This window comes from Burkholderia sp. BCC0398, from assembly GCF_902833245.1.
GTDB lineage: Bacteria > Pseudomonadota > Gammaproteobacteria > Burkholderiales > Burkholderiaceae > Burkholderia > Burkholderia sola.
Map to the genome: position 1 here is coordinate 57672 of NZ_CADFEM010000005.1, position 226060 is coordinate 283731.

The following is a 226060-nucleotide window of genomic DNA, read 5'->3' on the forward strand; positions in this document are numbered from 1 at the left end:
TCGTTCCCAGCGTGACCGACATCGAAGCGGCGGTTCGCGCCACGCTTGACTAGCAGCGGCGCGCCCCTCACCGAATTCTTAACATCAATCGAGCAAGGCCATGACCACACAAGTTCTGCTTCCCAAACTGGGTTTTTCGATGAACGAAGGCACGCTGGCCGAATGGTTGGCCGAAGACGGTGCTACCGTGAATGAAGGACAAGTTATCTACGCGTTGGAGAGCGACAAGTCGATTCAGGAGGTCGAGTCGCCGGCGTCGGGCACGCTGCGTATCGTCGCGCAGGTTGGCGAAGTGTATCCCGTCGGCACGCTGCTGGCGGAAATCGTCTGATTGGCTGCAAGCCGTCCAGTATCCAAAGGCTCTTTGAAGGGGCATCCGCGATGAGTATCGAATCCGCCAACCGGCCGCAGGCCAATGCGAATGCCGGGCCAGTCGAAACCGCGGCGCCCGCGTTCGGTGCGAACCTGCCGCCCTGGCCGCAGGTCGACTTCGCCGAATTCGGTGAGGTCGAGGTCAAGCCGGTTTCCCGTATCCAGAAGCTCACTGGGGCTTTCCTGTCGCGCAACTGGCTGACGATTCCGCATGTGACGCACCACGACGACGTGGATATCACGTCGGTTGAAACCTGGCGCAGCGCGCGCAACGACGCGAACCCGGCCGTGAAGCTCACACCGCTCGTCCTTCTGATCAAGGCCGTGGTTCGAGCGTTGCAGGCTTTTCCTCAATTCAATGCATCGCTCGATGGGGACGGCAAGAACATCGTTCTCAAGAAGTATTTCCACATCGGGGTCGCGGTCGATACCCGCCATGGGCTGCTCGTGCCCGTGCTGCGCGATTGCGACAAGAAAAGCGTCGAGGAACTCGCGGTCGAGCTCGCGGCGATTTCTCAAAAGGCACGCGAAAAAGGCCTTTCGATGGCCGAAATGTCAGGCGGCTGCTTTTCGATCAGCTCGCTCGGCGGCTTCGGGGGTACCGGCTTCACGCCTATCGTCAATGCGCCCGAGGTAGCGATTCTCGGCGTGACCAAAGCGCGGTTGGCGGCGGCGCCGGCAGAGGACGGCGGGATCAGCTGGCGCAAGATGCTTCCGCTCTCGCTGAGCTACGATCATCGCGTCATCAACGGAGCCGATGCGGCACGCTTCACCGCTTTCATCGGGACCGTGCTGGCCGATCCGCAGACGCTCGCAGGCTGAAGATTCGATATGACAAAACAACGGCGGGACTGAGATGAGAACCCTTGGCGAGATGATCGAGCGAAACGCTCGCTTGCATGGCGACCACACGGCGCTCGTGTACGCCGAGCGTCGCTTGACGCACGCTCAGCTGGCAGAGCGCGCGCGCCGCTTGTCAGGCGCGCTGTATGAGCGCGGCCTGCGGCGGCAGGACCGGGTCGCCATCCTCGCGATGAATTGCGCCGAGTACTATGAGACTTACCGGGCATGCGAGTGGGCAGGCTTCATTCTGGCCACCGTCAATTTCCGGCTTGCGCCCGCGGAGATTCTTTATATCCTCCAGGATGCGGCACCCAAGGCGCTCGTCTTCGAGGCGCAGTATGCCACCGTCGTGGATGGGCTGCGAGCCCAATTGCCGGGAATCGAGCAGTACATCTGCATCGGCGACACGCCGGCATGGGCCGTTTCATTCGAGGCGGTCATGGAAGCGGGTTCCGTTGAAGGGCCGCCTATTCGCTCGAATCCTGAAGACTACGCGTATCTGATGTACACGAGCGGCACCACGGGGCGCCCCAAGGGCGTTGTTCGCACGCAGCAGGCGATGTGCGTGACCGCCGAAAGCTGCGCGCTCGTCTCGGAATTTTCAGGCAACACGCGCGTGCTGCAAACCACACCTGCGTTCCATGTCGGAGGCATCGGCTTCGTCAATTCGGTGGCATGGATGGGCGGTACGACGGTCGTACATCGCGGCTTCGAGCCCAAGCAGATGCTCGAGACGATCGCGCAAGAGCGCATCACCTTCACGTTCATGGTGGCTGCCATGCTGCAGGCGGTGCTCGACGTGCCGGAACTGTCGACCTACGACGTATCGAGCATCGAGAACATCGTCACGGCGGCCGCCCCTGTGCCGCCGCCGCTGCTGGCCCGTGGCATTGATGCGTTAGGCCCGGTGTTTTCCGTCCAGTACGGAATGACCGAAAGCAACGCATGCTGGTTGCCCGCTCACGAGGTAAAGCCGCATGGTTCGCCGGAGGAGGTCCGGCGCCTCGCATCGGTCGGACGGCCATGCCCCGGTATCGATCTGCGGATCGTCGACGACCACGGCAACGACTTGCCTCAAGGCCAGACGGGCGAGGTATGGCTGCGCTCGAAAACGCAACTGAGCGGCTACTGGAACAACAGCGTCGCGACGGTGGAAGCGCTGCGCGACGGCTGGTATCGCTCCGGTGACATGGGCTACCAGGACAAGGACGGCTACATTTTCCTCGTCGATCGAAAAAAGGACATGATCATTTCGGGCGGCGAAAACATCTACAGCCGTGAAGTCGAGGATGTACTGGCGCAGCATCCGGCCGTAGTGGATGTGGCCGTGATCGGCGTTCCGCATGCGCAGTGGGGCGAATGCGTGAAGGCAATCGTCGTGCTGCGCCGGGGCGAGCAAGCAAGCGAAGCACAACTGATCGAATTTTGTCGTGCGCTGATCGCGAGCTACAAGTGCCCGAAGTCCATCGCGTTCGTCGACGAACTGCCGAGGTTGCCAACCGGAAAGATAAGCAAGGTGATGCTGCGCAAGCAGTTTGCCTGATGAACCGGGAATCGCGTCAATCACAGAGAATTCACCATGGCCAAATGGCTCAAGAGTACGGAGTGCGTTCAGTTCGACGTCGCCGAGCGCGTTGCGCGCATCACACTGAATCGCCCGGACAAGCGCAACGCCATCAACAATCCGCTTCTGCAGGAACTCAAGGCAGCGTTGCTCGAGGCTGACGACCTGAAATCGGTCAACGTAATCGTGCTTGCGGGCGCGGGCCGCGACTTCTGTGCGGGGTACGACCTCGTGACGACATATACGGACCGGGCAGCGGAAGCCGTCGATCCGGGCGAGTATCGCGGCACGACTCGCAGTTTCGACGATGATTGCTGGTCGATGGAGCGGCAGGCGGAGACGGTCAATCTGATGGCCGATATCCACAAGCCGATCATCGCGCAGGTTCACGGCAACTGCCTTGCAGGCGGAACGGATCTCGCGCTTGCGTGCGACATGGTGATCGCGGCAGACAACGCCAGAATCGGCTTTCCCGCCACGCGCGCCAACGGTTCTCCTCCCGCGCACATGTGGTTCTATCACGTCGGCCCGCAGTGGGCGAAGCGTCTGCTGCTTTCCGGCGATTCGCTCACTGGACGCGATGCGGCGAAGATCGGTCTAGTCATGGATGCGGTGCCCGCGGAGCAGCTCGAGGCGGAGGTGGGCGAACTGGCGCGCCGGCTGTCGTTTGTCGACGCCGATCTGCTTGCGGCCAACAAGCGCATCGTCAACCTGGGGCTCGAGTTGTCCGGTTCGCGCACGCTCCAGCGGCTCGCTGTCGAGAACGACTCCAGGGCCCATCAGAGCCAGGGGCCGCGCCGCGCGCAGTTCAAGGCGGATATGGAGGCCGTGGGTCTCAAGGAAGCCCTCAAGCGACGCGACGAGCCTTTCGGCGATGGAATGATCCGCCTGCACGCACGTGGCGACTGACGAACGGCACTCGAACGAAGATCGGAACATTATGGACGTTGAACTCACATTGAACGGCGCGATTGCGACGCTGAGCCTGAACCGCCCCGAGAAGCTCAATGCGCTGACACCGGAGATGCTGGAGCTGATTCTCGGCTATCTCGACCGCATCGAGCAGGACGCGGAGATTCGCGCCGTCATTTTCACGGGCGCGGGCCGCGCCTTTTGCGCGGGCGCCGACATCAAGGGCAGCGGCGCCGCGCCGCCGCGGATGAGTGTCGCGCATGCGCGTGCGTCGATGGCGGTCTATCAGAAGATCGCGCTAAGGCTGTACAACCTGAACAAGCCGATGGTCGCGGCGGTACGCGGAGTTGCAGTCGGGATCGCATGGAGCTTCGCGCTTTGTGCGGACCAGCTGATCGTCTCCGATTCGGCGCAGTTCATTCCCGCATTCCTGATGCGCGCGACGCTACCCGAGGGCGGCATGGTGCATCTGCTGGCTCGCCATTGCGGCGAATTCCGCGCCAAGGAGATCATGTACCTGAATCGCAGGCTGACTGGCAAGGAGGCGTTCGACATGGGCCTCGCCAGTCACTTCGTCGACGACGGGGATCTCGAAACGGCAGCGGTGAAGCTGGCCGGTGAACTGGCTGCCGGCCCGACCTTTTCGATCGGTCTGACGAAGCAGTTGTTCCGGTTGAATACCGGCAGCATGGAAGAGTTTCTGGCTCAGGAACTGAACGCGGTGGCACTTGCAGTGAATTCGGAAGATGCGGCGGAGGGCCGGCTGGCGGCGAAGGAGAAACGCGCGCCTGCTTTCAAGGGCCGCTAGACGGAGGCAGCGCGCCGCGAGGTGCCGGCGGGGCGGTATATGCGTTCGCAAGAGTTTCAGGAGCAAGTCATGCATTTTGATTACAGTAAGGAAGACGAAGAATTTCGTCGAGAAGTGGGGCAGTTCTTCACGGAGCACGCTCCAGCCGATATTTCACGCAGGTGGCGCGTCGGGGTGCATCCGCCCGCGCGCGACGACATTCGCCGGTGGCAGCGAATTCTGTACGAACGTGGATGGGGTGCACCGCATTGGCCGGTCGAGCATGGCGGCACCGGCTGGAGCGCGCTGCGCAAGCACATATTCATGGAAGAGCTGTACAACGCCGATGCCATGGACTACGGCTGGCAATCCACGCAGATGGTGGCGCCCGTCATCATCGCGTTTGGGTCGGACTGGCAGAGGGAACGCTTTCTCGCCCCCATTCTGCGTGGCGACGAATTCTGGTGTCAGGGCTTTTCGGAACCGAACGCTGGTTCGGACCTGGCCGGTCTCAAGACGACAGCGGTGCTCGATGGCGACGAATACGTCGTCAACGGCCAGAAGATCTGGACCAGCGACGCGACGATCGCCGATTGGGGGTTTTTCCTCGTCAAGACCGATACGACCGTCAAGCCGCAACGCGGCATCTCGTTTCTGCTCGTCAAGATGGACACGCCGGGCATCACGGTGCGGCCGATCGTCTCGATCGAGGGCGGCAAGGGGCTGAACGAGGTATTTCTGGAGAACGTGCGCGTTCCGAAGGCGCACCTCGTGGGCGAAGCCGGCATGGGGTGGACCTATGCGAAGTATCTGCTCGACAAGGAGCGCACGGCAAGCGCCTTTCTGTATTTCAACAAACGGGAGTTGCAACGCGCGAAGGACATTGCCGCGCAGGAGATGGTCGACGGCGTACGGCTGATCGATACGCCCGCGTTTGCGCGCAAGGCCGCGGATATCGAAGCGGATCTCATGGCGCTTGAGTGGTCCGTGCTGCGGATCCTCGCCGAAGAGAAGAGCGAGCGGAACCTCGATGCCGTCGTGTCGGCGCTCAAGATCAGCGGTTCGGAAATGCAGCAGCGTGTGACGCAGCTCCAGATGGATGCGCTCGGCCCCCGCGTGATGCGCTTCGACGACCACGCCGACGAGCATGGCGACCTGGCGATCGATGAAAGCTGGCCAGATTACGTGGGTGGCCGCACGTCGGGCTATCTCATCGCTCGCGCGTCCACCATTTATGGCGGCGCGCGAGAGGTGCAGAAGAACATCATTGCCAAACTGGCATTTGGACTGTAGCCATGGACTTCAACTTCTCCGAAGAACAACTGATGCTGAAGGATGGCGCGGAGCGCTATGTCCAACAGGAGTATGGATTCGAGGCGCGCGCACACATCGCGGCGCAGCAAGAGGGCTTCAGTCGCGACCATTGGCGCGCGTACGCCGAGCTGGGCTGGCTCGGACTGACCCTGCCGGAGGACGTCGGCGGCCTCGGGTGCTCGTTTGTCGAAATGGCGATCCTGATGGAGGCCCTCGGCCGCGGCATGGTGCTCGAGCCGGTCGTGCAAACGGCGCTGCTTTGCGCCACGCTCGTCGAGCGGGGCGATGCAAAGACGCCGCGCGAGACGCTGCTTCCCGCTGTCATCGAAGGCAAGCTGCTGCTTTCGCTTGCGGATAGCGAAGCGGGTAGTCGATACACAGTCGGTTGCCATGCACGAACCCATGCTCGCAAAACGGCCGCGGGTTACCTGATCAGCGGCGCGAAGACGTTGGTGATCGCCGGTGAATCCGCGGATCAACTACTCGTGACCGCACGAATGGAAGGCGCGTCGCAAGGCGCAGGCGTCTTTCTTGTCGACCGCCGCGCCGCGGGCGTCACATGCCGATCGTATCGCCTGCTCGACGGCTCGCGTGCCGCGGATATCGACCTGCACAACGTCGAGGTCGGCGCCGATGCGTTGATCGCCGGATCAGACCGCGCACTGGACGTGCTCACGCACGCAACGGATCTTGCCATTCTCGCAAGCGTGGCCGAGAGCCTCGGCATGATGGAAGCAGTGATGGCAATCACCGCGGAGTACATCAAGGAACGCTCGCAGTTCGGACAGCCCATCGGCAAGTTTCAGGCGCTGCAGCACCGCATGGCCGAGATGTTCGTCGCCACGCAGGAGGCGCGCTCGATGTTGTACTGCGGAATCGCCCATCTCGACCGGCCCGCAGCCGAACGTAGCCGCGCCATCTCGGCGGCCAAGGCGGTTGCCGCGCGCGCCAATCGCTTCGTTTGCGCGCAGGGCATCCAGTTGCACGGAGGAATGGGGCTCACCGAGGAATATCCGGTTGGCCATTACTTCCGCAAGATGACGATGATGGAGAAGATGTTCGGCGATATCGATTTTCATCTCGACCGTGTTGCGGCAAGCAACGGGAAGCCGGTAGAGGCGTGATCCGGGAGGGCAGGCCGTGCAACGCGTGAAGGGAAAGATCGCCATCGTAACGGGCGCCGCATCCGGTATCGGCGCTGCCTGCGCGGCGAGGCTCGCGCACGAAGGCGCATCGGTGGTCGTGGCGGACCTGAATCTGGAAGGCGCGCAAGAGCAGGTTCGCCATATTGCGGATTCGGGTGGCCACGCGGTGGCGGCGCGTGTCGATATCGGCGACGAATGCTCGATCGAAGCGTTGTTCGACCTCACGCTCAAGACGTGGGGCGGGCTCGATATCCTGCACAACAACGCTGCGGCCACGTCGCTGTCCAGTACGGCCGATGCGGCGATCGAGGCAATCGATGTCGCCGTCTGGGACGACACGATGCGCATCAATCTTCGCGGCACCATGCTGGCTTCACGGCGCGCGCTGCCGCTCATGCGCTCACGCGGCGGCGGCTCGATCATCAATACGTCTTCGGGCGCCGCTCAGGCGGGCGCGCTCGGGTACAGCGCGTATGGCGTCTGCAAGGCCGGGATTGAAAATCTGACGCGCTATATCGCCGCGCAGTACGGCAAGGAGGGCATACGCTGCAACGCGATCGCTCCGGGCCTGATCGTCACGCCGGTGACGCGCGCGTACTACGCCGGCGAGCTGGGCGAAATGATGTTGAGCCACCATCTCACGCCCCGCCTCGGGGTGCCCGAGGACATTGCGCATGCCGTCGTGTATCTCGCGTCGGATGAAGCGGCGTTCGTGACCGGGCAAGTGTTCAACGTCGACGGCGGACTGCTTTCACACCAGCCGTACCATGCCGACGAAATTCGCGCGCGTGCTGCCGCCGCGGCTAACGCGGCGAAGGGGATGTCATGACGACGGATTCCAGTCTTCTTGCGCGTATCGAACGTATCGAGGCCCAGCTCGCCATTCAGCAACTGCCGATTCGATACGCGCTTGCGGTTGATTCGCGTGATCTGGACAGCCTTGTGCAATTGTTCGACGAAGACGTCGATTGCGGCCGATGGGGCATGGGTCGCGCGGCGTTGAAGACGTTCTACGATTCCGAGCATATTCTGCGAAGCTTTTATCGCAGCATTCACCAGATCTGCGGCCATGCCGTCGACTTCATCGATGCGGACCACGCGGCGGGAAGCGTCTATTGCCGCGCGGAGCACGAGGACAACGGCTCATGGGTGGTGATGGCGATCTGCTATTTCGACCACTACGTGCGGCGCGACGGGCAATGGTACTTCGAGCGCCGCGAGGAACAGCACTGGTATTCGACGGACTGGCTCACACGCCCCGGCGCGCCGCGCTTCCAGAACTGGCCAGGCAAATATGAAGGCGACCGGTACCAGCCGCGCCTTCCGCAAGGCTTTCCGACGTGGGCGGAGTTCTGGGGCACGAGCGGACAGCAAACCATAGACGCGCTGACGAAGGCGCCGTAGGCGCCTTGTCCGAGCGAGCTGTGTTACAGCGCGGTTTCCCCGCGCAAGAGCACATCGGCGCCGCCGTCGACGAACGGAACCTGGCCCACCATATAGCCGTTGGCCGGGCCAGCGAGAAATGCAAGGAGCGGAACAATCTGCTCGGCGCTTGCATAGTCACGCACGGTGGTGGGGACGCCGGCGGCGAGCGCCTCGCGGCCCTCGGCGCTGGCCAGCAGCGGCGCGACCATCGGGGTCTTCACGACGCCAGGCGCGATCCCGTTCAGCAATACGCCCTGGTCCGCCCAGCCGGACAGCACTGCCGTGCGTCGAATCCATTGCGTCAGCGCGCGTTTGGACGATGCATAGCATAGCGCGCCGATTTTCGCGGCCTGTTGTCGAGCGGCCAATTCGTCGCCATCGAGGCACATCTCGACGAGGCGTGTGTCGACGGGATGGATCGACGCCAGCGAGGAGATCACCACCGCGCGCGGCTGCGTTGCTCGATGCAGGAGCGGCAACAGTCGCGGCAGCAGATCGGCGACGCCGAAATAGTTGACCGATACGAGCGTATCGCCGGCCACCGGCGGAGATACACCCGCGCATGCGACCACCGCGTCCACCGCCGGCGTGATCTGCTCCACTCGCGCGACGAGCGTTGCGCGCTGCGACGGGTCGGCCAGATCGGCGCAAATATCCGCGTTGCTCAAATCCACGCCGATCACCCGTTCGCCGAGTGCCGTCAAATGCCGTGAGAGCGCGGCGCCCATGCCGGAAGCGGCGCCGGTGATTAGGGTCGTGCGGGGTATATTCGTGCTCATGACGCTCAAGCTGTCGCGCCGGGCAGACGCAACACCAGGCCGTCCAGTTCCGGCGTCACGAAGATCTGGCACGTCAGACGACTGTTTTCACGCACGTCCATTGCGCAGGTGAGCATATCGACTTCGTAGGGCTCGGCCGGCGGCATGTGACCAGTCCAGGCTGCGTCGACGTAGGCGTGACAGGTCGCGCAACTGCAACTTCCGCCACAATCGCCAAGAATGCCTGGAATCTGGTTGTTCACGGCCGTTTGCATGACGGAGTCGCCAACGTTGGCGCTTACGCTGGCTTCGCTGCCGTCCGGCTGGATGAATCGAATGAGCGGCATGGCTTCTGGACCTCTGAAAAATTAGTTGGACTGGGGAAGCAGACTCTTCAACGGGATCGAATCGTCTGCGAGATCGGCAGCGCTGACCGGAATTTTCTCGGCAACGAATCGCTTGGCAAGCATGAATTCGGGCGCGCGGTTCACGGTATCGGCCGCCAGCATGACGCCGTCCTTAAGATAAAACGCCGAAAACGAACGCGTTTCCGGACTGCCGCGCAGTACGAACGCGTCGTAACCGTGCGACAGGCCGACCATCTTCAGTTTCAGATCGTATTGATCGGACCAGAACCATGGCACGCTGTCATAGATGCGCTCCTTGCCGCACAACGACGCTGCCGCGGTGCGGGCCTGTTCAAGCGCGTTCGGCACGGACTCGAGACGCAGGCGCCGGCCAAGTGTCGGGTTCGGGTGGTTGGTGCAGTCTCCGACCGCGAAAATATCCGGATCGGAGGTGCGAGTATGTTCGTCGACCAAGATGCCGTTATCGACCATGAGACCTGCTGCCTGCGCGAGCTCGGTGGCCGGCTCCAGCCCAACGCCGACGATGACAAGATCCGCTGCTACGCGCGTACCGTCCGCGCAGCACACGGCGGCGACGGCGTCGCCGGACGCGTCGAGTTCGAATCCGCTCACGATCGCATCCGTGCGGATGTCGACTCCCGCCTCGCGGTGCACGTTCTCGTAGAAGGTGGAAAGCTCGGGCGCGGTCACCCGTGCGAGCACCCGCGGCAGTGCCTCCAGCACGGTGACGTGCAGGCCGCGCTTCACGGCCACGGCAGCCACTTCGAGGCCGACATATCCGCCGCCAATGATCACGAGCCGCGCGCCAGCATGAAACTGGTTCCGAATGTGCACGACATGATCGAGTGTGCGAAGGTAGTGAAAGTTCGGCAACTTCTCGATGGCTTCGATGCCCGGCAACGCGAGACGCCGCGCGCGGCCACCGGTGGCCAGAACGAGTTTCGCGTAGCTGATTTCGCTGCCGTTGGAGAGGGCGACCCGTTTCGCATCACGGTCGATGCGCTCCACACGCGTATTCGGGATGAACTCGACGCGTGCCTTGTCGTAAGTCGAAAGTGGTTTCAGATAGAGCTGCTCGGCGGTCGACTCGCCCGACAGGAACGCCTTGGAGAGGGGGGGGCGCTGGTACGGCAAATGCGATTCTTCGCCCACCATCACGATGCGCCCCGTCCAGCCCTGCTCGCGGATCGCGGTCGCGCATTCTCCCGCAGCGTGACCCGCCCCGACAATCAGCGCGGTGTTTTCAGCGTCTACAGCTGTCATAAGGCGAACTCCGTCTCGCATGGCCGCATTCGCCGCGGCCTCAGTTATTGTGAATGATGTTCTAAAGTGTGAACGATGGTTGGCGCGACTGTCAATGCTCGTCAACCCCGCGCTGCCGGCCTCTGTCCAAGGCCCCGGGTTGGTCTGCCGCCGAGTTGGCCATCGCCTCGATGCCGCCAACCGCGAAGCGGATCAAGTAGGTGCGCATGCGTTCGACATGTTGTGCCGAGAGTGCGCGCGTTCCGGATCGGGCCTCCTTTGCATACAGCTCGTTGAGTACCAGGTGAAACACGGACTCGACGAAATGCTGCACGAGTTCGACGGTCTCCGGTGTGGCGCGAGGGAGCGCCTTCGCGAAGGCGCCGCGGTAACGTGCGGCCGCTGGCGCGTATTGGTCGTAGAACGGCGCCGTGAGATCCGGGCGCTCCAGCAGGCAACCGCTTTGGGTCAGCAGGCGCAGGTAATTTCGCCACCCGGGGTCGCCGCTTTTCAGATGCGCGAAGGCGGGCGCCGAAAGCGCGGTCACGATTGCTTCCACATCCGGCCGCTTGCCTTGCGTTGAAGCGAGCGCCGCCTCCAGCGATTCGATCACTTGCTGGCTGATCATGGCCGCGCGGCGGCCGATTGCCTGCTGGAACAGGGCGTCCTTGCTGCCGAAGTGGTAGCGCGCGAGGCTCAGCTCCATGCCGCAGGTCTGCATGATGTCGCGAATCGACGTACCGAAGTAACCATGCGTCGCAAACAGTCTTTCAGCCGTATCGAGAATGCGCTCGGGCGTTGTGTTGCGAGCCGAAGCGCGGGGCGCCTTGTGATCGGTCGCCGGGGCCGCGGCGGCCTGGTTATTCCTCGATGACATGGTTTCCCTTTCGTTGCGGGTGCAAGCCCGTCAGGGCCGGGGTTCCTTCCACAGAATGATAAAACGTTCTTGCACAATCGTGCAAAAGCGAACATAGTTCAACTATAGGTACTTTCGGCAATGCCGGTACCTGCAATCGAACGACTAATGGAGACAGGAACCATGGCTGGCGCGCTGCGACTCGAAGACTTCGATGATTCGACATTCAACCCCTTTTTCGAGGATTCGCTCGCTTACGGATCCGACATCAACCCGTATCCGCGCATTGCCGAGCTGCGTGAAAAAGGCACGGTCCAGGAAGGGGACTATCGCGTGTTGATGGGCGGTGCGGCGGACCTGACGATGTCCGACGTCGCGCATTACTGCGTATTCGGGTACGACGAGGTATCGCACGTGTTGGGCGATCCCGCCACGTTCTCGAACAAGTCGTACGAGCGTAATCTCGGCATCAGCTTCGGACGCAGCATCTCGACGATGGACGCGCCCGAGCACCCGCGCTACCGCCGCATTTTTCAGAAAGCGTTTCTGCCGCACACCGTGGCGGCGTGGGGCGATACGCTCGTCGCTCCCGTGGTGAGCGAACTGATGTCCAAGTTCGTGGATCGGGGGCACGCGGATCTCGTCAATGAGTTCACGCTTCACTATCCGTTCAATATCATTTACCGCCAGTTGGCCTTGCCGCCGGAAGACGTGAAGATTTTCCACAAGCTGGCGATCGCCCAGACGCTGGTGTCGATCGACGTCGCGCATGGCATGGAAGCGTCGACCAAGCTCGGCGCTTATTTCGCTCAACTGATCGATGATCGTCGGCGCACCCCCGGAGATGATCTCGTCAGCATGCTGGCGACCGCCGAAGTCGAAGGGGAGCGGCTGCCCGACGAAGTCGTGATTTCCTTCCTGCGCCAACTCGTCAATGCCGGTGGCGACACGACCTATCGCGCGACCAGCGTGCTGCTGCTCGCATTGCTGCGCAACCCCGAGCAGCTAGAAGCGGTGCGTAACGATCGCACGCTGGTCGCGCAGGCGATCGAAGAGGCGTTGCGCTGGGACGGCCCCGTGTTGATGCAGTCCCGCATGGCAACGCGCGACGTCACGCTCGGTGGCGTCGAGATTCCCGCGGGCGCATTTCTCGACGTGGTGGCAGGCAGCGCCAATCGCGATCCCAGCCGCTTCCCCGATCCGGACAAGTTCGATATCTATCGCAAACCGGCACACCGGCATTTTGCGTTCGCGTATGGACCTCACGTGTGCATTGGTCAGCACCTCGCACGCGTGGAAATGACGCGCGCGCTCAACGCGATTCTCGATCGCTTGCCCAATCTTCGCCTCGACCCGGGCGCGCCGGCTCCAGAGATCAACGGCATCATGATGCGTGTTCCGCATTCGATTCCCGTCGTCTTCGGCTAACCAGACCCAAGCCGGCCTCGAACGCAGCACACGAGGCCGACCGACAAGACAAGTGCCGCCGGGCAGCTCCCGCGTCGAGTTGCACCGCGCGCACGGACGGTGGAGAACGCATTGATGACGGAGTTCGACTTTATCGTGGTTGGCGCCGGCGCAGCAGGCTGCGTGCTCGCCAATCGTCTTTCGCAAAGCGGACGACACACGGTGCTGCTGATCGAAGCAGGGCCGGAGGACCGTAGTCCGTTGATCCGAATGCCCAAGGGATTCGGAAAGCTGCTGGGCGATCCTGCCCATGCCTGGTTCATTCCCGTTCAGCCCGACGACGGGAACGGGCACCGAAATGAAATCTGGCTCCGTGGCAAGATGCTCGGCGGCTCGAGCAGCATCAACGGCATGGTTTACATGCGCGGACATCCCGAGGACTACGACGGATGGACCAAGCTCGGCGTCGAGGGATGGGGCTGGCAGAATCTGGCGCCGTGTTTCCGGCAGCTCGAAGATCACGCGCTCGGTGCGGATGAATTGCGAGGGGCGGGCGGGCCGTTGAAAGTGTCGCCATACGCGCAGCGCAATCGTATCGGCGACGCCGTCCTTGAAGCGTGCCGGTCGCTCGGCATTCGGCGGGTAGAGGATATCAATCGTCTCGATCACGAGGGGATGGCATATCTGATCTACACGATACGCAACGGGCAGCGGCAGAGTTCGGCGGAGGCCTTTCTGAAACCGGCTCGCTCGCGCAGGAACCTCACCGTCGTTACCGCCACCCAGGCCGTACGAATCGTGTTCGACGGGTCGCGCGCGGTTGGCGTGCAGTGTGAAAGCGCGGGACAGCAGATCGTTTACCGCGCGGGTCGCGAAGTCGTCCTGTCGACGGGCGCGATCGAATCGCCGCGGCTTTTGCAGTTGTCGGGCATCGGGGATCCCGATCATCTGCGCTCGCTTGGCATTCCGGTCGTGGCCGCGAATCCGGGTGTCGGGCTCAATATGCGCGAGCACTATCTGTATATGGTGCAGGCGCGTCTGCGGCATTGGCGCGATTCGCAGAACCGGCAGTTCAGCGGCCTGCGCCTGTGGCGCAACGCGATGCAGTATTTCCTGTTCCGCAGCGGGGTGATGTCGCTCGGCTCGTACCAGGTAGGGGGCTTCGTCAAGACGGCGCCCGACGCGAAGCGCCCGGACGTGCAACTGATGATGGCGCCGTTCTCGATGGATTTCGGCGCCGCAAGCTACGCTTTCGAGACGTTCCCGGGCATGCAGCTCTTCAGCTATCCGCTGCGTCCTCGCAGCGAGGGGCACGTAAAGATTCAGTCGCCGGACCCTCGCTTGCCGCCCGAAGTCGTTGCGAACTACCTGGCCGATGCGTACGACCAGCGGATGTCCGTCAACGCATTCCGGCTCATGCGCAACGTGCTGGCCGCCGACCCGCTGGCGAGCCTGCTGGAAGGAGAGACGCGTCCCGGTCTCGCCGTTCAGACCGACGGGGAGATTATCGACCTCTTCCGGCGCGAAGGGCAGTCCGGCTACCACGCTTGCGGCACCTGCAAGATGGGCTCCGATCCGCTTGCGGTGCTTGATTCGCGGCTGCGCGTGCGGGGCGTGGAAGGCCTGCGTGTGATGGATCTCTCCGTGACGCCCACGATGATTTCCGGCAATACCAACGGCCCCATGATGGCGATGGCGTGGCGCGCCGCCGGCCTGATCCTGGAGGATGCGCGATGAGCCGCCTCGAGGACTACGGCAGGCGCTTTGCGAACATCGATTTCGAGCGACGCGATGGCGTTCTGCAAGTGCGCCTGCACACGGATGATGGCCCGCTCAAGTGGGGGGCGCTCGACGGCAGCATTCACAGTCAGCTGGGCGAAGCGTTTTATCAGATCGCACGCGACCTGGAAAATCGCGCAGTGATCCTGACGGGCACCGGCGATACATTCTGCGATTCCATGAACGCCGCCGAGCTGCCGTCGGAACCGCTTGCGAAAATCTGGTCGCGCCTGCAGCGCGAGGGACAAGACCTGCTCATGCGGTTGCTGGACGTACCGGTTCCGGTCATCGGCGCGATCAACGGCCCGGCCCTCATTCACGCCGAGCTGCTGGTGCTGTCCGACATCGTGCTTGCGTCCAGCCACGCTGAAATTTCCGATCAGGCGCACTTCGTTCACGGTGTCGCGCCGGCGGATGGCGTACAGATCGTATGGCCGATGTTGATCGGCCATAACCGCGCACGCCATTTTCTGCTCACGGGCGAACGCATGACGGCGCAACGCGCGTGGGAACTCGGCGTGGTCGGCGAAATCGTCGCGCACGAAGCGCTGCTCGATCGCGCCTGGGAAATCGCTCGCGGCCTCGCGGCCAAGCCGATCGACACCTTGCGTCATACCCGCGCGGTCTTTGTTCAGCCTTTCAAGCGTCGCATGGTCGACGAACTGGGCTATGGGCTCGCGCTCGAGGGGCTGGCCGGTATTGCCGCACAGTCCGGCAACACCTAGTTCCCCGAAGCGACACACTCATGAATGGGAGACACGACATGACCCTCGCAGTGCAAGCATTATCCGAGCGCAATACGCTTGTTCAACAAGCGCTCGACCGCGCCACGCGTGAAGGCGGCGAGATCGGCGTGCAGGTGGCGGCCTATCTGAATGGCAAGCTCGTCATCGACGCATGGAGCGGCGTGGCCGATCCGTCCACGGGACGCCTCGTTGACGGCGACACGCTCTTCAACGTCTATTCGGTGACGAAGGCCGTTGCCGCCACGGCGCTGCACATTCTAGTGGATCGCGGGCTCATCGAATACGATGCGCCGGTGACGCGCTATTGGCCCGAGTACGGCGCACACGGGAAGGACAAAACGACGGTACGTGACGTTCTGACTCACCGCGCGTGCATTCCGCAGATGCCGGAAGGCGTGACGCCGGAACTGATGTGCGACTGGCAATGGATGACGCGCGCCATCGCGAACCTGGAGCCCCTCGCCGAGCCTGGCACGAAGACGCTCTACCTGTCGATGACGTTCGGCTGGATCGTTGGCGAGCTGGTGAGTCGCGCGGATCCGGAGAAACGCTCGCTGGGCCGCTTCGTCCAGGAGGAAATCGCGAAGCCGCTCGGTATCGCTGACTTGTGGATCGGCATTCCCGATGAAGTCGAATCACGCATCGCACGACTGACCGATGCAATGGTGCCCGTACCTGCGGAATACCTGCCGCCCCTGTTCCTGCGCTCGATGCCGAAACAGGTCGCATTGACCCCGCAGGTGTTCGAGCGTCCTGACGTGCAGCGTGCGGAAGTGGCCGGCGTCGGCGGGATCTTCAATGCGCGCAGTGAAGCGCGCTTCTGGGCAATGCTTGCGTGCGGCGGCGAGCTGGACGGTGTGAGGATACTCTCCAGGGAGCTCGTGGCCACGCTCAATACGCCGCGTGCGAACAGCGACGAGCCCGACCCCGTGATGTTCGGCTTCCCGATACCGATCACGATCGGCGGCTTCTGGTTCGGCGGCAACCATCCACCGGTGACAACGGTTCGTTCGCCGCGCGCGTTGTGCCATCCAGGACAGGGAAATTCGATCGGCTGGGCAGACCCGGATACGGGGCTCGCGGTGGCGATTTGCCATAACAAGCTGTTCAACCCGACCACACCGGAAGAAGACCCGCTGCTGCCGATTGCGATTGCAATTCGCGAAGCGCTGGACCTGGAGTGAGCGCCATCATGGTCATCGATATCGCGCATTTGCAGCAATGGACCGGACGCACGGAGCAAGTGCACGACCAGGTCACCGTTGTGCCGATGAATGCGCTCGGCGCCTTGCTCGATCGCGATGACCCACCCGCTGCGCCCGGCGACGACCTGCCGCCGTTGTGGCACTGGCTTTATTTCCTGCCCGTGCCTCGTCAGTCGATGATCGGGCTGGACGGCCATCCGAAGCGTGGAGGCTTTCTCCCGCCGGTCGACTTACCCCGCCGCATGTGGGCGGGTAGCCAACTCGAGTTTCTACGGCCGCTGAAGGCAGGCAGCGCGATCACGCGGCTTTCGCGCATCGAGCGCGTCGAGCATAAGCAGGGACGCACCGGCGATCTCGTGTTCGTCAACGTCAAGCACGAGGTCAGCGATGCGGCCGGCGTCGCGGTCGTCGAACGCCAGGATATCGTGTATCGCGATCATCCCGCCTCAGGCGAAAAGCCGGCGGCGTCACAGGCAGCGCCTGCAAATGCCCAATGGGCGCGCGAGGTCATCCCTGATCCGGTGCTGCTGTTCCGATATTCCGCGCTTACTCTGAACGGTCATCGCATTCACTACGATCGGCCGTACGCGATCGGAGAAGAGGGGTATGACGGGCTCGTCGTGCACGGGCCGCTGCTCGCCACGCTCCTGATGGATTCACTGAGCGCCGAAATTCCGAGTGCACGGGTCGGATCATTCTCGTTCCGCGCGATCAAGCCCGTGCTGGACACATCACCCTTTTATGTCTGCGGGAAGCGGGACGAATCGGAGCCGGGCAAGGTGAGCCTGTGGATTGCAGGCAGCGACGGATCGTTGCGCATGCAAGCAGCGGCCATGCTCGTGTGATGGGTCGAATCCGGTCCGCCAAGGCGTCTGATCGCGGGTGGACCGGCCTTTGAACTGGAGATTTATGCGTTCGTTTCTTTTTGTGCCGGGAAACAGGCCCGAGCGATTCGCCAAGGCGGTCGCGGCGGGGGCCGATGCGGTGATCGTGGACCTCGAAGACGCCGTGGCGGACGCGGAGAAAGCAACCGCGCGCGCTCATGTCGCCGATGCGGCGCGAACGTTCCTGGCGTCACCGGTTCGTGTGCTGTTGCGCATCAATGGCGCCGGAACACCGTGGTTCGATGATGACCTCTCCCTTGCGGCGTCGGAAGGTATCGATGGCGTCGTGTTGCCCAAGGCGGAGAATACGGCTGCGTTGGCAGCCGTTGCGGCCGCGACGGCGAAACCCGCATGGCCGATCATCGAATCCGCGGCCGGCGTCTGGAACGCGCGGGAGGTGGCGCGTATGCCCGGTGTCGAGCGCCTCATTTTCGGCTCCGTGGATTTCGAGCTCGATCTGGACTGCGACGGGTCATGGGACGCGTTGCTGCACGCGCGTTCGTGCATCGTACTGGCCTCGCGCGTGGCGGGAATTCAATCCCCGGTGGATGGCGTGACGGTTGCGATCGACGACGAACAGCAGCTTGCAATGGACTCTTCGAAGGCACGGTCGCTGGGTTTTGGCGGCAAGCTGTGCATTCATCCGCGCCAGGTTGCCGCGGTCAACGCGGCATTCAGCCCGAGCGCCGATGAAGTTGCCAAGGCTCGACGCATTGTAGACGCATACGAACGTGCAGCAGGCGGGGCAGTGTCCGTGGACGGGCGGATGGTGGACTTGCCGGTCCTGCTCAAGGCAAGACGTATTGTCGGTTTGACCGAAGGCACGCACGGCTCGGCCGAGGGATAAGCGGTGCGACGAGCGGCCGCCGCACCGCCTGCGCCACCGCTGAACACGGCGACGCGGGCAGGGTCCGACTGAGCTTACACCGGGTCCCACGGGGTGAGCGCCATGGAAGGCACGTTCGGAAAGAAGCTCGATTCGAACGCCGGCATGACCTGCTCCGCGATCGCTTCGGGTGTCCAGCCGCCGTCGCGATGCAGCGAGCGGATCATGCGGATCTGGTTGAAGAAGTAGATCTCGTTGGCGCGCACGCCGAAAATCTGGCCCGACACCTTGGCGGCCTGATCGGACGCGAGATAGACCGCGAGCGGCGCAATCTTGCGCGATTCCATGCGCTTGAGGATCTCGACACGCGCTTTCTGTTCGGGCGTTTCCGACGGGATCGACGCCGTCATCGCGGTCCAGGCCCACGGCGCGATGCAGTTGGAGCGTACATTGAATTTCGCCATGTCGAGCGCGATCGACTTCGACAAGCCGACGACACCCATCTTGGCGGCCGAGTAGTTGGCCTGCCCGAGATTGCCGATCAGCCCCGACGTGGAAGTCATATGCACGAAGCTGCCGCCGCTCTGCGCCTTGAAATGCGGCGCTGCCGCACGTGCGACAAAGAACGACCCATTCAGATGGACGTCGACCACGGCCTTCCACTCGTCGAGGCTCATATTGAAGAACATGCGGTCCCGCACGATGCCGGCGTTGTTCACCACGCAGTCGATGCGGCCGAAGGTGTCCAGCGCGGCCTGGACGATCTTCTGCGCCGAATCCCACTCGGCGACGCTGTCCGTCGAGGCAACGGCTTGCCCACCGGCCTCCTTGATTTCCCCGACGACGCGCTTCGCGGCGAATTCGCCGGTTTCGGCATTGCGCCCGAGGTCGTTGACGACGACCTTGGCGCCGTTCGCCGCGAATTGCAGCGCGAAATCGCGACCGATGCCGGCACCCGCACCCGTTACCACTACCACCTTGTCCTTGACGAAATCGCTCACTTTTGTCTCCGTTCGATACAGGCGTTGATGTATGAGAAGCTCACCTCGGTATAATAGCAAAACTGAACGATGTTGCATAATATGAACGTCAGCTCGGTGACGCCGAGCGTGACGATTCATTCCCTCGAAGTCGTCGATATGGAAGGAGACACAAAGATGAATCGTGCGAAAGACTGGACCGTGCCGGACCATGTCCCGCGAGAACTCGTGGTCGATTTTGACTATATGGCCCCCCCCGGCGCACAGGACGATGTTCATCTGGCATGGAAGTCGCTGCACGCCGGGCCCGACATCGTCTGGTCGCCGTACTATGGTGGCCACTGGATCGCCACGCGCGGCGAGGACATCGAGGCGATGCAAAAGGACCATACCCGCTTCTCGCATCGCAACGTCAACATCCCTCCGAACAACGAAATGCAAATCGTGCCGCTCGAGCTCGATCCGCCCGAGCATACCGCGTACCGCAACCTGATCACCCCGGCCTTCCTGCCGCAAGCTATCGCGTCACTGGAGAATGACGTGCGTAGCCTGGCCGTCGAACTGCTCGACAAGATTGCTCCACGAGGCGAATGCGAGTTTGTCGCGGAGTTCGCGAAGATTCTTCCGATCGTTATTTTTCTGCGTCTGGCCGAACTTCCGGTGAGCGACCGCGAGCAGTTGCTGGAGTGGGCGGAATGGGCCGTGCGCGGCGATTTCGAGCGACGCAACGACTCTCAGCGCGCGCTCGTCGGCTATATCTCCACGTGGGTGGAAAAGCGAAAGGCGGATGCGGGTGGCGATCTCGTCAGTCTCATCGCCAACGCGCAGATCGAAGGCAAGCTGATCAGCCAGGAACGCATGTTCGGCATGTTCATCGTCGTGCTGTTCGGTGGACTGGATACCGTTGCTTCGATGATGGGCTTCATCGCGCGGTTCCTCGCCGAAAATCCGGCACACCGGCGGCAACTTATCGAAAATCCCGAACTGATGGTTTCGTCGGTCGACGAATTGATCCGTCGCTTTGGCGTGGCGAACACGGCGCGGCTCATCACGCAGGACATGGAATACAAGGGCATCCGGTTCAGGAAGGGCGACCAGATCCAGTTGCCGAACGCCTTGCACGGCCTCGATGACCGCAAGTTCAGCAACCCGCTTGCCGTCGATCTCACGCGCAAGCCGGTGATCCATGCGGCTTTTGGAAACGGGCCGCATCGTTGCCCGGGTTCGTTTCTCGCGCGCACGGAGATCAAGGTGTTCCTGCAGGAATGGCTCAAACGCATTCCGGATTTTCACATTCGCGAGGGCGACAAGCCACGCTGCGGCTCGGGCTCGGTCAATGGCATGCTCTATCTGCCGCTCGCCTGGGACGTCGCGCCTTGAACCAACCCCATCTCAACGATTCATGGAGCAATCATGAAAAAGTGGCAATGTATGTTTTGCGGTTTTTATTACGACGAGGCAGCGGGGCTTCCTGCGGAGGGCATTGCGCCCGGCACTCGCTGGGAAGACATACCGGATGACTGGGCGTGTCCCGAGTGCGGCGCGACGAAGGCCGACTTCGTGATGGTCGAGGTGGAGGTCTGAGGATGCCGGCACGCGCACGGCGTCATGCCGTGCGCCGCGGCACATGGAATCAGGCGCGCTCGAATACGGCGGCAATACCTTGGCCGCCGCCGATGCACATGGTCTCGAGTGCATAACGCCCCTTTCGACGCGTCAGTTCGTGCAGGAGCGTCGTCATGATGCGCACGCCCGTGGCGCCGATGGGGTGGCCGAGCGAGATGCCGGAGCCGTTCACGTTCAGCCGGTCGGTGTCGTGCCAGTTCCAGCCTTTGAGAACGGCCAGCACCTGGCATGCGAACGCTTCGTTTACTTCGACGAGATCCATCTGGTCGAGCGACAGGCCGGTGCGTGCCATGAGCTTCTGGACCGCAGGCACGGGTCCGATGCCCATGCGCGATGGCTCGCAGCCGGCGGCAGCCCAGCCGGTGAACCACGCCATGGGTTCGAGCCCTAGCGCTTCGAGGCGATCTTCCGAGACGACGAGGCACGCAGCCGCGGCGTCGTTCTGCTGGCTGGAGTTGCCCGCGGTGACGGTGCCGCCCGGCATCAACGCGCGAAGCTTGCCGAGGCTTTCCATGCTGGCGTCGGCGCGGAATCCGTCATCTCTGGAGAAGAGGAGGGGCTCGCCTTTCTTCTGCGGAACGGTGACGGACACGACCTCGTCGGCCATACGGCCCGACTCCCATGCTGCCGCCGCGCGCCGATGGCTGTGCAGTGCGAATTCGTCTGCGGCTTCGCGGCTGATGCCGTAGTCGGTGGCGAGATTTTCCGCCGTTTCGATCATGCCCGAGATGTAGCCGAAACGCGATTCGGGCTGCGAGCGCTCGCGGCCGCGTGCCAGGCGGTCGTGAAACTGCACGGAGCCCGAACGGGCACCCCAGCGCATGTCCGTACTGTAGTACTCGATATTGCTCATGCTTTCCACGCCGCCCGCCAGAACCACGTCGGCGGCGCCCGTCTGGACCATCATTGCGGCGGTGGCCAGTGCCTGCAGGCCGCCGCCACAGCGCCGGTCGAGTTGCATGCCCGGCACTTCCACGGGAAGGCCTGCCTGCAACGCGATCCAGCGGCCCACGCAGGGCGTTTCGCTGTTCGCATACGATTGTGCGAAAACGACGTCGTCGATGCGGGCGGGATCGAGTCCCGCTCGCCGGATGGTTTCGTTCGCAACGAGTGCTCCGAGTGCTTCGACGGATACGCCGCGCAGGCTTCCGCCAAAGGCGCCGACGGGCGTTCGTACAGGGGAGACAATGGCTGCGCGTTTCATGGAAATTTCCTTGCGTGGTTTCGAGGTGCTGATTCAGGTGGCGAGCATCGCAGTTCAGGCGCGACTGGATGACGGCACGCCCGCCATCTGATCGAGCGCGCCGCGATGGTCCGGATGCGCGATCGCCAGCATGCGCTCGCGCCGTTGGCGCAACGTCAGTCCGCGCAGGTCGGCTACGCCATATTCCGTCACGACGATGCCGGCGTCGCTGCGTGGTGTGCTGACCGGGCCATTCAACGACGCGACGATTCGGCTGCCGCCCTTGCCGGCTATCGAGGGCAGTGCGATGACGGGAACGCCGCCACGGGAGCGCCGCGCGCCGCGAAGGAAATCCAGTGCGCCGCCCACCGCGCCGACGTAGATGCCTCCTGCAATTTCGGCATTGATCTGACCGCTCAGATCGACTTCGACCGCCGAGTTGATGGCGACGAAGCGATCGATGCCTGCGAGTACGTCCGGGTCGTGCGTGTAGCGGGTCGAACGAAACTCGATGGCATCGTTGCGGTGCGCGAACGCGTGAATGCGACGACCGCCCATGATCACGCCCGCAACGGTCTTGCCCGTGTCGATGGTCTTGTGCGCGTTGGTGATCACGCCGCATTGCATGAGATCGGCGACTTTGTCCCCGATCGTGCCGGAATGAATGCCGAGGTTTCGACGATCGGTGAGGCGACCAAGGATGGCTTCAGGGAGCGCGCCGAGGCCGAGCTGAATCGTCGCGCCGTCTTCGATCAGCGCTGCCGTGTGCTGTGCAATGGCCAGTTCCGCCGCGCTCGCCGCGCCATGAGAGGTTTCGGGTAACGCGCGCGATGTCGGCAGGATGAAGTCGATCTCGTCGTCACGAAGGTATCGCTCGCCATATGTCCACGGCGCCTGCTCGTTCACCTCCGCCACGACGATCCGGGCGTGCTCGAGTGCCGGAATCAAATACTCGTGCGCGATGGACAGGCTGTAGCGGCCCTGTGAATCGGGCGGCGCCAATTGCAGCAACAGGACGTCGATCGGAAACCGGCCCGATTCCATCATCTGCGGAAACTGCGAGTAGTGGCACGGAAGAATATCGAGCGCGCCAGCCTTGGCCAACGCGCGGTTCGCGCCGGTGCCGCAGTACGAAACGAACTCGATGCGGTCGGCGTGCTCGGGACGGCACGTATCGAAACTGCTCGCGCCTAGAAACACTCGAAATGCACCGATGCCGTGCCGTTGCTCGAGGAGTTTTTGTGTGAGCGGAAGGGGCTCTGCGTTCGCCTGGCCCCAGGTGACGGTATCACCGGGTCGAACGATGGATGCGAAGTCGACCGAGTTCGACTCGAGCAGGACGGGCATGGTGTGGTTCGCGTCAGTGGATAGGTTGCGCAACGGCCGGGGTCGCGCCGCACGGCCCACGCACGGCACCGGACGAGACGAGTTCCGCGATCCGGTCGTCGCTGTAGCCGAGATCGCGCAGCACGCGTTCGGTGTGTTCGCCGACGTGTGGAACGGCGAGCGATGGCGAGGCAGGCTCCATGCGGAAATGAATCGGGTTCGCAAGGTGATTGCATCCCGATGGATCGCGTTGAATCATTGCGCGCTCGCGCGTATGCGGGTGGTTGATCGCTTCCGCGAGCGAGAGTACCGGTGCGACGCTGATGTTGCGTCCTTCGAACCAGTTCAGCCAGTCATCGCGCGTGCGGGTCCGGAAGGTTTGCTCGAGGAATTCCCGCACGCGCGTCTGGCCTTCACCGGCCGGGCCGATCGCATCGCTAATCAGATCCGGGCGGCCCAGTGGTGTGAGCAGGTTGGTCGCGAAGGTGTACTCCCGTCCGCCGAGGCAGAGCCACTTCGAATCGGCGGTCTCATAGGCATTGAGCAGCGCGATGCCGCTGTTGCCTTCAATTGCGTCTGCCGATCGATCGTACGGCGCGTTGAGCAGGCGTCCGCTCAGGTGTGGCTGCGCCGTCAGCGCCGCGTCGAACAGCGAGATGTCGACGTAGTCGCCGCGTCCCGTTTCTCGCGCGCGAAGGAGGGCCATCAACACAGCGGACAATGCCGTCAACGAACCGGCCAGCGCGGCGAGCGATGTGCCTGTCGTGATTGGCGCCCCACGGCTGTCGCGGGGCAGCGTTCCCGCGAACGATTGAATCACCGGATCGTGCGCGGGCAGTCGAGAGAGGGGGCCGTGCTGCCCAAATGCAGTCAGCGCGCAATAGACGAGTCGCGGGTTCGTGCGACTCACCGTTTCGTAGTCGATGCCGAGGCGCGCGGCGACGCCTGGTCGCGACGATTCGATGACCACATCTGCCTGATTCATCAGCTTGAGCGCTACGTCGCGTCCGTCCGGGTGCTTCAAGTCCACCGCGATGCTGTGTTTGCCGCGGTTTAGCGCGGCGAAGAACGCGTCGCCCGACCCCGGCACGCCGCGCGTGGGATCGCCGGTGACCGGTTCGATCTTGATCACTTGCGCGCCGTGATCCGCAAGATGGGCGGCGAGCAACGGACCCGGCATGAACTGCGACAGATCCAGCACGCGGAGGCCGGCGAGTTTCATGAGAGAGCGGCGCCGAAGCCGAGCTGGCGTTGCGAGATCGCGCTCGCTTCCTTCACGATGCGGTCGATCAATTCCGCACAGGTCGGCATGTCGTGGATGAGTCCTGTCACGATCCCGGCAGGGAACGCGCCACCCTCGACTTCTCCCGTGGCGAACGCGTCCATCCAGCGATTGGCGCCGGTCAATGCGTAAAGGTCCGAGTGCGCGACGTGCCCGCTGCGCTCCAGTTCCAGCGCGCTCAGGCTCACGCTGTTCTTGATCACGCGGCTCGAATCGCCGATCGAGCGACCGACCAGCACCGTATCGCGCTCGGTTGCGTCCAGCATACGTTGCTTGATCGCCGGGTGTACCCGGGACTCTTGCGTGAGCATGAAGCGTGTACCCATGTTGATGCCATCCGCCCCGAGCGCCAGCGCCGCCATCAAGCCGCGCCCGTCGGCAAAGCCGCCGGAGGCGAGAATCGGCACCTTGAGCTTGTCGGCCGCGGCGGGAATGAGGATCAGTCCCGGGATATCGTCTTCGCCGGGATGCCCCGCGCACTCGAAACCGTCGATACTGACGGCGTCCGCGCCGAGCGATTCGGCCTTCACGGCGTGCCGGACCGCGACGCACTTGTGAATGACCTTGATGCCGTGCGCCTTGAATTCGGCAATGTATTTCGCTGGATTGCTGCCGGCTGTTTCCACGACCTGAACACCCTGCGACACGATCGTGCGCACGTACCCGTCGTAATCGAGACCGGCGTTGGCGCCGAGAACGGTCAGGTTGACGCCGAAGGGTTTGTCCGTGAGCGAGCGCACCTTGTCGATCTCGCGCGCGAGCGCATCGGCGCTTGCATGGGTGTGCGCGGAAATGAATCCGAGTCCGCCCGCGTTGCCCACTGCCGCCGCCAGTTCGGCCCGCGCCACCCAGCGCATGCCGCCTTGAACGATGGGGTATCGAATCCCGAGCAATTCGATAATGCGATTGACGTAGGGTTTCATCGCGTGTCTGTCCTGTAGTCGGAGTAGGGAATGTGGGTACCAGGCGGTGCGCTATACGTGCGCGGTCTGGTGTGCTCGGCGCGCCATGGCGAAAGTGGCCTTTTGCCGGCGCGTCAACAATCGCGAAACTGCGGCTTGCGTTTTTCGGCGAAGGCCGCCATGCCTTCCTTGCGGTCTTCCGTGGCAAAGGTCGAATACGCCATGCGCCGCTCGAACAGGATGCCTTCGGCGAGGCTCGATTCGTATGCGCGATTGACGCATTCCTTTGCCATCGCGACGACCGGTTGCGAGTAGCGGGCGATTTCGTCGGCTGTTTTCAGCGCTTCGTCGACGAGTGTATCGACGGGAACGATGCGGCTTACGAGCCCGCATCGTTCGGCTTCGGCGGCGTCCATCTTGCGGCCGGTGAGGATCATTTCCATCGCCTTCGATTTGCCGAGCGCCCGCGTGAGGCGTTGTGTGCCGCCGGCGCCGGGAATGGTCGCGAGCGTGATCTCCGGCAGGGCGAAGCGGGCGTTGTCGGCGGCGAGGATGAAGTCGCACATCATGGCCAGTTCACAACCACCGCCGAGCGCAAGACCCGCGACAGCGGCAACGACCGGCTTGCGGCAACGCGACGTGCGCTCCCAGTTCGATGTGATGAACTGATTCTGGTAGACGTCCATGTACGTCCATTCGCTCATCATCTTGATGTCGGCCCCGGCGGCGAACGCCTTGTCGCTGCCGGTCAGCACGATCGCGCCGATGGCGGGATCGGCCTCGAAGCCGTCCAGTGCGGCCGTGAGCTCGTCCGTCAGTTGGTTGTTCAGCGCGTTATAGGCTTGCGGACGGTTCAGTTTGATCAAGCCGGTCTTGCCGTGAATTTCGACGATGATCGTCTCGTAGGCCATGGTCTTTCCTCGCAGAAATCAGGGTGAACACTTGAACCAGCATTGGGATCCGATCGCCTGACGCCGGGGCTGCGGCGCGCCGCCTTCGCGGCATGGGGTTGTGCTCCGCGTTGCCAATTTTGTGAACGACGTTTATTATTCTGAATGTGTGGCATGGCTTTGTCAATTGAGCCGATGGTCAGATCGGCTAACGGAAAACCCCGCAAGGAGATAGTGCATGACGACTCGTCACGAGGATGGACAGATTCGCGTCGAACAGCGCGGCAACCTGCTGTTGATAGGGATCGACCGGCCTGAAAAGCGCAACGGCTTCACGCCGAAGATGTTCGTGGAACTGGCCAGGGCTTACACGCGACTCGAGACGAGTAGCGATCTGTTCTGCGGGCTCGTCTACGCCGAGGGCGATCACTTTACGGCGGGGCTCGACATGCCAAAAATCGCACCGCTGCGCCGCGAGGGCAAACCCTTGCTTCCGGAGGGCGAGGTCGATCCATTCAACTTGCGCGCGCCGTTACGGACCAAACCCGTCGTCATCGCGCTCAAGGGAATCTGCTTCACGGTCGCGGTCGAACTGATGCTTGCATCGGAAGTGGCCGTGGCTGCCGATAATTGCCGTTTCTCCCAGCTTGAAGTGAAGCGGGGAATCATGGCAGGTTGTGGTGCGACATTCCGCATGGTCCAGCGTGCCGGCTGGGGCAACGCGATGAAGGTGCTGCTCACCGGCGACGAGTTCACCGCAGAGGAAGCACGGAATATGAATTTCGTGCAGGACGTTGTGCCGGCAGGCGAGGAATTCGCACGCGCGCTCGCCATCGCGGAGCGAATCGCGGCGCAGGCGCCGCTCGCCGTGCAAGCCACGATGCAGAATGCGAGAGTCTCTCTGGGGCAAGGGTGGCAGGATGCCTACGCGACGATTCAGTCGACCCAGCAATTTCTCTACAACACGGAAGACGCACGGGAAGGCGTTCAGTCCTTCATCGAAAAACGTGCGGCGAAGTTCGTCGGACGCTGATGCGGGTTTTGCGGTGCGGCCGGCAAGAATCAAGGGGACAGTCTGATATGACAAAAGGCGCGTTGGCAGGGGTTCGCGTACTCGACCTGAGCCGCATTCTCGCGGGGCCTTGGGGCGCACAGATGCTGGCTGATCTCGGTGCGGAGGTCATCAAGGTCGAGCGTCCGGGCAAGGGGGACGATTCGCGGCAGTTCGGCCCTCCGTTTCTCATGGATCGGGAGGGCAAGGTCACGCGCGAGTCGACGTTCTTCATCAGCGCCAACCGCGGCAAGAAATCGATCACGTGCGATATATCGACGCCGGACGGCCAGGCGCTGATACGCTCGCTGGTCGCGCACTGCGACGTGCTGCTCGAGAACTACAAGGTCGGCGACCTCGGGCGTTATGGGCTCGATTACGAGAGCCTCAAGCGCGTCAATCCGCGCCTGATCTATTGCTCGATAACGGGCTTCGGACAAACCGGCCCGTACAGCCCGCGCCCCGGATACGACTCGATTTTCCAGGCGATGGGCGGCCTGATGAGCGTTACCGGCAACAGCGACGACGTGCCGGGCGGCGGGCCGATGAAAACCGGCCCGAGCCTTGCCGATATCCTCTGTGGTCAATATGCGGCTTCCGCGATCATTGCGGCGCTCTACCATCGCGACGCGGCTCGAGGCGGCAGTGGCGAGGGGCAGTACATCGACCTCGCATTGCTCGACGCGATGATCGCCGCGACATCGCATTACGCGAGCCAGTACCTCGTTTCGGGCCAGATTCCGATCCGGCGCGGTACGGAGGGGAACGGCGGCATGCCGTCCCGCATGTTCCGCTGTGCCGATCGCGACATCATGATCGTCGCCGGAAACAACGAGCAATACGCGCGGATGTGCAACGTGCTCGGTCATCCCGAACTCGCCGGCGACCCGCGATTCAGCGAGATCGCGCTGCGCGTGAAGCATCGTCGTGCGCTTGGCGAGGTGTTCGAGCCGCTGATCGCCGAATGGCGGAGCGATGAACTGCTGGCGGCCCTCGATGCGGCGGGCGTGCCCGCTGGGCCGATCAACAACCTGGAGCAGGTGTTCGCCGATCCGCATGTCCAGGCGCGCGAGATGTGCGTCGAAGTCGCACATCCGCTGACCGATGAGGCGGTCCGCATGGTCGCCAATCCGGTCAAGATGTCGGGCACGCCGATCGCTGCTTACGACGCGCCGCCGATGCTCGGACAGCATACGGACGTGGTGCTTCGCGATCTGCTGGGCATGTCGCCGTCCGACATCGAGACCTTGCGCACGAAGAAAGTTCTGTAGTGGTGGCGAAGCGCAACCGTTCGGGTTGCGCTTGCACGCGGATTGGCCTGCGATCCCCGCTGGAGTTGCAAAAAAAAACCTTGGCTCGGTGTCCCGAAGCCAAGGCCACAACTCCACACGCTCTCGCGAAGTGTGCAGGAGGAGAAATACCGGATCACGCTCGTTCTTCCTGATGCGCGTGGTGCGAGCCCGCTCTCCGCGGCAGCCCAATAATGCAACCATTGGTTCAATTAAATTGTTTGTGGCTGCGCGAATGTCAACTTTCCGTTTCCGAAGTTGCACTGTGTTCAAGAACACGTACTAAAGCATTGACTGTCCGCCGTCCACACTGATAGTCTGCCCTGTGATGAAACTCGCATCGTCACTACACAGAAATGCAACTGTTCGACCAATATCGCGCTCGGGATCCCCGAAGCGGCCAAGAGCGATCTCAGAGAGATAGCGCGTGCGTTCCTGGGGATTGGCTTCGAGGTACGCTTCAGCGGCTGGCGTGAGCGCTGCCGGGCAAATGACGTTGACGGTAATGCCATATGCGCCCCATTCGCGCGCGGCAACACGTGAAAGCCCTCGAATGCCTTCCTTGGTTGCGGCGTAGGCGCCGAATCCCTTGAGCCCTTCGATGCCAGTGCGCGAGCCAAAATTGACGATGGTGCCGCGGCCCTGGGCCTTCATCCGCGGCAATACGGCCTGCATGAAATACAGCGTTCCGTACAAGCCAGACTCGAGCGTGTCGTTCCAGTCGTCGTCGTTCACCGACTCGAGCGGAACACCCGGGTTGCTGCTTTGTGCGTTGTTGACAAGCGCGTCCACGCGACCGAATCGCTCGATCGCACGTTCGACCGTGCGCGTGGCGTTGGCACGATCGCGCGTATCGCCAGGCACGACGAGCACTTTCGAACCGAGGGCACTCAATTCCTCGGCGGCCTGCGCAAGTTTGTTTTGCGTGCGGCCCGTCAACACCAGGCACGCACCCTCGGCGGCAAGCGAGCGGGCAATGCCGAGTCCGACGCCTTGCCCGCCTCCTGTCACGATGGCGACCTTGTCTGCTAGTTTTTTCGTATACATGAGGGATCCGGAAGTGGAGTCGACGCTGCTGTTCGACGCGCGTGCGTGCCGAGTGAGTGCTTGGAAACCGTCGCTCGATCTCTTCAATTTTACGAACGATGTTCAACTATATATCGTCATGAGCCAGAGGGTACCCTAGCGTATTCCCGAATTTGTGTGGCGCAAGTGCGTGCCGACTCGTGATCGTTGTAAAACTATGTGAACAATTTTCCGTATAATCCATATAGTCAATTGATGGGGAAAATCATGCTGAAAGAGACCTCGGCGCCGGCGGACCGGGATGTCAGCGGCCCGCGCTCGCTGACCCGACTCCTCGGAATGTTCGATGTACTGGCGAAGTCTCCGGACGGGATGTCGCTGGCAGAACTGAATGTCGCCCTGGAGTCACCGAAGAGCAGCCTGCTCAATCTGCTTAGACCTTTGGTCGCAGAAGGATTCTTGTTGCACGACGCGGGCCGCTATCGGCTCGGGCCGTCGATCTTCCGGTTGTCAGCGGGTGTGATGGCCGCATGGAATTTCTCGAAGATGCTGCGCCCGTTCCTGATCGATCTCTCGAAGAGCACCAATGAAACCGTGTACATCGGCGTCCTCGACGCCGAGCACAAGGAAATTACCTATGTCGACGTGATCGAGAGCGAGCAATCCGTGCGCTACTCGATGCACGTCGGCTTGCGCCGCCCGCTTTATTGCACCGCTGCCGGTCGCGTTCTCTTGGCTCACGCACCGGACGCGTTCGTTGCCGACTACATGAAGACGGTCAAATTCGAGCGTCGAACACCGCAGACGATCGTGACGAAAAAGGCGCTGCGTGACGAACTCGACCGCATTCTTGCAAGCGGTTTGTCGGTCAGCCGCGGCGAACTGCTGCCGGACTCGGCGGGTGTGTCGTCGCCGGTCTTCGGGCCGAACGGCAACGTGATCGCGGCGATGGCGATTGGCGCGCCACTCGAGCGTTTCGATCGCGAACGTCCGCACCTCGAGCAGAACATCATGAAGGTGGCGCAACGCGCGTCGGCATTGGGCCAAGCCGAAGTGGAGTGACTGGCCGGCCCGTCACATATCGAAGCATGTGCTGCAGTATGTGGCGGGTATCGCGCGGTTGAAAGGCGCGTCAATGCTGCGCCGAGTGAATCGGTTGCTACGGCGATCAAAAGGGGTGTGCTGCTTCGGCATGGAAGCGTACAGCAGCCGTGTGAGCGAACCCCAGGCGATGTAGATAGACGAATATCGAACATTCCCCTGTCGGCGGGGCACGGCGCACCGCCGTGTCCCGCGTGGAGCGAATATCGCGTGGGCGCCTACCGCGAAGAAGCATGAGAAGACGATGTAGAGCGCCCTGTTGCATTACCTGTTCTGCCGCACGTGCGCCGTTTTGACGATCTGCTTGTACGGCGGAGTGCTCGCGAAGGCGGGGCCGAATGAGCACAAGAGTGGCGTTGGCGAGGTTGCCATTGCGACAGAAGGCTCACGATCGTGAGCCCTCGGGGCGGCCGCGTTACAGCCTGCGCCCGCCCGTGCGATTGACGTATCAAGTTCATGCACGCCTTCGTGCATACTCATATGCGAACAATGTTCGTATGTATATTTTCAAAAAATATCATCCCGGCGTCGGGAGCGGCGGCAGCGACGACCGATATCAAATCGATATCGACGTTTCCCGGTTCGATATCGCAGTTTTTGGGCTGATGGGTTGAGCCGATACTTCTCTCGAGGGCGCACGTCCAGCAGCGCTCCCCACAATCAGGAGAGAGTTCATGCAAACGTATCAAGGGAAGATCTACGACGCCGACACGCACTTCTACGAAGTCGAGGATGCATACAGCCGCCACTTGCCCGAGAAGTTCAAGAAGGACTGGTCGTTCACGAGCCGTGTCACGGCGGATGGCAACCGCTGCATGTATGTCGGCGATCGCAAGGTGGAGATCAGCGAGGGCTACGTCTCGGCCGAGGGGCACGTACCGCCGCCGGGCAAGCTGCATGAATGGCTGCGCGCGATGAAGGACGGCAAGGATAACGTGGACATGCGTGTTCCGCCGACGCCGGACATGTTCAACCGCGACGCACGCGTGAAGAAGATGGACGAATTCGGCGTGGAAGCGTGCACGATGTACGTCGGCGAAATGGTCGCATGCATTTCCTACCTGAATGAGCCCGTCGCGGCCAATGCGGTGTTGCATGCGTATAACCAGTGGATGCTCGACGATTGGGGCTTCAACTACAAGGATCGAATCTACACGACGCCGGTCGTGACGCTCGACGATCTCGACGCAGCCATCGTGGAGGCCAAATGGCTGGTTGCGAACGGTGTGCGGGTGATCCTGATGCCGATGGGACCATTCAATGGCCGCTCGCCGGCGGACCCGTACTTCGACCCGTTCTGGTCGATCCTCAACGAGGCGGGCGTGCGTGTCACGTTCCACGTTTCGGAAGCGATCTACATGAAGGATCACATGGCGGTGTGGGGCGAGCCGGTGCAGCAGTCGCGCCAGCGTCAGACAGCGTTCATCTGGATGCACGGTTACAGTGAGCGACCGGTGGTCGAAACGCTGTCGTCGTTCATTTTCTACAACTTCTTCGAGCGTTTCCCGCGCGTCAAGCTGTGCAGCGCGGAAAACGGTGCCGAATGGGTGCCTTCGATGCTCGTGAAAATGGACAAGTGCCGGGGCATGGCGAAGAATGGCTATTGGCCGTGCGGTCAACTGAAGATGCGTCCGAGCCAGATCTTCAAGGAAAACGTGTTTGTGGTCGCGTATCCCGAAGACGACATTGGCAATATCATCGCCCAGACCGGCTCGTCGGATTTCCTTCTGATGGGCTCAGACTATCCGCACGCGGAAGGCGTGCCGGAGCCGAAGGATTTCGCGTCGGAAGCGTGCGCCGGGCTCAGCGAAGAAGACACGCGCAAGATCATGTACGACAACGGCCGCAAGTTCATTCCGCTGCACGTGTAATCGAAGTCGTGCGGGATGCCGGGGGGCAGATGTTGTGCCCCCGGCACTGACGCAGCGGGCAAACATTGCGGGCGGCGGAGGCGGGAGACGTATTGCCGCTCCGCTGAACCTCTCCATTGTGAACAGGGTGGTCATGAATATTTCGGACTATAAGGCGCTATTGCTCGAACGCGACGGCGGCATTCTCACCGTCACGTTCAACCGTCCCGAAACGTTGAATGCGTTTGACGAGCAGATGGACATCGAGATGTCGCGGCTCTTTCTCGATGTCGCCGAGGACGACGAGACCCGCGTCGTGGTGCTGACGGGGGCCGGGCGCGCGTTCAGCGCGGGCGGCGATATCGAGCACATGCAGCAGGTCATCGACAATCCTGCGTTGTTTCTCGAGGGCATGCAGCGCGCGAAGAAGATCGTCTTTTCGATGCTCGATTGTCCGAAGCCGGTCATCGCGAAGATCAATGGTCATGCTATTGGTCTCGGCGCGACGATCGCGTTGTTCTCGGATCTGAGCTATGCAGCTCATCACGCAAAGATCGGCGATCCGCACGTGAAAGTCGGTTTTGTGGCGGGCGATGGTGGCGCGGTGATCTGGCCGCAGCTCGTGGGCTATGCGAAGGCCAAGGAGTATCTCCTGACGGGTGACCTCCTCATCGCGGAAGAGGCGGCGCGACTCGGGCTCATCAATCATGCCGTGCCTGCCGAAGATCTCGATGCCGTTGTCGACGCCATGGCGAAGCGGCTGGCGAATGGAGCCGCGCGTGCGATTCAATGGACGAAGGCGTCGATCAACATCGGGCTCAAGCAACTCGCGCATTCCATTCTCGATGCGTCGATAGCCTACGAAGCGCTGTCGAATCTGACGGAAGACCATCAGGAAGCTGTGAATGCGTTTCGCGAGAAGCGCGAGCCGGTTTTCAAGGGTCGTTGATCTTATTGCGCCGGATACGGCGACGGAGAGAGCGAACATGCAACGAGTTGTGGTGGTAACCGGTGGCTTTGGCACATTGGGGCGGGCCGTGGGCCGAGTATTCTCTGACAACGGCTGGAAGGTGGCGCTGCTCGACAAGGTACCGGCTCCCGATGATGCAGATGCGGCGCAACTGAACGCGGCGTGGTGGCGCGGCGGCGTCGAACTGACGGACCTCGACGCGGCGCGATCGGCGATGGCGGCGGCTGTTGAGCAACTCGGCGCGCTCGATGCGATCGTCAATGTGGCCGGGGGATTTCGCTGGGAGACGCTGGCCGACGGTAGCCTCGACACGTGGGACCTGATGTACCAGATGAATGTGCGCACGGCGGCCGCGGCATCGAAAGCGGCGCTCGACTATCTTGCCGGTGGCACACGCGGCGGCCGCATCATCAATATCGGCGCCGGCTCCGCACTCAAGGCCGCCACGGGGATGGGCGCGTACACGGCATCGAAATCGGGGGTGATGCGCTTGACGGAAGCGCTAGCCGAAGAACTCAAGGATCGTTCAATTACCGTCAATGCGGTCCTGCCCGGCATTATCGATACGCCGCAGAATCGCAACGACATGCCTGGCGCGGATTTCTCGCGTTGGGTGCGGCCCGAGGAAATCGCCAGCGTTATTCTGTTCCTGGCTTCGGAGGCAGCATCGGGTGTCACCGGCACGTTGATTCCGGTCACCGGGCGGAACTAAGGAATTGCCTATCTCCAGCAGCTGATGCCTGATGCAGAGGCGTCAATTGCAAAAACGCCTTTCGTCAGGTGAGGCGTGCGAGCGAATCATTGCTGAAGCCGAGAAACGGCTCCCCCAGGCGGGCGCGGCGCGCCCAGTTCGGATCGTGCAGAAGCGATCGTCCTACGCCAACCAGATCGAATTCGTTGCGTGAGAAGCGATCCAGCAACGGTGTGAGGTCTGGCTGCGCCGATGTCTCGGCTCCAGCCATTGAATCGTAGTAACCCTTATTGATTCCGATTCCACCCACCGTCATCGAAAGCCGGCCAGTCACTTTCTTTACCCAGCCTGCGAGATTCATCTCCGAGCCCGTGAATTCCGCTCGATTGAAATAACGAGTGCTCGCCTCGAAAATGTCGACGCCGGCATCCGCGATCGGTGCGAGGATCTGTTCGAGCTCGTGCGGATCGTTGGCGAGGCGCGCGCGGAAATCCTGCTGTTTCCACTGCGAAAAGCGGAAGGTAATCGGCATCGCATCGCCGATCGCTTCGCGTATCGCACGCACGACTTCGACGGCAAAACGGCTGCGTGCCGCGAGATCCTTGCCCCAGTTGTCCGTGCGTTGATTGGTCTCGGCCCACAGGAACGCATCGATCAGATAGCCGTGACCACCGTGAATGGCAATGCCATCAAATCCTGCGGCCCGCGCAAGATGTGCGCTTCGACCGTATGCAGCGATGACGTCCGCGATCTCGGTGTCTGTCATTGGCCGCGTTGGCGCCGTGACGCGCTCGATGTAGCCCGCGTTGAGCGAGGTCGTGCACCCTGACGGCCCCCATAGGCCCGATGGGCGCAGCGGAGCGGCGGCCGGAAAGGGGCCCGTATTCGCCTCTTTCATTGGCCCCATATGCCACAGCTGCGGAAAGATGACGCCGCCACTGGCATGAACTTCGTCAGTCACGCGCCGCCACGCGGCCACCGATTCTTCTCCGGCGAGCACGGGAATTGAATCCTCGCCGAGCCCGGCTTCGCCGAGCGCTGCCGGATGATCGACACCGACACCTTCCGTGATGATGAGGCCTGTTTCGCCTTGGGCGCGCCGTTTGTAGTAGGCCGCGACGTCATTGCCGGGTAGTCCTTCGGGGGAAAAACCGCGCGTCATGGGTGACATGACGATTCGATTGGCGAGCGTGACGTCTCGAACAACGAGAGGCGTGAAGAGCGATCCAGTGTCCATGTATATTCATATATGTGACTTGTGTGCGTATAATGATACGCCATGTCTTGCTGATGAAAAAGGAAATATCGGCACCTGGCTAGTTGCGGCGCTTAAGAGGAGGATGGCATTGGAACAAGTACACGAAGTGGCGGTGGATGCGCCTGCGGAAAGCGGGGAAAAACCCATTCCGGCGGGTTTTTCATTGATGCCGGAGTTCGGCCCCTTTCATCGGATGTTCGGTCCCACGTACTTTCGCAAGAGCGAGCGCGGGCACGTCATCGGCATGTACGTGCGTGAAGCGCACAGAAACCTCGGCCAGATGATGCACGGCGGCGCCGTCTGCATGCTGGCGGATACGGCTATTACGTGGGCAAGCAAGTATTCGCGTCAACCGGCGGTGAAGGTGTTGACGACGGGCTTGACGGTCAATTTCATGGGCAACGCGGAGCCGGGTGACTGGGTGGAGGCCCATGTCGATGTTCTGCGTTCCGGGAAGCGCGTGATTTTTTCGGATTGCCGGATCTGGGCCAATGCGAGGTGCATCGCCCAGGCATCCGGGCAGTTTCAGGTGATGGGAGAAATTGCCGGCTAGTATGTCGGGAACGCACGTGGGGCGCACCGGCCGCAAACACTACGTCATTGACTTGACACGGGCTTTGTCCAGCGACGCCCGATACTTCCACGCAATCAGCAGGATCCGATGAACTCGCTCGGCCCGACGCTTGCGTTCCGAGCGCGTGGTTTGGATCGCGAGCAGCACTTCAGTTGTGCCGGCGACGAGCGTAAGGAGATCGTGCGCTGCGTTCGCGGGATCGTCGATATCGATCACGCCATTCGCGGCCGCGGTTTTGAGGGCGCTCGTGAGTGGCTCCAGCATCGTCATCACAAACTGCAGGAACTGCCTTGCGACGTCTGGAAAACGTATCGACTCGCCAATGACCATGCGTGAAGTGTGCGTGCTGTCCGGTGTTGCCATGTGTTCGACCAGTGCATCGATAAGGGATGCCAGATTGGTCGAAAAATCGCGGCCGGGTTCCAGGTGCTGGGCGATCTTGCCGCTCAAGTCGGCCATCCCGCGCCAGACGATGGCGCGAAAAAGCTCTTCCTTCGTGCCGAACTGGCGGTAAACGGTCGTTTTGCTGACGCCGGCAAGCGATGCGATTTCTTCGACCCGCGCGGCGCCGAACCCTTCTCTCATGAAGACCGATTTCGCGGCGTCGAGCAGCCGCTCACGCAACTTGAGTGCGTCTTCGTGGCTGGGCCGCCCGGCCGCTCGAGGTTTGCCCGCTGCAGCGAGCCGCGAGGCTCCGGCGGGAGCCTGAACTGCCATGGGTTTGGACATCGTTGAGCATTGGATGACGAAGTAGGCACCAGTATACTCATGCGCCCCAATGGGCGCCAATGATGCCATGCTCTGCGGCTCGGTGCCCGAGGCAGGGATCAAACGCTGATCATTCCACGGACGTACGACTCCATCGTGCCGGCGCACGAGAGTTTGTCTTCGCCTTCTTCAAGGTCGGCATAGCGGCCAACCTGTTTGATGAGCGGTCCCTGGAGGCCGTCGGTAGTGCCGGATGGCGAGAAGTCCACCGTGACTTTGTCGCCGGTGATGAAGCCGCCCCAGTATCCGTCGGCAAGCAGGTCGAAAAATGCGAAGCGGCCTTCCACAACACCGCGGCCGTCCGACGGGTTCAGTAGTTGCTCCCCCGTCTTGTCGAGCACGAATGGAACGATCCACGGGCAGATTGCGTAGCCCTGCGCCACCTCCGACCAGGGGCCGGCCCCGATCATTTCAGACATGCCGTAGCTGTTCTGAATGTTCTCCGGGCGAATGCCGTAGAAACGCATGATCTGTTCGCGATAGTCTGCGGGCGCGGACGTGCCCTTCAAACCGCCACCGGTCGTGATCACCGTGTCAGGGTGGCAGATTCCATCATCGATGCCACGTTGACGCGCGCGCTCCGCGAGTGTCCAGTGCAGTGACCAGTTGCCTTGCACGAGAACGGGGATGTCGCGCCGTGCAGCAAGCTTGTCGAGAAAGCCGTCGATCATGGCGCCGGTATGGCGCTGCCGTGCCGCTGCATGTTCCTGCAGAGCGGCAACTTCGCTGGGTTTCGCGGAACCGTCGGCGATTGCGCGGCGCATGCGGCCCATCGCGATCGTTGCGGAAGCAAGCACCGGCTCGTCGAACATCAGCGTGCTTTCGGCGCCGAGTCGCTTCGCGGCGCGAAGCACAGGTTCGATATGGCGATGCGCACCCGCAGGCGGCATCATCAGGAATACAGGGCGCTTGCCGAAATCACGGTGGAGCAGCGCGTTACCGTGAATACCGAGCTTCACACACGATTCGGTGACGCTGTCGAGATCGGTACGCGTCTGGTTGATGAAGCTGCATTTCCCTGATGTGCCGCTGGAGCTGAACACGTAGTGGCCCGCGTCGCGCAACTTCCCCATCCAGGCATCGACATCTTCCACGCCCGTCATATCGATATCGCTTACGGGGTTGCTTGAGAGGGTCTGTAGCCAGGTTGCCAGATGCTTCCAGCGGCCATTGTCGATGAATTGTTCCGGGTAACTCTTGTAGATTTGATGCGCGAACAGAAGAGGGATCATGTCCGCGTGGCGGTTGATGGTTTCAACGCCCATATCGTCCGCCCGGCGGCGCAGCAGCCTGATCTGGGTGCTGCGCTCGGCGAAGCGCTCCTTCATGGCAGCGAGTTGAAGATCGCGAAGATCCCGGGGGTGAGCGCGGAATGGATCGGCGTCACCGCGAAGCATTGCATAGAATGGGTCAAGTGCGGACATGTCGGCCCTCGGACTGGAAGTTGCGCTGTTAACGATCGAAGTCGGTGGAACTCGATACTTCGAGCCACGCTTCCAGATTGTCCTGTACGGACGCGAGTTTCTTTTGGACGGCGTCGACGGCATCCGGACCGAGCGGCAACCGCAGCGGCGGGTTTTCTGACGTCACCGCACGCACGACGGCTGCGGCTGCCTTCGCTGGATCCCCTGCCTGCGTGCCGTGGTAGCCACGCATCATCTGGCGCATCTTGCCCACGGTTTCCGCGTAGGCAGGGGATTCGATCTCGCTCCACTTCAGTGAGCCGCCCGAAAAATTCGTGCGAAAACCGCCGGGTTCGACGATGGTCACGTGAATGCCAAACGGCTTCAATTCTCGCGAGAGCGATTCGGACAGGCCTTCTATTGCATGCTTCGACGCGCAATAGAAGCTGCAACCCGTGATGCCGATTACACCGGCCAGCGACGAGAAGTTCACGATGTGCCCGCGCTTTCGCTCACGAAAATGGGGCAGAACGGCGCGGATCACATTGGCCGTGCCGAACACGTTGGTATCGAATAGCTGCCGAGCTTCGGTATCGGAGATTTCTTCGAATGCACCGAACAGTCCGTAGCCTGCATTGTTCACGAGAACGTCGATCGTGCCTGCGCGACTAATGGCCTGCTCGACGGCGCCAGGCAACGACGTGGTGTCGGTGACATCGAGCAGTACGCCATAGGCTCGCCCTGGCGCGAGATTTTCGAACGGCGTGAGCTGCGCGGTGTTGCGCACGGTGCCGACCACCTTGTCGCCGCGTGCGAGGGCCGCTTCCGCAAGGGACCGCCCAAAGCCGGACGAAACGCCCGTGATGAACCAAACGGCTGGATTTGTCATTTTCTCACTCATGAGTGGGTAGGATTACATAGGATTGTGGAGAATTATCTTATTTGGCCGTACGCGCCTCGGTCATGTCCGCCATCTCTCCGCGGACATAGGCGTCGATCGTGCCAGCGCAGGACAGCTTGTCGTCACCGTCGGCAAGGTCCTTGTAGCGCACCACGTTATGGATGATGGGCGTCTGCACCCCATCGATGCCGTGACCGAACTCCACGGTGACCTTGTCCCCGCTGATGACGCCACCCCATCGGCCGTCTGCAAGCAGGTCGATTATCGCGAGCCTGCCTTCGACGATGCCTGTTCCGTCGCGCGGATTCAGAAGCCGCTCGCCGGTCGCGTCGAGTACGAGCGGGACGAGCCACGGCGGCACCGTCCACGCCTTCGCTTCATGGAACCACGGGCAGAACCCCGATACTTCGCCCATGCCGTAGCCGTCGTTGAAATTGGTCGGGTTGAAATTGAAGAAGCGTTCACACTGCTGCTGGAAATCTTCGGGCAAATTCGCCCCCTTTTTGCCACCGCCGATGCTGATGATCGTGTCGGGATGAAAAGCGCCGTCGGGAATGCCGCGTTCGCGCGCCGTGGCAACGATCTGGTAGAGCATGCCCATCATGCCCATGATGAACATCGGTTCGCGGCGCCGCTCGAGCAATTCGTCGATGAAGCGCCGGAAGTCGGCTTGCACGCGCTCGGTGCGCTCACGATTCTCGCTCTGGAAGGCTGCGATCTCGCTGGGGAGCGCGGTGCCGTCGGCGATTGCCCGCCGCACGCGCGCCATGCGCGTGGTTTGGGCAGCGCTTTGCGGCACGTCGGACATGTAGTGAATATCGCCAGGCAGGGCAATGGACTCGGCGAACTTCGCCATGCGCTCGGTGCCGGTGTAGGAGCCGGAAGAGGGCGTCAAGAGATAAGCAGGATAGCGACGTGACCGATCACGCATGCCGCTCGCAGCCCAACGAATGCCCTGGTCGAGCAGGCGCCAACCGAGTTCACGGTCTGTTTCACTCTGGTAGATGAACGACTGCTTGCCAGAGGTGCCGCTCGAACTCATCACGTAGTGTCCGTTGCGACGCAGCTCGTTGATCCAGTCGTCGAGATTATCGACCTTGCCGTAGTCGAGCCCGTCGATCCTGTTCGTCGTAAGGGTTTGAAGCCATGCCGTGAGATGACGCCATTTGCCGCTTTCGATGAAGGAATCGGGATAGCTCTTATAAACGGCGTCGGCGAAAAGCAGCGGAACTGCATCGTCCAGCGCTCCCAGTTCGGTTACGCCGGCCTCGCGAGCTCGCTTGTCGAGAATGCGAATTTGTTGACGCCGCTGTGCGAAGCGTTCCCGGACTGCCTGCAGTTGAACGGCGTGGAGTTCATCATGAAAATTTCTGAAGGGATCCTGAATATCGATGAGTTTTACAAGGGATGAAAGAGCCTGCATTATCGTACCTCATGCTGGTTCGGACCCGATTCCTCGGAAACCCATTTCATGAATCGATGGATGGGGAACATGCCGTCATGAGGGTAGCCGCCAACGCCGTCCGAAATCGACTCGCCCAATGCGACCATGCGTTGTACGCCCGCGCATGCCAGGGCATCGCGCACCTCGATTACCCGATGCGGCGGATAAATCCCGACAGTCTGCGTTGCGACAGTCGCGTAACGTGCCCCGTCGCGCAGACTGCCCACCGGAATGACGTTGACGGTCTTGCAGATCGGATGGAAGTCGACCATTTCGTCCGAGCGAATGACGAGACCTTTACCCTCGTAGCCACCGAAAACGCGATAAATCGGCTCCATCTCGCGCAATACGTCCACTGATTCGCGAATTTCGCTCGGCACGAGCGGTCCCTGTCCGTCGCCGTATCGGTAATCCTCGCCGAGTGCGAGCGCGAGTTGCTCGCAATAGCGGTCGGCGTCGTCTTCGTCGCCTTCGATGTACTGGTAGCGGCTCGCGTTGCATGCGTCCTGGTTGAACGACAATACGTCCGCGGCGCCGGCTCGTGCGACTTCACGCAGCACCTCGTCGGAGCTGAACGCCTCGCGGCCGATCAGCGATATGGACACCTTGGGGTCGAACGAAATCAGCTCAAGCCCCGGCCCGGCGTAGCGCATGACATGACGTACCGCACTGTCACCGCCCCAGACGACGATTTTGTCGAAGTATTGCGGGCGATAAAGGATGGACTCCACGCTTTCGTCGCCCCCCCGCCAGTAGGCTGCCGAGAACGACTGCGTGACGGGATGTTGAGGGTCGATTTCGGCCATCGTCCGGAGAATCGCCGTCGCCGTAAACAGGTCGTTCGACGGCAGCTTGAGCAGGTGCACGCCCTTCGTCAGCGCCGCTCTCATGACCGTCATGGCCGCTACCATGGGCGAGTTGCCTGCCAGAATATGAACGAGTCTCGGCGGGAAAGCGCGCAGACGGCTTGGACGACCGCGCAGCGTACGTTCTACCCAGCCGTCGACGAGCCTCGCGTCGCCAAGGCTCACGCGCAACTCGTCCTCGATTACGTGGCGCAAAAACAGGTTCGGAATGTCCCGATAGCAGTTTTCAAGGATCCGGCGTCCAAGGGGACTCACCTGAATCATCGATTCAAGTGCCGCCTGCATCAGCGGATTGACGTCCAGATGCAGACGAGGGCCGAGTTCGACGAGGAAATCCACGATTTTCTCAACCGGTAAATCATACGCAGGTCCCGATGCGGCACGCGGCCAGACGAGGTCATCCAGTTCGATCGAGGGCGTGCAGAAGCCCTGCCCGAGATCTCGCGATACGTGGCGGATCGCGCTTCCTGTAACCGTGCGGCCGCGGTACACGTGAGGAACGCACAGCGGCGCGCTCTCAGGCGCCGGCGTTCCGCTTTGCGTTCCGATTGATTCGGTCTGCTCCATGAAGTGCTCCATTTTCAATTGAGGTAAGCGTTGAGCTCCGGCTGATCCGCTGCTCAAATCGGGCATGGCCGTCGCTGCTCAGCTCAGGTTGACGACCATTCGGTCGAGAAGGCGTTTGACCGTTGCGACTTCGTCCACTGAGAAGCCGAGAAGCTGCCGGTTGCTCGTTTCAACGATGTGCGGCAGTGTTTCGCGCAGCAGTTGCCGCCCACTTGCCTTCAAGACAAGTTCGATGCTGCGTCTGTCGGAAATGCTTCGGATTCGCTCGATCAATCCCCGCCGCTCGAGAGAATCCAGCTTGCGCGTCATCGCGCCGCTGTCCGCGAGAAGGATGCGGCAGAGCGCGGTCGGCGTGCGCGCGCGCTCGTCATAGAGCGCTTTCAGAATGCCCCACTGAAGAGCGGAAAGCCCGCTGGCCGAGAGCTTTCGGTCGATTTCGCTGCCGAGCAGCAGGTGAACCAGATTCATCTTGAAGGCCACGCTTTCTTCCGTTCGGTAGTCCTCCGGGGTCAGCGCTCGTGCTGGTTCGGTGCCGGCGATGCCATCAATCAGGCTGGGTGCGTCAGCGAGGTTCATCAGTTGCCTGCCAAAAAAGTATCTGAGAATGAAGGCAACTATATGCACGTCATTCAATATATGCAACGACCGATGAGGTGTGGTTTTCCCGATGTCGCGGCCGAGCGCCCCCTTGTGCGACGAATCGTACGGCCCTTCAAATCTCGATTGCGAGGGCAATCCCGTTTGCACCCGCTGTGATGAACGACATGGCGTTACCGGTGACGATCGAGGGGGGGCTGCGACCCAGGTCTACGCGGCGCGCTTCGATCCGCCGGTATCGAGTCACGGCACGGCCGGGCCGGAACAGACGCAGGCCGTTAATGCAACTACGTGTTGCATTGGTGATCCCAAGAGACTAAGCTCCATCGACACGGTCGCCTCAGTGCGCGCGAGCGCATTGCGGTGGCGAGCGACTACATCACCGACTACACATGCCTTCTCCGAAAGTTTTCTATCAGCGTTTGCGCGGCAAGATCGCGATCGTCACCGGCGCCGGTTCGCTCGGCCAGGGCTACGGCACGGGCAAAGCCATTGCGTGCCTGTTTGCGGCGGAGGGTGCTTCGGTTTGCCTCGTCGATCAGCAGCACCAAAGGGCGGTCGAAACGCTCGAATTGATCGCTGAATCCGGCGGGCAGGGTTTCGTCTGTACAGGCGACATCACGGATGTGGACGTGTGCGCGCGTATCGTCGACGAGACGGTCGACCGATATGGCGGGCTGGACATACTCGTGAACAACGTAGGAATTTCGGGCGCGCCGGGGCGGTTGCAGGATCTCGACGAGGCGTCCTGGGACCGCGTGATGGACGTGAACCTGAAGAGCGCGTTTCTGATGAGCCGGGGCGCTGTGCCGCACATCGTGGCGCGCGGTGGCGGGGCGATCGTCAATATCAGTTCGGTAGCCGGGATACGCAGTCACGGGTCAGCCGCGTACGGCTCGTCGAAGGCGGGTATGGTTGCGTTTACGCGAGAGTTGGCGGTGATGTATGGTCGCGATCGTGTGCGCGCTAACGCCATCGCGCCGGGGCATATCTTTACACCGATGGTGCACAGCATGCTCGACGAAGCGGCGCGCGAGCGCCGCCGCAAAATTGCACCGCTTCCACTGGAAGGGGATGCGTGGGATGTTGCGTCTGCCGCGCTCTTTCTCGCGAGCGATGAATCGCGGTTCATCACCGGCACATGCTTGCCGGTGGACGGTGGCGTAACGGAGGTGGCGGCCCTCGCCGCATACGACCTCGTTGGACAATAGCGTACGCCGTTCTGCTTCGTTGCTTTCGGGGCGGTTTTTCCTGGCCTCGCGGACACTTACGAGAAATCGCGAGCGGATAGCTCATCCTGATTGACTGCAGGGCCGGCAACGCGGTTGGCGTCGGCATGTTCGGGTATTGCGAAGCGCACCGTTCTGAGCCGGCGACAACCATGTGAACATACCCGACCGCGCAGTGCCGTTGTTACACCTTCGATCGTTCATATTGTTACACGACATTCATTTATGTATACTTGGCGCTGTCAAGTGCGGGAGACGCTGAACGCGATCCCGTCTTGATCGCGCCCTCGAAGGGCGAGAGTCCGACGAGCATGGCGACGTTACGGAGCCGAGGAGACATTGGGGATGGCGGAAGAGAATCACCGAGGGCATGGCCCGCGTGAATCGATGGAATACGACGTCGTGATCGTCGGCGGCGGCCCCGCCGGGCTGTCGGCGGCGATCCGGCTCAAGCAGCTGGCCGCCGAGAAAGGCACCGAGATCGGCGTGTGCGTGCTCGAGAAGGGTTCCGAGATCGGCGCGCACATCCTGTCGGGCGCGGTGATGGACCCGCGCGCGATCAACGAACTGTTCCCCGACTGGAAGGAACGCGGCGCGCCGCTCGACGTCGAGGTGACGGAAGACCGCTTCCTGTTTTTGTCCGAGAAGAGCGCGGTCACGACGCCGAACTGGGCGCTGCCCGCCAACTTCCAGAATCACGGCAACTACGTGATTTCGCTGGGCAACGTCACGCGCTGGCTTGGGGCACAGGCCGAGGCGTTGGGTGTCGAGATCTTCCCCGGCTTCCCCGCTGCCGAGATTCTCTATAACGACGACGGCTCGGTGAAGGGTGTCGCGACCGGCAACATGGGCGTGGGCAAGGACGGCGAGCCGACCGAGAACTTCCAGCTCGGCATGGAGCTGCACGCGAAGTACACGTTGTTCGCCGAAGGCTGCCGCGGCCACCTCGGCCGCCAGCTGATCTCGAAGTTCAAGCTCGACGCGAACGCCGATCCGCAGGCCTACGGGATCGGCATCAAGGAACTGTGGGAAATCGACCCGGCCAAGCACAAGCCGGGCCTCGTGATCCACACGGCCGGCTGGCCGCTGAAGTCGGATACGTACGGCGGCTCGTTCCTGTATCACATGGACAACAACCAGGTCGTGGTCGGCTTCGTGGTGGGCCTCGGCTACACGAACCCGTACCTGTCGCCGTTCGAGGAATTCCAGCGCTACAAGACGCATCCGTCGATCCGCGCGTTCCTGGAGGGCGGCAAGCGCGTGTCGTACGGCGCGCGTGCGATCACGGCCGGCGGGCTGCTGTCGCTGCCGAAGACGGTGTTCCCGGGCGGCGCGCTGATCGGCGACGACGCGGGCTTCCTGAACGCCTCGCGGATCAAGGGCAGTCATGCGGCGATCAAGACCGGCATGCTGGCCGCCGACGCCGCGTTCGACGCGGTGCAGGCCGGCCGCCAGTCGGACGAGCTGAACGCGTACCCGGATGCCTTCAAGCAGTCGTGGCTGTACACGGAGCTGTACCGCGCGCGCAACTTCAAGCAGTGGATGGCGAAGGGCCTGTACCTCGGCACGCTGATGGTCGGGCTCGAGCAGAAGGTGATGGGCGGCAACGTGCCGTGGACGCTGCACCACAAGCATGCGGATCACGAGATGCTGAAGCCGGCGTCGCAATGCGAGCCGATCGAGTATCCGAAGCCGGACGGCAAGCTGACGTTCGACCGTCTGTCGTCGGTGTTCATCTCGAACACGAACCACGAGGAGAACCAGCCGGCGCACCTGACGCTGAAGGATGCGAGCGTGCCGGTGAACGTGAACCTGCGCACCTACGCGGGGCCGGAGGGGCGCTTCTGCCCGGCGGCCGTGTACGAGTTCGTGCAGAACGACGACGGCAGCGATCGCCTGGTGATCAACGCGCAGAACTGCGTGCACTGCAAGACCTGCGACATCAAGGACCCGACGCAGAACATCGTGTGGGTCACGCCGGAAGGCGGCGGCGGGCCGAATTACCCGAACATGTGAGCGGTGCCAGATGAGTCGCGAAGGCGAGAATCAGTATGAAATTACCGCGTCATACCAGGAGCCAGATGTCCTGACGCCAGCTGAATAAAGATGTCGAGAACCTCATCGGTTTTGGATAATCACCGGTAGTCGGTCGGAAGATCGTCTTCACCGGGCGTCGTATAGAAGGAAGGCGCGTGAATCGCGAAAAGATAGCACCCGAGCTAAGGAACCTGGTGCGCTGGATGCCGCCTTTGCCGTACGGGAACGCAGGCGGAAGATGGCTCATTCGAAATCTGTCCCGGTTTGGCGGACGGACTGGATTCGAGGGAGGAACGCTCGAACTCATCCGCGTAGGCAGCTTGAATTTGCGGGTCTATCGGCCTGACCATTACGCCTGCGGCGCTGCGCTCGTCTGGATTCATGGCGGTGGCTACGTCGTGGGTGCGCCAGCTCAGGACCACGCACGTTGCACTGCGGTTTGCCGAGAGTTGGGCATCGTCGTCGTCTCCGTGGGCTACAGACTGGCTCCAGGGCATCCTTATCCAGCCGCATTGGATGATTGCATGTCCGCATGGCAGTGGCTCCTTGCCGCGGCGCAGAGGCTCGGAGTCGATCCCGCTCGAATCGCGATAGGAGGGCAAAGTGCCGGCGGCGGACTGGCCGCGGCGCTGGTACAACGGTTGTGCGATACGGCTGGGCCCGTCCCGAAGGCGCAATGGCTGTTCTGCCCCATGCTCGACGACAGAACCGCCGCGCGACGGGAACTGGACGGCATCAAGCATCCAATCTGGAACAATCGCCAGAACGCTATCGGCTGGCAGTCGGCAAACTCGGTCGGGTCAATCTATTGCTGGCATATTCGCAAACGCCGTCGATTGCTGAGGCCTTTCACGACAGTCTTAGAGGTGAATTGGAGGAGAGTGGTCACTGTCTAGCGCCGGCCGGCAGTCGATCTTGCGAGCCGGAATGGGACGCCACGAGAAGAGACAGTTGTTCTTTGCTCGTCGAGTACACGTCACGGTCTGAGTTCGATAGAGTGATCCCATTCAAAACTAAGACCTCCTGCTCCGTATCGATGTGTCGTAAGTTCAAGGTTCTTCGGGTGGTCGCATTTCGAGACACAAACATTGCAAGTTTCGGGCTCAGCGCAACAAAACCATCTTGATGGATGTCACGGGACAACTTTTGTTTGCAAACGCGAACGTGTAGTCCATGTTTTATTGCGAAAAACAACGGAAGCCGTTGATTTTACTGGAGGTCTCGAACCATCTTCTCTTGGCTGCAGGTGATCCGAGCGTCAAACATGAAGGCGAAGCACCTCGTCAGCAGGTTGAGTCAGTCAATGGGGTTGGTTTGATGTCAAAAAAACATCTAATAATTACAATGATTTAGTCGTATGAGAACAGATTTATTTCTCATTGTGGGTGTCCGCGACTAGTGCTCGGACCAATATTCATTGTCTTAAAATGCAAGCTCAGATTTATTTGCTTCAGATTAGATTTTATTTGAGATGAACCAGCAGACGTCGTGTGACGGATCGATCCTCGCCGATTGTCCACTAATTCGAGACGGCGAATCACGTATTGGCATATTGATGATTTCGGGCGTGACAGTAGACTGCACCCGTGCTTCGCCAGAACCGGTCCGGAGCGTGCCGCCGGTCGCGGCGCCACCGGACGGATTCTTCGGTGGCAGGCCAGATGGCTTGCCGTCCGATTGCGCGAAGAGCGATCCGTTGCCGCGATCGCGCGCCGATTCGGCGCGCAGCGGCACCGGACGCATCAAACCGTCAATTCAAGGGTGATTGCTATGCGTTACGTTTCGCTGGAGTCGAAGAAGGACGAGCTGCTGCTGGCCGCTCGCGTGCTGATGATGATCCTGTTCGTGCTGTTCGGCTGGCAGAAGCTGACCGGTTTCTCGGGCACGGTCGCGTACATGGCGTCGACCGGCAACCCGGCGCCCGAGCTGGCGGCCGCGATCGCGGTGGCGGTCGAGCTGGTGGGCGGCGTGCTGATCGCGATCGGCTTCTATACGCGTCCGCTTGCGCTGGCGTTCGCCGCCTATACGCTCGCGACCGCGCTGATCGGCCATCGCTACTGGGCGCTGCAGGGAATGGAGCAGTACATGGCGATGATCAACTTCTACAAGAACGTGAGCATCGTCGGCGGGCTGCTGTTGCTCGCGTTGAGCGGGCCGGGGCGGTATTCGGTCGACCGGAAGTAACGCAGGGCGACATTTCCGTTCGGTATCGGGAGCCCGGCGCGCGCGAGCGCGCCGGGTTTTGCCTTTTCGGGCGACGGAGAGATCGGTGCATATGTTCGCGACCGGATGCGAGCCAGTAGACCGAAGCGTTGCGCGGCGATCGTTCCTGCGATTCAATAGGCTCGATAATCCATTCGTTTCCCGTGATTGATCGCACCGATGCCAAACCCCTCTCCGTCGACCCTGCACAAAACCATCCTCCTCATCGGCGCCTCCGGCCTGCTCGGCCGCGCGGTTGCGGCCTCCCTGACTCGCGAATCGTCGCTGACGCTGCTGGCAACCATCCGGAACCCGCAAACCGCCGGCGCGAAACTGCTCGCGTTGCCGCCGGAAAACGTCGCCGAGCTCGACGTTCTCGATCAGCCGTCCCTAGAACGCGTTTTCGAAACTCACCGACCGGCAGCGGTGATTCTCTGCGCCGCCGAACGCCGCCCCGACGTCTGCGAACGCAACCCGGCCGCCGCCCGCGCCATCAACGTCACCGCACCGGCCCGCGTCGGCGCGCTTGCCGCGCGATACGGCGCATGGACGCTCGGCATCTCGACCGACTACGTCTTCGACGGCAAGGCAGCCCCCTACGGCGAGGACGCCGCCCCGAACCCGCTGAACATCTACGGCCGCACCAAACTGGAAGGCGAGGCCGCGCTGCTGGCCGCCTCGCCGCTGTCGTGCGTGCTGCGCCTGCCGCTGCTCTTCGGCCCGATCGCCGACTGGAGCGAATCGGCCGTCACGAGCCTCGTGCCGGCCGTCGTCGCGTCGGCGCGGCCGGGCGCCGACGCGGTCGGCATGGACGCATGGGCGATCCGTTACCCGACCTACACGCCCGACGTTGCGCAGGTCATCCGCGACCTGACGCTGCGCCATCTCGCGGGTGAATCCGTCACGGGCATTCGCCATTGGTCGAGCGAGGAGCCGATGACGAAGTACGACATCGCGCAGCGAATCGCGGCCGCGCTCGGCATCGACGCGTCGCTCGCGCCGATCGCCCAGCCGACCGACGCGACGCCGCGCCCGTACGCGCGCTCGGGATCGATTACGCGACGCCGTTCGATACTGCGTTGCGGTCCGTGCTGCGCGATGCGCCGCAGGCGCGGTAGGGTCGGCGTCCTTCACGGCTCACGATACCTCGCCGACATCCACCCGCCGATCCTCAGACGTGTTTCCCGGTCGAGCGCAGCGGCGATCGAATTCAAAATTTGTCTAGTCATCCTTGAGATTCGATCAGTCGAATTGCACCAAACATGTGCCGGATTTCCCCGCAACGATGCACGCTAGACCCTTGAAATTAGGGGATTTCCCGCGTTTCCGCGGTTTTTATTGACCACGGCTTGCTTCGCTGTTTTTCTTCTTGCATGCTTGTATAGACAAATTCCTGAGGCGGCTTGCTGCACCGAAGGGATGGCGAACCTCAACGCAAGGAGAAATCTCGTGAACGGCAAGCGCATCAAGTGGGCAATCAGGACGATCGGCGTCATCGCGGCTGCGGCGGCCACTCTGGCGGCACCGGTACAGGCCAAGGAATGGAAGACGGTGACGGTCGCGCTCGAAGGCGGCTACGCGCCGTGGAACCTCACGCTGCCGGGCGGCAAGCTCGGCGGTTTCGAACCGGAACTGCTCGCCAACGTGTGCGAGCGGATCAAGGTGCAGTGCAACATGGTCGCGCAGGACTGGGACGGGATGATCCCCGGCCTGCAGGCCGGCAAGTTCGATATCCTGATGGATGCGATTTCCATCACGCCGGAGCGCGAAAAGATCCTGCTGTTCTCGCGTCCGTATGCGGCAACGCCGGCGACGTTCGCCGTCACCGATACGAAGATCCTGCCGAAGGCCGCGCCCGGCGCGCCGATCGTCAAGCTGACGGGCGACGCCAACGCGGACAAGCCGACCGTCGACACGTTGCGCAAGCAGCTGAAGGGCAAGACGATCGGTATCCAGTCGGGCACCGTCTACACGAAATTCATCAACGACAGCTTCAAGGACATCGCGTCGATCCGCGTGTACAAGACGTCGCCCGAACGCGATCTCGATCTGGTCGCGGGGCGCATCGATGCATCGTTCGACGACGTCACGTACTACGCGGCGAACAACGCGAAGAAGGACAACGCATCGATCGTGCTCGCGGGGCCGAAGCTCGGCGGCCCGATCTGGGGGCCGGGCGAGGGGCTCGCGTTTCGCAAGCAGGATGCCGACCTGAAGACGAAGTTCGATACGGCGATCGCCGCGGCGCTCGCGGACGGCACCGTGAAGAAGCTCGCCGACAAGTGGTTCAAGACCGACGTCACGCCGTAAGCGCACGTTCGGTCGCCGCCGCGTAAGGTCGTCGAACGACGCGCGGCGGCATGCATTCAGCCGGATTCACTCAACGCATGCAGGGAGGCACGCATGGAGATTCTTGAAATGCTCGGCTTCGGTACCGAAGGCTGGGGTGGTGTGCTGCTTCTCGCCGCATTGATGACGGTCGCGCTGACGCTCGCGGCGCTCGCGGTCGGCGCGGTGATCGGCGCGGCGATCGCGGCGGCGAAGCTGTCGCGCTACCGCACCCTGCGCCTGCTCGGCGATCTGTATACGACGGTATTTCGCGGCGTGCCCGAACTGCTCGTCATCTATCTGTTCTACTTCGGCGGCTCGACGCTCGTGACGGCCGTCGGCCAGTGGTTCGGCGCGGAAGGCTTCATCGGCGTGCCGCCGTTCGTGATCGGCGCGCTCGCGGTCGGGATGATCTCTGGCGCCTATCAGGCGGAGGTCTATCGCGCGGCGGTGCTCGCGGTGTCGAAGGGCGAACTCGAAGCGGCGCGCTCGATCGGCATGCCGCGCAGCATGGTGCTGCGGCGCATCCTGGTGCCGCAGGTGCTGCGCTTCGCGCTGCCCGGCATCGGCAACGTGTGGCAACTGAGCCTGAAGGACTCCGCACTGATCTCGGTCACCGGTCTCGCCGAGCTGCTCCGCACGAGCCAGATCGCCGCCAATTCGACGCACCAGTACTTCGTGTTCTTCGTCGCGGGCGGTGCGCTCTATCTGCTGATGACGGGCTTGTCGAACCGCGTGTTCAACCGGGCGGAAGCGATCGTCGGCCGGTCGTTCCGCCGCAATTTCGCGCGCAACTGACGGAGAACGGGCATGTCCATCGATTTCGCATTTCTCGTCGATACGCTGCGTCAGCTGCTCGCGGCCGTACCGACCACGCTCGGCCTGTTCTTCGCATCGCTCGTGCTCGGCGGCCTACTGTCGCTCGTGATCGTCACGATGCGCGTGTCGCCGAGCTGGCTGCCGAACCGCTTCGCGCGCGCCTACATCCTGGTGTTTCGCGGCTCGCCGCTGCTGATCCAGATGTTCCTCGTGTATTACGGGCTCGGCCAGTTCGGCGTGATCCGCGACAGCTTCATGTGGCCGGTGCTGCGCGAGCCGTACGTCTGCGCGGTGCTGTCGCTGGCGCTGTGCACGGCCGGCTATACGGCCGAAATCCTGCGCGGCGGGTTGATGGCCGTACCGGTCGGGCAGATCGAGGCCGGCTATTCGATCGGCCTGTCGGGCTTCGCGCTGCTGCGGCGCGTGATCGGTCCGATCGCGCTGCGCCAGTGCCTGCCCGCGTACTCGACCGAGGCCGTGCTGCTCGTCAAGTCGACCGCGCTGGCGAGCCTCGTCACGGTGTGGGAAGTGACGGGCGTCGCGCAGCAGATCATTCAGCAAACCTACCGGACGACCGAGGTGTTCGTCTGCGCGGCCCTCATCTATCTGGGCCTGAACTTCATCGTCGTGCGCCTGCTCGGCGCGCTCGAATGGCGGCTCTCCGGGCACCTGCGTGCGCCGAAGCCGTCCGGTGCGTCCGCCGCGGCGGCGCGCAATCCTCAGCGCGCCGCCTCCTGAGCGCCCCGTCCTTTCAAAGAGAATCCGATGAACACCACTGCTCCCGTTGCGCTGTCGGTCAGAAACATCCACAAGTCGTTCGGCGATCATCACGTGTTGAAGGGCATTTCGCTCGACGCGCACGAGGGTGACGTCATCTCGATCCTCGGCGCGAGCGGATCGGGCAAGAGCACGTTCCTGCGCTGCCTGAACCTGCTCGAGACGCCCGACGACGGCTCCGTCGCGCTCGCGGGCGAAGAGCTGGCGATGAAGCGCGCGCGCGACGGCAAGCTGCATCCGAGCGACCGGCGCCAGGTCGACCGGATTCGCTCGCAGCTCGGGATGGTGTTTCAGAACTTCAACCTGTGGTCGCACATGACGGTGCTCGACAACCTCGTCGAGGGGCCGCTGCGCGTGCAGAAGCGCAGTCGCGCGGAAGCGGTGGAGGAGGCCGAGGCGCTGCTCGCACGCGTCGGCCTCGCGGACAAGCGCGGCTACTATCCCGCACACCTGTCGGGCGGCCAGCAGCAACGCGTCGCGATTGCCCGCGCGCTGGCGATGCATCCGAAGGTGATGCTGTTCGACGAACCGACGTCGGCGCTCGACCCGGAGCTGGTCGGCGAGGTGCTGCGCGTGATGCGCTCGCTCGCGGAAGAGGGGCGCACGATGCTGGTCGTCACGCATGAAATGGGTTTCGCGCGCCACGTGTCGAATCGCGTGATGTTCCTGCATCAGGGCGAGGTCGATACGGACGGGACGCCCAATGAAGTGTTCGGCGGGCAGACCTCCGAGCGCTTCCGGCAATTCGTGTCGAGCCACCACGACCGCACCACGAACTGAGGCTGCCATGACCGTATTCCGTGCGGCGCAGCCGCTTGACTGGCGGCAGGTGGCGGCGGTGGCGGCCGGCGAGCCGCTGGCGTTGGCCGACGATGCGCGCGCGCGGGTCGTGGCCGCTCGCGAACTCGTCGACGAGATCGTCGCGCGCGGGATTCGCGCCTATGGCGTCAATACCGGCGTCGGCGCGCTGTGCGACGTGATCGTATCGCCGGCCCAGCAGAGCACGCTGTCGCACAACATCCTGATGAGTCATGCGGTAGGCGTCGGCATGCCGCTCGGCGCGGCCGAAACGCGCGCGATCATCGCGGCCGCGATCAACAACTATGCGCACGGGCATTCGGGTGTCCGGGCCGACGTCGTCGAACAGCTCGTCGCGCTGCTGGAGCACGATTGCCTGCCCGAAGTGCCGGCGCACGGCTCGGTCGGGTACCTGACCCACATGGCGCACGTCGCGCTCGTCTGCGTCGGGCACGGCCACGCGCGCCATCGCGGCGAACGCGTGCGCGGCGACGAGGCGCTGCGGCGCATCGGCCGCGAACCGCTCGTCCTCGGTGCGAAGGAGGGGTTGAGCCTCGTCAACGGGACGCCGTGCGTCACGGGGCTGGCCGCGCTCGCGCTGGTTCGCGCCGAACGGTTGCTCGACTGGGCCGACTGGATCGCGGCGATGAGTTTCGAGAACCTCGGCGGGCAGCTCGCCGCATTCGATCCGGCTTCGCTCGCGCTGCGGATTTCGCCCGGTATCGGGCAGGTCGGCGCCCGTTTGCGTGCATTGCTGGCGGACAGCGGCATGCTCGTCGCGGCGAGCGGCCGGCATACGCAGGATCCGCTCAGCCTGCGCACGATTCCGCACGTGCACGGCGCGGCGCGCGACGTGTTCGACGTCACGGCGGAGGTCGTCGATCGCGAACTCGCGTCCGTCACCGACAATCCGATCGTCGCCGGCACGCGGGAGGCGCCGGCCGTGCATTCGCAGGCGCATGCGGTCGGCGCGGGCATCGCGCTCGCGATGGACAGCCTCGCGGCGGCGATGGCCCAGGTCGCGGCGATCGCGGAGCGGCGTCTCGACCGGCTCGTGAATCCGCTCGTCAGCGGGCTGCCGGCGTTTCTTGCCGCGCCGGGCGGCAGTTGCTCGGGGTTCATGATCGCGCAGTACACGGCGGTCGCGCTGGTCGCGCAGAATCAGCGGCTTGCCGCGCCGGCGAGCCTCGACGGCGGTATCACGTCGGGGCTGCAGGAAGATCACCTGTGTCACGCGACGCCGGCCGCGCTGAAGGCGCTCGACATCATCGAGAATACGACGCGCGTGCTCGCGATCGAGCTGCTGGCCGCCGCGCAGGCGTACGACCTGCAGCCGGCCGAAACGGCGCGGGCCGCATCGACGGACGCGCTGTGGCGGCAGGTGCGCGAACGCGTGCCGGCATATCACGACGACCGGCCGCTCGCGGACGATATCGCGATCGCGGCCGGCATCGTCGCCGGTGCGCCGCCGTCGTTGCAGTGACGACGGTCGAGGACGGGCCGATCACCCCACATTCATCCGGTCGAGGGCGCATGAGCGAAACGGAACGCAGACTTTCCGCACGGCCTGCGAAGGCGTCGGTCGACACCGTACCGGCGCGGGCGCTGCCGGCCTATCAGCAGATCAAGCGCTACGTCGTCGAGCGGATCGCGAAGGGCGACTGGAAGCCCGGCGCCGCGATCCCGACCGAGGCGGAACTGGTCAAGGAATTCGGCGTGGCCCGGATGACGGTGTCGCGCGCGCTGCGCGAACTGACGGCCGAGCGCGTGCTGACGCGCATCCAGGGCGCCGGCACGTTCGTCGAGCGCCGGCATTACGAATCGACGGTGCTGGAGATCCGCAACATCGCGGACGAGATCGCCGAGCGCGGCCATCGGCACAGTGCGCGCGTGCTGATGATCGAGCGCAGCGTCGACCCGGATGCGATCGACGCGCTCGGACTGCGCGCCGGGCCCGTGTTTCATTCGCGGATCGTGCATTACGAGGAGGACGAACCGATCCAGTTCGAGGATCGCTACGTCAATCCGGCCTTGTTTCCCGCGTATCTGGAGCAGGACTTCACGATCGAGACGCCGAACCATTACATGGTGCGACTGGCGCCGATCCAGCGTGCGGAGTTCCAGATCTACGCGGAGAAGCCCAATGCGCAGGTGCGCCGGCATCTCGTGATGGAAATCGGTGAACCGTGTCTGCTGTTGCGACGCCGGACGTGGGTCGGCGAGCAGGTCGCCACGTCGGTCAGGCTGTGGCATCCGGCGTCGCGGTTTCATCTGGCGGGCAACATGTAGGGAAGCAGGGTGGCGCTGGGCGGAGCGGGCCGTTTGCCGCTTCGGCCAGCGCGTCGGGAAATCGGGCGACCGCATCGCGATGCCGCCGCGCATCGCGCGTCGTCCGGCTCGATTTGACACCTGGCGTCGTCGCCGATTAAAGTCGCGACGCGGGGCGGCGGGTCAAGCACACGCCCGGAACAGGCAGCCGATGTTCCAGGACTACGGGGCTACCCCGTGGATCAGATCGATACGCCGATGCGTCGCAAGTGCGCATGTTGCGCGTTGCGCAACGACTGCACTCGCAGTACCAGCCACGTTGGCTCATCGTCCCGCCCCTCTTCGTCCATGCACTCATCCCTGCGCGACACCACCCGTACGATTGCCGACGCGATGCTCGCCGGTTCGCCTGAGCGCGACGGCGTCGTCGCGCGGATGGCGGCCGTGCTCGGCGACGCGCCGCCGTGGACGTACGAATGCGCGGACGTCGCGCTCGTCCGCTTCGCCGCGAACTGGGCCGATACCGACACCGACGTGCTCGCGGCGGTCCTTGCCGACGCGCCCGCGTTCGTGCGTGCATGGTATGGCGACCGTCGGCCGGCGGTGATTCGCATCGTGCGGCGCCCGCTGGTCCAGCGACCGCCGCCGGCGCCGCTCGCCGGCTGCGACGTGCCGCAATGGCCGACGCCCGGCGATCTCGCCGGCTGGCTCGGCATCAGCACGCCGGCACTCGACTGGCTGTCCGATCATTGGCGCGTCGACGCGCGCGGCAGCGCCACGCCGCTGCATCACTACACGTACGTCCCGGTCGACAAGCGCAGCGGCGGGTGCCGCCTCGTCGAAATCCCGAAAGGGCGGCTGCGCGAAGCGCAGCGCCGCATCCTGCACGAGCTGCTCGATCGCATCGCGCCGCATGGCGCGGTACACGGTTTTCGCAAGGGGCACGGGATCGTGTCGTTCGCGGCGCCGCATGCGGATCGCGACGTCGTCGTGCGCTTCGACCTCGCGGATTTCTTCGTGTCGGTGCGCGCCGCGCGCGTCCATGCGCTGTTCGCGACGCTCGGGTATCCGGCCGAAGTCGCGCGCACGCTCACCGGGCTGTGCACCAATCGCGTGCCGTCGGCACGGCTGCTCGCGCCGGACCTGCGCGACCGGTTCGACTGGATCGGCCGCCAGCGCTATCGCGAACGGCATCTGCCGCAGGGTGCGCCGACGTCGCCGGCGCTCGCGAACCTGTGCGCGTTCCGGTTCGACATGCGGCTCGCCGCGCTCGCGCGTTCGCTCGATGCGACCTACACGCGCTATGCGGACGATCTTGCGTTTTCCGGCGGCGATGTGCTGGCGCGCGACGTCGAGCGGCTGCAAATCCGGGTCGCCGCGATCGCATTCGAGGAAGGCTTCGCGCTGCAATTGCGCAAGACGCGCGTGATGCCGCGCGGCACGCGGCAGCAACTGGCCGGCGTGGTCGTCAACCGCCATCCGAACCTGGCGCGCGACGCGTTCGATCGCCTGAAGGCCATCCTGACCAACTGCATCCGGCATGGCCCGGCGTCGCAGAATCGCGACGCGCATCCGGATTTTCGCGCGCATCTGGCCGGACGCGTCGCGCATGCGACCGCGCTGAATGCGGCGCGCGGCGCGAAGCTGCGCACGCTGTTCGACCGGATCGCATGGGACGCCGGCAGCGAAAACCGCTGAACCGTCGGGCCCGAATCGACTCCGGTCAGCGACTTCTGCAACACGACGCCGCGCACTGCTATCATTCGCGCCATGCCGCGCCCGTGTCAGGGGCGGCGAATCACTTGCCGCCGCCGTTCGTCCCGTGCATGCGTACGCGGCGTGCCGCCCGTTGCCGGCCTGGTCCTGCCTGTCAGTGACGCACGACGTCGTTTGGTGCGCGTCGCGCAAATCATGCCGGCTCAGGTGGACGATTCACCGATTTGACAGCCCCTATAGGCGGAACTTCGTGGTAGGTTCGGCCATCGGAGCTTTTTGCAAAAACATGCCCAAAGAGGATGAATACATGACCCAGGCCCTGCAGGAACTCGAAGCACAACTTCGGGACCTGAACATCAAGCTGTCAGAGGCGAAGCAGAAGGAGAAGCAAGCCGCGCTCGCGGCCTTCAAGGAACAGGTCGAACTGTTGGGAATTTCGCAGCAGGAAGTGCTGAGCGCGCTCGGCTACATCGTCCAGCGCAAGCGCAAGGCGCCTGCCAAGTACTACGATCCGTCGACCGGCCGCTCATGGTCCGGGCGCGGCCCGCGGCCGAAATGGCTCGAAGGCAAGGATCTCGACACGCTCGCCGTCGACCGCGAGGCGAGGACCTGGTGGCCGGGCGACGATCAGGGCTGAAGCCCGCCGCGCCGCAAGGCCATCCGGCGCCGGCCGGTTCGCGCAGGCGGGCCGGCCGGCTGTCTTTCATTCGGTGTCCGGCCTGATCGCGACATCGCCGGCCTCGCCGCCGTACCGGATCGACGTTTTCTCCTTTCCTTTTCCGTTTCCGCGCATTGCCCGCCGTTTCGCGTCCGCCGTCCGGCCAGCTGCGATCACGTCCGCCGATCTCAACCGCCAGCCGGCCCCGGCCGGCTGAAGCGCTGCTCGACCACTTCGGTTCCCCACTGCGTGCCCGCGGATTCGCTCGTCAGCGCAAAGCCGAACGACTCGTATAGATGACGTGCGGCATCGAGCCCCTTGAAGGTCCACAGGTAGGTCTCGCGAAACCGGTGCTCGTCGACGAAACGCATCGCCAGCGTCATCAGCCGACGCCCGACGCCCGAGCCGCGCAACGCGTCGTTGACGATGAACCAGCGCAGGTGCGCGACGCCCGTCGCCGGGTCGCCGTCGATCGCGAGCGACGCGAGCGTCCGGCCGTCTTCCTCGCACAGCCAGAGCGCCTTGCCGTCGGCCGGCAGCGCGCCCGCGAAGGCGGCCAACTCGGTCGCCACCCGCTGTTCGAAGAACGCGCCGAAACCCCAGTGCTCCGCATAGAAGCGTGCATGCAGGCTCGCGATATCGCCGATGCAGCCCGGCCGATAGCCTTCGCGAATCGACGGCGCATCGGCGGGCGCGACGCTCGCCCTGGCCGCGTTGTCCTGCGCGAGCGCATCGGCATACAGCGCGAGCGAACGCAGCAGCGCCTGCTGGTCGGCCGGAATCATGCGGCGCAGCGCATTCGACACCTGATCGGTCGCGAACGTGTCGATTCTTTTTTGGAGCTTTTTGCCTTCGGCGGTCAGGTACAGCTCGATCGCACGCGCATCCTCGGTCGACACGCGCCGCTCCACGATACCGGCCGCTTCGAGCCGCGCGAGTTGCCGGCTCGTGTTCGATTTGTCGAGCCGCAGGATGGCGCCGAGATCCTTCGCGTTGATGCCGGGCGCCATCCCGATCTCGATGATCGCATGCACGGCCGACGGCGCCCAGTCGCTGTCGGCCAGCGTCGCGCGCATGAAGCCGAGCTCGCGCACCAGTTTGCGCGAAAAGTCGCGCAGCTCCAGGATGGTTGCGTCGCGCGGCTTGGCCGGTGCGTCGATGAGGTCCATGGTTTGCTCCCGAACGGTTGCGTATCGCAATCAATAATAGTTGCGGATCGCAACTTGAGCAAGGCGATTTTCACGTGGATCGGTTGTTTCGACGCGGCGAAGTGGCCGCATACTGGGCGGCGCGGGCCGACCTGCGAACAGGGGTGTCGATCGACCCACGATCGACGACCGCGGACCACGGAGATCACGTTGACGTTTTCCTCTCCCTAAAGGGAGAGGATTCCCACACCTGGCGATGCACGTCCGCATCGGAGAATGTTCAGCGCAGCGTTGATATCACGATCATGTTCGACACCACAGTCACTGCAGGTCCATTCTCTTATTCTCAGTCCCGCGATACCTTTCGGCCGCGTCGTGCTGTCTTTCGACCCGCACGCCGAACAGGACTGGGTCGAACCGCTTTCGTCCACTTCCTCGAACGTGGCTCCGTGCGCGATCGCTTTGTAGCGGAGCTTGTTCCGGAAGGACGACCAGGACGCGTCGTAGACGCTTTTTGCCATCCTGGTTCTGGCAAGTTTGACGGCCGACACGTTGCCGACCGCGATGTAATCGAACCGCCGCACCAGATCGAGCGCGAGCTTGTGTTGAAAATCGGCACGGGCATTCGCGACCTTGGCGTGCAGCTTCGCGATATGCCGCTTGTGCTTTCGCGCCCGTTGCGCTTTCGCCAGCTTTTCCGCCGCTCGTCGACCGAACTGGTCATTGGGCAGTTTCTCGCCGGTCGAAAGTGTGGCGAAGTCTTTCAGGCCGAGATCGATGCCGACGCCGGAACGGATCGGACGAGCCTGAACATCCGGCATCTCGATCACGATGTTCAAGAACCAATTGCCGCGCGCATCCTGCGCAAAGTTGGTTCCATCCTTGATCTTGCCTTCGGGAAGCGGTCGGCTGTTGAACACGCGGAAGGTGTTGCCGGCAAAGCGAAACGCGTCGCCTTCGCGCTTCAGGTCGCGGCCCTTCAGCGGCACCCAGCCCAGCGATTTCCTGCCGCGATAGCGCAGGTAGGGCCGACGGTACTGACTGCGCGACTTCGCATATTGCTCGCACGTCGCGTTGACCGTGCCGGAGTGGATGCCGAGTTCCTTGCTGCTGCCAGTCGTCAGCACGTTCAGATCGAATCCTGTCGGCCACTTCTTGCCCCACTTGAGCGCGTGCTTCTGCGTGTCATTGCAGAAGTTCCAGACGTAGTTCACCGCACGGCTCTGCTTGTTGAGCAGTCCGTTGAGCGACTTCACGCGGTAGCGGTAGACAAGGATCATGCAAGTGATCCTAACCCGTGGAAGAAGCTGCCTGTCAACTGCACTCCTTTCCTCCCCGTCCTGAAGGACGGGGTTTCTCGGAGCAACTGATGAACAAGCTGCTGCCGATGACGATCGCGTTGCTTGCCGGGAGCGGCATCGGGGCGGTGCCGCTCCACGCGGCCGGCACCATGGACGCGCTGCCATGCAGCGCCGCGCATGCGGCGGACCCGGGCGGCGGGAACGCCGCGATGCCGGACACGTCGGTCCGCAGCTTCTCGACCGCCGGCTGTTCGGGCGCGGTGTTGCAGGGAGACCGCGCCACCGCGACGGTCAACGGCGACAGGGTCGAGTTGCGCGACGGCGTCGTCTATGTGAACGGCCGGTCCTATGGCGCGGTCACGCCCGCGCAGACGGTCGAATACGAGGTCGCGCGCGACCGGCGCACGTTGAAGGTCGACGGGAAAATCCGCACGCCGCTGCGCTGATGCGTACCGATTCGGTAGGCGGCAACCGCGACGTGCGATGCGGTTGCCGGATCGCCACGCCGGCGCGCGTCCTATTCGACGAGCGTCAGCCGGCCGTCGCTGAGCCGCACTTCGCGCCCCACCCACGCCGCGTCGACGCGCGGCAGCACGGCCGACGGCTTGCGCAGTTCGCGCAGCAGCGTCGCGCCGTGCGACAGCCGGCCGCCCATGCGCGCGATCACCGCCCGGGCGGCCTGGTACCGCGCGTGCCGGCCCGGGTCGAGCGTGTCTTCGAGCAGGATGTCGCGGCCGAGCACGCCCTGCGTGTCACCCGGATAGATCATGAAGCCGGCTGCCTCGTCGGTGCCTTCGCTGCCGTCCTGCCAGAAGCTGCCGTTGCGATCGCGGCGCTCGGGGTGCGGTGCGAACCACGTGTCGCGGTCGGCGGCCGGCATCGCGTGATGCAGGCGGAAGAACACGCGCATCAGATTGTCGCGATACCACTCGCGCACCTGCAGATACCAGCCGCGCATGCCGGGCGCGCCGAGCGCGTGCAGTACGCGGACCGGCAGCGGCCAGTCGGGAAACGGCTGCAGCGGCAGGTCGGCGGCCGGTGGCCGCGCGGTGCCGGGATCGGTTTCCCATGGCAGGCGGTGCGGGCTGTCGTCGAGCTGGCCATACGCGGTCGGCGGACGCCCCCACAGGGCGCCGCCGCTGCTCGCCAGCGATGACGCGATGCACAGGTTGCCCTGCACGACGAACACGTAGAAGCGCGTGAACCAGTCGGCCAGTTGCTGGCCGTCGGCGCGCCGTTCGACGAGCGTCGCCAGTTCCCGGTCGAAGCGTTCCAGGCCGCGCGCGAGCGTCGGCAGGTGCCCGCGCGCGACGCGCAGCATCCGCCAGAACACCGGCAGCGCACGCAGCAGGCGCAGCGCTCGCCAGCGCAGCGGCGGCGTCGCACCGCCGATCTCGCCGCTGTAGTGGGCGGCCGACACGCCCCAGTCCGAGAGACGCGCGAGGAACAGGTCGTTGTTGATGTACGACGCGCCGCCGTAGAGCGCGGTGAACGGTTCGTTGTCGCGCAGCACGCGTGCGTCCCAGCGCGCCATGATCGCCGGGATGCTGCCGGCCGCCCGCCGTTGCGCATATTCGACGAGCCGGCTCGGCTGCGGCGGCAGGATCTCCGCGATGTTCGCGGCGGTCAGGTGACGATGCCAGCCGTAGGTGCTGATCGGACGGTACTGCAGCAGCCACAGCTGCGCACCGTCCCACGCCCATTCGACGTCGCCCGGCACGTAGTGGAACGCGCGCAGCACCCGTTGCAGGAACGCCCACAGCTGCTGCGCGGTCAGGCCGTGCGCGGTCGCGAACGTGCCGCGCTGCCACGGCTCGCCGAGCCGCGACAGAATCGCGCGCTGCGGGCTGGCCTGCCCGTCGGCGAGCGTTTCGAGGTGACCTTCGACCCATTCGACTTCGATCGCGAGATGGCGCACGAACGCGATGCCCGACAGCACGGGCGTGATGAAGCGCTGCACGACGGCTTCCTCGAGGCCGCCGTCGAGCAGTTCGGCCACGCGCGCGGCCGCTTGCGATGCCGGTACGCGCAGGAACGTCGTGTGCAGGCCGGCGTTCGCCGCATCGGCCTGGTCTTCGCCATGGCTCGACGACCGGATCGCCCACTCGGCGTCCGGCTGGCTCGCGAGAAAGCCGGGCAGGCGCGGATCGTCGGCAGCGGTCAGCGACAGCGCGGGCGGCACCGGCAGCCCGGCCATCGCGGCCAGCGCGAGGCGCCCGCCTTTGGTATGCGCGACGAAGCCCGTGTCGTCTCCTTCGAGCCACTGCGCGAACGCCGCCGGCGCATCGATCCACGGATAGTGTCCCCAGCCGGGCTGCAGCGTGACGGTCAGGTCGGCGCGCGCGAGGACCGCCGACCACGCGGCGGCCTGCCCGACGCCGAGCACCGCATCCTGGCCGCCCCACACGAGTTCGATGCGATCGGTGACCCACTCGAGCAGCGGCAGCGCGGTATCGGCGCGCACGAGATCCCAGTGCGGCACGAACGCGCGGCAACGGGCATAGCCGGCGCCCATGCGGCGATACTGCGCGGACGTCCAGGTCCGGTTCGAGAACTTGCGGGCGAACAGCGCCGGGTAGTGCGCGAGCAGCCAGTGGATGGTCTTGCGCAGCGGCTTCGGCGCCATCAGTTTCGGCAGGCGCCGCTCCCACAGGAACGCGCCGACCGGGGCGAGCAGCACGCTGCGGCCGAAGTGGCCGGGGCGCCGCTGCAACGCGTGCAGGACCACCAGCGCATTCACGCCGACCGCCATGATCGCGTGCCCGGGTTCGGTCGCGTCCAGCAGCGCCTGCGCATAGGCGGCGAGATCCTCGCACGGCGGCGCGGGATGATCGCCGAAGCCCGGCAGTTCGAGCGGCACGGGGCGATAGCGCCGGAAGTGGGGCAGCGCGTCGTCCCACCAGTCGGCTGCGCTGCCGTTGCCGGCGAGGAGGTACAGGATCGGTTGGCTCATGAAGGCTTCGTCGGTCGACGATCGTCGCGATTGCCGCGGTTGTCGTTGGTATTGCCCGGTGCGAGTGGAATGGAAGCGTGGCCCCGCTCGGATGGATGGTGGGGCATTCTACGCGAGTCGATTTACGTCAATTTGCCGTTTGTTTGGGTCTCGCGCGGCGTCTTGCCGGTCCAGCGCCGGTACGCATGACGGAAGCTGCGCGGCTCGCTGTCGCCGAGCCGCTCCGCGATCTCGGCGACCGTCAGCGCGTGATCGTCGAGCAACCGCACGGCGTCGTCGCGACGCATGTCGTCGAGCAGCGACTGGAACGTGATGCCGTCCTTGTCGAGCCGACGGCGCAGCGTGCGTTCGGTCGGGTGCAGCGCATCGGCGAGTGTGCCGCGGATCAGCGTTCTTCCGGATCCGTTGCGGCCGCATCGAGTGCCGCAACGGAACCGGCGGCCGCGCGCCTGCGGATCTCGGAATCGAGGATCAACCGTCCGCGCAGCTTGCCTTTCATCCGCTTCACGTGCTTGGGCGCCTCGGTCATGTGCTCGACCATCAGCGCCCGGACGCGCTCGGCATCGCGCTCGCGCGCGGCCTGCAGGATCGCCTTGTGGATCGACACGTTCGCTTCGCCGAAGCGCTTGTGCTCGACGAGCGGCGTGTCGTTCCGGAACTCGATCAACTGCCGGATCATCTCGTTGATCAGTTCGCAGCTGAAGCGCAGGAACGGATTCGGATTCGCGGCCGCGAGGATGTCGTGGAACGTCGTGTCTTCCTGCCGCTGACGCAGCATGTGGCCGCGATCGTGCACGCTCGACGCGCCGTCGCAGCACGCGATGTTCGCCTCCAGCGCCGCGAAGTCGCGCTCGCTTAGATGCGGCACGGCGCCGGCGGCCAGCTCGGGTTCGAGCAGCTTGCGCACCGTATAGATGTCGTCGATCGTCACGTCCTTGAAGAACAGATAGTTCTGCAGCAGCTGAAGCGTGCGGTCGAGCGGCACCTCGACGACCATCCCGCCGCCCGACGGCCCCGTCGTGACCTTGATGAGCCCCTGCACCTCGAGCGACTTCAGCGCCTCGCGGATCGTGCTCTTGCTCACCGCGTAGAGCTGCTGCAGCTCGGCCTCGCGCGGCAGGCGGTCACCCGGCTTCAGGTCCTTCTCGGTGATCAGCCGCTTGATCTCCTCGGCGACCAGATCGGCCCGCTTCGGCTGCTTGATTTCGACCGCGAGGCCCGCCCTGGCTCGGTCCATGACCATCTTCACGACTCCTTTGTGTGACTGCGCGCCGCGTCATCGTCGACGACCGGTGCCGGCGCGGGTACGGAATTTTGCCTGATTGACACCAATTTTGATCAACTCTAGCATCAGGTTCATTCTATTTATCATGATAAATAGGATCAACCGGCGGCGCGCATCCAGGAGTGGCGTGGGCACGGTTTGGCAGTCGGTCGTATCGCGTGTGTCCCCGTTCATGAGGAGCTCAACTTGAATCGCCGAGAACTGTTGAAACTGGCCGCGCTGTCGGCCGTGCCGGGCGCGCTCGGCAGCATGTCGTCCCGGGTCGCGTTCGCGCAGGGCTCGCCCATCCAGCTTGCCTGCCCGGTGCCGATGTCCGGCCCGTTCGCCGCCAACGGCAAGTACGCCGATCTCGGCATGCAGCTCGTCGTCAAGCAATACGGCAAGGTGCTCGGCGCGCCGCTCGCCTATACGGCGCTCGACACCGAGGGCAAGCCGGCGACCGCCGTGCGGCGCGTGCAGGAAATCGCGCAGCAGAAGGGCGTGCGCTTCTTCGCGGGCGGCATCCTGTCGTCCGAATCGCTGGCGATGGGCAAGGAAGTCCAGAAGGCGGACGGCGTGTTCATCACGACGGCCGGTGCGGACGAGATCACCGGCAAGGATTGCAACGCGGCGACGTTCCGCTGGTCGGTGCCGACGTTCGGCGCGATCGAGCAGACGGTGCGCCCGTTGATCCAGATGCTGCCGAAGGCGAAGCGCTGGTACACGATCACGCCGCAATACGTGTTCGGCGACGGCCTGCTGTCGGCCGCGAAGGCGGTCTTCAAGGAGAAGGGCATCGAGCACGTCGGCAACAGCTACCACTCGCTCGCCGAGAAGGAGTTCAGCGGCTACCTGACGAACGCGGCGGCCGCGCAGCCGGACGTGCTGCTGATCCTGAACTTCGGCTCGCAATCGTCGGACACGCTGCGCCAGGCCGTCAGCTTCGGGATGAAGCGCAACTGCACGATCCTGCTCGCATGGGCATCGGGCCTCGAGCAGTTCGAGGCGCTCGGGCCGGACATCTGCGACGGCGTGTATTTCGGCGCGCAGTACTGGCACGGCATCGATTCGCCGCTGAACCGCGATCTCGTGAAGCGCGCGAACGCCGCGTTCAAGGCGAACCCGAACTACAGCCTCGCGGGTTCGTACATCTGCTCGAAGATCCTGATCGACGCGATGGTAAAGGCCGGCAGCGCCGATCCGAAGAAGGTCGTCGCGGCGATGGAAGGGATGAAGTACGACGGCCTCACGGGCCCGGAGGAAATCCGCAAGGGCGACCACCAGGTGCTGAAGAACTACTACCTGCTGAAGGGCAAGCCGAAGGGCCGGATGAAGAATGCGGACGACTATGCCGACATCGTCAGCGCCGGCCAGTCGTTCCTGCCGCTCGACAAGACGGGCTGCAAGCTCGCGTGACGCCGTGCATGCGTTCGCGGCGCATCGCGCGCCGCGGGCGTCCGTTACCTTTCTTTCCGACACGGAAGCCATGAACGTCTATCTGCTGCAGATCGTCAACGGCATCGGCGTGGGCATGCTGTATTTCCTGCTCGCGGTCGGCCTGTCGATCGTGTTCGGCCTGCTGCGCTTCGTGAATTTCGCTCACGGCGCGTTCTACCTGCTCGGGGCGTACCTCTGCTACCAGGCGCTGCAATGGTCGGCGAATTTCTGGGTCGCGCTCGCGCTCGTGCCGCTCGTCGTCGGCGCGTTCGCGTGGATCGTCGAGAAGCTGGTGCTGCGCCACGTGTACGCGCAGCAGCATGAATTCCACATCCTCGCGACGGTCGGGCTCGCGCTCGTGCTGCAGGAGTGCGCGATCCTCGCGTGGGGGCCGCTCGGCGACAACGTGCCGCCGCCCGACGCGCTGAACGGCGTCGTGATCTGGGGCGGCTTCGTCTACCCGAAGTACCGGCTGTTCGTGATCGCGTTCACGGCCGTCCTCGCCGCGTTGCTGTGGTGGGTGCTCGAAGGCACGCGGCTCGGCAGTACGGTGCGTGCGGGCAGCGAGTCGACGGAGATGGTGTCGCTGCTCGGCATCAACGTGACCCGCGTGTTCAGCCTCGTGTTCGCGCTCGGCGCGGCGACGGCCGCGCTGGCCGGCGTACTCGCCGCCCCGATCCGCGGCGTCGATCCGTTCATGGGCATCGAGGCGCTCGGCGTCGCGTTCGTCGTGGTCGTCGTCGGCGGGATGGGGAATTTTCTCGGCGCGCTCGTCGGCGGGCTGCTGGTCGGCATCGTGCAGAGCCTGATGAGCACGCTGTGGCCGGAAGGCGCGCGGCTGATGATCTACGTCGCGATGGCGGCCGTGCTGCTGCTGCGTCCGAACGGTTTGCTGGGGAGGGCTGCATGATCGATTCGTCGAAACCGCTGCCGCCGGGCGCGGCGGCGTCGCAACGCCCGCAGCCGTGGCGCGGCGTGTTGCAGCGGCCGGAAGGCTGGCTCGCGGTGGTGGCCGCGTGCGTGTTGCCGCTTGTGCTGAGCTCGGGCTCGCTCGCGACCGAAGTGCTGGTGTTCGCGCTCGCCGCGCTCGGCTGCAACCTGCTGCTCGGCTACACGGGGCTGTTGTCGTTCGGGCAGGGCATCTTCTTCGGGCTCGGCAGCTACGCGGCGGGGCTCGTGCTGACGCGCGGCGTCGCGTCCGTGACGGCCGCGCTGGTCGCGGCCGCGGTGCTCGGTGCCGTCGCGGCCGCACTCGTCGGCTGGTTCTCGATCCGGCAGCGCGGCACGTATTTCGTGATGCTGACGCTTGCGTTCGGGCAGCTGTTCTATTTCCTCGCGTATACGACGCCGAACGTGACGGGCGGCGACAACGGGCTGCTCGACATCCCGCGCCCGGCGCTCGCCGCATTCGGGCAACCGCTCGTGTCGCTCGCTTCGCCGTGGCGCTACTACGGCTTCGTCGCGGTGCTGTTCGTCGCGGTGTTCTGGCTGCTGCTGCGCGTATCGCGCTCGGTGTTCGGCCGCACGCTGCTCGCGATTCGCGACAACGAAGCGCGCGCGGCGGCGGCCGGCTACGACGTGAAGCGCTTCAAGCTCGCGGCGTTCGTGATCTCGGGCGCGGTCACGGGCCTGGCCGGGGCGCTGCACGCGCTGATGACGGGCATCGCGCCGCTGTCGAACATCGACTACCACACGAGCGAGATGATCCTCGTGATGACGGTGATCGGCGGCACGGGCAACCTGTTCGCGTCGGTGCTCGGCGCGGCGTTCTACGTGCTGTTCGCGGACTGGCTGTCGACGCTGTGGCCGCGCTGGTTGCTGCTGCTCGGCCTCGTCTTGATCGCGGTCAGCCTGTTCATGCAGCGTGGGTTGTGGGGGCTGGGCGAACGCATCGTGGCGTCGCTGCGGCGTAGCGATCGCGCGGCGGCCACGGTCAAGGAGCGGCAATGAGCGAAGCGATTCTCGAAGCGCGCGGCATCGTCAAGCGCTACGGCAAGTTCACCGCGCTGGGCGGCGTCGATCTGCGCATCATGCCGCGCACCGTGCATTCGGTGATCGGCCCGAACGGCGCGGGCAAGACGACGCTGTTCCATACGCTGACCGGCACGCTGCCGATCACGTCGGGCTCGATCCTGTTCGACGGTCACGACGTGTCGCACGAACCCGATCACAAGCGCGTGCGGCGCGGCATCGCACGCTCGTTCCAGGTCACGAGCCTGTTTCCGAACCTGAGCGTGCGCGAGAATCTGCGCGTCGCCGCGCAGGGCGTCGAATCGCGGCGGGCGTTGAATCCGTGGACGCCGCCGCGCGGTGCGCTCGCGCATGACGGCATCGTCGACGACGTCCTCGAGCGGCTCGGCCTGCAGCGCTTCGCCGATACCGCGGCCGGCGTGCTGTCGCACGGCCAGCAGCGCCGGCTCGAGGTCGGCATGGCGCTGGCGGCGCGGCCGCGCGCGATCTTTCTCGACGAGCCGACGTCGGGCATGGGCATCGACGATCTCGACGACATGAAGACGCTGATCCGCGGCCTGCGCGACGACTACACGGTCGTGCTGATCGAACACAACATGGGCATCGTGATGGACATCTCGGACACGATCACGGTGATGCAGCAGGGGCGCGTGCTGGTCGAAGGCAAACCCGAAGCGATCCGCGGCGACGAGCGCGTGCGCAGCGCGTATCTCGGCAACATGATCACCGGAGGCCGCGCATGATGCTCGACGTGAAAGAGGTTCATGCCTGCTACGGCAAGAGCCACGTGCTGCAGGGCATTTCGCTGAACGTGAACGAAGGCGAGACAGTGACGCTGCTCGGCCGCAACGGCGCGGGCAAGTCGACGACGCTCAAGACGATCGCGGGCGTCGTCGCGCCGACCGGCGGCACGGTGACGTTCGCGGGCCGACCGGTGTCCGGGCAGCCCGCGCACCGGATCGCCGCGCGCGGCCTGTGCTTCGTGCCCGAGCATCGCGGGATCTTCCGGCTGCTGTCGGTCGAGGAAAACCTGCGGCTCGGCGCGCGTCGCGATTCGCCGTGGCAGCTCGACGATATCTACCGGATCTTTCCGCGCCTGAAGGAGCGCCGTCGCAACGGCGGCGCGCAGTTGTCGGGCGGCGAGCAGCAGATGCTCGCGATCGGTCGCGCGCTGATGAATCATCCGCGGCTGCTGATGCTCGACGAGCCGGTCGAGGGGCTTGCGCCGGTGATCGTCGAGGAAATCGTCGAGCAACTGAAGCGGATCAAGGCGGCCGGCGTCGCGATCCTGCTCGTCGAACAGAACCTCGAAGTGTGCACGCAGCTCGCCGATCGCCACTTCGTGATCGAGCAGGGCGTGATCGTCTACGAAGGCAGCAACGCGGCGTTCGCGGCCGATCACGACGTGAAGGACCGCTACCTGGGCGTCGGCGTCGCATGAGCCGTGCCCTTTCAATGCGAGGAATGGCAACGATGCAAGTACAGGATTCGACTCCGGGCGTCGCGGCGTCCGGCTTGCGCGTCGACGGCGCGCGGCTGTGGGACAGCCTGATGCGGCTCGCGCGGATCGGCGCGACCGACAAGGGCGGCGTGTGCCGTCTCGCGCTCACCGAACTCGATCGCGACGCGCGCGACCTGTTCGTCGCGTGGGCGCAGGACATCGGTTGCACGGTGCGCGTCGATGCGATCGGCAATATCTTTGCGCGGCGCGCCGGCGAACGGGACGACCTGCCGCCCGTGGCGACGGGCAGCCATATCGACACGCAACCGACGGGCGGCAAGTTCGACGGCAACTACGGCGTGCTGGCCGGCCTCGAGGTGCTGCGCACGCTCGACGACGCCGGGGTGCGCACGCGCGCGCCGCTCGAGGTGGCGGTCTGGACCAACGAGGAAGGGTCGCGCTTCGTCCCGGTGATGATGGGTTCCGGCGTGTTCGCGGGCGCGTTCACGCTCGACCATGCGCTCGCGCAATGCGATCGCGACGGCGTGTCGGTGCGCGACGCGCTGGCCGCGATCGGCTACGCGGGCAGTGCGGACGACGGGCACGGCGCGCATCCGGTCGGCGCGTATTTCGAAGCGCATATCGAGCAGGGGCCGGTGCTGGAAGCGCACGACACGACGATCGGCGTGGTCGAGGGCGCGCTCGGACAGCGCTGGTACGACGTGACCGTCCACGGGATGGAGGCACATGCGGGCCCGACGCCGATGGAACTGCGGCGCGACGCGCTGCTGGTCGCGGCCGATCTCGTGCGCAAGGTGAACGAGATCGCGCGTGCGCATCCGCCGCATGGACGCGGCACGGTGGGCTGGGTCGACGTGCACCCGAATTCGCGCAACGTGATTCCCGGCCGCGTGACGCTGACCGTCGACCTGCGCGCGGCCGACGACGCGATGCTGGCGGCGATGGATGCGGAGCTGCGTGCGGCATGCGCGGACCTGGGCGCGGCGGCCGGGATGCGGATCGACATCGAGCCGGTCGTGTACTTTCCGCCGCAGCCGTTCGATCCGGCGCTGGTCGAGCAGGTCCGTGCCGGCGCGCGTGCACTTGGGCTGTCGTCGATGAACGTGATCAGCGGTGCGGGCCACGACGCGGTGTATCTCGCGCGCGTCGCGCCGACCGCGATGATCTTCGTGCCGTGCAAGGACGGCATCAGCCACAACGAGATCGAGGACGCCGATCCGGTGCATCTGGAAGCCGGCTGCAACGTGCTGCTGCACGCGATGCTGGGCGCGGCCGGGATCGCGGAGGGCGCCGCGCAATGAAGATCCTGATTGCCCGGATGAACCACGAGACCAACACGTTCTCGCCGGTGCCGACGCCGCTCGCCGCGTTCGGCCGCCACGGCCCCGACTGGGGCGACGACGCGTATCGCGCGAATCACGGAATGCGTACCGCGATGGCCGCGTTCATCGATGCGGCCGAGCGCGAAGGCGCGGACATCGTGACGCCCGTGTCGGCGGCCGCGAACCCGAGCGGGCCCGTCGCGGCCGACGCGTATGCGGCGATCTGCGACGCGATCGTTGCCGCCGCGCCCGGCTGCGATGCGGTGATGCTCGACCTGCACGGCGCGATGGTCGCCGAGCAGAGCGCGGACGGCGAGGGCGACCTGCTCGCGCGCGTGCGCGCGGCGCTGCCCGATGCGCCGATCGCGGTCGCGCTCGACCTGCACGCGAACGTCACGCAGAAGCTGATCGACAACGCAGACGTGATCGTCAGTTTCAAGACCTATCCGCACGTCGACATGGTCGAGACCGGCGAGCATGCGGCGCGCGTGTTGCTCGACCGGATTCACGGCCGCGCGCGGCCCGTGCTCGCATGGCGGCAGCCGCCGCTGATGACGTCGACGCTGCGCAGCGCGAGCGCCGAAGGCGCGATGCGGCGCGCGGTGGAGGCCGCGCGCGCGGCCGAGGCGGACGGCATGCTCGCGGTGTCGATCCTGCCCGGCTTCTCGCTCGCGGATATCCCCGCGCCGTGCATCAGCGTGGTCGTGGTGGCCGACGGCGACCGCGCCGCGGCTGACGCAGTGGCCGAGCGCATCGCACGGCAGATCTGGGACGCGCGCGACGCGTTCGTCTATCGCAGCGCGCCGCTCGCCGAATCGGTCGCGCGGGCCGCGGCGCTCGCCGACGGCGCGGACCGCCCGGTGCTGATGCTCGATCACGGCGACAACTGCATGTCGGGCGGCCCGTGCGACACGATGGATCTGCTCGAAGCCGCGCTCGCGCACGGGCTCGACGGAATCGTCAGCGGGCCGTTGTGCGACCCGGAAGCGGTCGCGGCGCTGATCGACGCGGGCGTCGGCGCGACCGTCACGGTGCCGGTCGGCAACCGGTTGCCGTCGCACGGCGGCGTGCGGCGCGAACCGTTTCGCGCGACGGGCATCGTGCGCGCGATCACCGACGGCGAATACGTGATTACCGGGCCGACGTATACCGGGCAGCGTGCGTACATGGGACGCGCGGCCGTGCTCGATATCGGCACGGCCACGCTCGTCGTCACCGAGCGCACGCAGGAGCCGTGGGATCTCGGCGTGTTCGAGAGCGTCGGCGTCGATCCGCGCCGCGCGCGCTTCCTGCTGCTGAAGTCGCGGATGTATTGCCGGCCGGTGTTCGTGCCGATTTCGTCCGCGCTGGTCGAATGCGACAGCCGCGGCGTGACGAGCTCGGACTACGGGTTGTTTCGCTACGAGCAGCTCGCGCGGCCGGTGTATCCGCTCGACGACATCGTCGAGTGGTCGGCGGGCACGCGACGCACGGATTGACGGAACCGAACCGGGTGCGAGACGCCGGGCGCGCGCGCTTTCGGGCATCATGCGATGGCGCCGGCCCGTCGGGCAGCAGGGCCGGGCAATCCATTGCGTCCGCAACCGATCCGGAGAACCGACCGCCATGCATTCGAATTCCTTCCGCCTGCGCAGCGCGCGCCTGCTCGCCGCGCTGACCCTCGCCACGACGGCCGTTGCCGTGCACGCCGCCGACTGGATCGTGTCCGGCAACGACGGCAAGTATCAACGCGTCGAGGGTCGCGACACCTATCTGCCTGCCCCGCCCGCCGACACGCTGACGCTGCTCGACGCCAGCACGTTCCCGCCGAAGGTTGCTTTGCAGGTCGACGTCGAGAACGGCATCCAGGGGCCGCCGCAGGCCGTCGCGATCACGCCCGACGCGAAGCTCGCGCTGGTCGGCGCGCCGACGCGCTACGACACGGCCGCGAAGCAGCTCGTGTTCGACACGTTCCTGCAGGTCGTGAATCTCGACAGCGCGCCGCCCGCGATCACGCGCGTCGAGCTCGGCACGCATCCGCAAGGGATCGCGATCGACCGCGCGGGCCGGCTCGCGATCGTCGCCAACGTCGACGGCAGCGTATCGATCCTGCGCATCGACGGCACGCAGGTGACGCTCGACGGCAACCTGAAAATCGGCAAGAAGCGGCTGGCCGGGATCAGCTTCACGCACGACGGCAAGCACGCGCTCGTGTCGCTGCGCGACGAGCAGGGCATCGCGGTGCTGAACGTCGACGACGGCAAGGTGACCGACAGCGGCACGCGGCTGAGTACAGGCGTCGCGCCTTACACGATCGACGTGTCGAGCGACAACCGCTGGGCCGTCGTCAGCAACGTCGGGCTCGCCGGGCTGCCGGGCTATACCGGCACGCTCGCGGGCGACGCCGATTCGGTCGCGCTGATCGACGTGTCGCGCGTGCCGTTCCGCACGGTTCAGTATTTGACGGTGCCGTCGCTGCCGGAAGGCGTCGCGATTTCGCCGAACGGGAAGTGGATCGCCGTGCAGGCAATGGACGGCTCGAACCTGACGGCCGACAACCCGGGCCGCCACAAGATCGGCAAGGTGCTGCTGTTCGAGATCCGCGACGGGCAGGCCGTGAAGGTGAGCGAGGTGCCGGGAGGCGAAGCCGCGCAGGGCATCGCGTTTACCGCCGACAGCCGGCACGTGATCGTGCAGTTCAACGTCGAACGGCAGCTTGCGCTGTATGCGGTCGATGGCGGCAAGCTGCGCGATACGGGCAAGCGGATCGCGCTGACGGGCGGGCCGTCTTCGTTGAGGACGTTGCCGCGCTGACGGGCTTGGCGGGACTGGTCGGCGGCTTGCGGATCAGCTGCGAGATGGCGGAAAACATCATCGCGCGGCTCGACGAAGCGTTGTCAGCCGCGCACGCCGGCGGCGCGGATCACGCGGAACGATGCGGGCCGTTCGGTCGTGAGCGGCATGCGCCCCTTCAAGGGTTGAAGGGGCACGCGAGCCGGCGACGCGCACGCGGGGATGCGCGCGGTACGGCCGCACGGGGTCGCACGACCGCGGTTACGGACGCAGCAGATCGAACCCGCCGAATACCACGACACCGCTGAGCGCGATCATTGCGACGGAGTGCTGGCCGAAGTAAAGAATCGCGGCGGCGAGCCACGTCGTGATGCAGAAGGCGCCGATGCGGGCCATCGTGTGTTCCTCGAATGCGTAATGAAGTGAATGCGTGCCGCACGGCGTTCGCCGCTCGGCGGTGAGCGCCGTGCGGTACGCGTGCAAGCAGACGGAAAAGGCGACTCGGGGAAGCTGCGAGGGCGTCGTCGGCATACGTTGTATGCCGTGCCTCGAAAGTCCGGGAGTCGGAGCCGGCGGCATCGCGCGGTCGGGCCTGAACGAGGCGTCCGACGTGCGCATCCGGCCGGCGAAGCGGCGATTTTACCAGTGCCGTCATGCTGCCAATCTGGCCCTTTCGCGATCAATTGCGATCATCAACGGACAATCCACCCGACCCCGATATTCAAGTTTCGTGTGATGAATGCCGTAAACGGACTGGAAGGCGATTTCCGCCCCTGTGACTTCGTTTACCGACACACGGACCGACACGATGCAGATCGATTTCTCCACGACCACGCGATCGCCGCTCGTTGACAGCGGCGTGGCCGCGAACCCGCCGGCCGCGACGTCGTCCACCGGCGGCGCGACGGATGCCGCGAGCACGACGGGCACAACTGGCCCAACGGGCGCCACCGCCGTGACTGGCACGTCGAGCACTCCCGGCACGAAGGATTCGACCGGCGCCGCCGGCGCAACGCCCGGCGCCGCCGGCGCATCGTCGGAGGACCCGGCGGTCGCCCAGCTGAAGGCGCTGATCGAGCGGCTGCAGAAGCAGCTCGCGACCTTGGAGCGGCAGATGGCCGCCGCGGCCCAGCGCGCCAAGGACGACCCGGCCGCGGCCGTCGAGCAGCAGTCGCTGAACGCGGAAGCCAGCGCGATTTCGGCCGCGCTCGCGACGGCGATCTCGCAACTCGCCGCGGCGCTGGAAAAATCCGGCGGGTCGCAGTCGGGCGGGCTGGTGTCGACGCAGGCCTGAGCGGCCGCGGCGGCGTCGGCCGCACGCATTACAATCGTCAGTTCGTCTCCCTCTCAAGGACGGCTGAACGATGAACGCGGAACTCGACGACGACGAACTCGTTCGTTTCGACGCGCACGGCGGCACGCCGCTGCCGGCAGCCGATGCCGAAGGATGGCTCGACCACGACGGCGCGCGCATCTGGCACGCGTCGTTCGGCCAGGGGCCGGCGGTCGTGCTGCTGCACGGCGGCCTCGGTCATGGCGGCAACTGGGGCAACCAGGTGCCGGCGCTGCTCGCGGCCGGCTACCGCGCGATCGTGATCGACAGCCGCGGTCACGGCCGCAGCACGCGCGACGACCGCCCCTATTCGTACGAACGCATGGCATCGGACGTGCTTGCCGTCCTCGATGCGCTGCACGTCGACCGTGCACGCTTCGTCGGCTGGAGCGACGGCGCATGCATCGCGCTCGTGCTGGCTGCCCGCGCACCGGAACGCGCGGCCGGCGTGTTGTTCTTCGCGTGCAACATGGATCCGGGCGGCACGAAGGAGATGGCGCCGAGTCCGCTGATCGACCGCTGTTTCGCGCGGCATCGGAAGGACTATGCGCGACTGTCCGCGACACCGGACCAGTTCGACGCGTTCGTCGCGGCCGTCAGCGAAATGATGCGCACGCAACCGAATTACACCGCGCAGGATCTCGCGGCGATCGCCGTGCCGGTTGCGATCGTGCAGGGCGAGCACGACGAATTCATCCGGCCCGAGCATGCGGCGTACCTCGCGCGGACGATCCCGGGCGCGACGCTGACGATCCTGCCCGACGTGAGCCATTTCGCGCCGCTGCAGCGGCCCGCGCGGTTCAACGCGGCGATGCTGGCGTTTCTCGACCGGCTGCCACGGTGATACGCGGGCAGGACGCACGGCCCGCGGACGAGCGGCGGCGTGCGTCGGCCCGCGTTCAGACCATCGCGTTGTCGGCGCCGGGAATCTCGTGCGCCTTGATCTGCTTGCGCTGCAGCTTGTAGCGCAGCTTCCCGAGCATGCCGTCCTCGTGGCTGACACGCGTGATGGTGCGCACGTACTCGTCGTCCGGCGCGATGGCCTGCGCCCCCATGATCCAGCGCACGCTCTCGCGATAGTCGTACAGCGACTTGTCGTTGACGTCGGCAAGGAAGAACGACAGTGCGGCCATTGCGGCCGGGTGGCCGCCTTCGGCATGCCGGCGCAGTTCGTCGACGTAGCGATGGCGCGACGGATAGTCGTCGATGTCGCCGATGAACATCAGCATGCACTCGAGGCCGTCGGTATGCCCCATCTCGTGCGCCTTGCGCGCGGCCTCGACGGCCTCGACCTGCATGCGCGCGCGTTCGGCCCGGTCCGTGCTGGTCTGCCCGATGTGGTAGTACGTGTAGCCGAGCCGATACGCGGCCATGTTGCCGCCGGCTTCCATCGACTCGCGGAAGTAGTGGGCGGCGCGGTACGGGTCGGCCTCGACATGCGTGCCGTCCTTGTAGAAGCAACCGAGCAGGTAATCGCACGAATCGCCGCCTGCCTCGTAGCCAAGCTTGCAGACGGCGACGGCATCGGCAGGGCGCCGGTTTTCGTACTCCAGCGCGGTGGCGACCTGGTTCCATGCGAGCGAGCCGGGCTCGTTCACGCGTGCCGCTTCGAGCCATGCATCGCCGCGCGCGTCGTCCTGGGCGAAACCGAACGTGCCGGTACGATGTCCGTAGCCGCGCAGGATCATTGCCGCCGTGCACGCGCGAGCGTCCGATGCACGTTCGATCGCGCGGGTCAGCCAGTCGCCATGCGGATCGAGACTGAGCGCCAGTCGCACGCCGATCGCCATCTTCTGGTCGTTGTCGATCGGCTGGTCGCGTTCCGCTTCCTGCAGGCGGGCGTACGCTTTTTCGTAGTCCTCGCGCATGTAATGGCTGTGCGCGAGCCAGCTCAGCGTTTCCCAACGGTGATACGGATGCAGCGCCGCCTGCGCACGCGCGAGCGTCGCGGTGATCGCGTGGCGCGCATCGTCGTCGTCGTCATTCGCGTCCAGCGTATTGCCGGCGTAGTCGTCGCGCCAGATTTCGTGCAGCAGCCGGTCCTTCTCGACCGCATCGAGGTGCGCGCACGCGTCGGACGCGACGAACGCGCGGATGTGATCGTGCGAGCCGCCCCAGCGCGGCTGCATGTACCAGATGAACGTGCGCATCGGGAAGAACAGCTTCGGGTGGATGTGCAGCGTCGCTTCCATCCAGTACCACTTCTCCTTGCGCAGCTTCTTGCCCTGGACCGGGCCGGGCAGCGCGTCCGGAAATTCCGGCGGGCAGGCGACCGGCACGTCGGGGTTCAGTCCCGAACGCGCGAACATGCGTTGCAGTTCGGTGCGCGTGGCTGCGTCGTCGGCGCCGGCGTTCAACTGCAGTTCGGTGACGGGCCAGCGGCGCTCGCGCACGAGCTGCGCGAGCCACTCGGGTTCGCCGAACGACGACACGCTCGTGAAGATCACCATCGGCGCGCTCCACAACGTCGGCGCGAGCACCAGCGCGCGCAGCGCGGCGACGAGCGTCAGCGTCGCGCACGCATGCGCGCCGATCCAGCCGGCTTCGGTCACCGTTTCGGCCCAGCCGCTGCCGCGGTATTCGTAGGCCCAGTGGTGCCAGTAATGCGCTTCGCACAGCCACGCGTGCGCGGAGCGCGGGTTCGCGGCCTGCCATGCGCGCAGGCGCGCGAGGCCGTCGGCGCCGGCGTCGATACACGGCTGCACGTCGGCCGGCAGCGCGTCGACGTACCGCGCCTCGGCGGTGCGATCGGCGAAGCTGGCGGCGAGTGCGGCATCGAGTTGCGCGTCGAGCGCGGCATAGTCGCCGGCGCGCAGCAGCGCGTCGACGTCGCAAATGGACCAGCGGGACGTCGCGGGCGGAATCAGGTCGGCGCAAGCGGAGGACATGTCGGTATCGGCGGTCATGACGAAACGGGTTGGGGGTCGAAGATGCGGTAGCGCTTCCACGGCAGCGAAAGCCAGTTTCCGGACGGATTGCGCAGGTATTCGCGCACTTCCTGCGTGGCGCGCGACGACGCGGGGCCGTCCTGGCTGCTGCCGCGCAGCCACTGCTGGCGTGCCCGCGCATACGCGAGCCCGAAGTCTTCCCAGCTGTCGAAGCTGTCCTGCGCGCGCTGCGCATTGAGCAGCAGCACGATCCACGCGTGCTGTTCGGACGCCCAGCCGAGCAGCGCGATGCAGCGCACGAGAAACGCGGTGCGCGCGCAATCGAACGCGAGTGCGTCGCGCACGCGCCCGACGGCGGCGAGCTGTTCGTAGAAGCCGTCGTGCGAGCGGCCGACGCCGCGAATCCAGCCCGCGAGGATCGACGGCACGCGCTGCACGATCTGCCACTCGGGCAGGTCGGCCGGCAGGTCGAGTTCGCGCCGTACCTGGCGCGCGAGCTGTTCGCGCTGCGCGTCGGGCAGCGCATGGACGAGGTCGTCGCAATCGCAGCGCAGCCCGTTGCGGATCAGCAGGATGTCGGCGAGCGCGAGCGCCCAGCGGCGGCGGTTCGGCGGCGCCTGCTCGGCCTGCGCCTGCGCGAGCCTGACGGCCGCGGTTTGGCGCACCGGCACCGTGCTGTCGGCGCCCGCGGCCTGGTCGGCGTCGACTTCGTGCACCATCCGTGCGGCGACCCGGAACGCGCGCCACACGTACCACGCGAGCCCCAGCACGGCCGCGCCAAGCAGTAGTTTCAGCATGACGCGCTCCCGTCCGTCGGCGCAGGCAACGCGAACGCCGCGCACAGCGCGGGATCGATCGCGATGCCTTCGATCTCGAATGCGGTCGCGGCCGGCGGCGCGTCGGGTGCGCGCGCGGCCGGCAGTGCATCGGCCGGCAACGCATGGCGCGCGGCCGCCGCGACGGCCGGATCGATCTGCCGCAACTGGCCGAGCGCATACGGTGCATTGCGCAGCAGCAGCCATTGCAGCACGGCCGGCGGTTGCTCGAAATGCTCGATCAGGTGGAAGTTCTCGCTCATCACGCTCAGCAGATGGTCGGACGAGCGCACGTCGGTGACGAAGGTCCACGCGCCGGTGGCCGCACCCGGCGCATCCGGTTCGAACACGAGGCCCATGCCCTCGCAATCGGGATGACGCTCGCCGCGCGGCGCGAGCGCGCGCAGGAACTGGCGGACGTCGTCCGCATAGCGGCGCACCGGATGGCGGTTCTGCTTGCCCTTGATCTGGTCGATGCGCAGGCCGTCGCCGCTCGCCTGCAGGCTGATCGTCACGTGCGGCTGGTTGCCCGCGCCGCGCAGTGTGAAGAGGCGCAGCCGGCCGTCCCGTGCGGCTTGCGCGTACTGCTCGCCGTAGCCGCCGCGCAGCCGGCGGCGATCCGCGAACTGGCCGAGACAGTGCTGCATGTAGTACGACTCGTACGCGAGTTCCTCGCGCAGCGCCGGATGATCGCCGACGAATTCGAACACGATCCCGTTCGGCGTGCGCAACACCTCGCGCAGCGCGAGGCCGCTGCTCGGCACCCAGCCCTTGTCGCGGCGCGCCTGCATCCGCTGGTGCTCGCGCTCCCACATGTCGAGCGCCATCGCGCAGGTGATGCGTTGCAGTTTCTGCGCGAGCCGCGTGCCGGCACGCGAGCGCAGGAATTCGACCAGCACGCGTTCGCGGTCGATCAGCAGCATGTGCTCGGGATCGATGAAGTAGAGCGGCGGCGGTTCAGCGGCGGGCGGCAGCGCCGCATCGGGCGTCGGGCCGGATGCCGGAGATGCCGATTGCGCGCGGAACCGGCGCACGAGCCACTCGGGCGCCGGCCGGTCGGCGCCGGCAAGCGCGCGGTAATCGGCCAGCGAAGCGAGCGGCTGCGCCTGCTCGAACGCCCCGACGACCCAGCGGAAGAAATGGTTGCCGAGCCACGCGAGGATCTCGGCCGGATCGCCGCGCTCGGCGCTGCGGCGCGCGATGGCCGCCTTGATGTCGGGCGCATTGACGACATCGCGCGGCCGATAGGCCGACGCGGCCACGGTTGCGGTCACGGGCTCACTCTCCGGTCGGGCAGGGCGTGCGCAGGCGGTGTGCGCGGGACCCTGGCGGTTCTTCTGGCTCAACGACGAAACGGCGAACGTGCGCGCGCAGCAACGCGGCGGCGTCGCGTATTTCGGTTCAGGTCGGTCGGTGCGTGAAAATCACGCGACCACACGGGAGCCGACGACGCGGGAGCGGGCGATCGGGAAAGGGCGATTCATTGTTTCTCTCAGGATGGGTTTTATTTTTTGCTTCCGCGAGTCTACTTCGATCCATGCGGATGAATCAATCGCGCCGCTGGCCGGCGCCCGCGGATCTGACAAGACTTATCTCTTTTTCGTCGATTTTCGATACGGCGCCAATCGGTGGCCGGATTCGATGCTGTTGAAACCGACAGGTTTTCCTGAAAAACGGGCATGCGGCTCCGAGCGGGGCGCGGCCCCATCCTGCTTGCCGCGTATCTCATAAGTTTTTCTTTCGGCTCGCGCAACATATCGTCGATTGTTGGCGGCCGGGCGGTAGCGGATAGTCCTGCTTCGACAGGCCGGCCGACGCGCGCTGCGCGCGGCGCGGCCGCATCCGTTGTCCATGCAACCATTAGAAAAGGAAAGGAACCGCACCCATGCGATTCAACGCGACACGCTTCGCCGCGACCCTGTTCGTCGCCGCATGCGCGACCGCCACGGCCGGTCGCGCGGCCGCCGTCACGCAGGACGCGCTCCACGACACCGTCACGCGCCAGGTCGCGCCGCTGATGAAGCAGTACGCGATCCCTGGCATGGCGATCGGCATCGTCGCCGACGGCAAGCCGTACGTGTTCGACTACGGCGTGATGTCGAGGCAAACCGGCAAGCCGGTGACCGGCGACACGCTGTTCGAGATCGGCTCGGTCAGCAAGACGCTGACCGCGACGCTCGCCGCGGACGCGCAGGAGGGCGGCGAACTGTCGCTCGCGGACCCGGTGGCCAAATATCTGCCCGAGCTGCAGGGCAGGCCGTTCGGCGTCGTGACGCTGCTCCAGCTCGGCACGCACACGCCGGGCGGGACGCCGCTGCAGGTGCCGGACAGCATCCGCGACGACGCGGGCCTGATCCGCTATCTCGACGCGTGGCGGCCCGAGTATGCGCCGGGCACGCACCGCACGTATTCGAACGTCGCGATCGGCATGCTCGGCTGGCTCACCGCGAAGGCGACGCACCAGGATTTCGCGACGCTGATGGCGCAGCGGCTCTTTGCCGCGCTCGGGATGACGCACACGACCATCGACGTGCCCGCCGCGCGCATGGCCGACTATGCGCAGGGCTACACGAAGGACGGCAAGCCGGTGCGGATGACGGAAGGCATGCTGTGGCAGCCCGCGTACGGCGTGCGGACCACGGCGGCCGACCTGCTGCGCTTCGTGCAGGCGAACATGGAGATGATCCCGACGGCGCCGCGCCTGCGGCGCGCGATCGAACGCACGCACACCGGCTATTTCCGCGCGGGGCCGCTCACGCAGGATCTGATCTGGGAACAGTATCCATACCCGGTCGCACTGCCGACGCTGCTCGCGGGCAACGCGCCGAAGATGCTGTTCGATGCGGTGCCGGCGAGCGCGATCCAGCCGCCGCTCGCGCCGAACCCCGCGACCTGGATCAACAAGACGGGGTCGACCGGCGGCTTCAGCACGTACGTCGCGTTCATTCCCGCGAAGCGGATCGGAATCGTGATGCTCGCGAACGGCAATGTGCCGATCGAGGATCGCGTGAAGGTCGCGTACCGGATTCTCGGGTCGCTCGGCGACGCCGACGCGCGGTAACGTTGGCACGCGCGTGTCCGGGCACCGGAGCGCTGGAGCCGCGTGGCCAGCGGCACGCGATCACGGCCGACGGCTGCACGCTGGTCGAAGAAGGATTCGTCTGACACGGCCGATCATCCCGCCGCGCGCAAAACTGTTTGAGTGATTCACGCCTTCCGCCGCCGGCGCCGGCCATCGATACTGCGACGCAAGACATCTCGCGGGACGTGCGCCGCATGGCCCGTCTCGCTCCCGGAGCAACGAATGAAAGGCATCGGGATCTTCGTGAGGCGCATGGCGCCGGACGGTCCGAAGTATCGTGTGCGGCGCGCGGCGGATAAACCGATGAAGCGGCATAAGAACTTGTACTGCGCAGTCACGAATCGCAGCCCGCAACGGCGACGCGCGAGCGGTTTCGCGGAGCAGGGCAAGGGGGCGGAAGTGCAGCGACGGCGCGCGGCCCGAATGCCTGTTCAGGCGATTCGGGCCGGCCATGCGGAGGGGACGGACGAGCGGGTGCGCGTATCGAAAGGCGTGCTCTCGTGCGCGCCGACGTGACTCAATGACCGCGATAGATCGAGTCGCGGCCGTTGATCATCATCGCGCGGCCGGATTCGCTGGTGGTGCGGGGTTCGCTGCCGTAACCGGTTTCATCGGTGAGCGGGGCGGCGTGCGGCGCTGCCTGCGCGACGGCGTTTTCGCGCACGCGCTTTTCGGCGGCAACGATCGCGGCCGGATACTGGTTGTGATCCAGCGCCGGCGTGTAGCCGACGGCCGCGAGGCGGGCCATCTCGGCCTTCACTTCGGCACGGGTCGGTTGATGGTCGGCCGGTTGCGCGAACGACAGCGCCGGTGCGGAAAGGATCAGGGCGGCGAGGGTGGAAGAAACGAGCGTTTTCATCATGGGTACCTGTGTGGTTGAGTGAGCCGCAACCAACGCCGACCGCGTCGATGTCGTTGCGAGTGCACCCAATATAGGTATCGCGGCAGCCGGGAAAAATGGCCGCCCGGCCAAATCATTTTTGATCCTGAGTCATGAATCGAACGTGAATTCGGTCGGCAGCCTTGCCGGTCGGGCCGTTCGCCCGAACAGCGCGCCGCAGCCGCGGATCGAAACAGGCCGCTGATCGCCCAATCAGACCTCGCGGGACTCAACTGTGTCGAATTCCGTCTTGGACAGACTTAACCCGCGTGCCTAGACTGAACTCGCTTTCCATCTTTCCCTGGAGAAAATCGTGAGTCTCAAAGACAAGCTGCCCGGCAACAAGATCCTCGGTTTCGGTACCGCCCCGCTCGGCAACATGTTCCGCAACATCCCGGACGCGGAAGCCGCGGCTACCGTCGAAGCCGCGTGGCAACACGGCATCCGTTATTTCGATTCGGCCCCGTTCTACGGCGCCGGCCTCGCGGAAATCCGCCTCGGCGACGCGCTGGCGAACCATCCGCGTGACGAATACGTGCTGAGCACGAAGGTCGGCCGCCTGATCCTCGACGAAATCGAAGACGTGTCGGCGCGCGATCTCGGCGAAAAGGGCGGCCTGTTCGAACACGGCCGGCCGAACCGCATCGTCAACGACTACTCGGCCGACGCGACGCTGCGCTCGATCGAGGACAGCCTGAAGCGCCTGCGCACCGACCGCCTCGACATCGTGTGGGTGCACGACATCGCGCAGGACTTCTACGGCGACGAATGGCTCGCGCAATTCGAAGTGGCGCGCAAGGGCGCGTTCCGCGTGCTGGGCAAGCTGCGCGAGGAAGGCGTGATCAACGCATGGGGTCTCGGCGTGAACCGCGTCGAACCGATCGAGCTGGTGCTCGACCTTGCCGAACCGCAACCGGACGGCATGCTGCTGGCCGGCCGCTACACGCTGCTCGATCACGAGCGCGCGCTGCAACGCGTGATGCCGGCGGCGGCCGCGCGGAACGTCGGGATCGTCGTCGGCGGCCCGTACAGCTCGGGCGTGCTCGCGGGCGGCACGCATTTCGAATACCAGAAGGCGTCGCCGGACATCCTCGCGAAGGTCGACCGGATCAAGGCGATCGCCGCGCGTTACGACGTGCCGGTCAAGGCTGCCGCGCTACAGTTCTCGATGTCGCATCCGGCCACCGTCGCGGTGATTCCGGGCGCGAGCCGTCCGGAGCGAATCGCTGAAGACCAGGCGGCGCTGAACGTGGCGATTCCGGCGGACTTCTGGCGCGAGATGCGCGAACAAGGTCTGATCGCGGCCAATGCGCCGCTGCCGACCGAGCGTTGATCGTGAAGGGTGACGACATGGCGCAGGCCCATGCAGGTATCGAGATCGCGGCGTCGGCCGACACGGTCTGGCAACTGATCGGCGGCTTCGGGTCGCTGCCCGGCTGGCTGCCGTACATTCCGGCCAGCGCGCTGAGCGAAGGCGTCGCATCTGTGGCACGCGTCGATCACGGGTCGCGCACCGCGCATCAAAGATCAGGGTAGCGAAGCAATCGGCACCGTCTTCACTGGCGCGCAAGGCGTCGCGCTGCAACAACGCCCCGCGCTTTCATGGATTCAATTTCAGACTGCCGCGACGACCTCCTCGCCGGTCAGGATCTCGCGAAAGATGCCGACCAGCGGCCGCAGGTTGACCTTGTGCCACGCGGCCCACAGCGGCGTGCGATAGCTGAACCACGGGAGCTCGCGCAGCACGACGCCTTCCGGCACCTGGTGACGCAGGCTCTGCTGGATCATCGTCACGCCGAGCCCCGCGGCCACGAGGCCGAGCGCCGCGAGCGGCTCGGTCGCTTCCACCGAAATGTCCGGCGAGAAGCCGGCCTTCGCGCAGGCCGCGACGAATGCGCCGTGACGCGGCGCACTGTCCTGCTGCGTGACGCCGATCCATGCCTGCGCGGCGAGATCGTCGGCGACGAGCGTCTTTTTCTTCGCGAGCGGATGCCCGTCGGGCATCGCGAGCAGCATCGGATCATCCAGCACCTTCGTCGATTCGAGTTCGGGATCGTCCGACGCGGGCGGCTCGGTGACGAGCGCGATGTCGAGGCTGCGCTCGCGCAAGCCTTCGAGCTGCGCGGCCGATTGATAGTTGTACAAAGCGATGTGAACGGACGGGCGCCCGGCGCGCAGCGTTTTCAGCGCGCGCGGCAGCACGCCCGAGTGCGTGGCCGTTTCGAGGTAGCCGATGCACAGGCCGCCTTCGTCGCCGCGACCGAGCCGGCGCGCGAGCGATTCGAGCCGGTTCGCGTGGCGCAGGAACGCGTGCGCTTCGCTGAGGAACGTGCGCCCGTCGCGCGTCAGGCGAATGCGCTGCTGGCTGCGTTCGAACAGCGTGAGGCCGAGCTTTTCCTCGAGCTGCGCGATCTGGCGGCTGAGCGGCGATTGCGAAATATGCAGGCGTTCGGCGGCGCGGCCGACGTGTTCCTCTTCCGCGACCGCGATGAAGTACTGAAGCTGGCGGATGTCGAGCATGTCAGACCTTATCGGACTCAAGATTGACAGATTATGTCCTGAAAGGACTTATCCGCTCAACCTGGAGACGGTTCGACGCTAACCGAACCGAGCCCGTATTCGCCGTCAGTTCCCGTACATGTCGAAGTCGAAGTATTTCGACTGGATCTGGTTGTACGTGCCGTCGCTGCGAATCTGCGCGATGGCGCGATTGAGTGCGTCGCGCAGGTCGGTGTCGGCCTTGCGCACGCCGGCCGCGTCGCCGTTGCCCATGATCTTCGCGTCGTACACCACGCCGCCCGCGAACGAGAAGCCCTTGCCGCGCGGTGTCGCGAGGAACCCGAGCTGGCCTTGCACGGCATCCATCAGCACGCCGTCGACGCGCCCGGTGACGAGATCCGCATACGCCTGGTCGTAGCTCGGGTACGGCACGACCTCGACCTTCGCGGCCGCCCACTTCTCGCGCGCGTAGGTTTCCTGGATCGTGCCCTGTTCGACCGCGACGCGCTTGCCGGCGAGCTTCGCCGCGTCCGGCAGCAGCCCCGACCCGGTGCGCGCGATCAATCGCGTCTGGTTGCGGTACAGGCGATCGGTGAAGTCGATCTGCTGGCGCCGCTGCTCGGTCGCGGCCATCGACGACAGGATCACGTCGAACTTGCGCGCCTGCAGCCCCGGAATCAGCCCGTCGAAACTGCTCGACACCCACACGCATTTCGCCTTCAGCTTCGCGCACAGCGCGTTGCCGAGATCGATGTCGAAACCCTTCACGCTGCCGTCGGTCGCGGTCGACTCGAACGGCGGGTAGGTCGGATCGACGCCGATGCGGATGGTCGTCCATTCCTTCGCCGACGCCAGCGACGCGAAGGCCATCGCGGCGGCGGAAAGGAGAATCGTGAGGCGCGTCTTCATGGTCAGGCTCCGTTCGTGTGGGGAAGAGTGGGCGGGCGCGTCAGCTCGGAAATTCGCCGCGCTGAAAATCGTTCGACAGGTCGAGCGCGTCGGCCATCTCGCCGACGGTGACCGGCTTGATCGGCGCGCGAATCCGGTAGTGACCGACGTCGCCGACGCTGCGCTGCTGCACGTCGGCGATCAGTTCGCCGACCGTCGTGCCGCACCAGCGTCCCTGGCACGGGCCCATCCCGCAGCGCGTCAACGCCTTCATCTGGTTCGGCCCCTGGCAGCCGCGCGCCGCGAGCTGGCGGATTTCGCCGGCCGTGACTTCCTCGCAGCGGCACACGATCGTGTCGTCGTCGGGGCGGCGCAGCGCGGCGGGCGGCGTGTACAGCGCGTCGAGCAGCGGGCGCACCGCGAGATGGCGGCGCAACGCGTGCAGCACCGGGCGTTCGCGTGCGGCCTGGCGTTGCGCGTCGAGTGCACCGAGTCGCGCGGCGATGTCGAGCGCGGACACTTCGCCGGCGAGCGCCGCCGCCCGCGCGCCGCCGATGCCCGCGCCGTCGCCCGCGATCCACACGTGCGGCACGCTGCTGCGGCCGCGCGCGTCGCACTGTGGCCGCCAGCACGCCGACGATTCGTCCCATGCGTGCGCACAGCCGAGCGAACGCGCGAGCTGCGTCGACGGAATGACGCCCTGATGCAGCAGCACGAGCGACGTGTCGAGCGTTTGCACGACGCCCTGCGCGTCGCGAAAGCGGATGCGTTCGGCGCGGTCGTCGCCGTCGATGCGAATATCGGTCGCGCGGCGATACACGGGAATCCCGGCATCGCGCACCGCGCGCAGCATGCGCCAGCCCTTGAGCAGATAGTCGGCGCCGCGCAGCGCCGGCAGCGCATGCGGGAGCGCGCGGCGCCACGCGTCGCGCGGCGTCGTGTCGATCAGCGCGCGCACGCGCCGGTCGGCATTCAGCAATTGCGCGGCGAACAACCACAGCAGCGGGCCGCTCCCCGCGAGCACGGCGTCGGCCGATGGTGCGAGGCCCGACGCTTTCAGCAGCGTCTGCGCGGCGCCGACGCCCATCACGCCGGGCAACGTCCAGCCCGGCACCGGCCACGGCCGCTCCTGCGCGCCGGTCGCGATCAACACCGCACGTGCGCCGATTTCGAGCGTGCCGCGCGACGGGCTGCTTTGCGTGAGCATCGCGACGGGTTCCGGCTCGAACGCGATTTGCCACACGACGCTGCGCGGCAGGTAATGCGCGCCGCTCGCGAGCAGGCCGTCGACGAGCGGGCGGCCCGCCGTGTAGTCGGCGCCGAGCCATTGCGCGAGCGGCGCCGGCGCGTCGGCCACGTTGCGGTAGATCTGGCCGCCGGGCGCGCGCCCTTCGTCCGCGACGACCACCGACAAGCCGGTCGCACGCGCGGCAGTCGCCGCCGCCATCCCGGCCGGCCCGGCGCCGACGATCAGCAGGTCGCACTGGCGGCGCGTCATGCGAGCCTCGCCTTGCCGTGCATCGTGCGCACCTGCATGCCGTCGGCGACGGGCGTCATGCAGCCTTGCACGTTCGGCACGCCGTCGACGTCGACGAGGCAGTCGAAGCACACGCCCATCATGCAGAACGGGCCGCGCGGCGCGCCGCTCACCGCGCTCGTGCGGCACGCGGCCGAACCGGCGGCGAGCATCGCGGCCGCGACGCTGTCGTGCGCGGGCACGTCGTGCTGCGTGCCGTCGATATGGATGCGCACGCGTTCGAGCGTCGCGGCGGCGGGAACGAGGGATTCAAACATGCCGGGCCTCCGTGGGCGCGGCGAAGCGCGCGGTGGTAAAGGCGGACAGGTCGGCCGGCGCGGCGCCGCCGGCGATCCACGGCGCGACGAGATCGGCGTGGGTCGCCGCGAGCGTCACGCCGCTGTGGCAGATCGCGATGAACGCGCCGGGATACGTGGCCGACGCCTCGTAGACGGGCAGGCCGTCGGGCGTCATGATGCGCAGCGCGCCCCATGCGCGCACGATGCGTGCATGGGCCAGCGCCGGGAATGAAGTGCGCGCGCGGCGCGCGATGTCGACCATTGCGGGCCGCGTCTGCCCGTCGTCGAAGCCGACGTCTTCGGCCGAGTCGCCGAGCATCACCGACCCTTCCGATGTCTGGCGGACGACGAGCGTCGGATAGTCGAGAAACGGCGCGAGGCGCTCGGTGACCATGATCTGGCCGCGCAACGGCGAGATCGGTGCGCGCAGGTCGACCATCGGCGCGAGCCGCGCGTTGTCGAGGCCGGCCGCGAGCACCACGCGCCCGGCTTCGAGTTGCGCGTCGCGCGTGTCGATCTCGAAGCGCCCGGCGCGCGGGCGGATCTCGGCGACTTCGCTGCGCGGCAGATAGACGCCGCCGCACTGCTGGAACGCGTGCAGCATCGCGCGCAATGTGTAGAGCGGATTCGCGTGACCGTCGTTCGGCGACCACAGCGCGCCGGCCAGCGATGGCGACGCCGCGGGAATGCGCCGCCGCAGCGCCGCGGGATCGAGCACCTCGTACGACAGCGCGGCGTCCTGCCGGCGCAGCGATTCGAGCAGCTCGGTCGCGCCGTCGAGCTCCGCGCGATGCTCGAACAGCTCGACGCCGCCCGGGCGTTCGAACGCGCAGTCCACGCCCGTTTCGCGCTGCAACTGCGCGGCGAATGCGCGCCAGCGCGCCGACGATTCGCACGACCAGCGCGCGTACGGCAGGCAGCGGCCGCCTTTGCCCTGCACCCACACGAGCCCGAAATTGCCGCGCGCCGCGCGAAACGCGATGTCGTCGCCGTCGCACACCGCGACGCGCTGGCCGAGACGCGCGATGCCCCACGCGATGGCCATGCCGACGAGACCGCCGCCGGCCACGACGACGTCGAAACGGCGCACGGTCATGCGCGACTCCGGTGTCGCGGGCGAGGCGGTTGCGTGTTATATCCCATGGCGGCGCGGCTCCTTGCTTTCAGTACGTTGCGGAACCAATGTTCGGACAGGCAAAATGGGCTGTCCAATACAGCTTGATCAACGACCCATAATCCAGTGTTATGACCACGCCTTCGCTCAGGATTCGCCAGATCGAAGCGTTTCGCGCGGTGATGCAGCGCCATACCGTCACGCGCGCGGCACGCGATCTCCATATCTCGCAGCCGGCCGTGAGCCGGCTGATCGCCGATCTCGAGGCGCGGATCGGCTTCGTGCTGTTCGAGCGGCAGCAGGGGCGCTTCACGCCGACCGCGCAGGCGCGCGTGCTGTACGAGGAGGTCGAACGCGCGTTCGTCGGCCTCGACCGCGTCGCGCAGGCCGCCGAGCAGATCCGCGCGATGCGGCGCGGCACGCTGCGCGTGGCCGGTTCGCCCGCCGTCGCGCTCGACCTGCTGCCGGAACTCGTCACGCGCTTCTCGCACGCGCATCCGGGTGTCGACATCACGCTGCTCGCGCACAGTGCGTCCACCGTCGTCGACAAGGTCGCGTCGGGGCAATGCGACGTCGGGCTGATCGCCGAACCCGTCCCGCATCCGGCCGTGCGCGGCGAGCGGCTCGCGGAAAGCGCGATGTGCTGCGTCGTGCCGCGCGGGCATCGGCTCGCGCGCAAGCGCGTCGTGCAGCCGGCCGACCTGCGCGACGAATCGTTCATCTCGTTTCCGCCGAGTTTCGAGGCGCGCAGCGCGATCGACCGCGTGTTCGTCGAAGCCGGCGTGTCGCGCGTGCTGTCGATCGAGGCGCAGCTGTCGCGGACGATCGTCGCGTTCGTCGCGAACGGCGCCGGCGTCGCGCTGATCGATCCGGTGACCGCCGCATACGCGGGCCCGCGCGTGGTCGTCAAGCCGTTCGAGCCGGCCGTGCCCGATCACTTCTACCTGGTGACGTCCGCGTCGCAGCCGCTGTCGATGATCGGCGACGCGTTTTGCGCGGATTTGCGCGATGCGTTCGCGAGGATGCGGGCGCCGCGCGACGCGTAGGCAGGAAGGGGACGGGAGTCGTTTTGAGCGCGCCGGACGCCGTCACGCGTGCCGGCGCTCCGGCTCAGGCGAGCGCGCTGTCCGTTGCGCGTGCGGCGGGTGCGCCGGACGCGGACGACGTGGTTGCGCCCGCATCCTTCGCGCCCGCCAGCCGCCGATAACGCGCGAGCGCCCACAGCGGGAAGTACGCGGTATAGCCGTGATACTTCAGGTAGAAGATGCGCGGAAAACCCGGCGCATTGTGCGAGCGGTGCCACCAGAAGCCGTCTTCCCGCTGCACCGACTGCAGGTACGCGATGCCGCGCTTCACCGAATCGGATTCGCAGTCGCCGAACGCCATCTGCGCGAGCAGTGCCCACGCGGTGCAGTTCGACGTGCTCTCGCCGCCGTTCGTGCCGGCCAGCGTCGGATCGAGGTAGCTGTCGTTCGTTTCGCCCCAGCCGCCGTCCGCATGCTGCCGCGTACGCAGCCAGTCGAGCGCGCGGGCGATATACGGCTGCGACTTGTCCTCGCCGGCGAGCGCGAGGCCGGCCAGCACGCTCCACGTGCCGTAGAGGTAGTTTGTGCCCCAGCGGCCCCACCAGCTGCCGTCGGGCTGCTGCGTGCGCTTCACGTAGTCGATCGCGCGCGCGAGCGACGCGCGGTCGTCCGCGCGCTTCGTCACGCCGAAGCACAGCAGCACGCGGCCCGATACGTCCTCGGTCGGCGGATCGAGCAGTGCGCCGTGATCGGCGAACGGAATCGCGTTCAGGTACATCCGGTCGCAGTCCGCATCGAACGCCGCGAAGCCGCCGTTGCGCGATTGCAGCCCGCGCATCCAGTCGAGTGCACGGGCGACGCGCGCCGCATACGGGTTCGTGCCGTCCGCATCGCGATGCGTGCGGCCGCGGCGATCGAGCATCGCGGTGACGAGCGCCGTGTCGTCGATGTCGGGGTAGTACGGGTTCGCATACTGGAACGCCCATCCGCCCGGTTCGACGTCGGCCGGGACGTTCTCGATCCAGTCGCCGCGCAGGTCGTTCACCTGCCGCTCGGCGAGCCAGTCATACGCGCGTGCGATGCGTGCATCGAGCTCGCGCAGCGCGCCGGGCGCTTCGCCGGCTTCCGGCGCCGCGACACCGCGCGCCTGTTCGAGCGCCATCGTGCTCCACGCGGTGTCCCACACCGGCGACAGGCACGGCTGGCAATACATGCTGCCGTCCGGCCGCGTGACCAGCAGCTTCTCCAGCGCGTTTTCGCAATCGCGCCGCAGCGGATGGTCGTCCGGGTAGCCGAGCACCTGCATCATCTGGTAGCTGTACACGATAGGCGGGAAGATGCCGCCGAGGCCGTCCTCGCCGTTCATCCGTTCCGCGCACCACGTCTCCGCATACCGGATCGCGCGCTGCCGCAAGCGCTTCGGCAGCAGCGGCTCGACTGGGCGGACCATGCGGTCGAGCGCGAGGAACAGCCGGCGCATGCCGCGAGCGGGCGGGAAGTACTCGCGCTCCTGTTCCGGCGGCGTGACGAACAGCTCGCGGATCGACACGTTGCGCGGATTGCGCGCACGCGCCTTCAGCGAGCACAGCACCAGCAGCGGCACCATCGTCGTGCGCGCCCAGTACGCGACCTTGTACATCGAGATCGGCACCCACTTCGGGAACAGCACGAATTCGATCGGCATGAACGGTGCCGCGCGCCACGGCACCTGGCCGAACGTCGCGAGCAGGATGCGCGTGAACACGTTCGAGCGTGCCGCGCCGCCGAGCTTCAGGATTGCGTCGCGCGCGCGGGTCATGTGAGGCGCCTGTTCGCTGTCGCCGGCCGCCTTCAGCGCGAAGTACGCCTTCACGCTGCACGACACGTCCGGCGCGCCATCGACGTACAGATCCCATGCGCCGTGCGTGTCGAGCCGCTGGTTCGCGCGCAGGTAGCGCGCCATCTTCTCCTGGCGCACGTCGTCGATCTTGTCCATGAAATGCATCATCAGGATGTATTCCGCGGTGATCGTCGCGTCGGATTCGAGTTCGAAACACCAGCTGCCGTCGGGCTGCTGAAGGCGTACGAGTGCGTCGCGTCCACGGGCGATTGCAGTGTCGAGCGCGGACCAGGGAGAGGGGGCCATTTTGTTCATGCGGCGGATCATACCATCCAGCCGGAATGTTTATATCGACACGCCTGGATGCTACCATCCGCACCATGAAAAAACGCCTCGAACCCGCGCCGCGCGACGTGTCCGCGCCCGTCGAACCGGCTGGAACACCCGACGCACGGGTGCCTGAAGGATCATCGGCGCCGGCCGTACTTGTGGCCGGCGTGCGGCGAAAAAAAGCGCCGGACCAAGTGCGCGCGCAATTGCTGGCGGCCGCGTCGGAGATCGCGACGCATCACGGCGTGGCCGCGTTGACGCTCGACGCGGTGGCCGAGCGTGCCGGCGTGACGAAGGGCGCGCTGCAATATCACTTCGCGAACAAGCAAGGGCTGCTGGATGCGCTGTTCGGGCAGGCGACCGAGCGGTTCGGCGCGCAACTGGCCGCGCGGTTGGCGGCCGATTTCCGCGGCGACGGCGCGGCGGCGCGCGCATATCTGCATGCGGTGCTCGATGCGGCCAATCCCGCCGCGAGTATCGAGGTGCTGCGCGTGCTGGTCGCGTCGATGATCACCGAGCAGGACACGCGCGCGCGCTGGTCGGTGCCGATGCGCGAATGGACGCGGCCCGACCCGGTGCCGCTCGAGCGCGCCGCGACGCTGATGATCTGCCGGCTCGCGGCCGACGGGTTGTGGATTTCGGAGTTGCTCGACAGCGTCGACGTATCGGCCGAATTGCGCGCGGAGATCGTTCGGCAGCTCGATGCGATGAGCAAGGGCGTGTTTCCGAAGTGATGCGCCGCCGATCCTGTTGCGCCGCGCCGCGCGTGAACGGCGCGGGAACCCTGCCGGCTTCCTGACGCGCGATCATCCAGCCGGGATAGCAGGGCGGCAACGCGCTCACGGCATCGAGACGCGCCCGTTCATCGTCGGTCAGGACGACATCGACCGCGCCGAGACTGTCGTCGAGCTGGTCGATCCGCTTCGCGCCGATGATGACGCTCGTGACCGCCGGCTTGACGAGCAACCACGCGAGCGCGATCCGCGCGACCGACACACCGCCCACGTGCCGGCATCCGCGTTGCCGCCCATCGTCATCGTGCCGAGGCACAGCTCGGACACATGCAGGCCGGTGCGGCCCAATTGCTTGTATTTCATTGCAGCGCCCTTCAGAATCGGCCGCACACGATGCGGGGCGTCGGCCGGTGGCGCCCCGCATGAACGTCGGAATGTTAGTTGGCGCGTGATTGGCCGGCCCGCACCTGCCCGGCAATCCCCGCGACGCGCGCGCCATAGCGTCGGGCCGTTTCGAGATCGCCCGGCGACATCTCTTCCGGCGACGCATCGGCCGGCGTCTGCGCCATCGGCGCGATGTAGGCGCCCATGCGGTTCAGGTCGTCGCGCGTCGACGCTTTCAGATTCGCCGGCTTGATGTCCATGCTGACCCAGATGCCGCCGTGCTGTCCGGCGAGCAAAAAGAAGTATTCGAGCGTATTGAGCTTGTCGCCGTTGACGCTTGCGCTGTTGGTGAAGCCGCCGAAGATCTTGTTCCGCCATCCGCTTTCGAACCAGACCTTCGACGATGCATCCGCGAACTTCTTGAACTGCCAGCTCGGGCCGCCCATGTAGGTCGGCGAGCCGAACAGGATTGCGTCGGCGGCGGCCAATGTGTGCCACGCGTCGTCGGCGAGGTTGCCGTCGGCATCGATCGCGACGAGTGCGGCGCCGGCGCCGTCCGCGACAGCGGCGGCCATGCGTTGCGTATGGCCGTAGCCGGAGTGATAGACGACGACCGTTTTGGCCGGCGGGTCGAGTTGTTGATCCATGAGGGTTTCCTTTCGTTCGGGTTGTCGTTCAGACGACGTGGGAAGTCACTCTACCGAGCCGCAATCCGGTGATAAACGACGACAGATTGAACGTTCTGTTACTTTCCGGATGAACAATGCAGAACCTTGACGCGCTTTTGATTTTTGCCCGTGTCGCCGAAATGGCGAGCTTCACGCGTGCCGCCGAAAGCCTCGGCATTCAGAAAGGACGGGTATCCACGGTTATCCGTGCGCTCGAACGGGACATGGGTGTCGCACTGCTGCATCGGACCACGAGACGCGTGCAGCTCACCGAAGACGGACGCGCGTTCTATGCGCGCGCAACCGATCTGCTCGCCGAAGTGCAGGAATTGCAGTCGATGTTCTCGGGGCGCGGTACCTCGCTGCGCGGCAGGTTGCGCGTGGACATGCCCACGGAACTCGCGCGCAGCGTCGTGGTGCCGGCGCTGCCGCAACTGATGGCCGCGCATCCGGATCTGGAGCTGGAGCTTTCGAGCACCGACCGGCGTGTCGATCTCGTTCGGGAAGGGTTCGATTGCGTGATCCGGCTCGGCCCGATCGCCGACGAGACGCTGATTGCGCGGCCGCTTGGCAGGCTGCGCATGACGAATGCGGCGAGCCCCGACTATCTCGCGCGGCACGGCGTGCCGCATACGCTCGCCGATCTGCGCAGCCAGGGGCACAAGATGATTCACTACACGCTGACGCTCGGCGCGCGGCATCCCGGATGGGAATACCCGGACGGCGACGGCTATGCGTGGCTGCCGTTGCCCAGCGCGATGCAGGTCAACAGCGTGCAGACCTATCACGCGGCGGGGCTGGCGGGCATCGGGCTGATCCAGGCCGGCTATTCGGCGCTCGCGCATCACATCGAAAGCGGCGCGCTCGTGGAGGTGCTGCCCGACTTGCGGCCCGAGCCGCTTGCCGCGTCGCTCGTCGTCGCGCATCGGCGCAATCTTTCGCCGCGCGTGCGGGCTTTCATGGACTGGATCGGGGGCGTGTTGGAGCCGTACCTCGATTAGCGGAGGAGGGCAGGATTTTCCGAATCCGTGTGGCGATGAACGTCGGGCACTGCATCAACACGCCGAATCCCGCGCCTCGTCAAGCACCCACTCCGCAAACGCCCGCACCGGCGCCGCGCTCAATTCGATCGGCTCCGGCAGCACGAGGCAGAAGTTTTTCGTCACCGCCTTGCCGTCCGGCCAGGGCGCGACCAGACGCTCCTGCTCGAGCTCGGCCCCGATGTAAAGGCGCGGCACCAGCGCGACGCCGAGGCCGGCCAGCGCGGCCTCGATCAGCATCGAATGCAGATCGTATCGCGGGCCGACCGCCGAATTGGTCAGCACGATGCCGGTCTCCTGCGCATAGCGCTGCCACGCATCCGGATTCTGCCGCCGGTGAAGGCGCGGCAGCGCATCCAGCGACGGATTGGCGCCGGCGCGTTCGAGCAGCGCCGGACTGCAGACGGGCACCAGCACCTCTTCCAGCAGCGGATGCAGATGCATGCCGGCCCAGGCCGGATGCGCAAAGTGAATGGCCGCGTCGAATCCGCTGCCGGCCAGCAGGAACGGCTCCATCCGTTCGGCGATATGCACGGTGACGTTCGGATGGCGCGCCTGAAAGCGCTTCAGCCGCGGGATCAGCCAGCGGGTCGCGAAGGTTGGAATCGCGGCGATATCGATGCTCGCGCCTTCGACGGGCTGCCCCATCAGATACAGGCTGTCCCGTTCGAGCCGATCCAGAATCTCGCGCACCTGTACCGCGTATCGCGTGCCGTTGGGCGCCAGCCGCACGCGGTTGCCGACGCGCTCGAACAGCGTCACGCCGAGGAACGCCTCGAGCCGGCCGATCTGGCGACTGACCGCGCCCTCGGTGCGCGCCAACTCGTCGGCGGCGCGGGCGAAGCTGCCGTGTCGGGCCGCGGCCTCGAAGGCCAGGAGCGCGGAATTGCTCGGGATCTTGCGTCGCATCGGGTTCTCGCCGGTCGGAGCGCGTTCGACCGTCAGCTTGATCAAATATCACTGAAGGCTGACTTTAAGTCGATATCTACGCGGGAAACCGCAGATTAGCATTACGTCACTGCACTGAATATCCCGCATTCGAAGCGAAGGACAAGCCGATGATCTACACCGTGGAATGCAGCTTCGCCGACCCTGCCAGCGAAGCCGAATGGAACGACTTCTACAACCTCGACAAGCTGCCGGCGCTCATCTCGGTGGCCGGTTTTCACACGTCGCAGCGTTTCAGCGCGATCAGCGACGGTTGCCCCGTCTATCTGGCCGTTCACACGATCGACGGCCTCGACGTACTGACCGGCGATGAATATCGGCAGAAGGGCGGCGGCCATTTCGCGCGGTGGCAGCAGCACATCACCGACTGGCACCGCAACCTCTATAGCGATATCGGTCGTGCGCCGGCGGTCAATGCCGACGAACTGCTCGTGCTGAGCGCCAGCGGGCCCGACTCGCTGATCCAACTGGGCCTGAAGCCGCTGGCCATGCAGGCCGTCGCGCTGGAGCAGTGTCCGGCGCGCCGCTGGCTCGCGGTCCTGCCGCGCAGCGATGCGCCGCTTGCCGGGAACGTGCCGGCCGACCTTGATCTGTACGCACCGATGACCGAGCAACTGACGAAGGCCGCCCGCGATGCCTAACGTGACTTTCCATATCGATGCGGAACGCATGCCGCCTGACGCAAGCCTCGCCGAACTGTCCGGCGACTGCATCGAACTTTGTACGGATGTCCTTCAGGCGGAACAGCGGAATGTCCACATCATTTACGTGGCGGTCCGGCACGGCTGCGGGCATCCCGTTTTCGCGGAAATCCGGTATCGCGTGGCGTCGTCTCGTCCGCCCGCGGTCATGAACGCGTTCATGGAGGCACTGGATCGCGCGATCGTTCGCCGCACGGGGCTGACGGCGCGCATCCGTTGCTTCGGTCATGCCGCGCCGGACCTGCACGCCCGAAACTAGCCGCTGCGGAGAAGCATGATGTCCAACGTTACGTTTCCCGGCCGGCGTGTCGGGGATTTCACGATCACCGCGATCAGCGACGGCTACCTCACGGCCAGCCTCGATTTCCTGTCGAATATCGACGCGACCGACGCTGCCGGGATGCAGCGCGCGGCCGGGCAGCAGCAGCCGTCCGCCGTGCATATCAACTGCTACGTGGTGCGCGGCGCGGGCCGCACGATTCTCATCGATGCCGGAGCGGGCGGCATCAAGGAATGGGGTGGCCGCCTGCACGGCAATTTGCGGCTCGCCGGTATCGATTCTGCCGCGATCGACACCGTCCTGCTCACCCACGCCCATCCCGACCACGTCGGCGGGCTGGTGAATGCGGCCGGACACGCGGCGTTTCCGAATGCGGAACTGGTCGCGCATCGACGCGAGGTCGAATTCTGGCGCGACGACGGCAACCTGAGCCGCGCCAGCGAGCGCGCGCGCGGCAATTTCCGGATCGCGCGTCACGCATTCGACGCTTACGGCGATGCGCTGCGGACGTTCGATGAAGGCGAGGTGCTGCCCGGAATCACAGCCATACCGCTACCTGGGCATACCGACGGGCATACCGGCTATGTGCTCGAATCCGGCGATCAGGGCCTGCTCGTGTGGGGCGATATCGTGCATTTTCCGCATATCCAGATCAAGCGGCCGGATGTGTCGATTGCGTTCGACCAGGACGCGTCGCAGGCGGCGACCACGCGTTCGCGGCTGCTGGATCGGGTCAGCGCGGAAGGGCTGCTGATCGCCGGCATGCATCTGGGCGAGCCCGGGTTCGCGCGAATCAGGCGAACGAACGGCGAATACGGGCTGTTTTACGAGACCGACGCGTGACGCGATGCCGGTGATCCCGCTGGAGCCGCCTGCCGACATGCCCTACGGCGACAGGCGGGCAATGGTGTAGTACGCGTGCGGAAACGTTTGGCAGATCGCCACGCACCAGCGCGACCTGTCGGCAGATTCGCTCCAGGCTCGGCGGCGGCCGGTAGCCGCGCTGCTTCCCCCTTCCCCTGTCGCAATCGTCAAGATTCGCGTCGCTTGCGGATAAAAGCCGCCCGTTCCCTGCGCCGTTAACCCGTTCGCAGCCCCCGCGCCGCGTACTGCGTGATGGCGCGCGTCGTTCGTGTTCCGGAATTCACATCCGCCGCTGGCCGTGCCCGGCCGGCTCAAGGGAACGTCATGCGAAAACAACTCACTATCCGTGGTGGCCTCGTCGCGACCATCGCCGGCTATACCGTGCTGCTCGTGCTGGTGGTCGGCGCCTGCATCGCGGCGCTCTACGTCGGCAACGGCTCGCTCGAGGCGATGTACCGCGACGACACCGCGTCGCTGCTGCACCTGAAGACCAGCTCCGAGCGAATGCTGGTGCTGCGCGAACGCATGAGCGACGTCGCGCAGATCATCAGTGCCGGCCAGCCCGCGAAGGACGAAGTCGCGCAACTTCACGCACTGCTCAAGCAGAGCAACGACGAACTGGACGCGTACACGCGTCTGCACGCGCGCGACGCCAGCGAGCAGGCGCTGTTCGACACGCTGCAGAACCACCGTCGCGCGCTGCTCGACCGCGTGTTCCTGAAGGCGCTGTCGCAGCTCGACGGCGACGACGCGTTCAACTTCCTCGACACGCAGCGCACGGCGCCGCCTGCGTTGTTCGCCGCGTACCAGGCGGCGATCGATGCGCTCGAATCGTTCCAGGTCACGCGCCAGAAGGCGCGCTACGAGGCGGCCGGCGTCAATTTCCACCGGATCGTGTGGGGGATGGGCGCGGTCGCGGCGCTGGCGCTCGTCGTCGGGTTCGTGGCGCAACGCGTACTCGCGAAGGCGATCATCGAGCCGATCAACCTCGCGGTCGACCAGTTCGAGAAAATCTCGAAGGGCGACCTGACCGGCGCGGTCGTCGTCCCGGGCGACAATGAAATGGCGTATCTGCTGAATGCGCTGAAGCGGATGCAGGACGGCCTCGTCGATACCGTGAGCCAGGTGCGCGCGAGCACCGAGACGATCGTCGGCGACGTGCGCACGATCGCGAGCGGCAACGTCGATTTGTCCGCGCGTACCGAGCAGCAGGCCGTGTCGCTGCAGCAGGCGGCCGCGAGCGTCGAGCAACTGACGGCGGCCGTGCGCCAGAACGCGGACAACGCGCGCGATGCGCGCACGTACGTCGAGGGCGCGGCCGGCATCGCGTCGCGCGGCGGCGAAGCGATGCAGCGCGTCGTCGAGACGATGTCGGAAATTTCGACCAGCTCCACGCGCATCTCCGGCATCGTCGGCGTGATCGAGAGCATCGCGTTCCAGACGAACATCCTCGCGTTGAACGCCGCCGTCGAAGCCGCGCGCGCGGGCGAGCAGGGGCGCGGGTTCGCGGTCGTCGCGACCGAGGTGCGCGGGCTGGCCCAGCGCTGTGCGGCGGCGGCGAAGGAAATTCGCGAGCTGATCGGTCATTCCGCGCGACGCGTCGAAGACGGCAGCGGCCTCGTCGCACGGGCCGGCTCGGCGATGGCCGAGCTCGTCGCGGCGGTCGAGCGCGTCAATGCGATCATGGGCGAAACCAGCCAGGCATTCGACGAGCAGTCGTCGGGCATCGAGCAGGTGAACGCCGCGGTGATCCAGATGGAGCAGACGATGCAACGCAATGCCGCGCTGGTCGAGGAGGCGGCGGCCGCGGCACTGTCGCTCGACGAACAGGGCGCGCGGCTGAGCGCGGCGGTCGCGCAGTTCCGGCTGCGCGAAGCGGCGTTCGCGTGACGGGTGCGCTTATTGCGGTGCGTCCGGCAACGTGTAGTCGAAGCGATACGCGTGCTGGCCGTTATCGATATCGATGAGCATCGTGCCGGACAGCCCGAGCAATGCGTCCGTGCCGGAATCGGGCACGACCGTGATCGACTGCGTCGGCTGCCCGCGCGTCATGGTGGCGCTGTGCTGCAGGACGAAGCTGCCCTTGCGTCCGCCGAGCACGCCTTTGACGGTTTCCATCGCCACGTAGCCGGCCGAACCCTGAACGCTGCTGCGAAACGCGAGCATTTCGCCCTGGCTGACGGCTTCCAGATCGCCGTGAAAATGCTTGTCCAGCGACATGCGGCCGAGCCCGCTGCTTTCCGCGACGTGACTCAGGGGTTCCGGATTCAGCTTCACCTCGAACGGACCGCTGGCCTGCAGTTTCATGACTGTTCTCCTCGTTGAATGGGCAAGCGGCACTATAAGCCAACGCTGCCGACGGCGGCTGATCGTCCCTATGCGCGATGATCGTCCTGTTTGATTCCCGCAAGGACCGACTTGAAAGGTGCGCCGCCGTAGTCCGACAGGTTCCTCTACTCGTCGCCTTGACCTTGAAGTCGACTTGAAGCTTAGAGTGCTTGCCGACGACAGTGAATCGGCAGGCTTCGGATCTCGCCTGTCACTGGTCGACCATCGACGGGAGACAACGAACATGGACAGGCGTTTTACACAGGTCGAATTCGGGCCGCACACGGTCGACGTGCCCGAGGGCGGGTACTACGACCGATTTGCGGATACCGACGTGAGCATCGGCGCCACGGCGCGCGCGCGTGTCGCGAGGCCGGGCGGCCGACCGATCTGAGCCTGAGCGTGCCGCTGCCGGTGCTGACCAGCGTGCCGTCGCAATCGCACATGGGCACGACGACGATGGTCAACCGCATCGACGGCGCATGGCATCAGGCGTCGGTGCAGACCAACATGCTGTCGTTCGCGCAGCGCCTGTTGCCGCGCAACGTCGAACTCGTGCGGCACGGTGGGCCGCTCAGCCAGTTGCTCGACGGGCTCGGCGCATCCACAATCATGCGTCTCGACGTGGTCAAGGATGCGCAACTGGTGCTCAATCTGCCGACGTCGTTGACGGCCTTCGATGAACCCGGAAAGCCACGCTAACGATACGGATGCGTGCGACGTGCGCGCACCGAAGGAGTCGTCCATGCCGCAACCGACCTACGATCTCGTCGTATTCGGCGCCACCAGTTTCGTCGGGCAGATCCTGGCCCGCTATCTGTCCGACTATCTGCCGTACGCCGGTGCCGGCGAAACGCTGCGGTGGGCGATCGCGGGACGATCCGACGCGAAGCTCAGGCAGGTCAGGGATACGCTCGGCGGGGCCGCGCAGTCGGTGCCGATCATCGTCGCCGACGCGGCCGACGAGACGCAACTCCGGGCGCTGTGCGCGCAAACGCGGGTGGTGGTGTCCACGGTCGGCCCCTACGCGCTGTACGGCGAGCCGCTGGTCCGGGTCTGCGCGCAGACCGGCACCGACTATTGCGATCTCACCGGCGAAACGCAGTGGATCAAGCGGATGATCGACAAGTACGAGCCCGCGGCTCGCCAATCGGGCGCGCGCATCGTGCATTGCTGCGGCTTCGACTCGGTGCCGTCCGACATGGGCGTGTTTTTCCTGCAGCAACAGGCTCGGCAGCAGTGGGGCGTGCCGGCCGCTCACGTGAAGATGCGCGTGAAAACGCTGAAGGGTGGTGCATCGGGCGGCACCGTGGCCAGCGTGATCAACGTGGTGCGAGAAGCGGCGGCCGATCCGGCATTGCGCCGCGAACTGCTCGATCCTTATTCGTTGTGCCCGCAACGGCATGGTTTCACCGTGCGGCAGCATGCGGTTCGATCCGCCGAATTCGATCGCGACTGCGATGCGTGGATCGCGCCGTTCGTGATGGCGGCGATCAACGAGCGTGTCGTGCATCGCTCCAATGCGCTGGCCGGCCATGCGTACGGCAGCCGCTTTACCTATGACGAAGCCGTGATGACGGGCACGGGTCTGAAGGGGCGCATGACCGCGCTGACGATGGTGGCGGGCCTCGGTGCATTCATGGTCGGCGTCCTCATCGGGCCGGTGCGCGGCCTGATGGAGCGCTTCCTGCTGCCGAAGCCCGGCGAAGGGCCGAGCGTGGACGCCCAACAGGCCGGCCGCTACGATTTGCGCTTCTTCGGCCGCGCCGACGACGGCCGAAGCTTGCGTGTGAAAGTCACCGGCGATCGCGATCCGGGCTATGGCTCCACCGGCAAGATGCTCGGTCAGGCCGCGATCAGTCTCGCACTCGATTGCAGCCGTGACGGCGTGAAGACCGGACGCGGTGGCGGGTTCTGGACACCTGCGACGATGTTCGACGAACGCTATATCGAGCGTCTGGTGCGCCATGCCGGGTTGCGCTTCGAGGTGATTTGAACGGAGCACGTCAGCAACCATTCGAGCCCGGCGGGGCGCGGTACCCGTCCCGGTAATACGCTCGCGGGCGCTACCGCTACACCCGGTTGCGCTTGCCCGCGCCCGTGCGGGCAGCGGTTTCGTCCAGAATCGTCGCCGCGAATTCGACGGCCGCCGGCATCCGCGCGTCGTGCATCATCACGAATTCCATCTCCGGCAGTTCCGGCAAGCCTTCGGGCAACCCCAGTTCGCGAAGCGTGTCGTCGATCGCGCTGCGCGGCACCGGCGCGATCGCGATGCCGGCGCGTGCGAAGGTGCGGATGCCGGTCACGCTGGGGCTTTCGCACGCGATCCGGTAGCGCATGCCGGCCAGCGCGAGCGCCGTGATGGCGGCGCCGCGGTACGGGCACGGATCGGGGAAACACGCGAGCGGCACGTCGCCTTCCGGAAGCGGCTCGTGGCGCGCGAACGCCCAGACGAGCGGCTCGTGCCACAACGTCGCGCCGTGGCCCGCGTGCGCGCACCGGCTGCCGATCACGAGATCGAATTCGCCGTTGGCGTGCCGCCGGAACAGGCTGTCGCCGATGTCGACGACCAGATCCAGCCGCAGGCCACGCCGCGCGGCGCCATGGCGGCGCATCAGGTCCGGCAGCCAGCCGCCTGCAAAGTCCTCCGACACGCCGATCCGCAGCTTGACGTCGGTGGCGTCACCCGTTCCCAGCCTGGCCCGCGCTTCCTCGCTCAGATTGAGCATCGCGCGCGCGTAGCCGAGCAGCGTCTCGCCATGCCCGGTGAGCGTGACGCTGCGCGTGTTGCGCACGAGCAGCGCCTGGCCGACCTGTTCCTCGAGACGAAGGATTTGCGCGCTGACCGCGGACTGGCTGAGGTTCAGCCGACGCCCGGCGCCGGTGAAGCTGCGCACGTCGGCAACCGCAACGAATGTATGAAGCAGCGCCGTGTCGAGGGGAGCATTCATTTATCACCAATCCGGGTTAATCTGATCAATTAATATCGTTTCCGGATTATAGGACGACCCGATAGGCTGCGAAGCGAAGTGGGCGAGCGCGCATCCGGCGCGCCGTCGTCACTCTTGGCAAGGACCGACGCCATGACACGCGTGCTCTATATCGAAGGCTCACCCAACAAGGCCTATTCGGCGTCCATCGAGGTGTGCAATGCATTTCTCGACGCGTACCGGCAGGCCCATCCCGATCACGAGATCCGGACGCTCGATATCTGGGATCTGCCGATACCCGAATTCGACGGCGCCGCGCTGGCCGCGAAATATGCCGGACTGAGCGGCACGGCGTTGACGTCGGAGCAGGCGGCGGCGTGGCAGCAGATCGAGCGGCTCGCGGCGCCGTTCCACGAAGCGGACAAGTTCCTGTTCGGCGTGCCGCTGTGGAATTTCAGCATTCCGTACAAGCTCAAGCACCTGATCGACGTGATCTCGCAGAAGGATGTGTTGTTCACGTTCGACGGAACGGGTTTCACCGGCAAGCTGGTCGGGAAAAAGGCGGCGGTGGTCTACGCGCGCGGGCTTGCCTATCAGTCGCCGGGTTCGTTTACGCCGGCCGCCGAATTCGATCTGCAGCGCCCTTACATGGAAACGTGGCTCAAGTTCGTGGGCGTGACGGACATCACGGGGATCGTCGTCGAGCGCACGTTGTTCGGTCCGGACGGGCGGGTCGACCGGAGCCGGGCGATCGACGAAGCACGAGCGATCGCACCGACGTTCTGACGTTGCTGGCGTGGGGCACCCGGCGCGGTGCACCCGGCGCGGTGCACCCGGCGCGGGTCGAGCGTCAGCGCCCGCCGCGTGCGACGGCGAGCGCGACGCCGAAGCCCACCAGCAGGCATCCGAACGTGCGATCGATCCAGTGCCGCAGCGACAGCAGGCGATCGCGGACAGCCGTGGCCGAGAAACAGATCGCCACGAGGCTGAACCAGCCGGCATGGGCGGCCGCGATGAACGCGCCGTAGCCGATCTGCACGATCAACGGCGTGTCGGGCCGGACTGCCTGCATGAACAGGCTGACGATGAACACCGTGGTTTTGGGGTTCAGCGCATTGGTCAGGAAGCCCGTGCGCAGCGCGGCGAGATCGGACAGCGGCGCGACGCTCGTGTCGGCTTGCACGCTGCCGGCTTTCGTCATGAGCATCTTTGCACCGAGGTAGACCAGGTAGATCGCACCGATCAGCTTGACGGCATCGAAGAGCCACAGCGACTGACGGATCAGGAGCCCGACGCCCAGCAGCGTGTAGCTCACGTGGACCGTCACGCCGAGCCCGATCCCGCATGCGGTGAGCACGCCGGAACGACGCGACAGCATCAGGCTGTTGCGCGTGACCATCGCGAAGTCCGGCCCCGGGCTGACGACGGCGAGCAGCGTAATGGTGACTACGACTATCAATTCGGTCATGGCGTTGTTCCTGCGAAGGATAGGTTGATGGCACAATCGTATCGATCGTGCTTCATCAGGAAAAACGATGATTTCTGACCAGAATGGTGAGTCTGAATCACTATCGATTCGGACGAACCTGCCGTCGCTGATGGCGCTGCGCTGTTTCGAGGCCGCGGCGCGTCACGAGCATTTCAGTCGCGCGGCCGACGAGCTGTGCGTGACCCATGGCGCGGTCAGCCGCGCGGTGCGCTTGCTCGAGGACGATCTGGGCGTGGCGCTGTTCGAGCGGCGCAGCCGTCGCGTGTTCCTGACCGAAGCGGGCCGCACACTCGCGCAGGCCGTCCATGACGGCCTGGGCCTGATGCGTCACGCCGCCCACGCGTTGCGCGCCGAGGCCGCCCGTGCGCGGCGTTCGGTGCTGTCGTGCGAGCCGACGCTCCTGATGCGCTGGCTGATCCCGCGCTGGCCGGATTTCCAGGCGCGGCACGCGGGCGTCGATATCCATCTGGCCGCCGCGGGCGGGCCGTTCTCGTTCGACAGCGGTGTCGACATGGCGATTCGTCGCAACGATTTCGCGTGGCCGGCGGGATATCACGCCGAGCATCTGTTCGCCGAGCGGGTGGCGCCGGTTTGCCGGCCGGACAAGGTCGGTGCGTGGTTTGCGTCGCGGCGCGGCGGCCGCACGTTGAAGCCCGACGCTGCGCTGCTGCATACGCGGACCCGGCCGGACGCATGGAACGCGTGGGCGGGGGCGGCGAATCAGCCGGCCGTGAACGGGCACGGGCAGAAGTTCGATCATTTCTATTTCAGTCTGCAAGCGGCCGTCGCGGGGCTGGGGGTAGCGATCGGGCCGTGGCACCTGGTGCGCGACGACATCGAAAGCGGTGTGCTGGTTGCGCCAATGGGGTTCGTCGAGGATGGATCGGATTACTACCTGTTGACGCCGGCGCCGGTGGCGGACGGGAGTGCGCAGGCGGCGTTGTTGGGGTGGTTGAGGGGGCGGGTTTGACGGGGGCCGGTACTTCGTCGACGCTCGCTATCGATATCGACGCCCAAGACGATATTGTCGCTTATGGGGCAGACGCCATCTCGAATCGACATAGAGAATGCATGGTCTTGCCGATGCTTGCTCATGCCAGCCAGCGAACGGAAAATGCGTTGGCGGAGACGCGTTCGCAAGCCCGCCATTAGCGTGAACAGGCCCTGGCCCGACGCTGCATAGGGCGGCAGGATGTCGACCGGCTTTTATCGAAATGACGTGTCCCGGCGCGCGCACGTCGCTAAAAGAATCCCGATGCGTGCTTTACCGCCGCAACGAATCTGCGCCGATGAAGTCGCCGTCATTCTTCATCTTTTTGATACGGTTTTTAACGATGCACGCGCAAACCTGGGCGACGTCAGGCTGCAGCGACTATTTCCCCGTCGCGTTTAAATCTGCATCCTTTACCCGAAGATCAACGACGAGGCGAAGCCATGCAACTTCAAACCGGTAATTTATTCAGCGTCGAAGGGCGGCGCGGCGGCGACGAGCGAATCGACATGCTCGTCGAGAACTCGCGCGTGAATGTCGAGCGAATCGTGTCGATGGGGCATGCGAGCCCGGCCGGGTTCTGGTATGACGACCCGCGGGCCGAATGGGTCGTGCTGCTATCCGGCGCGGCCGTGCTCGAATTCGAAGAGAATGCGACGCGGCTCGATATGCGCGCCGGAGATTACGTACTGATCGAGCCGCATTGCCGTCATCGTGTCGCATGGACGCATGACGAATTGCAAACCGTCTGGCTTGCGATCTATTACGAACGCTGAAGAAAGGATGGGCGTGCGGCACGGTCGGTGGATCAATCCGTGCACGACACGCCGATCGGGCAAAACCTCGTCAACCGGAGCGGCCATGGAATACCGCCGGTATCGATGCCCCCAATCAATGCCCAACTTGCCGGGCAGCGTGTTGAATCACGCGCCGGCCCATGCGGGGAATCTTATTCCTGGATCAGGAATCGATTGCGATTCTTCGCATCCTTGATCCATGCGGGCGCGCGACCGCGGCCCGACCAGGTGGCCCCGGTCTTCGGATCGCGATACTTGGCCTGCACGGGGGCGCCCGCCTGTTTGGCCGGCCGACCGCGGCGCGTACCGAAAATGTCTTTTTCGGTAATGCCGTATTCCGCGACTTTGGTGCGGATGTCGTCGACGATCGCCTGGAATTCAGCGGCGCGCGCTGCTTCGGCTTTCTCGGCCAAAGCATCCATTTGGGCTTTCAGTTCCTTGTAAGTTGCCATATATCACTCTTCAGGTTGTGTCCATACATGATAGCGGTTTCAGCTGAAATAATGAAGAAAATTGCTCCGACTACGAATTCCATTGTCGATATCGCAATGGATGACTGCTTCGAACACCTGAGAAGTGGCTCGGCGGGATCGTTTGCGTCCGATCTTCTCGTGCGGGACAAGCTTCGGAGACTCAATTATTCTTTATCTTTTTTCAGAGGGATTGGGGAATTCACTGATGAACAGGGATGAAAAGCTGAAACAGGTCGCAGCCGAATTCGGATTCGATCCGGACGAAACGATCAGGATCGGCGGAAAGTACACGCCGGTCGTGATCGACGGAAGCACCGCCTACATTGCCGGCCAGGTGCCGCGAATCGGGGAAGTCGTGCATTTCGTCGGTATCGTCGGCGAATCCGTTTCACTCGAAGACGGCCGCCGCGCGGCCGGCATTTCCGCGCTGCGCGCGCTGGCGCTGATCCGTAAGCAGTGCGGCACGCTCGATGCGATCGCAACGGTGCCGCGCATGACCGTGTACGTGCGAAGCGCGCCCGGCTTCACGATGCAAAGCGAAGTGGCCGACGGCGCATCGGACGTGTTGGTCGCGGTGCTCGGCGACGCCGGCGTCCATACGCGTTCGTCGGTCGGCGTGCTGCAATTGCCGAAGGGCGCGTCGGTCGAAGCCGATTTCATTTTCGGGCTGACTCGCGGCGGCGTCGCCGGTTGATTCGGGATCACCGCGGCGACGGGACAGCGGCCCGCGTTGTATCGATCAGTGCGCCTGCGCGAGCGGGCGGCGTCGGGCGTCATCCCGGTCCATTCGTTGAATGCGCGGAAGAACGAATTCGGATCCTGGTAACCGAGCAGGAACGCGATCTGACTGTAGGGCAGGTCCGAGCGATCGAGGTAATGCCACGCGAGCTTCTCGCGGACTTCCGCCAGCAGGGTTTTGACGTTCGCGCCTTCGTCGCCGAGCCGCCGCTGCAGCGTCCGCTTGCTGATCGCAAGCGTTTGTGCGACGCCGTCCGCGGTGGCTGGGGGCTGACGTCGCGCGGCAGCGTGACGGCGCGCGCCGACAGCTCGGTGCAGGTCGCCAGCCGCGCGAGTTTCACGAAGAAGCCGAGTTCGGCCGCGACCAGCGTGCCGGGCGGCGGGATGTCGCGCTCGAGGAAATCGACGGCGAGAGTCAGCGCGTCGGCCTCGTGCGACACGCGCAACCGGACCGGGCCGATCAGCGGCTTGAACTGGCCGATGCGCCGGAGCGCGATCTCCAGGTTCGGGCTGCACAACGCGGCGAACAGCGGCGGATCGTGCCGTTGCCCATTTGCCGCACGATCTCGAAGCTCTCCGACGTCGCGTACGGATTGATGCCCGGCCCGATCACGAGCGACGGATTGATGGTCACGAGATCCCGGCGTTGCTGCGGGCGGGCAATCTTCCACGCTTCGCGCTCGGCAACGGTCTTCGAATACGAATAGGGCTGATGGGTCGGCGACGAGCTGGTGTTCCAGACCGCTTCGGTGAACACACCATCGGGCGTCGCGGCGAGATCGGCATTGTCGCCGTAGATCGCCGCGCAACTGCGGGTCAGCACGACGCGCCGCACCGACGGCGTGCGGTTTGCCGTCTCGAGCACGTTGCACGTGCCGAGCAGCGCCGGATCGACCAGCGCCTTCTGCGGATCGCGAACGGTGACGGTGAACGGCGACGCGGTGTGGAACACGGTCCCGCAACCCGCCATCGCGTCCGCGTACGACCCGGGTTCGAGCAGGTCCGCGCGGAAACAGCGGATCGTGCCGGGCTTGCCGGCCGCGATGCGCTGGAGGTGCGCGAGCTTGTCCGGGCTGTCGGGGTCGCGGACGGCCGCGTGGACCGTCAGGCCGGCTTCGAGCAGCCGCTGCACGAGCCAGCCCGCGACGTACCCGGTCGCGCCGGTGACCATGACGGGGAGGTCGGTATCGATGTTCATGAAGGGATTCCGTTGCAGAGGGGATGCGCCATTTGCGCGCCGCTTCACTCGCAAAGCGCGCCAATCGACATGCAGGGGGCGACAGGCGGCGCGAGACTGGCACACCATGCCCGGCTTCCAGTCGAAGGGGCGACGACTGGAACGACGATGCCGTGCGTTGGAACATCGCAAGGCGTGGGACGAAGCCGCACGTCGCTGCCTGCGGCCGATTCGTCAGACGTGAAAGCGCACGCTTCGCCGGCATGCTCGCCGTCGTGCTGCTGCGCAACGAGCCGCCGCGCCAGCCGGCCGTTTTTACCCCCGTCCTTTCCGGAAGTCATCGCCTGACCCATATCAACCGGCATCCCCAGTTTTGGGGATGCCGGCGCCGAACGGTGCGCCTACGATGGTCAACGGGGCATCGCGACCGGATGTCGCCAGGACAATCGGACAGGCCTGTCGTTCCTTTGTCGATCGCTGTGTGCGTCCGCACAATCGATTGACATGATCGGCGCGTACGCTGATGCGCAACGTATGCGGCGCGTCGTCGGCGCCGCGGACGATCGCGGGTGGGTGACGGAAGGCCTGATGTCGTATTTCGGGGAATTTCAATCGATATGCTCGCACGAGACTATGTGGAACGTGAGCTCTCTCACATCCAGAGAATGGTGGCGCTGCTGGACAGCGAGACGGCCGTCGTCGATGTGTCGATGTCGGGCGCGGGGCGCGTCCGGCATCCGAGATACTGGCGCGGGCGTATCGAGGAACTGCTGTCGACGCCCGACGTGCCGCGTCACGTCAGAAAGCTGAGCGAAGCGGTGCTCGCGAAGATCGACGAGATGGAAGCGCGGTTCACCGCGATGAAGTAAGTGCCTCGTCGGACCGGGCGGCCAAACGCGTTCCCGTCGCGTCGCCCGGTCGAAAACGAGCGTTACGTCTGACGAGAACCGGTAATAAGCGTGGTATTTCGATCAAACCTGCATCGGCAATTTGAACAATGAGGCCGATTGAGTAAGATGCCCGAACGGCGTTCGATAAAAACGCACGGCACGGGGTGGCCAGATGCAGATGAACGGGGTGGTTCCATCGACATGGATCGATGACGTCTACGCTGCGGCGCTGGGCGACCAGCGATGGGAAGCGGTGCTGGACGGGCTGCGTTTGTCCGTCGGCGTCCGCATGGCGACGCTGCTGTCGTTCGACGACGCGGCGCGGCTGCCGGCGATCGAGCGGGCGGCCGGCGACGATCCGTCATGGGTCGCCGCGTGCCACCGCCGCTACAACACCGAGTTCTACCTGTACGACCCGGTCGTGCCGGTTGCCGCCGACTGGCAGGCAGGGCGCTGGTTCGAGGACGTCAGGCACTTGTCGGTGCGGCAGCGCACACATGGCGTGTTCTATCGGGAATTCCTGCAGCCGTTCGGGCTTGGCAGCATCTCGGGCCTGTACATCCATCGCGGCGCGGGCGCCAGCGCTTTCCTCAGCGTACAGAGCGGCCTCGAATCGCAAGGGCTGTCCGACGAGCAGCGCCGCACCATCGAAATCATGGGCGCCCACATCAGCCGCGCTCTGCGCATCCACGCACGCATCGGCGAGCTCGAAGCGCGCGTGGCCGCCGCGGAATCGGCGCTCGACGCGGTGCCCGTGCCGGTATTCCTGCTCGGCGCGCAGCGCGAGCTGCGCTATACGAACCGCGCGGCCGAGCAGCTGATCGCCGCCGAACCCGCGCTGCGGATCCTGAACGGCCGTTTCGCGCCGGAAGGCTGCGTCGACGATGCGCAATGGCGGCATGCATTCGCACGCGGCGGGCTGTTGCTGCGTCGTGCGACCGGCGAGCCGCTGCCGCTTGCGTTGATCCCCGTTCCCGAACAGTCGCGCCTCGCGCGCGAACGGCCCGGCGTCGCGGCGCTGATGACGGCCGCCGACCTGCGTTCGCCATCGGCGCGCGCGCAGCGCTTGCGGGTGTTCTACGGGCTGTCGTCGGCGGAAGCCGATCTCGCCGTGCTGCTGTGCTGCGACGGGCGCTCGCCGCAGGAATGCGCGGCGCTGCGCGGCGTGTCGATCGGCACGGTCCGCGCGCAGATCAAGTCGATCTACACGAAGACCGACGTGGCGCGCGCCGCGCAGCTGACGTCGCTGGTCATGCAGACCTGAGCGATCGATGCGCGCGGGCGCGCCTGCGTTTTTACCTATCCGCCGCCGATTCCCTGCAGGATCTTGCCGGTCCCGCCGCAGACGGTGCACGCCTGTCCCTCCACCATGCCGGTGCCGCGGCAGACGCGGCACGTGTCCTCGCCGATGCCCGGCGCGTCGGCAGGGCCTTCGTCGCCGGCGTTCGGCGGGGAAGCCGGGTCGGGCGGCGCTGATCGCTTCGTGATCGACATGACTGGCTCCTTTCGCGTTTCACGCGGTGGCGGCGCGCATCGCGCGTGCCTGTCAGGCGGCGCGCCCGTCGACCACGGATCGATCGCGCGGGTTATCGCGGCGGCGCGGCAATATAGTTGTCAGTCATCACATGACAACAATGAATGAAGCGAAAGAAGGCCGTCAGGCGGGTGGAACCTCCGACGTCGACGGCCAATCCGCTCGCCGAGCGTTTCCGGAAAACGTTTCGCAAAAAAGTACGAAAACGGAGCATCCAGCTTTCGGATTGCCCCGTAAGCGCTTGATGAAAGCCGTTATAGGGGTATGCACCAAGTGAGTTAAACGATTAACCGACGTACATTCGCTCCACACGTCATACGACGTATGACTCTGCGGTTCGGGGAAGCGCGTCGGGGAAGTCCGCGCGGGCCGCCGGATCGCCGCACAACAACGATCGACCATCCAGGAGACTCACCATGAAGCACCGATTCACCGGCTCCCGTACCGCCCTGGCCGTTGCCTTGATGGCCGGCTTCGCGCTGTCCGCGCAGGCGCGTGTGTTCCGCTCGGCGGACGTGCACGGCGACAATTTTCCGACCAACATGGCCGTGAAGTTCATGGGCGACGCGCTGTCGAAGCAGACGGGCGGCAAGGACTCGATCAAGGTGTTCGGCAACAGCGCGCTCGGCTCCGAGAAGGACACGGTCGACCAGGTGCGGATCGGCGCGATCGACATGGCGCGCGTGAACGGCGCGTCGTTCAACGAGATCGTGCCGGAATCGCTGATCCCGTCGTTCCCGTTCCTGTTCCGCGACGTCGACCATTTCCGCAAGGCGATGTACGGCCCGGCCGGCCAGAAGATCCTCGATGCGTTTACCGCGAAGGGGATGATCGCGCTGACGTTCTACGAGAGCGGCGCGCGCTCGATCTATGCGAAGCGCCCGGTGCGCTCGCCGGCCGACATGAAGGGGCTGAAGGTGCGCGTGCAACCGTCGGACCTGATGGTCGACGAGATCCGCGCGATGGGCGGCACGCCGACGCCGATGCCGTTCGCCGAGGTATACACGGGCCTGAAGACGGGCCTCGTCGATGCGGCGGAAAACAACCTGCCGTCGTACGAGGAAACCAAGCACTACGAAGTGGCGCCCGATTACTCGGAAACGCAGCACGCGATGACGCCGGAAGTGCTGGTGTTCTCGAAGAAGATCTGGGACACGCTGTCGCCGCAGGAGCAGGCGGCGATCCGGAAGGCGGCGGCCGATTCGGTGCCGTACTACCAGAAGCTGTGGACCGCGCGCGAGGCGTCCGCGCAGCAGCTGGTGACGAAGGGCGGCGCGAAGATCCTGCCGGCCGCGCAGATCGACCGCGCGGCGTTCGTGAAGGCGATGCAGCCGCTGTGGACCAAGTATGAAAAGACGCCGCAGATGAAGCAGATCGTCGACGAGATCGAGGCCACCAAGTGACGCGTCGCACTTCGCTGAATGGCGCCGCGACCGTGGGCTCGCCGGACGCGGCGGCCGCCGACGGCGCGACGCCGTGCCGGCCGCACGCGGCCGCGCCGCTGCTGCGCTGCGTGAACGACGTGCTGTTCCGCGTGCTGGCCGTGATCGCGTCCGCGTGCCTCGCGGTGCTCACGGTGCTGGTGTTCTACGCGGTCGTGATGCGCTACGTGTTCGAGAACGCGCCGGATTTCGTCGAGCCGATCGCGCTGCTGCTCGTGATCGTGATCGCGATGTTCGGCGCCGCGATGAAGGTGCGCGACGGCGGCCACATCGGCCTCGATTCGCTGGTGCGCCGGCTGTCGCCGAAGGCGCGCACGGTCGTCATCGCGATCCAGCACCTGAGCCTGATCGCGTTCGCGATCATGATCATGATCGGCTGCGGCAGCATGGCCGCCGAGACGATGGGCGACCGCATCCCGATCATCGGGCTGCCCGAAGGCGTGCGCTACCTGATCACGATGCCCGCGGCGGTTGCGATCATCTTCTTCTCGCTCGAGCACCTGCTCGCGCTTCGTCGTTCTTCGTCGGGACAATAACGCCATGGAACTCGCGATCCTGTCCGTCAGTTTTCTGATATTCCTCGTGCTCGGCGTGCCCGTGTCGTTCGCGCTCGGCATTGCGTGCGTGCTGACCTACATGGTCGAGGGCCTGCCGATCGCGACCGCGATGCAGGCGATGATCTCTGGGATGAACGCGTTCTCGTTCCTCGCGGTGCCGTTCTTCATCTTCTCCGGCGAGCTGATGCTGCATGGCGGCATCGCGGACCGGATCCTGCGCTTCGCGCAGGCGACCGTCGGCCACTTCCGCGGCGGCCTCGGGATGGCGAACGTCGTCGCGTGCACGCTGTTCGGCGGCGTGTCGGGCTCGCCGACCGCCGATACGTCGGCGATGGGCGGCGTGGTGATTCCGCTGATGAAGCGCGAAGGCTACAGCGCCGCGTATGCCGTGAATGTGACCACGCACGCATCGCTCGCCGGCGCGCTGATGCCGACGTCGACCAACATGATCATCTACGCGTTCGCCGCGCAGGGCATCACCGGGATGCTGCACGGCCAGCCGGTGAGCGGCGTGTCGATCGGCGACCTGCTGTTCTCGGGGCTCCTGCCGGTGTTGTGGGTGATGGGCTTCGTGCTCGCCGCCGCGTACTGGCAGGCCGTGCGTCACGGCTATCCGCGCCGCGAGGACGGCTCGTCCGCGCTGCCGCGGTTTCCCGGCTGGTATGCGGTGCTGCGCAGCTTCGTCGGCGCGGTGCCCGGGCTGATGGTGATCGCGATCATCCTCGTGTGCGTCGCGAAGGGCATCGCCACCGCGACCGAAGCGGCCGCGATCGCCGTCGTGTACTCGCTCGTACTGACCGCGGTGGTCTACCGCACGCTGACGGCCGAGAAGCTGCGCCGCGCGCTGTCGCATGCGGCGCGCACGACGGGTGTCGTGCTGCTGCTGATCGCGGTGTCCAACATGCTGCGCTTCCAGATGTCGTACCTGGAGATTCCCGATGCGATCGAAGGGCTGCTGAAGCAGTCGACCGCGGCGCCGTGGCTGATGCTGCTGTACATCAACATCATCCAGGTGTTCCTCGGCACGTTCGTCGACATGGCCGCGCACATCCTGATCACGACGCCGCTGTTCCTGCCGATCGCGATGGCGTGCGGCGTCGGGCCGGTGCAGTTCGGGATCATGCTGCTGCTGAACTGCTCGCTCGGCCTCGTGCATCCGCCGATCGGGTCGGTGCAGTTCGTCGGCTGCGCGATCGGCAACGTGTCGATCGGCGAGACGACGAAGATGGCGTGGCCGTACTACCTCGCGATCTTCAGTGCGATCAACATCGTCACGTACATGCCGTTCTTCTCGACGTGGCTGCCGAGCCTGATCAGCGGGCACGCGGTGTTCTGACCGGATGTTTCGCCGTTCGCGGCGCCGGACGACCGAGGTGGTCCGGCGCCGCGTTCGCATCCGCGGTTTTATTTCTTCACTTCACGCCCCTCCCATGAAAACGACTTTCCTGCGGCGCGCCGTTGCGGCGGCTGCGTTGACGATGGCCGCGTCGCTCGCGCACGCGGCGACGTATGCGTACGTGTCGAACAGCGACAGCCGCGACATCTCGGTGTTCGGCGTCGATACGTCGAACGGTGCGCTGACCGCGATCGAGACGGTGCCGGTCGGCGGCACCGTGATGCCGATGGCGCTGTCGCCCGATCATCGGCGCCTGTACGCGGCATTGCGCTCGACGCCGTATCGCGTCGTCAGCTTCGCGATCAATCCGCTCGACGGGCGGCTGATCGAGCTGGGCCGCGCGCCGCTCGCGGAGAGCATGGCGTACGTGTCGACCGATGCGTCGGGCCGCTACCTGTTCTCGGCGTCGTACGGCGGCAACCTGCTCGCGGTGAACCGGATCGGCGCGGACGGCGTCGCGGGCGACGTGCAGCAGACGGTGAAGACCGGCCCGATGGCGCACGCGATCCGCCAGTCGCCGGACGGCCGCTATGCGTTCGCGTCGGTGCTCGGCGCCGATGCGTGGCTGCGTTTGCCGTTCGATGCGTCGACGGGAACGCTGACCGACGATACGACGCCCGCGTACCGGCTGCCCGACAAATCGGGCCCGCGCCATTTCGTGTTCTCGTCGAATGGGCGCTTCGCTTACCTGATCGACGAACTCGACGGCAAGCTGCACGTGCTCGCGCTGTCGCGCGGCGGCGCCGACGCGCGGCCGATCCAGACCGTGTCGATCCTGCCGCCGGATTTCCATGGCGACAAGCCGTGGGGCGCTGACTTGCATCTCACGCCCGACGGCAAATTCCTGTATGCATCGGAGCGCACGTCGAGCACGCTCGCCGCGTATCGCGTCGACGCGAAGTCGGGCAGGCTCGCGCGGATCGGCACGTTCGCGACCGAGCGGCAGCCGCGCGGCTTCGCGATCGATCCGTCGGGCAAGTATCTGCTCGCCGCGGGGCAACTGTCGCCGACGCTGGCCGTGTACCGGATCGATCGCGATACCGGGCATCTCGACGCGATCGGCAAGTATCCGGTCGGCAAGGGCGCAAACTGGATCGAGATCGTCACGTACGACGGGACGAACTGATTCGGCGGGCGGCGCAACGGGCGGCGTCGATCGCGTGCCGCTCGTTGCGCGAACCGGATGCACACGCACGCGCGCGCTTGCGCGCGCCGCACGATCGCGCGGCGAAATTCCGGTCAATCGGCTCAAGTTGGCGTAATTGCCGTCGTTAACCGACAAGGGATAACTTCGGGAGTCGATTCGCCATGCGTGATCTGAAAGTGAAAAGCAGTTTGCTCGCCGTACTCGCTGCATTTGCCGCGATGATCGTCGTCGGCGGCATCGTCGGGATCGTCGCGCTCGGCGGCGCGAACACGAACGCGAAGCGCCTGCACGAAATCGCGGCGCAGACGTCGCTCGTCAACGACGCCTACAAGGACAGCACGCGTACGCGCTCGGCGCTCGTCCGCGCGTATTCGGCGCTGAAGGAGCACGACGATCCGGCCCAGCGCGACTCGGCGCTGCAAAGCGCGCAACGCACGTTCGACCTGTCCGCGAAGGAAACGCAGGCGTTCAAGGATGCCGCGCCGGTCGGCAGCCTCGGCGCGGACCTGAAGCAGGCGCTCGTCGAGTCGTCGACGCATCTCGCGAGCGTGCTCGCGCGGGCGGCCGATGCGCTGCGCAACGGCGACACCGCCGCGTATGCGGCGATCAACGACAAGGAAATCACGCTCGCCGGCCAGGTGTATTCGGCGAACGTCGAGAAATTCCAGCGCACCGCCAACCAACTGGCGGAAGACACGATCGACGCCGACAACGCCGCCTATACGCGCATCATCGCGATGGTCGGGATCGGCGTCGCGCTGGCGCTCGCGCTGATCGTCGCGACGCACTTCGCGCTGCGCGCGATCGTGTCGCGGCCGCTCGCGAACGCGGCCGCGCTGCTCGACCGCATCGCGTCGAACGACCTGACCGTGACGGTGCCCGATGCCGGCGGCAACGAAATCGGCCAGTTGTTCGCGGCGATGAAGCGGATGCAGGCGGGGCTCGCGGCGACCGTCACCGGCATGCGCGACAGCAGCGATGCGATTCATACGGCCGCACGCGAGATCGCGGCCGGCAACCTCGACCTGTCGAGCCGTACCGAGCAGCAGTCGGCGTCGCTCGAGGAAACGGCCGCGAGCATGGAGCAACTGACGTCGACGGTGCGCCAGAACGCGGACAATGCGCAGCAGGCGAGCACGCTCGCGGCCAGCGCGGCGGACCTCGCGCAGCACGGCGGCGAACTGGTCGGCCGCGCGGTCGACATGATGGGCGTGATCAACACGAGCTCGCAGAAGATCGCGGAAATCACCGGAATGATCGACGGGATCGCCTTCCAGACCAATATCCTCGCGCTCAACGCGGCGGTCGAATCGGCACGGGCGGGCGAACACGGGCGCGGCTTCGCGGTCGTCGCCGGCGAGGTGCGCACGCTCGCGCAACGCAGCGCGGGCGCCGCGCGCGAGATCCGGCAGCTGATCGGCGCGTCGATCGACGACGTGCGCGACGGCAATGCGCTCGTGACGCAGGCAGGGCACGCGATGGAAGAGATCGTGTCGTCGGTGCGGCGCGTGGCGACGATCATGACCGAGATCACGACGGCCACCGTCGAGCAGAGCGCGGGCATCGACCAGGTCGGGCAGGCCGTTACGCAGATGGACCAGATGACGCAGCAGAACGCCGCGCTGGTCGAACAGGCCAGTGCGGCCGCGACGGCGCTCGAGCAGCAGGCCGGTTCGATGCAGGTCGCGATGTCGGTCTTCCGGGTCGCGCGGGCGGGGTGAGCCGTCGGCCGAAGCTGCCGTGTTCGGCATGCCGCGCGAAGCGTTGCGGTCACCGGAGTCGGCACCGGTAGCCGCCGTCCCACTTGTATCGACATCGACATCGACATCGACTACGACGACCGCGCGCGGCCGTTCGTCACGGCCGCACGGAGCGACGCGAACGCTCACCTAACCCTGCGGTGCATCCCGCTCGGCGTCGCCATCCGATGCGTGATCGCCCGACCGATCGTTGCGCCAGTGCGCAAGCTCGCGCCACAGCGCCGGCCGCGCATGGTCGCGCGGCGGCAATTCAATGACATACGCGACGCCGCGCACGTTGACCATCGCACCGGAGTCGGGCAGCGTGGAAATGCCCGCGGACGACGGATCGTCGTCCGGCTCGACGGCGACGGCGGGGCTGGGCGGGCGGGGCGACATCATACGAATTCTCCGTGGGGTGTCGAAGCGGTGCATCAGTAACGGACCCGCCCGACCAGGCCGAGCGGATCGATCGCGTGCTGGACGGCGCCGGCGAGTTGCCGTTGCGCGGCCGGCACGTGCTTGCGGTAGTACGCGATATTGACCGGCCCGACGCCATGCTCCGCGCTGAAGCAGCCGCCTGCCTGCACGACGCGGTCGTACAGCGCGCCGCGCAGCGCCACTTGCTGCAGCGGCCCGTAGCGTTGCGCCGCGGTAGGCGGAATCGACACGACGAGATGGCAGCCGCCGTCGCCGAAATGGCCGAACGCATGACAGCGCAGCGCCGGATGCGCGGCGGCGAGCCACTGCTCGGCATCGGCGACGAATCCGGCCAGCGCGCCGCGCGGAAACGACACGTCGAACGACAGCGGCAGGCCGTCCAGCGCGACCGCGGCCGGCAGCGCGTCGCGAATCCGCCAGAACCGTTCGGCCGGCGCGCACGCCGCGTCGAGTACGACGCGTTCGTTCGCGAGCGCATCGAGCGTCGCGACCGTGCGTTCCTCGAGCAGCGCATCGAGCCCCGGCATGCCGGTCGCGATTTCGACGAGCGCGTAGCATCCGGCTTCACCGGGCTCGAACGGCACGCGCAATGCCGGAAACGCCGCGGCGACGCAGCCGACCGTCGCCGCCGACATGAACTCGAACGCGGACACCATCTCGCCGAATGCGCGTTCGAACGCGAGCAGGCCGGCGAGCGCCGCATCGTACGACGCGAACGCGACGAACGCCGCGCACGACGACCGTTCGAGCGGCGCGAGCGCGAACGACACGGCCGTCACGAGCCCGTTCGCACCGTTCGCGCCGATGAAGCATTGCGCGACGTCGAAGCCCGCGTTGCGCTTGCGCAGCGGCGCGAGCGCGTCGATCACGGTGCCGGCTTCGTCCGCCAGCACGACTTCGACGCCGAGCACGTGACGGCGCACATCGCCGTACTTGACCAGGCGGCTGCCGCCCGCGTTCGCGCCGACGAGGCCGCCGGCCGCCGGATCGCTGCCGAGATCGATCGGCACGCAGAGGCCGGCTTCGCCCGCCACGCGATTGAGGTCGGACAGCCGCACGCCGGCGTCGACCGTGATGCTGCGATTGGCCGGATCGAACGCGCGAACGGCGCGCATCCGCTCGAACGACACCACGCATTGCGTGCCGCTGCGATCGGGCACGGCGGCGCCGACGAGCCCGCTGCGTGCGCCCTGGGCGACGAGCGCGATCCGGTGCGCGACGGCGACGCGGGCGAGCGCGCGCACGTCGGCGGTCGATGCCGGCCGCGCGACGCCGAGCGGCACGCCGCCGTGCTGCATGACGTCGGCCGCATACGGCTCGCAGGCCGTGCCTTCGAGCCAGCCGTCGCCGAGCGCCGCGGCGAGCGCGTGCCGTTGCGCGGCGTGTGCCGCGTGTGCGGGCAACGCGTTCATCGTCAGCGTGCTCGCGCGAGCTGCTTGCGCAGCCGGCCGCGCACGACGACGAGCGCGATCAGCGGCACGACGCCGCCCCACAGCGGGCTGTGGCGCATCGCAATCGACACCGCGAGCGCGACGACGGTAACCGCAAGCAGCACGAGCGACAGCGAACGCGTGCGCGCATGGTCGACGAACGTGCCGTCGACGAAGCCGCCGTCCGACCAAGCGGTATGCACGATGCCGACCACCAGCACGCAGACGAGCATCGCGGCCGGCCCGAGTTCCTCGCCCCACAGACGGCTACCTGTCGGCGACACGAGCGCGAGCACCGCGCCGATCACGAGGAACAGGTCGACGCCGATCGCGATGCTGTTGCGCTCCGCGCGGCGCATCAGCCACGCGCCGTGCACGAGCGCGAGCACGCCGCCGATCAGGAACGCGTGGGTCCAGCGCAGGTCCGTCTGTTCGGGGCCGAGCCGGCCGTAGAACAGGAACACGATCGCCGGCAGGAAGTTGCTCGCGTGCAGCAGGTAGTCGGTTATGGGATGGTTCGATTTCATCGGTGTCTCTCCTTCGTCGAAACAGCGTGGCGACGCGTCACGCGTCGTGCCAGCGGAACAGCCGCGCGGCGGCGAACAGGAACAGCGCGGTGCACGCGGCCATGCCGAGCAGTTGCGGCGCGAGCTGCGCGTACGGCGCGCCGTCGACCAGCGCGCCGCGCAGCGCGACCGCGAACTGGTTGGTCGGCAGGAACGCGAGCCCGGCCTTCAGCCACGCGGGTGCGTCGTGCATCGGGATCGTCAGGTCGCTGAAGAACAGCAGCGGGTAATACGTGACGTTGCACGCGAGTTCGGCCGCCGCGAGCGAGCGGGTGCGGCTCGCCAGCAGCACGCCGATGCTCAGCACCATCGCCGCGCCGAGCAGCACGATCGGCAACGCGCGCAGCCCGTCCGGCGTCGCGATCGGCAGCGCGATGCCGAACGCGACGCGCGCGACCGTCAGCAGCACGAGCGCCGACAGCGCCATCATCGCCATCCGCGCGACGATCAGCGCGGCGAGGAACACGCCGCGCGACACCGGGAAGCACACGTAGAGCTTGAACGTATTGCGCTCGCGCAGCGCGGCGATCGCGGTGGTCGTCGAATTGAGGCCGATCGCCATGAACGCCATCACCAGGATGCCGGTCGCGAAGAATGCGCCATAGTCGAACGGGCGGCGCGTGGGGGCGGCGTTCTCGAAGCGCGCCTGCGCGGCCGGCAGCCCGAGCTGCTGCGCGGCGCAGCGCGCGAGCGCGATCTCGACGACGCGCGACGCGGCCTTTACCGCGAGCGAGCCGTTGAAGTCGTAGCGGATCGTCGCCGGCGTGCGTTCGTCCGCGCCGAGCACGACGGTCACGCGATCGGCCGGCGCGCCGCGCCCACCGAAGGTCGCCTTCACCGTGTCGCTGTGCGACAGGCTGGCGACGATCTGCGCCTGGCACGCCTGGTTGTACGGCGTCGCGCCGCCGGGCAGGTCGAACGCGAGGTCGGCCGTGCCGAGCGAGCCCGAGCCGCCGAACGCGAACAGCATCACGCTCAGCAGGAACACCGGGAACACGAGCGTCCAGAACAGCGACGAGCGACTGCGCAGATAGCCGAGCAGCTCGTTGCGCACGAGGATCAGGAACACCTTAGTCATGGGTCGGGCCCTCGGTGCACAGGCGCAGCAGGTCGCCAGGCGTGCTCGGCGCGAGCGCGAGATGCTGGATGCCCTGTTCGCCGACGATCCGGTGCACGTTCGGATGCAGCGTCGCATCGCCGAACGCCTCGACCACATGCGCGGCCGATACGCGCACGCCGGTCACGCCGGGCAGCGCCGCGAGCCGCTTGCGCAGCGCGCGCGCGTCGGCTTCGTCGCGGCAATGCAGGACCGCGCGCGCATCGCCGACGAGCCTGGCGCGCAGCGTGTCCTGGTCGCCCTGGTAGCGCACGCCGCCGTCGCGCACCCACACGAGATCGTCGACCACGCTCAGCTCTTCGTCGGAATGGCAGATCATCGCGACGCTCGTGCCGCTCGCGCGATGGCGCAGGAGGTCGATCACGACGCCCGCATAGCGGCGGTCGAGCCCCGTGAACGGCTCGTCGAGCACGGCCAGCTCCGGCCGGTGCGCGAGCGCGACGTACAGGTCCACGCGCTGGCGCTGCCCCTTCGACAGCGCGCGGCACGGCTTGTCGAGCAGTTCGGCGATGCCGAGCGCGTCGGTGATCGCCGCATCGGTGTGCGCGTACATCGCGCGGTGCAGCGCGACGATCTCCGACACACGCAGATGGTCCGGATACTCGACCTTCTGCAATTGCGCGCCGAGCCGCCGCAGCGACCGCGAATCGCGCATGAAGCGTTCGGCCGGCACGTCGAGCACGCGCACGTCGCTGCCGCCGCGCCGGAAGCCGAGCAGCGTCTCGAGCAGCGTGGTCTTGCCCGAGCCGTTCGGCCCCACGATCGCGGTGATCGCGCCGAGCCGGAACCGCACGTGGCGCGCGGACAAGCGAAAGTCGCCGGCCGCGACGTCGATCGCGCGTGCGCCGAGCGCCGCGCCCGGCGCATGCGCGTCGGGCAGCGGCGGCGTGCCCGCGCGCTGCGGCCGGTCGAACGCGGCCGGCGGGCCGAACATCGCGCGCACGGACGCAAGAAACGAAACGCTCATCGTCGGCATCCTCAGTCGAACAGCATGACCTGCGTGTCGCGCGCGCCCCGGTACGGGTTGCGGCCGTGCGCGACCAGCATGTTGTCGACGACGAGCACGTCGCCGGCCTGCCACGGGAACGCGCATTCCTCGTCGTCGAGCGCGTCGTAGATCGCCACCAGATCGTCGAACGGCATCGGCGCGCCGTCGCCGTAGCGGATCTCGTACGGGAACGCAGCGCGCGCGCCGTAGATGCGCTGCAGGTAGCGATAGCTGAGCTCGCCCATCGAACGCGGGTTCGGGTGCTGCGCGCTCGCCTGGTTGAACCACACCGTCTCGCCGGTGCGCGGATGCGTGCGCAGCGCGCTGCCGACGTGCGACACGGTCACGCTGCCGTCGTCGAGCCAGCGGCAGCCGACGCCGCGTTCCGCACACAGCCGTTCGACCTCGTCGCGCGCCGTCGTGCCGAACGCGTCGTCCCACGGCCGGTGGTACGCGGCGAACGGCAGGTTCGGGTTCGCGGCGAGGCCGTCCGCGCGGTCGCCCGGCGCCGCGAAATTGCGCAGGTACATCACGCCGCGCTCGGCGAACCGCGCGCGCAGCGCGGCCGGCACGCGCGCGGTCACGCGCCGCATGTCGCAGATCGGCGTTTCGCCGCCCGCGTCGGCCGGTTGCCGGCAGTAGAACGCGACGAGGCGCGGGAACGCGGGCATGTAGGCCATCTCCTGATGCAGCCCGATCCTGAACGGCGGCGGCATGCGGGTCGATTCATAGACCTGGCCGTCGATCTGCCGGCGCGGGGCGGCGCCGGCCGTATAGCCGTTCGCGTGCGCCGGATACAGCGCGCCGAGGCGGCCGAACGCGGCGGTGTCGGGCACCGCGAAGCCGCGCCACAGCAGCGCGCCGCATGCATCGAGCAGCGTGTCGATCGTGTCGAGCCGCGAGCGGTACCACGCGACGAACATCTCCGGCGACGTCGCGAGTTCGGCGCTGCGCGGCGTCACGCACAGCGGCAGCGTCGCGCCGGGCGCGACCGGCGCGCACTGCACGTCGTCGGCGCCGAGCCGCACGGCCGCATGCGCGGCGAGGAAGGCGAGATCGGTCATCGCTCAGGCCAGCGCCGGTTTCTTCAGCAGGATTTCGAAGCCCAGCGCGCCGAGCCCCATGCTCGGGCTGTAGATCGACGCAACGGCAGTCAGGCCGGCTTCGGCCACCAGCGCATGCGCTTCGTCGAGCGTGATCTTTTCCTCGACGTGGGTCGGCGGATAGTCGGCGGCCGCGCGCATCTCGGTGAAGCGGTCGAGCAGGTGCTGCGGCGCGTCGCGGCGCATGTCGTGCACGAGCGCGATGCCGCCCGGCTCCAGCACGCGATACATCTCGGTCAGGCTGAGCGCCTTGTCGGGCAGGTGGTGCAGCGTTGCGCGGCCGACCGCCATCGTCAGCGTGCCGTCGTCGAACGGCAGCGCGAGCGCGTCGCCGACGCGCATCTCGATCGTGTCGTCGAGCCCCAGTTCGCGGATGCGCGGGCGGCCTTCGTCGAGCATCGCCGGATCGAGGTCGATGCCGACGTAGCGCCAGCCGCGCATCGCCGGATCGGTCGCGAGCCGCACCGGCACGACGCCGGTGGCCGTGCCGATATCGGCGATCGTGCCGGCCGTCATCCCGCGCGCGAGCTGGCGGATGCGACTGATGAACAGCAGGTCCCACGGTTCGAGCGTTTCGGTGGCGAAGCGATCGTAGTCGTTCGCCGGGCGCAGGTTCTTGAGCAGCATGACGTTCCTTGTGCGAAAGGGTGAGGGTTCACAGCCAGCCGACCGGCACGGCGGCCAGCAGCCGTCGCGCGGTCGCGCTGTTGACGCCGAACGCCGGGCGGCGGCGCCGTTCCACGGCATGCGCGGCCATCGCCGCGATGCGTGCGCCGAGCCCGACGCCGACGCCCCATGACGGCGCGGCGACGCCGAGTTCGAGCAGCGTCGCGGCGGTCAGGAAATCGATGTTCGGCCGCAGCGCGCGGCGCGCGTCGGCCTGCGCGCAGCACGCGTCGAACAGCGTCATGTATCGGCCGTCGAAGCGTGCTTCCGTCAACCGGCCACGTATGTGCGGCGGACGCGGATCGGCGACGAACAGCGGATGGCCGAAGCCGTATAGCGTACGTTTCGCGTCGACCGCCGCGTCGATCGCCGCGCGCCCGGCCGTATCGAGCGTCGCGGCCCGCGCACCGGCGCCGCCCGGCACCGACTGCGCGAGCGCGGCGAGCCACTGCATCGCTTCGAGCGCCGCGCCGACGTGCGACGGCCCGCTCGCGAGAAAGCCGGATGCGACGGCCTGGGTCAGCGTGACGCCGGTGCCGATCGCGACGCGCGGCGCGAGCACGGTCGGCGTGATGTAGCCGAAGCCCGCGTGCCACGCGACGAGCAGCATGTCCATCGCCGCTTGCGCCGGTGCGTCGCGGCGCGTCGCGCCGGTCAGCACGAGCATGCGTTGCGCTTGTGTCTGCGCTGCGTCGAGCGCCGTGCTGCCAGCGCCCGCGCCTGCCGCGAACGGCCGGCCCTCGATCGCCGCATGCAGTAGAAACGGTGCGGCGGCCGCGCATCGCAGCATCGTGTCGAGATCGGCATCGTCCGGCGCCGCGCCATGTACGCGTGCGGTCACGTCGTCGAGGCCGCGCAGCAGGCCGGACGCGGCCGCGAATACCGGCGCAACGCCGGCCGCGCCGAGCTCGGCCGCGACCGACTGCGCGACCGAGCCGGGCGCCAGTGCGTCGGCGAACGCGGCGAGCCGCGCGCCGATCGTCGCCTCGTGCGCGCGATGGTCGGTGCTGCCGGGCGCGACGTCGAACCACAGATGCGCGAGCGCGCCTTCGAACGTCGTCGCGCCGATCAGCGCGTTCAGGTCGAGATCGCGCACGCGCAGCGCTTCGGGGTCGAGCGTCGCGCCGTCGATGTCGGTGCCGCGATGGCGCGTCGCCGGGCGGCCGAGCAGGTTGCGCGGCGCATCGTCGATCGCGGCGATGGTGGCGGAGGTGCCGGAATCGAGCGTCGTGTCCATGTCATTCCACCGCGGCGAGTTCGTCGCTGCTGACGCTGATCGCCGCGTGCGCCATCGCGGCGATCACGGCCGCGTGCTGGTCGACGACGGGCAGCACGTTCGCGAAGTAGTAGCGCGCGCTTTTCAGCTTGCCGCGATAGAACGCGAGTTCGGCCGGCGCGTCGGCCGTTTCCGGCGCATCGAGCCGGCGCGCGGCGATCGTCGCCGATTCGAGCAGCACCCATGCCGACGTGACCACGCCGAACATCTCCAGAAAGCGCGTGTAGAACTGGCTGCTGCGATGCGTATGGCCGTCCTGCACGTCGCGCGCGATGTCGTCGAGCGCGGCGGCGATGCGGTCGGCGCCCGCGCGCAGCGCATCGAACAGCGGCCGCAATTCCACATGCGTGCCGGGTTGATGCTGCTGCGCGAGGAACGCGTCGAGTTCGTCGCGGTAGTACTGGATCAGCCGCGAATGGCGACCGAAGCCGAGCTTGTCGCGCACGAGATCCTGCGCCTGGATGTAGTTCGTGCCTTCCCAGATCGACAGGATCTTCACGTCGCGCGCGTTCTGCTCGACCGGGCTCGCATCGGTATAGCCGAGCCCGCCGTGCACCTGGATCGCCGTTTCGCAGATCCGCCACGCCTGATCGGAGATGAACGCCTTGCAGATCGGCGTCAGCAGCAGTTGCAGCTTGCGATGACGCTCGATCTCGGCCGGGTCGGCGTCCGGCGTCGCCTCGAGCATCGCCGCGCGCGTCGCGGTCGCCGCGAGCTTGCCGAGCAGGCCGCGGCAGCCGTCGACGCGGCTTTTCATGTCGACCAGCATGCGCTGCACGTCCGCGTGCTCGACGATCGCGACGCGTGCCGCGTTCGTGTTCGACGCGCGCTCGATCGGCCGGCCCTGCAGCCGGCGGCCCGCATACTCGACCGCGTGCAGGTACGCGCTCGACGCGACGCCGACGCCGAACATCCCGGTGCTCATCCGCGCCTGGTTCATCAGCGGCATCAGCTGCAGCAGGCCGACGTTGCGGCGGCCGCCGAGCAGCCAGCCTTTCGTCGTGCCGTTCGAGCCGAACACGAGATGGGTGTTCGCGCAGCCCTTCAGCCCCATCTTGCGCGGCAGGCCGATGCAGTCGACGTGGTTCGGCTGCAGCTCGCCGGTCGTTTCGTCGGGCCAGAAGCGCGGCACGACGAGGCACGACAGCGAGAACGAATCCGGCGATGCGGTGTCGACGCGCCCGAGCACGAAGTACAGCGTGTTTTCCGTCAGCTCGTGCATGCCGGCCGAGATATAGACCTTCTCGCCGTCGATCGCGTAGATGTCGCGTTCGAGCGGCGTCGCGCGCAGCGCGACCGCGGTCAGGTCGGTGCCGGCCTGCGGTTCGGTCGCGCAGAAGCACGCATCCCAGCGGTATGCTTCGAGCGGCGCGATCAGCGCCTTCTGGTGCGGCGTGCCGTGCATCTGCAGCAGCTTGACCGCGGGGCGCGTGAAGCCGCCGTACGTCATGAACGACGGATTCGCGCCCATGAACATCTCGTAGATCATCTGCGTGACGATCGGCGGCAGCCCGTGCGCGGTGCCGAACAGCGTGTTCGACCACTCGTCGCGAAAGCGCGCCCACAACGCGTGGAAATGCGAAGGAATCCGTACCTGGCCGTCGTCGAGCAGCGTGCAGCCCTCGACGTCCGCCTGCTGGTAGCTGCGGCCGAGGTCGAGCGCGAAATCGCGTGCGCGTTCGAGGAGCGCATCGATCGACGCGCGATCGTGCGTGCCGTACAGGCCGTGTTCCGACAGGAACCGCTTGTCGGCCTCGAACAGTTCCCACAGAAAGAAGCGCAGCTCGCGCAGGCTGACCTTGTAGGCGCTCATCATGCGTCTCCTTCGATATCGAGTGCGGCGTCGAGCCCGCCGGCCAGGTCGACGACGGCTGCTGCCGCCGCGCCATGCAGCGCTGCATCCCATACGAGCACCGTGCGGCGTTCGCCTTCGTCGAGCGCGCCCGCGAGCCGGATCAGCGCGGCGGCCGATTCGGCCGACGACAGATGGCCCGACCCGTCGTGCTGGATGCGCGCGGGGACCGGAATCGACGCGGCGTCGGCCACGCGCGCCGCGAAGCCGGGATCGAAGCCGGGCGGCACGCACCAGTCGATCTGGTTCGCACGCAGGTTGGCCTGGTCGAGCGCGCGGCGGATCGCGCGCGCGGCGACCGGCGCGAGCGTGTCGCGCAGCGTGGCCGGCGCATCGGCCCACGGATCGGCGATCGACGGCCCGAATTCGAGCGCGACGGACCGCACGCCGCCCCACGCGGCCGGCTCGGGCGACGGGCCTGCGCGCGACACGAGCAGCGCGGCGGCCGCGTCGCCGTAGCCGACCAGGTCGCCGAACTGGCGGAAGAACGGGTAGAGCCACTTGTCGCTGAGGATCACGAGCGCCTGGTCGCCTTCGTCGCGCAGCAGCCCGTCGAGCAGCATCAGCGCCGAATACCAGCCGAGCGTGCCGTTCTGGCCGAGCGCGAACGGCGTCACGCGCTGCAGCCCGAGTTCGTACTGCATGCGGCCGACGACCGAGTCGCCGATGCCTTCGTTGAGCGCGCAACTGGCGACGATCACATGCGTCGTGCGGGCCAGCGCGCCGGAGCCGAGCTGGTCGCGCAGGTCGAGCGCGGCATCGGCGGCGAGATCGGCGAGGCTGCGCCCGGGCGGCGCGACGCGCAGCGCGGGCCGGCCGCCCGGCGCGAGACGCGTGCCTTCGTCGGGCGTCAGCGCGCCCAGGCCGCGCGGCCGCGCAAAGCGCGCCTGCGGCAGCAGCAGGTGCCGGTAGCCGGGATGGCGCTCCTGCGCCTGGATCGCACTGAACACGACGGCGGGCGGCAGCACCACGACGCCGCCGGACAGCGCGAGCATGCCGGGCGCGGCGACGCGCGGCGCGCCGACACAGGTTTCATCGAGCGTCGACAGGGTCATGCGGCGGTCTCCTCGAGGTTCGGGCGCGCGAACGCGTCGCGATACTGCGCTTTCAGCGCCGGTCGGTCGATCTTGCCGTTCGGGTTGCGCGGCAACGCGGGCAGCGGCTCGACGACGAGCGGGTTCATGTAGGTGGGCAACGCGTCGCGGCATGCGCGGGCGATGTCGGCGCGGCACGCGTCGGCGTCGAGCGTCGACACGACGCACGCGGCGATCGCCTCGCCGAGCGCCGGGTGCGGGACGCCGAATACGGCAGCCTCGCGGATGTGCGGCAGCGCGAACAGCACGTCCTCGACCTCGGTCGGGCTCACGCGATAGCCGGACGTCTTGATCATGTCGTCGCCGCGCGCGACGAAGTACAGGTAGCCGTCCGCGTCGCGCCGCACGATGTCGCCGGACCACACGGCGACGTCCGGGCGCGGGATTTCGCCGTGGCGGCGCGGCAGCGGCCGAAAGCGCTGCGCGGTCAGCTCCGGCCGGTTCCAGTAGCCGAGCGTGACGAACGCGCCGCGATGCACGAGTTCGCCGGGCTCGTCGGCCGCGCATTCGCTGCCGTCCGCGCGCAGCACGAGGATCTCCGCGTTCGGCACGGCCTTGCCGATCGACGTCGGGCGCAGCGCCGCGTCCGCGGGCGGCAGGTAGGTCGAGCGGAACGCTTCGGTCAGCCCGTACATCAGGTACGGCGACGCCTGCGTGAACAGCGCTTGCAGGCGATGCAGCAGCGGCGTCGCGAGATGGCCGCCGGTGTTCGCGAAGCGGCGGACCCGCGTGCGTGTGCTGTCGCTCCAGCCGGCCGACGTCAGCTGCATCCACAGCGGCGGCACGCCGGTGATCGACGTGACGCCGAACGCTTCGCAATGGCGCGGCACTTCGGCCGGCTGCAGGAAGTCGAGCGGCGTGTAGCACGCGCCGGACGCGAGCGCGGTCGTCAGCTGGCTCAGGCCCGCGTCGAAGCTGAGCGGCAGCACGCCGAGCACGACGTCGTCTTCGGCGAGCTGCTGGTACGCGGCGACGCTGAACGCGCCCGATACCAGGTTGCGATGCGACACGACGACGCCTTTTGGCTTGCCGGTCGAGCCCGACGTGTAGAGCAGCGCGGCCGGATCGTCGTCGACCGGGCGGCCGAAGGGGGGCGCTGCCGATGCCGACGCCGGCGCGTCGGTGTCGGCCGCTTCGATCGCATCGGCCAATTCCTCGATCAGCAGCGTGCGTTCGCCGACGAGCGCGGCGAGTGTTGGCAGGCGCTTGAGCCGCTGCGCGCCGGTCACGAACAGCGCGGCGCCGCTGTCGGCGACGATGTGTTCGATCTGCGCTTCCTTCAACTGCGGATTGACCGGCACGAAGATCGCGCCGAGTGCGTTGGCCGCGAGCATCGCGACCACGGTTTCGATGCGCTTCGGCGCGTAGATCGCGACGCGTTCGCCGGGTCGCACGCCGCGCGAGGCGAGCGCGGCGGCGGCGCGCCGGACCGCGCGCGCGAGCTGGTCGTAAGTCAGGGTGCCGCCGCCGTCGGCATACGCCGGACGATGCGGCCAGCGCTCGGCGCCGTGTTCGAGCAGGTCGGCGATGCTGATCAATGCGTTCATGATCGGCTCCTCGGGTTCAGGCCGGCCGCACGTACACGTGCGCGGCTTCGTGGGACAGGAAATGCGCCATCGAGTACGTGCGGTGATACGCGCCGCAGCGTTCGAACACCGCGATGTCGCCGACCTGGGGCGGCGCGCCCGTGTCGTCGCGGCCGATCAAGTCCGCGCGGCTGCAGGTGCTGCCGACGTAGAGCGTCGGCACGCCACGGGGCGGCGGCGCGGGCGTGCGGCGCACGAGCGACGGCGCGGCCAGGCGGCGCATCATCGTTTCGGTCTGCGCGAGCAGGAACGCATGCGACAGCCCGCCGTCGCAGACCGCGATCGTGCGGTCCTGCCACGTCTTGACCGCGACGACGCGCGTCGCGAACACGCCCGCATCCGCGAAGATCGCGCGACCCGATTCGTGGGCGAGCGAATACTGGCCGGCGAGCGGCGCGAGCGCGGCGGCATAGCGTTCGAACGCGGCATCGCCCGGATGATCGTCGGCGAAACCGCCGCCGAGGCTCAGCGACGCGAGCGGCGCACCGTTGGCCGGTGCGAGATCGCGCGCCAGCGCCGCGAGCCGTTCGGGCAACACGAGCGTGTCCGGCTGCGTCGGGTCCTGGCGGATGAACGAATGCGGGCCGGAGAACACATGCAGCCCGGCGACGGGCAGGCCGGCGGCCGCGAGCGTGCGCACCGCGTCGTGCGCCTCGTTCGGCGTCATCCCGAAGTGGTCGTGCCATAGCGCCCGCGCGTGTTCACCTGCCAGCGCGCCGGCGTTCACGCGCAGCAGCACGGCGCCCGGCGTGCTGCCGCCGGCCGCCGCTTCGCGGGCGAGCGGCACGAAGCGCGCGACCGCGTCCGGGTTGTCGAGCACGAAATGGCAGCGCGACGCGAGCCCCGCGCGCATGAACATCTCGTCCATCGACGGATTGTTCAGGTAGCGCGGCGTCTTGATCCGGCCGATCACCGCGTCGAGTTCGCCGCGGCTCGCGAGTTCGACGCCGTCCTCGTACGCATGCGCGCAGCGCGCGAGCATGTCCTGGTTCGGATTCGCCTTCAGCGACACGATCAGCCGCGTGCCGAGCCGCGCCTTCAGCGACCGATAGCGGGCGATCGCGATCTCGGGCTCGTACACGTAGCACGGCGTGCGCAGATCGGCGATCCACGCCGGATCGGCGGCGGCGGGAAGCGGGCGCTCAGGCGTCATGGCGGCTCACCGGATGGAGCGTGGCGGCCGCATACGCACCGCAGTTCGACTGCATCACGCCGAGCACGCGCCGGCCGTGCGCGACCGCATCGAGCCCGACGTCGGCCAGGTTGATCGGGAAATCCGAACAGCACGCGTGGCCGCGCGCATGGATGTTGTCCGCATAGAGCCGCTCGGCCGGCACGCGCATCGCGCGGCACAGCGCGCTCCAGCCGGGCAGGTCGGCGTTGTGCGGCAGCACGAGGTCGTATGCGTCGAGCGCATGCGGCTCGAGCGCGACGGCCGCGTCGATCGCACGGCGCGTGTACGGCCACTCCATCATGATCAGGTCGGCCTCGTTCGCGGCGACCGTGTCAGACCCGCGATGCCATTTCGCATGCGTTTCGATCGCAATGCCGCCGAGCCGGTTCTTCGTGCTGTTGCGCGCGATCAGCATCGCGGCCGCGCCGTCGCACTGCACGCCCGTCATCTGCCGCATCCGGTAATCCTCGCCGTACACGCGGTCGGACGACACGACGAGCGCCGCGTCGATCTGCGGATGGCGGCGCATCAGCGCGCGCACGGTTTCGATGCCGGCCGCGACCGATACGCAATTCAGTTGCGCGACGGAGCCGAGCCACAGCGGCTCGATGCCGAAGCGCGCGGCCACTTCGTGCGGCAGGCTGCGCGGCGCGGGCGGCACGCTGAACTGCTGCGTGTGCACATGCACGATCGCGCCGACGTCGGACGGAGGCACGCGCGCGGTATCGAGCAGCCGGCCGACCGCCGCGATCGCGAGATCGGTCTCGCTCGTGTCGAGCGCCATGTGGAAATAGCGGCTGCCCGACTGCGCGATCGCGGCCGCCCGCTGGGCCGGATAGTCGCGTTCGGCGGCCCAGGCTTCGATATCGACGGGCGGGCCCGGCAGCTCGTAGGCCACCGCGTCGATGCCGATCCAGAAGCCGGCGTCGCGGGATGCGTGGGGGGAGGGCATCGTCATGTCAGTTGAGCGGCATCGCCGCGTAGTCGAGGACGTCGAGCTTTTCGAAGGTCGCCTGCACGGTCGGCGTGAGCAGGCCCATCTCGCGGATCGTCGGCACCAGGCGCCGGAAGATCGAGCGGCGGATCGAGCTCGATACCGGCGACTCGCGCACCATCGCGCTGCATTCGCGCTTGGACAGTCCCATCGGCTCCCAGATGTCGTCCGCGCATAGATGCTCGTACAGCACGGCCGCGCCTTCGCAGATGAATTCCTCGCGCTCGCGCAGCTCGTGCGAACTCATCTCCGCGTACACGCGGCACAGCGTGATCCGGCCGACCGCGAAGTGACGCGCTTCGTCGCGCTGGATCCGCAGGAACAGGTCCTTGATGAACGGGTCGGTGCTGTACGCGACGACGCTCTGGAAGATCGACAGCGCGATGCCCTCGACCAGCACCTGCATCCCGAGGTTCGTCATGTCGAGCGCGCTGCTCGTGATCGTGTCGTGCAGCAGCCCCTTCAGCGAGCGGCTCATCGGGTAGCTGACGTCGAGCTTCTCGTTGACGAGCTTCGCGTACGCCTCGACGTGGCGCGCTTCGTCCATCATCTGCGCGGCCGCGCACAGCCGCGCGCTCAGGCCGTTCTCGGCCGACGCGAGCTTCGACGCGCAGATCAGCGCAGCCTGCTCGCCGTGCAGGATCTGCGACAGCAGCCAGCCCTGCGCGTGGTGGCGTACCTCGCGCTTGTCGGCGTCGGCCAGCTTGCCCCACAGTTCGGTGCCATAGATCAGCAGCGTCGGGTCGGGCATGCCGAGCGGGTTCGCCGGGTCGAGGTCGTGGCGCCAGTCGACGTCGGTCGCGACGTCCCACTGCGCGGCCTTAGCCTTCTCGTACAGCCGGTTCAGCGCCTCTTCGCGCAGCGCGTAGTCGTTCGACATCAGCGCATCGACGGGCATCGACCAGCGGATATCGGCCGTGTCCTGCATCACGGTAAGCGTGTCGTTCATCAGGGTCTCCCCGGCCGCGCGGCGGCGCCGGAATGATGGGCGGAATCGGTGAATGGGGCGGCGCGCGACGCGCCGGGGTGCGGTTCGAGCCGGATCGCGAACGCCGGCCACGCGCCGCGCAGTTGCGCGTCGAACGCATCGGCGAGCCGCGCGGGCCAGATCGCGCAGCACACGCGGTTGTCGCCGGCGAATTCCGCATCGCGCAGGATGCGGTCGCCGATCCAGACGACCGGCGCGCCGCGCGCGGCATCGCGCAAGGCTTCGTCGTACAGGTGCACGCCGAGCAGCACGTGCGGCGCGAGCAGTTCGGCCGGCAGCGCGCCGAAATACGGCGCGCACACTTCGATGAACAGGCGCGCGTCCGGGTGCACCGCGTCGCGAATCCGCGCGGTGATTTCCGCGAGGAATGCGAAATACTGCACGTGGTCGAGCAGCACGCGGCGTTCGCCGTCGGCCGCGTCCGACGTATTGCCAGCGTCGTACGCATCGCCGGCCGCTTCCGCGAGCGCGGCGCGTGCGTAATCGGCCGGCGTGTCGAGCGGCATCCGGTATGCGCTGGCCGCGACCGCGACCGGCTGGCGCGCATCGCGCTCGATCCGGTAGGTGAAGTGAACGGGTCGCACCATCTCACGCCTCGCCGTCGAGAGAGAACGTCGCGTCCGGCGCGAACGCGACGTCCGCGATCGCGTAATAGCCGTTCAGCGCGAGGGAGCAGACGGCCGCGCGGCGCGGCGTGTCGCCGTCGCGCCGCGCGAGCAGCACCGACAGCCACGGGTCGCTGCCGAACGCATGGCCGAACACGCCGTGGCCGTCCGGCAGCAGCGGCGTCTTGCCGACCGACGCGAGCAGCGCGCGCCGCGACGTCGCCGGAAAGAACGGCAACGCCGCGTGCAGGCCCGGGCGCGCCGCGCAGAACGTGCGGATGTCGCGGCCGAGCCGCACGACCGCGCTGGACGGCGGCGCGGCGTCGGCGATCACCGACTGCGCCGGTTCGCGGCCGACGTCGACGAGCAGCGTGCAGACGCCGAAGCCCGAGCGCCCCCATGCGGGATTGCCGTGCCAGTACGTATAGCCGTGCACGTCGATGTCGACGATCTGCAGCAGCAGCGTGCGCGGCCCGGTCTCGGCCGCGGTCGCGAGCGTGCGGCGCAGCACGTAGCCCCAGCCCGCGCATTCGTACGAGCAGGTCATCCAGTCGGGCGTGTAGTCGTTCGCGCCGGCCAGCGCCTGCGCGAACACGCGATGCTGCGGCGAATCGTTCATCAGCAGCATCGACAGGATCGTCGAGCTGACCACGTAGTCGTCCGCGCCGACCGCGCCGCACAGCCGCTCGCGCTCGGCGCACGCGAGCGTGCCGATCGCGTGCGCCGTGTCGTCGAGCGGCACCGCCGCGCCGTCGCGCGACGGCGCGACGCGCCGGTACGCGAGCGCCTGCACGGTCAGCGCGGTCGCCGGGGCCGGCTCGATGGCGGCGGTCGCCACGGGGGCAAGGGGCGCGAGCATCGCCGTATCAGGCCGCGTGCTGCTGGCTGCGCAGTTGCGCGTCGAGCTGCTGCAGCGTCGTGTACTGCGTGATGTTCAGCGCTTCCGGATCGATCGAACCGTAAAGCTGTTCGCAGAACACGATCAGCTCGACGATGTTCAGCGAATCGATGCCGAGTTCGCCGATGCCGGCGTCCGTGTCGACGGTTTCGACGTTGAGGATCTTCGCGACTTCGCGGGACAGGATGTCGAGCGCGTCGGCCGGAACGTTCTGGGTCGTCATGAGGGGAGCTCCTGGAGTTGAGTTGAATGGATCGGGATCGATCGGCCTGTCGCGTGGATCAACTGCCGGCTTCGCAGCGCAGGCTCTTGCGAAGCTCGTGATAACAACGGTACGAACTGCCTTCCATCTTCGAAAACGCCAGCAGGTCGCGCTGGTCGTCGAACAGTGGCACCTTGCCGTCGCGCACGAGCGCGCTCAGGAACTCGTTCGACAGCAGCTTGATCGCGAGCACGCGCTGCACCTTGCCGAAGCTGTAGTGCGCGTCGTCGGTCTGGGTGCGCGCAGCGTCCGCGATGAAGCGGTGCACGGCGCGCGCGTCGGCATCGAGTTCGACGCGGCCGGTCCGTTCGAGCCAGCCGACGTGCGCCATCAGCGCGCGGACGAAGTACGGTCGCACCACGGTCAGGTATTTGTTGAAGACGGTCGGCCCGCCGATCCGCAGCCGATCCTCGGCGGCGACGCGAACCTGGCCGCCGACGTTTGCGAGCTGCAGGTTGCCCGCGAGGAACGGCGCGCCGCAGGTCGTGCGTTTCAGTTTTCGATACTCTTCGGGCCACACGAGATAGGCGGCCGGGAACATCACGCCCGGCAGGCGCGCGGCGACGACGGCCATGCAGTCGCGATGCGCCTCGATGCCCCATACCTTGTCAACGGTCAGCGCGAGCCCGTTGTCGTCGGTACGTACGACGGTGCGCCAGGCGGCCAGCGTCGGGCCGCCACCGTCGCTCATCAGGAACGCGAAGTTGTGGCCGGCGTCGATGCACGCGCATGCACGGCGGTTCTGGTCGTCGGAGAAGAACAGCCCGAACATGATGCGGATGAATGCGCGCATGAACGGCTTGAACAGGTGATGAAACCCTTCGCGGTCGATCTGCTCGAGCAGCGCTTCGGTGAGCGGCGCCTCGTCGTGCCGCAGCGGTGTCGACGCGGACGCGTCGGGCAGCACGTCCGGCGTGGCGGCGCGCAGCGCGATCACCATCTCGCTGTCGAGCAGCCGCACGGCGGCGGCTTCGACGAGCCGGGCCGCCGCGCGCGGCGGCGTGCCGATCGCGTCGAGGTGGCGCAGCACCGGATACGCAGCCTGGTCGGCCACGCGCAGCAGCAGCGGCGGTGCGATCGGGGCGGGGGCGGAAAGCGTGGACATGGCAGGGTTCCTGTCAGAAACGCACGCGCACGGCGGCGTCGATGCGGGTGCCGAGGCCGACCATCCGGTACTCGGACTGGCTGTCGGAGAAGGCGTGGGTGAGCGCGACATCGACGCTCACGCGTGTGTTCACGTCGGCGACGACCTGCGCGATCGCGAGCAGGCCCTTGTCCTGCGGCGAATAGACGCCGCGCAGCGAATACTCGACGCGGCCGACCTTCTTGCCGAGCCGCGCGAACAGGTAGTCGCGCAGGCTGCCGTCGACGCTCACGAAGTTGGCCGTGCCGCCGAGGCCGGCCAGCGCGGCGCCGGGCGCGACGGGCAGCAGCGCGTTGTTCGCCTGCACCGCGCCGACCATTCGGCGCCACTGGCTCGCGTCGTAACGCGCTTCGTCGTGCGACCACTCGACGATCAGCGACAGATTGCCGGGCAGCGCGCTCTGCATGCCGACCGCGCTGCGCCACATGTACTGGCGATCGTTGCGGCGATCGACGGCGTCGTACGCGGCGGCCGAATCGAGCGGCGTGCCGTTCGCGATGAACGCGGGCAGCGGCCGCGTCGTGCCGCGCTCGAGCCACGCGCTCGCATAGACGGTGTTCGAGCGCGCGACGTCGAACGACAGCGTCGCGCCCGCGCCGCCGCGGCCCGCGTGACGGCCCGCGAGCAGCGCGGCCGAGCCGCCCGACCCGTTGTACGCGCCGCGCACGAGTTGCGTCGCGCCCTGCACGTCGCGGTTGTCGACGTCGTTGCGCAACGTGCGGTTCTCGCCGGCGATGAACTGCAGCGTGGTCTGTTCGCCGGCCCATTTCGCTTCGACGAGCGGCGTGCCTTCGACGTCGCCGTAGCGATCGTAGATGTCGGCCGTCGCGGCCCGCTTCTGGAAGAAGCCGAGCGGGAAGAACGCCTGCGACGTGTCGAGCGTATCGATCCGCTTGCCGGCCGTCAGCGTGATGCCGTTGTCGAACGCGTAGCGCACGCCCGCTTCGTTGAAGCGGCTCGCCTGCGCGCCGAGCGAATGGTTGCTGGCGACGACGCGCGCGTTCACGAACAGGTTCTCGCCGTCGATGCGTGCGAGCAGGCCGGCTTCCTGCTGGTTGCGCGGCGAGTCGCCGATCAGGCGGCCGAGCAGCGCGCGGCCGTCCATGCTGTCGACGGAGCGCGCGTAGCCGATACCGTTGAGCGTGCCGAGCTGATCCATCAGCGATGCTCCGTGCGCGAGCGTGCAACCGAGCGCGAGCGGGATCGCGAGCGCGACGCCGGGCCAGCCGCAGGACGTGCGGCTTGCGCGGTCGGGCGACGAACGGAGGCGGTCACGATGAGCGTCGGCATCGGCGTCGTACTCACTGGCCATCGGCGAGCGTGTCGGGATTGAACCAGCCCGACGGAATCTTGCGCGGTTGGCCGTCGAGGATGTCGACGACGCTCGCGCGCTGCTTCTCGACCTCGTTGCGATACGTGATCTTGCGGATCACCTTGCGGCCGTTCGCGTCGACCGGAGCCGAAAAGTCGGCGCTGCGAAACAGCAGGCCGCTCGCCAGGAAGAACTGCGCGCGCACCGGCACGTCGGTGTCGGGCGTCACCCAGAGCTTGATCGTCGGGTACACGTTGTCGGGATCGGTCGCGCTCAGGTCGAGTTCGGTGGCCGGCTTGCCGGCGATCGGCGTCGTGCCCGGCACGGCCGTCGCGCGATAGCTGTCCGCCCAGTGCGTGCGCGTGATATCGCTGATCACGACTTCCCCTTGCAGCCGCTGCATCCCGTTGATGCGCACCGCGCTGCGCGTGTTCGGCACGTAGAACCAGTGCCCGCGCGTCGTCGCGAGGTATTTCTGGCCGTCGTTCTCGCCGCTGCGCGTCAGCGCGAGCGTGTCGCCGTTGCCGCGCGTGTAGACGAGATAGCGCGTCGCGTCGCCGGCTTGTCCGCCGACCTCGTTGGTGATCCGGATGTTCGTCTGCGTATCGGCGGCCGTGCTGCGGTATGCGTCGGCACGGGCGAGCATGGTCTGGGCCGTCGGCGTGTCGGCCGCGTGCGCGGCGAGCGGCACGCACGCGACGAGCGCGGCGAACGTAAGGCGAATGCGGTTCATGGGGCGAGTCCTTCGAGGATGTTGCGTTTCGCGAGCCCGATCGTCGCGAGCAGCGCCGCGGCCACGCCGAGCACGACGAACGCGGCTTCGACGGCGGCCACGGCGACGGGCGATACGGTGAATTCGAGCAGGATCGGTTTCACGCGGCCGGGCGGCGCGGGCAGGTGGATCTGCGCGTGATTGAGCGCGACCATCGTCAACAGCGCGAGCGCGATGCCGGCGGCCGCGCCGAGCAGGCCGAGCAGCGCGGTTTCCTGGATCAGCACGCCGCGCACCGTCGCGGCCGGCACGCCGAGCGCGCGCAGCGTCGAGATCTCGCGGCGCCGCTCGACGATGCTCATCAAAATCCAGTTGCTCATCGACAGCAGGATCGTCGCGCACAGAATCGCGCCGAACACCGAGAACTGGTTCTTGTACAGCGCGACGACCTGGTGATAGAGCGACACGAGCTGGTCCCAGGTCCGCACGTCGAGCGTCGGCAGCGCGGTGCGCAGCGTCGCAGCGACGGCCGTCGTGCCGGCGGTGTCCTCGAGGAACACCGCGATGCGCGACGCGCGGTCGGTGCGCAGCAGCGCCTGCGCGGCCGTAAACGTCACGTTGACGATCCGTTCGTCGACGTCCTTGTTGCCGGTGCTCATCACGCCGACGATCTGCGCGTCGGTCGCGTTGATGCCGCCGTGCGCGGTCGACGCCATCAGCTGCACGACCGAGCCGACGTGCACGCCGAGCTTGCGTGCGAGTTCGGCGCCGACGACGACTTCGGTCCCCGCGTTCGTCGGCGACAGATAGCGGCCCGACAGTACCGTGTGATAGTCGAAGAAGCCGGGCGGCTCGCGGTTCGGTTCGATTCCTTCGCCGACGAAGCCGTAGCTGAGATCGCCGTTCGATACGAGCCCGTCGAAGTCGATGCCGCGCGCGGTCGTCGCGACGCCGGGCACCTTTGCAATCGCCTGCGTGGCGGCGGCCTGTTCGTCGGCGGTCAGCCCGTATTGCAGCGGCCGTTCGCCGATCAGGTCGAGGTAGCCGTGATGCAGCACCTGCACGTGGCCGACGCCGCTGTCGATCGACCCTTCGCGCACGGCATCGAACGTCGCGATCACGTAGCCGAGCGCGAGGCTCGACGCGAACGCGGCGACGCCGATCATCGCCATCGTCAGCACGGTGCGGCGCCGGTTGCGCCAGAGGTTACGCCACGCAAACGTCGACCAGTTCACGATTCACTCCCGGTACGCCGTCGCGCATCTCGATGCGGCGCGGCAGGTGCGCGCACAGACGATCGTCGTGCGACGCAATCAGAAAAGCGGTGCCCAGCGTGCGATTGGTGTCGAGGATCAGCTCGGCGACCGCCCGCGCATTCGTGCTGTCGAGGCTCGCGGTCGGCTCGTCCGCGATCACGATCGCCGGCTCCTTGGCGAGTGCGCGGGCCAGGGCGACGCGCTGCTGTTCGCCGCCGGACAGCTCACCGGGGCGATGTCGTTCGCGCGCGGCGAGCCCCACCGCGTCGAGCATCGCGCGCGCGCGTTCGCGCCGCGTGCGCGGCGTGCCCCACGCGAAGCAGCCGAGTTCGACGTTCTCGAGCGCCGACATCACCGGTATCAGGTTGAACTGCTGGAATACGAAGCCGATGCGTTCGCGGCGAATCCGTTCGAGCGTGTCCGGCGCATCGTCGATGCGGCGGCCTTCGAGCCAGCGTTCGCCGCTCGTCGGCACGTCGAGAAAGCCGGCGAGGTTGAGCAGCGTGCTTTTGCCGCTGCCCGACGGACCGACGAGCGCGACGACGTCGCGCCGGGCGATCGAGATCGTCGCGTCGCGCACCGCGACGACGCGGCCCGCGCCTTCGTACGTGCGTGTGACGTCGCGCAGCTCGAGCACCGGGGCCAGGGGCGCGGCCGTCATGCGAATGCTCCCTGGCCCGCTTCGACGGCAACCGGTGCTGCGATGACGGGCAGCGCGCCGTTCGCATAGAGATCGCGACACTTCACGCGCTGCAGCTTGCCGCTCGTCGTGCGCGGCAGCGAGCCGGGCTCGACGAAACACAGATCCTGCGCGGCGAAGCCGATGCGCGACGCGAGCAGTTGCTGGCACTCGGTGCGCGTTTGCGGCGTCGCGTCGACGGGGCGCGCCTCGATCGCGACGACCAGCCGCTCGGTGCCGGTTTCGGGATCGGGCAGCCCGAACGCGATGCACGTGCTCTTGCGCAGCGCGCTGTGCGACGCCAGCGCTTCCTCGATCTCGTGCGGGAAATAGTTGCTGCCGCGAATGATGATGACTTCCTTCTTGCGGCCGAGGATATGCAGCTGGCCGTCCGCGACGTAGCCGATGTCGCCCGTGCGGAACCAGCCGTCGGCCGTCAGCGGCGCGGCGATCGTGCCGTCGTCGGGGTTCAGGTAGCCGAGCATCACCGACGTGCCGCGGATCGCGACTTCGCCGACCGCGCGGTTCGCCAGCGCGTGGTCGCCGTCGTCGAGGATGCGGAACGCCATCCCGTCGATCGGCGTGCCCATCGCGAGCACCGTTTCGGTGTCCGTCTCGCGACCGTCGTTCGCGGCGGCCGGCTGCGCGTCGCGGCGCTCGATCAGCGCGCGCCGGTCGAGCGTGTCGGCGATCACGTACGGCGCGCCGTCGACCGCGCCTTCGTGCCACGCGCGATGCATCGATACCGCGAGCGTCGATTCGGCCATCCCGTAGCACGGTTGCAGAGCCGATGCCGCCAGGCCGTACGGCGCGAACGTCGCGGCGAAATCGCGCAGCGTCGCGTCGTCGACGCGTTCGCCGCCGATGAAGATGTTGCGGCACGCGGACAGATCGACGCCGATCATCGCGGCCGCATTGAAGCGGCGCACGCAGTAGCGCAGCGCGAAGGTCGGCACCGACGTCGTCGTCGCGCGCGCCGACGCGATGCGCTTCAACCAGCCGAGCGGATTCCGGATGAAGCTGTTCGGCTGCATCATCAGCAGCGGCGCGCGGTAATGCAGGTTCGACAGCAGCGTGAGCAGCCCCATGTCGTGATAGAGCGGCAGCCACGACGCGGTGCCGTCGCCGGCCGCGATATCGAAGCGCACCGAGCCGCCGATGCCGAGCACGTTCGCGATCACGTTCTCGTGGCTGAGCACCGCGGCCTTCGGATGCGACGTCGAACCGGACGTGAGCTGCACATGATGCGGATCGCTGCCGCTCTTCGCGCTGATCAGTGCGCGCGCGCCGGCGTCGGCGGCATTCGACAGCGTCGCGAGATCGACCACGCGCGTTGAGGCCGCGGGAAACGCGTCGTCGCGCCACGCCGCGGCCTGCGCATCCGCGGCGACGACGATGCGCGGCCGGTACAGCTCGCACGCGACGTCGATCACCTGCCGTCCGGCCGCCGCGCGCCGTGCGGGAACGGGCACGGTGCAGGGCAGCGCACCCGTCATCACGCAGGCCATCATCGCGACCGCATGCTCGACCGACGCGGGCAGCGCCAGCATCACCAGATCGTTCTCGCGCACACCGAGCTCGCGCAGCGCGCCGGCCTGATGAAACACCGCTTCCGCGAAGCGCCGGTACGTGACGCCGGCTTCGTTGCCCGCATCGTCGACGAACGTCATGCGATGCATGGCGCCCGCGACGTCCTCGAGCGATTCGATCAGGCGATGAATGGTCGATGCGTACTTCGTCACGAGGATTCTCCCGTTGCGGAACACGGCCGCTCGCGCCACGGTGCCGGCGGCGCCGTTCGTCGAGTGAGGTGGATTCTTGCCGGATCGATCGGCCGCGACAAACGGAATCTATGCAGGCTATGCATGAGCGGAGCGCATCCACTCGGGGCAGCGCACATTCGTTATCAGCGTGAACGATGAATACGCGCTAGGTGACTGGTCTGTCTCATTCGACCGGTCGTCTAGTTCACGATGTGGTGCGCTCATGCGCAGGCGTCATGCAATGCGTTCGGAAAATTCGCTTGTCCGAAACATCGACTCACAGAAGAATTGCATCCCGGCAGCGCGCCAGCGCCGCCGCGTCATCGTGCCGGGCGGGGCCCGGCTCAAGGAGAGCGTCTTGTCCGTCACCTCATCGCTGGTCGCCCGCACGAAATCGGTTGCAGACATGAAGAGCCGCCCGAGCGGCGTGGTCTTCTCGCTGAAGCTGGCGGTGTACGTCGCGCTCATCGCGCACGGGATGATGTTCGCGCTGTCGGCGCTCGTGATCCTGAAGATCTTCGGCATCCTGCTGATCGGTGCGATGTATGCGCACGGCGTCGAACTGCAGCACCAGGCGCTGCATTACCAGGGGTTCCGCAGCAAGCGCCTGAACATGGTGTTCGGCGTGCTGCTCGGCATGCCGATGCTCGTGTCGTTCCACGCGTACCAGGACAGCCACCTTCGCCATCACCGGCTGCTCGGCACGCCGGAGAACAAGGAGTTCTTCGACTACGGCGACCAGTACGGCGCGCGCCCCGTCGTCAATGTCGGGCTGTGGGCGTGGCGGCTGTCGATGGCCGCGCACTATATCCAGTTCGCGAAGAGCGTTGCGAAGCTCGTCGTGCCGGGCGCGCGCTTCGGCGACAACGCGCTCGTGTCGCGTGCGATCCGCCGCGACTACCTGCTGATGGCGGCGGCGATCGCGCTGCTGGCCGCGCTGTCGTTCGCGCTGCACTCGTGGTGCGTCGTCTGGGTGTGGGTCGTGCCGCTCGTGTGCGTCGCGGCGCCCGTGCATGCGCTGGTCGAGATGCCCGAGCACTACCGCTGCGACCTGACGAGCACCGACCCGTTCCGCAACACGAGGACGATCGAGAGCAATGCGTTCATGACATGGTTCACGAACGGCAACAACTATCACGTCGAGCATCACATGATGCCGAACCTGCCGATCGAGCGCCTGCACGATCTGCATGGCGCGATCGCGCCGCGCATCCGCTATTACCACCGCACGTACCGGCAGTTCTACTACGCATTGCTGCGCGGCCGGCTGACGCCTCGCTCGGTGGACGACGATCGGGACGATCGCGAGCCCGATGCCGAAGCGGTTGCGCCGGCGTCCACGCAATCGGCATGACTACCGCTGCCGACTATCTTGGGACGACGATGCTCTATCCGGAACTGTTCAGATCGCTCGAAGCGGTTCGCTGGGACATGGAGAAGGACATTCCGTGGAACCGGTTCGACGCTTCGCTGCTCACCGACGAGCAGGCGAAGACGATCAAGATGAACGCGATCACCGAATGGTCGGCGCTGCCCGCGACGGAGATGTTCCTGCGCGACAACCAGCACGACAGCGATTTTTCCGCGTTCATGAGCGTGTGGTTCTTCGAGGAGCAGAAGCATTCGCTCGTGCTGATGGAATACCTGCGCCGCTTCAAGCCGGAGATGGTGCCGACCGAAGCGGAACTGCACGCGGTGCGCTTCCAGTTCGATCCGGCGCCGCCGCTCGAGACGCTGATGCTGCACTTCTGCGGCGAAATCCGCCTGAACCACTGGTACCGCTGCGCGGCCGACTGGCACACCGAGCCCGTCATCAAGCAGATTTACGAAACGATTTCGCGCGACGAAGCGCGTCACGGCGGCGCGTACCTGCGCTATATGAAGAAAGCGCTGAACAACTGCGGCGACGTCGCCCGCGCCGCATTCGCGAAGATCGGCGTGCTGATGGCGTCGGCGCGCCGCACCGAGAAGCCGCTGCACCCGACCAACCTGCACGTGAACCAGGCGCTGTTCCCGCGCGACACCGTGCAGTCGCGCCTGCCCGATCCGGAATGGCTCGAGCGCTGGCTCGACGAGCAGATCCGTTTCGACGGCGAGTGGGAGAAGAAGGTCGTCGAGCGGATCCTGCACAACCTGTCGATCCTGTTCGAGCGCACGTTCGCGAGCGCGCAGGAACTGAACCGCTATCGCCGCGAAGTGACCGCGCGGACGAATGGCGCGTTGGGCCGCCCGTAGCGGATCGATACAGGCAGCCCGTCGCGCGGTGCGGGCCGAAATCCGGCCGACATCCGAACGCCATGCGGCCGAACGGCGCTACCGGCAGGCGAATTAATCATTCCAGACATAATCGGCGCATCAGTTGCTTGAAATTGCATGGCAGCTTTGAAATTCATTCGTTTAGCATATTTATGTAAACACGGAATTCCGGATTTAGATGGCATTTTCGTGTATGTTACCGACCGGTTGTCTTTCGCAGTCCGGGAAAATAAATTTAAAAGTTGGCTGATTGAAATTGAATTGTAGGAATCGGATGATGCATCTGATTGTGCGACGAGATCGACGTGATAGCGTCGAATTCTGGCGGTAATCCTCTGTTTTTGAAGGAGTTTGTCGGCTATTTGAAGTGCTGGATTCGTTCTCATATTAATTTACAAAATCACTACCTGGATAATGTTCATGTAAGGATATCATTGCGATCAAAATCGATAGATAAATACAAGTGTCACGATTGAAAATAAGAATGATGTGCATCCATGCTTCAATATAAAATCGTTTCCGAATCCAAATGGGAGAGACGATTCAGGGAGACGAACGGCGACTTATCGGTCGATGGGTGCAACTTTGAGGCGGCGGTATGGCTAATGTGAGATTGGCAAAGCGATTGAGAAGTCTGCCTTCGCTGGATTTCCTGAGAGGCTTCGAATGCGCGGCGCGCCATTTGAGCTTCACGCGGGCGGGGCAGGAACTGAACGTCACGCAATCGGCCGTGAGTCGGCAGGTCAAGGCGCTCGAAGAGCAGCTCCGGATCGAGCTGTTCCATCGGCACATTCGTTCGTTGACGCTGACCGACAAGGGGCGCGAGCTGTACGACGCGATCTCGTTCGCGTTGTCCGACCTGGAATCGGTGGTCGGTAAGCTGTCGTCGAGTGTCGGCCAGCGCGCCATCTCGTTGTCGACCACCGTCTCGTTCGCCGCGCTGTGGCTGATTCCACGCCTCGGTTCGTTTCGCGCCAGCTATCCGGACATCGACGTGCGCGTGTCGGCCACGAGCGAAATCGAAGATCTCAAACGCAAACGTTTGCACCTGGCCGTGCGCTATGCAGGCCCGTATACGTCGACCGACGATACGGACGTGCTGTTTCGCGAGCGTGTCGTCGCGGTGTGCAGCCCGAGCCTGGTGGCGGCGGGCGACGCCGCATCGATGAAGCCGGCCGACCTCGACAAGCACGTGCTGCTGCATCTCGACGACCCGCGCGGCGAATGGCCGTGGCACGGCTGGAGCCATTTGCTGAAGGCGCTCGGCGTGCCGCGGCTGCGGCCGGTCGGCGCGCTGCACTTCAGCCAGTACGATCAACTGGTCCAGGCCGCGGTCGACGGCCACGGTATCGCGATCGGCAGGCGGCCCCTCGTCGACGGGCTGTTGAAGCAGGGGCGGCTCGTCGAGCTGTTCCCGCACTGCACCGTTGCATCGGGCAGCTACGTGCTCGTGCAGAACCCCGATGCGTGCAACGAATTCGATATCGCGGTGCTGACCAACTGGTTGCTCGAACAAGCGTGTCATTCGCTCGAGGAGGAGCCGGGCATCGCCGGCAGCAACGTGCTGCCGATGTACCGCGTCGGATAGCGCGGCGAATACGTCGTGCGCGGCGTCATGCACGACGCCTGCAACCTGTGCGATGATGCGCCGCTTCGCGTTCGTCGCAGAACGCCGCCGACTGCGGCACCCGTTTCCGGGCCATCGCCGCGTCCTCACATCCGGAGACAGCATGCCCGCACACACTATTCATGGCAGTACCCTGCACTACCTCGATCACGGCGCCGGTTTTCCGGTGCTGCTCGGGCACAGCTATCTGTGGGACGCGACGATGTGGGCGCCGCAAATCGACGCACTGTCGCGCCGGTATCGCGTGATCGTGCCGGATCTGTGGGGGCATGGCGAATCGGGCGCGCTGCCGGACGGCACGTACACGCTCGACGATCTCGCCGCGCACGCCAGCGCGCTGCTCGACGCGCTGGAGATCGAACAGTGCGCGATCGTCGGGCTCAGCGTCGGCGGCATGTGGGGCGCGCGGCTCGCGTTGCGCGAGCCGCAGCGCGTGCGCTCGCTCGTGATCATGGATGCGTCGCTCGAGGCCGAACCCGATGCGACGCGCGCCCGCTACTTCGGGATGCTCGACGCGATCGAGACAGCGGGCCGCATCGCGCCGCCGCTGCTCGACGCGATCGTGCCGCTGTTCTTCCGGCCGGACGTCAATCTCGACGACCCGGTGCCGACGGCGTTTCGCGATGCGCTCGCGAACCTGCCGGCCGACCGGCTGCGGCAATCGATCGCGCCGCTCGGCCGGCTGATTTTCGGCCGGCCCGACACACTCGCGACACTCGCCGACCTCGATGCCGCACGCACGCTGCTGATGTGCGGCGCGGGCGACATGGCGCGCCCGCCGTCGGAAACCGTGAAGATGGCGAGCGTGATCGGTTGCGCGCATGCGCTGGTGCCCGACGCCGGCCATATCTCGAACCTGGAAAATCCGGCGTTCGTCACGCGCACGCTGCTCGACTGGTTCGACGCGCAGTCACTGCCGTCGAACTGACGATCGCGCGAACGGCGACGCCCGCGTGCCCGGCGCCGCGCAGATCGGTTTTTCCGGTGGCGAGCCGCCGCAGCGCAGCGGTCGGACGGGCATGGGCGGCTGCCGGGTTTCTAGCGATCCTGATTGCGTGGGCGTGAGCGCCGCCCTCGGGTCGCGCGGCCGAATGGTTGCGATCGACCACCGATCTTCCGGAATACTACCGATTCGGTTGGACATTGAGGTTGCCTGTCGACACACGAAAATCTGCAGTACGAACGAAAGTTTAAAACGCATCGGGCGGGGTCGCCCGCAACCGTTTCCTCCTTTCCTGACCCGGGCCGGCGGTGCGGGCAGGGCAACGCGCATATCGCACGCGCCGCATTCGACCGACGCGAACGCCCATCAAAACGAGTCGATCCGAATTCGATGAGCGCGCGCCGGACGAACTGCCCTATGACGGATCGATACCGACAAGTCCGACAAACGGCATAGGATCCGGCACGCGAACGAATCGTCCCGTGTAATTGATCGTAATCGCATGTAATCCTTGGTCATACCGTGTGATCCCGTGTATCGCCCATAGGTTTCGGTCTCTTCAACGACAAACGTTTGCGTGCCGCTATACCGAAAGATTCGACGATGGAGCCGGTATTTCATTACCGATCCGAGGTCACGCACGATCTGAATTTTCCTTAAATGCCTGGCCAAAATCCCGGGATGACGTTTGCGCGAAATCGCCGGTTCACCCGCCCTGAGCGACATTCGACCATGCTGCCTGAACGGCTCTCACCAGCGCCCACGCGGGGTCGCCGCGATGCGGCCCGTTCGCCCATTGCGGCGGCGGCACTCGAAAAAGACGGCTCATTCGATCGATTTCGGTTTCTCTTCATTACCGGTGATTTCCCCCGCCTGCGTTATCGCGATTTATATTTCCTGGCATTGATGCACGTCAATTTTCAATGAAATGGCGTGATCGTATTTCCACCGAAATTGATGAATTTCAATAAATAGGTCCATATCATTGGCTTGATTGAATCCGACAACAACACGGCGAAAACAGACATTGACAAATCGGCGGGCGAGGAGCGCCCCTTATGATGCGGCGCAGAAAACAACAAATGTAAGAAATTGTTAAAGGGCCGCAGGATGCAAACAGTGCCGAATCATTCATCGACGGGGTCAAGCGTGAATCGGGGAAGAGGCGCCGGCAACGAACATCAACGGGCAAGCGTAATCGTCCTGTTGCTCGAGGGTTTTTCCATTATGCAGATGGGCAAGCTGGCCGCCGTTTTCGAACTGGCGAATCAGCTCGGACGGGTCGATGGCGCATTCGTCGACCGTTACGAATTGCGCCTGTATTCCGTGCATGGCGGCCCGGTTCGTTCGTCGTCGGGCGTCGGCATCTGGACGGAAGCGGCGCGCACACTCGAAGCCAGCAGGGTGCACGCGATGTTCGTGTTGAGCGGTCAAGGCGGGACCGACGAGCTCGACGAACAGTTTATTGCGTGGGTCCGGCATGTCCATCAGCGGGCGCGGGTCGTGCGCGGCAGCCATGGCGGCCGGAGATTGCTGACGCAGATTCGCCTGGGGCAGAAGGAGATAGAGAAGGCAGCGTCGGGAACGGACGGCGGCGCGTCGGACGATGAAGCCGCCGGCGACGAAGACGACGGGCCTTTCTCCGATGCGTTGTCGATCGTCCGGGTGGACATGGGTTACGAAATCGCGCAGGAAATCGTGATGTGCATGGTGTCCGGCGCGAACCGCAAACTGACCGACGTGTTGTTCGGCGCACGCGTCGCCCGTGCGAGCACGCTGATCCGGATGGCTGCGCATCATCTGCGGGTCAATAGCGAGAACCGCATTTCGATCGCCGATGCCGCGCAGGCCGCCGCGATGAGCGAGCGCAATTTCTTGCGGCGCTTCAAGAACGAAATCGGTGTCACGCCTACCGAGTTCGTGCTGAGGATACGCCTCGAAAAGGCATGCCGCATGCTGATCGAGACGGATCTTCCGGCGGACAAGGTCGCGCGGCGCACCGGCCTCGGCAGCGGCGACCGGATGGCAAAACTGTTTCGCCAGCACTTGCAGACATCGCCGACCGAATTTCGGGCGGCTGCACGAAAAGACAGTGACGCGTCGACGGACACGCTGTACGCGTCGGATTTGGGCGACTGGATGAGCGGCGCATCGTCCTAGAGCGGGCGATCGCAATTCGCCATCGGACGCCCATCGGCGAAGTCGCTTTACCCGAATTCAAATCCATGCCTGGATATCGATGTTCATTCAGCATGACGGTTTTATGATTTGGAATGCAAATCAGTGGTATCGGTAATTCTGATTTGACGAAGGCGGATTCGGCCACAATCGTGGCGCGGTCGGACATCGATCAACCCGCGCGTATTTCCACTGATTAGGTTATCGACTGGCCTTTCGAGGAGTCGGCACCCCGGTACTCCTCGGAATTTTGCCTGCCGTGTCGTCGTGAGCGCACCGTGCAGGCCTTTTTATTCGTTAGGCGAGCATCGAGCGCCGTCGTTCGGCCGATGCTCGCTCGTAGGCCAGGACGCACCAGGCGATGCATGCGCATGCCCCGTGCGCGCGCATGGCGGCCGCGGCGAATTGCAAATCGACATGAAATTCATGTCGTACATCCGATCCGAATCCGGGCATGAATGGGTGCGAACGCACGTTATTCGTGCATCGCTCGATTCGAGAAATGGATCGAATAATTCGCTCGGGAAATCGGCCTTGATTTGTTCCGCCATCAACAAGGCGGATTCGGACGCAATCGATAAAGGCGCAAGTCGAGGCGAATATGATGCACTGCGGAAACGTTGAAGCAGAGGCGCCGCAACCAGCGTTCCGCGTGATGTGATGCCGCGCTGCGTCGTGAATGGATATTGGGTGATGACTTAGGAGTTCATATCAATGAATTCGTTGATCAATCGAGCGACCGATATCGGAATGATCGTGCTGGGCGCGTTCATCCCCGCGTTGATCGGTGCGACCGGCGGTGCGCGCGGCACCCTGTTCGACGGTGCCCTCGTCGCGTTTGCCGCCGCGCTGGCGTTGTCGGTATTTCCCGCATGCGGCATCTACGAGAAGGTGCGGACGCAATCGGCGCTGCACCTGCTCGGGCGCACGGTGCTGGCATGGATCGTCGTGCAGGGCATGAGCACCGCGCTGCTTTACGTGCTGCATCGTGCGCATGTGCTGTCGAGCGAGTGGTTCGTGTGCTGGACGCTCGCCAGCGGGATCGGCCTGATCGCATTCCGCGCGCTGACGCTCGCGATCTTTGGTGTGATCGAGCGTGCGGGCGGTCAGGTGCGCGCGGCGGCGATCGCGCACGCGGACCGGCGCGGCCAGTTCGAGATCGGCCACCGGACGGTCGGACGCGTCAAACGGACGGTCAAGCGGAGCTTCGACCTGGTGGGCGCGTCGGTGCTGCTCGTCGTACTCGCGCCGGCATTGCTGGGCATCGCATGGGCCGTGAGGCGCGACGGCGGTCCGGCGATCTTCGGGCATGAGCGTGTCGGCCGAAACGGCCGGCGCTTCAAGTGCCTGAAATTTCGCTCGATGGTGACGAACGCCGATGTGGTGCTCAAGGCGCTGCTGGAGCGCGACGCCGACGCCCGGGCGGAATGGGCGCGCGAATTCAAGCTGAAGAACGATGTCCGCATCACGCCGATCGGCCGCCTGCTCCGCAAGACGAGCCTCGACGAACTGCCGCAGTTGCTGAACGTGCTGAAGGGCGACATGAGCCTGGTCGGGCCGCGCCCGATCGTCGAGGCCGAGCTCGAACGCTACGGCGCCGACGTGCGCTACTACCTGATGGCCAAGCCCGGCATGACCGGCCTTTGGCAGGTCAGCGGCCGCAACGACACCGACTATTCGACGCGCGTGTCGCTCGACGTGTCCTACGTGCGCGACTGGTCGCTGCGCCGCGACATCGGCATTCTGTTCAGGACGATCACCGTGGTGGTGCGCGGCTCGGGCGCGTACTAGCCGCTTCCTCCCGCGTGTGAAGGCGGTGCGATCGCGCGTGGCGGAAGGCGGCGCAACGGTACGGTGTGGCAGCAGGCATGTCCGGTCTCGACAGGGGTGCTGTACTCGCGGTCGACACGACGCGAGGCGACCGAAGCAATTTCAGACTAAAAAAGAGCGAGGTTGTAATGCAGAGGTTGCGTCAAATGGAGCCGGCGCGCGCGCCGCGCCGACGATCGCGTGTCGGTCGACTCGTGATGATCCTGCCGCTGTGTGCGTTGCTGGGCGCGTGCGGTATCGCGCCGGGCATGCGCATGCAGCAGCCGGCGTCGATTCCGCTGCAAAGCGGCACGACGCCCGGTGACAACGCCACGCTGCCGGTTCCGGTGACGAATATCGACCTGTCGCTGATCCGGCGCATGCGCGATACGGAACGCAGTGTGCCCGGCGAGCTCCGCGATATCGCCTCGTCGCCGGACGCATACACCATCGGCCGCGGCGACGTGTTGCAGATCACCGTGTGGGATCACCCCGAACTGGCGGCGGCGCTCGGCGCGCCGGCACAGTCCGCGCCGCGTGCCGCGGATGCGCCGCCGGGTTTCGTCGTCGATCAGGACGGTACGCTGCAGTTTCCTTACGCGGGCCGGTTGCCGGTCGCCGGGCTGACGGCCGAGCAGGTACAAACGCAGCTTGCGCGGCGTCTTGACAAGACGTTCAGGAATCCGCAGGTCACGGTGCGGATCGCATCGTTCCGTGCGAAGCAGGTGTATATCGAGGGCGAGGTGCATACGCCGGGCTCGCAGCCGGTGAACGACATCCCGATGACGCTGTATGACGCGATAGGGCGGGCAGGGGGATTCTCGGCGGCGGCCGACCAGAGTCGCATCGTGCTGGTGCGCGACGGCGTCGAGCGCAGGATCGATCTGACCGGGATGGCCGAACAAGGACGCAATCCGTCGAAGATCGTGCTGCGCAACGGCGACCTCGTGCGCGTGCTGGCACGCGACGAGAGCGGCGTATTCGTGATGGGCGAGGTCAACAAGCCCGTCACGGCGTTGCCGATGCGCAATGGCCGGCTGACGTTGAGCGAGGCGATCGCGCAGGCAGGCAGCCTGAACGCGAACACGGCCGACGCCGCGCAGCTCTACGTGGTGCGCGGGATGCAGGACGCGCAACCGCAGGTCTATCACCTCGATGCCCGCTCGCCGGTCGCGATGGTGCTCGCCAACCAATTCCAGTTGAAGCCGAAGGACGTCGTCTACGTCGACGGCAACGGGCTCGTCCGCTTCAGCCGCGTGCTCAGCCTGTTGCTGCCGGCCATCAATGCCGGCCTGACCGCGGCGATCGCGACCAAATGATGGAGTCCATCCTGATCGTCTGCGAAGGCAACATTTGCCGCAGCCCGATGGCCGAAGCGATGCTGCGTCAGTCGATGCCGGGGCGCCGCGTCACGTCCGCCGGCCTGAACGCACTGGTCGGCATGCCGGCCGCGCCGTATGCGCTGGACGTCATGCGCCTGCGCGGGTTCGACGTGTCGCCGCATCGCGCCCGGCAGGTCGACCGCGCGCTGTGTACCGACGCCGACCTGATCCTCGTGATGGACCGTCGACAGCGCACGTCGCTCGAGAACCGGTTTCCGTTCGTGCGGGGACGCGTGTTCCGTCTCGGCGAATACACGGACTTCGACGTGCACGACCCTTACCGGCAGCCCAGGTTCGTATTCGAACGCTGCGCGCGACTGATCGAACTCGGCGTGTCCGAGTGGTCGAAGCGCCTTCGTATCGTCTGAAGCCGCCGTCGGCCGACGCTCCACTGGAACCCCTACGCCTCATATCGTTGCCATGACCCAACCCTCCGCCCCGCCGCAGCAAGCCGCCGAAGACGGCAGCGAGACCGATTTCGTCGCGGTGCTCGACATTCTGCTGGAAAGCCGCTGGCTGATCGCGTCCATCACGTGCGTGCTGCTGGCGGCCGGCCTCGCGTACGCGATGCTCGGCAAGCCCGTGTTCGAAGCCAACATCATGGTCCAGGTCGAGGACAGCCCCGACACGTCGGCCGCCAAGTCGTTGCTCGGCGACGTATCGGCGCTGTTCGACGTCAAGTCGTCGGCCGCCGCCGAACAGCAGATCCTCGCGTCGCGCCTCGTCGTCGAACGTGCGGTCGACAAGCTCAACCTGTTCATCGACGCGGAGCCGAAGCGATTTCCGCTGATTGGCGACTGGATCGCGCGCCATCGCGATGGCTTGTCCGAACCCGGCCTCGCCGGCCTGGGCGGCTACGCGTGGGGCCGCGAACGCATCGACGTGCGGCGTTTCGACGTGCCGCGCAAGAACGAAGGCGACGCGTTCACGCTGACGAGCCTCGGGGGCAAGCGCTATCGGCTCGACGGCGGCGATCTCGATGCGCCGGTCGAGGGCACCGTCGGCGCGCTCGAGCGCTTCGACTCGCCGCGCGGCCCGATCGTGCTGCAGGTCGCGTCGATCGCCGCGAAGCCCGGCGCCGCATTCGTGCTGGCTCGCCACTCGCGGCTGAAGACGATCGAGGATATCCGCGACCGCCTCAACGTGCAGGAGCGCGTGAAGCAATCGGACGTCGTCGTCGCCAGTCTTCAGGATACCGATCCGAAATGGGTCAGCGACACGATGAACGAAATCGGCCGTCAGTACGTGCGGCAGAACATCGAGCGGAAATCGGCGGAGGCCGCGCAGTCGCTTGAATTCCTGACCGCGCAATTGCCGCAGCTCAAGCAGCAACTGGCCGATTCCGAAGCACGTCTGACCAAACTGCGAGACGAGCATGGCACGGTCGACCTCACCGAGGAGGCGAAGCTCGCGCTGGCCCAGACCGCGGACGCGAAGACGCGCCTGCTCGAGTTGCAGCAGAAGCGGCAGGAGTTGATGTCCCGTTTCACCGAACGGCACCCGAGCGTGGCCGTGATCGACGAGCAGATCGCCGCGCTGAACGGCTATCGGAACGCCGCCGAGCTGCAGATCAGGCGCCTGCCGGACCTGCAGCAGGAAGCCGTGCGGCTGATGCTCGACGTGAAGGTCAACACCGACCTCTACACGGCATTGCTGAACAACATGCAGCAACTGCAACTCGTGCAGGCCGGCAAGGTCGGCAACGTGCGTCTCGTCGACACGGCCGCGGTGCCGGAAGTGGCGGTGCGGCCGAAGAAGGTGCTCGTCGCGCTGGCGTCGCTGCTGCTCGGGCTGCTCGCCGGCTGCGGCACCGCGATCGTCCGCTCGATGCTGTTCCACGGCATCTCGGATCACAACGAGATCGAGCGCCGCCTCGGCCTCGCGGTGTACGCGACGGTCCCGATCAGCGACCATCAGCGCGACCTGGCCGAAGAAGCCGCGCGCAAGAGCGGCCACAAGTCGATCCTGTCGATCGATTTCCCGAACGAGCCGGCCGTCGAGTGCCTGCGGAGCCTGCGCACCGCCCTGCAGTTCGCGATGCTCGAGGCGAAGAACAACATCGTGCTGATCGCCGGTCCCGCGCCGGGCGTCGGCAAGACCTTCATCTCGTCGAACCTCGCGGTCGTGATGGCCAGCGCCGGGAAGCGTGTGCTGCTGATCGACGGCGACATTCGCAAGGGGCGGATGCATGACTATCTCGGCTTTCCGCGCGGCCGTGGCTTCACGGAGCTGATCGCCGGCAGCGCACGCGTGGAGGACGTGATTCACCGAGAGGTGGTCGAGGGTCTCGACTTCATCTCGACCGGCACGATGCCGAAAAATCCCGCGGAACTGCTGTTGAACCGCAATCTCGCGGCGCTGGTCGACGGCCTGTCGTCGGGGTACGACATCGTCGTGATCGACTCGGCGCCGGTGCTCGCCGTGCCCGATACCGGTATTCTCGGTGCATTCGCCGGTACCGCGCTGCTCGTCACGATGGCGGGCAAGACAAAGCTCGGCGAGATCGACGAATCAGCGAAGCGCTTCGCGCAAAACGGCGTTCGCCTGAACGGCGTCATCTTCAACGGCGTCAACCCGCGGCTCGGACAGTACGGCTACGGTTCGAAGTACGGCGGTTATCGCTATGTCGCCTACGAGTACGGAGCGCAGGATGCGTGATATGTCCAGCGCAGCCGGCGTCCCGGCATGCGAATCCGGTCGCGCGCGGCGCACGGAGGCGCGATGATCAATCCGCGGGATTCGATCGTTTCGCTGGCCGGCGTCGTGATGGGGCAGATCGCGCTGTTCGTCTGCATCTTCGTTATCGGACGTCGGTTCGGGCCTGAGTCGCTCGGCCACTTCAACTATCTGCTCGCGCTGGCGTCTTTCGTCGGCACGCTGCTCGCATTGCGCTACGAGCTCGCGTGCGTCGACGATTCGCCGCGCGAATCGTTCAATGCGCTGGTCAACGTGACGGCGTTGGGCCTGATGGTCGCCGCCGCGGGCGGGATGCTGATCGCGATCGCCGGCCGGGCGGATCTCTATCCTGTCGCCGTCTATGCGCTGGCATCGTTCATCCAGCTGGCTGCCGGGGCCTACCTGAACAGCCTCAGGCGCTACGGATGGATCGCGCTGTCGCGCATGGTCGTCAACGGTGCGTTCCTGATCGGTCTCGTGCTGTCGCTCGCCTGCTCCGCATGCGGCAAGGTCGACGTATTCGCGTTGTACGCGTGGGTGACCGCCGCAGTGTCGGTCGTGATGGCCGGTGCGATCGTGCTGAGCGGCTATCGCGCAGGGTATGCGTTCAGGTTGTCGCCGGGTTTCTTCGTCAGGAATCGCCGGTTCGCGCTGTACATCCTGCCGTCGACGCTGTGCGCGTCGGTGCTGACCTACGCGCTGGCGATCGCCATTCCGCACTGGTTCGATGCGCAGAGTGCCGGCTACTTCGCCGCGGCTTACCGGCTCGGTTTCTTTCCGGTTTCGCTGATCGCGCAGAGCGTGGGCGGCGTGTTTCGGCGCGACGCAATCGGCGCGATGGCACGACCGGATGGCGGCTCGGCGGTGCATCGGGTGTACCGCACCTACGCGCGTGCACTCGCGGGCCTCGCCGTCGCGTACATGGCCGGCGGGCTGCTGCTGTTCGCGCCGCTCGTCGATCTGTTCTTCGGCGCAAGCTGGCGCGGCTCGGTCGGCTTCTATTACAGCCTGATGCCGTTGTTCGCGCTGCAGCTGATCTACGTGCCGCTGTCGCAGATCTTCCTGGCCACGCGCGCACAGCGCACCGATTTCCTGTTTCAGCTGACCTGCGGATTGGGCCTCGTCGGCGCGCTGGGCGTCGCGCGGCTGACGAACCTGTCGGCCCCGACGAGCGTCCTGATTTTTTCATTGACCGGCGCGGCGCTGATGGCGGCGGGCATCGCGCTGACGTACCGGGTCCTCGACGCGAACCTGTCCCGGTCGGGGGCGCTGGCGTGAGAACGCCGATACGACGAACGAGTACACCATGATCCTGATAGTCATCGACTCCCTCGAGCGCTACTACTTCGCCACCCGTCTGGTGAGCGGGGTCCGGCACGAATACGAGTTCGCATTCCTGACGAGTGAACCGGTCGCGCATCTCGGCCTGCTGCTGGGCGGCTTCCGGTCGGTGTACCTGAACCGGCTGATGCCGATCGACGTGTCCGACGGCGGCGCGGCCGACCGCACGCCGTACCAACTGTCGATCGAAGTGATGAACGGGCAGATGACCGAGGCGCGCGCGAAGCGCGAGTCGGCGGCGATCTTCCATATTGCGTTGGAAGTCCTTCGTGGGCTGCGGATCGAGCAGTGCGTGATGTGGAACGGGCAGCAGCTCGTGTGCCGTGCGGTGCGGCAGGCGTGCACGGTGCAGGGCGTGGCGACCCGCTTCATCGAGATCTCGAATCTGCCGGGCAAGCTGTTCGTCGATTCGCTGGGCGTCAATGCATTGTCGACGATCAGCCGCTACCCCGAGGTCATCGATCGCCTGCCGCTACCCGACGAGGACACGCATGCGCGCTGGCTGTCGACCTATGAACGCGACAAGCGCAAGCCGCTGCCGCAGGCGCGGACGTCGTTCGGACGCAAGGCGACGTCCGCGACGAATTATGTGCTGAAGCTGGTCAGCCGCGGTGTCGGCCGGCGGCGTCTGGCAAGCGTGCGCGCGCGCAACGGCATGCCGGCGCCGCGCCAGGCCACCTATATGTTGCCCGACACGCTGTCGACCTGCCGCTATGTATTCCTGCCGCTTCAGGTGGCCGGCGATACGCAGATCAAGCTGCACTCTGACGTCGGCAATCTCGACGCGATTCGCCATGCGTTCGAGTTCGCGGCGAACGAGAGCGCCGACCTGTTCGTGAAACTCCATCCGGCGGAAACCGATGCGGCCGAGATCGACGCGATCGTGCGCCTGCAGCAGACGTATCACTTCGAGATCGTCACGACGCCGACCACGGAGCTGCTGCGGCATGCGCATGCGGTCGTCACGATCAATTCGACGGTCGGGCTGGAGGCGATGCTGTACGGCAAGCGCGTGGTGTCGCTCGGCCGGTGTTTCTACAAGGAGTTCGACCGCGAGCGCCTGCTGAAGTACATCCATTCGTTTCTGGTCGACGGCATCGACTACTTCGGCACCGCGCGTATCCCGGCCGATGCGGCGCGGCGCGTTTTCGCGGGGCAGCGTTGACATGACCGTCACGTTGAGACAGACCGCCGACGCGATCGCCGAAGATTGCCGCCGCAATGCGTTCGTGAAGACGCGCAGCGTGGTGATCTTCTACCGCATCGTGCACTACCTCGCGTGCCGGAACCGGTTCACGCTGCTGGCCGGCGCGCCGCTGATCCTGCTGTACATCGTGTTGTGCGACTGGCTGATGGGCATCGAGATTCCGGCGAAGACGAAGATCGGCAGGGGGCTCGCGATCTATCACGGCACCGGCCTCGTGATCAACGGATACGCGACGATCGGCGCGTACTGCACGCTGCGGCACGGCGTGACCGTCGGCAACACGATCCGGAAGGACGGCACGCTCGGCGGCGTGCCGACGATCGGCGATCACGTCGAGTTCGGCGCGCACAGCGTCGTGCTCGGCGAGGTTCGCATCGGCGACCGCGCGCGGATTGGCGCCGGGGCGGTCGTGCTGACCGACGTGCCCGACGGCGGCGTCGCGGTCGGTGTGCCGGCGCGCGTTGTCGACAACGGACAGGAATCGAAATGAAAGTGTTCATTCTGCATCCCGGCAAGGCGAACTATCCCGAGATCGCCGCCTACGGCCGTCGGCTGAGAGCGCACGGGTTCGAGGTGTTCGACGGCGATCTCGATGCGTATGTGCGCTTTCCGGACCGGGACGTCTGCATCCTGTGGTGCATCATGGGTTTCTATCGGGCATTGCCGCCCGCGCGGTTCGTGATTCACGACTATCGGTCGCTATCGGTGGGCCGGCTCGCGGCCGTCAAGGACCGCGTGAAGCGCGTGCTGAACGTACGGCCCGATTTGCGCATCTTCCAGAACGCGCGGATGCGGGACGCGATGGCGTTTGGCGACGGCGTACGCGCGTTGCTGTTGCCGATGGGCGTGCCGGACTGGATCTTCGATCCGGTGGATGCCGGTGCCGGTGCCGGTGCCGGTGCCGGAGCCGGTGCCGACGTCGCGGCCGCGGGTGACACCGATACCGTGCAAACGCCGTCCGGAAGGTTCTGCTATATCGGCGAGATGAGCCGAGAACGCGGCTTTCACAAGGTGCTCGCCGCCTACCGCGACGCGCGGCGCGACGCAGCGGACACGCTCGTGCTGGTCGGCCATCCGGAGCCCGAAATCCGCGCGGCTTTCGCCGACACGCCGGGCATCCGCTTCGTCGGCCGCGTACCGCAACGCGACGCACTGCGGATCGTGCGCGACAGCGAATACGCGGTGTGCTTCTTTCCGTATCACCGGCCGCATTGCTTCCAGACGCCGACGAAGCTGCTCGAATACGCGTCGCTCGGAAAAAAGATCGTCTGCAACGACGCGCCGTCGAACGTACGCACCGCGAAAGAACTCGGTATCCCGTGTCACGTCACCGGCGCGGCGATCTTCGACGAAGTGTTTCCGCTGTCGCGGATCCGTGCGCGTCGTCCCGATCCGGCTGCGATGAAGTCGCTCGAATGGGGGCGTGTAATCGAAGGGTCCGGCGTGCTCGCGTATATCGATGCGGTCGCGGGGCGCGGCCCGCGTGTTTGACGGTCGTTCGGCGTCGGTGCGCGACGGCTCATTTTTCATGGAACGGACCCGATGAAAATCGTCCACATAGTCGAATCCAGCGCGACGGGCACGTTGTCGATGGTGTGCCTGATTGCCAATCGCTTCGCTCGCGAAGGGCACGACGTGCACGTCGTCTATTCGGTGCGGCCCGATACGCCGCCGGGTCTGGCCGCGATGTTCGACGCGAGGGTGTCGTTGCGCCACCTCCAGATGAAAGGCGCGGGCCTGTTGCAGACCGTGATGCGCCTGCGCGCGACACTCAACGGGATCGGCCCGGACGTCGTGCACATGCATTCGTCGTTTGCCGGTTTTTTAGGGCGGCTGTCGACGCTGTTTGCGTTGCCGAAGGCGGCGTTCTTCTACAGTCCGCACTGCATTTCTTTCATGCGTCGCGACATCTCGCGCGTGAAGCGCCTGGCGTTCGTCGGCCTGGAGAGAATCGCGTGCGTGCGGAAGTGCCTTTACGTCGCGTGCTCGGAGAGTGAAGGTCGGGCGATTCGCACCTGGCTTCGTCAGCCGGTGGTGGTGGTCGAGAATGCGGTGGTCGAGGCTGCGTCGACCGCGCATTCGGGCGACGCCGCGCGGCCCGCGGACGGTCCCGCCTATGTGGTGACGGTCGGCGGCATCCGCGCGCAAAAGAATCCGGGCCTGTTCGCGCAGATCGCGTACGGCATGCGCGCGCGCGGTACGCGTTTCGTCTGGATCGGCGACGGCGACGATGGTGCGAAGGCGGAACTGGCGAAGGCCGGCGTCGAAGTGACCGGATGGCTGTCGCGCGACGAGGTCGAGCGTCGGCTCGGATGCGCGGACGTGTACCTGTCGACCTCGTCGTGGGAAGGGATGCCGGTGTCGGTGATCGAGGCGATGCTGGCCGGCCGACCCGTCGTCGTGTCCGACTGTGCGGGCAACGTCGATGTCGTCCGTCATTTGCAGACCGGCGTGATCTATGCGACGGCAGCCGACGCGGCCGCGTGGCTGCAGCGCCTCGCTGGCGACGTTGCATTGCGGTCAGAACTGGGCCGGCGGGCGAACCGCGAGGCGCGGCAGCGTTTCGGCGAGGAACGCCTGTTCGGCGAGCTTGCGCCGCTCTATGCGACGAGCGGGGAGCGCTGACGTCGGCAAGCAGCGGCGGTCGACCTCCGCGTTTCGCGCGGCGGCGGTCGCGGCCGCAGCACGACGCGAACACCATCGTCCTCATTTCGTGGAGATCCATATGAATGTAACCATCACGCCGGACGTCACGGTCGGCAACGACCTGCCGTTCGTCCTCTTCGGCGGCCTCAACGTGCTCGAAAGCCTCGGGCTCACGCTCGACGTCTGCGGCACGTTCGTCGAGGTCACGCGCCGCCTCGGCATTCCGCTGGTGTTCAAGGCGTCCTTCGACAAGGCCAACCGTTCGTCGATCCACTCGTATCGCGGCGTGGGGTTCGACGTGGGGCTGCGGATCCTGGACGAAGTCAGGCACCGGTTCGGCGTGCCCGTGATCACGGACGTGCATGAGGTGTGGCAGGTCGGGCCGGTCTCGCAGGTCGTCGACGTCCTGCAGATACCGGCATTCCTCGCGCGCCAGACCGATCTCGTGGTCGCGATCGCGCAGACCGGCAACGTGGTCAATATCAAGAAGCCGCAGTTCATGAGCCCGACGCAGATCGAGCACGTCGTATCGAAATGCCGCGAGGCCGGCAACGATCGCGTGATCCTGTGCGAGCGCGGTTCCTCGTTCGGCTACGACAATCTCGTCGTCGACATGCTCGGTTTTCGCCAGATGCGCGATGCGACGGGCGACTGCCCGGCGATCTTCGACGTCACGCACAGCCTGCAGATGCGCGATCCGCACGGCGCCGCGTCGGGCGGCCGGCGGCGCCAGGTACTCGATCTCGCGCGCGCCGGGATGGCGGTCGGGCTGGCCGGGCTGTTCCTCGAAGCGCATCCGGATCCCGACCACGCGCGTTGCGACGGCCCGAGTGCGCTGCCGCTCGCGTTGCTCGACGCGTTCCTGCAGCAGACGAAGGCGGTGGACGATCTGGTCAAGCGGCTCGCGCCGCTCGATATCCGGTGAGCGGCGCGATGTATCGCGGGCCCGTGCGCCTGGCGCTGTTCGACGTCGACGGCGTGTTGACGGACGGCCTGCTCCACGTGACGGCCGACGGCGAGTTCATGAAGAGCTTTCATGCGCACGATGGCGTCGCGGTCGCACTGCTGCGCGCGCACGGGATTCGCGTCGGCATCCTGTCGGGCAAGCATAGCGGCGCGCTGGCGTGGCGGGCGGCCCAGCTCGGCGTCGACGTGCTGGTGACCGGCTGCGACGACAAGGCCGCCGGTTATGCGGACATCAAGGCGCGGCAACGGATGGGCGACCCCGAAATCGCGTACGTCGGCGACGACGTGAACGATCTCGCGGTCATCGAACGCGTCGGCGTGTCGTATGCGCCGGCCGACGCGCATCCGCTCGTCCGCGCACGCGTCGATCATGTCGTACGCACGGTCGGAGGCCGCGGCGTGGCGCGCGAGGTGGCCGAGCATCTGCTGACCGGCGCCGGGCTGTCGCTCGACGACGCGTACCGGCCGTTGTTCGACGCATGGAGCAGCCATGACGTCATTCAATAACGGGCGGCCGGTGCACGTCGTGATTCCGGCACGATACGGCTCGACGCGACTGCCGGGAAAGCCGCTCGTCGATCTGGACGGCGAACCGATGATCGTCCGCGTGCACGCGCGCGTGAGCCGTGCGCTGCCCGATACCGACATCGTCGTCGCGATCGACGATCCGCGTATCGCCGACGTGCTCGCCGCGCGCGGCATCCGTTTCGCGATGACCGATGCCGGGCATGAGTCCGGCACCGATCGCGCGGCGGAAGTCGCGCGTGCGTTCGGCTGGCGCGACACCGATGCCGTGCTCAACGTACAGGGCGACGAACCGCTCGTGCCCACGGCGCTGCTGCGGGCATTCGCCGGCTTCTGCAGCGCGGCGCCGGACTTCGGTGTCGCGACGGTGGCCTGCCCGGTCGGCGACACCGCGTTGCTCGACGAGCCGGGCATCGTCAAGCTCGTCGTCGACGGCCGCGGCCGTGCGCTGTATTTCTCGCGCGCGGCGATTCCATTCTGCCGCGACGGCCGGCCCGCGCAAACGAGCGGTCCGAACGGCGGCGGCTTTCTGCGGCACATCGGCCTCTACGGCTACGCGAATACGGCGTTGCAGTCGTTGGCGGCCGCGGCGCCGTGCGAGCTCGAACGATTGGAGCGGCTCGAGCAGTTGCGGGTGCTCTGGCTCGGCATGCCGATCGACGTGATGCAATGGCCCGATGCGCCGCCGGCCGGCATCGATACGCCCGACGACGTCGCGCGCGTCGTCTCCCTTCTCAAACGGCAAACTGATGATGCGACAGAACCATATTGAATCCGCCCGGCAGGTCTTCGAGATCGAATCGCGGGCGTTGGCCAGCGTGGCCGCGCGGCTCGACGCGAACTTCGACGGTGCGATCGAGATCATGCTCGGCTCGCGCGGGCGGGTCGTCGTGTGCGGGATGGGCAAGTCCGGGATCGTCGGCAGGAAGATCGCCGCGACGCTGTCGAGCACCGGCACGCCCGGCTTCTTCATGCATCCGGGCGAGGCTTATCACGGCGATCTGGGGATGGTGACGCCGGACGACACGTTTCTCGCGATTTCGAATTCCGGGGAAACGGACGAGGTGATCAAGCTGATCCCGTTCTTGCGCAGCAACGGCAACGACCTGATCGCGCTGACCGGCGATCCTGCGTCGACCCTCGCACGCGCCGCGCGGGTCCATCTCGACGTCGGCGTCGAACGCGAGGCGTGCCCGCTGCAACTCGCGCCGACCGCGTCGACGACGGCCACGCTCGCGATGGGCGATGCGCTGGCGGTCACGCTGATGCGGGCGCGCGGCTTCCAGCCGGAGCACTTCGCACGCTTCCACCCGGGCGGCTCGCTCGGCCGCCGGCTGCTGTCCACGGTCGACGACGAAATGGCGCGCCGGGACCTGCCGATCGTGACGGAAGACATGTCGACGCTCGACGTGCTGGACGCGATGACGCGCGGGCGTCTCGGGCTCGCGATCGTGAAGCGCGACACGGGTTGGGGCATCGTGACCGACGGCGACATCCGCCGCGCGATCGAGCGGTATGGCGACGGCGTATTGCGGCGCACGGCAGCCGACATGATGTCGATCGAGCCCTGTACGGTACGGCCGGGTACGCGGGTCGAGGATGCGCTGCTGCTGATGCAGACGCAGCGCATCGGCGCGTTGCTGGTGGTCGACGGCAGCGACGTCGTCGGCGTGTTCAAGAAATAGACGGGCGGCGGCCTCGGCCGGGGCTACTGCAACTCTTGTGTCAGCGCAGTGGATGCGGCGTTGTCGCGGAACCGCCGTACGCGCAGGAACGTGATGAAATTCGAGTCGTGCTGGCTGGCCGCGCCGCCTTCCGGGTCGTCGAACGCGACGCGGAGCACGGCAACGAGATCGCTGCCGTCGAATTGCCAGTCGACGTACTGGAAGCCGTGCCGCTTCTTGTCCGCGTGTTGCAGCAGGATGCGCCGCGCGGTCCACCGCCGCAGATCGGGGGACGACAGCAGCACCAGCGTGTTGCGCACGCGCTCGAGGTTCATCGGCCCGACGCTCTTCGGCACTGCATTCGTGATCGTCCAGTATTGCTTCGACTGGGGATCGAAGCGGATCGTGAACTTCTTGCCCGCGCCGGGCAGGTCGACGAAATCGCGCGTCGGGTCGAACGACAGCGTTCGGCCGTCGTCGCTCGTCGTCACCAATGCGGCTTTCTCCGGGCCGTTCTCCGTATTCACGCGCAGCATGACGACGGGCGCGGCGCCTTGCCTGCCGACGACATTGCCTTCTTCCCACGACTGGAATGTGCCGTCGAGCCAGCGTTTGTCCGACGGCAGATGCGCGGACATGCGCCAGTTGCGCGCGTCGAGCAGATCGCGGTCGACGGGGGCGGACAGCACCGTCGCGCGCAGGTCGCCGCCGTCGACGCTTTCATACGCGCGCCAGACGCGCCCGCGATCGACGAGCACCGGAACCGGCCCGGTGATGAACCGCCCGGAATACGGCAGCAGACCGGTGGACGCATCGACCGGCGTGGTCCACGACGCACCGCCGTCGTCGGAGCGGCGAATCGACGGTGTGCCCATCGAGCGGTTGGTGCCCATCAGATACAGCGCGCCGTTCAGCACGAACAGCGACGACCAGTACTGGTCCGGCACGTCCGCGAGCCGCGACCAGGTCGCGCCCTTGTCGTGCGACGCGAACACGGACACGCGGTTCTGTGCCGCTGCGGCGCCGAACGTGTCGAAGCTCGCGACATAGTCGCCGTTCGGCAGCAGGGCGAGCGACGGGGAGCCGAGATACACGCGCGTGGCGGCCGGACTGTGCGCGATGACTTCGCCGGGCGGCGCGGGTACGGAGTCGGCGTTCGCTGCCGTCATCGCGCAGGTCATGCACAGCGCCGCGATAAGCAATCGTTTCAACGTGCGAAACGTCGACGCATGTCGGAGTGATGTCATGTCGGATGCGCGACGGGCTCGTCGCCGGACAGATTGGGAAGCGGGCGGACGACCGCGCGCCGCCGCGGCGCATCCTGGTCGGCCAGCACGACGAACAGCAGAATGGTGAGCCAGAGCATGCCATACAGCACGTGATATTTGAACAGCAGGATCGGCAGCAGATAGAGCAGATACTTGCGTCGACCCTTGCGGCGAAACAGCATGACCAGCGTACCGAAGAACACGATGAAACCGGCGACGCCCGCGGCGAATACGAGGTAGATGTAGAACGAGCTGTCGCGCACCTGATAGCCGCGCAGGTGCGTCTTGCCGACGTTGTTGCGCTCGTCCCAGAAGAGGCCGCCGCCGAACACGCCCGCGACGACGTCGCGCTCGGTCAGCTCGGTCAGCACGAGCGTACGGCTGCCGACCGCATCGTAGTCGACGGACTGGTTCACCCGCTGGTCGTACACGCTGTAAAGCCAGGGCACGCAGGCGAGCGCGACGACGACGACGGCGATCCGGGTCCGCAGCCGACCGCGCCCGATGAGTACGTGCAGCCCGCACAACGCGGCGCACACGGCCATCGACGCGACCGAGAAGCTGAGCAGCGCCGTCGCGAACCCGACCGCGGGCGCGAGCGTCATGCGCCGCTGCGACAGCAGCAGGACCACCGCGCTCGGCACGACCGTCATCGCGTAAAACGACGGCTCGGAATACAGGCCGAGCGCACGAATCGAAATCAGGCTGTCGGTCAGCGCCTTGGTGGCGTAGAGCGCTTCGGAGTCGGCTTCGCGCACGTAGCTGTCGAAATCGATGAAGGTACCGGTGCCGAGGTAATAGACGAGCTGAAACGTGAAGAACGCGGCGTGGACGTAGATGAGCATCCGGCATGCGGTGTCGAGCGTATTCCGCGTGAGCACGCCGCCGGCAAACATCCAGTAGCACAGCGCGATATACGTCTGGATCAGCATGAACTTGACGTAGAAGTTCACGTAGAAGTCGCCAAACGCGGACAGAACGAACGCGATGCTGATGCTGATCAGCCAGTATGCGCAGACCGGAAACAGGTGACGCTGCCGGTTCATCAGCGTCGGCGCGCGAAGAAAGGCGAGCGCGCAGAGCAGGAAATAGGCGGCGAAGGTTGCCCGTACGCTGAATGCGTTGAGGGAGAAGAACAGTACGCTGGCTGAAAAGAGCAAGGTCGACATGCGTGCGCCCGATCGGAGACTCCGGATTCGCCACGCGCCGGCCGTTCCGGCGCCGTACGGCGAGGTGCGTCGCGACGCGGGCAAGGTGCCTGTCGGGCAGGGCTCGCTTGCTCGCCGGTTCGCACGAGGAATACGGGGTCGTCGTTCGGGACGACTCGATTCCGGCGATCAAGCATAGGCGGTCGGACGAGCGGGCGAGCGGCGTTGTCCGATCCGGGCGGCATTCCGTCTTTTTCCGGCGGGGTCGACGAAGCGGTCTGCGCGCGCCGGCGCCGGCGAGGGGCAGCGCCGGCCGTCGCACGCCGCGCCGTCCGACCCGCGCCCGTCAGGGCCGCAGCGCGAACCGCCCGCACAAAAACGGCGAATAGTTGTCGATCGCCGCTTGAATCGGCGCGTGTCGACCATAGGCGACGGCCGACACGGCCAATAGCGACCCGGCGACGAGCGCGCGATACCGCGCATCGACACGCGGTGCGCCATGCCGCCGCACGAACGCCAGCGCGACGGCCGAGCCGACGAGCCAGCCGGCGACGACTTCCGCCGGCGTGTGCGCGTCGTCGAACACGCGCGCCACGCCGATCAGCGCGCCGAGCGCGAGCCCGAGCGACAGCGACGTGTTCGCCCGCCATGACGTTCCGCTGCTCAGTGCCAGCACGCATGTCATCGGCCAGACCGCCGATGCGAGCATCGTATGTCCGCTGATCACGCGGAAATCGATCGCGCGGATCTGGACCCCGCAGCCGGCGTACAGCATCTTCGTGGCGCCGACCAGCGCCATGCCGGCCGCGAGCATTAGCGCCCACGACGCCGCGTAACGTCGCCCGGTCGCCGAGCACGTCAACCAGCCGATGCACACGAGCGCAAGCGGCAACGTCATCGCCGCGTCGCCGAGATCGCTGATGGCCGTCCACATGACCGGGTGCGTCGTGTGGCCGGTCAGGCGGCCAGCAGCGTCGACATGCGCGCGGCCAGATAGCTTTCGAAGTCCGCGGCCACCTCCGGGTGCCGCAGCGCGAACTCGACCGTCGCCTTCAGATACCCGAGCTTGCTGCCGCAATCGAAACGCGTGCCGTCGTAGCGATGGGCGAGCACCTGTTCGTCCGTCAGCAGCGACTGGATCGCGTCCGTCAGTTGCAGTTCGCCGCCGGCCCCCGGCCGCAGCGCGCGCAGATGCTCGAACACCTTCGGCTTCAACACGTAACGCCCCACCACGCCGAAATTCGACGGCGCGTTCGCCGGCGCCGGCTTCTCGACGATGCCGGACACCTTGAACAGGTTGTCCTCCCAGCGCTTGCCGTCGATCACGCCGTACGACGTCGATGCCTCGGGCGCGATTTCCTCCACGCCGATCACCGACGCGTGATAGTGATCGAACACGTCGATCATCTGGCGCAACACGGGCGTCGGACCGTCGAGCAGGTCGTCCGCGAGGATCACGGCGAACGGCTGGTCGCCGACCAGCTTCTCCGCGCACAGCACGGCATGGCCGAGCCCCAGTGCTTCGGCCTGGCGAACGTAGAAGCAGTCCACGTGGTTCGGCTTGATGCTGCGAACCAGCGACAGCAGCTTTTCCTTGCCGCGCGCCTCGAGCTCGGCTTCGATCTCGTAGGATTTGTCGAAGTGGTCTTCGATCGCGCGCTTGCTGCGGCCGGTCACGAAAATCATTTCGGTGATGCCGGCGTCGATCGCTTCCTCGACCGCATATTGAATCAGCGGCTTGTCCACGACCGGCAGCATTTCCTTCGGGCTGGCCTTGGTCGCCGGTAGAAATCGCGTGCCGAGACCGGCGACCGGAAAGACGGCTTTCGTCACTTTCAACATGGTTTTCGGATTCCACTCGTTCGGGTTCAGGCATCGACGATGCCGACAGAGGGCGACGATGCGCGAATGCCATCGTCGTTGGCACGGTACCGTGCGCGCTCGCGCAACCGGCCCCGCGCGCCGTCCGAAAATCGTAGGGGTGTTCCGCTTTCCGGGGGTGACCGAATCTAGGCTGAATCCGACAGCGACGCATGGCGAATCGCGAATCATCGCTTTGCAAGCGGCGATTTCGCGTATGTCGGATCAGACCTGGGAATTGTCCGCATGATGCGCGTCGCCTGACATAGATTCAGGGATTCATTACTGCACGGCCGGTCGCGGCGCCGCGCGCGGCCCCGCAAGACCCGCCGTCGGCTCAGGAGCGGTCATGACCGAACAGGGCGATATCTTCGATGCAATCGCGGAATTCAATCGCGCGTATCTCGTGCTGGCCCAACGCATACTGCGTGTCCACTACGAGCAGGGCAAGCGGCAATTGGGCATCTCGGATGAAAGTGCCGCAACGATCGTCGCGCTGACGGCCGATCAGATCGACGAACTCGCGGTCGGCGGCGAACTTGTCTGCGAATTTCGCGCCGAAAACGCGCCGGGGCGCGCATGATCCATCGTCCGGTTTTCGCGCATGGGCGTCCGACCCACGTCCGCGAAGCGGAGGCGTCGTGGCAAGCCCGTTGCCCATTCGAACGATCGCGCGAACGGCGACGCCCGCGCAAGCCGCGCGGCGTCGCATCGGCCCGCAGAGGCCCGCGTTACGCGCGCTCGCCGACCGCCGTGAACTTGCGGTCGCGCACCCGCGCTTCGTCGGCGCCGCCGCGCACGAGGCTCAACGCTTCCGCGCGGCTCGCGACGCACGGCCCGGAGCCCGGCAGCGGCTGGCGCGCGGTCTCGCGCAGCGCGAGCACCGACACGATGCCGATGAACGACGCGCCCATCAGGTAGTACGCGGGCATCATCAGGTCGCCGGTGCGATCGACCAGCCACGCGGTGACGAGCGGCGTCGTGCCGCCGAACAGCGACACCGACACGTTGAAACCGATCGCGAGCGCGCCGTAGCGGATCCGCGTCGGGAAGAGGGCAGGCAGCGCCGACGGCATCACGCCCGTGAACGTCGACAGCAGGATCCCGTAGATCAGCATCCCGCCGAAGATCGGCAGCATGCCGCCGGTGCGGATCAGCATCAGCGCCGGCACCGACAGCGCGAGCAGGCCCACGCAGCCGGCCATCATCACCGGCTTGCGGCCGATCTTGTCGGACAGGTGCCCGGCGTACAGCGTCATCGGCATCATCAGCACCATCACGAGCAGCACCATGAAGAGGCCGTGCGATTCGCGCACGTGCAGCGTCGCCGACAGGTAGCTCGGCAGGTACGACAGCGCCATGTAGTCGGTCACGTTGAAGATCAGCACGAGGCCGACGCATTGCAGCAGCGGCTTCCACTGTTCGACGAGCAGCGTCGCGAAGCGCTGCTTCGGCCGCGCGCGCTCGTCCGCTTCGCGTGCTTCGGCCTCCTTCTGGAAGGCCGGCGTTTCCTCGAGCTTGAGCCGCACGTAGAGGCCCACGAGGCCGAGCGGGCCGGCGATGAAGAACGGCACGCGCCAGCCCCATGACAGCAGCGCTTCCTGCGACAGCGTGGCCGTCAGCAGCGCGACCGTGGCCGCGCCGAGCGTATAGCCGATCAGCGTGCCGAACTCGAGGAAGCTGCCCATGAAGCCGCGACGCTTGTCGGTCGAGAACTCGGCGATGAAGGTCGCCGCGCCGCCGTATTCGCCGCCGGTCGAGAAGCCCTGCACGAGGCGGGCGACGAGCAGCAGGATCGGCGCCAGGATGCCGATCGACGCATAACTCGGGATCAGGCCGATCGCGAAGGTGCCGACGGCCATCATGATCATCGTCGCGGCGAGCACGCGCTGGCGGCCGATGCGGTCGCCGAGCGGCCCGAACACCATGCCGCCGAGCGGACGCACGAGGAACGCGGCCGCGAACGTGCCGAAGGTCGCGAGCAACTGCGCGGACGGGCTGCTCGACGGGAAGAACACCTTGCCGAGCGTGACGGCGATATAGCTGTAGACGCCGAAGTCGAACCATTCCATCGCATTGCCGAACGCCATCGCGCCGACCGCGCGCTTGAGGACGGCCGGGTCGACGATCGTGATGTCATCCAGCTTGATGGACTGGCGCGAAGACCGGGTTTTCGCGGGGCGCGCTTGCGATGAACTCAATGATCTCTCCTGGAATGGCCTTGGCGGCGCGGCCGGCGGGAATGCAGCGGGGGCGTGCGGGCCGACGGACAGCGAAGGCGGATGTCTCGGGGATGCCTCGATGCCGGTGGCGTGACGCGCGCGGCGGACGACACCGGGCAGGTGTGTTGTGCGAACCAGTTTAGAGAAACGGGCGCGAGCGGCTATCGGTCATGCGCCCGGAACCCGGTGGTAAACGACACGCGGGGAAGCAGCGATGCCGATCGCGCCCCGGTGGGCGCAGGCGCGGCGTGGACGGTCATCTCGCCGGGCGCCGGCTCGCGGAGACCAGCAACGCGACGAACGCCGCTTCGTCCGCGCGCAGGCCGCGCGGCGTACGCCGGACCGCGAGCGCGGCGAGCGTGCCCGCCTCGAACGCGTCGAGTACAGCCGGATGGATGTAGCAGCGCCGGCACACGGCCGGCGTGTTGCGCAGCAGGTCGGCCACCGCGCGCACGGTCTCGACGATCTGCTTGCGCGCATGCGTGACGCCGCGATGCTCGATGCGCCGCAGCAATCCGAGCGCGTGCACGCTGCCGGCCCAGGTCCGGTAATCCTTCGCGGTGAAATCGGCGCCGCCGGCCTCGCGCAGGTAGTCGTTCACGTCGGACGACCCGACCGGATGGCGTACGCCGTCGTCGTCCACATACTGGAACAGCTCGTGCCCGGGCAACTCCGCGCAGCGCCGGACGATCCGCGCGACCCGCGCGTCGTCGACCGTCACGTCGTGCTCGATCCCGCTCTTGCCGGCAAAGCGCAGCCGCACCTGGCCGGGCTGGATCTTCAAATGGCGCTTGCGCAGCGTCGTCAGCCCGTACGAGCCGTTTTCGCGCGCATATTCCGCGTTGCCGATCCGCGCGAGCGTCGTATCGAGCAAGCGGACGATCGTCGCGACGACCTTGTCGCGCGGCATGCCCGGCAGCGCCAGATCGCGCGCGACGCGGGCGCGGATACGCGGCAGCGCCCGCGCGAACGCGGCCATCCGCGCGTACTTGTTCGCATCGCGGGTTTCCCGCCATTGCGGGTGATAGCGGTACTGCTTGCGGCCGCGCGCGTCGCGGCCCGTCGCCTGCAAGTGGCCGAGCGGGTCGGCGCAGATCCACACGTCGGTGTACGCGGGCGGGATCGCGAGCGCGTCGATGCGGGCGATTTCCGCGGCATCGCGAATCCGCATGCCGTCCGGCCCGTAGTACGCGAAGCCGTTGCGCAGCCGGCGGCGCGTGTAGCCGGGCTGGCGGTCGTCGACATGGCGCAGCGCCGCGACGGCGCTCGAAGCGGGCCGCTTCATGTCGCGACGCGCCGGCCGGCGGCGGCGGTGCGCGGCGACCCGCGCTCACGGGCAGCGATCATGCTTGTCTCCTTGGGTTCGCGTGAAGGGCGCTCGCCTGGCATGGGGTGCGAACAGCCATTGCGACGGAGCAAGAACCGTGCGCCGCCGCGCCCGGCCTCGCTCGCGTGGTTAGGTGTTTATACGCATGCCGATTCCGACATCGCCCCAATCCAATATTTCATTGGAAGGTTATCGGACTTGTTCCTAAACTGATGCGGGGTCTGTATACCGCGCCGGCACGACACGCCGGCCGGGGCAGCCCGATCCGCGCCAGCGCCACGCAGAAACACAACAGCGCCGCGGCACACAACGACATCATCGGAGACGGACCATGACATTCATCAGGAAGCTCGCGGCCGGCGCGATCGTCGCCGCGGCGACGGTGCTGGCAGGCGGCGCGCACGCGCAGCAAAAGCCGATCACGCTCGGGTTCTCGCAGGTCGGCGCGGAAAGCGCGTGGCGCACCGCGAACACCGTATCGGTGAAGGGCGCGGCGAAGGACGCCGGCATCAACCTGAAGTTTTCCGACGCACAGCAGAAACAGGAGAACCAGATTCGCGCGATCCGCTCGTTCATCGCGCAGAAGGTCGACGTGATCGCGTTCTCGCCGGTCGTCGAATCGGGCTGGGAGCCGGTGCTGACCGAAGCGAAGGCCGCGCATATCCCGGTGATCCTGACCGACCGCGGCGTCGACGTGAAGGACCCGTCGCTGTACGTGACGATGATCGGCTCCGACTTCCTCGAGGAAGGGCGGCGCGCCGGCCACTGGCTCGAAGAGCGCTACAAGAACGATGCGGGCCCGATCAATATCGTCGAGCTGCAGGGCACGGTCGGCTCCGCGCCGGCCAACGACCGCCGCGCGGGCCTGCTCGAAGTGATCAAGAACAATCCGAAATTCAAGGTCATCGCATCGCAGAGCGGCGACTTCACGCTCGCCGGCGGCAAGCAGGTGATGGAAGCGTTCGCGAAGACCTACGGCAAGCAGATCAACGTCGTCTACGCGCACAACGACGACATGGCGCTCGGCGCGATCCAGGCGATGGAAGAGGCCGGCATCAAGCCCGGCAAGGACGTCAGCGTCGTGTCGTTCGACGCGACCAAGGGCGGCTTTCAGGCGATGGTCGCGGGCAAGATCAACGTCGACGTCGAATGCAGCCCGCTGCTCGGCCCGCAACTGATGACCGCGGTGAAGGACGTGGTCGCCGGCAAGCAGTTGCCCAAGCGCATCGTGACCAACGAGACGGTGTTCCCGATGAACGTCGCGGCGCAGGTGCTGCCGACCCGCAAGTACTGACCTGTCCGCCCGGGCGGCGGCCTCGCGGCCGCCGTCCGGCGACGCTTCGAGGGAGGATGCATGCAGAGTCCGCCGGTGGTCGAGATGATCGGCATCGACAAGTCGTTTCCGGGCGTCAGCGCGCTGCAGCGCGTGGACTTCCGGCTGTTTCCGGGCGAGATCCACGCGCTGATGGGCCAGAACGGCGCGGGCAAGTCGACGCTGATCAACGTGCTCACCGGCGTGCATGCGCACGATGCGGGCGAGATTCGCGTCGGCGGCGCGCCGGTGAATTTCACCGCGCCGCGCGAGGCGGAGGCGGCCGGGATCCAGACGCTGTATCAGGAAGTGAACCTCTGCGCGAACCTGTCGGTCGCGGAGAACATCTTCGCGGGCCGGCAGCCGATGCGGCGCGGTGCGATCGACTGGAAGACGATCCACGCACGGGCGCGCGACGCGCTCGCCGAACTCGATCTCGCGCTCGACGTCACGCGTTCGCTCGATTCGTATCCGATCGCGGTGCAGCAGATGGTCGCGATCGCGCGGGCGGTGTCGGTCGACGCGCGCGTGCTGATTCTCGACGAACCGACGTCGAGCCTCGACGACGGCGAGGTCGCGCGGCTGTTCGACGTGCTGCGCCGGCTGAAGGCGTCGGGTATCGCGATCCTGTTCGTCACGCATTTTCTCGAGCAGACCTATGCGGTGTCCGACCGGATCACCGTAATGCGCAACGGCGAGCGCGAAGGCGAGTACCTCGCGCGCGACCTGCCGGTCGACGTGCTGGTCGCGAAGATGACCGGCCGCGAGCGCATGTCCGACACGTTGCAGGCCGGCGCCGCCGCGGTCGAGCGTACCGCCGCGGCCGATGCGCCGTTCCTGTCGATGCAGCAGGTCGGCCGTCGCGGGATGATGAGCGCGCTCGATCTCGACGTGCGCCCCGGCGAGATCGTCGGGCTGGCCGGACTGCTCGGCTCGGGCCGCACCGAGACCGCGCAACTGGCGTTCGCCGCCGCGCGCCCCGATACCGGCGCGATCGAGATCGACGGCGCGCGCAAGCGGCTCGCGTCGCCGCACGACGCGGTGCGCAACGGGATCGCGTACTGCCCGGAGGATCGCAAGAAGGAGGGTATCGTCGCCGCACTGTCGATCCGCGAGAACATCGTGCTCGCGCTGCAGGCGCGGCGCGGCTGGTGGCGGCTGATCGGTCGGGCGCGCCAGCGCGAGATCGCGGACACGTATATCGCGCGGCTCGGCATCAAGGCGCGCGACGCGGAACAGCCGATCGGACTGCTGTCGGGCGGCAACCAGCAGAAGGTGCTGCTCGCGCGCTGGCTCGCGACGGACCCGAAGCTGCTGATTCTCGACGAGCCGACGCGCGGCATCGACGTCGCCGCGAAGTTCGACATCATGGAGCGCGTGCTCGCGCTGTGCGCGCAGGGGCTTGCGATCCTGTTCATCTCGTCGGAGATCGGCGAGGTCGTGCGCGTGAGCCACCGGATCGCGGTGCTGCGCGACCGGCGCAAGGTCGCGGAGCTGAGCGGCGCCGATGCGTCCGAGGAACAGGTTTACCGGTTGATCGCAGGAGGCCAGTCATGACGTGGCTACGCACGCTGTTTCGTCATTCGCTCGCGTGGCCGGTGCTGACGCTCGTGCTGCTGTTCGCGCTGGACGTCGCGCATCGTCCCGGTTTCCTGTCGATCGCGCTGCTCGACGGCCATCTGTTCGGCGCGCCGATCGACATCCTGAATCGCGCGGCGCCGCTCGTGATCGTGTCGCTCGGCATGACGCTCGTGATCGCGACGCGCGGGATCGACATCTCGGTCGGCGCGATCGTCGCGATCGCCGGCGCGGCGGCCGCGACCGTGCTGGAGGCGGACCCGTCGCAAGTCGGCACGGCGCTGGTCGCCGCGCTCGGCGTCGGGCTGCTGGCCGGCGCGTGGAACGGGCTGCTCGTCGCCTTCGTCGGGATGCAGCCGATCATCGCGACGCTGATCCTGATGGTGGCCGGGCGCGGCATCGCGCAACTGCTGACGGGCGGCCAGATCATCCCGATCGGCGCGCCCGGCTACCTCGCGCTGGGCGGCGGCTATCTCGCGACCGTGCCGTGCGCGGTGTGGATCGCGCTGGCGACGATCGGCGCGATCGCGCTGCTGGTGAACCGCACGGCGCTCGGGCTGTTCATTCGCGCGATCGGCGTGAATCCGGTCGCGACGCGGCTCGTCGGGCTGCGCTCGGGTGCGATCGTGTTCGGCGTGTATCTGTGCTCGGGCGTGATGTCCGCGCTCGCGGGCATCCTCGCGAGCTCGAACGTGCGCAGCGCCGACGGCAACAACGCGGGGCTGCTGCTCGAACTCGACGCGATCCTCGCGGTCACGCTCGGTGGCACGTCGCTGCTCGGCGGCCGCTTCAGCCTCGCGGGCTCGGTGCTCGGCGCGCTGATCATCCAGACGCTCACCTACACGACCTATTCGATCGGCGTGCCGCCGGAGGCGACGCTCGTCGTCAAGGCGGTCGTCGTGATCGTCGTGACGCTGATCCAGTCGGACGCGGCGCGCGCGCTGCTCGTGCGGCATGCGTCGCGGCTGCTGCCTTCCGCGCGATCGCGCGCCACCACCACCGGAGCGACGCCGCGATGACCCGTTTCCTTGGCCGCCTCGCCGATCCGCGCACGCTGCCGATCGTCGTGACGATCGTGCTGTTCGCCGCGCTGTTCGGCTTCGGGTCCGTGATGTACACGGGCTTTTTCTCGATGCAGGTGCTGACCGGGCTGCTCGTCGACAACGCGTTCCTGCTGATCGTCGCGATCGGGATGACGTTCGTGATCGTGTCGGGCGGCATCGACCTGTCGGTCGGCTCGGTCGTTGCGCTGACAACGATCTTCTGCGCGGTCGGCGCCGAACGGCTGCACTGGCCCGTGTGGGTGATCGTGCCGCTGGTGCTCGCGTTCGGCGCGCTGTACGGCGCGGCGATGGGCGCGCTGATCCACTACTTCAAGCTGCAGCCGTTCATCGTCACGCTCGCCGGGATGTTTCTCGCGCGCGGCGCGTGCTTCCTGATCACGACGCAGTCGATCACGATCAATGCGCCGGCGTTCCATGCGATCGCGGGCATCAGCGTGCCGCTCGGCAGCGGCATGCTGAGCGCCGGTGCGCTGATCGCGCTCGCGACGCTCGCCGTCGCGATCTACGTCGCGCATTTCACGCGCTTCGGCCGCAACGTGTATGCGGTCGGCGGCAACGAACGCTCGGCGCTGCTGATGGGCTTGCCGGTCGCGCGCACGAAGGTCGGCGTCTATGCGCTGAGCGGCTTCTGTTCGGCGCTCGGCGGCGTGGTGTTCACGCTCTACGTGCTGTCGGGCTACGGGCTGCAGGCGCAGGGGATGGAGCTTGACGCGATCGCCGCGACCGTGATCGGCGGCACGCTGCTGACGGGCGGCGTGGGCTACGTGATCGGCTCGGTGTTCGGCGTCGGCATCCTCGGCACGATCCAGGTGCTGATCACGTTCGACGGCACGCTGAGTTCGTGGTGGACGCGGATCGTGATCGGCGCGCTGCTGTGCGTGTTCTGCGTGCTGCAGCGGGTCATCGAGCGGCACGCGACGCGGCGCCGCACCGGCGGCACGGGGCTCGGCGCGCGGCGGCCGACGCAGGCTGCCGCGCCCGCGCGGCCGGCGCCGCCCAAGGAGGACATCGGGCTGGTATCGACGATGCGGCGATCGTAGTGCGACCGACTACCCTTGCGCGAGGAGAACACGATGAAGCGCGATGATCTGACGACGGGCATGGCCGATGCGCTGGCCGTCGAGCATGGCCGTCGGCCGCTGCTCGACCTGGGCGACGCGCGCGACTGCCGGATCGTGGCCGACGCGCTGCGGGTGCTGCTGCGCGAGCGCTCGGAAGCGCTGGCGTTCGCGATGCGCGTGGCCGACGAGCATGGCCGGCCGCGCCCGGATGCCGGCGAATTCGGCTTGACCGACATCATTCGGCTGGCCCGCGTGGTCGAGCGGGCCGATCGGCGGCGCGCGGGAATCGCGGTGGAGTGACGCGCGCGGCCGCATGCCGCCTGCGTCCGCGCCGTCACGCCGGCCCGGTCGTGTCCGCCTCGGTGTCGAACGACGTATCCGCGACGCGCGTGCGTTTCAGCGAGCCGGCCAGTCTTTCGATCGCCGGCAAGTCCAGCGCATCGAGGTGCGCGCGCACTTCCTGCGCGAACGGCGCATGGTCCGGCTCGTCCGCATACTGGCCGAGCCATTCCTCGATATCGGTCAGCCGGCCCTCGCCGGCGAGCGCGATCAGCTCGGCGAGCGCGTCGGCGGGCGGGCAGTGCATCGCGGGCGCGGCGCTGGCCAGTTCCGCTTCGACGGCGGGATCGAACCGCCTGACGAGCCCCGACGCCGGCGCGAGCGCATGGCCGAGGGCCGGCGCGACGACCGCGAACGAGAACGTCGTGCCGACGCCCGGCTGGCTCGCGACGGCCAGCTCGCCGCCCATCGCGGCGACGATGCGCTGCGCGATGAACAGGCCGAGCCCGGTGCCGCCGTTCACCGCCTGCACCTGCTGGTACGCGCGGAAGATGTCATCGGTCGCGCCGATGTCGATGCCGATGCCCGTATCGGCGACCTCGAACAGCAGGCGCCATGCATCGCCTTCGCGCGACGCGTGAACCGACAGCGCGACCGTGCCGTCGCGCGTGAATTTCGATGCGTTCGACAGCAGGTTCAGCAATACCTGTTGCAGGCGAATGCCGTCGATCCGCACCGTGCGCGGCAGCGCCGTGACCGGCCGATAGTCGAACCGGTTGTGCTGCTGCTCGCACAGCGCGGCCGCGTAGTGGCCGATGTCGTCCAGCAGCCCGGGCAGGTCGGTGCGATCGGGCGCGACGCCGAGCGGCTGGAGTTCGGCCTTCGTGAACGCGAGCAATTCGTCGATCAACGCGAGCTGATAGCGGATGCTGCGGTCGATCGACCGGATCAGCCGCGCCTGCCCGCGCGTCGCGCCTTGCAGCAGCAGCTTCGCGTAACCGTTGATCGTCGACAGCGGCGCGCGCAGGTCGTGGCTGACATAGCCGAGCGTCTCGATCTTCTGCTGCATGTGCGTCTTCGACTGCTGCAACGCTTCGTTGAGCGCCACCGTGCGCCGCGCGACCTCGTCGCGCAGCCGGTCCTGCTCGGTGAGCTGCCAGTGTTCGAGCCGCTTGCGTGCCTCGGTGCGCTGCCGGCCCACGTGATGGATCCACGCGGCCAGCACCAGCAGGTGCGTCGCGAGCCCGATGATCGCGATGACGGGGTTCGGAAAGACGTCGGAGTGGATCCATGACAGCACGGACGGCAACGCATCGCGGCCGTCGAGTATGCGGATCAGCATGTTGAAGGTCGCGATCGCGATCGCGATCAGCATCACGCGGCCCGTCGGGGTGCGGCGGATCGCGAGCGTCAGCGCGACGCCGATGTCGAGCACCGACATCGCGGCGTTCAGCCACAGGCAGAACCGGGTGAAGGTCAGCAGATCGCCGACGGCGACGCCGGCCATGCCGATGCATTCGAGGACGAGGCACGTGACGAACAAGCCGCGCACCGGCAGCCGGGCCTTCTCGTCGTGCGCGACCTTCAGGATGAAGACGATGAACAGCGCGACCGCCAGGTACGCGAAGATTACCTCGCCGCGCGCGGACCATTCGTGCACGCCCGGCCACGGAATCAGTGCCGTATAGCCGCGGTACGTCGCCTCGAACAGCGTCGTGCACAGGCCGATCCCCGCCAGCACGTAAAACACGGCGTTGCGCGAGAAGAACCCGATCAACAGCGCGCACCAGACGAGCGCCAGCAGTCCGCCGAGGAAGCCGAAGTTCCACATGGCCGCGCGGACTTCCTGCGCATCCCATGCCAAGCGGGTGAACGCGAACGGCGCGAGCCGCATTTCCTTGCGTGACGTGACGCGGATCAGCACCGGCACGCTTTCGCCCGCCTGCAGCGTGACGTCCAGGGCCGGATAGCGGGACAGCAGCCGGCTCGCGTCGGTGTCGCCGTTGCGGGCGGTGGCAGGGAAGCGGCTGGCGGCGATCCACTGGCCGTTGCGGCCGACAAAGAAGTCGGCGCGGTCGACGCGTGCGTCGCGAATCGCGAGCACCAGCGGGTGCGCCGTGGTGTCGCGATTGACGAGCGTCGCGCCGACCCACCATGCCGATCGGGAGAACGTGACGTTGAACGACGGCCGGAGCGCGGCGGACGTGCCGCGTGCGGAATCGGCGAGCCGTGCAGCCACCACGTCGGCGGACAGCGTCGCGCCGGTGTCTTCGAATACCGACACGGCTTCGAGTTGAGCGGGATTCGGCGCCATCGCGGCACGGGCCGTCGCGCACGTGACGGCCAGCGCCGCCAGAAGCAGGAGCAACGCGCGACATCCGGCCGTCCATGCCGCGGGGTGCCTACGCATCGCCGTGGCGCCCCCCCGGTGCGGCCGGGGTGTCGACCGCATGGCGCTGGCGCCGCCAGTCGGACGGCGTGATGCCGAAGCGTTCGCGGAACGCCGTCGCGAAATTGCCGGGCGTGGAGAAGCCGATTTCCTCGGCGATGTCGCCGATTCCCATCGACGTTTCCGACAGGAAGTGCATCGCGGCGCGTAGCCGCGTGTCGCGCAGGTACTCGAATACGGTCTGGCCGAGATGGTCGCGGAACACGCGCGACAGCCGCTTTTCGTGCGTGCCGACCTGCTTCGCGAGATCCTCGAGGGCCGGCGGATGGCGCAGGTCGCGCAGCAGCACGTCGCTCGCCGCGCGCACGAGCGTCGCGTCGGGGTTGTCAGGTAATTCGGGCAGGTGCGCGAACGGCTGGCTGCGCCGCACGCGCTTCAGGTGATTGCGGATGCGCGCGATGACTTCCGCCGGTTCAAAGGGCTTGACGATGTAGTCGATCGCGCCCGTTTCGAGCCCCGCGATCCGATCCTCGAGATCGCCCGCGGCCGTCAGGATGATCACCGGAATGGACTGCGTCGACGGCGTCGACGCCAGCAGCCGGCTCGCGGCGAAACCGTCCATGCGCGGCATGCGCACGTCCATCAGGATCAGGTCGGGCGCGATGGCCTGCGCACGGTGATAGGCCTGCAGCCCGTCGAATGCGACGCTGATCCGGCACTGCGCGGTGCGCAGGATTTCGGTCAGGAGCCGCAGGTCGTTCGGGCGGTCGTCGACGATCAGGATATGGGCGCCAGCGAGATCCGGCGTGGTGCGTGGCGACGCCGAACTGGACAAGCGGGATGACATGGTTGCGAACGCGTTGGAAGGGAGTGGCCTGTCAAATCGGGGCATCGCAATCTGGACGATTGTTGCGAAAAATTATATGTCGACAGCAGCGTCGATTGTGAGGATTCCGTGCGGCGCGTGGGGGCTTGTCGCGTGGGCGTCGCGGCTGCGCGGCGGTGTCGTCCCGCTCGTCGGGAAAATGAGTCGGAAAAATGTGCCGAATCGATTTATAAAATCCCGGTCTTTATTTCCGGTTAAATGACGGTTTGAATGGAATTGGCCCGAATGATGAATTAATGCAAGTAGTGTCGAATTCGATGATGACGGCGTAAATCGAAACCATCGATTCCTTGTCGTCGAATGAGCTTTGGTCGAATACAGGACGGCATTCGCCTTTCTGAAAAATCGGGTTTCCGTCTGATGTGTATGAATGTAAATGTCGTCCGCTCCGGAAAAGTATTTTTCCGCTGCAGAAAAGGTTTGTTTGGACGAATATCGGCACACTAGCCCCAACGTGGCTGGAATCGGTTTTTTGGACGCGTCCGGCCGCCATAAAAATTGCGGTCGCCGTCGCTTCGTGTGTGTCCCGTATTCAATTTCGTATCGATTGATGGCATTCCAATGGGGCGTTCGGACGATTACAAGAAGATAACGAGCACGAGGGTAATGAAAACGTCATCATTCGCGAAATTCACAGATAAACAAGATGAGTCGCGAAATGGCGGGGTGGGTCTGGGTGTGAGGCATCGGGCGAGAATAAATCGTCACGAAAATTCGATCGATTAATTCGATGCCGGGGTCGTTCGGTGAGTGGCCGGTTTTTCCGGGAACCCGGAAAGCCGGACGCCAGCCGGACGGAAAGGGGTGAGTGGCTTCGCGTGGGCCGCCGGGCGGATTGATCGATCCGACGGGCCGCGCGTGGCGCTCTATCGAATCAGGCGGATACGAAAAATATGAATACGACAAGCATGGCAGGTCAGGGTGTCGGGTCGATCGATCCGGTGCCGGCCGTCAGCGTCAGCGATCCGGCGGCGAATGCTTCAGATGCGGGGACAGCATGGCGCCTTTCGCCGCCTGAATGAAAGATGACGGGCCGCCCGCGATGCGGGCCGGCGTCCGTTCGTCCTGCGTCCGAGCGACGCTTTTCCAATGAGACTCGAAGTCGCCCCTCGGCGGGTGCGACGGTGTGCGCGCGTGCGGATTCGCGACGCGTCGTGCGCCGTGTCGCCGCCGGGCAGGCGATGTCGACTTCCGTGAATCGATAACCGGCTTTTCGCCGTCGCGCATCGTGCCGAACGGGCATGCGCGGCGATCTGTCGTGCACTCGCGATGTAGGGCGAGCGTGTCGGGCAACGTTGTTCGTGGTTTTGATTAGTTATGCGAAGTGAGAGGCGAGACGTCGCGAGACAGGCAAAAGCGCAGAGGGTCCGCGCTGCGCCTGACGCCGCGTTCGCTGTTGCGTCATCCAGCACATGAGAACCGAGGGAATACAAGATGAACAAGTCGTTCAAGTCGATCTGGAACGAAGCATTGGGGGCCTGGGTTGCGGCTTCGGAGCTTGACCGGGCACGCGGCAAGCGTGTCGCATCGTCGCTCGACGCGTCGGCGCATGCCGCGAGCGCGGGCGGTTCGACGCATGCGAGTATGCCTACGCCGCGACGGCTCGCCGTGCTGATGGCGTCCGCGTATCTCGCGTTGTTCCATGTGGGCGCCCATGCGCAGTACGCACCGGATGGCGGTACCGCGAACGGCGGCGTGACATCGATCTCGATCGGCGTCGGTTCGACTGCCGCGCAGCAGAATTCCACCGCCCTGGGCAACCTGTCGACGGCGCAAGGCGTGTCGGCCACGGCGCTGGGCCCGGGCGCGCATGCGATGGCGGATGCTTCGACGGCCGTCGGCATCAACGCGCAGGCGACCGGCGTCAACAGTTCGGCGCTCGGCGTGCAGGCGATCGGTTCCGGTGACTACTCGGTCGCCATCGGCAACCTGTCGAGCGCGACTCAAAGCGGCACGGTCGCGATGGGCAGCGGCGCGGCGGCGACCGGTGTGTCCGCCATCGGGTTGGGCAACAACGCGCTGGCGTCCGGTCAGTACGCGGCGGCGGTGGGGCTCGGTGCCAGTGCGGCGGGTGCGCAGAGCGTCTCGCTCGGCTATGCGTCGCATGCCACGAACACGGGCTCCGTCGCGCTCGGCAACCAGTCGACCAGTACGGGCGCGGCAGGCGTGGCCGTTGGCAGCGGGGCGCTGACGACCGGTAATTCCGGCGTCGCGATGGGCGTCAACAGCGGCGCGAAGGGCACCTCGTCGATCGCGATCGGCTGGGGCGGCACCGCCGGTGTGCCCGGCTCGGGCACGCAGTCGCTCGGCACGAGTTCGATCGCAATGGGCTCGAACACGTCGGCCGGCGCGGACAATGCGCTGGCATTCGGCCTGAACGCGAATGCGTCGGGCCTCAGCTCGATCGCGATGGGTGTGCAGGCGACTGCAACGCAACAGTTCGCGACGGCGCTCGGCAATCTGTCGCTGGCGACCGGCGTTTCGTCCAGCGCGCTGGGCCCCGGCGCGACGGCGTCGGCCACGAATGCGACGGCGGTCGGCATCAACAGCGTCGCGGCGGCCGGGTCGACCGTCGCGATCGGCGATTCGAACTCGGTCGCCGCCACCGCGGGGGCGGGCTCGATCGCTGGCGGCAACAACTCGAAGGTGCTGGGCGGCATCGGTGCCGTCGCGCTCGGCCTGGGCCAGACGGTGAGCGGCAACGGCGCGGTCGCGATCGGCGATCCGAGCAGCGCGATCGGCACCGGCGCGGTCACGATGGGCTCGAACAACACCGCGAACGGTGACGGCGCGGTGGCGATCGGCAATACGAACAACGCGCAGGGCACGGGTTCGCTCGCACTCGGCAATACGTCGACGGCAGCGGCGGCGGGGGCGGTCGCGTTCGGCGCGTCGGCCGTGGCCAACAACGCAAACGATGTCGCGCTCGGCTCGGGATCGACGACGGCCGCGCCGAACCCGACGGCCAGCGCGGTCATCGGTGGCGTCACGTACAACTTCAACGGCGTCAACCCGACCAGCGTCGTCAGCGTCGGTAAAGCGGGCAGCGAGCGCCAGATCACCAACGTCGCGGCCGGGCGGATCAGTTCGGCGAGCACGGACGCGATCAACGGCTCGCAGCTTGCCGCGACGAACACGGCGCTCGATTCGCTGTCGACGTCGACGGCGTCGAGCATCACGTCGTTGTCCACGTCCACGTCGACCGGCATTAGTTCGTTGTCCACCGGTTTGAGTTCGACCAACAGCACGATCACGTCGTTGTCCACGTCGACGTCGACGGCCGTCGATTCGTTGTCCACCGGCCTGAGCTCGACCAACAGCAACCTGACGTCGTTGTCCACGTCGACGTCGACCGTCGTCGGCTCGCTGTCGACCGGCCTGAGTTCGACCAATAGCACGATCACGTCGCTGTCGACGTCGACGTCGACCGTCGTCGGCTCGCTGTCCACCGGCTTGAGCTCGACCAACAGCACGATCACGTCGCTGTCCACGTCGACCTCGACCGTCGTCGGCTCGCTGTCCACCGGCTTGAGTTCGACCAACAGCAACCTGACTTCGCTGTCCACCGCCACGTCGACCGGCATCGGTTCGCTGTCGACCAGCCTGAGCTCGATCACGAACAACAACACGAACCTCGGCAACAGCACGGCCGGCGCGATCGGCGGCGGCGCCACCTACGATCCGACCACCGGCACGATCTCGTCACCGTCGTACGTGACGTACAACAGCGACGGCTCCACCACGATCAACAACAACGTCGGCTCGGCGATCGACAACATCAACGCGAACGGCATCAAGTACTTCCACGCGAACTCCACCGCGCCGGACAGCCAGGCGCTCGGCCTGGACAGCGTCGCGATCGGCCCGAACGCGATTTCTCGCGTGGACGGCAGCATCGCGCTCGGCTCCGGTTCGGTGGCCGACCGCGCGACGGCGCCCGCCTCCGGCATCATCCGCAACGGCAGTGCGTCGATCCCGTTCGACACGACCGACCAGACGCTGCTCGGCGCGGTATCGGTCGGCGATGCGACGAACCGGACGTACCGCCAGATCACCAACGTCGCCGACGGCACCGGCCAGCAGGATGCGGTGACGGTGCGCCAGCTGACCGGCGCGCTGCAGTCGTTCGCGGTCACGGGCCAGAAATATTTCCACGCGAACTCGACGGCCGGCGATTCGCTCGCGGTCGGCGCGGAATCGATCGCGGTCGGGCCGACGACGGTCGTCAACGGCGACAACGGCGTGGGCATCGGCAACGGCGCGATCGTCGACCAGACCGCGCCGGGCGGCATCGCGATCGGGCAGGCGGCGAGTGCCGCGCAGGCCGATGCGATCGCGCTGGGCAGCGGCGCGACGGCGACCGGCGCGCAGTCGGTCGCACAAGGCGCCAACGCGGTGGCGGTCAGCGTGGGCAGCGTCGCGCTCGGCTCGGGGGCGCGCGGCAGCGCGACCGATGCGCTTGCGCTCGGCGCAGGGGCCTCGGCGACATTCGCGAACAGCGTCGCGCTCGGCGCCGGTTCGCTGACCACCGTCGGCGCGCTGACGAACTACGTCGCGTACGGGCTGAGCAGCCCGCAGTCGTCGGCCGGCGAAGTGAACGTCGGCAACCGGCAGATCACCGGGCTGGCCGCCGGCAAGAACGGCACGGACGCGGTGAACGTGTCGCAGCTCGATTCGGTCGCGAACCAGCTGACGACGTTGATCGACCAGCGCACGACCAACCTCGGCGGGCAGTACACGACGAACCCGCCCGGCGGCAACGTGCCGCCGGGGGCGAGCGGTTCGAATTCGTCGGCGGGCGGATCGGGGGCGGTCGCGTCGGGCTCGAACAGCACGGCGGTCGGCAACAGCTCGACGGCGTCCGGCAACGGCTCGACCGCGATCGGCGTGGGGTCGACCGCATCGGGCAACAACTCGACGGCGCTCGGCGCTGGCAGCAACGACGGCGGGCGCTCGAACGTGGTCGCGGTCGGCTCGGCGGATTCGGCGCGCCAGGTCGTGAACGTCGCGGCCGGTACGCAGGGCACCGACGCGGTGAACGTGAACCAGCTGAATGCGGTATCGAACCAGTTCACGCAATCGCTGAACACGGTGAACAACCAGCTCACGCAGATGCAGCAGCAGATCCAGCAGACCGATTCGATGGCCCGCGAGGGGATCGCCGCGACCGCCGCGATGGCGTCGATCCCGCACATGGACCGCGATTCGAACTTCGCGATGGGGGTCGGCACGGCGACGTTCCAGGGGCAGAAGGCGATGGCGGTCGGCGTGCAGGCGCGCGTCACGGAGAACCTGAAGGCGACGCTGAACGGCGGTTTCGCCGGCAGCCAGCGCGTGGTCGGCGCGGGCGTGCTGTATCAGTGGAAGTGATCGCACGCAGCGGTTCGTTCCGGCACGCGTTGCCGGAGCGGGCCGCGCCGAACGCAAACGCAAATGCATGCGCGTGCGGCCGCGTCATCGCGCCGCGCACGCTGCGCCCATCGCATTCTCGGAGTAATCAAGTGAAAAACATCCATCTTGCCCTGCTGACGTCCGTCGTTGCCCTCGCGGGTTGTTCGAGTGCGTCGGGGCCGACGTACAACGCGTACGAACTGCAGTCGCGAAACGGCATCCGGACGTTCCAGGTCGACTGTCACGGCATCCTGTCGACCGCGAAGACCTGCATGAAGGTCGCGACGCGCATGTGCGGCAACGAGCCCGTGCGTCTGGTCGACACCACCACGCCGTACCGCGACGGCGCCGATCCGCATTCGATCGTGTTCCAGTGCGGTGCGGCGCTCGCGCCGGCCGCCGCGGTCGTTGCGCCGGCGCCCGTGTCGGCCGAGAAGGTGAGCCTGACCGGCGATGCGTATTTCGCGACCGACTCGGCCGTGCTGACGCCCGCGGCCACCGCCGCGCTCGACACGCTGCTGAACCGGCAGGGCGACCGGCATTTCTCGCGCGTGGAAGTGGACGGCTATACCGACGCGACCGGTTCGGATGCGCACAACCAGGCGCTGTCGAAGCGCCGGGCGGATGCGGTCGCGGGGTATCTGCGCGAGCACGGGCTGAAAGCGGATGCGTTCGCCGCAACCGGTCACGGCGAAGCCAATCCGGCGGCGTCGAACGATACCGCGGAGGGGCGCGCGCGTAATCGTCGCGTGGAAATTTCGCTGCGGAAGTGAGAGGTTGTCAGCGAATGGCTGCGGGCGTGGCCGTCGAAACCGGACGGCTCGCTTGCGGCAGGCGCCGTCCGGAGACGCAGGCGGGTGAGTCCCGACGCTCTCCAGTTCAGCGACACGTGTTTTCCCCAAGGGAAATGAGTGGTATGAACAGCTCGCGGCTCCCCGACAAACTGGCCGAGCCGCTGAATGACCGGCCCAGGCTGCTGTTCGCCTGTCGAGCCCATACGTTTGATCCGCCGCAAGCGCGCACCCATCGCGGCTCGCATGTTCGCAATGGACGAGTACACTGAGGATGCCGTAGAAACAGGAGAATGCGATGATCGACGCTGGCCCCCAAAGCACCTTCCGAGGGCTGCCGCTGACCGTGGAGCAAGACGCGGAAGTGAGGCACTACATCAAGGATCGGACCCGGCGTGGGCTGCCATGGGACACGTCGGAGTTGAGCGCGATGCTCGAGGACATGCTGCATCCCCCAGGCGACGGCGACAGCGATGTCGCCTCCGACGCAGACGAAACCATCGCGGCGGCCGAGCGCGCAACGGCGTCGGTTGACGAAGCGATGGACCCGATCGAGGCGAATGAGGAGTGGAATGCGGCCATGGAGTCGGAGGGCATGAAAGGCCCCAGACGATAGATAAATCGGAGCAACGACGCTCCGGTTCCCGGCAGCGCCGCATACGAGGCGTGCGCGCCGGATGCCGGGCGTTTCAGGAAAGGCGCGTGCGCCGTACACGGTGGGACTGTTGATGCGCAGGGCGACCCCATCGCGAGAATCACGACACGCAATTCGTCCGTTCGCAGGGAATTTCGTACGCAGCCGATCGCGCCACCGATGTCACATGGCGCCAGCGGAGCCGCCAGCCGCATCACGTCGCCGAGCGCCCGGGAGCGGGCGCCATGTCAGTGCCTGAGCACGCAGACGGCGACGATTTCGTATCCGGGATCGGCATGCGCGTGCGCTGCCTTTTCCGCTTCTTCGTACGAAAGAAACGACGTGGCATCTTCAACCGCCGGTGCCATGCCGATATCGCCATCCTCGGCGGTACACAGGAATTGCTCGCCAGTCTTCACGACGTAGACGGACAACATGATTCCCTCCATCGTTTGCAGGGGGAAGTTCCAGTCTAGCAGGCCGGAAACGGGGCGCGGGCGGTTTGGAGCGGCCTTTCCGTGAGGTCGTTGCCGAAAGGGCGGCCGCGTCGAATGTCCGTGCGTCAATCCGGCCGGCGCATCCGGATTCACCGAGGCTTGATCCGACGGGCACCGGCGCCGCCGGCCGGAGGTGATCGATGGCCGTCACGCTGGAACTGCGTCACGATTCGGCCTCCCGTGAAGGGTCGAATCCGGCCTTCGATCGCTCGGCCCCCGACGCGAGCGGAAAGCCGTGCACAATACCCGCATGCAAACCCCAGACCTTGAACAACTCGTCACCGTCACCATGCCCTTTGGAAAATACAAGGGACGGCCGATTGCCGACCTGCCCGGGCCTTACCTGAATTGGCTGGCCCGCGAAGGGTTCCCGCACGGCGAAATCGGCCGGCAGCTTGCGTTGATGCACGAAATCGATCACAACGGCCTGCGGCACCTGTTGGAGCCGTTGCGCAAACGCGGATAGCCCCCCTCTCAATCAGCGGCGCATGCCCTGGCATGTCACGCGGGCGCATCGCGCATGCATCGCCGCCGTATGGCCCGCGCGCACCTGGCGCGCCGCCGATGCTGACATAGAATGGAAAGTGCGATTGATTGCAAAAAGGGGTGTCAACATGAGACGCCTTTATTTCCTCGTACCCGATACGCTGACGGCGAAGGCGATCGTCGATGACTTGCTGCGCGCGCGCATCATCTGGCGCCACATCCACGTCCTCGCGAATCACAGCGTCACACTCGATCAGTTGCCCGAAGCATCGTTGCTGCAAAGCAGCGATGTCGTGCATGCGCTCGAGCGCGGCGTCGCGCTCGGCGGTGCGGCCGGTGCGCTGATCGGCCTCGTCGCGCTGGTATTTCCCCCGGCGGAGCTCGTGATCGCGGGCGGCGCCGTCGTCGGGTTGACGTTGGCAGGAGCGGGTTTCGGGGCGTGGACCGCCGCGATGATCGGCATCTCCGAGCCGAATGCGCGACTCCAGCGATTTCGCGACGCCATTCAGGAAGGCCAGATCCTGATCATGGCCGACGTGCCGGCATCGCGAGAGCAGGAAATCGAAGAGATGGTCGCGCGGCATTTTCCGAACGCGGACCTGGAAGGCGCCGAGCCGACGACACCGATCTTTCCCTGACGCGCGACAGCAAGCCGGCCTGCCCGATACGCGCGTTCAGCGACGCGTGTCGTCGAGCGCACGGCCGCCACCGCGGGCCGCGCGCGGAGCGGGCCGTTCGCACGTTGCGCCGGCAACGCTGCCCGCCATGCCGAATCGCGCAAGGGACGCCGGCCCGATGCGCGTGACGCCGTCGGAACCGAAGCGTCGACGTCGAATCGTCGACAAGGAGGTCGTATGGAACTGCACATTCGATCGCACCATTGGGCGCGTCGTACGCCCGACTGGGTCGCCGCTGCCGTGGCGGGTCTCGCGGGCGGTGCGCTGGTGATCGCGCTGGAATTCGTCTGGTCGACGCTCGTGCTCGGCGCAAGCCCCTGGCAACCGACACACAAGATCGCGGCGATGGTGATGGGCCGCAGCGCGCTCAGCCAGATGACGCAATTCAACCTTGAAATCGTGGCGATGGCGCTGCTGCTGCACTACGTGCTCGGCGCGATCATGGGGATGATGCTCGCCGCGGTCATGGCGCCGTTCCGCCTCGATTCGAGCGTGGGCATGGAAGCCGCCATCGGGCTGGCGTTCGGGATCGTCGCGTATGGGTGGAACTTCTACGTCATGACGGCCGTGTTCCCGTGGTTCGTCTCCGAGCGGGGGGCCGGGCCGTTGCTGGCCAACCTGTTGTTCGGCGTGGTTGCGGCCATCACCTACGGCAGGCTGGAACGCTTGCGCAAGCGGAACGTGGACGACTGACGCATCGCGTTTCCCGCCGCGCCGACCTTGAACACGCGGCGCCCGCGGGAGACGCGGAACCCGGTGTCGGCGGCTCCGGAGAGCGACACGCAGCGAGGTGGCCCATGACCCTTGCGATTGCCCTGGTCCTGATCGTCATCCTGGCGGTGGGGTTTCACTTTGCCAGTCCGTGGTGGATCACGCCCATCGCGTCGAACTGGGTGCGCATGGACGACATGCTGACGATCACGCTCGTCATCACCGGCGCATTCTTCGTCGCAATCAACCTGTTCATCGTGGTCGCGCTCGTGCGCTATCGCCACCGCAGCGGGCATCGCGCGGCCTACGAGCCGCACAACCGGCCACTGGAATGGTGGCTGATCGGCCTGACCGCCGTCGGCGTGGCGGCGTTGCTGGCGCCGGGCCTGTTCGTCTACGCCGACTACATCCGGCCGCCGCGCAACGTGCTGCAGATGGAAGTGCTCGGCCAGCAATGGCAATGGCGCTTCCGCTTCGCCGGCCCCGGCGGGAAGCTGGGCACGACCGACGTGCGCTACATGAGCAACGACAACCCGTTCGGCATGAACCCCGCCGACCCCAACGGCCGCGACAACTACCTGATCGAGACACCCGAGGTGCACCTGCCGCTCAACCGGCCGGTGCAGGTCCTGACACGGTCGCGCGACGTGCTGCACGACTTCTACGTCCCGCCGTTCCGGGCGCGCATGAACATGGTGCCGGGCATGGTGACGACCTTCTGGTTCACGCCGACCAAGGCTGGGCGTTACGACATCCTGTGCGCGCAGCTCTGCGGGATCGGGCATTCGACCATGCGCGGCGTGGTGGTGGTGGAAGACGAAGCCGCGTTCTCGCGCTGGCTGGCGCAGCAGACCACGTTCGCGCAACAGCAGCAGGCCCGCGTGCAGGCCGCCCCCGCCGCGGCCGGCGGCAGCGCGCAGGCGCTTGCCGACCTGGGCAAGACGCTCGCGGCCGCCAAGGGCTGCGTCGCCTGTCACACCGTGGACGGCACGCCGCGCGTCGGCCCGACGTGGAAGGGCCTGTACGGCAAGACCGAAACGATGGCCGACGGCAGCACCGCGCAGGTGGACGAAGCCTACCTGCGCGCGTTTATCCGCGATCCGACGGCCCGGGTCGTGAAGGGCTTCTCGCCGATCATGCCGCGCTTCGACCTGAGCGAGCAGGAACTGACCGCGCTGGTGGCCTATATCAAGGCGCAAGGCGGGCCGGCCCCCGCAAGCAGCGCAGCCCAACCCTGACGGAGCGGATGCCATGCCCCACGCGCACCTCGACCATGTCCCGCACAGCTTCTGGACCCGCTATGTGTGGAGCCAGGACCACAAGGTCATCGCCGTGCAGTACGCGCTGACGGCCATCGCCATCGGCCTGGTGGGCCTCGTGCTGTCGGACCTGATGCGGCTGCAGCTCGGCTTTCCGGGCAAGTTCGCTTTCATCGACGCGAACCACTACTACCAGTTCGTCACCATGCACGGGATGATCATGGTGATCTACCTGCTGACGGCATTGTTTCTCGGCGGCTTCGGCAACTATCTGATCCCGCTGATGCTGGGCGCGCGCGACATGGTGTTCCCGTTTCTCAACATGCTGAGCTACTGGGTTTACCTGCTGGCCGTGCTGGTGCTGGCGGCGAGCTTCTTCGTGCCGGGCGGGCCGACCGGCGCGGGCTGGACGCTGTATCCGCCGCAGGCCATCCTGCCGGGCACGCCGGGCGTCGAATGGGGCATCGTGCTGATGCTCGTGTCGCTGGCGATCTTCATCGTCGCGGCCACGATGGGCGGCCTGAACTACGTGACCACCACGCTGCAGGCGCGCACGCGCGGCATGACGCTGATGCGCATGCCGCTCACGGTGTGGGGCATCTTCATCGCGACCATCATGGCGCTGCTGGCGTTTCCGGCGCTGTTCGTGTCGGCGGTCATGATGCTGCTCGACAGGACGCTCGGCACCAGTTTCTTCATCCCGGCCGTGGTGTCGATGGGGCAGACGCTCAAGCATGCCGGCGGCAGCCCGCTGCTGTTCCAGCACCTGTTCTGGTTCTTCGGGCATCCGGAGGTCTACATCGTCGCGCTGCCGGCCTTCGGCATCGCGTCGGACCTGATCAGCACGCACGCGCGCAAGAGCATCTTCGGCTACCGGATGATGGTGTGGGCGATCGTCGTCATCGGCGCGCTGAGCTTCGTGGTCTGGGCGCACCACATGTTCGTCGCCGGCATGAATCCGTACTTCGGCTTCTTTTTCGCGACGACCACGCTCGTCATCGCCGTCCCCACCGCCCTCAAGGTCTACAACTGGGTGCTGACGCTGTGGCGCGGCGATATCCACCTGACCGTGCCGATGCTGTTCGCCATCGGCTTCGTCAGCACCTTCGTGCTGGGCGGGCTGACCGGGCTCTACCTCGGCAACGTGAGCGTCGATATTCCGCTGTCGAACACGTACTTCGTGGTCGCGCACTTCCACATGGTGATGGCCGTGTCGCCGATCCTGGTGGTGTTCGGCGGCATCTATCACTGGTACCCGAAGGTGACGGGCCGCATGCTCGACGACAGGCTCGGGCGCGCGCACTTCTGGATCACCTTCGTCGGCACCTATGCGATCTACTTCCCGATGCACTATCTCGGCATCCTTGGCATGCCGCGGCGGTATTACGCGTATCAGGGCTACAGCTTCATTCCGCATTCGGCACAGACGCTCAACACGTTCATCACCGTCGTCGCGCTGATCGTCGCGGCGGCGCAGTTGCTGTTCCTGTTCAATCTCGCGTGGAGCCTCGCGCACGGCAGGCGTGCCGACGGCAATCCGTGGCGCGCCACCACGCTGGAGTGGCAGACGCCGCAGACGCCGCCCGTGCACGGCAACTGGGGCGCGGCGCTGCCTGTCGTCTATCGCTGGGCATACGAATACAGTCCGCCGGGGCAAGGGGCAGACTTCGTGCCGCAAAACCAGCCGCCCGCGACGGCGCCTGAACCGGTCCATCCGACGCTTCACCCCGGCGAGGCACGCGAATGACCACGCTGCCGCGCCCCTTCGTTCCCGACGCGCCGCCCGGCTTGCCGAATGCGGGCCGCACCGGCCTGATCGTCTTCATGGCGGTCGCCACGACGTTGTTTTCGCTGCTGCTGCTCGCCTATGCGATGCGCATGCGCGAACCCGACTGGCAGCCGATCCCGCATCCGGCGCTGCTGTGGTGGAACACCGGTGCGTTGGTGCTCGCAAGCGTCGCGATGCAGCGTGCCCGGCAACCGGCCGTGCACCGCATGGCGTGGCTGGTGGGCGGCGGCGTGCTGGCGGCCGTGTTCGTGATCGGGCAACTGACCGCCTGGCACATGCTGGCGGCGGCCGGGCAGACCGTCACCGTCAATCCGTCCAACAGCTTCCTTTACCTGCTCACGGGCCTGCACGGGTTGCATGTGCTGGGCGGGCTCGTGGCGTGGGCCGTGACGATCGTGCAACTCCGGCGCGCGGACCCGTTCCGGGCCCGGCGCGCCATCGCGCTGTGCGCGCTTTACTGGCATTTCCTGCTTGCGGTCTGGCTCGTGCTGCTGGCCGCGATGTGGTGGCTTACCCCAGGGATCGTCGCCGCGATCTGCGGGCCGCTGTATGGAGCCGCGCCATGACTTCGCCCACGGTGCACACCGAATCCGCTGCCGAATCGCCGGCGGCCCCGCCCGCCGACGCCCGGCCCGACGGCTGGCGCGGCATCGTCACCGACTGGTCGGCCGACCGCGAAGCCTTCAAGGTGCCGTGGGGCAAGGCGATGATGTGGATCTTCCTGCTGTCGGACACGTTCGTCTTCAGCAGCTTCCTGATCGGCTACATGTCGGTGCGCATGTCGACCACGGCGCCGTGGCCCGACACGTCCAAGGTGTTCGGGCTTACGGTGGGCGGCCTGGATGTGCCGTTGCTGCTGATTGCCATCATGACGTTCATCCTGATCACCAGCAGCGGCACCATGGCGATGGCGGTCAACTTCGGCTACCGGCGCAACGCCAGGCGCGCCGGCGCGTTGCTGCTCGCGACCGCGCTGCTGGGCGCGAGCTTCGTGTCGATGCAGGCCCTCGAATGGACCAAGCTGATCGTCCACGAAGGTATCCGGCCCTGGGGCAACCCGCTGGGCGCGGCGCAGTTTGGCGCGTGCTTCTTCACGATCACCGGCTTCCACGGCTTTCACGTGACCTGCGGCGTGATCTACCTGCTGCTGATCGCACGCAAGATCCGGCAGCCGGGTTTCGCCGAACACGGCAACTTCCAGATCGTCGAAATCGCCGGCCTGTACTGGCACTTCGTCGACCTGGTGTGGGTGTTCATCTTCGCGCTGTTCTATTTGTGGTGAGGCAGGCCATGGAGCACACCGATCCCGCCGATCGACCCGACGCCGCACACGGCCAGCAGCATCCGATCGGCCTCTACCTGAAGATCTGGGGCCTGCTGTTCGTGCTGAGCACGTTGTCGTACCTGGTCGACTACTTCAACGTGCAGGGCCTGCCGCGCTGGGTGCTGATCGTCGTGCTGATGATCGCGAAGGCCGGGCTGATCGTGTCGATCTTCATGCACATGATGTGGGAGCGGCTGGCGCTCGTGTACGCGATCCTGATCCCGCCGTTGTGCCTGCTGGTGCTCATGGTGCTGATGGCGGCGGAAGCGCATCACACGTTCGGGATGCGGGCGCTGTTCTTCCACTGATTCATTCGACGGCCGATTCGCGGACATCCGTTCACGCAAACATGGAGGAGGACGCCATGAAGTTTTCACGCCGACGTTTTATCGCAACCACCACCGTTCTGGCATCCGCACTGGCCTTGGGACGCCGCGCGGCGGCGGCGGATGCCGGTGCCGTGAAGGAGTCCGATGCAAATGCCCAGACGCTCGGCTACAAGACGGATGCCAGCCGGGTCGATCATGCGAAGTTCCCGAAACTCCAGGCGGGCGAGACTTGCTCGAACTGCCAGTTCTTCCAGGGCAAGGCCGGCGCCGGGATGGGGCCGTGCGCCATTTTCGGCGGCAAGCAGGTCAATGCTAAAGGCTGGTGCAGCGCCTATTCGAAAAAGGCGTAGCGCGGCAGGGACGGCGTGGCGGCCGTGCGGCTAAATCGTCGTGGTCGACGGGGGCGCCGGCGAACATCGTCCCGTCGACGACGATGCCGAGCGACGTGCTGGCCCGCCGGTGCGTCGCCCATGCGATCGCTGCGGCCTGCCGAGCGCGTACCCATGTCGCACGTCAGGCGTCGATCATCGGCGACGAAGCGGGCTCGCGTGATCGCGGGTCGCGCGCGCGACGACGCCGGCAGTCCCGCTTCGATCGCCCGTCAAACCGCCTGATCCTGCACGCTCGCCGCGTCCTTCCTGCGCGCCGCCGCATTCGTGGGCATCACCACCGCCGTGCCTTCCACGACGACGAGGCCGTCGACTTCGCAACGGGTTTCCAGCACGACCCGACGCCGGCTCGCGAGAATCTCCTTGACCGTCACCGTCGCGAGAACCGTTTCGCCCAGCTTGACCGGGCGGCGGAATCGCAGATCCTGCGACAGGTAGATCGAGCCGGGCCCCGGCAGATGCGTCGCGATCGCCGCCGATATCACGGAGGCGGACAACATGCCGTGCGCGATGCGGCCGCCGAAAAACGTTCGCTGCGCATAGGCCTCGTCGAGATGCACGGGGTTCCGGTCGCCAGTCGCGTTCGCGAACAGCTGCACGTCGTGCTCGGAAAGGGTCTTCGAAAAGCACGCGTTCATGCCGGGCATGAGATCCTCGAGATCGTATCCGCCTTCATCGTTCATCGTCGTTTCCTGTGTCGTTCGTGCCGAATGGTATGGGGGAGGCGGAGCGCCTTCGTCTTCAGGCCAGCACGTTGCCGTGCTCGCGCGCCGCGTGCCGATCCGCCGAGGCGAACGACTGGTGCGCCACGGCGAGCGCCCATTGCACGGCCAGCACGCCGGCATGCGGCAGTGCGCCGACGATGGTCTCGACGATCTCGTGCCGCGATGCGCCCGACCGGCGTGCGTCGCCGATGTGCGTGGTAAGCGAGTGGGCATCGGCATTGCGCGCGAGGCAGGTCAGGCACGCGATTGACGTGAGGTGGCGCGCTTTCGCATGCTCGACCGGCTCGTCGCCCGATGCCGCACTGGCCAGCCGGTCGACGCCACGCGCGATGGCAGACGACATGTCCGCGAAGCCGCCTACCGCTGGCGGCGGACACAGGTCGCGTTGCAGCGCATGCTGCTCGGCCGGCGCGTTCGCCTGGATCTCCGCCGAGCCGTCCTGCGCGCCGTTGAGCGCACCGAACGCATCGAACACGTCGAGCACGATGCGGGACACGGGCAGGATGAGCGGCCAGCCGATATAGCCGGTCAGTTGAATCAATACCTCCGTCAGCTCGCTGCGCGTCCAGCAAGCGTGCAAACAGGCGTTCACATGGACGCGAACCGCGTCGTGCCGGTTTTCGCACGCGATGACGATCGCGAGCGCGGTGAGGCGGCGCTCCTTCGGCGTCAGCGCATTGAATGGCCGTGGCCGGCGTTGCAACAGCGTGGCGATCGCCGCTTCGGAATCCTTGAAAAGATCGACGTCGAGGCCGATATCGATGTCACGCTCGCGCAACAACGCTACGATGTGGCGCATCGCGGCCATGGCCACCGGCACGCCTGCGTAATGGAGCGTCTCGAACGCCGCGTCGAGCACCGCATGCGGCGCCCAGCCGGTATTCAGCATGCCGCCCGCGTGGTATTTCAGGGCACCGTCCGTATTGCCGATCGTCGCGAGCACCGCGACCGTGACGAGTTCCCGGTGCTTCAGCGAGAGGTTGGGGCGCGCGATGATGTCGGCATAAGCGCCCTCGATGAGCAATCGCTTGAAATCGGGGTCGAGACGCTCGAGCGCCGCGCTCAGGTCGACGAAGCCTTCGTCGCCGATCGCGTGAATGACGGACATGCCGAGTTCATGCCGGGTGATCGTATTCGCGCGCATAGGAGGCCGATGAATTGAAGGTGAAGTGTCGTGACGTCAGCGATGATATTCGTCCGTCCGACAATCAAATTTGAACTTTTTTCACTTTTCATCGGCGCAGGGTTTTCGCCGTCTAGAATCCATCCCGTCAAGAACCGACGATTCATTTGCGATTCGATCTGAAAAAGATTGGTGTGGTGATGACGGGGCCTGCATATCAACGCGACTGGAGAATACGATGCTGAAGCTTCATCAAAAGGTTGCCCTCGTGACCGGGGGAAGTTCGGGTATCGGCCGGACCACGGCATTGCTGTTCGCCGGCGAAGGCGCGCGGGTCGCGATCGCGTCGCGCCGCATCGACGAAGGTCTGGCCGTTGTCGAAGAGATCCGCCGCGCGGGCGGCGAGGCGCTGTTCGTGAAGACCGACGTGTCCAGCGCGGAGGATTGCGCGCACATGGTCGCGCAGACCGTACGTGAATTCGGCCGGCTCGATATCGCGTTCAATAGCGCTGGCGTGGAGGCATTCGGCAAAGCCGTGGCCGATACCGACGAGGCGAGCTGGGATTACGTGATGGATATCAATCTGAAAGGGATGTTCCTTTCGATGAAATACGAAATTCCGGAAATGCTGAAAGCGGGCGGCGGCGCGATCGTCAATATGTCGTCCACGTATGGCCTCGTGGCATCGGCATTCGGTGGTTGCAGTTATCACGCGTCGAAGGCCGGCATCCTCGGGCTGACGAAAGCGGCCGCGCTCGAATATGCGAAGCAGAATATCCGTGTCAACGCGATCTGCCCGGCGTTCGTGGCGACGGCGATGGTGGAGAAGTTTCTCGATGAAACCGGCATGACCGACCAGATCAAGGCGTTTCATCCGGTCGGCCGGCTGGGGACCGAGCAGGAAATCGCGGAGGCGGTCGCGTTCCTCGCGAGCGACGCGTCCTCGTTCATGACCGGCACCGCGCTGTCGGTGGACGGCGGGATGGCCGCGACGTGATGCGCACGACCGCGTCACGGGCGGCCTAGCGCGAGTACAACGCTTATCGGATCAACTCTTTCATGAATATTGTTATGGATACCAAAACGATAGATCTGGTTGTCGAAACGAGAAGGAACCCGCCCGAACTGTTCGACATCGGCAGCGCGATTCCGCTGGGCGTCGTGCCGAAGAAAATGCACGCGTGGACGATTCGTCGCGAGAACCACGGGGAGCCGCAGCACGCATTCACGAACGAAATCGTCGACGTGCCGTCGCTCACAACATGTCGGGGCCACACGGCCGTCGTGCCGATGGCAGCAGCCGTCAATGGAAAGCTGTATGAATGTACAGTATAGTATCCGTCGAACTCCATCGGCGCGGGCGTCACCTGTGCGGCATCCGCCGCAGCGTGCCGGCACCGTGAATTCCGGCTAACTCATCCAGACGGGCAGGCAAATTGTCATCCAGCACTCTGATCCGCATTCGCGGAGCACGTCAGCACAACCTCAAGAATCTCGATCTCGACCTGCGCACCGGCGAAATGACGGTCGTCACCGGCCCGTCGGGCTCCGGCAAGTCGAGTCTCGTGTTCGACACGCTGTACGCGGAAGGCCAGCGGCGCTACGTCGAAACCTTCAGCGCGTATGCGCGGCAGTTCCTCGACCGGATGGATCGCCCGCAGGTCGAGCGCGTCGACGGCGTGCCGCCCGCGATCGCGATCGACCAGACCAACCCGGTTCGCAGTTCGCGCTCGACCGTCGGCACGATGACCGAGCTGAACGATCACCTGAAGCTGCTGTACGCGCGCGCGGCCGAGCTGTTCGACCGCAAGACCGCGCGGCAGGTGCGGCACGACACGCCTGAAACGATCTACGCGGAACTCGTCGCGCGTACGCAGGCGGACGATCCGCGCGTCGTCGTCACGTTCCCGGTCGAATTGCCGGAAGCGGTGTCCGACGAGGAAATCGCGCAGTGGCTGTCGGCGAGCGGCTACACGCGCGTGCAGGCGCAGCGCGAAGTCGCGTCGCCCACCGGGCCGCGCAAGCTGCTCGACGTGGTGGCCGACCGCTTCCGCGTGCAGCAGGCCGACAAGGTGCGCGTGGTCGAGGCGATCGAGGCGTCGCTGAAGCGCGGCGGTGGCCGCGTGAACGTGTATGTGCTCGCGCCCGAAGCGGAAAACGCAGTGGCGGAGCCGGTGATCTGGCGTTTCTCCACCGGGCTGCACGATCCCGACAGCGACTTGCGCTACGCGGAGCCGCAAGCCGCGCTGTTCTCGTTCAACTCCGCATACGGCGCGTGCGAAACGTGCCGCGGCTTCGGCCGCGTGATCGGCGTCGATCTCGGCCTCGTGATTCCCGACGCGCGCAAGACGCTGCGCGGCGGCGCAGTCAAGCCGATGCAGACGCCTGCGTGGAAAGAGTGCCAGGACGACCTGATGCGCTACGCGGCGAAGGCCGGCATCCGGCGCGACGTCGCGTGGTCCGAGCTGACGGACGCCGAGCGCGACTGGGTCGTCAACGGTTCGCCGGACTGGAACGGCAAGTGGCAGAGCCAGTGGTACGGCGTGAAGCGCTTCTTCGGCTACCTCGAATCGAAGGCGTACAAGATGCACATCCGCGTGCTGCTGTCGAAATACCGCAGCTACACGCCGTGCGACGTGTGCGGCGGCGCGCGCCTGAAGACGGAATCGCTGCAATGGCGGCTCGGCTCGAAAGAGAATGCCGACGGCGTGCTCGCGCCGGCCGATCGCTTCATGCCGCGCGGCGTCGATTGGAGCCGCGCGCAGCTCGAAGCGCTGCCGGGCCTGACCGTGCACGACCTGATGCTGCTGCCGATCGAGCGCATCCGCCGCTTCTTCGACGATATCGTTCTGCCGAGCGCGCTGCTCGACGATGCGCTGAAGCTGCTGCTCGCCGAAGTGCGCACGCGCCTGAAATACCTGTGCGACGTCGGGCTCGGCTACCTGACGCTCGATCGCCAGAGCCGCACGCTGTCGGGCGGCGAGGTGCAGCGGATCAACCTGACGACCGCGCTCGGCACGTCGCTCACGAAAACCCTGTTCGTGCTCGACGAGCCGAGCATCGGGCTGCATCCGCGCGATCTCACGCGGATCGTCGAGGCGATGCAGCGGCTGCGCGACGCGGGCAATACGTTGGTCGTGGTCGAGCACGATCCGTCGGTGATGCTCGCGGCCGATCGATTGATCGACATGGGGCCCGGCCCGGGCGAGCGCGGTGGCACGATCGTGTACGACGGCACGCCGGGCGACATTCGTTCCGCGCACACGCTGACGGGCGAGTATCTCGGCGGCCGCAAGCAGGTCGCGCATGCGTCGAACTGGGCGCGTCGCCCGGTCGACGCGAACACGCCGCGCATCGTGCTCGAAGGCGCGACCGAGCACAACCTGCGCGACGTGACGGTCGAGATTCCGCTGCAGCGGCTCGTCTGCGTGACGGGCGTGTCCGGCTCCGGCAAATCCACGCTGCTGCAGGACGTGCTGTATCCGGCGATGGCGCGGCACCACGGCAAGGCGACCGAATCGCCGGGCGCGTTCCGCAGCCTCACGGGCGCCGACCAGGTCGGCGACGTCGTGTTCGTCGACCAGTCGCCGATCGGCAAGACCACGCGCTCGAACCCGGCGAGCTACGTCGGCGCGTTCGACGAAATCCGCAAGCTGTTCGCGAAGGCGCCGCTCGCGCTGCAGCGCGGCTACGGCGCGGGCACGTTCAGCTTCAACTCGGGCGACGGCCGTTGCCCGACCTGCGGCGGCTCGGGCTTCGAACATATCGAAATGCAGTTCCTGAGCGACGTCTACCTGCGCTGCCCGGATTGCGACGGCAGCCGCTATCGTGCCGAAATCCTCGAAGTGCGCATCGAGCGCGACAGCCGTGCGCTGAACATCGCCGACGTGCTCGATCTCACCGTCAGCGAAGCGGCCGCGTTCTTCGCGACCGATGCCGAGGTGCTGCGCGTGTTGCAGCCGATCGTCGACGTCGGCCTCGAATACGTGAAGCTCGGCCAGCCGGTGCCGACGCTGTCGGGCGGCGAAGCGCAGCGCCTGAAGCTCGCCGGCTTCCTCGCCGAATCGGCGGCGGCGGCCAACGGGCGCCGGGTCGCGACGGAAGAGGCGCGCATCGCACGCGCGAAGCTGTTCATGTTCGACGAGCCGACCACCGGCCTGCACTTCGACGACATCGCGAAGCTGATGCAGGCGTTCGGCAAGCTGCTCGCGGCCGGCCATTCGCTGATCGTGATCGAGCACAACCTCGACGTGATCCGCGCGGCCGACTGGCTGATCGATCTCGGCCCGGAAGGCGGCGACGGCGGCGGCCTCGTGCTGTGCGCGGGCACGCCCGACGACGTGAAGGCGTGCGCCGAATCGCATACCGGCGTGGCGCTGCTGCAGTACGACCGCGAGATGGATGGCGACGCAGTGCGCGCCGACGAAGGTGTACCGCTGCAGGCCGTGCTGAACGCGGCGCGCGCGCGCCGGGCGATCGAAGGCGAGGACGTCGTGCGCATCGTCAACGCGCGCGAGCACAATCTGAAGGCGCTCGACGTCGACATCCCGCACGGCAAGTTCAACGTGATCACCGGCGTGTCGGGGTCCGGCAAGTCGACGCTCGCGTTCGACATCCTGTTCCACGAAGGCCAGCGCCGCTATCTCGAATCGCTGAACGCGTATGCGCGCTCGATCGTGCAGCCGGCCGGCCGCCCCGAGGTCGACGCGGTGTACGGCATTCCGCCGACCGTCGCGATCGAGCAGCGGCTGTCGCGCGGCGGCCGCAAGAGCACGGTCGCGACCACGTCCGAGGTATGGCACTTCCTGCGGCTGCTGTATGTGAAGCTCGGCCTGCAGCACTGCATCCACGACGGCACGCCGGTCACGTCGCAGTCCGTCGAATCGATCGCCGCGCAACTGCTGCGCGATCATCGCGGCGAACACGTGGGGCTGCTCGCGCCGCTCGTCGTCAACCGCAAGGGCGTATATACGGATCTCGCGAAGTGGGCGAAGGCGCGCGGCAGCACGCATCTGCGCGTCGACGGCGAATTCGTCACGGTCGACCCGTGGCCGAAGCTCGACCGCTTCCGCGAGCACACGATCGAATTGCCGGTGGCCGATCTCGTCGTGTCGCCGGACAACGAGGCCGAGTTGCGGCGCAGGCTCGACGAGACGCTCGAGCTCGGCAAGGGCGTGATGCACCTGCTCGCGCCGCTCGACGGGTTGCACCACGCGATGCAGAACGATCATTCGACCGCGCAGGTCGGCGCGGTCAAGGTGCTGTCGGTCAAGCGCGCGTGCCCGGTGTGCGGCACGAGCTATCCGGAGCTCGACCCGCGGATGTTCTCGTACAACAGCAAGCACGGCTGGTGCACGATCTGCGTCGGCACCGGCGTCACGCTCACGCGCGAACAGCGCGCCGCATACGACGACACGGTGCTCGCCGGCGACGATCGCGGCCGCGAGCAAACCTTGCCGTCGGACGAGCAGGAGCCGGAAGGCGTCGGCAACGAGCCGTGTCCCGATTGCCAGGGCACGCGGCTGAACCCGTCCGCGCGCGCGGTCACGTTCGACGCGCATCCGATCGTCGAGGTCGCGCAGTGGACGGTGTCGGACACGCGCCGCTGGATCGACGCGCTCGAACTCACCGGGCGCGACGCGCAGATCGCGCGCGACATCGTCAGCGAGATCGGCAGCCGCCTCGCGTTTCTCGAGGAAGTCGGGCTCGGCTACCTGAGCCTCGACCGCGCGGCGCCGAGCCTGTCGGGCGGCGAAGCGCAGCGGATCCGGCTGGCCGCGCAGCTCGGCAGCAACCTGCAGGGCGTGTGCTACGTGCTCGACGAGCCGACGATCGGCCTGCATCCGCGCGACAACCAGATCCTGCTCGACGCATTGCGCAAGCTCGGCGACAAGGGCAATACGCTGGTCGTCGTCGAGCATGACGAGGACACGATCCGTCGTGCCGATCACATCATCGACATCGGCCCGGGCGCAGGCAAGCGCGGCGGCAAGCTGGTCGCCGAAGGCGCGGTGGGCGATCTGGCCGCGCAGCCGGATTCGGTCACGGGGCGCCTGCTCGCGCAGCCGATGCTGCACCCGCTGCAGCCACGCCGCAGCGTGAGCCTGCCGGGCAAGAAGGGCGGTGAAGCCGTGCCGGAAGCGTGGCTGACCGTGCATGGCGCGAGACTGCACAACCTGCGCGACGTCACGGTCGGCATTCCGCTCGCGCGGCTCGTCGCGGTGACGGGCGTCAGCGGCTCGGGCAAGTCGACGCTCGCGCGCGACGTGCTGATGACGAACCTGCTCGACGCGGTCGGCCGGTCGGTACTGTCGTCGCCGGCCACGCGGCGTGCGCGCAAGGCCGCGCAGCAGGACGCGCCGGCCACCAACCGCCGTTCGAGCGTGCTCGCGCGCAGCGCACCGCGGCCGTCGCTGAACGTCACGCATGCGTGGCAGGGCTGCGAGTCGCTGAGCGGCTGGGAGCAGATCGATCGCGTGCTCGAAGTCGACCAGACGCCGATCGGCAAGACGCCGCGTTCGTGCCCGGCCACCTACATCGGCGTGTGGGACACGATCCGCAAGCTGTTCGCGGATACGCTCGAAGCGCGCGCCCGCGGCTATACGGCGTCGCGTTTCTCTTTCAATACCGGCGACGGGCGTTGCCCCGCGTGCGAAGGGCAAGGCGTGCGCACGATCGGCATGAGCTTCCTGCCCGACGTGAAGGTGCCGTGCGACGTGTGCCACGGGCAGCGTTTCAATCCGGAAACGCTCGCCGTCACGTGGCGCGGCCGGAACATCGGCGACGTGCTGACGATGGAGATCGACGAGGCGGTGGAATTTTTCGCGCCGATCTCGAACATCGCGCATCCGCTGCAACTGATGAAGGATGTCGGGCTCGGCTACCTGACGCTCGGCCAGCCGTCGCCGACGCTGTCCGGCGGCGAGGCGCAGCGCATCAAGCTCGTCACCGAACTGACGAAGGTGCGCGACGACATCACGCGCCGCGGCCAGAAGGCGCCGCACACGCTGTACGTGCTCGACGAGCCGACGGTCGGCCTGCACATGGCCGACGTCGCGAAGCTGATTCGCGTGCTGCACCGGCTGGTCGATGCGGGGCATAGCGTCGTCGTGATCGAGCACGACCTCGACGTGATCGCGGAAGCCGACTGGATCATCGATCTCGGCCCGGAGGGCGGCGTGGGCGGCGGCACGATCGTCGCGGCGGCGCCGCCGGAAGCGCTCGCGAAGGTGAGCGCGAGCCATACCGGGCAGGCGCTGAAGCCGGTGCTGGCGCGAACGGCCAGCGAAGGTGCGGAAGCGGCGCAGCAGGGCGCGGCGCGGGTCGGCTGAACACGCTGCACCCGGCAAGCGGCCCCGGTGCCGGGTGAGGCATCCGGGCCGCTCTCGTTTCGTCATTCATGTCGACGATGGCGCGGCGCTCAATTCCCGTTGACGCCGATCGCCTCGATGATCGTCTCCAGTTGCGGGCTCATCGGCAGGTTGAGACTCAAGCCCGACGGAAGCGGACGCAGGAACCAGCGCTTGTACTGCCGCGCGATCTCGCCGTCGGCGGCCAGTTCCTGGAACGTGGTTTTCACGACCTGCGCGAGCTGCGGATCGTCCTTGCGGAACATGATGCCGTACGGGTCGTAGGACAGAAAATCGCCCACCACGTCGTACTGGCCGCCCTTGCTCGCGTTCTCGGCGATCAGGCCGTACAGCAGCACGTCGTCCGTCGCGAACGCGTCGGCGCCGCCGTTCGCGACGAGCGCGAAGCCCTGCGCATGATCGGGCACCACCTGGAGCTGGATCCCGAGCCTGAACCGCTCGTTCAGGTCGCGCAGCGCCTTCTCGTTGGTCGTACCGGCCGTCACCGCGACCTTCTTGCCTGCGAGATCGCGGAACGAGCGGATCGGCGCGCCGCGTTTCACCATCACCTTCGTGCCGGCCACGAAGAAGATCGGCGAGAACGCCACGCGCTTCTGGCGCTCGAGGTTGCTGGTCGTGGAGCCGCATTCCAGATCGACCTTGCCGCTGACCACCGCGTCGATGCGGTTGTCGGACGTGACCGGCACCCAGCGGATCGTCAGGCTCTTGTTGATCGCATCCTCGATCGACGACACGAGCGCCTTGCACAGCTCGATCGAATAGCCGATCGGCTGGTTGCGCGCGTTCAGGTACGAGAACGGGATCGACGCGTCGCGATAGCCGAGCGCGATCGTGCCGCTGCCGCGCACCTTCGCGAGCGTGCCGGTCAGTTGGGCCGGCGCGAACGGTTCGACGCGCGGCAGCGTCGACGGTGCATCTTCCGCGTGCGTGGTCACGCCCGCGGCAAGCAGGCCCGCGAGCGCGAGCGCACGCCAGAATCGCTGCATCTTCATCGCCGGGCCTCCGTCAGACTTCGGTCGGATGTGCGATCGTCGCTTCCTGTTCCGCTTCGATGCGCGCCGCGTTGGCTTCGGCTTCCGCTTCCGACAGCAGCTGGCCTTCCCATTTCGCGACCACCGCGCTCGCGATCGAGTTGCCGACCGCGTTCGTGGCCGAGCGGCCCATGTCGAGGAACGTGTCGACGCCGAGAATCAGCAGCAGGCCGGCCTCCGGCAGCCCGAACTGGTGCAGCGTGGCCGCGATCACGACGAGCGACGCGCGCGGCACGCCGGCCATCCCCTTCGACGTGAGCATCAGCACCAGCAGCATCGTGATCTGCGTGCCGAGCGACAGGTGGATGTTGTACGCCTGTGCGATGAACAGCGACGCGAACGTGCAGTACATCATCGAGCCGTCGAGATTGAACGAGTACCCCATCGGCATCACGAAGCTCGAAATCTTGCGCTTCACGCCGAAGCGGTCGAGCGCGTCGAGGATCTTCGGATACGCGGCTTCGGAGCTGGCCGTCGCGAACGACAGCATGAATGCTTCCTTGATCAGCAGCAGCAGCTTGAACACGCGACGGCCGAGGAACAACAGCCCGGCACACACGAGCAATGCCCAGAGCAGGAACAGGCTGACGTAGAAGTCGCCCATGAACACCGCGAACTTCAGCAGCACCGACAGCCCGTTGACCGCGACGGTCGCGGCCATCGCGGCCATCACCGCGAGCGGCGCGAGCTTCATCACGTAGCCGGTGATCTTGAGCATCACGTGCGACAACTGGTCGATCGCGGCGATGAGGATCTTCCCGCGCTCGCCGAGCGCGGCGAGCGCGACGCCGAAGAACATCGAGAACACGACGATCTGCAGGATTTCGTTGTTCGCCATCGCCTCGGCGAACGACTTCGGCACCATGTGGCCGACGAAATCCTTCAACGTGAACTTGGACGTCGCGAGGTTCGCCGATGCGCCGATGTCCGGCAGCGGCAAGCCGAGATTGTCGCCGGGCCGCAGCAGGTTCGCCATCAGCAGCCCGAGCAGCAGCGAGACCAGCGACGCGGTGACGAACCAGCCGAACGCTTTCGCGAACACGCGTCCGACCGAGGCCGCGTCGCCCATGTGCGCGATGCCGACCACCAGCGTGGAGAAGACGAGCGGGCCGATCACCATCTTGATCAGCCGCAGGAACACGTCGGAGACGAGCGAGATGTACCCGGCGATTTCAGCGGCGGCCTTCTTGTCCGGAAAGCTCGTGAAGACCATGTAGCCGATCGCGATGCCTGCCACCATCGCGATCAGGATCCAGACGGCTGCAGCATTCTTTTTTCGCATCGTAAGCCTCCCATGCAGCGGTTTCGCAATCGGGGATGGGAGGACGATACAGGACCAGAATGGCGATGAACAGTGCAACCGGGTTCGGGTTTGCGCTAGCGCCAGGTCGCGGGCCGGGCGCGCCGGCGACTGCGCCGGTGGCGCTTCGTGCCCGAAGCCGGCGCAACCCGCTGCCGGTTTGTGCGGAGCAGCACGTCGCCTGTTCGGCGGTCGCCGGATCGGGATGGCCGGCGCCGCTGCGCCATTTGCGCCTGTCCTGTGCCTATAGGCGGGCGATGCTGCGTTGCCGCGACGTTGCACTCGTCATGCGCGCGAGGATCGGGCAGGCGCGTGCTGAAATCGCACGCCTGGGCCGCGAGCCGGACGATCCCGGCGGCCAGCGCGACGGCACGCGGTTTTCGATCAGGCCGCCGGCGCGACCGATGCGCCCGTGATGCGGTGCCGGCGCAGCGAATCGGCGACGAAGCCCGACGCCTTCATTTCCTCGACGAAGGCGCTCAGTGCCGCGGCGGCGGCGTCGCCACGGCTCTTCGGCACGCCCATCGCCTGCCGGATCACCATGAAGCGTTCGTCGAGCAGGCGCAGGCCGGGCGTTTTCGCGGCGTCGGTTTCGAGCTGCTGCTTCACGCCGGCCGCCACTTCCAGTTGCTGCTCGACGAACGTCGCCACGACGGCCTGCGACGTCGGTGCGCGCACGATCGTCGCGGCCTTCAGTTCGCGGGTGAGGAACAGGTCGTACGCGCTGCCCTTGCCGACGGCCACGCGGTTGTGCGGCTGGTCGACGTCCGCGTTGGTGCGGATCGGCGATGCGTCCGGCACGAGATAGAAGCCTTCGATCAGCACGTACGGCGCGGTGAACGCGATCGTTTCGCCGCGCAACGGATCGACCGCGAAGAAGCCGAAATCGGCGCGCTCGTCAGTCAGCGCCTGCACCGATTTGCCGGCGGCGTCGAACACCACGAGTTCGAGGTCGACCGACAGGCGCTCGGCGAATGCACGGGCGAGGTCGATCGATACGCCGAACGGTTCGCCCGTTGCCGGGTCGCGGTTCGCGAGGATCGGGTTGCCGAGGTTGATCGAGGCGCGGAGCTTGCCGGTGGGGGTGAAGGCAGAGACGACAGCTGGAGCGATGGGCATGGGCGGACTCGCGGGAGGCGTAGGGTCGGTCGGGTGGCGGGATGCGCGACGGCGCGTCGACGTCGAGCTTATCACCGGACGTCGCGCATCGTGTGTCGCGGGCGTGCCTGCGTGGAGACGATGAGGTCGAGTCGGGCCGCGGCCTTCATGGTCGGTCGCTGCATCCTGTCACGGGGCTGCACACGTCTGCGCAGTCGCAGCTAGACGCCGGACGACGAGCAACACGCGATCAACCCGCGCCGCAGCATGATCGGCAACGACGACGAGGCACTTTTCAACAGCGTGCTAGTACATTTTTCGGGGCGGCAACAGGCGCTTGGCTTGCAAGCGCTGTCGGGCAACGGCGCTGGCTTTTTTCCGCTTGCGCTCCGTCGTCGGCTTCTCGTAGCTCGTGCGACTGCGCAGCTCGCGAATCAGTCCGGTTTTCTCGATGTCGCGCCGGAATCGCCGCAGCGTGACATCGATCGGTTCGTTCAGCTTCGGCGTGATTGTCGTCATGTAGATTCTGTCTGGAAAGAGGTGGGAACGGAAAGCTAGCCGAGCCGCGTCATGACGGCGCTGGCTATCTCGTCGGATTCGAATTCCGAATAGCCTGCGCCGATCGATAGCGCACGTACCGCCATGAACATGTGCAGCTCGGGTTGATGGCACATCGCCGAATCGGCGAGGCCGGCAGGCACGGCGGTGTCGATCCGGGTGACTTCACGCCGGCTGATCAAGCCGAGCAGTTCGTCGATGATCATTTCGACCTCCAAAATACCAACACACTATGTGGCGTTGACGAGCCGCGTCAGCACGCGCTGGCGAAGAATCCCTGTTTGCCACGATTGTCGTCGATGATGTTCTCGGCATAGCGCACCGACGCTCGACGTGCGTCACCGGCGTTATCGAACGGGGACGTGTCGCGCAATCTGAAGGTCTGGCTCTGCGTCAGCGTATCGGTGGTGCCGCGCAGGCAAATCTTGACGGCCGCGTCGAACCCGGCATCGTAGTTATGCGGGCTGCCGTTCAGCGCGGCAACGTGAGGATAAATGAGTGGATAAATCTCGAATCCACGATAGACGTGCATGCTCATGACGAACTCCTGGCGTTCGGCCACGACGAGTCGCATGGGCGAACACATCCGGCCGGTATTCCCGTCATGGGGCGGGCCGATGGGTGAAGGGGACAACGTTGCAGCGCGAAGGAGGGGCGATGCAGCAAGCGGGCGGGTGGAGGGGCGAACGGTCAAAGGACGGCTGATCGCGCGGATGAACTCATCATACGCGCATCGTTTGCCGAGCGGTCGATTTATTCCGGGGTTGGCGCACGCACGGGCACGCCCGGCGGCGACGTCAGAGCGTCGTCAGCAACTGCAACTGACGTTCGGTCTCGTTTCCCGCGACCAGCGAAAAGAACCCGGTCTCGCGACGTTCGACGACCGTGAGCCCCTCGCTGTCGGAGAAGACGTTCCACGCGCTGTCGTCGACATGGGCGATCGCGCCGCGCGTGCGCGCGAATGCCAGCAATAGCGGACTCGCCTGGCGGCGCAGCACTTGACGATCCGCATTCAACACATAGGGTGGCCAGCCGGCCCGAAGGACGAGATAGTAAGGAATGGAGCCGGGATCGATTGTCATTGGGGCCGTTTCATGTGTGGGCCTGCGTTTGCCGTCCGGCTGCATTCGGAGCGGTGTCGGCGAAAGCGTGCGATGGAGCGAGGGGCGTTCGCCGTGGCGTGCTTTCAGTTTATGCGTTGAACCGCTCGATTCGCAGGATATCGTCACGATTTCCCGCGGCGTCGGTCCGGCGACGACGCGATCCGGCCGTCAGGCCGAGCGCTCGCTCCGCGCGTCGAGCGGAACTGCCTGCCACCGAAGCGTTGTAGCGATATCTACTGAATTGCAGTGCTCGTGACGGCCCATTATGCTGCCGTCATGAATCCTGCCCCGACGTCGTGGCTCCTGCTGATCGTCAGTCTGCCGACTTCCGGCGCGACTGCGCGCATGCGCATCTGGCGTACCGTCAAGGCGCTCGGCTGCGGCGCGTTGCGCGACGGTGCCTACCTGTTGCCCGCGCATGCCGAGCAGGCGGCGCAGTTGCGCGAGCTGGCCGACGACGCGCGTAACGGCGACGGCCACGCGTGGCTGCTGGACGTCCATGCGGACGATCCCGCGGACGAACAAGCATACAAGTCGCTGTTCGATCGCGCGGGCGATTACGCAGACTGGCTTGCCGAGCTTTCGGAGGCGCGCAAGGCGCTGTCCGATCTGGCGGCAGCCGATCTCAATCGCCTGCAACGCCGCCACGCGCGCACGTACGACGCCATTCGAAGCATCGATTTCTTTCCCGGCGAAACGTCGCTGCGCGCGCAGGCGCAATGGCGGGATTTCACCGCCGCGATCGAAGCGCGGCGCTCGCCCGGCGAGCCGCATGCCGCTCAACGCGGCATTCCCCGTCGCGACCCCGCGCAGTATCAGGGCAGGGTGTGGGCGACGCGCCGTCACCTGTGGGTCGATCGCGTCGCCAGCGCGTGGCTGATTCGGCGTTTCATCGATCCGCATGCGCGCTTCGTGTGGCTGGACAACCTCGCCGATTGTCCGGCTGACGCGCTCGGCTTCGATTTCGACGGCGCGCCGTTCACGCATGTGGGCGATCGCGTGTCGTTCGAGGTCCTGGTCGCGAGCTTCGGGCTTGGCGACAACTACGGACTCGTCCGGCTGGGGGCCATGGTGCATGCGCTGGACGTGGGCGGCGCCACCGTGCCGGAAGCCGCCGGATTCGAGGCCATTCTCGCGGGCGCCCGCAAGCGTCTGGCCGACGACGATGCGTTGCTGATGGAGATCGGCGCGGTACTCGATTCGTTGTACGTGCATTTCCGCGGCAACCGCAAACCCTGACCTTTTCGCCCGCCTCGACATGAATACACATCGCGACCGCCCGGCCTATACGCTGGGACAACTGATCCTGTACTTCGCGTGGCTCGGCGCGACGGGTTTCGGCGGGCCGGTCGCGCTGGCCGGCTACATGCATCGGGACCTCGTGGACACGCGCCGCTGGATCGCGGACGCGGACTACAAGGAAGGCCTGGCGCTCGCGCAGTTGGCTCCCGGCCCGCTTGCCGCGCAACTGGCGATCTATCTCGGCTACGTGCACTACCGGATCGTCGGTGCCACGATGGTCGGGATCGCGTTCGTGCTGCCGTCGTTTTTGATGGTGGTGCTGCTCGGCTACGCGTACACGCGCTTCGGCGGCCTCACGTGGATGCAGTCGGTGTTCTACGGCGTCGGCGCGGCGGTGATCGGCATCATCGCGATCAGCGCACGCAAGCTGACCGCGAAAAGCGTCGGTCGCGACAAGCTCCTTTGGGCGATCTATCTCGCGCTGGTCGCCGTGACGGTAATCACGGAATCCGAAGTGGCGTGGCTGTTTCTCGCGGCCGGCGTGCTCGTCTGGTTCACGCGCGCGCCGCCGAGGTGGTTGCGCCAGCGGCGCGTCAATGCGGCCGTGGCGTTGCCCGTGTCCGCCACCGGCGCATGGCTCGGTATCGTCGACTGGCCGCAGCTCGCGCAACTCGCCGTCTTCTTCGCGAAGGCGGGCGCGTTCGTGTTCGGCTCGGGGCTCGCGATCGTGCCGTTCCTCTATGGCGGCGTGGTCACCGAGCACCATTGGCTCAACGAGAAGCAGTTCGTCGACGCCGTGGCGGTCGCGATGATCACGCCGGGCCCGGTCGTCATCACGGTCGGCTTCATCGGCTATCTGGTGGCGGGGCTGCCGGGCGCGTGCGTGGCGGCGGCCGGCACGTTTCTGCCGTGCTATCTGTTCACGGTGTTGCCGGCGCCGTACTTCAAGAAGTACGGCAGGCTGCCGGCGATCCTGGCATTCGTCGACGGCGTGACGGCCGCGGCCGTCGGCGCGATCACGGGATCGGTGATCGTGCTGGCCCGGCGTTCGATCGTCGACGTGCCCACCGCGTTGATGGCGCTCGCGACGATCGTGCTGCTGGTCAGGTTCAGGAAGCTGTCGGAGCCCATGGTCGTAGGCGGGGCTGCCGTGATCGGCCTGATCGTGTACCCGCTGTTGCATCACTGATCGTGGAGGCCGCCATGCAATGGATTACGCGACAACGTCCGAAAATCGACCGGGTGGCGTGCCCCTGGCTCATTGCCCGTTTTATCGACGAGACGCCCGAATTTCTGTACGTCCCGCCGGGCGACGTGCTGCGGATCGCCGACGAGACCGGGGCGATTCCGTACGACATTCCGGGCGTGGAGTTGACGCACGTCGGCGAGCAATGCAGCTTCGACGCGTTTCTCGACAAGTATGGTCTGGCTGACGATCGGGCATTGCAGCACATGGCCCGCATCATTCGCGGCGCGGATACGTCGCGGCTCGACCTGACGCCGCAGTCGAGCGGCCTTTATGCGATTTCGCTCGGACTGTCGGACATGTTTGCCGACGATCACGACATGCTCGAGCATGGTCTGGTCATGTACGACGCGCTTTACGCGTGGTGTAGGCATTGTCAGGCCGAAGGCCATGCATGGCCGCCGAAGATGGCGGAGTGACGACGCGGGGAATGGCGGATTCGTCGAACCGTCCGGCTCGCGCGACAGATGAAAAAATGCCCGCGATGCGCGGGCATTTCGTCAACAGTTGCCTTTCTTGGCCTGTCCCGGCGGACAGAATCCATTCCCTGGCCCGCCTTGCGGCGCGACCACGACCGGTGGGCCCGGAACATAGGCGACGCACCCGCTGAGCGCGCCCACCATGCTCGCCGCTGCGAGCACTGCGATCATCCCTTTTTTCACTTCGTTCTCCCGTTGGTAGGAAAGGGCCGTTCGGCCCTTTCGATGATGCGGTCAGCGCGTCAGAAACTGAAGTTGACGTTGGACTGACTGGTCGTTGCGTTCACGTTGGCCGACTGGGCCGCGCCCGATGCCGCGTCGGCCTCGATCGTATATTGGCCTGCGGCGGCCGGCGCCGCGGTCAACGCGACCGGCAGCGAGCCCGAGTAGGTGCCGACGATCGGTGCAGCCACAGGCACGGACAGCGCATAGGCGCCGGTGTCCATGTTCGCGTTGATCGACGTGATCTCGTACGCGTTCGCGTCGATCGTCTGCAGCGCGCGCACGAAGGCGTTCGCGCTAGCCGTGACCGTACCGCTGACGGTGCTCATCGTCGAGGCCGGCAGCGTGATCGGTGCGCTCGACGCCGACACCGCCGTGGTCGCGTTCACGACCACCGGAACCGAGCGAACGATGCCCGACGCGAAGTTGTTCTGCACGATCACGACGTCGTAGTTGCCCTGCGTCGAGCTCTGGATCAGCGGCGACAGCACGAACTTCCCGGAGCTGTCGGCCACCGTGCCGCGGACGACCTTGCCGCCTTGTTCGGCATAGACGGTCGCGCCGGCTTCGGCGGAGGCGACGTAACCGGAGATCGCGCCGCTCACGACGGTCGGGATCGCGGTGACGACGGGTTTCAGCGCGTACGAGCCGTTGCCGCGCTGGACGATCGACTTGCATGCGTTGAAGTCGAGCACGAGATCGACGAGGGTGTTGGGCTGGACCGTGAACGGCCGGATGATCTTGTAACCGCTTTGCGTCGCGCTCGGCGTGGCGAGCGCCTGTTCCGCGCCGCCGGTCGGGACGACCGAGTTGGCGAGGGTGTTGCCTTGGTTCTGCGCGAGCACGAGCCGGACTTGCTGATACTGGCCGGCCGGCAGCGCGGTCTGGCCGAGATCGGCGAGCACGCCGTTGGTCAGCGACAGCAGGTCGATCTTCTGCGGCGTCGCGAGGGACACGGTCGACCAGCCGGCGTCGTTGTCATTGGCGTTCGCGTTGGCGTTGACGCGGACTTGCGAGACGGTGACGTACACGTGGTCGAAGCCGCACGATGGCGCATCCGTCATCGCGACGTGCAGCGTACCGGTTTGCGCACCGCCACCGTCGTCGCCGCCGCCGCAACCGGCGAGAACGAATGGTACGAACGCGGCGCACAGGGCGCTCTTGATCATGTTGTTCATATGTCACCCCCAGTGGGATCGTTATTGTGGGTGACGGAAGAATAGCCGGGCCGCAGCTCACTATCTGGGTAACTTTGAAACGAACGGTAAGTATTTGTTAGGTCGGTCAGTTTTTTCCGGGATTGATGTCGCAGCGGCGCGCGCCGGGGGTGGCGAGGGGCGATTGCTTCCTGCGGAGGCGGGAGTCGGCTCTTTTGTCAGACGTTAGCAGCGCCGAGTTGGGCGCGGGATTCCATGAAGCTGACCATGACGGCAGCCGCAGTGGCATGTGCCATCGACGTCGCGTCCAGCGCGGAGTCGGGCGGCTCGGCTGGATCGCCCGTTCCCCGCTATGGGCGAGGCATTAACCCGGACCATCGCTCGCGGCCGCGAGCAGCGGCACGACCAGATCGCTGATCGGCGTCGGAATGCCGTGCGTGCGTCCGTATCGCTGCACGACGCCATTCCGGCAGTCCCATTCGAGCGGACGGTTGCCTTGCCGGTCGGCAAGAATCGACGTTCCCAAATCGGGCGGAAAGCCATGGAATCCATCGACGATCTCCTGCGGCACTTCATCGCCGAGCTTCGCCCCCTCCGCACGCGCGACCTCGAGACATTCCCGCAAGTACGCGAGCGACAGGTCGGTGATGTCGCTTCGCGCGAACATGCCGGCGCGGCGACCGGTCAGTACCATCAGCCCCGCCACCGCGTTCTGCAACAGCTTGCGCCACGCGAGCGAGATGAAATCGTCCGCCACCTCGGGCGAGCATCGCGTGCCGCGCAAAGCCGAAACCACCACGTCGCTCGCGGGCGTATCGGGCAGTGTGAGCCGAGGCTTGCCGCGCAGCCACACCGACGTGCCCGATTCGCGTTGCGCGGGAAACCAGACGATCGACGGCACGATCGTGGCGCCGGCCGCATACGGCGCGAAGGCGGCTTTCTGCTCGACGCCGTTTTGCAGCACGCAGACGACGGTATTCGTATCGCATAGCGCGGAGACCCACGGTGCCGCACTCGGTATCTGCGTCGACTTGACCGCGACGAACACGAGATCGAACCGTTGGTCGACCGCTTGCGGATCGGTCAGCACGGGCCCGGGCACGACGATCTCCCCGCCGTCGAAGCGCAACGTCAACTGCTCGTGCGCCGAGCGGCCGCAGATCACCGGCGTGCGGCCGGCTTCATGAAGGGCCGCGGCGACGGTCGTTCCGATTGCACCGGGACCGACGAGAGCGACGCTCGGATAGTCAGGCTTCGTCATGGCGTTCATCCTGTGAGTGGTCTGTCAGATGCGGGCGCAGTGCGAGAGCGAGCGGAAAAATCGCCAGCGCGGTCAACGCGGTCGCATACGTGGCGCCGTGCACACCGATCCGGTCGCCGAGGAAACCGTAGAGGACGGGCGATAACGCGCCCGATGCGATCGTCCCGGTATAGAAAATCGCGAATGCGCGCTCGGTGCGCTCGGGCGCGGACATCTCCGGGACGGTTCCGTACAGCACCGACGACGTGCCGTTGAGCATCATGCCCAGGATCGGCAGCAGCACCATGGTAAGCGTCAACGGAAGATAGATCACCGCGACGATGCACGCGGCCGTACCGCCCTCGGTGAGCAGCACCGTCCTCACCGTCCCCATCCGCGCGCCGAGCCAGCCGCACATGAATTTGCCGGCCGCACCGCCAATGAAAACGAGTGCAAGCGCCGTTCCCAGCAGTTGCGGAGAAACGCCCTTTGCCTTCAGCAGGAAAGGCAGGAAGGTAAGCAGTCCCATGCGTACGGCCGTATCGAGCACGCCGATGGAAAACAGCGCGGAGAATCCGCCTCTCCCTGTGCCACTGCGTCGAGCGGGCGCTTGCTCTTTTGCCGTCGTCTGCGCGGCGGCGCGCGGCACGGCGGGAAACCACAGCGCGATGCCGGCGGCCACGACGCAGCCCAGCCCGGCGACGATCCATAGCGCATGACGCCACGGCATCATGGTCACGAGCAGCGAAATGGCGGCCGGCAGCGCGGATTTCCCCAGATCGCCGGAAAAGTTGTAGATGCTCAGCGGACCTCTCGCGTCGCGCCCATAGACGCGGGAGACGGCGCCCGACGCGATCGGATGCTGCGTGCTGGAGCCGACGCCCGAGATCGCGAGCGCGACGCCCAGCCCGAGCAGGCCGCCGGACATGCCCGCGATCGCATAGCCGAGCGCGGCGAGCAGCGTACCGATTGCGAGCGTCGCGCCGCTGCCCAGACGTTGCGCGACACGCCCCGCGGACAACTGCAGCGTTGCCATCGTGCCCGCATAGACGCCGCGCAGGATAGCCAGGGCCGCGAAGTCGAGCCCGAATTCCGACTGCCACACGGGTAGCAGCGCGTAGATCATGTCCGTATAGCCGTCGTGTATGGCGTGCGCAACGCAGGAGAGCCACAGCACGCGCGGCCTCGACGGTGCAGTCTCTCGCGCGACGGGCGGGGAAAAAACGGGCAAGCGCATTGTCATTCTCTCCGTACGAGCGATGCATGGAAGGCGCTCGCGGTGTGGTTTTCAGGCTCGACGTGGCAATTTTATGACCGGGATGTCAGGCATTTCAATTGAGCTAAAATCCCGTCAACAGAGAGAAAAAGTCACGTCATGGACGAAAGCCGAGGTGCTTCGACGCACCGGGACGAACTCCCCCCGCTCAATGCGCTGCGCGCTTTCGATGCGGTTGCGCGGCACGGCAGCTTCGCCGGCGCCGCGGCGGAACTGCACGTCACCCATTGGGCTGTCGGAAAACAGATCCGGTTGCTGGAGGACTGGTTCGGCCTGCCGTTGTTCGATCGTCGTCCGCGTGGCGTCGTGCTCACCGACGAAGGGGCCGCGTTGCTGAGCGACGTCAGCCACGCGTTCGAGCGCCTCGGCACCGCGGTGGTGCGGCTGCGCCACAATCCGTTCGCGCACCGGATATCAGGCGTCGTGCGGGTGAACGTGCCGATGAGCTTTGCGCTGTGCTGGCTGCTGCCGCGGCTCGCCGATTTCCATGCGCGGTACCCCGACATCGACGTCAGGGTGTCGACGACGTCGCGCAAGCTGCGCTATGTCGCCGATGCGTTCGATATCGGCGTTCGCTCCGGTCCCGAGCAAGGCGCGGGCGTCGTCTCGCGTTCGTTGATGCCCGACCCGCGTGTGCCGGCTTGCAATCCCGCCTTGCTGCGCCAGCATCCGATACAGAGCGTGACCGACCTGCGTCATCACACGCTGCTGCATTCGGCCACGACGCGTTCCGCGTGGTCGCACTGGTTGAAGGAAGCGGGTGCGCCCGATCTGCGCGCCGCGCGCCACGTCGAATTCGATCACGTGAATCTTCAGCTGGGCGCGGCGATCGAGGGACTCGGCGTGGCGTTGGCATCGCTGCCGCTGATCGGGCGCGATCTTGCCGAAGGGCGCCTCGTGTGTCCCATCGCATCGCCCGTCTGGCGTGCCGACGACTACATGCTGGTGACGAACGCCGATCGCGCCGACGATGCGGCCGTGTCCGCGTTCGAGGCGTGGATGGAAGGCATGGCGAGTCAGGAGGGCGGCTAGGTTCGCCGATCAGGCCGGGCGAGGTACGACACCGGAGCCATGCCGCCACTGCTCCGGTGTCGCGAGTCGGCGATCAGAAGCCGTGGAACATGCCGATGTTGACCTGAACCTGGTTGCCGCCCGACGACGTGTTGCCGAAGTCGGCAGCGGAAGCCTGCGCACCCTTCGCATGCACGTAGGCGCCCATCGCATACAGCGCGGTACTCTTCGACAGCGAGTACGTCGCACCCAGCGACACCTGGTTGATCGAGGCCATCGTGCGACCCTCGGCCGCTTGCGTGGGCGTGGCTGCGGAACCGTAGACATACGTGTAGCCGGTCGCCAGCGACAGCGCCGGCGTGACGCGGTACTGCAGCAGCGCACCGAGCACGTTGAAGTGGATTGACGGCTGGCCATCGTTGCCCTTGTACTGGGCGTTCGAGTAGCGCAGCCCGGCCGTGTACGGACCGACCTCGTATTGCGCGGCGACTTGCGCGATGCCCGCGCTCTTGAACGCATTGCCGCCGTTGTAGCCCGAACTCGGATAGCCGAGCGCGCCGCCGAAACTCGGTTGGGCGGTTGCGTTCACCCATCCGTTCTCGCCCTGGTTGGCCGCACGGAAGTAGCCGCCGGCGACCGTCAGGCCACCTTGAGCGTAGGTCGCGGCCGCCGACCACGATTGCCCCGAACCCGTTGCACCGGCCACGCCGCCGAACGAGTACGCGGCTTCGGCCTGGAAGCCGTGGATGATCGGCGAAATGTACTTCACCGCGTTGTTCTGGTTCGTCGTGTTGTCGTTGTTGTCGACGTCGCCCGGCGTCGAGAAGGTCGACGCCGAAATGGCGTCGCCCGTCAGGACCTGAACCATTTCCGTCACGGCGTCGAGCTGGCGCCCCATGCGCAACGCGCCGTACTGATTGGACGCGAGGCCCACGTACGCCTGGCGGTTGAACAGCGAACGCGTGTTACCGATCGGCCCCTGGCCGCCGATGCCGCCCGTCCCGATGTTGAAACCATTCTCGATCTTGAATACCGCCTGCAGGCCGCCGCCGAGATCCTCCTGGCCCCTGAGGCCCCACTTGTTCGAACCCGAGGCGCCGCCATCGAGGCCGTACCGACTGTGGCCATTGATGTTCGACGTGTAACCGATACCTGCATCGAGCATGCCGTACAGGGTGATCGACGACTGTGCCATTGCTGCCGACGATGCTGCGAAGGCGGCAACAGCGATAACGCTGATGTTGATTTTTTTGTTTTTCATCTGCATTTCACTGTCAGGAGTAGTTTCGGGATGGGGTGAAACGACTTTCGTCGTATCCGGATGCAGCGGGCGGCGCATGGCCTGCGCGTCGTTTCGGTCGCGACGGCCTGCGTCATGTTCGCCGCATCGGCATGCCGGATCGGCTCACTTCGTGATCCTTACAATTTCCCTTGCTCGGTTGTCGCATCGGTCGTCCTTGCGGACTGGCCAGGCGTCCGGTTCAGCCGCCGGCGACGGGCGCCGATACGGCCTGGCCGCACTTTGCAAGTGGAAGGACCATATCAGGAACATAAATGCCGGTCAAAATTTGTTTGATATAAGTTAATCTCGTCTGATCGGCGGGCGCCTTACGGGATTTCCCTTATAAGAATCGGCGCGAAGGCGACGGGTTATCGCGATCCGCGCCATCACGCTGACGATCTCGACCACGGCAAGCGAATTCAGGTGGGGGGAGGGAATAATCGGCTTGAAGGGCTGGCACGACGGGCAACGCTCATGCAGTCCCGGTTGTAATCGTTCTATTTATTCCCGGGTTGCAATAATCGAAACAGAGGAGGCGATTGTTGAATGTCGGTGCGATTGGCCGCAAGCGGGTTTTCCGCGTGTCGCTGAGCGGCGGATAGTTTTACGCGGGCGAACCGGCTCATGCGGACGCCGGACGAACCGGTTTTCCGGGTCGGCAGCCAGCGCCTGACCTTGGCGTCCGATTCCAATCGAACGTCAATCGCGGACGAAACTCAGCATTCGATCCGGCGTTGCATTAAATAGAATTTCATGTCGTCGCGGCCATGCATTGAAATCGGTATCGGGTCCCGCTCAAAGCCGAGCATTTCGTAGAACGGGTATGCCGATTCGCGCGCCGTGCACCAGAGCAGCACGCCACGCTGTTCGCGCACATGGCGAATGGACAGATTGACCAGCAGGCGTCCGAATCCCAGGCCGCGTACCGACGGATCGACGGCCATGCCGCGAAGGCGCCACATTTCAGTGTTCAAAGCGCCGGATTGTGCTTCTTTACACACCGATGCCACCGCAACGATCCTGTCGTTGTCACGAACGGCAAAGTGCATCGTCGTTGGGGCGTGATCTCCGTGTAGCGCGCTTCCCTCTTCATCTCCCGCCATCAGGATGGCGGCCCTGAGGGGATAGGTTTCTTCCGCACGGACGGCACAGATGGTAAAGCGCACATCTTGTGAAATCATATAATTATCGGCTCTCTTCGTAACGCGGATTTTCTTCCAATTCTCTTTCGACATACCCACTCGCAAAATTAGCAGTTGCCGGGCATGGCGAGTAAGGGTAATTTCCTACCTGTTTTGTTTTTTGAATCATACGCTAACTGCGATCACAGATGACGTTGAAAGTATCGACAGATGCAGAACTGGCCTACGACGAGATCCGATCGCGGATCTTTGACGGCCGTCTTGCGCCTGGGCAGAAAGTATCTCACCGAGGCCTGTCGGACGAACTGGGTTTCGGCCAGATGCCGGTGCGCAGCGCATTGCATTTGCTCGAATCCGAAGGGCTGGTCGTCGTGATCGAAAAGAGCGGCACCTATGTCGCGTCGCCGACGACCAGCGATCTTCGCGAAATTTTTGAAATGCGGCTGGCCCTCGAGAGTACCGCAGCGTTTCTCGCAGCGAAGTCCGGCGTAACGGCAGGCCTTCGCGAGGCCGCGGCAAAAATGCGGGAACTGATCGACCGGGACGTCGCGGACATCATGCTCGAGCAACGTATCGGTTGGGTGTTTCATCAAGAGTTGTTTGCTGCCGCACGGAACGTCCGGATTTCGTCGGCGTATGGTTTATTGCGGGCCCAGACCCTGGCCCTGAACGAACTTCCGCGTGGCGACGCGGAAACCGTTCGGCGCGGCACGATCGAGCACCTGCACATCTTTCACGCAATCGAAGCGAACGACGGCGAGCTCGCGCGTCAGCATATGTGGAATCACATCGTTGACGGCACACCGGCACGGATAAAACTGCTAAAGGCACGGCATGAACACGAAAAATAAAGGGCTTTCCCTCCCGATGCAAATGTTTGGCGGACTTGTGCTGGGCGTCGCTTGCGGCGTGTTTGCGCCGGGCTTCGCCGCGAAGCTGGGCTTTCTCAGCACGATGTTCGGCCACGCGATCAAGATGGTCGTCATGCCGTTGATCTTCCTGTCGGTCACGGTCGGGGTCTTCCGTGCGGGCCGGCTTCGCGAGCGGCTTGGCAAGGTCGCCCTGTCCAGTATCGCCTTCTTCATTTTGATGACGGGGCTGGCTGCATCGTGCGGCCTGCTGCTCAACTTTGCATTTCGACCGGGTCTCGGCGCGAGCCTGACTCACTCTGGATCGATGCCCGCCGCGCTTGCTTCCAGCATCGACTGGACGAAATTCCTCGTCGATTTGATCCCCGCGAACATCGTCGCTGCGCTTGCTGCGGGGAATTCGCTCCCGGTGCTCGTTTTCGGCGTCATTTTCGGCGCCGCATTGTCGGCCGCCCCGGAGCGGGCCGAGCCTGCGATTGCCGTTTTCGAGGCGCTGCTGTCGGGGCTGTTCAAGATGATCCAGTGGGTGATCGCATGGTCGCCGCTCGCGATCTTCGCCGCGATCGCGCAGTTGTTGGCAGCCAAGGGCTTTACGGGCGCGCACTCGCTCATCGAGCTGCTGGGCGTGGCCTATCTCGGCATGGCGATTCTGGCGGTCGTGCTGACCATCGTCATTCGCGTCGCCGGTCAGTCGCCGCTCGCCGTGCTCAGGAAGGTGAAGGAGCCGCTGATCCTGGGGTTCACGACGCGTTCGTCCGAAATTACCTATCCGTTGCACCTGAAGAAGCTGGTTGAACTGGGCGTGCCCTATGGCGTGGCGTCCACGATCTTGCCGCTCGCCTATATTTTCAATCGCGACGGCGCGGTGCTCTACACGGCCCTCGCGGTCGGGTATCTGGCCGACGCCTATCACCTCGTCTGGTCCTGGCCGCTGGTGATCACGATTTTGATCTTGACGATCGTCACCATCGACGGAGCAGCCAACGTGCCGTCCGGCGCGATCGTCGCGATCACCATCGTTCTCACGTCGATCGGATTGCCGGCCGATGCGGTGCTGCTGCTGTTGGGCGTCGACGCGTTTTTCGACATGGGAAGAACCGCGCTCAACGTCTACGGGAGCACGGCGGCCGCGGCCGTGGCGGTGAAGCTTTCCGGTTCGGAGAGTACGGCCGCGGAAACCGTGCCGGGCCGGGCAAGCGTGTAGGGGCTCCGGAAGCGACGGGCGGTGCGCGTTTCCATGTTGCGCCCGCCTGTTGCAACGCGCTGGCGTACCGCCATTCGCGCATCCAGGCACGACGAGGAGAGGGCATTGGATGAGCGCGTGTCTTTATCAAGTTACAGTTAGTAGAGCGGCGTATCGTTGCAGGAGAAACATGATGATTGGTTCAGAATCCGCAGATTTTTTCATGCTGCGTTTGGGCACGCCGCATCCGTCGTGGACATTCACCGATGACAGCAACATGATCGGCATTGTCGATTGCGACGGGGTGGTGAGCGCCATGTTCGAGCTGGATCGCAACCAGGTCGCACAGATCAGAGGGCTGGGCCAATCGGTGGAGAGAATCCGGTGTACTTGCGAGCGCGCTGGCCGGGAGCTGCACTTTTATCTCCATGGGAGACAGGTGTCTCAAGGACTGTGGGCCGGCGTCGCGTCGGCCGATCCCGACTATCTGCCGACCGATGCGATGATCGCGACATGGGAAGGGCCGAATTCCGACGATGCGTTGGAGCTTGCGGGCGTGAACGCTCGCGTGGCAGCATCCGTGAGCTTGGCCTAAACTGCGATCACAGATTGTTGCGCGGGGTCGAGCCGGGCGTCCCGATCTTTGGGGCAGGTCGTTTGCCGTCTCCGTCCGTTTGTACACGTACGCCGGTCAATGTATGCGGTTCTGGCACACTCAACCTCGGATCGCCAGAACCTTTTGCTGGCCAGCTTACTGGCCAGCGTTTTTTATTCCTTGAGCCGATCGCATCGGCTCGCTCGCTTGCTTCGCGCTCGCCGATCGACGAGAGGTGTGCCGCCGAAGTCCGTGTTGAGCGAAGATGTCCGGAGTCAGTTCATGCAAGCGCAAGGCATCGAGGCGCGCTGAAGCGATCACGCGTCCTCGATGCCCGGTGGCCCGTGCCCGCGCATCAGCGCAAAGGCATCGGCGCCGCCGTGCTGCGCGCGATCCTGGCCGACGCCGACGAACAGCGAATGCCCGTTCGCGTCGGCGCTTTGCGCGGCAGCGATTCGAACCGCTTCTACGAACGGCACGGCTTCGTGCGAACCGACGAAGCGGAATGGGACATCACCTACCGCCGCGAACCGGGCGCGGCAACGACGTAGCACTCGCGTGATGCATTCCGGTTGAAATCGACACGCACGCATTAGCGTTTTCACCAATGTGGAAAACGCGGCACCGGCCGATGTTGCAGAGAGGGCGTAAATAATGGAGCCGAGGCCGATTATGACGACATCTGCAACAAACGGCGTGAATGCCGTGCCGCCCGAAACGTCCGACACCGCCGCGGCATCCGGCGACGCGGCGCGCGTACCGTCGATCCTGCTGGTCGACGACGAACCGAACGTGCTGTCCGCGCTCAGGCGCGTGTTCCGGCCCACCGGCTACGACATCGTGACCGCCGACAGCGGCGAGGCCGCGCTCGAGATCTTGGCGTCGACGGAAATCGATCTGATCGTGTCCGACATGCGGATGCCGCACATGAGCGGCGCGGAATTCCTGGCGCGCGCGCGGGGGCTGTACCCGGACACGATGCGCATTCTGCTCACCGGCTATGCGGAGATCGCGTCGGTCATGCAGGCCGTCAACGAAGGCGGCGTGTATCGCTACCTGAACAAGCCGTGGGACGATCACGACCTGCTGCTGACGATCGAGCACGCGCTGGAGCAGCGCCGTCTGCGCGGCGAAGCGGCCCGGCTGGCGGCGCTGACGGAAGCGCAGAACGAAGCGCTGCGCCGTTTCAACACGGATCTCGAAACGCAGGTTCGCGCGCGCACCGAGGAGCTCGGCCAGACGGTGATGTTCCTCGAAGCGGCGCAGCGCGACCTGAAAAGCAGCTTCACGGCGATGGTTCAGGTGTGCGCAAGCATGATCGAGCTGCGCTGCGGGGCCGCGAGCGGGCATGCGATGCGCGTCGGCGAGATCGCGCGCCGGCTCGCGATCGCCGACGGGATGAGCGAACTGCATGCGCAGGACGTCTATTTCGCGGGGCTGTTGCACGGCATCGGCAAGCTGTCGCTGCCGGACGAATTGCTGCACAAGCCGCTCACGCGGATGACGACGGACGAGCACCGGGTGTTCCAGGAGCATCCGCTGCGCGCGCAGATGGTGCTGACGCCGGTCGCCCAGTTGCACAAGGTCGCGTCGATCGTGCTGCACCAGTACGAGCGCTTCAACGGCCGCGGCACGCCGGATGGGCTGGTCGGCGACGCGATCCCGGTCGGGTCGCGGATCGTCGCGATCGCGCGCGATTTCGAAGGGCTGCGCCACGGCGAAATCGGGGCGCCGCATTCGATCGAGCAGGCGATCGACGTGTTGCACTCGCAAGCAGGCGTGCGTTACGACCCGCAACTGGTCGCACGCTTCGTCGAGTTGATGCGGGATCCGGCGAGCCTCGGCATCGCGGCGTCCGTCGCGGAAATCCGGTCGGCTCAACTGCGCGAAGGAATGGAACTCGCCGACGATCTGCGCACGCATCGCGGCGTGTTGTTGATGACGAAGGGCAGCGTGATGTCCGCGCACCAGATCGAACTCGTGCGCCGCTTCGAAACGCGGGAGGGCACGCCGTTCGACATTCTCGTGCTGGCCCGTCCGGCGGGGCACGCGCACGCCCCCCACCCAGGCGCGCCGCCGGCCTGACGTCGAACGGCGGCCTGATGGCCGCGGTGCGCGCGAGCGCCCGCACCGCGGCGATGCAATCAACCCGTTCCGGGCGTCCGATCATGCATGGCATCTACAACGTTCCGCTCGTCCTGCTGTCGCTCGCGATCGCGACGCTGGCCTCCTATACGACGCTCGACCTCGCCGCGTTCATTTCGCTGCTCGACAATCCGAAGCTCAAGCGCGCGTGGCTGGGCGGTGGCGCGGCGGCGATGGGCACCGGCATCTGGTCGATGCATTTCGTCGGCATGCTCGCGTTTTCGTTGCCGGTGCCGCTCGGCTATGCATGGCAGGAAACCGGCGCCTCGCTGGCGATCGCGGTGCTCGTGTCGTATTTCGCGCTGAACGTCGTCACGCGCGCACGGCTGGGCTGGCGGCGGATGTGCGCGGGCGGCGTGCTGATGGGCGGCGGGATCGCCGGCATGCACTACACCGGGATGGCCGCGATGCACATGCAGCCCGGCATTCGCTACGATGCGTTGCTGTTCGCCGCGTCGATCGGCATCGCGGTGATCGCGTCGACGGCCGCGCTGTGGATCGCGCAGGCGTTGCGCATGCAGCAGGCACGCTACGCGACCGCGCAGCGCATCGGCGCGGCCGTCATCATGGGCATCGCGATTACCGGCATGCACTACACGGCGATGGCGGCCGCGCATTTCGCGCCGGATGCGCGGTGCGGCGCCGCGAACGACGTCGACGCACCGTGGCTCGCGACGACGGTCGCGTTGTTCACGATGGCGACGCTGGTCGTCACGCTGCTGGTGTGCCGTTTCGATGCGCGCACAACGTTCCTGCGCGGGATGACCGACACGCTGGAGCGACTCGTGCGGTTGCGAACCGGCGAACTTGAACGCGCACTGCATCGCTACGAGCAGACGACGCAGATGCTGCAACGTACGCGCGAGAACATGGCGACCGAGATCGACGAACGCAAGGCCGCGCACGCGCTGCTCGAACAGGAGAAGGACGAACAGCGGCGCCTGCTGCATGCGCTCGAGGAAACGCACGAGCAATTGCTGCAGTCGGAAAAGCTCGCGTCGATCGGGCAGCTCGCGGCCGGTGTCGCGCACGAGATCAACAATCCGATCGGCTTCGTCAGCGCGAACCTCAATACGCTGAAGACGTGGGTGCGCAGCCTGCTCGACGTGGTCGCGGCGCATGAGGCCACGCTGCCGCAGCTCGATCCGGCCACCCGTGACGCGCTGACGGCCGTGCACCGTGTCGCGGATCTCGACTACGTCCGCGACGAGATCGCGATGCTGATCGACGAATCGATCGACGGCGCGCTGCGCGTGCGGCGCATCGTGCAGGATTTGCGCGATTTCTCGCGCCCGGCCAGCGACGAATGGAGCGTGGTCGATCTGCATGCGGGCCTCGAGAGCACGCTCAACGTCGTCCACAACGAGCTCAAGTACAAGGCCGACATCGTGCGCGATTACGGCGACGTCCCGCACGTCGAATGCTTGCCGTCGCAGTTGAACCAGGTGTTCATGAACCTGCTGGTCAACGCGGCGCAGGCGATTCCGGAGCGCGGCGTGATCACGATCCGCACGTCGAGCGACGGCGACCAGGTATCGATCGCGATCAGCGACACCGGCGCCGGCATGACGCCCGACGTCGTCCGGCGGATCTTCGATCCGTTCTTCACCACGAAACCGGTCGGGCAGGGCACGGGGCTCGGGCTGTCGGTATCGCATGGCATCGTCGAGCGTCATCGCGGCACCATCGACGTGACCAGCGAGCCGGGACGCGGCACGACCTTCCGGATACGGTTGCCGGTTCGGCGTGCCGGCGATCGTGCGAACGCGGCGGCGTTGGAGCAACGGGCATGACGACGCGATGGCGACGGGCGCGAGCGCCGCGCGTCACGCCAATCGCTTGCGGCGCTGACGACGAAAGAAATGCCAGAACATCGCGGTCGCGTCCGGGCCGGTGGCGGAATGGAACGGCTCGCCCGGATCGCCGCCGCTCCATGCATGCGGCAGCCCGCGGACGATGCACACTCTGACGACCAGCCGTCCACCCTTCAGATAGTCGACGTAGTCCGCATCGTCGTGCGCGTAGCTGCGTTGTTCGCCGACGCGGATCGCACCGTGTTCGTCGACGAGCCGGTTGAGCCGCGCGAACGCGATGCCGAGCTGCGTCGCGTTCCGGTCGGTCACGACCGTATCGAGCCGGCCATGGATCACGAAGGCCGGCATGCCGGGATAGGCCGCGACGTCGGCGCACGCGTCGAGCGCGTGGATCGGATCGTCGCGGAGGCCGCGACGCATCAGGCTCATCGCAGCCATCGTCGACGACGGCGGCGCGATGGCCGGCCCGGAGTGCAGGCCGATGGCCGCGAAGCGGTCGGGATACCGGAGCGCCAGCGCCGCGGCGAGCCCCGCGCCGGCGGATAGGCCGGCCACGTAGATCCGGTCGCGATCGAAGCCGTGGCGCTGAACGATGGCGTCGACCAGCGACGCGACGGACGCGGCTTCCGACTGGGTCGCGTCGCCATGCCAGTGCCAGCAACGGTGCGCATGGGCCGTCTTGGCCTGCTCGGGGAACAGCACGGCGAACCCCGAGCGCTCCGCGAGACGGCAGATGCGCGTGCCCGCGGCGAACGATTCGGCGGTTTGCTTGCAGCCGTGCAGCATGACGACGACGGGCATGCCCGCTGTCTGGGCAGGTGTAGCGGGAAGATACAGCGCGTACGCGAGATGGTTCACGAGCCGGCCGGCGCTCGGGCCGGCCGAATGAAACGACCGGAGCCAGGTGCCGGGCGGCCGGGCCGACGGCGCGCGTGCGGTACCCGTCCGTTTGGCGGCGCGGGCGGGGGCGGCCGGCTTGGCGGGCCGTTGAGCGAGCCTGGTGGCGGTTTTTTGGGCGGCCGGCCGCGCCTTGCCGGCGCGCTTCTTCGGACGTGCACCGGCCGCCGCGGAAAACAGTTCAAGATGTCGCAACCAGAGGCTGGATTTTTTCCTGGGCATGTGCAATCTCGTGCCGGCGGCCGGCCGTGACAGGAAGCGGCGGCCGATCCCACCGTCGGATGGAGGTCGAACGGGCGCGAAGCAAGGTTCGTGCTGCCGGTGTCGCGGCAATTGAAAGGTGGCGCCCTGCGGAACCGGAATGACGCGGATCGATTATCGACGATAGTGGCCGCCCGACGTGACGGGCGTGCGAATCGAAGCCCGCTGCGGGCCTCGCCGTCATTCACGTGATATCTTGCGGTTCGACAGAAGCGTCCACCGTTCATTCCGTTGTGAGGGGCGACATGCGTCTTTCCGATTTCATCGTACGGAACATGGAACCGATCCTGGTGCAGTGGGAAGCGTTTGCTGCCACGCTGTTACCGGCCGCGAGGCACATGACCTCGCACGGACTACGCGACCACGCGCGCGAGATCCTGATCGCCGTCGCCAAGGACATCGCGACCCCGCAGACGAGGGAAGCGCAACACGAAAAATCGCTGGGGCGCGCACCCGAGCCGGCGAACGCCAGCGAGACGGCCGCGCAGACGCATGCCGTTTTGCGCGCCCAGCGGGGTTTCAACATCAACCAGTTGGCGGCCGAGTATCGGGCGCTGCGTGCCAGCGTGCTGCGCCTGTGGATCGACGCGTGTCGGCCGGGCCCGGTCGACATGGACGACATGATTCGCTTCAACGAAGCGATCGATCAGGCGCTCGCGGAATCCGTCTCGTTTTTTACCGAACAGGTCGAACAGGCTCGTAACTTGTTTCTCGGCATG

At 66.1% G+C, this 226060-nt stretch carries 212 protein-coding genes and 6 pseudogenes (2 of these 218 only partly in view); 125 read left to right on the forward strand and 93 right to left on the reverse strand.

Translation table 11 applies throughout. The features are described from left to right. From HWX76_RS12085 to HWX76_RS12130, 10 genes are all read left to right on the forward strand, one after another. On the forward strand, positions 1-53 hold the final stretch of the coding sequence (locus HWX76_RS12085; RefSeq protein WP_012337340.1) for an alpha-ketoacid dehydrogenase subunit beta. Its footprint begins 940 nt before the window's first position; 53 of the gene's 993 nt are visible here — the last part of the coding sequence; the start codon falls outside the window, past its left edge; its stop codon occupies positions 51-53. Positions 54-100: 47 nt separating this feature from the next. Further along, positions 101-331 (forward strand): lipoyl domain-containing protein, encoded by a 231-nt coding sequence (locus tag HWX76_RS12090; protein ID WP_012337341.1) that lies wholly within the window; start codon positions 101-103, stop codon positions 329-331. A 50-nt stretch (positions 332-381) separates the two neighbouring features. Continuing rightward, positions 382-1194, forward strand: coding sequence for a 2-oxo acid dehydrogenase subunit E2 (locus HWX76_RS12095; protein ID WP_012337342.1), 813 nt, complete (start codon positions 382-384; stop codon positions 1192-1194). A gap of 34 nt (positions 1195-1228) precedes the next feature. Then, on the forward strand, positions 1229-2758 hold the full coding sequence (locus HWX76_RS12100) for a long-chain fatty acid--CoA ligase (protein ID WP_176015856.1): 1530 nt from the start codon (positions 1229-1231) through the stop codon (positions 2756-2758). 36 nt (positions 2759-2794) lie between these two features. Continuing rightward, positions 2795-3688: a crotonase/enoyl-CoA hydratase family protein gene (locus HWX76_RS12105; protein WP_050016545.1), complete on the forward strand. Its 894-nt coding sequence runs from the start codon at positions 2795-2797 to the stop codon at positions 3686-3688. Then, a complete protein-coding gene (locus HWX76_RS12110; RefSeq protein WP_226248659.1) occupies positions 3678-4499 on the forward strand; it encodes an enoyl-CoA hydratase-related protein in 822 nt (273 codons plus the stop codon). The genes HWX76_RS12105 and HWX76_RS12110 overlap by 11 nt, the downstream gene beginning before the upstream one ends. Before the next feature lie 69 nt (positions 4500-4568). Next, positions 4569-5771, forward strand: a complete 1203-nt coding sequence (locus HWX76_RS12115; RefSeq protein WP_012337346.1) for an acyl-CoA dehydrogenase family protein — start codon at positions 4569-4571, stop codon at positions 5769-5771. A 2-nt stretch (positions 5772-5773) separates the two neighbouring features. Next, positions 5774-6916 carry an acyl-CoA dehydrogenase family protein gene (locus tag HWX76_RS12120; RefSeq protein ID WP_124631832.1) on the forward strand — a complete coding sequence of 381 codons (1143 nt, stop codon included), beginning with the start codon at positions 5774-5776 and terminating at the stop codon, positions 6914-6916. 16 nt (positions 6917-6932) lie between these two features. After that, a complete protein-coding gene (locus HWX76_RS12125) occupies positions 6933-7766 on the forward strand; it encodes an SDR family oxidoreductase (RefSeq protein ID WP_012337348.1) in 834 nt (277 codons plus the stop codon). Next, complete coding sequence (locus tag HWX76_RS12130; protein ID WP_012337349.1) at positions 7763-8341, forward strand: nuclear transport factor 2 family protein; 579 nt, start codon at positions 7763-7765, stop codon at positions 8339-8341. The genes HWX76_RS12125 and HWX76_RS12130 overlap by 4 nt, the downstream gene beginning before the upstream one ends. A 23-nt stretch (positions 8342-8364) precedes the next feature. On the opposite strand, the gene HWX76_RS12135 is transcribed toward HWX76_RS12130, so the two are convergent. The 4 genes from HWX76_RS12135 to HWX76_RS12150 form a co-directional block, all read right to left on the reverse strand. Then, complete coding sequence (locus HWX76_RS12135) at positions 8365-9141, reverse strand: SDR family NAD(P)-dependent oxidoreductase (RefSeq protein ID WP_124631831.1); 777 nt, start codon at positions 9139-9141, stop codon at positions 8365-8367. A 5-nt stretch (positions 9142-9146) separates the two neighbouring features. Then, complete coding sequence (locus HWX76_RS12140) at positions 9147-9467, reverse strand: 2Fe-2S iron-sulfur cluster-binding protein (RefSeq protein ID WP_012337351.1); 321 nt, start codon at positions 9465-9467, stop codon at positions 9147-9149. A gap of 21 nt (positions 9468-9488) precedes the next feature. Further along, on the reverse strand, positions 9489-10751 hold the full coding sequence (locus HWX76_RS12145; protein WP_012337352.1) for an FAD-dependent oxidoreductase: 1263 nt from the start codon (positions 10749-10751) through the stop codon (positions 9489-9491). A 91-nt stretch (positions 10752-10842) separates the two neighbouring features. Continuing rightward, positions 10843-11607 carry a TetR/AcrR family transcriptional regulator gene (locus tag HWX76_RS12150; RefSeq protein WP_012337353.1) on the reverse strand — a complete coding sequence of 255 codons (765 nt, stop codon included), beginning with the start codon at positions 11605-11607 and terminating at the stop codon, positions 10843-10845. 162 nt (positions 11608-11769) lie between these two features. Between HWX76_RS12150 and HWX76_RS12155 the strand changes: the two genes are divergently transcribed. The 6 genes from HWX76_RS12155 (at position 11770) to HWX76_RS12180 (ending at position 18454) form a co-directional block, all read left to right on the forward strand. Next, the gene (locus HWX76_RS12155; RefSeq protein ID WP_176015857.1) at positions 11770-13014 is read left to right on the forward strand and encodes a cytochrome P450; all 1245 of its coding nucleotides are present in this window, start codon (positions 11770-11772) and stop codon (positions 13012-13014) included. A gap of 114 nt (positions 13015-13128) precedes the next feature. Then, entirely contained in the window at positions 13129-14730 is a 1602-nt protein-coding gene (locus tag HWX76_RS12160; protein ID WP_050016550.1) for a GMC family oxidoreductase N-terminal domain-containing protein, read from the forward strand. Continuing rightward, positions 14727-15497 carry an enoyl-CoA hydratase/isomerase family protein gene (locus HWX76_RS12165; protein ID WP_012337356.1) on the forward strand — a complete coding sequence of 257 codons (771 nt, stop codon included), beginning with the start codon at positions 14727-14729 and terminating at the stop codon, positions 15495-15497. The genes HWX76_RS12160 and HWX76_RS12165 overlap by 4 nt, the downstream gene beginning before the upstream one ends. 38 nt (positions 15498-15535) lie before the next feature. Next, the gene (locus HWX76_RS12170; RefSeq protein ID WP_012337357.1) at positions 15536-16702 is read left to right on the forward strand and encodes an EstA family serine hydrolase; all 1167 of its coding nucleotides are present in this window, start codon (positions 15536-15538) and stop codon (positions 16700-16702) included. A gap of 8 nt (positions 16703-16710) precedes the next feature. Continuing rightward, positions 16711-17568, forward strand: a complete 858-nt coding sequence (locus tag HWX76_RS12175; protein WP_012337358.1) for a MaoC family dehydratase N-terminal domain-containing protein — start codon at positions 16711-16713, stop codon at positions 17566-17568. Between the two features lie 64 nt (positions 17569-17632). Then, positions 17633-18454 (forward strand): CoA ester lyase, encoded by an 822-nt coding sequence (locus HWX76_RS12180; RefSeq protein WP_012337359.1) that lies wholly within the window; start codon positions 17633-17635, stop codon positions 18452-18454. 74 nt (positions 18455-18528) lie between these two features. Here the strand turns inward: HWX76_RS12180 and HWX76_RS12185 are convergent, their stop codons facing one another. Next, positions 18529-19434: an SDR family NAD(P)-dependent oxidoreductase gene (locus HWX76_RS12185; RefSeq protein ID WP_012337360.1), complete on the reverse strand. Its 906-nt coding sequence runs from the start codon at positions 19432-19434 to the stop codon at positions 18529-18531. Between the two features lie 156 nt (positions 19435-19590). Between HWX76_RS12185 and HWX76_RS12190 the strand changes: the two genes are divergently transcribed. Next, on the forward strand, positions 19591-20793 hold the full coding sequence (locus HWX76_RS12190) for a cytochrome P450 (protein WP_041492367.1): 1203 nt from the start codon (positions 19591-19593) through the stop codon (positions 20791-20793). 33 nt (positions 20794-20826) lie between these two features. After that, positions 20827-20997, forward strand: coding sequence for a rubredoxin (locus tag HWX76_RS12195; RefSeq protein WP_012337362.1), 171 nt, complete (start codon positions 20827-20829; stop codon positions 20995-20997). Between the two features lie 49 nt (positions 20998-21046). Here the strand turns inward: HWX76_RS12195 and HWX76_RS12200 are convergent, their stop codons facing one another. From HWX76_RS12200 to HWX76_RS12220, 5 genes are all read right to left on the reverse strand, one after another. Continuing rightward, positions 21047-22243, reverse strand: a complete 1197-nt coding sequence (locus HWX76_RS12200) for an acetyl-CoA C-acetyltransferase (RefSeq protein WP_124631829.1) — start codon at positions 22241-22243, stop codon at positions 21047-21049. Between the two features lie 54 nt (positions 22244-22297). Continuing rightward, positions 22298-23569: an acetyl-CoA hydrolase/transferase C-terminal domain-containing protein gene (locus HWX76_RS12205; RefSeq protein WP_012337364.1), complete on the reverse strand. Its 1272-nt coding sequence runs from the start codon at positions 23567-23569 to the stop codon at positions 22298-22300. A 13-nt stretch (positions 23570-23582) separates the two neighbouring features. Next, the gene (locus HWX76_RS12210; protein ID WP_124631828.1) at positions 23583-24770 is read right to left on the reverse strand and encodes a CaiB/BaiF CoA-transferase family protein; all 1188 of its coding nucleotides are present in this window, start codon (positions 24768-24770) and stop codon (positions 23583-23585) included. Beyond that, on the reverse strand, positions 24767-25753 hold the full coding sequence (locus HWX76_RS12215; RefSeq protein ID WP_012337366.1) for a nitronate monooxygenase: 987 nt from the start codon (positions 25751-25753) through the stop codon (positions 24767-24769). Before HWX76_RS12215 ends, HWX76_RS12210 begins: the two co-directional genes overlap by 4 nt. A gap of 113 nt (positions 25754-25866) precedes the next feature. After that, positions 25867-26643, reverse strand: a complete 777-nt coding sequence (locus HWX76_RS12220; RefSeq protein WP_012337367.1) for an enoyl-CoA hydratase — start codon at positions 26641-26643, stop codon at positions 25867-25869. A gap of 217 nt (positions 26644-26860) precedes the next feature. On the opposite strand from HWX76_RS12220, the gene HWX76_RS12225 reads away from it, so the two are divergent. After that, entirely contained in the window at positions 26861-27655 is a 795-nt protein-coding gene (locus tag HWX76_RS12225; RefSeq protein ID WP_012337368.1) for a crotonase/enoyl-CoA hydratase family protein, read from the forward strand. 47 nt (positions 27656-27702) lie between these two features. Further along, positions 27703-28944 (forward strand): CaiB/BaiF CoA-transferase family protein, encoded by a 1242-nt coding sequence (locus tag HWX76_RS12230; protein WP_124631827.1) that lies wholly within the window; start codon positions 27703-27705, stop codon positions 28942-28944. A 300-nt stretch (positions 28945-29244) separates the two neighbouring features. Here HWX76_RS12230 and HWX76_RS12235 read toward each other — a convergent pair whose 3' ends face one another. Further along, complete coding sequence (locus tag HWX76_RS12235) at positions 29245-30009, reverse strand: SDR family NAD(P)-dependent oxidoreductase (RefSeq protein WP_124631826.1); 765 nt, start codon at positions 30007-30009, stop codon at positions 29245-29247. Positions 30010-30255: 246 nt separating this feature from the next. Here HWX76_RS12235 and HWX76_RS12240 point away from each other — a divergent pair, with 246 nt between their 5' ends. The 4 genes from HWX76_RS12240 to HWX76_RS12255 all read left to right on the forward strand — a co-directional run bounded on the left by HWX76_RS12240 (position 30256) and on the right by HWX76_RS12255 (position 34621). Then, positions 30256-31050: an IclR family transcriptional regulator gene (locus tag HWX76_RS12240; RefSeq protein ID WP_012337371.1), complete on the forward strand. Its 795-nt coding sequence runs from the start codon at positions 30256-30258 to the stop codon at positions 31048-31050. 713 nt (positions 31051-31763) lie between these two features. Beyond that, positions 31764-32960, forward strand: coding sequence for an amidohydrolase family protein (locus tag HWX76_RS12245; protein WP_012337372.1), 1197 nt, complete (start codon positions 31764-31766; stop codon positions 32958-32960). Between the two features lie 133 nt (positions 32961-33093). Beyond that, positions 33094-33888: an enoyl-CoA hydratase-related protein gene (locus HWX76_RS12250; RefSeq protein WP_012337373.1), complete on the forward strand. Its 795-nt coding sequence runs from the start codon at positions 33094-33096 to the stop codon at positions 33886-33888. A 37-nt stretch (positions 33889-33925) separates the two neighbouring features. Then, positions 33926-34621, forward strand: coding sequence for an SDR family NAD(P)-dependent oxidoreductase (locus tag HWX76_RS12255; protein WP_012337374.1), 696 nt, complete (start codon positions 33926-33928; stop codon positions 34619-34621). Between the two features lie 64 nt (positions 34622-34685). Here the strand turns inward: HWX76_RS12255 and HWX76_RS12260 are convergent, their stop codons facing one another. Next, entirely contained in the window at positions 34686-35837 is a 1152-nt protein-coding gene (locus HWX76_RS12260; protein WP_124631825.1) for an NADH:flavin oxidoreductase, read from the reverse strand. A gap of 103 nt (positions 35838-35940) precedes the next feature. Here HWX76_RS12260 and HWX76_RS12265 point away from each other — a divergent pair, with 103 nt between their 5' ends. Then, positions 35941-36411, forward strand: a complete 471-nt coding sequence (locus HWX76_RS12265; RefSeq protein WP_085966532.1) for a PaaI family thioesterase — start codon at positions 35941-35943, stop codon at positions 36409-36411. Between the two features lie 39 nt (positions 36412-36450). On the opposite strand, the gene HWX76_RS12270 is transcribed toward HWX76_RS12265, so the two are convergent. The 6 genes from HWX76_RS12270 to HWX76_RS12295 form a co-directional block, all read right to left on the reverse strand. After that, entirely contained in the window at positions 36451-37149 is a 699-nt protein-coding gene (locus HWX76_RS12270) for a TetR/AcrR family transcriptional regulator (protein ID WP_226248660.1), read from the reverse strand. A gap of 110 nt (positions 37150-37259) precedes the next feature. Continuing rightward, positions 37260-38624: a hypothetical protein gene (locus HWX76_RS12275; protein WP_012337378.1), complete on the reverse strand. Its 1365-nt coding sequence runs from the start codon at positions 38622-38624 to the stop codon at positions 37260-37262. 28 nt (positions 38625-38652) lie between these two features. Further along, positions 38653-39492 (reverse strand): oxidoreductase, encoded by an 840-nt coding sequence (locus tag HWX76_RS12280; protein ID WP_050016564.1) that lies wholly within the window; start codon positions 39490-39492, stop codon positions 38653-38655. A 49-nt stretch (positions 39493-39541) separates the two neighbouring features. Continuing rightward, positions 39542-40927 (reverse strand): hypothetical protein, encoded by a 1386-nt coding sequence (locus tag HWX76_RS12285; protein ID WP_050016571.1) that lies wholly within the window; start codon positions 40925-40927, stop codon positions 39542-39544. Then, entirely contained in the window at positions 40927-42381 is a 1455-nt protein-coding gene (locus tag HWX76_RS12290) for an acyl-CoA reductase (RefSeq protein WP_012337381.1), read from the reverse strand. The genes HWX76_RS12285 and HWX76_RS12290 overlap by 1 nt, the downstream gene beginning before the upstream one ends. Positions 42382-42459: 78 nt before the next feature. Continuing rightward, positions 42460-42957, reverse strand: a complete 498-nt coding sequence (locus HWX76_RS12295; RefSeq protein WP_012337382.1) for a MarR family transcriptional regulator — start codon at positions 42955-42957, stop codon at positions 42460-42462. Positions 42958-43370: 413 nt separating this feature from the next. On the opposite strand from HWX76_RS12295, the gene HWX76_RS12300 reads away from it, so the two are divergent. The 3 genes from HWX76_RS12300 (at position 43371) to HWX76_RS12310 (ending at position 47140) form a co-directional block, all read left to right on the forward strand. After that, on the forward strand, positions 43371-44189 hold the full coding sequence (locus HWX76_RS12300; RefSeq protein WP_012337383.1) for an SDR family oxidoreductase: 819 nt from the start codon (positions 43371-43373) through the stop codon (positions 44187-44189). 363 nt (positions 44190-44552) lie between these two features. After that, complete coding sequence (locus tag HWX76_RS12305; protein WP_176015858.1) at positions 44553-46223, forward strand: electron transfer flavoprotein-ubiquinone oxidoreductase; 1671 nt, start codon at positions 44553-44555, stop codon at positions 46221-46223. 224 nt (positions 46224-46447) lie between these two features. Continuing rightward, positions 46448-47140: an alpha/beta hydrolase gene (locus HWX76_RS12310; RefSeq protein WP_085966541.1), complete on the forward strand. Its 693-nt coding sequence runs from the start codon at positions 46448-46450 to the stop codon at positions 47138-47140. A gap of 559 nt (positions 47141-47699) precedes the next feature. Here HWX76_RS12310 and HWX76_RS12315 read toward each other — a convergent pair. After that, entirely contained in the window at positions 47700-47990 is a 291-nt protein-coding gene (locus tag HWX76_RS12315) for a hypothetical protein (protein WP_124630039.1), read from the reverse strand. A 24-nt stretch (positions 47991-48014) separates the two neighbouring features. On the opposite strand from HWX76_RS12315, the gene HWX76_RS12320 reads away from it, so the two are divergent. The 10 genes and pseudogenes from HWX76_RS12320 (at position 48015) to HWX76_RS12365 (ending at position 57789) form a co-directional block, all read left to right on the forward strand. Next, positions 48015-48428 carry a DoxX family protein gene (locus HWX76_RS12320; RefSeq protein WP_050016574.1) on the forward strand — a complete coding sequence of 138 codons (414 nt, stop codon included), beginning with the start codon at positions 48015-48017 and terminating at the stop codon, positions 48426-48428. A 198-nt stretch (positions 48429-48626) separates the two neighbouring features. After that, positions 48627-49564: pseudogene (locus HWX76_RS12325) on the forward strand (SDR family oxidoreductase). A 331-nt stretch (positions 49565-49895) separates the two neighbouring features. Beyond that, positions 49896-50756, forward strand: a complete 861-nt coding sequence (locus HWX76_RS12330; protein ID WP_050016577.1) for a transporter substrate-binding domain-containing protein — start codon at positions 49896-49898, stop codon at positions 50754-50756. Positions 50757-50849: 93 nt separating this feature from the next. Then, positions 50850-51572 (forward strand): ABC transporter permease subunit, encoded by a 723-nt coding sequence (locus HWX76_RS12335; protein WP_050016578.1) that lies wholly within the window; start codon positions 50850-50852, stop codon positions 51570-51572. 12 nt (positions 51573-51584) lie between these two features. Further along, positions 51585-52331 (forward strand): ABC transporter permease subunit, encoded by a 747-nt coding sequence (locus tag HWX76_RS12340; RefSeq protein WP_050016580.1) that lies wholly within the window; start codon positions 51585-51587, stop codon positions 52329-52331. A 27-nt stretch (positions 52332-52358) separates the two neighbouring features. Next, a complete protein-coding gene (locus tag HWX76_RS12345) occupies positions 52359-53150 on the forward strand; it encodes an ATP-binding cassette domain-containing protein (protein WP_050016582.1) in 792 nt (263 codons plus the stop codon). Between the two features lie 7 nt (positions 53151-53157). After that, the gene (gene hutH, locus HWX76_RS12350; protein ID WP_050016584.1) at positions 53158-54651 is read left to right on the forward strand and encodes a histidine ammonia-lyase; all 1494 of its coding nucleotides are present in this window, start codon (positions 53158-53160) and stop codon (positions 54649-54651) included. A gap of 50 nt (positions 54652-54701) precedes the next feature. Continuing rightward, positions 54702-55457 carry a histidine utilization repressor gene (gene hutC, locus HWX76_RS12355; RefSeq protein WP_124555139.1) on the forward strand — a complete coding sequence of 252 codons (756 nt, stop codon included), beginning with the start codon at positions 54702-54704 and terminating at the stop codon, positions 55455-55457. A gap of 327 nt (positions 55458-55784) precedes the next feature. Further along, positions 55785-57134, forward strand: a complete 1350-nt coding sequence (locus tag HWX76_RS12360) for a reverse transcriptase family protein (RefSeq protein ID WP_176015859.1) — start codon at positions 55785-55787, stop codon at positions 57132-57134. Positions 57135-57459: 325 nt separating this feature from the next. Further along, the gene (locus HWX76_RS12365; protein ID WP_050016590.1) at positions 57460-57789 is read left to right on the forward strand and encodes an H-NS histone family protein; all 330 of its coding nucleotides are present in this window, start codon (positions 57460-57462) and stop codon (positions 57787-57789) included. A 209-nt stretch (positions 57790-57998) separates the two neighbouring features. Here HWX76_RS12365 and HWX76_RS12370 read toward each other — a convergent pair whose 3' ends face one another. Both HWX76_RS12370 and HWX76_RS12375 read right to left on the reverse strand, forming a co-directional pair. Next, positions 57999-58979, reverse strand: coding sequence for a helix-turn-helix domain-containing GNAT family N-acetyltransferase (locus tag HWX76_RS12370; protein WP_176015860.1), 981 nt, complete (start codon positions 58977-58979; stop codon positions 57999-58001). Positions 58980-59185: 206 nt separating this feature from the next. Then, positions 59186-60238 carry an RNA-guided endonuclease TnpB family protein gene (locus tag HWX76_RS12375; protein ID WP_060733338.1) on the reverse strand — a complete coding sequence of 351 codons (1053 nt, stop codon included), beginning with the start codon at positions 60236-60238 and terminating at the stop codon, positions 59186-59188. A gap of 89 nt (positions 60239-60327) precedes the next feature. Between HWX76_RS12375 and HWX76_RS12380 the strand changes: the two genes are divergently transcribed. After that, positions 60328-60705, forward strand: a complete 378-nt coding sequence (locus HWX76_RS12380) for a sugar ABC transporter ATPase (RefSeq protein WP_124630194.1) — start codon at positions 60328-60330, stop codon at positions 60703-60705. A gap of 71 nt (positions 60706-60776) precedes the next feature. On the opposite strand, the gene HWX76_RS12385 is transcribed toward HWX76_RS12380, so the two are convergent. From HWX76_RS12385 to HWX76_RS12395, 3 genes and pseudogenes are all read right to left on the reverse strand, one after another. Then, positions 60777-63212, reverse strand: coding sequence for a PEP-utilizing enzyme (locus HWX76_RS12385; RefSeq protein ID WP_176015861.1), 2436 nt, complete (start codon positions 63210-63212; stop codon positions 60777-60779). Positions 63213-63334: 122 nt separating this feature from the next. Continuing rightward, positions 63335-63586 (reverse strand): annotated as a pseudogene (locus HWX76_RS12390) (helix-turn-helix transcriptional regulator); the annotation flags it as partial. Between the two features lie 11 nt (positions 63587-63597). Further along, positions 63598-64455 carry an FCD domain-containing protein gene (locus tag HWX76_RS12395; protein WP_089490193.1) on the reverse strand — a complete coding sequence of 286 codons (858 nt, stop codon included), beginning with the start codon at positions 64453-64455 and terminating at the stop codon, positions 63598-63600. Between the two features lie 228 nt (positions 64456-64683). Here HWX76_RS12395 and HWX76_RS12400 point away from each other — a divergent pair, with 228 nt between their 5' ends. The 8 genes from HWX76_RS12400 (at position 64684) to HWX76_RS12435 (ending at position 73461) form a co-directional block, all read left to right on the forward strand. Beyond that, positions 64684-65892, forward strand: coding sequence for an ABC transporter substrate-binding protein (locus tag HWX76_RS12400; RefSeq protein ID WP_050013637.1), 1209 nt, complete (start codon positions 64684-64686; stop codon positions 65890-65892). 70 nt (positions 65893-65962) lie between these two features. Next, entirely contained in the window at positions 65963-66823 is an 861-nt protein-coding gene (locus HWX76_RS12405) for a branched-chain amino acid ABC transporter permease (RefSeq protein WP_050013636.1), read from the forward strand. Continuing rightward, on the forward strand, positions 66820-67863 hold the full coding sequence (locus HWX76_RS12410; protein WP_050013635.1) for a branched-chain amino acid ABC transporter permease: 1044 nt from the start codon (positions 66820-66822) through the stop codon (positions 67861-67863). The genes HWX76_RS12405 and HWX76_RS12410 overlap by 4 nt, the downstream gene beginning before the upstream one ends. Beyond that, positions 67860-68627, forward strand: coding sequence for an ABC transporter ATP-binding protein (locus tag HWX76_RS12415; protein ID WP_050013634.1), 768 nt, complete (start codon positions 67860-67862; stop codon positions 68625-68627). The genes HWX76_RS12410 and HWX76_RS12415 overlap by 4 nt, the downstream gene beginning before the upstream one ends. Beyond that, positions 68624-69325: an ABC transporter ATP-binding protein gene (locus tag HWX76_RS12420; protein WP_050013633.1), complete on the forward strand. Its 702-nt coding sequence runs from the start codon at positions 68624-68626 to the stop codon at positions 69323-69325. The genes HWX76_RS12415 and HWX76_RS12420 overlap by 4 nt, the downstream gene beginning before the upstream one ends. A 32-nt stretch (positions 69326-69357) precedes the next feature. Then, on the forward strand, positions 69358-70647 hold the full coding sequence (locus HWX76_RS12425; RefSeq protein ID WP_050013657.1) for a Zn-dependent hydrolase: 1290 nt from the start codon (positions 69358-69360) through the stop codon (positions 70645-70647). Beyond that, positions 70644-72146 (forward strand): M81 family metallopeptidase, encoded by a 1503-nt coding sequence (locus HWX76_RS12430; protein ID WP_124630043.1) that lies wholly within the window; start codon positions 70644-70646, stop codon positions 72144-72146. Before HWX76_RS12425 ends, HWX76_RS12430 begins: the two co-directional genes overlap by 4 nt. A gap of 127 nt (positions 72147-72273) precedes the next feature. Continuing rightward, positions 72274-73461 carry a beta-propeller fold lactonase family protein gene (locus HWX76_RS12435; protein ID WP_050013631.1) on the forward strand — a complete coding sequence of 396 codons (1188 nt, stop codon included), beginning with the start codon at positions 72274-72276 and terminating at the stop codon, positions 73459-73461. A 240-nt stretch (positions 73462-73701) separates the two neighbouring features. On the opposite strand, the gene HWX76_RS12440 is transcribed toward HWX76_RS12435, so the two are convergent. Together HWX76_RS12440 and HWX76_RS36670 are read right to left on the reverse strand one after the other, a co-directional pair. Further along, positions 73702-73971: a hypothetical protein gene (locus tag HWX76_RS12440; RefSeq protein WP_176015849.1), complete on the reverse strand. Its 270-nt coding sequence runs from the start codon at positions 73969-73971 to the stop codon at positions 73702-73704. A gap of 120 nt (positions 73972-74091) precedes the next feature. Further along, positions 74092-74406, reverse strand: a complete 315-nt coding sequence (locus HWX76_RS36670; protein ID WP_235356207.1) for a hypothetical protein — start codon at positions 74404-74406, stop codon at positions 74092-74094. Between HWX76_RS36670 and HWX76_RS12445 the strand changes: the two genes are divergently transcribed. Together HWX76_RS12445 and HWX76_RS12450 are read left to right on the forward strand one after the other, a co-directional pair. Continuing rightward, on the forward strand, positions 74300-74734 hold the full coding sequence (locus tag HWX76_RS12445; RefSeq protein ID WP_235356206.1) for a hypothetical protein: 435 nt from the start codon (positions 74300-74302) through the stop codon (positions 74732-74734). The genes HWX76_RS36670 and HWX76_RS12445 overlap by 107 nt on opposite strands. Before the next feature lie 70 nt (positions 74735-74804). After that, positions 74805-75617, forward strand: a complete 813-nt coding sequence (locus HWX76_RS12450; protein WP_089490129.1) for an alpha/beta hydrolase — start codon at positions 74805-74807, stop codon at positions 75615-75617. Between the two features lie 55 nt (positions 75618-75672). On the opposite strand, the gene HWX76_RS12455 is transcribed toward HWX76_RS12450, so the two are convergent. From HWX76_RS12455 to HWX76_RS12465, 3 genes are read right to left on the reverse strand one after another with little or no spacing between them, the layout of a single operon-like run. Continuing rightward, positions 75673-77661, reverse strand: a complete 1989-nt coding sequence (locus HWX76_RS12455) for a DUF4034 domain-containing protein (RefSeq protein ID WP_244137967.1) — start codon at positions 77659-77661, stop codon at positions 75673-75675. Positions 77662-77675: 14 nt separating this feature from the next. After that, positions 77676-78458: a DUF1266 domain-containing protein gene (locus tag HWX76_RS12460; RefSeq protein ID WP_050013626.1), complete on the reverse strand. Its 783-nt coding sequence runs from the start codon at positions 78456-78458 to the stop codon at positions 77676-77678. Then, entirely contained in the window at positions 78452-79750 is a 1299-nt protein-coding gene (locus HWX76_RS12465) for a hypothetical protein (RefSeq protein ID WP_050013625.1), read from the reverse strand. Before HWX76_RS12465 ends, HWX76_RS12460 begins: the two co-directional genes overlap by 7 nt. A gap of 88 nt (positions 79751-79838) precedes the next feature. Here HWX76_RS12465 and HWX76_RS12470 point away from each other — a divergent pair, with 88 nt between their 5' ends. The 3 genes from HWX76_RS12470 (at position 79839) to HWX76_RS12480 (ending at position 82074) form a co-directional block, all read left to right on the forward strand. Next, positions 79839-80207: a hypothetical protein gene (locus HWX76_RS12470; RefSeq protein WP_124630045.1), complete on the forward strand. Its 369-nt coding sequence runs from the start codon at positions 79839-79841 to the stop codon at positions 80205-80207. A gap of 154 nt (positions 80208-80361) precedes the next feature. Continuing rightward, entirely contained in the window at positions 80362-81537 is a 1176-nt protein-coding gene (gene ampC, locus HWX76_RS12475; protein ID WP_050013624.1) for a class C beta-lactamase, read from the forward strand. A 243-nt stretch (positions 81538-81780) separates the two neighbouring features. Further along, positions 81781-82074 (forward strand): hypothetical protein, encoded by a 294-nt coding sequence (locus HWX76_RS12480; RefSeq protein ID WP_050013623.1) that lies wholly within the window; start codon positions 81781-81783, stop codon positions 82072-82074. A 1-nt stretch (position 82075) separates the two neighbouring features. Here HWX76_RS12480 and HWX76_RS12485 read toward each other — a convergent pair whose 3' ends face one another. Continuing rightward, positions 82076-82420, reverse strand: coding sequence for a DUF4148 domain-containing protein (locus HWX76_RS12485; protein WP_176015977.1), 345 nt, complete (start codon positions 82418-82420; stop codon positions 82076-82078). Positions 82421-82751: 331 nt separating this feature from the next. On the opposite strand from HWX76_RS12485, the gene HWX76_RS12490 reads away from it, so the two are divergent. Together HWX76_RS12490 and HWX76_RS12495 are read left to right on the forward strand one after the other, a co-directional pair. Then, positions 82752-83771, forward strand: a complete 1020-nt coding sequence (locus HWX76_RS12490; RefSeq protein WP_050013622.1) for an aldo/keto reductase — start codon at positions 82752-82754, stop codon at positions 83769-83771. Between the two features lie 17 nt (positions 83772-83788). Continuing rightward, positions 83789-83974, forward strand: a complete 186-nt coding sequence (locus HWX76_RS12495) for an SRPBCC family protein (protein WP_256975844.1) — start codon at positions 83789-83791, stop codon at positions 83972-83974. A gap of 78 nt (positions 83975-84052) precedes the next feature. On the opposite strand, the gene HWX76_RS12500 is transcribed toward HWX76_RS12495, so the two are convergent. The 5 genes from HWX76_RS12500 to HWX76_RS12520 all read right to left on the reverse strand — a co-directional run bounded on the left by HWX76_RS12500 (position 84053) and on the right by HWX76_RS12520 (position 88736). Continuing rightward, positions 84053-84958, reverse strand: coding sequence for a LysR substrate-binding domain-containing protein (locus tag HWX76_RS12500; protein ID WP_050013619.1), 906 nt, complete (start codon positions 84956-84958; stop codon positions 84053-84055). 105 nt (positions 84959-85063) lie between these two features. Beyond that, positions 85064-85846: an ABC transporter substrate-binding protein gene (locus HWX76_RS12505; protein WP_050013617.1), complete on the reverse strand. Its 783-nt coding sequence runs from the start codon at positions 85844-85846 to the stop codon at positions 85064-85066. Positions 85847-85886: 40 nt separating this feature from the next. Further along, positions 85887-87323 carry a (2Fe-2S)-binding protein gene (locus HWX76_RS12510; RefSeq protein WP_176015862.1) on the reverse strand — a complete coding sequence of 479 codons (1437 nt, stop codon included), beginning with the start codon at positions 87321-87323 and terminating at the stop codon, positions 85887-85889. Further along, a complete protein-coding gene (locus HWX76_RS12515) occupies positions 87320-87619 on the reverse strand; it encodes a (2Fe-2S)-binding protein (RefSeq protein WP_176015863.1) in 300 nt (99 codons plus the stop codon). Before HWX76_RS12515 ends, HWX76_RS12510 begins: the two co-directional genes overlap by 4 nt. Further along, positions 87612-88736, reverse strand: a complete 1125-nt coding sequence (locus HWX76_RS12520) for an FAD-dependent oxidoreductase (protein WP_176015864.1) — start codon at positions 88734-88736, stop codon at positions 87612-87614. Before HWX76_RS12520 ends, HWX76_RS12515 begins: the two co-directional genes overlap by 8 nt. 149 nt (positions 88737-88885) lie before the next feature. Between HWX76_RS12520 and HWX76_RS12525 the strand changes: the two genes are divergently transcribed. Next, complete coding sequence (locus HWX76_RS12525) at positions 88886-89800, forward strand: LysR substrate-binding domain-containing protein (protein ID WP_089490124.1); 915 nt, start codon at positions 88886-88888, stop codon at positions 89798-89800. Positions 89801-89864: 64 nt separating this feature from the next. On the opposite strand, the gene shc is transcribed toward HWX76_RS12525, so the two are convergent. After that, entirely contained in the window at positions 89865-91925 is a 2061-nt protein-coding gene (gene shc, locus HWX76_RS12530) for a squalene--hopene cyclase (protein WP_124630047.1), read from the reverse strand. A 53-nt stretch (positions 91926-91978) separates the two neighbouring features. Between shc and HWX76_RS12535 the strand changes: the two genes are divergently transcribed. Beyond that, positions 91979-92662, forward strand: coding sequence for a TetR/AcrR family transcriptional regulator (locus HWX76_RS12535; RefSeq protein WP_176015865.1), 684 nt, complete (start codon positions 91979-91981; stop codon positions 92660-92662). Positions 92663-92684: 22 nt separating this feature from the next. Here HWX76_RS12535 and HWX76_RS12540 read toward each other — a convergent pair. Together HWX76_RS12540 and HWX76_RS12545 are read right to left on the reverse strand one after the other, a co-directional pair. Next, a pseudogene (locus HWX76_RS12540) lies at positions 92685-92927 on the reverse strand (aldo/keto reductase); the annotation flags it as partial. 172 nt (positions 92928-93099) lie between these two features. Next, on the reverse strand, positions 93100-93693 hold the full coding sequence (locus tag HWX76_RS12545; protein ID WP_176015866.1) for a flavodoxin family protein: 594 nt from the start codon (positions 93691-93693) through the stop codon (positions 93100-93102). Between the two features lie 116 nt (positions 93694-93809). On the opposite strand from HWX76_RS12545, the gene HWX76_RS12550 reads away from it, so the two are divergent. Continuing rightward, positions 93810-94715, forward strand: coding sequence for a LysR family transcriptional regulator (locus HWX76_RS12550; RefSeq protein ID WP_050013609.1), 906 nt, complete (start codon positions 93810-93812; stop codon positions 94713-94715). Between the two features lie 54 nt (positions 94716-94769). Here the strand turns inward: HWX76_RS12550 and HWX76_RS12555 are convergent, their stop codons facing one another. Beyond that, the gene (locus tag HWX76_RS12555; protein ID WP_176015867.1) at positions 94770-95663 is read right to left on the reverse strand and encodes a LysR substrate-binding domain-containing protein; all 894 of its coding nucleotides are present in this window, start codon (positions 95661-95663) and stop codon (positions 94770-94772) included. 149 nt (positions 95664-95812) lie between these two features. Between HWX76_RS12555 and HWX76_RS12560 the strand changes: the two genes are divergently transcribed. The 4 genes from HWX76_RS12560 (at position 95813) to HWX76_RS12575 (ending at position 99437) form a co-directional block, all read left to right on the forward strand. Further along, positions 95813-96343 carry a sugar ABC transporter gene (locus tag HWX76_RS12560; protein ID WP_176015868.1) on the forward strand — a complete coding sequence of 177 codons (531 nt, stop codon included), beginning with the start codon at positions 95813-95815 and terminating at the stop codon, positions 96341-96343. Then, positions 96336-96662: a hypothetical protein gene (locus HWX76_RS12565; protein WP_176015869.1), complete on the forward strand. Its 327-nt coding sequence runs from the start codon at positions 96336-96338 to the stop codon at positions 96660-96662. The genes HWX76_RS12560 and HWX76_RS12565 overlap by 8 nt, the downstream gene beginning before the upstream one ends. 18 nt (positions 96663-96680) lie before the next feature. Then, positions 96681-97526, forward strand: a complete 846-nt coding sequence (locus tag HWX76_RS12570) for an MBL fold metallo-hydrolase (protein ID WP_176015870.1) — start codon at positions 96681-96683, stop codon at positions 97524-97526. Positions 97527-97871: 345 nt separating this feature from the next. Further along, on the forward strand, positions 97872-99437 hold the full coding sequence (locus HWX76_RS12575; protein WP_124555112.1) for a methyl-accepting chemotaxis protein: 1566 nt from the start codon (positions 97872-97874) through the stop codon (positions 99435-99437). A 9-nt stretch (positions 99438-99446) separates the two neighbouring features. Here the strand turns inward: HWX76_RS12575 and HWX76_RS12580 are convergent, their stop codons facing one another. Next, complete coding sequence (locus HWX76_RS12580) at positions 99447-99854, reverse strand: DUF3224 domain-containing protein (RefSeq protein ID WP_089490120.1); 408 nt, start codon at positions 99852-99854, stop codon at positions 99447-99449. 343 nt (positions 99855-100197) lie between these two features. Between HWX76_RS12580 and HWX76_RS12585 the strand changes: the two are divergent. Continuing rightward, positions 100198-100577: pseudogene (locus tag HWX76_RS12585) on the forward strand (acetoacetate decarboxylase); the annotation flags it as partial. A gap of 43 nt (positions 100578-100620) precedes the next feature. Continuing rightward, complete coding sequence (locus tag HWX76_RS12590) at positions 100621-101871, forward strand: saccharopine dehydrogenase NADP-binding domain-containing protein (RefSeq protein WP_176015871.1); 1251 nt, start codon at positions 100621-100623, stop codon at positions 101869-101871. 76 nt (positions 101872-101947) lie between these two features. Here HWX76_RS12590 and HWX76_RS12595 read toward each other — a convergent pair whose 3' ends face one another. After that, a complete protein-coding gene (locus HWX76_RS12595) occupies positions 101948-102826 on the reverse strand; it encodes a LysR substrate-binding domain-containing protein (RefSeq protein WP_175975996.1) in 879 nt (292 codons plus the stop codon). A 132-nt stretch (positions 102827-102958) separates the two neighbouring features. On the opposite strand from HWX76_RS12595, the gene HWX76_RS12600 reads away from it, so the two are divergent. Beyond that, positions 102959-103591 (forward strand): NAD(P)H-dependent oxidoreductase, encoded by a 633-nt coding sequence (locus HWX76_RS12600; protein ID WP_124630048.1) that lies wholly within the window; start codon positions 102959-102961, stop codon positions 103589-103591. A 64-nt stretch (positions 103592-103655) separates the two neighbouring features. Here HWX76_RS12600 and HWX76_RS12605 read toward each other — a convergent pair whose 3' ends face one another. After that, on the reverse strand, positions 103656-104273 hold the full coding sequence (locus HWX76_RS12605) for a LysE family transporter (protein WP_089490116.1): 618 nt from the start codon (positions 104271-104273) through the stop codon (positions 103656-103658). 67 nt (positions 104274-104340) lie between these two features. Between HWX76_RS12605 and HWX76_RS12610 the strand changes: the two genes are divergently transcribed. Then, positions 104341-105264 (forward strand): LysR family transcriptional regulator, encoded by a 924-nt coding sequence (locus HWX76_RS12610; RefSeq protein WP_089490115.1) that lies wholly within the window; start codon positions 104341-104343, stop codon positions 105262-105264. 464 nt (positions 105265-105728) lie between these two features. Continuing rightward, a complete protein-coding gene (locus HWX76_RS12615) occupies positions 105729-106061 on the forward strand; it encodes a cupin domain-containing protein (RefSeq protein WP_050013599.1) in 333 nt (110 codons plus the stop codon). Positions 106062-106234: 173 nt separating this feature from the next. On the opposite strand, the gene HWX76_RS12620 is transcribed toward HWX76_RS12615, so the two are convergent. Then, the gene (locus HWX76_RS12620; RefSeq protein WP_050013598.1) at positions 106235-106534 is read right to left on the reverse strand and encodes an H-NS histone family protein; all 300 of its coding nucleotides are present in this window, start codon (positions 106532-106534) and stop codon (positions 106235-106237) included. A gap of 226 nt (positions 106535-106760) precedes the next feature. On the opposite strand from HWX76_RS12620, the gene HWX76_RS12625 reads away from it, so the two are divergent. Next, positions 106761-107249: a RidA family protein gene (locus HWX76_RS12625; protein WP_089490114.1), complete on the forward strand. Its 489-nt coding sequence runs from the start codon at positions 106761-106763 to the stop codon at positions 107247-107249. 119 nt (positions 107250-107368) lie between these two features. Here HWX76_RS12625 and HWX76_RS12630 read toward each other — a convergent pair. Together HWX76_RS12630 and HWX76_RS12635 are read right to left on the reverse strand one after the other, a co-directional pair. Next, positions 107369-107809, reverse strand: a pseudogene (locus HWX76_RS12630) (helix-turn-helix domain-containing protein); the annotation flags it as partial. After that, positions 107754-108491 (reverse strand): NAD-dependent epimerase/dehydratase family protein, encoded by a 738-nt coding sequence (locus HWX76_RS12635; protein ID WP_244137968.1) that lies wholly within the window; start codon positions 108489-108491, stop codon positions 107754-107756. The pseudogene HWX76_RS12630 and the gene HWX76_RS12635, both read right to left, overlap by 56 nt. Positions 108492-109087: 596 nt before the next feature. Between HWX76_RS12635 and HWX76_RS12640 the strand changes: the two genes are divergently transcribed. Beyond that, positions 109088-109339, forward strand: coding sequence for a hypothetical protein (locus HWX76_RS12640; protein ID WP_089490112.1), 252 nt, complete (start codon positions 109088-109090; stop codon positions 109337-109339). Positions 109340-109532: 193 nt separating this feature from the next. Continuing rightward, on the forward strand, positions 109533-110624 hold the full coding sequence (locus HWX76_RS12645; protein ID WP_176015872.1) for a helix-turn-helix transcriptional regulator: 1092 nt from the start codon (positions 109533-109535) through the stop codon (positions 110622-110624). A 35-nt stretch (positions 110625-110659) separates the two neighbouring features. Here the strand turns inward: HWX76_RS12645 and HWX76_RS12650 are convergent, their stop codons facing one another. After that, positions 110660-110854 (reverse strand): hypothetical protein, encoded by a 195-nt coding sequence (locus HWX76_RS12650; RefSeq protein ID WP_176015873.1) that lies wholly within the window; start codon positions 110852-110854, stop codon positions 110660-110662. Between the two features lie 456 nt (positions 110855-111310). Here HWX76_RS12650 and HWX76_RS12655 point away from each other — a divergent pair, with 456 nt between their 5' ends. The 5 genes from HWX76_RS12655 to HWX76_RS12675 all read left to right on the forward strand — a co-directional run bounded on the left by HWX76_RS12655 (position 111311) and on the right by HWX76_RS12675 (position 117157). Next, entirely contained in the window at positions 111311-112297 is a 987-nt protein-coding gene (locus HWX76_RS12655; protein ID WP_050013592.1) for a TRAP transporter substrate-binding protein, read from the forward strand. Continuing rightward, the gene (locus HWX76_RS12660; RefSeq protein WP_050013591.1) at positions 112294-112872 is read left to right on the forward strand and encodes a TRAP transporter small permease; all 579 of its coding nucleotides are present in this window, start codon (positions 112294-112296) and stop codon (positions 112870-112872) included. The genes HWX76_RS12655 and HWX76_RS12660 overlap by 4 nt, the downstream gene beginning before the upstream one ends. A 4-nt stretch (positions 112873-112876) precedes the next feature. Continuing rightward, a complete protein-coding gene (locus HWX76_RS12665) occupies positions 112877-114229 on the forward strand; it encodes a TRAP transporter large permease (RefSeq protein WP_006481162.1) in 1353 nt (450 codons plus the stop codon). A 94-nt stretch (positions 114230-114323) separates the two neighbouring features. Beyond that, complete coding sequence (locus HWX76_RS12670) at positions 114324-115415, forward strand: lactonase family protein (protein WP_050013590.1); 1092 nt, start codon at positions 114324-114326, stop codon at positions 115413-115415. A 182-nt stretch (positions 115416-115597) separates the two neighbouring features. Further along, positions 115598-117157 carry a methyl-accepting chemotaxis protein gene (locus HWX76_RS12675; RefSeq protein ID WP_050013589.1) on the forward strand — a complete coding sequence of 520 codons (1560 nt, stop codon included), beginning with the start codon at positions 115598-115600 and terminating at the stop codon, positions 117155-117157. A 168-nt stretch (positions 117158-117325) separates the two neighbouring features. Here HWX76_RS12675 and HWX76_RS12680 read toward each other — a convergent pair whose 3' ends face one another. Genes HWX76_RS12680 through HWX76_RS12790 form a run of 23 tightly spaced genes read right to left on the reverse strand, consistent with a single transcriptional unit; the run spans position 117326 to position 141060 of the window. Beyond that, entirely contained in the window at positions 117326-117577 is a 252-nt protein-coding gene (locus HWX76_RS12680; RefSeq protein WP_176015874.1) for a hypothetical protein, read from the reverse strand. 32 nt (positions 117578-117609) lie between these two features. Next, positions 117610-119028, reverse strand: coding sequence for an FAD-binding oxidoreductase (locus HWX76_RS12685; RefSeq protein ID WP_089490108.1), 1419 nt, complete (start codon positions 119026-119028; stop codon positions 117610-117612). A gap of 2 nt (positions 119029-119030) precedes the next feature. After that, entirely contained in the window at positions 119031-119573 is a 543-nt protein-coding gene (locus tag HWX76_RS12690; RefSeq protein ID WP_124637455.1) for a permease, read from the reverse strand. A gap of 37 nt (positions 119574-119610) precedes the next feature. Next, positions 119611-120690, reverse strand: a complete 1080-nt coding sequence (locus HWX76_RS12695; RefSeq protein WP_124555099.1) for an ABC transporter permease — start codon at positions 120688-120690, stop codon at positions 119611-119613. Next, positions 120683-121696 (reverse strand): ABC transporter ATP-binding protein, encoded by a 1014-nt coding sequence (locus HWX76_RS12700; protein ID WP_050013653.1) that lies wholly within the window; start codon positions 121694-121696, stop codon positions 120683-120685. The genes HWX76_RS12695 and HWX76_RS12700 overlap by 8 nt, the downstream gene beginning before the upstream one ends. A gap of 11 nt (positions 121697-121707) precedes the next feature. Further along, entirely contained in the window at positions 121708-122781 is a 1074-nt protein-coding gene (locus tag HWX76_RS12705) for a TauD/TfdA family dioxygenase (RefSeq protein ID WP_124592602.1), read from the reverse strand. Positions 122782-122784: 3 nt separating this feature from the next. Continuing rightward, a complete protein-coding gene (locus tag HWX76_RS12710) occupies positions 122785-123447 on the reverse strand; it encodes a class I SAM-dependent methyltransferase (protein ID WP_069619832.1) in 663 nt (220 codons plus the stop codon). Positions 123448-123475: 28 nt separating this feature from the next. Continuing rightward, entirely contained in the window at positions 123476-124723 is a 1248-nt protein-coding gene (locus HWX76_RS12715) for a citrate/2-methylcitrate synthase (RefSeq protein WP_176015875.1), read from the reverse strand. 1 nt (position 124724) lies between these two features. Then, on the reverse strand, positions 124725-126575 hold the full coding sequence (locus HWX76_RS12720; protein ID WP_176015876.1) for an acyl-CoA dehydrogenase: 1851 nt from the start codon (positions 126573-126575) through the stop codon (positions 124725-124727). Further along, the gene (locus tag HWX76_RS12725; protein ID WP_050013580.1) at positions 126575-127669 is read right to left on the reverse strand and encodes a hypothetical protein; all 1095 of its coding nucleotides are present in this window, start codon (positions 127667-127669) and stop codon (positions 126575-126577) included. Before HWX76_RS12725 ends, HWX76_RS12720 begins: the two co-directional genes overlap by 1 nt. Continuing rightward, a complete protein-coding gene (locus HWX76_RS12730; protein WP_050013579.1) occupies positions 127666-129255 on the reverse strand; it encodes an acyl-CoA ligase (AMP-forming), exosortase A system-associated in 1590 nt (529 codons plus the stop codon). Before HWX76_RS12730 ends, HWX76_RS12725 begins: the two co-directional genes overlap by 4 nt. Positions 129256-129271: 16 nt before the next feature. Further along, on the reverse strand, positions 129272-130447 hold the full coding sequence (locus tag HWX76_RS12735; RefSeq protein ID WP_176015877.1) for a PLP-dependent decarboxylase: 1176 nt from the start codon (positions 130445-130447) through the stop codon (positions 129272-129274). Beyond that, on the reverse strand, positions 130437-131426 hold the full coding sequence (locus tag HWX76_RS12740; RefSeq protein WP_124592607.1) for a 3-oxoacyl-ACP synthase: 990 nt from the start codon (positions 131424-131426) through the stop codon (positions 130437-130439). The genes HWX76_RS12735 and HWX76_RS12740 overlap by 11 nt, the downstream gene beginning before the upstream one ends. Before the next feature lies 1 nt (position 131427). Further along, complete coding sequence (locus HWX76_RS12745) at positions 131428-132411, reverse strand: ferritin-like domain-containing protein (RefSeq protein ID WP_050013576.1); 984 nt, start codon at positions 132409-132411, stop codon at positions 131428-131430. Continuing rightward, a complete protein-coding gene (locus HWX76_RS12750) occupies positions 132411-133037 on the reverse strand; it encodes a hypothetical protein (RefSeq protein ID WP_124630056.1) in 627 nt (208 codons plus the stop codon). The genes HWX76_RS12745 and HWX76_RS12750 overlap by 1 nt, the downstream gene beginning before the upstream one ends. A gap of 1 nt (position 133038) precedes the next feature. Further along, positions 133039-133914, reverse strand: coding sequence for a hypothetical protein (locus HWX76_RS12755; RefSeq protein WP_124637461.1), 876 nt, complete (start codon positions 133912-133914; stop codon positions 133039-133041). Positions 133915-133921: 7 nt separating this feature from the next. Beyond that, entirely contained in the window at positions 133922-134176 is a 255-nt protein-coding gene (locus HWX76_RS12760; RefSeq protein ID WP_006481176.1) for an acyl carrier protein, read from the reverse strand. Between the two features lie 58 nt (positions 134177-134234). Next, a complete protein-coding gene (locus HWX76_RS12765) occupies positions 134235-135320 on the reverse strand; it encodes a hypothetical protein (RefSeq protein WP_176015878.1) in 1086 nt (361 codons plus the stop codon). A gap of 13 nt (positions 135321-135333) precedes the next feature. Continuing rightward, entirely contained in the window at positions 135334-136671 is a 1338-nt protein-coding gene (locus HWX76_RS12770) for a hypothetical protein (RefSeq protein WP_089490101.1), read from the reverse strand. Beyond that, entirely contained in the window at positions 136661-137404 is a 744-nt protein-coding gene (locus HWX76_RS12775) for an outer membrane lipoprotein-sorting protein (RefSeq protein ID WP_089490100.1), read from the reverse strand. The genes HWX76_RS12770 and HWX76_RS12775 overlap by 11 nt, the downstream gene beginning before the upstream one ends. Then, complete coding sequence (locus tag HWX76_RS12780) at positions 137401-138618, reverse strand: ABC transporter permease (RefSeq protein WP_176015879.1); 1218 nt, start codon at positions 138616-138618, stop codon at positions 137401-137403. Before HWX76_RS12780 ends, HWX76_RS12775 begins: the two co-directional genes overlap by 4 nt. Then, on the reverse strand, positions 138590-139300 hold the full coding sequence (locus HWX76_RS12785; protein ID WP_050013569.1) for an ABC transporter ATP-binding protein: 711 nt from the start codon (positions 139298-139300) through the stop codon (positions 138590-138592). The genes HWX76_RS12780 and HWX76_RS12785 overlap by 29 nt, the downstream gene beginning before the upstream one ends. Next, positions 139297-141060, reverse strand: coding sequence for a fatty acyl-AMP ligase (locus tag HWX76_RS12790; RefSeq protein WP_244137969.1), 1764 nt, complete (start codon positions 141058-141060; stop codon positions 139297-139299). The genes HWX76_RS12785 and HWX76_RS12790 overlap by 4 nt, the downstream gene beginning before the upstream one ends. Positions 141061-141487: 427 nt before the next feature. Here HWX76_RS12790 and HWX76_RS12795 point away from each other — a divergent pair, with 427 nt between their 5' ends. From HWX76_RS12795 to HWX76_RS12885, 19 genes are all read left to right on the forward strand, one after another. Further along, positions 141488-142435: a fatty acid desaturase gene (locus tag HWX76_RS12795; protein ID WP_050013567.1), complete on the forward strand. Its 948-nt coding sequence runs from the start codon at positions 141488-141490 to the stop codon at positions 142433-142435. A gap of 29 nt (positions 142436-142464) precedes the next feature. Next, positions 142465-143316 (forward strand): ferritin-like domain-containing protein, encoded by an 852-nt coding sequence (locus tag HWX76_RS12800; RefSeq protein WP_176015978.1) that lies wholly within the window; start codon positions 142465-142467, stop codon positions 143314-143316. A 619-nt stretch (positions 143317-143935) separates the two neighbouring features. After that, positions 143936-144925 (forward strand): LysR substrate-binding domain-containing protein, encoded by a 990-nt coding sequence (locus HWX76_RS12805; RefSeq protein ID WP_050013566.1) that lies wholly within the window; start codon positions 143936-143938, stop codon positions 144923-144925. Between the two features lie 142 nt (positions 144926-145067). Further along, on the forward strand, positions 145068-145892 hold the full coding sequence (locus HWX76_RS12810; protein ID WP_050013651.1) for an alpha/beta fold hydrolase: 825 nt from the start codon (positions 145068-145070) through the stop codon (positions 145890-145892). A 747-nt stretch (positions 145893-146639) separates the two neighbouring features. Further along, entirely contained in the window at positions 146640-146834 is a 195-nt protein-coding gene (locus HWX76_RS12815) for a hypothetical protein (RefSeq protein ID WP_176015881.1), read from the forward strand. Between the two features lie 279 nt (positions 146835-147113). Continuing rightward, positions 147114-148067: a helix-turn-helix domain-containing protein gene (locus HWX76_RS12820; protein ID WP_050013565.1), complete on the forward strand. Its 954-nt coding sequence runs from the start codon at positions 147114-147116 to the stop codon at positions 148065-148067. A gap of 732 nt (positions 148068-148799) precedes the next feature. Next, on the forward strand, positions 148800-149876 hold the full coding sequence (locus HWX76_RS12825) for a sugar transferase (RefSeq protein ID WP_089490097.1): 1077 nt from the start codon (positions 148800-148802) through the stop codon (positions 149874-149876). Between the two features lie 167 nt (positions 149877-150043). Continuing rightward, a complete protein-coding gene (locus HWX76_RS12830) occupies positions 150044-151213 on the forward strand; it encodes a polysaccharide biosynthesis/export family protein (RefSeq protein WP_239469032.1) in 1170 nt (389 codons plus the stop codon). Next, entirely contained in the window at positions 151210-151644 is a 435-nt protein-coding gene (locus HWX76_RS12835) for a low molecular weight protein-tyrosine-phosphatase (protein WP_050013562.1), read from the forward strand. The genes HWX76_RS12830 and HWX76_RS12835 overlap by 4 nt, the downstream gene beginning before the upstream one ends. A 52-nt stretch (positions 151645-151696) precedes the next feature. Then, positions 151697-153934 (forward strand): polysaccharide biosynthesis tyrosine autokinase, encoded by a 2238-nt coding sequence (locus HWX76_RS12840; RefSeq protein ID WP_176015882.1) that lies wholly within the window; start codon positions 151697-151699, stop codon positions 153932-153934. Positions 153935-153997: 63 nt separating this feature from the next. Continuing rightward, positions 153998-155230: an oligosaccharide flippase family protein gene (locus tag HWX76_RS12845; protein ID WP_176015883.1), complete on the forward strand. Its 1233-nt coding sequence runs from the start codon at positions 153998-154000 to the stop codon at positions 155228-155230. Positions 155231-155258: 28 nt separating this feature from the next. Next, complete coding sequence (locus HWX76_RS12850) at positions 155259-156458, forward strand: capsular biosynthesis protein (protein WP_176015884.1); 1200 nt, start codon at positions 155259-155261, stop codon at positions 156456-156458. A 1-nt stretch (position 156459) separates the two neighbouring features. Beyond that, entirely contained in the window at positions 156460-156990 is a 531-nt protein-coding gene (locus HWX76_RS12855; RefSeq protein WP_050013649.1) for a DapH/DapD/GlmU-related protein, read from the forward strand. Next, on the forward strand, positions 156987-157991 hold the full coding sequence (locus HWX76_RS12860; protein WP_176015885.1) for a glycosyltransferase: 1005 nt from the start codon (positions 156987-156989) through the stop codon (positions 157989-157991). Before HWX76_RS12855 ends, HWX76_RS12860 begins: the two co-directional genes overlap by 4 nt. A 51-nt stretch (positions 157992-158042) precedes the next feature. Further along, positions 158043-159125 (forward strand): glycosyltransferase, encoded by a 1083-nt coding sequence (locus tag HWX76_RS12865; RefSeq protein ID WP_050013558.1) that lies wholly within the window; start codon positions 158043-158045, stop codon positions 159123-159125. Positions 159126-159225: 100 nt separating this feature from the next. Beyond that, on the forward strand, positions 159226-160071 hold the full coding sequence (kdsA, locus tag HWX76_RS12870; protein ID WP_124630065.1) for a 3-deoxy-8-phosphooctulonate synthase: 846 nt from the start codon (positions 159226-159228) through the stop codon (positions 160069-160071). Beyond that, on the forward strand, positions 160068-160619 hold the full coding sequence (locus HWX76_RS12875) for an HAD-IIIA family hydrolase (protein WP_050013556.1): 552 nt from the start codon (positions 160068-160070) through the stop codon (positions 160617-160619). Before kdsA ends, HWX76_RS12875 begins: the two co-directional genes overlap by 4 nt. After that, the gene (gene kdsB / locus HWX76_RS12880) at positions 160603-161409 is read left to right on the forward strand and encodes a 3-deoxy-manno-octulosonate cytidylyltransferase (protein WP_050013555.1); all 807 of its coding nucleotides are present in this window, start codon (positions 160603-160605) and stop codon (positions 161407-161409) included. The genes HWX76_RS12875 and kdsB overlap by 17 nt, the downstream gene beginning before the upstream one ends. After that, positions 161387-162322 (forward strand): KpsF/GutQ family sugar-phosphate isomerase, encoded by a 936-nt coding sequence (locus tag HWX76_RS12885; protein WP_124630067.1) that lies wholly within the window; start codon positions 161387-161389, stop codon positions 162320-162322. The genes kdsB and HWX76_RS12885 overlap by 23 nt, the downstream gene beginning before the upstream one ends. 23 nt (positions 162323-162345) lie before the next feature. Here HWX76_RS12885 and HWX76_RS12890 read toward each other — a convergent pair whose 3' ends face one another. The 4 genes from HWX76_RS12890 to galU all read right to left on the reverse strand — a co-directional run bounded on the left by HWX76_RS12890 (position 162346) and on the right by galU (position 166559). Continuing rightward, the gene (locus HWX76_RS12890; RefSeq protein ID WP_235356205.1) at positions 162346-163482 is read right to left on the reverse strand and encodes a sialidase family protein; all 1137 of its coding nucleotides are present in this window, start codon (positions 163480-163482) and stop codon (positions 162346-162348) included. 62 nt (positions 163483-163544) lie between these two features. Beyond that, positions 163545-164738: a hypothetical protein gene (locus HWX76_RS12895; protein ID WP_176015886.1), complete on the reverse strand. Its 1194-nt coding sequence runs from the start codon at positions 164736-164738 to the stop codon at positions 163545-163547. Positions 164739-165063: 325 nt separating this feature from the next. Then, complete coding sequence (locus HWX76_RS12900) at positions 165064-165651, reverse strand: phosphatase PAP2 family protein (RefSeq protein WP_050013551.1); 588 nt, start codon at positions 165649-165651, stop codon at positions 165064-165066. Between the two features lie 23 nt (positions 165652-165674). After that, positions 165675-166559, reverse strand: a complete 885-nt coding sequence (galU, locus tag HWX76_RS12905; RefSeq protein ID WP_050013550.1) for a UTP--glucose-1-phosphate uridylyltransferase GalU — start codon at positions 166557-166559, stop codon at positions 165675-165677. Between the two features lie 367 nt (positions 166560-166926). Between galU and HWX76_RS12910 the strand changes: the two genes are divergently transcribed. Continuing rightward, positions 166927-167160, forward strand: a complete 234-nt coding sequence (locus HWX76_RS12910) for a flagellar transcriptional regulator FlhD (protein ID WP_050013549.1) — start codon at positions 166927-166929, stop codon at positions 167158-167160. Between the two features lie 148 nt (positions 167161-167308). Here the strand turns inward: HWX76_RS12910 and proP are convergent, their stop codons facing one another. Then, positions 167309-168778 (reverse strand): glycine betaine/L-proline transporter ProP, encoded by a 1470-nt coding sequence (gene proP, locus HWX76_RS12915; RefSeq protein WP_176015887.1) that lies wholly within the window; start codon positions 168776-168778, stop codon positions 167309-167311. 277 nt (positions 168779-169055) lie between these two features. Further along, positions 169056-170084 (reverse strand): DNA topoisomerase IB, encoded by a 1029-nt coding sequence (locus HWX76_RS12920; RefSeq protein ID WP_089490088.1) that lies wholly within the window; start codon positions 170082-170084, stop codon positions 169056-169058. 373 nt (positions 170085-170457) lie between these two features. On the opposite strand from HWX76_RS12920, the gene HWX76_RS12925 reads away from it, so the two are divergent. From HWX76_RS12925 to HWX76_RS12945, 5 genes are read left to right on the forward strand one after another with little or no spacing between them, the layout of a single operon-like run. Beyond that, positions 170458-171420, forward strand: a complete 963-nt coding sequence (locus HWX76_RS12925; RefSeq protein ID WP_006481192.1) for an ABC transporter substrate-binding protein — start codon at positions 170458-170460, stop codon at positions 171418-171420. Positions 171421-171480: 60 nt separating this feature from the next. Continuing rightward, complete coding sequence (locus HWX76_RS12930) at positions 171481-172995, forward strand: sugar ABC transporter ATP-binding protein (protein WP_089490087.1); 1515 nt, start codon at positions 171481-171483, stop codon at positions 172993-172995. Continuing rightward, positions 172992-174035: an ABC transporter permease gene (locus HWX76_RS12935; RefSeq protein ID WP_050013545.1), complete on the forward strand. Its 1044-nt coding sequence runs from the start codon at positions 172992-172994 to the stop codon at positions 174033-174035. Before HWX76_RS12930 ends, HWX76_RS12935 begins: the two co-directional genes overlap by 4 nt. Then, positions 174032-175120, forward strand: coding sequence for a galactofuranose ABC transporter, permease protein YjfF (gene yjfF / locus HWX76_RS12940; RefSeq protein WP_050013544.1), 1089 nt, complete (start codon positions 174032-174034; stop codon positions 175118-175120). The genes HWX76_RS12935 and yjfF overlap by 4 nt, the downstream gene beginning before the upstream one ends. A 15-nt stretch (positions 175121-175135) precedes the next feature. Beyond that, complete coding sequence (locus HWX76_RS12945) at positions 175136-175441, forward strand: hypothetical protein (protein ID WP_235356196.1); 306 nt, start codon at positions 175136-175138, stop codon at positions 175439-175441. A gap of 34 nt (positions 175442-175475) precedes the next feature. On the opposite strand, the gene HWX76_RS12950 is transcribed toward HWX76_RS12945, so the two are convergent. Together HWX76_RS12950 and HWX76_RS12955 are read right to left on the reverse strand one after the other, a co-directional pair. Beyond that, positions 175476-177830 (reverse strand): sensor histidine kinase, encoded by a 2355-nt coding sequence (locus HWX76_RS12950; protein WP_176015888.1) that lies wholly within the window; start codon positions 177828-177830, stop codon positions 175476-175478. Then, positions 177823-178656, reverse strand: coding sequence for a response regulator (locus HWX76_RS12955; protein WP_124592616.1), 834 nt, complete (start codon positions 178654-178656; stop codon positions 177823-177825). The genes HWX76_RS12950 and HWX76_RS12955 overlap by 8 nt, the downstream gene beginning before the upstream one ends. Before the next feature lie 1473 nt (positions 178657-180129). Between HWX76_RS12955 and HWX76_RS12960 the strand changes: the two genes are divergently transcribed. From HWX76_RS12960 to HWX76_RS12970, 3 genes are all read left to right on the forward strand, one after another. Continuing rightward, a complete protein-coding gene (locus tag HWX76_RS12960) occupies positions 180130-184065 on the forward strand; it encodes a YadA-like family protein (protein ID WP_176015889.1) in 3936 nt (1311 codons plus the stop codon). A gap of 131 nt (positions 184066-184196) precedes the next feature. Further along, positions 184197-184859 (forward strand): OmpA family protein, encoded by a 663-nt coding sequence (locus HWX76_RS12965; protein ID WP_050013647.1) that lies wholly within the window; start codon positions 184197-184199, stop codon positions 184857-184859. Positions 184860-185175: 316 nt separating this feature from the next. Beyond that, the gene (locus HWX76_RS12970; RefSeq protein ID WP_050013540.1) at positions 185176-185493 is read left to right on the forward strand and encodes a hypothetical protein; all 318 of its coding nucleotides are present in this window, start codon (positions 185176-185178) and stop codon (positions 185491-185493) included. A 266-nt stretch (positions 185494-185759) separates the two neighbouring features. On the opposite strand, the gene HWX76_RS12975 is transcribed toward HWX76_RS12970, so the two are convergent. Then, positions 185760-185948, reverse strand: a complete 189-nt coding sequence (locus tag HWX76_RS12975; protein ID WP_050013539.1) for a hypothetical protein — start codon at positions 185946-185948, stop codon at positions 185760-185762. Positions 185949-186258: 310 nt separating this feature from the next. Here HWX76_RS12975 and HWX76_RS12980 point away from each other — a divergent pair, with 310 nt between their 5' ends. From HWX76_RS12980 to HWX76_RS13020, 9 genes are all read left to right on the forward strand, one after another. Then, positions 186259-186474: a DUF3820 family protein gene (locus HWX76_RS12980; protein WP_050013538.1), complete on the forward strand. Its 216-nt coding sequence runs from the start codon at positions 186259-186261 to the stop codon at positions 186472-186474. A gap of 148 nt (positions 186475-186622) precedes the next feature. Then, a complete protein-coding gene (locus HWX76_RS12985; protein ID WP_050013537.1) occupies positions 186623-187132 on the forward strand; it encodes a hypothetical protein in 510 nt (169 codons plus the stop codon). Between the two features lie 216 nt (positions 187133-187348). Further along, positions 187349-187864 (forward strand): hypothetical protein, encoded by a 516-nt coding sequence (locus HWX76_RS12990; protein ID WP_089490082.1) that lies wholly within the window; start codon positions 187349-187351, stop codon positions 187862-187864. A 104-nt stretch (positions 187865-187968) separates the two neighbouring features. Further along, complete coding sequence (locus HWX76_RS12995) at positions 187969-189120, forward strand: c-type cytochrome (RefSeq protein ID WP_176015890.1); 1152 nt, start codon at positions 187969-187971, stop codon at positions 189118-189120. A gap of 13 nt (positions 189121-189133) precedes the next feature. Then, entirely contained in the window at positions 189134-190888 is a 1755-nt protein-coding gene (gene ctaD, locus HWX76_RS13000) for a cytochrome c oxidase subunit I (RefSeq protein WP_176015891.1), read from the forward strand. After that, positions 190885-191496: a cytochrome c oxidase subunit 3 gene (locus HWX76_RS13005; RefSeq protein ID WP_124651671.1), complete on the forward strand. Its 612-nt coding sequence runs from the start codon at positions 190885-190887 to the stop codon at positions 191494-191496. Before ctaD ends, HWX76_RS13005 begins: the two co-directional genes overlap by 4 nt. Further along, positions 191493-192212 carry a heme-copper oxidase subunit III family protein gene (locus HWX76_RS13010; RefSeq protein WP_124592623.1) on the forward strand — a complete coding sequence of 240 codons (720 nt, stop codon included), beginning with the start codon at positions 191493-191495 and terminating at the stop codon, positions 192210-192212. The genes HWX76_RS13005 and HWX76_RS13010 overlap by 4 nt, the downstream gene beginning before the upstream one ends. An 8-nt stretch (positions 192213-192220) precedes the next feature. Further along, positions 192221-192562 carry a cytochrome C oxidase subunit IV family protein gene (locus tag HWX76_RS13015; protein WP_050013531.1) on the forward strand — a complete coding sequence of 114 codons (342 nt, stop codon included), beginning with the start codon at positions 192221-192223 and terminating at the stop codon, positions 192560-192562. A 56-nt stretch (positions 192563-192618) separates the two neighbouring features. After that, complete coding sequence (locus tag HWX76_RS13020; protein WP_124630074.1) at positions 192619-192933, forward strand: high-potential iron-sulfur protein; 315 nt, start codon at positions 192619-192621, stop codon at positions 192931-192933. 251 nt (positions 192934-193184) lie between these two features. On the opposite strand, the gene HWX76_RS13025 is transcribed toward HWX76_RS13020, so the two are convergent. Continuing rightward, a complete protein-coding gene (locus tag HWX76_RS13025) occupies positions 193185-193655 on the reverse strand; it encodes a MaoC family dehydratase (RefSeq protein WP_050013530.1) in 471 nt (156 codons plus the stop codon). Positions 193656-193713: 58 nt separating this feature from the next. Then, positions 193714-194805, reverse strand: a complete 1092-nt coding sequence (locus tag HWX76_RS13030; RefSeq protein ID WP_176015892.1) for a carboxymuconolactone decarboxylase family protein — start codon at positions 194803-194805, stop codon at positions 193714-193716. Positions 194806-195058: 253 nt separating this feature from the next. On the opposite strand from HWX76_RS13030, the gene HWX76_RS13035 reads away from it, so the two are divergent. The 3 genes from HWX76_RS13035 (at position 195059) to uvrA (ending at position 202151) form a co-directional block, all read left to right on the forward strand. Next, on the forward strand, positions 195059-195817 hold the full coding sequence (locus HWX76_RS13035) for a glucose 1-dehydrogenase (protein ID WP_176015979.1): 759 nt from the start codon (positions 195059-195061) through the stop codon (positions 195815-195817). Between the two features lie 62 nt (positions 195818-195879). Further along, complete coding sequence (locus HWX76_RS13040) at positions 195880-196155, forward strand: hypothetical protein (protein ID WP_176015893.1); 276 nt, start codon at positions 195880-195882, stop codon at positions 196153-196155. A gap of 101 nt (positions 196156-196256) precedes the next feature. Then, a complete protein-coding gene (gene uvrA, locus HWX76_RS13045; protein WP_176015894.1) occupies positions 196257-202151 on the forward strand; it encodes an excinuclease ABC subunit UvrA in 5895 nt (1964 codons plus the stop codon). An 89-nt stretch (positions 202152-202240) separates the two neighbouring features. Here uvrA and HWX76_RS13050 read toward each other — a convergent pair whose 3' ends face one another. From HWX76_RS13050 to HWX76_RS13080, 7 genes are all read right to left on the reverse strand, one after another. Then, entirely contained in the window at positions 202241-203182 is a 942-nt protein-coding gene (locus HWX76_RS13050; RefSeq protein WP_050013517.1) for an amino acid ABC transporter substrate-binding protein, read from the reverse strand. A gap of 13 nt (positions 203183-203195) precedes the next feature. Continuing rightward, a complete protein-coding gene (locus HWX76_RS13055) occupies positions 203196-204503 on the reverse strand; it encodes a dicarboxylate/amino acid:cation symporter (RefSeq protein ID WP_050013516.1) in 1308 nt (435 codons plus the stop codon). Positions 204504-204905: 402 nt separating this feature from the next. Next, positions 204906-205640, reverse strand: a complete 735-nt coding sequence (locus tag HWX76_RS13060; RefSeq protein ID WP_089490071.1) for an ABC transporter substrate-binding protein — start codon at positions 205638-205640, stop codon at positions 204906-204908. 285 nt (positions 205641-205925) lie between these two features. Continuing rightward, positions 205926-206138 (reverse strand): 30S ribosomal protein S21, encoded by a 213-nt coding sequence (gene rpsU, locus HWX76_RS13065; protein ID WP_050013514.1) that lies wholly within the window; start codon positions 206136-206138, stop codon positions 205926-205928. A 35-nt stretch (positions 206139-206173) separates the two neighbouring features. Beyond that, a complete protein-coding gene (locus HWX76_RS13070) occupies positions 206174-206383 on the reverse strand; it encodes a hypothetical protein (RefSeq protein ID WP_050013513.1) in 210 nt (69 codons plus the stop codon). 47 nt (positions 206384-206430) lie between these two features. After that, positions 206431-206715, reverse strand: coding sequence for a hypothetical protein (locus HWX76_RS13075; protein WP_050013644.1), 285 nt, complete (start codon positions 206713-206715; stop codon positions 206431-206433). Positions 206716-206974: 259 nt separating this feature from the next. Continuing rightward, entirely contained in the window at positions 206975-207259 is a 285-nt protein-coding gene (locus HWX76_RS13080) for a hypothetical protein (protein ID WP_050013512.1), read from the reverse strand. A 297-nt stretch (positions 207260-207556) separates the two neighbouring features. On the opposite strand from HWX76_RS13080, the gene HWX76_RS13085 reads away from it, so the two are divergent. From HWX76_RS13085 to HWX76_RS13095, 3 genes are read left to right on the forward strand one after another with little or no spacing between them, the layout of a single operon-like run. Beyond that, positions 207557-208519, forward strand: a complete 963-nt coding sequence (locus HWX76_RS13085; protein ID WP_176015895.1) for a chromate resistance protein ChrB domain-containing protein — start codon at positions 207557-207559, stop codon at positions 208517-208519. 19 nt (positions 208520-208538) lie between these two features. After that, positions 208539-209711, forward strand: coding sequence for a chromate transporter (locus HWX76_RS13090; RefSeq protein ID WP_176015896.1), 1173 nt, complete (start codon positions 208539-208541; stop codon positions 209709-209711). Positions 209712-209725: 14 nt separating this feature from the next. After that, entirely contained in the window at positions 209726-210187 is a 462-nt protein-coding gene (locus HWX76_RS13095; RefSeq protein WP_124630201.1) for a chromate resistance protein ChrB domain-containing protein, read from the forward strand. 302 nt (positions 210188-210489) lie between these two features. On the opposite strand, the gene HWX76_RS13100 is transcribed toward HWX76_RS13095, so the two are convergent. From HWX76_RS13100 to HWX76_RS13110, 3 genes are all read right to left on the reverse strand, one after another. Continuing rightward, positions 210490-211647: a DUF4382 domain-containing protein gene (locus HWX76_RS13100; protein ID WP_176015897.1), complete on the reverse strand. Its 1158-nt coding sequence runs from the start codon at positions 211645-211647 to the stop codon at positions 210490-210492. A gap of 343 nt (positions 211648-211990) precedes the next feature. Then, positions 211991-212887, reverse strand: a complete 897-nt coding sequence (locus tag HWX76_RS13105) for an oxidoreductase (RefSeq protein ID WP_050013508.1) — start codon at positions 212885-212887, stop codon at positions 211991-211993. After that, positions 212874-214103 carry an MFS transporter gene (locus HWX76_RS13110; protein WP_124630092.1) on the reverse strand — a complete coding sequence of 410 codons (1230 nt, stop codon included), beginning with the start codon at positions 214101-214103 and terminating at the stop codon, positions 212874-212876. Before HWX76_RS13110 ends, HWX76_RS13105 begins: the two co-directional genes overlap by 14 nt. Positions 214104-214241: 138 nt before the next feature. Here HWX76_RS13110 and gcvA point away from each other — a divergent pair, with 138 nt between their 5' ends. After that, entirely contained in the window at positions 214242-215174 is a 933-nt protein-coding gene (gene gcvA, locus HWX76_RS13115; protein ID WP_050013506.1) for a transcriptional regulator GcvA, read from the forward strand. 73 nt (positions 215175-215247) lie between these two features. Here gcvA and HWX76_RS13120 read toward each other — a convergent pair whose 3' ends face one another. After that, positions 215248-216414, reverse strand: a complete 1167-nt coding sequence (locus HWX76_RS13120) for a porin (protein WP_050013642.1) — start codon at positions 216412-216414, stop codon at positions 215248-215250. A gap of 737 nt (positions 216415-217151) precedes the next feature. After that, complete coding sequence (locus HWX76_RS13125; RefSeq protein WP_050013505.1) at positions 217152-217616, reverse strand: GNAT family N-acetyltransferase; 465 nt, start codon at positions 217614-217616, stop codon at positions 217152-217154. A gap of 149 nt (positions 217617-217765) precedes the next feature. Here HWX76_RS13125 and HWX76_RS13130 point away from each other — a divergent pair, with 149 nt between their 5' ends. The 6 genes and pseudogenes from HWX76_RS13130 to HWX76_RS13155 all read left to right on the forward strand — a co-directional run bounded on the left by HWX76_RS13130 (position 217766) and on the right by HWX76_RS13155 (position 224162). Next, positions 217766-218428 carry a GntR family transcriptional regulator gene (locus HWX76_RS13130; RefSeq protein ID WP_050013504.1) on the forward strand — a complete coding sequence of 221 codons (663 nt, stop codon included), beginning with the start codon at positions 217766-217768 and terminating at the stop codon, positions 218426-218428. Next, positions 218412-219650 carry a dicarboxylate/amino acid:cation symporter gene (locus HWX76_RS13135; RefSeq protein WP_050013503.1) on the forward strand — a complete coding sequence of 413 codons (1239 nt, stop codon included), beginning with the start codon at positions 218412-218414 and terminating at the stop codon, positions 219648-219650. Before HWX76_RS13130 ends, HWX76_RS13135 begins: the two co-directional genes overlap by 17 nt. Before the next feature lie 169 nt (positions 219651-219819). After that, entirely contained in the window at positions 219820-220224 is a 405-nt protein-coding gene (locus tag HWX76_RS13140) for a hypothetical protein (RefSeq protein WP_050013502.1), read from the forward strand. Between the two features lie 323 nt (positions 220225-220547). Continuing rightward, a pseudogene (locus HWX76_RS36675) lies at positions 220548-220775 on the forward strand (GNAT family N-acetyltransferase); the annotation flags it as partial. A gap of 121 nt (positions 220776-220896) precedes the next feature. Continuing rightward, positions 220897-222309, forward strand: a complete 1413-nt coding sequence (locus HWX76_RS13150; protein ID WP_050013501.1) for an HD domain-containing phosphohydrolase — start codon at positions 220897-220899, stop codon at positions 222307-222309. An 83-nt stretch (positions 222310-222392) separates the two neighbouring features. Beyond that, on the forward strand, positions 222393-224162 hold the full coding sequence (locus HWX76_RS13155) for a histidine kinase (RefSeq protein ID WP_050013641.1): 1770 nt from the start codon (positions 222393-222395) through the stop codon (positions 224160-224162). 33 nt (positions 224163-224195) lie between these two features. On the opposite strand, the gene HWX76_RS13160 is transcribed toward HWX76_RS13155, so the two are convergent. After that, positions 224196-225302, reverse strand: coding sequence for a PHB depolymerase family esterase (locus tag HWX76_RS13160; protein WP_050013500.1), 1107 nt, complete (start codon positions 225300-225302; stop codon positions 224196-224198). Between the two features lie 284 nt (positions 225303-225586). On the opposite strand from HWX76_RS13160, the gene HWX76_RS13165 reads away from it, so the two are divergent. Beyond that, on the forward strand, positions 225587-226060 hold the start of the coding sequence (locus tag HWX76_RS13165) for a sensor histidine kinase (RefSeq protein WP_176015898.1). 651 nt of this gene lie beyond the right edge of the window; only the first 474 of its 1125 coding nucleotides appear in the window; the start codon lies at positions 225587-225589; the stop codon falls past the right edge of the window.

Coding starts and splice junctions, on each gene's coding strand:
- HWX76_RS12090 (WP_012337341.1), top strand. CDS start 101: ATGACCACACAAGTTCTGCTTCCCAAACTGGGTTTTTCGATGAACGAA.
- HWX76_RS12095 (WP_012337342.1), top strand. CDS start 382: ATGAGTATCGAATCCGCCAACCGGCCGCAGGCCAATGCGAATGCCGGG.
- HWX76_RS12100 (WP_176015856.1), top strand. CDS start 1,229: ATGAGAACCCTTGGCGAGATGATCGAGCGAAACGCTCGCTTGCATGGC.
- HWX76_RS12105 (WP_050016545.1), top strand. CDS start 2,795: ATGGCCAAATGGCTCAAGAGTACGGAGTGCGTTCAGTTCGACGTCGCC.
- HWX76_RS12115 (WP_012337346.1), top strand. CDS start 4,569: ATGCATTTTGATTACAGTAAGGAAGACGAAGAATTTCGTCGAGAAGTG.
- HWX76_RS12120 (WP_124631832.1), top strand. CDS start 5,774: ATGGACTTCAACTTCTCCGAAGAACAACTGATGCTGAAGGATGGCGCG.
- HWX76_RS12130 (WP_012337349.1), top strand. CDS start 7,763: ATGACGACGGATTCCAGTCTTCTTGCGCGTATCGAACGTATCGAGGCC.
- HWX76_RS12135 (WP_124631831.1), bottom strand. CDS start 9,141: ATGAGCACGAATATACCCCGCACGACCCTAATCACCGGCGCCGCTTCC.
- HWX76_RS12140 (WP_012337351.1), bottom strand. CDS start 9,467: ATGCCGCTCATTCGATTCATCCAGCCGGACGGCAGCGAAGCCAGCGTA.
- HWX76_RS12145 (WP_012337352.1), bottom strand. CDS start 10,751: ATGACAGCTGTAGACGCTGAAAACACCGCGCTGATTGTCGGGGCGGGT.
- HWX76_RS12150 (WP_012337353.1), bottom strand. CDS start 11,607: ATGTCATCGAGGAATAACCAGGCCGCCGCGGCCCCGGCGACCGATCAC.
- HWX76_RS12155 (WP_176015857.1), top strand. CDS start 11,770: ATGGCTGGCGCGCTGCGACTCGAAGACTTCGATGATTCGACATTCAAC.
- HWX76_RS12160 (WP_050016550.1), top strand. CDS start 13,129: ATGACGGAGTTCGACTTTATCGTGGTTGGCGCCGGCGCAGCAGGCTGC.
- HWX76_RS12165 (WP_012337356.1), top strand. CDS start 14,727: ATGAGCCGCCTCGAGGACTACGGCAGGCGCTTTGCGAACATCGATTTC.
- HWX76_RS12170 (WP_012337357.1), top strand. CDS start 15,536: ATGACCCTCGCAGTGCAAGCATTATCCGAGCGCAATACGCTTGTTCAA.
- HWX76_RS12175 (WP_012337358.1), top strand. CDS start 16,711: ATGGTCATCGATATCGCGCATTTGCAGCAATGGACCGGACGCACGGAG.
- HWX76_RS12180 (WP_012337359.1), top strand. CDS start 17,633: ATGCGTTCGTTTCTTTTTGTGCCGGGAAACAGGCCCGAGCGATTCGCC.
- HWX76_RS12190 (WP_041492367.1), top strand. CDS start 19,591: ATGAATCGTGCGAAAGACTGGACCGTGCCGGACCATGTCCCGCGAGAA.
- HWX76_RS12195 (WP_012337362.1), top strand. CDS start 20,827: ATGAAAAAGTGGCAATGTATGTTTTGCGGTTTTTATTACGACGAGGCA.
- HWX76_RS12200 (WP_124631829.1), bottom strand. CDS start 22,243: ATGAAACGCGCAGCCATTGTCTCCCCTGTACGAACGCCCGTCGGCGCC.
- HWX76_RS12205 (WP_012337364.1), bottom strand. CDS start 23,569: ATGCCCGTCCTGCTCGAGTCGAACTCGGTCGACTTCGCATCCATCGTT.
- HWX76_RS12210 (WP_124631828.1), bottom strand. CDS start 24,770: ATGAAACTCGCCGGCCTCCGCGTGCTGGATCTGTCGCAGTTCATGCCG.
- HWX76_RS12215 (WP_012337366.1), bottom strand. CDS start 25,753: ATGAAACCCTACGTCAATCGCATTATCGAATTGCTCGGGATTCGATAC.
- HWX76_RS12220 (WP_012337367.1), bottom strand. CDS start 26,643: ATGGCCTACGAGACGATCATCGTCGAAATTCACGGCAAGACCGGCTTG.
- HWX76_RS12225 (WP_012337368.1), top strand. CDS start 26,861: ATGACGACTCGTCACGAGGATGGACAGATTCGCGTCGAACAGCGCGGC.
- HWX76_RS12230 (WP_124631827.1), top strand. CDS start 27,703: ATGACAAAAGGCGCGTTGGCAGGGGTTCGCGTACTCGACCTGAGCCGC.
- HWX76_RS12235 (WP_124631826.1), bottom strand. CDS start 30,009: ATGTATACGAAAAAACTAGCAGACAAGGTCGCCATCGTGACAGGAGGC.
- HWX76_RS12240 (WP_012337371.1), top strand. CDS start 30,256: ATGCTGAAAGAGACCTCGGCGCCGGCGGACCGGGATGTCAGCGGCCCG.
- HWX76_RS12245 (WP_012337372.1), top strand. CDS start 31,764: ATGCAAACGTATCAAGGGAAGATCTACGACGCCGACACGCACTTCTAC.
- HWX76_RS12250 (WP_012337373.1), top strand. CDS start 33,094: ATGAATATTTCGGACTATAAGGCGCTATTGCTCGAACGCGACGGCGGC.
- HWX76_RS12255 (WP_012337374.1), top strand. CDS start 33,926: ATGCAACGAGTTGTGGTGGTAACCGGTGGCTTTGGCACATTGGGGCGG.
- HWX76_RS12260 (WP_124631825.1), bottom strand. CDS start 35,837: ATGGACACTGGATCGCTCTTCACGCCTCTCGTTGTTCGAGACGTCACG.
- HWX76_RS12265 (WP_085966532.1), top strand. CDS start 35,941: ATGGCATTGGAACAAGTACACGAAGTGGCGGTGGATGCGCCTGCGGAA.
- HWX76_RS12270 (WP_226248660.1), bottom strand. CDS start 37,149: ATGGCAGTTCAGGCTCCCGCCGGAGCCTCGCGGCTCGCTGCAGCGGGC.
- HWX76_RS12275 (WP_012337378.1), bottom strand. CDS start 38,624: ATGTCCGCACTTGACCCATTCTATGCAATGCTTCGCGGTGACGCCGAT.
- HWX76_RS12280 (WP_050016564.1), bottom strand. CDS start 39,492: ATGACAAATCCAGCCGTTTGGTTCATCACGGGCGTTTCGTCCGGCTTT.
- HWX76_RS12285 (WP_050016571.1), bottom strand. CDS start 40,927: ATGCAGGCTCTTTCATCCCTTGTAAAACTCATCGATATTCAGGATCCC.
- HWX76_RS12290 (WP_012337381.1), bottom strand. CDS start 42,381: ATGGAGCAGACCGAATCAATCGGAACGCAAAGCGGAACGCCGGCGCCT.
- HWX76_RS12295 (WP_012337382.1), bottom strand. CDS start 42,957: ATGAACCTCGCTGACGCACCCAGCCTGATTGATGGCATCGCCGGCACC.
- HWX76_RS12300 (WP_012337383.1), top strand. CDS start 43,371: ATGCCTTCTCCGAAAGTTTTCTATCAGCGTTTGCGCGGCAAGATCGCG.
- HWX76_RS12305 (WP_176015858.1), top strand. CDS start 44,553: ATGGCGGAAGAGAATCACCGAGGGCATGGCCCGCGTGAATCGATGGAA.
- HWX76_RS12310 (WP_085966541.1), top strand. CDS start 46,448: ATGCCGCCTTTGCCGTACGGGAACGCAGGCGGAAGATGGCTCATTCGA.
- HWX76_RS12320 (WP_050016574.1), top strand. CDS start 48,015: ATGCGTTACGTTTCGCTGGAGTCGAAGAAGGACGAGCTGCTGCTGGCC.
- HWX76_RS12335 (WP_050016578.1), top strand. CDS start 50,850: ATGGAGATTCTTGAAATGCTCGGCTTCGGTACCGAAGGCTGGGGTGGT.
- HWX76_RS12340 (WP_050016580.1), top strand. CDS start 51,585: ATGTCCATCGATTTCGCATTTCTCGTCGATACGCTGCGTCAGCTGCTC.
- HWX76_RS12345 (WP_050016582.1), top strand. CDS start 52,359: ATGAACACCACTGCTCCCGTTGCGCTGTCGGTCAGAAACATCCACAAG.
- hutH (WP_050016584.1), top strand. CDS start 53,158: ATGACCGTATTCCGTGCGGCGCAGCCGCTTGACTGGCGGCAGGTGGCG.
- hutC (WP_124555139.1), top strand. CDS start 54,702: ATGAGCGAAACGGAACGCAGACTTTCCGCACGGCCTGCGAAGGCGTCG.
- HWX76_RS12360 (WP_176015859.1), top strand. CDS start 55,785: ATGCACTCATCCCTGCGCGACACCACCCGTACGATTGCCGACGCGATG.
- HWX76_RS12365 (WP_050016590.1), top strand. CDS start 57,460: ATGACCCAGGCCCTGCAGGAACTCGAAGCACAACTTCGGGACCTGAAC.
- HWX76_RS12370 (WP_176015860.1), bottom strand. CDS start 58,979: ATGGACCTCATCGACGCACCGGCCAAGCCGCGCGACGCAACCATCCTG.
- HWX76_RS12375 (WP_060733338.1), bottom strand. CDS start 60,238: ATGATCCTTGTCTACCGCTACCGCGTGAAGTCGCTCAACGGACTGCTC.
- HWX76_RS12380 (WP_124630194.1), top strand. CDS start 60,328: ATGAACAAGCTGCTGCCGATGACGATCGCGTTGCTTGCCGGGAGCGGC.
- HWX76_RS12385 (WP_176015861.1), bottom strand. CDS start 63,212: ATGAGCCAACCGATCCTGTACCTCCTCGCCGGCAACGGCAGCGCAGCC.
- HWX76_RS12395 (WP_089490193.1), bottom strand. CDS start 64,455: ATGGTCATGGACCGAGCCAGGGCGGGCCTCGCGGTCGAAATCAAGCAG.
- HWX76_RS12405 (WP_050013636.1), top strand. CDS start 65,963: ATGAACGTCTATCTGCTGCAGATCGTCAACGGCATCGGCGTGGGCATG.
- HWX76_RS12410 (WP_050013635.1), top strand. CDS start 66,820: ATGATCGATTCGTCGAAACCGCTGCCGCCGGGCGCGGCGGCGTCGCAA.
- HWX76_RS12415 (WP_050013634.1), top strand. CDS start 67,860: ATGAGCGAAGCGATTCTCGAAGCGCGCGGCATCGTCAAGCGCTACGGC.
- HWX76_RS12420 (WP_050013633.1), top strand. CDS start 68,624: ATGATGCTCGACGTGAAAGAGGTTCATGCCTGCTACGGCAAGAGCCAC.
- HWX76_RS12425 (WP_050013657.1), top strand. CDS start 69,358: ATGCAAGTACAGGATTCGACTCCGGGCGTCGCGGCGTCCGGCTTGCGC.
- HWX76_RS12430 (WP_124630043.1), top strand. CDS start 70,644: ATGAAGATCCTGATTGCCCGGATGAACCACGAGACCAACACGTTCTCG.
- HWX76_RS12435 (WP_050013631.1), top strand. CDS start 72,274: ATGCATTCGAATTCCTTCCGCCTGCGCAGCGCGCGCCTGCTCGCCGCG.
- HWX76_RS12440 (WP_176015849.1), bottom strand. CDS start 73,971: ATGCCGACGACGCCCTCGCAGCTTCCCCGAGTCGCCTTTTCCGTCTGC.
- HWX76_RS12450 (WP_089490129.1), top strand. CDS start 74,805: ATGAACGCGGAACTCGACGACGACGAACTCGTTCGTTTCGACGCGCAC.
- HWX76_RS12455 (WP_244137967.1), bottom strand. CDS start 77,661: ATGTCCTCCGCTTGCGCCGACCTGATTCCGCCCGCGACGTCCCGCTGG.
- HWX76_RS12460 (WP_050013626.1), bottom strand. CDS start 78,458: ATGCTGAAACTACTGCTTGGCGCGGCCGTGCTGGGGCTCGCGTGGTAC.
- ampC (WP_050013624.1), top strand. CDS start 80,362: ATGCGATTCAACGCGACACGCTTCGCCGCGACCCTGTTCGTCGCCGCA.
- HWX76_RS12480 (WP_050013623.1), top strand. CDS start 81,781: ATGAAAGGCATCGGGATCTTCGTGAGGCGCATGGCGCCGGACGGTCCG.
- HWX76_RS12485 (WP_176015977.1), bottom strand. CDS start 82,420: ATGATGAAAACGCTCGTTTCTTCCACCCTCGCCGCCCTGATCCTTTCC.
- HWX76_RS12495 (WP_256975844.1), top strand. CDS start 83,789: ATGGCGCAGGCCCATGCAGGTATCGAGATCGCGGCGTCGGCCGACACG.
- HWX76_RS12500 (WP_050013619.1), bottom strand. CDS start 84,958: ATGCTCGACATCCGCCAGCTTCAGTACTTCATCGCGGTCGCGGAAGAG.
- HWX76_RS12505 (WP_050013617.1), bottom strand. CDS start 85,846: ATGAAGACGCGCCTCACGATTCTCCTTTCCGCCGCCGCGATGGCCTTC.
- HWX76_RS12510 (WP_176015862.1), bottom strand. CDS start 87,323: ATGACGCGCCGCCAGTGCGACCTGCTGATCGTCGGCGCCGGGCCGGCC.
- HWX76_RS12515 (WP_176015863.1), bottom strand. CDS start 87,619: ATGTTTGAATCCCTCGTTCCCGCCGCCGCGACGCTCGAACGCGTGCGC.
- HWX76_RS12520 (WP_176015864.1), bottom strand. CDS start 88,736: ATGACCGTGCGCCGTTTCGACGTCGTCGTGGCCGGCGGCGGTCTCGTC.
- HWX76_RS12525 (WP_089490124.1), top strand. CDS start 88,886: ATGACCACGCCTTCGCTCAGGATTCGCCAGATCGAAGCGTTTCGCGCG.
- shc (WP_124630047.1), bottom strand. CDS start 91,925: ATGATCCGCCGCATGAACAAAATGGCCCCCTCTCCCTGGTCCGCGCTC.
- HWX76_RS12535 (WP_176015865.1), top strand. CDS start 91,979: ATGAAAAAACGCCTCGAACCCGCGCCGCGCGACGTGTCCGCGCCCGTC.
- HWX76_RS12545 (WP_176015866.1), bottom strand. CDS start 93,693: ATGGATCAACAACTCGACCCGCCGGCCAAAACGGTCGTCGTCTATCAC.
- HWX76_RS12550 (WP_050013609.1), top strand. CDS start 93,810: ATGCAGAACCTTGACGCGCTTTTGATTTTTGCCCGTGTCGCCGAAATG.
- HWX76_RS12555 (WP_176015867.1), bottom strand. CDS start 95,663: ATGCGACGCAAGATCCCGAGCAATTCCGCGCTCCTGGCCTTCGAGGCC.
- HWX76_RS12560 (WP_176015868.1), top strand. CDS start 95,813: ATGATCTACACCGTGGAATGCAGCTTCGCCGACCCTGCCAGCGAAGCC.
- HWX76_RS12565 (WP_176015869.1), top strand. CDS start 96,336: ATGCCTAACGTGACTTTCCATATCGATGCGGAACGCATGCCGCCTGAC.
- HWX76_RS12570 (WP_176015870.1), top strand. CDS start 96,681: ATGTCCAACGTTACGTTTCCCGGCCGGCGTGTCGGGGATTTCACGATC.
- HWX76_RS12575 (WP_124555112.1), top strand. CDS start 97,872: ATGCGAAAACAACTCACTATCCGTGGTGGCCTCGTCGCGACCATCGCC.
- HWX76_RS12580 (WP_089490120.1), bottom strand. CDS start 99,854: ATGAAACTGCAGGCCAGCGGTCCGTTCGAGGTGAAGCTGAATCCGGAA.
- HWX76_RS12590 (WP_176015871.1), top strand. CDS start 100,621: ATGCCGCAACCGACCTACGATCTCGTCGTATTCGGCGCCACCAGTTTC.
- HWX76_RS12595 (WP_175975996.1), bottom strand. CDS start 102,826: ATGAATGCTCCCCTCGACACGGCGCTGCTTCATACATTCGTTGCGGTT.
- HWX76_RS12600 (WP_124630048.1), top strand. CDS start 102,959: ATGACACGCGTGCTCTATATCGAAGGCTCACCCAACAAGGCCTATTCG.
- HWX76_RS12605 (WP_089490116.1), bottom strand. CDS start 104,273: ATGACCGAATTGATAGTCGTAGTCACCATTACGCTGCTCGCCGTCGTC.
- HWX76_RS12610 (WP_089490115.1), top strand. CDS start 104,341: ATGATTTCTGACCAGAATGGTGAGTCTGAATCACTATCGATTCGGACG.
- HWX76_RS12615 (WP_050013599.1), top strand. CDS start 105,729: ATGCAACTTCAAACCGGTAATTTATTCAGCGTCGAAGGGCGGCGCGGC.
- HWX76_RS12620 (WP_050013598.1), bottom strand. CDS start 106,534: ATGGCAACTTACAAGGAACTGAAAGCCCAAATGGATGCTTTGGCCGAG.
- HWX76_RS12625 (WP_089490114.1), top strand. CDS start 106,761: ATGAACAGGGATGAAAAGCTGAAACAGGTCGCAGCCGAATTCGGATTC.
- HWX76_RS12635 (WP_244137968.1), bottom strand. CDS start 108,491: ATGAACATCGATACCGACCTCCCCGTCATGGTCACCGGCGCGACCGGG.
- HWX76_RS12640 (WP_089490112.1), top strand. CDS start 109,088: ATGCTCGCACGAGACTATGTGGAACGTGAGCTCTCTCACATCCAGAGA.
- HWX76_RS12645 (WP_176015872.1), top strand. CDS start 109,533: ATGCAGATGAACGGGGTGGTTCCATCGACATGGATCGATGACGTCTAC.
- HWX76_RS12650 (WP_176015873.1), bottom strand. CDS start 110,854: ATGTCGATCACGAAGCGATCAGCGCCGCCCGACCCGGCTTCCCCGCCG.
- HWX76_RS12655 (WP_050013592.1), top strand. CDS start 111,311: ATGAAGCACCGATTCACCGGCTCCCGTACCGCCCTGGCCGTTGCCTTG.
- HWX76_RS12665 (WP_006481162.1), top strand. CDS start 112,877: ATGGAACTCGCGATCCTGTCCGTCAGTTTTCTGATATTCCTCGTGCTC.
- HWX76_RS12670 (WP_050013590.1), top strand. CDS start 114,324: ATGAAAACGACTTTCCTGCGGCGCGCCGTTGCGGCGGCTGCGTTGACG.
- HWX76_RS12675 (WP_050013589.1), top strand. CDS start 115,598: ATGCGTGATCTGAAAGTGAAAAGCAGTTTGCTCGCCGTACTCGCTGCA.
- HWX76_RS12680 (WP_176015874.1), bottom strand. CDS start 117,577: ATGATGTCGCCCCGCCCGCCCAGCCCCGCCGTCGCCGTCGAGCCGGAC.
- HWX76_RS12685 (WP_089490108.1), bottom strand. CDS start 119,028: ATGAACGCGTTGCCCGCACACGCGGCACACGCCGCGCAACGGCACGCG.
- HWX76_RS12690 (WP_124637455.1), bottom strand. CDS start 119,573: ATGAAATCGAACCATCCCATAACCGACTACCTGCTGCACGCGAGCAAC.
- HWX76_RS12695 (WP_124555099.1), bottom strand. CDS start 120,690: ATGACTAAGGTGTTCCTGATCCTCGTGCGCAACGAGCTGCTCGGCTAT.
- HWX76_RS12700 (WP_050013653.1), bottom strand. CDS start 121,696: ATGAGCGTTTCGTTTCTTGCGTCCGTGCGCGCGATGTTCGGCCCGCCG.
- HWX76_RS12705 (WP_124592602.1), bottom strand. CDS start 122,781: ATGACCGATCTCGCCTTCCTCGCCGCGCATGCGGCCGTGCGGCTCGGC.
- HWX76_RS12710 (WP_069619832.1), bottom strand. CDS start 123,447: ATGCTGCTCAAGAACCTGCGCCCGGCGAACGACTACGATCGCTTCGCC.
- HWX76_RS12715 (WP_176015875.1), bottom strand. CDS start 124,723: ATGGACACGACGCTCGATTCCGGCACCTCCGCCACCATCGCCGCGATC.
- HWX76_RS12720 (WP_176015876.1), bottom strand. CDS start 126,575: ATGAGCGCCTACAAGGTCAGCCTGCGCGAGCTGCGCTTCTTTCTGTGG.
- HWX76_RS12725 (WP_050013580.1), bottom strand. CDS start 127,669: ATGACCCTGTCGACGCTCGATGAAACCTGTGTCGGCGCGCCGCGCGTC.
- HWX76_RS12730 (WP_050013579.1), bottom strand. CDS start 129,255: ATGAACGCATTGATCAGCATCGCCGACCTGCTCGAACACGGCGCCGAG.
- HWX76_RS12735 (WP_176015877.1), bottom strand. CDS start 130,447: ATGACGCCTGAGCGCCCGCTTCCCGCCGCCGCCGATCCGGCGTGGATC.
- HWX76_RS12740 (WP_124592607.1), bottom strand. CDS start 131,426: ATGACGATGCCCTCCCCCCACGCATCCCGCGACGCCGGCTTCTGGATC.
- HWX76_RS12745 (WP_050013576.1), bottom strand. CDS start 132,411: ATGAACGACACGCTTACCGTGATGCAGGACACGGCCGATATCCGCTGG.
- HWX76_RS12750 (WP_124630056.1), bottom strand. CDS start 133,037: ATGGTGCGACCCGTTCACTTCACCTACCGGATCGAGCGCGATGCGCGC.
- HWX76_RS12755 (WP_124637461.1), bottom strand. CDS start 133,914: ATGCTCGCGCCCCTTGCCCCCGTGGCGACCGCCGCCATCGAGCCGGCC.
- HWX76_RS12760 (WP_006481176.1), bottom strand. CDS start 134,176: ATGACGACCCAGAACGTTCCGGCCGACGCGCTCGACATCCTGTCCCGC.
- HWX76_RS12765 (WP_176015878.1), bottom strand. CDS start 135,320: ATGTCCACGCTTTCCGCCCCCGCCCCGATCGCACCGCCGCTGCTGCTG.
- HWX76_RS12770 (WP_089490101.1), bottom strand. CDS start 136,671: ATGGCCAGTGAGTACGACGCCGATGCCGACGCTCATCGTGACCGCCTC.
- HWX76_RS12775 (WP_089490100.1), bottom strand. CDS start 137,404: ATGAACCGCATTCGCCTTACGTTCGCCGCGCTCGTCGCGTGCGTGCCG.
- HWX76_RS12785 (WP_050013569.1), bottom strand. CDS start 139,300: ATGACGGCCGCGCCCCTGGCCCCGGTGCTCGAGCTGCGCGACGTCACA.
- HWX76_RS12795 (WP_050013567.1), top strand. CDS start 141,488: ATGAAGAGCCGCCCGAGCGGCGTGGTCTTCTCGCTGAAGCTGGCGGTG.
- HWX76_RS12800 (WP_176015978.1), top strand. CDS start 142,465: ATGCTCTATCCGGAACTGTTCAGATCGCTCGAAGCGGTTCGCTGGGAC.
- HWX76_RS12805 (WP_050013566.1), top strand. CDS start 143,936: ATGGCTAATGTGAGATTGGCAAAGCGATTGAGAAGTCTGCCTTCGCTG.
- HWX76_RS12810 (WP_050013651.1), top strand. CDS start 145,068: ATGCCCGCACACACTATTCATGGCAGTACCCTGCACTACCTCGATCAC.
- HWX76_RS12815 (WP_176015881.1), top strand. CDS start 146,640: ATGCTGCCTGAACGGCTCTCACCAGCGCCCACGCGGGGTCGCCGCGAT.
- HWX76_RS12825 (WP_089490097.1), top strand. CDS start 148,800: ATGAATTCGTTGATCAATCGAGCGACCGATATCGGAATGATCGTGCTG.
- HWX76_RS12830 (WP_239469032.1), top strand. CDS start 150,044: ATGCAGAGGTTGCGTCAAATGGAGCCGGCGCGCGCGCCGCGCCGACGA.
- HWX76_RS12835 (WP_050013562.1), top strand. CDS start 151,210: ATGATGGAGTCCATCCTGATCGTCTGCGAAGGCAACATTTGCCGCAGC.
- HWX76_RS12840 (WP_176015882.1), top strand. CDS start 151,697: ATGACCCAACCCTCCGCCCCGCCGCAGCAAGCCGCCGAAGACGGCAGC.
- HWX76_RS12845 (WP_176015883.1), top strand. CDS start 153,998: ATGATCAATCCGCGGGATTCGATCGTTTCGCTGGCCGGCGTCGTGATG.
- HWX76_RS12850 (WP_176015884.1), top strand. CDS start 155,259: ATGATCCTGATAGTCATCGACTCCCTCGAGCGCTACTACTTCGCCACC.
- HWX76_RS12855 (WP_050013649.1), top strand. CDS start 156,460: ATGACCGTCACGTTGAGACAGACCGCCGACGCGATCGCCGAAGATTGC.
- HWX76_RS12860 (WP_176015885.1), top strand. CDS start 156,987: ATGAAAGTGTTCATTCTGCATCCCGGCAAGGCGAACTATCCCGAGATC.
- HWX76_RS12865 (WP_050013558.1), top strand. CDS start 158,043: ATGAAAATCGTCCACATAGTCGAATCCAGCGCGACGGGCACGTTGTCG.
- kdsA (WP_124630065.1), top strand. CDS start 159,226: ATGAATGTAACCATCACGCCGGACGTCACGGTCGGCAACGACCTGCCG.
- kdsB (WP_050013555.1), top strand. CDS start 160,603: ATGACGTCATTCAATAACGGGCGGCCGGTGCACGTCGTGATTCCGGCA.
- HWX76_RS12885 (WP_124630067.1), top strand. CDS start 161,387: ATGATGCGACAGAACCATATTGAATCCGCCCGGCAGGTCTTCGAGATC.
- HWX76_RS12890 (WP_235356205.1), bottom strand. CDS start 163,482: ATGACCTGCGCGATGACGGCAGCGAACGCCGACTCCGTACCCGCGCCG.
- HWX76_RS12895 (WP_176015886.1), bottom strand. CDS start 164,738: ATGTCGACCTTGCTCTTTTCAGCCAGCGTACTGTTCTTCTCCCTCAAC.
- HWX76_RS12900 (WP_050013551.1), bottom strand. CDS start 165,651: ATGTGGACGGCCATCAGCGATCTCGGCGACGCGGCGATGACGTTGCCG.
- galU (WP_050013550.1), bottom strand. CDS start 166,559: ATGTTGAAAGTGACGAAAGCCGTCTTTCCGGTCGCCGGTCTCGGCACG.
- HWX76_RS12910 (WP_050013549.1), top strand. CDS start 166,927: ATGACCGAACAGGGCGATATCTTCGATGCAATCGCGGAATTCAATCGC.
- HWX76_RS12920 (WP_089490088.1), bottom strand. CDS start 170,084: ATGAAGCGGCCCGCTTCGAGCGCCGTCGCGGCGCTGCGCCATGTCGAC.
- HWX76_RS12925 (WP_006481192.1), top strand. CDS start 170,458: ATGACATTCATCAGGAAGCTCGCGGCCGGCGCGATCGTCGCCGCGGCG.
- HWX76_RS12930 (WP_089490087.1), top strand. CDS start 171,481: ATGCAGAGTCCGCCGGTGGTCGAGATGATCGGCATCGACAAGTCGTTT.
- HWX76_RS12935 (WP_050013545.1), top strand. CDS start 172,992: ATGACGTGGCTACGCACGCTGTTTCGTCATTCGCTCGCGTGGCCGGTG.
- yjfF (WP_050013544.1), top strand. CDS start 174,032: ATGACCCGTTTCCTTGGCCGCCTCGCCGATCCGCGCACGCTGCCGATC.
- HWX76_RS12950 (WP_176015888.1), bottom strand. CDS start 177,830: ATGCGTAGGCACCCCGCGGCATGGACGGCCGGATGTCGCGCGTTGCTC.
- HWX76_RS12955 (WP_124592616.1), bottom strand. CDS start 178,656: ATGTCATCCCGCTTGTCCAGTTCGGCGTCGCCACGCACCACGCCGGAT.
- HWX76_RS12960 (WP_176015889.1), top strand. CDS start 180,130: ATGAACAAGTCGTTCAAGTCGATCTGGAACGAAGCATTGGGGGCCTGG.
- HWX76_RS12970 (WP_050013540.1), top strand. CDS start 185,176: ATGATCGACGCTGGCCCCCAAAGCACCTTCCGAGGGCTGCCGCTGACC.
- HWX76_RS12975 (WP_050013539.1), bottom strand. CDS start 185,948: ATGTTGTCCGTCTACGTCGTGAAGACTGGCGAGCAATTCCTGTGTACC.
- HWX76_RS12980 (WP_050013538.1), top strand. CDS start 186,259: ATGCAAACCCCAGACCTTGAACAACTCGTCACCGTCACCATGCCCTTT.
- HWX76_RS12985 (WP_050013537.1), top strand. CDS start 186,623: ATGAGACGCCTTTATTTCCTCGTACCCGATACGCTGACGGCGAAGGCG.
- HWX76_RS12990 (WP_089490082.1), top strand. CDS start 187,349: ATGGAACTGCACATTCGATCGCACCATTGGGCGCGTCGTACGCCCGAC.
- HWX76_RS12995 (WP_176015890.1), top strand. CDS start 187,969: ATGACCCTTGCGATTGCCCTGGTCCTGATCGTCATCCTGGCGGTGGGG.
- ctaD (WP_176015891.1), top strand. CDS start 189,134: ATGCCCCACGCGCACCTCGACCATGTCCCGCACAGCTTCTGGACCCGC.
- HWX76_RS13005 (WP_124651671.1), top strand. CDS start 190,885: ATGACCACGCTGCCGCGCCCCTTCGTTCCCGACGCGCCGCCCGGCTTG.
- HWX76_RS13010 (WP_124592623.1), top strand. CDS start 191,493: ATGACTTCGCCCACGGTGCACACCGAATCCGCTGCCGAATCGCCGGCG.
- HWX76_RS13015 (WP_050013531.1), top strand. CDS start 192,221: ATGGAGCACACCGATCCCGCCGATCGACCCGACGCCGCACACGGCCAG.
- HWX76_RS13020 (WP_124630074.1), top strand. CDS start 192,619: ATGAAGTTTTCACGCCGACGTTTTATCGCAACCACCACCGTTCTGGCA.
- HWX76_RS13025 (WP_050013530.1), bottom strand. CDS start 193,655: ATGAACGATGAAGGCGGATACGATCTCGAGGATCTCATGCCCGGCATG.
- HWX76_RS13030 (WP_176015892.1), bottom strand. CDS start 194,805: ATGTCCGTCATTCACGCGATCGGCGACGAAGGCTTCGTCGACCTGAGC.
- HWX76_RS13035 (WP_176015979.1), top strand. CDS start 195,059: ATGCTGAAGCTTCATCAAAAGGTTGCCCTCGTGACCGGGGGAAGTTCG.
- HWX76_RS13040 (WP_176015893.1), top strand. CDS start 195,880: ATGAATATTGTTATGGATACCAAAACGATAGATCTGGTTGTCGAAACG.
- HWX76_RS13050 (WP_050013517.1), bottom strand. CDS start 203,182: ATGAAGATGCAGCGATTCTGGCGTGCGCTCGCGCTCGCGGGCCTGCTT.
- HWX76_RS13055 (WP_050013516.1), bottom strand. CDS start 204,503: ATGCGAAAAAAGAATGCTGCAGCCGTCTGGATCCTGATCGCGATGGTG.
- HWX76_RS13060 (WP_089490071.1), bottom strand. CDS start 205,640: ATGCCCATCGCTCCAGCTGTCGTCTCTGCCTTCACCCCCACCGGCAAG.
- rpsU (WP_050013514.1), bottom strand. CDS start 206,138: ATGACGACAATCACGCCGAAGCTGAACGAACCGATCGATGTCACGCTG.
- HWX76_RS13070 (WP_050013513.1), bottom strand. CDS start 206,383: ATGATCATCGACGAACTGCTCGGCTTGATCAGCCGGCGTGAAGTCACC.
- HWX76_RS13075 (WP_050013644.1), bottom strand. CDS start 206,715: ATGAGCATGCACGTCTATCGTGGATTCGAGATTTATCCACTCATTTAT.
- HWX76_RS13080 (WP_050013512.1), bottom strand. CDS start 207,259: ATGACAATCGATCCCGGCTCCATTCCTTACTATCTCGTCCTTCGGGCC.
- HWX76_RS13085 (WP_176015895.1), top strand. CDS start 207,557: ATGAATCCTGCCCCGACGTCGTGGCTCCTGCTGATCGTCAGTCTGCCG.
- HWX76_RS13090 (WP_176015896.1), top strand. CDS start 208,539: ATGAATACACATCGCGACCGCCCGGCCTATACGCTGGGACAACTGATC.
- HWX76_RS13095 (WP_124630201.1), top strand. CDS start 209,726: ATGCAATGGATTACGCGACAACGTCCGAAAATCGACCGGGTGGCGTGC.
- HWX76_RS13100 (WP_176015897.1), bottom strand. CDS start 211,647: ATGAACAACATGATCAAGAGCGCCCTGTGCGCCGCGTTCGTACCATTC.
- HWX76_RS13105 (WP_050013508.1), bottom strand. CDS start 212,887: ATGACGAAGCCTGACTATCCGAGCGTCGCTCTCGTCGGTCCCGGTGCA.
- HWX76_RS13110 (WP_124630092.1), bottom strand. CDS start 214,103: ATGCGCTTGCCCGTTTTTTCCCCGCCCGTCGCGCGAGAGACTGCACCG.
- gcvA (WP_050013506.1), top strand. CDS start 214,242: ATGGACGAAAGCCGAGGTGCTTCGACGCACCGGGACGAACTCCCCCCG.
- HWX76_RS13120 (WP_050013642.1), bottom strand. CDS start 216,414: ATGAAAAACAAAAAAATCAACATCAGCGTTATCGCTGTTGCCGCCTTC.
- HWX76_RS13125 (WP_050013505.1), bottom strand. CDS start 217,616: ATGATTTCACAAGATGTGCGCTTTACCATCTGTGCCGTCCGTGCGGAA.
- HWX76_RS13130 (WP_050013504.1), top strand. CDS start 217,766: ATGACGTTGAAAGTATCGACAGATGCAGAACTGGCCTACGACGAGATC.
- HWX76_RS13135 (WP_050013503.1), top strand. CDS start 218,412: ATGAACACGAAAAATAAAGGGCTTTCCCTCCCGATGCAAATGTTTGGC.
- HWX76_RS13140 (WP_050013502.1), top strand. CDS start 219,820: ATGATGATTGGTTCAGAATCCGCAGATTTTTTCATGCTGCGTTTGGGC.
- HWX76_RS13150 (WP_050013501.1), top strand. CDS start 220,897: ATGACGACATCTGCAACAAACGGCGTGAATGCCGTGCCGCCCGAAACG.
- HWX76_RS13155 (WP_050013641.1), top strand. CDS start 222,393: ATGCATGGCATCTACAACGTTCCGCTCGTCCTGCTGTCGCTCGCGATC.
- HWX76_RS13160 (WP_050013500.1), bottom strand. CDS start 225,302: ATGCCCAGGAAAAAATCCAGCCTCTGGTTGCGACATCTTGAACTGTTT.